The 171,586-nt window shown below is 61.8% G+C and carries 165 protein-coding genes and 1 riboswitch (1 of these 166 only partly in view); of the genes, 89 read left to right on the top strand and 76 right to left on the bottom strand.

Annotation, left to right across the window (positions count from 1 at the left end):
• Positions 1 to 521: 521 nt before the first annotated feature.
• From rpsT to mutM, 3 genes are all read right to left on the bottom strand, one after another.
• Positions 522 to 785 (bottom strand): 30S ribosomal protein S20, encoded by a 264-nt coding sequence (gene rpsT / locus DSM110093_RS16765; RefSeq protein ID WP_067622964.1) that lies wholly within the window; start codon positions 783 to 785, stop codon positions 522 to 524.
• A 174-nt stretch (positions 786 to 959) separates the two neighbouring features.
• The gene (locus tag DSM110093_RS16760; protein ID WP_067622966.1) at positions 960 to 1,736 is read right to left on the bottom strand and encodes an enoyl-CoA hydratase; all 777 of its coding nucleotides are present in this window, start codon (positions 1,734 to 1,736) and stop codon (positions 960 to 962) included.
• Positions 1,737 to 1,800: 64 nt separating this feature from the next.
• Positions 1,801 to 2,652 (bottom strand): bifunctional DNA-formamidopyrimidine glycosylase/DNA-(apurinic or apyrimidinic site) lyase, encoded by an 852-nt coding sequence (gene mutM / locus DSM110093_RS16755; RefSeq protein WP_243266126.1) that lies wholly within the window; start codon positions 2,650 to 2,652, stop codon positions 1,801 to 1,803.
• Between the two features lie 100 nt (positions 2,653 to 2,752).
• On the opposite strand from mutM, the gene ubiE reads away from it, so the two are divergent.
• Positions 2,753 to 3,505 (top strand): bifunctional demethylmenaquinone methyltransferase/2-methoxy-6-polyprenyl-1,4-benzoquinol methylase UbiE, encoded by a 753-nt coding sequence (gene ubiE / locus DSM110093_RS16750; protein WP_243266125.1) that lies wholly within the window; start codon positions 2,753 to 2,755, stop codon positions 3,503 to 3,505.
• Positions 3,505 to 5,037 carry a 2-polyprenylphenol 6-hydroxylase gene (gene ubiB, locus DSM110093_RS16745; protein WP_243266124.1) on the top strand — a complete coding sequence of 511 codons (1,533 nt, stop codon included), beginning with the start codon at positions 3,505 to 3,507 and terminating at the stop codon, positions 5,035 to 5,037. Before ubiE ends, ubiB begins: the two co-directional genes overlap by 1 nt.
• A 29-nt stretch (positions 5,038 to 5,066) precedes the next feature.
• Here ubiB and DSM110093_RS16740 read toward each other — a convergent pair whose 3' ends face one another.
• Positions 5,067 to 6,248 carry an acetyl-CoA C-acyltransferase family protein gene (locus DSM110093_RS16740; protein WP_243266123.1) on the bottom strand — a complete coding sequence of 394 codons (1,182 nt, stop codon included), beginning with the start codon at positions 6,246 to 6,248 and terminating at the stop codon, positions 5,067 to 5,069.
• A gap of 115 nt (positions 6,249 to 6,363) precedes the next feature.
• Between DSM110093_RS16740 and DSM110093_RS16735 the strand changes: the two genes are divergently transcribed.
• From DSM110093_RS16735 to tdh, 3 genes are all read left to right on the top strand, one after another.
• Positions 6,364 to 6,930, top strand: coding sequence for a helix-turn-helix domain-containing protein (locus DSM110093_RS16735; protein ID WP_243267740.1), 567 nt, complete (start codon positions 6,364 to 6,366; stop codon positions 6,928 to 6,930).
• A 93-nt stretch (positions 6,931 to 7,023) separates the two neighbouring features.
• Positions 7,024 to 8,211, top strand: coding sequence for a glycine C-acetyltransferase (locus DSM110093_RS16730; protein WP_243266122.1), 1,188 nt, complete (start codon positions 7,024 to 7,026; stop codon positions 8,209 to 8,211).
• Positions 8,208 to 9,248: an L-threonine 3-dehydrogenase gene (gene tdh / locus DSM110093_RS16725; protein ID WP_243266121.1), complete on the top strand. Its 1,041-nt coding sequence runs from the start codon at positions 8,208 to 8,210 to the stop codon at positions 9,246 to 9,248. Before DSM110093_RS16730 ends, tdh begins: the two co-directional genes overlap by 4 nt.
• Positions 9,249 to 9,253: 5 nt before the next feature.
• Here the strand turns inward: tdh and DSM110093_RS16720 are convergent, their stop codons facing one another.
• From DSM110093_RS16720 to DSM110093_RS16710, 3 genes are all read right to left on the bottom strand, one after another.
• Positions 9,254 to 9,982 carry a metallophosphoesterase family protein gene (locus tag DSM110093_RS16720; protein ID WP_243266120.1) on the bottom strand — a complete coding sequence of 243 codons (729 nt, stop codon included), beginning with the start codon at positions 9,980 to 9,982 and terminating at the stop codon, positions 9,254 to 9,256.
• Between the two features lie 130 nt (positions 9,983 to 10,112).
• Complete coding sequence (serA, locus tag DSM110093_RS16715) at positions 10,113 to 11,708, bottom strand: phosphoglycerate dehydrogenase (protein ID WP_243266119.1); 1,596 nt, start codon at positions 11,706 to 11,708, stop codon at positions 10,113 to 10,115.
• Between the two features lie 79 nt (positions 11,709 to 11,787).
• A complete protein-coding gene (locus DSM110093_RS16710; RefSeq protein ID WP_243266118.1) occupies positions 11,788 to 12,951 on the bottom strand; it encodes a phosphoserine transaminase in 1,164 nt (387 codons plus the stop codon).
• A 154-nt stretch (positions 12,952 to 13,105) separates the two neighbouring features.
• Between DSM110093_RS16710 and serB the strand changes: the two genes are divergently transcribed.
• Entirely contained in the window at positions 13,106 to 13,981 is an 876-nt protein-coding gene (serB, locus tag DSM110093_RS16705) for a phosphoserine phosphatase SerB (protein ID WP_243266117.1), read from the top strand.
• Between the two features lie 54 nt (positions 13,982 to 14,035).
• Here serB and DSM110093_RS16700 read toward each other — a convergent pair whose 3' ends face one another.
• The gene (locus DSM110093_RS16700) at positions 14,036 to 15,016 is read right to left on the bottom strand and encodes an asparaginase (protein WP_243266116.1); all 981 of its coding nucleotides are present in this window, start codon (positions 15,014 to 15,016) and stop codon (positions 14,036 to 14,038) included.
• 189 nt (positions 15,017 to 15,205) lie between these two features.
• Here DSM110093_RS16700 and DSM110093_RS16695 point away from each other — a divergent pair, with 189 nt between their 5' ends.
• On the top strand, positions 15,206 to 15,727 hold the full coding sequence (locus DSM110093_RS16695) for an invasion associated locus B family protein (RefSeq protein WP_243263234.1): 522 nt from the start codon (positions 15,206 to 15,208) through the stop codon (positions 15,725 to 15,727).
• A gap of 174 nt (positions 15,728 to 15,901) precedes the next feature.
• Here DSM110093_RS16695 and DSM110093_RS16690 read toward each other — a convergent pair whose 3' ends face one another.
• The 4 genes from DSM110093_RS16690 to ectA are packed head-to-tail and all read right to left on the bottom strand — an operon-like array spanning position 15,902 to position 19,621.
• Positions 15,902 to 17,338, bottom strand: a complete 1,437-nt coding sequence (locus DSM110093_RS16690) for an aspartate kinase (RefSeq protein WP_243266115.1) — start codon at positions 17,336 to 17,338, stop codon at positions 15,902 to 15,904.
• A 5-nt stretch (positions 17,339 to 17,343) separates the two neighbouring features.
• Positions 17,344 to 17,736, bottom strand: coding sequence for an ectoine synthase (locus DSM110093_RS16685; RefSeq protein ID WP_067625025.1), 393 nt, complete (start codon positions 17,734 to 17,736; stop codon positions 17,344 to 17,346).
• Between the two features lie 5 nt (positions 17,737 to 17,741).
• Positions 17,742 to 19,034, bottom strand: a complete 1,293-nt coding sequence (gene ectB, locus DSM110093_RS16680) for a diaminobutyrate--2-oxoglutarate transaminase (protein ID WP_243266114.1) — start codon at positions 19,032 to 19,034, stop codon at positions 17,742 to 17,744.
• A gap of 53 nt (positions 19,035 to 19,087) precedes the next feature.
• Positions 19,088 to 19,621 (bottom strand): diaminobutyrate acetyltransferase, encoded by a 534-nt coding sequence (gene ectA, locus DSM110093_RS16675; protein WP_243266113.1) that lies wholly within the window; start codon positions 19,619 to 19,621, stop codon positions 19,088 to 19,090.
• A gap of 234 nt (positions 19,622 to 19,855) precedes the next feature.
• Here ectA and DSM110093_RS16670 point away from each other — a divergent pair, with 234 nt between their 5' ends.
• Both DSM110093_RS16670 and rlmN read left to right on the top strand, forming a co-directional pair.
• Entirely contained in the window at positions 19,856 to 20,356 is a 501-nt protein-coding gene (locus tag DSM110093_RS16670; RefSeq protein ID WP_243266112.1) for a MarR family transcriptional regulator, read from the top strand.
• An 89-nt stretch (positions 20,357 to 20,445) separates the two neighbouring features.
• A complete protein-coding gene (gene rlmN, locus DSM110093_RS16665) occupies positions 20,446 to 21,627 on the top strand; it encodes a 23S rRNA (adenine(2503)-C(2))-methyltransferase RlmN (protein ID WP_243266111.1) in 1,182 nt (393 codons plus the stop codon).
• Here the strand turns inward: rlmN and DSM110093_RS16660 are convergent.
• Complete coding sequence (locus tag DSM110093_RS16660; protein ID WP_243266110.1) at positions 21,624 to 22,754, bottom strand: FAD-dependent oxidoreductase; 1,131 nt, start codon at positions 22,752 to 22,754, stop codon at positions 21,624 to 21,626. The genes rlmN and DSM110093_RS16660 overlap by 4 nt on opposite strands.
• Positions 22,755 to 22,992: 238 nt before the next feature.
• Between DSM110093_RS16660 and DSM110093_RS16655 the strand changes: the two genes are divergently transcribed.
• From DSM110093_RS16655 to DSM110093_RS16595, 13 genes are all read left to right on the top strand, one after another.
• A complete protein-coding gene (locus tag DSM110093_RS16655; RefSeq protein ID WP_243266109.1) occupies positions 22,993 to 24,480 on the top strand; it encodes an ABC transporter substrate-binding protein in 1,488 nt (495 codons plus the stop codon).
• Between the two features lie 50 nt (positions 24,481 to 24,530).
• Entirely contained in the window at positions 24,531 to 25,475 is a 945-nt protein-coding gene (locus tag DSM110093_RS16650) for an ABC transporter permease (protein ID WP_243266108.1), read from the top strand.
• Positions 25,472 to 26,290: an ABC transporter permease gene (locus tag DSM110093_RS16645; protein ID WP_243266107.1), complete on the top strand. Its 819-nt coding sequence runs from the start codon at positions 25,472 to 25,474 to the stop codon at positions 26,288 to 26,290. The genes DSM110093_RS16650 and DSM110093_RS16645 overlap by 4 nt, the downstream gene beginning before the upstream one ends.
• Positions 26,287 to 27,261, top strand: coding sequence for an ABC transporter ATP-binding protein (locus tag DSM110093_RS16640; RefSeq protein ID WP_243266106.1), 975 nt, complete (start codon positions 26,287 to 26,289; stop codon positions 27,259 to 27,261). Before DSM110093_RS16645 ends, DSM110093_RS16640 begins: the two co-directional genes overlap by 4 nt.
• Positions 27,254 to 28,042: an ATP-binding cassette domain-containing protein gene (locus DSM110093_RS16635; RefSeq protein WP_243266105.1), complete on the top strand. Its 789-nt coding sequence runs from the start codon at positions 27,254 to 27,256 to the stop codon at positions 28,040 to 28,042. The genes DSM110093_RS16640 and DSM110093_RS16635 overlap by 8 nt, the downstream gene beginning before the upstream one ends.
• Positions 28,039 to 28,845 carry a metallophosphoesterase gene (locus DSM110093_RS16630; RefSeq protein ID WP_243266104.1) on the top strand — a complete coding sequence of 269 codons (807 nt, stop codon included), beginning with the start codon at positions 28,039 to 28,041 and terminating at the stop codon, positions 28,843 to 28,845. The genes DSM110093_RS16635 and DSM110093_RS16630 overlap by 4 nt, the downstream gene beginning before the upstream one ends.
• A 156-nt stretch (positions 28,846 to 29,001) precedes the next feature.
• Complete coding sequence (locus DSM110093_RS16625; RefSeq protein WP_347568632.1) at positions 29,002 to 29,637, top strand: XRE family transcriptional regulator; 636 nt, start codon at positions 29,002 to 29,004, stop codon at positions 29,635 to 29,637.
• A 64-nt stretch (positions 29,638 to 29,701) separates the two neighbouring features.
• The gene (locus tag DSM110093_RS16620) at positions 29,702 to 31,294 is read left to right on the top strand and encodes an ABC transporter substrate-binding protein (RefSeq protein WP_243266103.1); all 1,593 of its coding nucleotides are present in this window, start codon (positions 29,702 to 29,704) and stop codon (positions 31,292 to 31,294) included.
• Between the two features lie 78 nt (positions 31,295 to 31,372).
• Complete coding sequence (locus DSM110093_RS16615) at positions 31,373 to 32,482, top strand: Xaa-Pro peptidase family protein (RefSeq protein WP_243266102.1); 1,110 nt, start codon at positions 31,373 to 31,375, stop codon at positions 32,480 to 32,482.
• Positions 32,476 to 33,483, top strand: coding sequence for an ABC transporter permease subunit (locus tag DSM110093_RS16610; protein WP_243266101.1), 1,008 nt, complete (start codon positions 32,476 to 32,478; stop codon positions 33,481 to 33,483). The genes DSM110093_RS16615 and DSM110093_RS16610 overlap by 7 nt, the downstream gene beginning before the upstream one ends.
• A complete protein-coding gene (locus DSM110093_RS16605; protein ID WP_067938852.1) occupies positions 33,483 to 34,388 on the top strand; it encodes an ABC transporter permease subunit in 906 nt (301 codons plus the stop codon). The genes DSM110093_RS16610 and DSM110093_RS16605 overlap by 1 nt, the downstream gene beginning before the upstream one ends.
• Positions 34,389 to 34,391: 3 nt before the next feature.
• Complete coding sequence (locus DSM110093_RS16600; RefSeq protein WP_243266100.1) at positions 34,392 to 35,369, top strand: ABC transporter ATP-binding protein; 978 nt, start codon at positions 34,392 to 34,394, stop codon at positions 35,367 to 35,369.
• Complete coding sequence (locus tag DSM110093_RS16595) at positions 35,366 to 36,325, top strand: dipeptide ABC transporter ATP-binding protein (RefSeq protein ID WP_093927504.1); 960 nt, start codon at positions 35,366 to 35,368, stop codon at positions 36,323 to 36,325. The genes DSM110093_RS16600 and DSM110093_RS16595 overlap by 4 nt, the downstream gene beginning before the upstream one ends.
• 15 nt (positions 36,326 to 36,340) lie before the next feature.
• On the opposite strand, the gene doeB is transcribed toward DSM110093_RS16595, so the two are convergent.
• The 8 genes from doeB to DSM110093_RS16555 all read right to left on the bottom strand — a co-directional run bounded on the left by doeB (position 36,341) and on the right by DSM110093_RS16555 (position 44,366).
• Positions 36,341 to 37,330, bottom strand: coding sequence for a N(2)-acetyl-L-2,4-diaminobutanoate deacetylase DoeB (gene doeB, locus DSM110093_RS16590; protein WP_243266099.1), 990 nt, complete (start codon positions 37,328 to 37,330; stop codon positions 36,341 to 36,343).
• Positions 37,327 to 38,508, bottom strand: a complete 1,182-nt coding sequence (doeA, locus tag DSM110093_RS16585; RefSeq protein WP_067626372.1) for an ectoine hydrolase DoeA — start codon at positions 38,506 to 38,508, stop codon at positions 37,327 to 37,329. Before doeA ends, doeB begins: the two co-directional genes overlap by 4 nt.
• Positions 38,509 to 38,568: 60 nt before the next feature.
• Positions 38,569 to 39,360 (bottom strand): aspartate/glutamate racemase family protein, encoded by a 792-nt coding sequence (locus DSM110093_RS16580; RefSeq protein ID WP_243266098.1) that lies wholly within the window; start codon positions 39,358 to 39,360, stop codon positions 38,569 to 38,571.
• A 17-nt stretch (positions 39,361 to 39,377) separates the two neighbouring features.
• Positions 39,378 to 39,818: a universal stress protein gene (locus DSM110093_RS16575; protein WP_243266097.1), complete on the bottom strand. Its 441-nt coding sequence runs from the start codon at positions 39,816 to 39,818 to the stop codon at positions 39,378 to 39,380.
• 18 nt (positions 39,819 to 39,836) lie between these two features.
• Positions 39,837 to 41,123 carry a TRAP transporter large permease gene (locus DSM110093_RS16570; protein WP_243266096.1) on the bottom strand — a complete coding sequence of 429 codons (1,287 nt, stop codon included), beginning with the start codon at positions 41,121 to 41,123 and terminating at the stop codon, positions 39,837 to 39,839.
• A 3-nt stretch (positions 41,124 to 41,126) separates the two neighbouring features.
• Positions 41,127 to 41,765, bottom strand: a complete 639-nt coding sequence (locus DSM110093_RS16565; protein WP_206054276.1) for a TRAP transporter small permease — start codon at positions 41,763 to 41,765, stop codon at positions 41,127 to 41,129.
• Positions 41,766 to 41,841: 76 nt separating this feature from the next.
• A complete protein-coding gene (gene dctP, locus DSM110093_RS16560) occupies positions 41,842 to 42,852 on the bottom strand; it encodes a TRAP transporter substrate-binding protein DctP (RefSeq protein WP_243266095.1) in 1,011 nt (336 codons plus the stop codon).
• Positions 42,853 to 42,989: 137 nt separating this feature from the next.
• Positions 42,990 to 44,366, bottom strand: coding sequence for a PLP-dependent aminotransferase family protein (locus tag DSM110093_RS16555; protein ID WP_243266094.1), 1,377 nt, complete (start codon positions 44,364 to 44,366; stop codon positions 42,990 to 42,992).
• A gap of 22 nt (positions 44,367 to 44,388) precedes the next feature.
• On the opposite strand from DSM110093_RS16555, the gene DSM110093_RS16550 reads away from it, so the two are divergent.
• From DSM110093_RS16550 to DSM110093_RS16530, 5 genes are all read left to right on the top strand, one after another.
• Positions 44,389 to 44,922 (top strand): Lrp/AsnC family transcriptional regulator, encoded by a 534-nt coding sequence (locus tag DSM110093_RS16550; RefSeq protein ID WP_243266093.1) that lies wholly within the window; start codon positions 44,389 to 44,391, stop codon positions 44,920 to 44,922.
• 128 nt (positions 44,923 to 45,050) lie between these two features.
• On the top strand, positions 45,051 to 46,535 hold the full coding sequence (locus DSM110093_RS16545) for an NAD-dependent succinate-semialdehyde dehydrogenase (RefSeq protein WP_243266092.1): 1,485 nt from the start codon (positions 45,051 to 45,053) through the stop codon (positions 46,533 to 46,535).
• A 47-nt stretch (positions 46,536 to 46,582) separates the two neighbouring features.
• Complete coding sequence (locus DSM110093_RS16540) at positions 46,583 to 47,953, top strand: aspartate aminotransferase family protein (RefSeq protein WP_243266091.1); 1,371 nt, start codon at positions 46,583 to 46,585, stop codon at positions 47,951 to 47,953.
• A gap of 286 nt (positions 47,954 to 48,239) precedes the next feature.
• On the top strand, positions 48,240 to 49,211 hold the full coding sequence (locus DSM110093_RS16535) for a response regulator (protein ID WP_243266090.1): 972 nt from the start codon (positions 48,240 to 48,242) through the stop codon (positions 49,209 to 49,211).
• Positions 49,208 to 49,567: an Hpt domain-containing protein gene (locus DSM110093_RS16530; RefSeq protein ID WP_243266089.1), complete on the top strand. Its 360-nt coding sequence runs from the start codon at positions 49,208 to 49,210 to the stop codon at positions 49,565 to 49,567. The genes DSM110093_RS16535 and DSM110093_RS16530 overlap by 4 nt, the downstream gene beginning before the upstream one ends.
• 89 nt (positions 49,568 to 49,656) lie before the next feature.
• Here DSM110093_RS16530 and DSM110093_RS16525 read toward each other — a convergent pair whose 3' ends face one another.
• From DSM110093_RS16525 to DSM110093_RS16515, 3 genes are all read right to left on the bottom strand, one after another.
• Positions 49,657 to 50,028, bottom strand: a complete 372-nt coding sequence (locus DSM110093_RS16525) for a response regulator (RefSeq protein WP_243266088.1) — start codon at positions 50,026 to 50,028, stop codon at positions 49,657 to 49,659.
• A gap of 12 nt (positions 50,029 to 50,040) precedes the next feature.
• A complete protein-coding gene (locus DSM110093_RS16520; protein WP_243266087.1) occupies positions 50,041 to 51,693 on the bottom strand; it encodes an ATP-binding protein in 1,653 nt (550 codons plus the stop codon).
• A gap of 138 nt (positions 51,694 to 51,831) precedes the next feature.
• The gene (locus DSM110093_RS16515; RefSeq protein ID WP_243266086.1) at positions 51,832 to 55,029 is read right to left on the bottom strand and encodes a CHASE domain-containing protein; all 3,198 of its coding nucleotides are present in this window, start codon (positions 55,027 to 55,029) and stop codon (positions 51,832 to 51,834) included.
• Positions 55,030 to 55,318: 289 nt separating this feature from the next.
• Here DSM110093_RS16515 and DSM110093_RS16510 point away from each other — a divergent pair, with 289 nt between their 5' ends.
• Both DSM110093_RS16510 and DSM110093_RS16505 read left to right on the top strand, forming a co-directional pair.
• Positions 55,319 to 56,932, top strand: a complete 1,614-nt coding sequence (locus DSM110093_RS16510) for a GMC family oxidoreductase N-terminal domain-containing protein (RefSeq protein WP_243266085.1) — start codon at positions 55,319 to 55,321, stop codon at positions 56,930 to 56,932.
• A gap of 3 nt (positions 56,933 to 56,935) precedes the next feature.
• Positions 56,936 to 57,901: a nitronate monooxygenase gene (locus tag DSM110093_RS16505; protein ID WP_243266084.1), complete on the top strand. Its 966-nt coding sequence runs from the start codon at positions 56,936 to 56,938 to the stop codon at positions 57,899 to 57,901.
• Positions 57,902 to 57,921: 20 nt separating this feature from the next.
• Here the strand turns inward: DSM110093_RS16505 and DSM110093_RS16500 are convergent, their stop codons facing one another.
• Positions 57,922 to 58,785, bottom strand: a complete 864-nt coding sequence (locus tag DSM110093_RS16500; protein WP_067622333.1) for an LOG family protein — start codon at positions 58,783 to 58,785, stop codon at positions 57,922 to 57,924.
• Between the two features lie 172 nt (positions 58,786 to 58,957).
• On the opposite strand from DSM110093_RS16500, the gene dapD reads away from it, so the two are divergent.
• The 7 genes from dapD (at position 58,958) to DSM110093_RS16465 (ending at position 66,044) form a co-directional block, all read left to right on the top strand.
• A complete protein-coding gene (gene dapD / locus DSM110093_RS16495) occupies positions 58,958 to 59,785 on the top strand; it encodes a 2,3,4,5-tetrahydropyridine-2,6-dicarboxylate N-succinyltransferase (RefSeq protein WP_243266083.1) in 828 nt (275 codons plus the stop codon).
• Positions 59,786 to 59,841: 56 nt separating this feature from the next.
• Complete coding sequence (locus tag DSM110093_RS16490) at positions 59,842 to 60,096, top strand: GlsB/YeaQ/YmgE family stress response membrane protein (protein WP_093927489.1); 255 nt, start codon at positions 59,842 to 59,844, stop codon at positions 60,094 to 60,096.
• Between the two features lie 75 nt (positions 60,097 to 60,171).
• Positions 60,172 to 60,510, top strand: a complete 339-nt coding sequence (locus DSM110093_RS16485) for a hypothetical protein (RefSeq protein ID WP_243266082.1) — start codon at positions 60,172 to 60,174, stop codon at positions 60,508 to 60,510.
• A gap of 125 nt (positions 60,511 to 60,635) precedes the next feature.
• Complete coding sequence (gene dapE / locus DSM110093_RS16480) at positions 60,636 to 61,781, top strand: succinyl-diaminopimelate desuccinylase (RefSeq protein ID WP_243266081.1); 1,146 nt, start codon at positions 60,636 to 60,638, stop codon at positions 61,779 to 61,781.
• Positions 61,778 to 62,347, top strand: a complete 570-nt coding sequence (locus DSM110093_RS16475) for a TIGR04282 family arsenosugar biosynthesis glycosyltransferase (protein ID WP_243266080.1) — start codon at positions 61,778 to 61,780, stop codon at positions 62,345 to 62,347. The genes dapE and DSM110093_RS16475 overlap by 4 nt, the downstream gene beginning before the upstream one ends.
• A gap of 32 nt (positions 62,348 to 62,379) precedes the next feature.
• Positions 62,380 to 64,644, top strand: a complete 2,265-nt coding sequence (gene rnr / locus DSM110093_RS16470; RefSeq protein ID WP_243266079.1) for a ribonuclease R — start codon at positions 62,380 to 62,382, stop codon at positions 64,642 to 64,644.
• A gap of 101 nt (positions 64,645 to 64,745) precedes the next feature.
• On the top strand, positions 64,746 to 66,044 hold the full coding sequence (locus DSM110093_RS16465; protein WP_243266078.1) for a lytic murein transglycosylase: 1,299 nt from the start codon (positions 64,746 to 64,748) through the stop codon (positions 66,042 to 66,044).
• 32 nt (positions 66,045 to 66,076) lie between these two features.
• On the opposite strand, the gene DSM110093_RS16460 is transcribed toward DSM110093_RS16465, so the two are convergent.
• Both DSM110093_RS16460 and DSM110093_RS16455 read right to left on the bottom strand, forming a co-directional pair.
• Positions 66,077 to 67,474: an aspartate aminotransferase family protein gene (locus DSM110093_RS16460; RefSeq protein WP_243266077.1), complete on the bottom strand. Its 1,398-nt coding sequence runs from the start codon at positions 67,472 to 67,474 to the stop codon at positions 66,077 to 66,079.
• Between the two features lie 75 nt (positions 67,475 to 67,549).
• Entirely contained in the window at positions 67,550 to 68,251 is a 702-nt protein-coding gene (locus tag DSM110093_RS16455) for a GntR family transcriptional regulator (protein WP_243266076.1), read from the bottom strand.
• A gap of 145 nt (positions 68,252 to 68,396) precedes the next feature.
• Between DSM110093_RS16455 and DSM110093_RS16450 the strand changes: the two genes are divergently transcribed.
• The 5 genes from DSM110093_RS16450 to DSM110093_RS16430 all read left to right on the top strand — a co-directional run bounded on the left by DSM110093_RS16450 (position 68,397) and on the right by DSM110093_RS16430 (position 73,709).
• Positions 68,397 to 69,482, top strand: coding sequence for a polyamine ABC transporter substrate-binding protein (locus tag DSM110093_RS16450; RefSeq protein ID WP_243266075.1), 1,086 nt, complete (start codon positions 68,397 to 68,399; stop codon positions 69,480 to 69,482).
• A 78-nt stretch (positions 69,483 to 69,560) separates the two neighbouring features.
• A complete protein-coding gene (locus DSM110093_RS16445; RefSeq protein ID WP_243266074.1) occupies positions 69,561 to 70,688 on the top strand; it encodes an ABC transporter ATP-binding protein in 1,128 nt (375 codons plus the stop codon).
• The gene (locus DSM110093_RS16440; RefSeq protein ID WP_243266073.1) at positions 70,685 to 71,566 is read left to right on the top strand and encodes an ABC transporter permease subunit; all 882 of its coding nucleotides are present in this window, start codon (positions 70,685 to 70,687) and stop codon (positions 71,564 to 71,566) included. The genes DSM110093_RS16445 and DSM110093_RS16440 overlap by 4 nt, the downstream gene beginning before the upstream one ends.
• Complete coding sequence (locus tag DSM110093_RS16435; RefSeq protein ID WP_243266072.1) at positions 71,563 to 72,384, top strand: ABC transporter permease subunit; 822 nt, start codon at positions 71,563 to 71,565, stop codon at positions 72,382 to 72,384. Before DSM110093_RS16440 ends, DSM110093_RS16435 begins: the two co-directional genes overlap by 4 nt.
• Positions 72,381 to 73,709 carry an FAD-binding oxidoreductase gene (locus tag DSM110093_RS16430; protein WP_243266071.1) on the top strand — a complete coding sequence of 443 codons (1,329 nt, stop codon included), beginning with the start codon at positions 72,381 to 72,383 and terminating at the stop codon, positions 73,707 to 73,709. Before DSM110093_RS16435 ends, DSM110093_RS16430 begins: the two co-directional genes overlap by 4 nt.
• Positions 73,710 to 73,715: 6 nt before the next feature.
• Here DSM110093_RS16430 and DSM110093_RS16425 read toward each other — a convergent pair whose 3' ends face one another.
• On the bottom strand, positions 73,716 to 74,615 hold the full coding sequence (locus DSM110093_RS16425) for a rhodanese-related sulfurtransferase (protein WP_243267738.1): 900 nt from the start codon (positions 74,613 to 74,615) through the stop codon (positions 73,716 to 73,718).
• A gap of 98 nt (positions 74,616 to 74,713) precedes the next feature.
• Here DSM110093_RS16425 and pncA point away from each other — a divergent pair, with 98 nt between their 5' ends.
• Both pncA and pncB read left to right on the top strand, forming a co-directional pair.
• Complete coding sequence (pncA, locus tag DSM110093_RS16420) at positions 74,714 to 75,310, top strand: bifunctional nicotinamidase/pyrazinamidase (RefSeq protein WP_243266070.1); 597 nt, start codon at positions 74,714 to 74,716, stop codon at positions 75,308 to 75,310.
• Positions 75,311 to 75,379: 69 nt separating this feature from the next.
• On the top strand, positions 75,380 to 76,672 hold the full coding sequence (gene pncB / locus DSM110093_RS16415) for a nicotinate phosphoribosyltransferase (RefSeq protein WP_067940905.1): 1,293 nt from the start codon (positions 75,380 to 75,382) through the stop codon (positions 76,670 to 76,672).
• 3 nt (positions 76,673 to 76,675) lie between these two features.
• Here pncB and DSM110093_RS16410 read toward each other — a convergent pair whose 3' ends face one another.
• The gene (locus tag DSM110093_RS16410; RefSeq protein WP_243266069.1) at positions 76,676 to 77,686 is read right to left on the bottom strand and encodes a PAS domain-containing protein; all 1,011 of its coding nucleotides are present in this window, start codon (positions 77,684 to 77,686) and stop codon (positions 76,676 to 76,678) included.
• Positions 77,687 to 77,851: 165 nt separating this feature from the next.
• Positions 77,852 to 78,069, top strand: a riboswitch (cobalamin riboswitch).
• A gap of 33 nt (positions 78,070 to 78,102) precedes the next feature.
• On the opposite strand from DSM110093_RS16410, the gene DSM110093_RS16405 reads away from it, so the two are divergent.
• The 10 genes from DSM110093_RS16405 to cobJ all read left to right on the top strand — a co-directional run bounded on the left by DSM110093_RS16405 (position 78,103) and on the right by cobJ (position 87,639).
• Positions 78,103 to 78,273 (top strand): CbtB-domain containing protein, encoded by a 171-nt coding sequence (locus DSM110093_RS16405; RefSeq protein WP_243266068.1) that lies wholly within the window; start codon positions 78,103 to 78,105, stop codon positions 78,271 to 78,273.
• A 214-nt stretch (positions 78,274 to 78,487) separates the two neighbouring features.
• Positions 78,488 to 79,171: a CbtA family protein gene (locus DSM110093_RS16400; RefSeq protein WP_243266067.1), complete on the top strand. Its 684-nt coding sequence runs from the start codon at positions 78,488 to 78,490 to the stop codon at positions 79,169 to 79,171.
• Positions 79,172 to 79,182: 11 nt separating this feature from the next.
• Entirely contained in the window at positions 79,183 to 79,680 is a 498-nt protein-coding gene (locus DSM110093_RS16395) for a hypothetical protein (RefSeq protein ID WP_243266066.1), read from the top strand.
• A gap of 72 nt (positions 79,681 to 79,752) precedes the next feature.
• Positions 79,753 to 80,127, top strand: coding sequence for a DUF1636 domain-containing protein (locus tag DSM110093_RS16390; RefSeq protein WP_243266065.1), 375 nt, complete (start codon positions 79,753 to 79,755; stop codon positions 80,125 to 80,127).
• Positions 80,124 to 81,158: a cobalamin biosynthesis protein CobW gene (cobW, locus tag DSM110093_RS16385; protein WP_243266064.1), complete on the top strand. Its 1,035-nt coding sequence runs from the start codon at positions 80,124 to 80,126 to the stop codon at positions 81,156 to 81,158. The genes DSM110093_RS16390 and cobW overlap by 4 nt, the downstream gene beginning before the upstream one ends.
• Positions 81,159 to 81,164: 6 nt before the next feature.
• Complete coding sequence (cobN, locus tag DSM110093_RS16380; RefSeq protein ID WP_243266063.1) at positions 81,165 to 84,407, top strand: cobaltochelatase subunit CobN; 3,243 nt, start codon at positions 81,165 to 81,167, stop codon at positions 84,405 to 84,407.
• The gene (cobG, locus tag DSM110093_RS16375) at positions 84,404 to 85,552 is read left to right on the top strand and encodes a precorrin-3B synthase (RefSeq protein ID WP_243266062.1); all 1,149 of its coding nucleotides are present in this window, start codon (positions 84,404 to 84,406) and stop codon (positions 85,550 to 85,552) included. The genes cobN and cobG overlap by 4 nt, the downstream gene beginning before the upstream one ends.
• Positions 85,542 to 86,174 (top strand): precorrin-8X methylmutase, encoded by a 633-nt coding sequence (locus DSM110093_RS16370; protein ID WP_243266061.1) that lies wholly within the window; start codon positions 85,542 to 85,544, stop codon positions 86,172 to 86,174. The genes cobG and DSM110093_RS16370 overlap by 11 nt, the downstream gene beginning before the upstream one ends.
• 2 nt (positions 86,175 to 86,176) lie before the next feature.
• Positions 86,177 to 86,908 (top strand): precorrin-2 C(20)-methyltransferase, encoded by a 732-nt coding sequence (cobI, locus tag DSM110093_RS16365; protein ID WP_243267737.1) that lies wholly within the window; start codon positions 86,177 to 86,179, stop codon positions 86,906 to 86,908.
• Positions 86,905 to 87,639 carry a precorrin-3B C(17)-methyltransferase gene (cobJ, locus tag DSM110093_RS16360; protein ID WP_243266060.1) on the top strand — a complete coding sequence of 245 codons (735 nt, stop codon included), beginning with the start codon at positions 86,905 to 86,907 and terminating at the stop codon, positions 87,637 to 87,639. Before cobI ends, cobJ begins: the two co-directional genes overlap by 4 nt.
• Here the strand turns inward: cobJ and DSM110093_RS16355 are convergent.
• Positions 87,615 to 88,361 carry a cobalt-precorrin-6A reductase gene (locus tag DSM110093_RS16355; protein ID WP_243266059.1) on the bottom strand — a complete coding sequence of 249 codons (747 nt, stop codon included), beginning with the start codon at positions 88,359 to 88,361 and terminating at the stop codon, positions 87,615 to 87,617. The two genes, cobJ and DSM110093_RS16355, sit on opposite strands and share 25 nt — an antisense overlap.
• Position 88,362: 1 nt before the next feature.
• Between DSM110093_RS16355 and DSM110093_RS16350 the strand changes: the two genes are divergently transcribed.
• Genes DSM110093_RS16350 through cobF form a run of 7 tightly spaced genes read left to right on the top strand, consistent with a single transcriptional unit; the run spans position 88,363 to position 93,789 of the window.
• The gene (locus DSM110093_RS16350; protein WP_243266058.1) at positions 88,363 to 89,544 is read left to right on the top strand and encodes a bifunctional cobalt-precorrin-7 (C(5))-methyltransferase CbiE/decarboxylating cobalt-precorrin-6B (C(15))-methyltransferase CbiT; all 1,182 of its coding nucleotides are present in this window, start codon (positions 88,363 to 88,365) and stop codon (positions 89,542 to 89,544) included.
• A complete protein-coding gene (locus DSM110093_RS16345) occupies positions 89,541 to 89,918 on the top strand; it encodes a cobalamin biosynthesis protein (protein WP_007118245.1) in 378 nt (125 codons plus the stop codon). Before DSM110093_RS16350 ends, DSM110093_RS16345 begins: the two co-directional genes overlap by 4 nt.
• The gene (gene cobM / locus DSM110093_RS16340) at positions 89,915 to 90,700 is read left to right on the top strand and encodes a precorrin-4 C(11)-methyltransferase (protein WP_243266057.1); all 786 of its coding nucleotides are present in this window, start codon (positions 89,915 to 89,917) and stop codon (positions 90,698 to 90,700) included. The genes DSM110093_RS16345 and cobM overlap by 4 nt, the downstream gene beginning before the upstream one ends.
• Positions 90,697 to 92,019 (top strand): cobyrinate a,c-diamide synthase, encoded by a 1,323-nt coding sequence (locus DSM110093_RS16335; RefSeq protein ID WP_243266056.1) that lies wholly within the window; start codon positions 90,697 to 90,699, stop codon positions 92,017 to 92,019. Before cobM ends, DSM110093_RS16335 begins: the two co-directional genes overlap by 4 nt.
• Complete coding sequence (cobA, locus tag DSM110093_RS16330) at positions 92,019 to 92,744, top strand: uroporphyrinogen-III C-methyltransferase (RefSeq protein WP_243266055.1); 726 nt, start codon at positions 92,019 to 92,021, stop codon at positions 92,742 to 92,744. Before DSM110093_RS16335 ends, cobA begins: the two co-directional genes overlap by 1 nt.
• Positions 92,741 to 93,043 carry a DUF1636 domain-containing protein gene (locus DSM110093_RS16325; protein WP_243266054.1) on the top strand — a complete coding sequence of 101 codons (303 nt, stop codon included), beginning with the start codon at positions 92,741 to 92,743 and terminating at the stop codon, positions 93,041 to 93,043. Before cobA ends, DSM110093_RS16325 begins: the two co-directional genes overlap by 4 nt.
• Complete coding sequence (gene cobF / locus DSM110093_RS16320) at positions 93,040 to 93,789, top strand: precorrin-6A synthase (deacetylating) (protein WP_243266053.1); 750 nt, start codon at positions 93,040 to 93,042, stop codon at positions 93,787 to 93,789. Before DSM110093_RS16325 ends, cobF begins: the two co-directional genes overlap by 4 nt.
• A gap of 3 nt (positions 93,790 to 93,792) precedes the next feature.
• Here the strand turns inward: cobF and arfB are convergent, their stop codons facing one another.
• The 6 genes from arfB to DSM110093_RS16290 all read right to left on the bottom strand — a co-directional run bounded on the left by arfB (position 93,793) and on the right by DSM110093_RS16290 (position 99,071).
• On the bottom strand, positions 93,793 to 94,215 hold the full coding sequence (gene arfB / locus DSM110093_RS16315) for an alternative ribosome rescue aminoacyl-tRNA hydrolase ArfB (RefSeq protein ID WP_067939814.1): 423 nt from the start codon (positions 94,213 to 94,215) through the stop codon (positions 93,793 to 93,795).
• 331 nt (positions 94,216 to 94,546) lie between these two features.
• Complete coding sequence (locus DSM110093_RS16310) at positions 94,547 to 95,167, bottom strand: queuosine precursor transporter (protein ID WP_243266052.1); 621 nt, start codon at positions 95,165 to 95,167, stop codon at positions 94,547 to 94,549.
• A 64-nt stretch (positions 95,168 to 95,231) separates the two neighbouring features.
• Positions 95,232 to 96,146 (bottom strand): esterase-like activity of phytase family protein, encoded by a 915-nt coding sequence (locus DSM110093_RS16305; protein WP_243266051.1) that lies wholly within the window; start codon positions 96,144 to 96,146, stop codon positions 95,232 to 95,234.
• A complete protein-coding gene (gene mepA, locus DSM110093_RS16300) occupies positions 96,119 to 97,063 on the bottom strand; it encodes a penicillin-insensitive murein endopeptidase (protein WP_243266050.1) in 945 nt (314 codons plus the stop codon). The genes DSM110093_RS16305 and mepA overlap by 28 nt, the downstream gene beginning before the upstream one ends.
• Entirely contained in the window at positions 97,060 to 98,433 is a 1,374-nt protein-coding gene (locus tag DSM110093_RS16295) for an MFS transporter (RefSeq protein ID WP_243266049.1), read from the bottom strand. The genes mepA and DSM110093_RS16295 overlap by 4 nt, the downstream gene beginning before the upstream one ends.
• Before the next feature lie 68 nt (positions 98,434 to 98,501).
• Complete coding sequence (locus DSM110093_RS16290) at positions 98,502 to 99,071, bottom strand: acyl-CoA thioesterase (RefSeq protein WP_243266048.1); 570 nt, start codon at positions 99,069 to 99,071, stop codon at positions 98,502 to 98,504.
• Between the two features lie 132 nt (positions 99,072 to 99,203).
• Here DSM110093_RS16290 and DSM110093_RS16285 point away from each other — a divergent pair, with 132 nt between their 5' ends.
• From DSM110093_RS16285 to DSM110093_RS16265, 5 genes are all read left to right on the top strand, one after another.
• Positions 99,204 to 99,491, top strand: coding sequence for a YggT family protein (locus tag DSM110093_RS16285; protein WP_243266047.1), 288 nt, complete (start codon positions 99,204 to 99,206; stop codon positions 99,489 to 99,491).
• Positions 99,492 to 99,591: 100 nt separating this feature from the next.
• Entirely contained in the window at positions 99,592 to 101,637 is a 2,046-nt protein-coding gene (gene recQ, locus DSM110093_RS16280; RefSeq protein ID WP_243266046.1) for a DNA helicase RecQ, read from the top strand.
• A 30-nt stretch (positions 101,638 to 101,667) separates the two neighbouring features.
• Positions 101,668 to 102,447 carry a peroxide stress protein YaaA gene (yaaA, locus tag DSM110093_RS16275; RefSeq protein ID WP_243266045.1) on the top strand — a complete coding sequence of 260 codons (780 nt, stop codon included), beginning with the start codon at positions 101,668 to 101,670 and terminating at the stop codon, positions 102,445 to 102,447.
• Between the two features lie 91 nt (positions 102,448 to 102,538).
• On the top strand, positions 102,539 to 103,189 hold the full coding sequence (locus DSM110093_RS16270; protein ID WP_243266044.1) for a DUF1007 family protein: 651 nt from the start codon (positions 102,539 to 102,541) through the stop codon (positions 103,187 to 103,189).
• The gene (locus DSM110093_RS16265; protein ID WP_243266043.1) at positions 103,174 to 104,055 is read left to right on the top strand and encodes a hypothetical protein; all 882 of its coding nucleotides are present in this window, start codon (positions 103,174 to 103,176) and stop codon (positions 104,053 to 104,055) included. The genes DSM110093_RS16270 and DSM110093_RS16265 overlap by 16 nt, the downstream gene beginning before the upstream one ends.
• Here DSM110093_RS16265 and DSM110093_RS16260 read toward each other — a convergent pair.
• Genes DSM110093_RS16260 through DSM110093_RS16245 form a run of 4 tightly spaced genes read right to left on the bottom strand, consistent with a single transcriptional unit; the run spans position 104,052 to position 110,744 of the window.
• Positions 104,052 to 106,094 carry a hypothetical protein gene (locus DSM110093_RS16260; protein WP_243266042.1) on the bottom strand — a complete coding sequence of 681 codons (2,043 nt, stop codon included), beginning with the start codon at positions 106,092 to 106,094 and terminating at the stop codon, positions 104,052 to 104,054. The two genes, DSM110093_RS16265 and DSM110093_RS16260, sit on opposite strands and share 4 nt — an antisense overlap.
• Positions 106,091 to 108,856 carry a DUF4159 domain-containing protein gene (locus tag DSM110093_RS16255; RefSeq protein WP_243266041.1) on the bottom strand — a complete coding sequence of 922 codons (2,766 nt, stop codon included), beginning with the start codon at positions 108,854 to 108,856 and terminating at the stop codon, positions 106,091 to 106,093. The genes DSM110093_RS16260 and DSM110093_RS16255 overlap by 4 nt, the downstream gene beginning before the upstream one ends.
• Positions 108,853 to 109,740, bottom strand: coding sequence for a DUF58 domain-containing protein (locus tag DSM110093_RS16250; protein WP_243266040.1), 888 nt, complete (start codon positions 109,738 to 109,740; stop codon positions 108,853 to 108,855). Before DSM110093_RS16250 ends, DSM110093_RS16255 begins: the two co-directional genes overlap by 4 nt.
• On the bottom strand, positions 109,737 to 110,744 hold the full coding sequence (locus tag DSM110093_RS16245) for a MoxR family ATPase (RefSeq protein WP_243266039.1): 1,008 nt from the start codon (positions 110,742 to 110,744) through the stop codon (positions 109,737 to 109,739). Before DSM110093_RS16245 ends, DSM110093_RS16250 begins: the two co-directional genes overlap by 4 nt.
• Before the next feature lie 70 nt (positions 110,745 to 110,814).
• Here DSM110093_RS16245 and DSM110093_RS16240 point away from each other — a divergent pair, with 70 nt between their 5' ends.
• Positions 110,815 to 111,390, top strand: a complete 576-nt coding sequence (locus DSM110093_RS16240) for a DUF1285 domain-containing protein (protein ID WP_243266038.1) — start codon at positions 110,815 to 110,817, stop codon at positions 111,388 to 111,390.
• Positions 111,391 to 111,408: 18 nt separating this feature from the next.
• On the top strand, positions 111,409 to 112,173 hold the full coding sequence (locus DSM110093_RS16235) for a TIM barrel protein (RefSeq protein ID WP_243266037.1): 765 nt from the start codon (positions 111,409 to 111,411) through the stop codon (positions 112,171 to 112,173).
• Here the strand turns inward: DSM110093_RS16235 and DSM110093_RS16230 are convergent.
• From DSM110093_RS16230 to DSM110093_RS16215, 4 genes are all read right to left on the bottom strand, one after another.
• The gene (locus DSM110093_RS16230) at positions 112,162 to 112,779 is read right to left on the bottom strand and encodes a glutathione S-transferase (protein ID WP_243266036.1); all 618 of its coding nucleotides are present in this window, start codon (positions 112,777 to 112,779) and stop codon (positions 112,162 to 112,164) included. The two genes, DSM110093_RS16235 and DSM110093_RS16230, sit on opposite strands and share 12 nt — an antisense overlap.
• A 229-nt stretch (positions 112,780 to 113,008) precedes the next feature.
• Positions 113,009 to 113,215, bottom strand: a complete 207-nt coding sequence (locus DSM110093_RS16225) for a YdeI/OmpD-associated family protein (RefSeq protein ID WP_243266035.1) — start codon at positions 113,213 to 113,215, stop codon at positions 113,009 to 113,011.
• Positions 113,215 to 116,013 carry a DNA polymerase I gene (gene polA / locus DSM110093_RS16220; protein WP_243266034.1) on the bottom strand — a complete coding sequence of 933 codons (2,799 nt, stop codon included), beginning with the start codon at positions 116,011 to 116,013 and terminating at the stop codon, positions 113,215 to 113,217. Before polA ends, DSM110093_RS16225 begins: the two co-directional genes overlap by 1 nt.
• A gap of 123 nt (positions 116,014 to 116,136) precedes the next feature.
• On the bottom strand, positions 116,137 to 116,316 hold the full coding sequence (locus DSM110093_RS16215; RefSeq protein WP_067622513.1) for a zinc-finger domain-containing protein: 180 nt from the start codon (positions 116,314 to 116,316) through the stop codon (positions 116,137 to 116,139).
• Positions 116,317 to 116,485: 169 nt separating this feature from the next.
• Between DSM110093_RS16215 and gpmI the strand changes: the two genes are divergently transcribed.
• Genes gpmI through DSM110093_RS16200 form a run of 3 tightly spaced genes read left to right on the top strand, consistent with a single transcriptional unit; the run spans position 116,486 to position 120,477 of the window.
• On the top strand, positions 116,486 to 118,003 hold the full coding sequence (gpmI, locus tag DSM110093_RS16210; RefSeq protein ID WP_243266033.1) for a 2,3-bisphosphoglycerate-independent phosphoglycerate mutase: 1,518 nt from the start codon (positions 116,486 to 116,488) through the stop codon (positions 118,001 to 118,003).
• On the top strand, positions 118,000 to 119,136 hold the full coding sequence (locus DSM110093_RS16205; RefSeq protein WP_243266032.1) for a peptidoglycan DD-metalloendopeptidase family protein: 1,137 nt from the start codon (positions 118,000 to 118,002) through the stop codon (positions 119,134 to 119,136). The genes gpmI and DSM110093_RS16205 overlap by 4 nt, the downstream gene beginning before the upstream one ends.
• A gap of 3 nt (positions 119,137 to 119,139) precedes the next feature.
• Complete coding sequence (locus DSM110093_RS16200; protein ID WP_243266031.1) at positions 119,140 to 120,477, top strand: S41 family peptidase; 1,338 nt, start codon at positions 119,140 to 119,142, stop codon at positions 120,475 to 120,477.
• Between the two features lie 53 nt (positions 120,478 to 120,530).
• Here DSM110093_RS16200 and blaOXA read toward each other — a convergent pair whose 3' ends face one another.
• The 5 genes from blaOXA to ilvD all read right to left on the bottom strand — a co-directional run bounded on the left by blaOXA (position 120,531) and on the right by ilvD (position 124,970).
• Positions 120,531 to 121,319: a class D beta-lactamase gene (gene blaOXA / locus DSM110093_RS16195; protein ID WP_243266030.1), complete on the bottom strand. Its 789-nt coding sequence runs from the start codon at positions 121,317 to 121,319 to the stop codon at positions 120,531 to 120,533.
• 31 nt (positions 121,320 to 121,350) lie between these two features.
• Positions 121,351 to 121,725, bottom strand: coding sequence for a hypothetical protein (locus DSM110093_RS16190; RefSeq protein WP_243266029.1), 375 nt, complete (start codon positions 121,723 to 121,725; stop codon positions 121,351 to 121,353).
• Positions 121,726 to 121,735: 10 nt separating this feature from the next.
• Entirely contained in the window at positions 121,736 to 122,509 is a 774-nt protein-coding gene (locus DSM110093_RS16185) for a DUF6478 family protein (protein WP_243266028.1), read from the bottom strand.
• 117 nt (positions 122,510 to 122,626) lie between these two features.
• A complete protein-coding gene (locus tag DSM110093_RS16180; protein WP_243266027.1) occupies positions 122,627 to 123,223 on the bottom strand; it encodes a hypothetical protein in 597 nt (198 codons plus the stop codon).
• Entirely contained in the window at positions 123,204 to 124,970 is a 1,767-nt protein-coding gene (gene ilvD / locus DSM110093_RS16175; protein WP_243266026.1) for a dihydroxy-acid dehydratase, read from the bottom strand. Before ilvD ends, DSM110093_RS16180 begins: the two co-directional genes overlap by 20 nt.
• Positions 124,971 to 125,180: 210 nt before the next feature.
• Between ilvD and DSM110093_RS16170 the strand changes: the two genes are divergently transcribed.
• From DSM110093_RS16170 to DSM110093_RS16155, 4 genes are all read left to right on the top strand, one after another.
• On the top strand, positions 125,181 to 126,080 hold the full coding sequence (locus DSM110093_RS16170; RefSeq protein WP_243266025.1) for a CPBP family intramembrane glutamic endopeptidase: 900 nt from the start codon (positions 125,181 to 125,183) through the stop codon (positions 126,078 to 126,080).
• 56 nt (positions 126,081 to 126,136) lie between these two features.
• Complete coding sequence (gene accD, locus DSM110093_RS16165) at positions 126,137 to 127,096, top strand: acetyl-CoA carboxylase, carboxyltransferase subunit beta (protein ID WP_243266024.1); 960 nt, start codon at positions 126,137 to 126,139, stop codon at positions 127,094 to 127,096.
• Positions 127,093 to 128,364 carry a folylpolyglutamate synthase/dihydrofolate synthase family protein gene (locus DSM110093_RS16160; protein ID WP_243266023.1) on the top strand — a complete coding sequence of 424 codons (1,272 nt, stop codon included), beginning with the start codon at positions 127,093 to 127,095 and terminating at the stop codon, positions 128,362 to 128,364. Before accD ends, DSM110093_RS16160 begins: the two co-directional genes overlap by 4 nt.
• A 95-nt stretch (positions 128,365 to 128,459) precedes the next feature.
• The gene (locus tag DSM110093_RS16155; protein ID WP_243266022.1) at positions 128,460 to 128,645 is read left to right on the top strand and encodes a hypothetical protein; all 186 of its coding nucleotides are present in this window, start codon (positions 128,460 to 128,462) and stop codon (positions 128,643 to 128,645) included.
• A gap of 18 nt (positions 128,646 to 128,663) precedes the next feature.
• Here DSM110093_RS16155 and zapE read toward each other — a convergent pair whose 3' ends face one another.
• The 4 genes from zapE to DSM110093_RS16135 all read right to left on the bottom strand — a co-directional run bounded on the left by zapE (position 128,664) and on the right by DSM110093_RS16135 (position 133,907).
• Positions 128,664 to 129,722 (bottom strand): cell division protein ZapE, encoded by a 1,059-nt coding sequence (gene zapE, locus DSM110093_RS16150; protein WP_243266021.1) that lies wholly within the window; start codon positions 129,720 to 129,722, stop codon positions 128,664 to 128,666.
• Between the two features lie 84 nt (positions 129,723 to 129,806).
• Positions 129,807 to 130,712, bottom strand: a complete 906-nt coding sequence (locus DSM110093_RS16145) for a LysR family transcriptional regulator (protein ID WP_243266020.1) — start codon at positions 130,710 to 130,712, stop codon at positions 129,807 to 129,809.
• Between the two features lie 144 nt (positions 130,713 to 130,856).
• A complete protein-coding gene (locus DSM110093_RS16140; RefSeq protein ID WP_243266019.1) occupies positions 130,857 to 131,798 on the bottom strand; it encodes a zinc transporter ZntB in 942 nt (313 codons plus the stop codon).
• 81 nt (positions 131,799 to 131,879) lie between these two features.
• Positions 131,880 to 133,907 (bottom strand): NADPH-dependent 2,4-dienoyl-CoA reductase, encoded by a 2,028-nt coding sequence (locus tag DSM110093_RS16135; RefSeq protein WP_243266018.1) that lies wholly within the window; start codon positions 133,905 to 133,907, stop codon positions 131,880 to 131,882.
• 181 nt (positions 133,908 to 134,088) lie between these two features.
• On the opposite strand from DSM110093_RS16135, the gene DSM110093_RS16130 reads away from it, so the two are divergent.
• Both DSM110093_RS16130 and DSM110093_RS16125 read left to right on the top strand, forming a co-directional pair.
• Complete coding sequence (locus DSM110093_RS16130) at positions 134,089 to 134,571, top strand: RNA pyrophosphohydrolase (RefSeq protein ID WP_243266017.1); 483 nt, start codon at positions 134,089 to 134,091, stop codon at positions 134,569 to 134,571.
• Positions 134,568 to 135,050, top strand: a complete 483-nt coding sequence (locus DSM110093_RS16125) for a hypothetical protein (RefSeq protein WP_243266016.1) — start codon at positions 134,568 to 134,570, stop codon at positions 135,048 to 135,050. Before DSM110093_RS16130 ends, DSM110093_RS16125 begins: the two co-directional genes overlap by 4 nt.
• Positions 135,051 to 135,065: 15 nt before the next feature.
• On the opposite strand, the gene DSM110093_RS16120 is transcribed toward DSM110093_RS16125, so the two are convergent.
• The 3 genes from DSM110093_RS16120 to nth are packed head-to-tail and all read right to left on the bottom strand — an operon-like array spanning position 135,066 to position 137,292.
• Positions 135,066 to 135,659 (bottom strand): GNAT family N-acetyltransferase, encoded by a 594-nt coding sequence (locus DSM110093_RS16120; RefSeq protein ID WP_243266015.1) that lies wholly within the window; start codon positions 135,657 to 135,659, stop codon positions 135,066 to 135,068.
• Positions 135,660 to 135,661: 2 nt separating this feature from the next.
• Positions 135,662 to 136,651, bottom strand: a complete 990-nt coding sequence (locus DSM110093_RS16115) for an adenosine kinase (RefSeq protein ID WP_243266014.1) — start codon at positions 136,649 to 136,651, stop codon at positions 135,662 to 135,664.
• Positions 136,648 to 137,292 carry an endonuclease III gene (gene nth / locus DSM110093_RS16110; RefSeq protein WP_243266013.1) on the bottom strand — a complete coding sequence of 215 codons (645 nt, stop codon included), beginning with the start codon at positions 137,290 to 137,292 and terminating at the stop codon, positions 136,648 to 136,650. The genes DSM110093_RS16115 and nth overlap by 4 nt, the downstream gene beginning before the upstream one ends.
• Positions 137,293 to 137,401: 109 nt before the next feature.
• Here nth and DSM110093_RS16105 point away from each other — a divergent pair, with 109 nt between their 5' ends.
• Both DSM110093_RS16105 and DSM110093_RS16100 read left to right on the top strand, forming a co-directional pair.
• Positions 137,402 to 138,271: a bifunctional helix-turn-helix domain-containing protein/methylated-DNA--[protein]-cysteine S-methyltransferase gene (locus DSM110093_RS16105; RefSeq protein WP_243266012.1), complete on the top strand. Its 870-nt coding sequence runs from the start codon at positions 137,402 to 137,404 to the stop codon at positions 138,269 to 138,271.
• 132 nt (positions 138,272 to 138,403) lie between these two features.
• Positions 138,404 to 139,060, top strand: a complete 657-nt coding sequence (locus DSM110093_RS16100) for an OmpA family protein (protein ID WP_243266011.1) — start codon at positions 138,404 to 138,406, stop codon at positions 139,058 to 139,060.
• Positions 139,061 to 139,119: 59 nt separating this feature from the next.
• On the opposite strand, the gene DSM110093_RS16095 is transcribed toward DSM110093_RS16100, so the two are convergent.
• Positions 139,120 to 140,157, bottom strand: a complete 1,038-nt coding sequence (locus tag DSM110093_RS16095; RefSeq protein ID WP_243266010.1) for an FAD-binding oxidoreductase — start codon at positions 140,155 to 140,157, stop codon at positions 139,120 to 139,122.
• Between the two features lie 58 nt (positions 140,158 to 140,215).
• Here DSM110093_RS16095 and mnmD point away from each other — a divergent pair, with 58 nt between their 5' ends.
• Both mnmD and DSM110093_RS16085 read left to right on the top strand, forming a co-directional pair.
• Positions 140,216 to 140,890, top strand: coding sequence for a tRNA (5-methylaminomethyl-2-thiouridine)(34)-methyltransferase MnmD (mnmD, locus tag DSM110093_RS16090; protein ID WP_243266009.1), 675 nt, complete (start codon positions 140,216 to 140,218; stop codon positions 140,888 to 140,890).
• Positions 140,887 to 141,765 (top strand): DMT family transporter, encoded by an 879-nt coding sequence (locus DSM110093_RS16085; RefSeq protein WP_243266008.1) that lies wholly within the window; start codon positions 140,887 to 140,889, stop codon positions 141,763 to 141,765. The genes mnmD and DSM110093_RS16085 overlap by 4 nt, the downstream gene beginning before the upstream one ends.
• On the opposite strand, the gene DSM110093_RS16080 is transcribed toward DSM110093_RS16085, so the two are convergent.
• On the bottom strand, positions 141,730 to 143,694 hold the full coding sequence (locus DSM110093_RS16080; RefSeq protein ID WP_243266007.1) for a lytic transglycosylase domain-containing protein: 1,965 nt from the start codon (positions 143,692 to 143,694) through the stop codon (positions 141,730 to 141,732). The two genes, DSM110093_RS16085 and DSM110093_RS16080, sit on opposite strands and share 36 nt — an antisense overlap.
• A gap of 124 nt (positions 143,695 to 143,818) precedes the next feature.
• Between DSM110093_RS16080 and dapA the strand changes: the two genes are divergently transcribed.
• A complete protein-coding gene (gene dapA / locus DSM110093_RS16075) occupies positions 143,819 to 144,694 on the top strand; it encodes a 4-hydroxy-tetrahydrodipicolinate synthase (RefSeq protein ID WP_243266006.1) in 876 nt (291 codons plus the stop codon).
• 61 nt (positions 144,695 to 144,755) lie between these two features.
• Here dapA and DSM110093_RS16070 read toward each other — a convergent pair whose 3' ends face one another.
• The 4 genes from DSM110093_RS16070 to DSM110093_RS16055 all read right to left on the bottom strand — a co-directional run bounded on the left by DSM110093_RS16070 (position 144,756) and on the right by DSM110093_RS16055 (position 150,936).
• On the bottom strand, positions 144,756 to 145,631 hold the full coding sequence (locus DSM110093_RS16070) for a DmsC/YnfH family molybdoenzyme membrane anchor subunit (protein WP_243266005.1): 876 nt from the start codon (positions 145,629 to 145,631) through the stop codon (positions 144,756 to 144,758).
• The gene (locus DSM110093_RS16065) at positions 145,631 to 146,395 is read right to left on the bottom strand and encodes a 4Fe-4S dicluster domain-containing protein (protein ID WP_243266004.1); all 765 of its coding nucleotides are present in this window, start codon (positions 146,393 to 146,395) and stop codon (positions 145,631 to 145,633) included. The genes DSM110093_RS16070 and DSM110093_RS16065 overlap by 1 nt, the downstream gene beginning before the upstream one ends.
• A gap of 49 nt (positions 146,396 to 146,444) precedes the next feature.
• Positions 146,445 to 149,261 (bottom strand): molybdopterin oxidoreductase family protein, encoded by a 2,817-nt coding sequence (locus DSM110093_RS16060; protein ID WP_243266003.1) that lies wholly within the window; start codon positions 149,259 to 149,261, stop codon positions 146,445 to 146,447.
• A gap of 211 nt (positions 149,262 to 149,472) precedes the next feature.
• A complete protein-coding gene (locus DSM110093_RS16055) occupies positions 149,473 to 150,936 on the bottom strand; it encodes a PLP-dependent aminotransferase family protein (RefSeq protein WP_243266002.1) in 1,464 nt (487 codons plus the stop codon).
• A gap of 116 nt (positions 150,937 to 151,052) precedes the next feature.
• Between DSM110093_RS16055 and DSM110093_RS16050 the strand changes: the two genes are divergently transcribed.
• Positions 151,053 to 151,943: a BadF/BadG/BcrA/BcrD ATPase family protein gene (locus tag DSM110093_RS16050; RefSeq protein ID WP_243266001.1), complete on the top strand. Its 891-nt coding sequence runs from the start codon at positions 151,053 to 151,055 to the stop codon at positions 151,941 to 151,943.
• Complete coding sequence (gene nagA / locus DSM110093_RS16045) at positions 151,940 to 153,070, top strand: N-acetylglucosamine-6-phosphate deacetylase (RefSeq protein ID WP_243266000.1); 1,131 nt, start codon at positions 151,940 to 151,942, stop codon at positions 153,068 to 153,070. The genes DSM110093_RS16050 and nagA overlap by 4 nt, the downstream gene beginning before the upstream one ends.
• 249 nt (positions 153,071 to 153,319) lie before the next feature.
• On the opposite strand, the gene DSM110093_RS16040 is transcribed toward nagA, so the two are convergent.
• From DSM110093_RS16040 to DSM110093_RS16030, 3 genes are all read right to left on the bottom strand, one after another.
• Entirely contained in the window at positions 153,320 to 153,583 is a 264-nt protein-coding gene (locus DSM110093_RS16040; RefSeq protein ID WP_093927409.1) for a glycine zipper 2TM domain-containing protein, read from the bottom strand.
• A gap of 207 nt (positions 153,584 to 153,790) precedes the next feature.
• Positions 153,791 to 155,188 (bottom strand): aminotransferase class III-fold pyridoxal phosphate-dependent enzyme, encoded by a 1,398-nt coding sequence (locus DSM110093_RS16035; protein WP_243265999.1) that lies wholly within the window; start codon positions 155,186 to 155,188, stop codon positions 153,791 to 153,793.
• Positions 155,189 to 155,418: 230 nt separating this feature from the next.
• A complete protein-coding gene (locus DSM110093_RS16030) occupies positions 155,419 to 157,512 on the bottom strand; it encodes a DEAD/DEAH box helicase (RefSeq protein WP_243265998.1) in 2,094 nt (697 codons plus the stop codon).
• A gap of 289 nt (positions 157,513 to 157,801) precedes the next feature.
• Here DSM110093_RS16030 and selD point away from each other — a divergent pair, with 289 nt between their 5' ends.
• Positions 157,802 to 159,976, top strand: coding sequence for a selenide, water dikinase SelD (gene selD, locus DSM110093_RS16025; protein ID WP_243267736.1), 2,175 nt, complete (start codon positions 157,802 to 157,804; stop codon positions 159,974 to 159,976).
• Here selD and mnmH read toward each other — a convergent pair.
• From mnmH to DSM110093_RS15990, 7 genes are all read right to left on the bottom strand, one after another.
• Entirely contained in the window at positions 159,960 to 161,015 is a 1,056-nt protein-coding gene (gene mnmH, locus DSM110093_RS16020) for a tRNA 2-selenouridine(34) synthase MnmH (RefSeq protein WP_243265997.1), read from the bottom strand. The two genes, selD and mnmH, sit on opposite strands and share 17 nt — an antisense overlap.
• Positions 161,016 to 161,067: 52 nt before the next feature.
• Positions 161,068 to 161,418, bottom strand: coding sequence for a RidA family protein (locus DSM110093_RS16015; RefSeq protein WP_243265996.1), 351 nt, complete (start codon positions 161,416 to 161,418; stop codon positions 161,068 to 161,070).
• A gap of 71 nt (positions 161,419 to 161,489) precedes the next feature.
• Positions 161,490 to 161,891, bottom strand: a complete 402-nt coding sequence (locus tag DSM110093_RS16010) for a rhodanese-like domain-containing protein (RefSeq protein WP_243265995.1) — start codon at positions 161,889 to 161,891, stop codon at positions 161,490 to 161,492.
• A gap of 13 nt (positions 161,892 to 161,904) precedes the next feature.
• Positions 161,905 to 163,083 (bottom strand): lytic murein transglycosylase, encoded by a 1,179-nt coding sequence (locus DSM110093_RS16005; protein WP_243265994.1) that lies wholly within the window; start codon positions 163,081 to 163,083, stop codon positions 161,905 to 161,907.
• 14 nt (positions 163,084 to 163,097) lie between these two features.
• Positions 163,098 to 164,006, bottom strand: coding sequence for an adenosylcobinamide-phosphate synthase CbiB (gene cbiB, locus DSM110093_RS16000; protein ID WP_243265993.1), 909 nt, complete (start codon positions 164,004 to 164,006; stop codon positions 163,098 to 163,100).
• Positions 164,003 to 164,950: a threonine-phosphate decarboxylase CobD gene (gene cobD, locus DSM110093_RS15995; protein WP_243265992.1), complete on the bottom strand. Its 948-nt coding sequence runs from the start codon at positions 164,948 to 164,950 to the stop codon at positions 164,003 to 164,005. The genes cbiB and cobD overlap by 4 nt, the downstream gene beginning before the upstream one ends.
• A gap of 90 nt (positions 164,951 to 165,040) precedes the next feature.
• A complete protein-coding gene (locus DSM110093_RS15990) occupies positions 165,041 to 166,015 on the bottom strand; it encodes a glutathione S-transferase family protein (protein WP_243265991.1) in 975 nt (324 codons plus the stop codon).
• A 173-nt stretch (positions 166,016 to 166,188) separates the two neighbouring features.
• On the opposite strand from DSM110093_RS15990, the gene DSM110093_RS15985 reads away from it, so the two are divergent.
• The gene (locus DSM110093_RS15985; RefSeq protein ID WP_243261650.1) at positions 166,189 to 166,545 is read left to right on the top strand and encodes a hypothetical protein; all 357 of its coding nucleotides are present in this window, start codon (positions 166,189 to 166,191) and stop codon (positions 166,543 to 166,545) included.
• A gap of 45 nt (positions 166,546 to 166,590) precedes the next feature.
• Here the strand turns inward: DSM110093_RS15985 and DSM110093_RS15980 are convergent, their stop codons facing one another.
• The gene (locus tag DSM110093_RS15980) at positions 166,591 to 167,760 is read right to left on the bottom strand and encodes a MalY/PatB family protein (RefSeq protein ID WP_243265990.1); all 1,170 of its coding nucleotides are present in this window, start codon (positions 167,758 to 167,760) and stop codon (positions 166,591 to 166,593) included.
• A 96-nt stretch (positions 167,761 to 167,856) separates the two neighbouring features.
• Between DSM110093_RS15980 and def (DSM110093_RS15975) the strand changes: the two genes are divergently transcribed.
• Genes def (DSM110093_RS15975) through fmt form a run of 4 tightly spaced genes read left to right on the top strand, consistent with a single transcriptional unit; the run spans position 167,857 to position 170,313 of the window.
• A complete protein-coding gene (def, locus tag DSM110093_RS15975) occupies positions 167,857 to 168,375 on the top strand; it encodes a peptide deformylase (protein WP_243265989.1) in 519 nt (172 codons plus the stop codon).
• Positions 168,372 to 168,869, top strand: coding sequence for a peptide deformylase (gene def / locus DSM110093_RS15970; RefSeq protein ID WP_243265988.1), 498 nt, complete (start codon positions 168,372 to 168,374; stop codon positions 168,867 to 168,869). The genes def (DSM110093_RS15975) and def (DSM110093_RS15970) overlap by 4 nt, the downstream gene beginning before the upstream one ends.
• Positions 168,866 to 169,363, top strand: a complete 498-nt coding sequence (def, locus tag DSM110093_RS15965; RefSeq protein ID WP_243265987.1) for a peptide deformylase — start codon at positions 168,866 to 168,868, stop codon at positions 169,361 to 169,363. Before def (DSM110093_RS15970) ends, def (DSM110093_RS15965) begins: the two co-directional genes overlap by 4 nt.
• A gap of 35 nt (positions 169,364 to 169,398) precedes the next feature.
• Positions 169,399 to 170,313 (top strand): methionyl-tRNA formyltransferase, encoded by a 915-nt coding sequence (fmt, locus tag DSM110093_RS15960; protein WP_243265986.1) that lies wholly within the window; start codon positions 169,399 to 169,401, stop codon positions 170,311 to 170,313.
• A gap of 4 nt (positions 170,314 to 170,317) precedes the next feature.
• On the opposite strand, the gene DSM110093_RS15955 is transcribed toward fmt, so the two are convergent.
• The 3 genes in view from DSM110093_RS15955 to ispH are tightly spaced (at most 55 nt apart) and all read right to left on the bottom strand, a layout consistent with a single transcriptional unit that may run on beyond the window.
• Positions 170,318 to 170,941 (bottom strand): trimeric intracellular cation channel family protein, encoded by a 624-nt coding sequence (locus tag DSM110093_RS15955; protein WP_243265985.1) that lies wholly within the window; start codon positions 170,939 to 170,941, stop codon positions 170,318 to 170,320.
• Positions 170,938 to 171,402: a ribonuclease HI gene (gene rnhA / locus DSM110093_RS15950; RefSeq protein WP_120351974.1), complete on the bottom strand. Its 465-nt coding sequence runs from the start codon at positions 171,400 to 171,402 to the stop codon at positions 170,938 to 170,940. The genes DSM110093_RS15955 and rnhA overlap by 4 nt, the downstream gene beginning before the upstream one ends.
• 55 nt (positions 171,403 to 171,457) lie before the next feature.
• Positions 171,458 to 171,586 carry the end of a 4-hydroxy-3-methylbut-2-enyl diphosphate reductase gene (gene ispH / locus DSM110093_RS15945; RefSeq protein WP_243265984.1) on the bottom strand. Its footprint extends 822 nt past the window's final position, so the window shows 129 of its 951 coding nt (coding positions 823–951); its start codon lies beyond the right edge, outside the window; its stop codon occupies positions 171,458 to 171,460.

Here is a 171,586-nt window from a genome sequence, read left to right as displayed (position 1 = left end):
CGTGCCTAACGTCCCGCTTTGCTCTTCGCACAGGGGCCGAGTGGATCCCGGCCCTAAATTTTCGTTTCACCCGGCAACAGATCATCCACCCGGTCCCACGCGGATGACCGACCTGTGTCCTTCGGACTTTGCTAGAATGGCCTGCCCATTAGCCTATCGCGCCGTAAACCGGCGCAAGAAGCGCTGAACGAACCGTTCGTGTTCTCATCGACAGGGTAAACGTGCTGGCAGCAGCATTCACGACAGTGCCTCGTGCCGTATTTCAACGGCCATCCGCACTTCCCTGAAGTTGGCATTCTGCCAGTTGGCTGACGCCTGTTTCAGGGCCTGTCCCCCCAAGCGAAATGAATCGCTGAACCTTTGGTAGCAACTGTTTCAGGTCCGCTTCAACATATCTTCCATCTTGACTCAGAGATTGCCTGAAAAGAATCTCTGACGTGTTTTTTTCGCTGCACTCGCACGAAAAAAGGCGCCGCAATGCGGCGCCTCTTGTGTTTCAAAGGGTTGGCTGTGGAGCCGGATTAACCCAGTGCTTTGACCCGTGCGGCCAGACGCGACATTTTGCGCGAAGCAGTGTTTTTGTGGAAAACGCCTTTGGTGACGCCGCGCATCAGCTCGGGCTGGGCGGCTTTCAAAGCGGCGGTTGCGGCTTCTTTATCACCGGAGGTGATCGCCTCTTCGACTTTGCGCAGGTAGGTGCGGATGCGCGAACGGCGGGCTTTGTTGATCGCAAAACGTTTTTCGTTCTGACGTGCGCGCTTTGCGGATTGTGTTGTGTTTGCCATGAGTATCAGCCTTCGGGTTTATTTTGTTGCGTAGCAATGCGTGACGCCAACCCTACCGGAAATCCGGGCCCCAAAAGGGCAGGTGATTCTAGCCAGAGCGGGCTGCACGCGCATGTATTGGGGCTGCCTATAAGACAGCAGGCGCGGCAATGCAAGCCGCGCCACTGGAATCACTTATTTGTCGCGGAACTGCGCTTCGCGTTTTTCAAGGAAGGCCGACATGCCCTCTTTCTGGTCTTCGGTGTTGAACAGCGAATGGAACATGCGGCGCTCGAACAACAGGCCTTCGCTCAGCGGCACCTCATAGGCGCGGTTGACGCATTCCTTGACCACGGTGGCCGAGATCATTGATTTCTCGGCGATCTTGCCGGCGGCGGCCATCGCTTCTTCCATCAGCTTTTTCACCGGCACAACGCGCGACACAAGGCCCGAACGTTCCGCTTCTTCGGCATCCATGAAACGGCCCGTCAGGTTCATGTCCATCGCCTTGGACTTGCCCACCAGACGGGTCAGACGCTGGGTGCCGCCGATGCCTGCCACAACACCAAGGTTGATCTCGGGCTGGCCGAACTTGGCGCTTTCCGAACAGATGATGAAATCGCACATCATCGCCAGTTCGCAGCCACCGCCCAAGGCATAGCCCGACACGGCTGCGATGATCGGCTTGCGCACGCGCAGGATTTGATCGGTTTCGGGCGTGAAGAGATCCCCCATGAAGACGTCGACAAAGCTTTGGTCGCGCATCATTGCGATGTCGGCACCGGCAGCGAATGCCTTTTCCGAGCCGGTGATGACGATGCAGCGCACCTTGTCGTTTTCCTGCGCGCCTTTCAGCGCTTTGGCCAATTCACCCAGCAACGCGTCGTTGAGCGCATTGAGCGCATCCGGGCGGTTGAGGGTGATCAGGGCCACATGGTTGTCCACGTCCACGGTGATCGTTTCGTAAGCCATCAAGAATGCTCTTTGTTGTTGCGCTCAGGGGAATGTGCATACCACGCGCCCCCTATGTTTCAAGTTATCTTTGGCACCGCGGGCAATAGAAGGAAGACCGCCCGCCCTGCACGATCCGGGCAATAGTGCCTTCACAGCCCGATCGGCGGCAGGGTTTGCCTTCGCGACCGTAGACATCAAAGCTATGTTGAAAATAGCCCAATTCGCCATCTGCCTGCCGAAAATCTTTCAGCGACGATCCCCCCGCCTCAATCGCATCGGCCAGCACGTTGCGGATGATCGGGACCAGCCCCGCGATCCGGGCCGAAGAGATACGCCCGGCCTTGCGTGCCGGGTGGATGCCCGCCCGGTAAAGCGCTTCGCAGACGTAGATATTCCCCAAACCCGCGACGATCCGCTGATCCAGCAGGGCGGATTTGATCGGCATGTTGCGCCCTTTCAGCGCGGCCACCAGATGCGCTTCGTGAAAGTCATTGCCCAAGGGTTCCGGCCCGAGCGAGGCAAGCAGTTTATGTGTCTCGGCCCCGACGGTGGGCATCAAATCCATCGCGCCGAAACGGCGTGGGTCGTTAAAGGTGATCCGCGCACCGTTACCCATATGCAACACGACGTGGTCATGTTTCTCGGGCGCGGGGTGGTTGTGCTGAAATTGCCCCAGAGGGTCGCCCGAGACCAGCATCCGCCCGGACATGCCCAGATGCACCAGCAGCGATTCCCCGCTTTCCAGATCGGCAAGAATATACTTCGACCGCCGCCGCAGCAGCCCGACACGCTGCCCGGTCAACCGCTCCGCCATCCGCTCGGGGAAGGGCCAGCGCAGGTCGGGGCGGTTCACCTCGGCCCGGGCGATCACTTGCCCCTCCATCGCCGGGGCCAGCCCCCGGCGGACGGTTTCGACCTCTGGCAGTTCTGGCATCTCGGTTTCCCCTCTGGCTTGCCTGTGACAAAAGGCACGCATTGTCCCCAGCCTACGGCACCCTATAACAAGGGACTGAACCAGAGGATCGCAAGAGCAGATGACCCAGGACGCCGACAAAACTACCCATTTCGGGTTCGAGACCGTACCCGAGCATGAAAAAGCAGGTCGTGTGCAGGGTGTGTTCAACTCCGTCGCCAGCAAATACGACATCATGAACGATGTGATGAGCATGGGGATCCACCGCGTCTGGAAAGAAGCGATGATGGATTGGCTCGCCCCGCGTCCCGGTCAGAAGTTGCTCGATGTGGCGGGTGGCACCGGCGATGTGTCTTTCAAATTTCTAGGTCGTGCGGGCCACGGTCATGCCACCGTGCTCGACCTCACCGAGCCGATGCTCGTCGAAGGCCGCAAACGGGCCGAGGCCGACAGCCTGACCGGCAGCCTTGATTGGGTTGTGGGCGACGCCATGGCGCTGCCCTTTCCCGACAACACCTTTGATGTCTACACGATCAGCTTTGGCATTCGTAACGTGACCCGCCCCCAAGAGGCACTGAACGAGGCGTACCGCGTGTTGCGCCCCGGTGGCCGTCTGATGGTGTTGGAGTTCAGCCAACTGCCCAACCCGGCGATGCAAAAAGCCTATGACCTCTACAGTTTCAACGTGATCCCGCGCATGGGGCAGGCCATCGCGGGCGACCGCGATAGCTACCAATACCTCGTCGAATCGATCCGCAATTTTCCCGATCAGGATACGTTTCTGTCGATGGTACGCACGGCCGGGTTTGGTCAAGCCAAGTACCGCAACCTGAGCATGGGCATCGCGGCTCTGCATTCGGGCTGGAAACTCTGATGCGCGGTCCGCACAACATCTGGCGGTTGATCCGCACGGGCGCGACGCTGGAACGCGCGGGCGCAATGAATGTGGTGCTGGATGCTTTCGATGCCTCCCCGCCGCTGCGTTTCGTGGCCCGCGCGCTTGGTCTGCCGTTCAAATGGCTGGGCTACAAAGGCGACCCGACCATGCCGCCCGCCACCCGCGCGCTCACGGCGCTTGGCCCGGCCTACATCAAATTTGGACAGGTGCTGTCGACCCGGCCTGACGTGGTTGGCGATGATCTGGCTGTGCAACTGCGTGTCTTGCAAGACAAGCTGCCACCTTTTGACACGGCGCTTGCCCGTAGGGCGGTTGAGCAGGAGTTGGGTGAGCCGGTCAACGCCATTTTCTCTGAGTTCAGCGAACCCGTCGCTGCGGCCTCTATCGCGCAGGTCCACCATGCACGACTGGCCGAGACCGGCGAAGAGGTCGCCGTCAAAGTCCTGCGCCCCGGAATCGAAAAAGCCTTCCGCAAGGACATCGACGCCTTTTACCTAGCCGCACGCATGGCTGAAATCTTCTCTCCCGGTTCGCGGCGATTGCGGCCCATTGAGGTGATCGAGCATTTCGACGGCGTGGTGCGTGGTGAGTTGGACCTGCGGCTGGAAAGCTCTGCCGCGTCTGAGTTTGCGGCCAACACCAAGGACGATCCCGGTTTCCAACTGCCTGAGATCAAGTGGAACCACTCTGGCCGCCGCGTGATGACCCTAGGCTGGGCCGATGGTCTGCCGCTGGGCGACAACGCCGCGCTGGATGCGGCGGGGCACGACCGTGTGGCGCTGTCGGAACGGGTACTGCAACTCTTTTTGCAACACGCCCTGCGCGATGGTTATTTCCACGCCGACATGCACCAAGGCAACCTCAAGGTCGCGGCCAACGGCGATATCATCGCCTATGACTTCGGCATCATGGGCCATATCGACAGCTATACCCGTCGGGTGTACGCGGAAATTCTCTATGGTTTCATCCGCCGTGACTATATGCGCGTGGCCAAAGTGCATTTCGAGGCGGGTTACGTGCCCGCTGACAAGGATGTAGATGAATTCGCCCGCGCCCTGCGCGCGGTGGGCGAGCCGATTTTCGGCATGGACGCCACCCGCATCTCCATGGCTCGGTTGCTGACGTATCTCTTTGAAGTGACTGAGCGTTTCGGCATGGAAACCCGGACCGAGCTGATCTTGCTGCAACGCACGATGGTCGTGGTTGAGGGCGTCGCCCGCTCGCTCAACCCGCATATCAACATCTGGGAAGTCGCAAGCCCGATTGTAACGGATTATATAACCAAATCGCTCGGCCCGCGGGCGATGCTTTCGGATCTGCGCGACACCGCCATGGTCATGGCCCGCTTTGGCCCGCGCCTGCCGGGGTTGGTCGAACAGGCGCTGAACCGTCAAACCGAGGAGCAGCCAGAGCGCCGCCCGCGGTTCTGGCGCTACATCGCGGCGACTGCGCTGATGTCCGGCATTGCCGGGGCCACCACAGTCGCCCTAATCGGCGCGCTGCTTTAGGGCAGGGGGCCGCGGAGGCCCCCCGCCATTTAGGCGATACGTTCAATCGCCATGGCGATGCCTTGCCCGCCGCCGATGCACATGGTGATCAACGCGCGCTTGCCGCCGATCCGCTCCAGCTCATAAAGCGCCTTCACGGTGATGATCGCCCCGGTCGCGCCGACCGGGTGGCCAAGGGCGATGGCCCCGCCGTTGGGGTTCACTTTTGCCGGGTCGAATCCCAACTCCTTGCTCACGGCCAGTGCTTGGCTGGCGAAGGCTTCGTTGCTTTCGATCACGTCGAAATCGCTGGCCTTCAACCCGGTGCGTTTCAGCAGGTTCTGCACAGCAGGGATTGGGCCGATGCCCATCACCTCGGGCCGGACACCCGCATGGGCATAGCCCAGAATGCGCGCACGAGGTTTCAACCCAGCGGCCTCAGCCGCTTCGGCGCGGGCCAGCACCAGTGCGGCCGCACCGTCATTGATGCCGCTGGCGTTGCCCGCTGTGACACGTCCATCTTTCTGGAACACCGGACGCAGCCCGGCCAGTGCTTCGGCGGTGGTCGCCTTGGGGTGTTCATCGGTGTCGAACGGCACCATGTCGCGCTTCACCTTTACCTCAACCGGCACGATCTGATCCTTGAAATGCCCCGCCTCGATGGCCGCCGCTGCGCGCTCTTGGCTTTGCAGGGCAAAGGTGTCCATTTCCTCGCGGGTGATGGTATGTTCATCCGCCACATTCTCGGCCGTGACCCCCATATGGCCGGTGCCGAAGGGGCAGTTCAGCGTGCCCAAAAGCATGTCGAGGCTGCGAACATCGCCCATTTTCTGGCCCCAGCGGGCATCGGGCAGAATGTAAGGCGCGCGCGACATGCTTTCAGCCCCGCCAGCAAGGGCGAAATCCGCATCGCCCAGCATCAGGCTTTGGGTGGCCGAAACCAGCGCTTGTACGCCCGAACCGCACAGGCGGTTCACGTTCATCGCAGGCACTTCATCAGGCACGCCCGCATCGCGCGCGGCGACGCGGCTGAGGTACATGTCGCGCGGCTCGGTGTTGATGACGTTGCCGAACATCACATGGCCGATCTGTGCCGGGTCAACGCCTGCACGCGCCATCGCTGCGCGGGCCACGATGCTGCCCAGCGTGCTGGGAGGGGTGGCGGCAAGGCTGCCGCCGAAAGTACCGATGGCGGTGCGTGCGCCGCCCAAGATGACGATATCGTTTGACATGAAGCTCTCCTCTATCCGTTGGCGGCACTATGCGGCGGAGATGACCCGTTGTCAGGCGAAACGTCCCGTCAAAGCGCCGCTTGACAGGGGCAGTGCGCCGCGCGACATATCCGTCATGACGGAAAATAATGACAAGATCCTGACGCAACTGCCGGCCCGCCTGAAAGAAGCGCGGCAGGGGCAGGGGCTATCGCTTGATGCCGTGGCCAAGCTATCGGGCGTGTCGCGGTCCATGGTGAGCCAGATTGAGCGCGGGGAATCGAGCCCGACCATTGCGACGCTGTGGAACCTGACGCGTGCGTTGCAGGTTGATTTTGCGGGTCTTTTGGATGGTGCCCCCACCGAAGCGCAGATCGAAGTGCTGCGCAGCGCCGCGGTGCCGACGATCAACAACCTTGGCTCCGGCTGTCGCATCCGCATCCTATCCCCGCCCGAAGAGGCCGGGCATCACGAGGTGTATGAGCTGCTCATCGCCGAGGGGGGCGTATTGGACAGCGCCCCGCATACCCGTGGTGCACGAGAGCATCTGAGCGTCTTTGAAGGGGCTGTCGAGGTCACCAGCGGCGCGGGGACCGAGCAATTGCAGGCCGGAGACACCGCCCGTTATGCCGCCGATGTGCCCCACGCCATCCGCGCCACGGCGGGACAGGTGCGGGCCTTCTTGGTCGTGCAGGACGCCTGATATCCGGTATATCGGAAAAAATCCGCTATTCAAGAAATCCTCTATTCCGGAATAGCCTCCGCTATGGTAGATGAGCCTCAAAAGGAGAGTCTCATGACCAAAGCATTTCTGGAGCACATCACCGACACTCTGGCCGAGATCGACGCCGAGGGCATGATGAAGCGCGAACGTCTTATTACCACGCCCCAGGGCGGGGAGATTGAAGTTGGCACCCGCGAGGTCATCAACCTTTGCGCCAACAACTACCTTGGGCTGGCTGACCATCCCGATCTAATCGCCACCGCCAAAGAGGCGATGGACGAGAAGGGATTCGGCATGGCCTCGGTCCGCTTTATCTGCGGCACGCAGGACATCCACCGCGAGTTAGAGCAGAAGCTGGCGAGCTTTCTCGGCCATGACGATTCGATCCTCTTCGCCGCCTGTTTCGACGCCAACGGCGGGCTGTTCGAGCCGCTGCTGGGGCCGGAGGATGCGGTGATCTCGGACGCGCTGAACCATGCGTCGATCATCGACGGCATCCGCCTGTGTAAGGCCAAGCGCTACCGCTATGCCAACAGCGACATGGCAGATCTGGAAGCCAAGCTGAGACAGGCCCGCGAAGAGGGCGCTCGCTTCATCATGATCGCGACGGACGGGGTCTTCTCCATGGACGGCTATCTGGCGAACCTGCCCGAGATTGTGGCGCTGGCCGAGAAATACGAGGCGCTGGTGATGGTCGATGACTGCCATTCCACCGGCTTCATGGGGCCGAAAGGTGCAGGCACGCCCGCGCATCACGGGGTCAAGGTCGACATCGTGACCGGCACGCTGGGCAAGGCGCTTGGCGGGGCGATTGGCGGCTATATCGCCGGGCCGCAGGCGGTGATCGACCTCTTGCGCCAGCGCGCGCGGCCTTATCTGTTTTCCAACTCGCTGCCCTCGTCGATTGTCATGGCAGGGATGCGGGCGCTGGAACTGGTGGAGCAAGGCGATGATCTACGCGCGCAGTTGTTCGAAAACACAGCTTACTGGCGTGCGGGGCTGGAAAGGCTTGGCTTTGACCTGCTGCCCGGCGAGCATCCCATCGTGCCGGTCATGCTGGGCGAAGCGCAGCTGGCGCAGGACATGGCTGCGCGGCTTTTCGAGGAGGGCGTCTATGTCTCCGGCTTCTTCTTCCCGGTGGTGCCGCGCGGTCAGGCGCGCATCCGCACGCAGATGAACGCGGCACTGACCCGCGCGCAACTCGACCGCGCGTTGAAGGCATTCGAAGTCGCGGGCAAAGCCTGTGGGGTGATCGAATGACCACCAATGAGATGAAAGCGCTGAGCAAGCTGCACCCCCGCGAGGGGCTGTGGATGACCCACGCCCCGGTGCCTGAAATCGGCCCAGACGACGTGCTGATCAAGATCAACAAAACCGGCATCTGTGGCACCGATATCCACATCTGGAACTGGGATGATTGGGCCGCACAAACCGTGCCGGTCCCGATGATCACCGGGCATGAGTTCGCGGGCGAGATCGTGGAATTGGGCCGCAATGTCGAAGGGCTGGAGATTGGTCAGCGCTGCTCGGGCGAGGGGCATCTGATCGGCAAACAGTCACGTCAAAGCCGCGCGGGGAAGTTCCACCTTGATCCGGCGACGCGGGGCATTGGGGTGAATGAGCAGGGGGCTTTTGCGCAATACCTTAAGCTGCCTGCGTTTAATGTGGTGCCGCTGCCGGATGAGATTCCCGATGATATCGGCGCGATCCTCGATCCTTTGGGCAACGCTGTGCATACGGCGCTGAGCTTTGATCTGGTGGGCGAAGATGTGCTGATCACCGGCGCAGGCCCCATCGGCATCATGGCCGCCGCCGTCGCGCGGCATGTGGGCGCGCGGCATGTGGTGATCACTGATGTGAACCCTGCGCGGCTAGCACTTGCGGAGAAAGTCGCCGATGTGGTGACGGTTAATGTCGCCGAAGAGAATTTGGCGGAGGTGATTCCCCGATTGAAAATGAAGCAGGGCTTTGACGTCGGTTTAGAGATGTCCGGCAACCAACAGGCGCTCGATCAGATGGTCGAGGCCATGACCATGGGCGGGCGTATCGCCATGTTGGGCATCCCTCCGGGCAAGTCGCCGGTGGATTGGAGCCGGATCGTCTTCAAAGCCATCACCATTAAGGGCGTCTATGGCCGCGAGATTTTCGAGACGTGGTACAAGATGATCGCCATGCTGGAAAACGGGCTCGACGTCTCGCAGATCATCACCCATCGCTTCGGCGTAGATGATTTCGAGAAGGGCTTCGCCGCGATGAAGTCCGGCCAGTCGGGCAAAGTAGTCCTCGACTGGACGTGAACCGATCAGGGGCGCAGGCGATTGCGCCCTTGTTGCGTCAGCACCCACGCTTCGTTCCCGTCAAATACCGCAGCGCAAAGCGGTTTTCCATAGCCCGCGCCGGTGTCGAGGTTGACGCGGTTACCGTAATGCGTGGCGCTGTCCACGGGGGTGTGGCCATGCACGATCAGCTTGGGATGCGCAGTGGTGGATTCGTGAAACTCTTTGCGGATCCACAGCAGATCATTTTCGGCCTGATCGTCCAGCGGCACACCGGGGCGGATGCCTGCGTGGGCAAAGAAAATATCCGGCGTTTGGTGGCACAGATCGAGGGTTTTCAGGAACTCGATATGTGTCTGCGGCACCGCTTCGCGGGCCTTTGCATGAACGTCTGACATCCGGTCGCGTCCGTTGACGGGCACACCGTAAGAGCCAAGCGTCGTGTCGCCGCCCAAGCGTGGGTTCAGCCAATTCAGTTCGACCAGCAAAAGCGGATCATGGCGCGGGAAATCCTCCATGAACCAGCTGAACATGCGGTCATGATTGCCCATGAGGAAGGTCCAGTTGCGCCCCTCGGCCTTGCCCTGCGCCAGCCGTTCGATCACCGCTTTGCTGTCGGGGCCACGGTCGGTGTAATCGCCAAGGAAGACGATGCGCGCGTCTGGCCCGCCGTCTTCTTCGATCAAGGTTAGCACGCGCTCAAGCTCGGCGGCGTAACCGTGGATATCTCCGATGGCATAGATGGGGCTGGGCATATTTTTTCCTGTCCTTCTGCGCCCCCTTGTGATGCCGCAAAGCGGCGGGGAAGGGAAGGCTCAGCAACAAGATGCCCGCAAAAGCAAAAGCGCCCCACGAGGGGGCGCTTTCAAATTGTGCAGGGTTAGATCAAGCGACTTCGAATTGCAGCGGCTTGATCTGGCGGAACATGCCAGTGTCGCGCAGCTTGCCGATCACGGTTTCTGGCACCTGATCATCGACATAAAGCAGGGCAATCGCTTCGCCCTTGGCCGCGTGACGGCCCAAGGTGAAGTTGGCAATGTTCACGCCGTTCTCGCCCATGGTCTGGCCCAGCGTGCCGATAATGCCCGGCACGTCTTCGTTCGTGGTGTAAAGCATGTGCTCGCCGATCTCGGCGTCGATGGTGATGCCTTTGATCTGGATAAAGCGCGGTTTGCCGTCCGAGAAGACGGTGCCCGCAATGGAGCGTTCACGCTTTTCGGTCACCACGGTCACTTTGACATAGCCGTCGAAGACGCCGGATTTGTCTTGGTTGGTGGTGCTGATCTGGATGCCCTTTTCGCGGGCGACCACGGGGGCGGAAACCATGTTCACATCCGGGTTGGCGCGTTTCATGATGCCCGCCACGACGCCACAGTTCAGCGCCTTGAGGTTCATCTGGCCGACGGAGCCGTCATAGAGGATGTTAATCGCTTTGATCGGCTCGTCGGTCATCTGACCGATGAACGCGCCGAGGTGACCAGCCAGTTTGACCCATGGGCCCATGACCTTGGCTTCTTCGGCGGTGACCGATGGCATGTTGAGCGCGTTGGTCACGGCACCGGTCAGCAGGTAGTCCGACATCTGCTCGGCCACTTGCAGCGCCACGTTTTCCTGCGCTTCGGTGGTCGCGGCACCAAGGTGCGGCGTGCAGACCACGTTGGGCAGGTTGAACAGCGGGTTCTCCTTGGCTGGTTCCTCGGCGAAGACATCGAAACCCGCGCCGGCGACATGGCCGGATTTCAACAGGTCGGCCAGCGCTTCTTCGTCAACCAGACCGCCGCGGGCACAGTTGATGATGCGCACGCCGGGCTTGGTTTTTTCAAGGTTCTCGCGGCTGAGGATATTCGCCGTCTGCTCGGTGAAGGGGACGTGGAGGGTGATGAAATCGGCGCGGGTCAGCAGCTCGTCCAGCTCGACCTTTTCGACGCCCATCTTCTCGGCCTTTTCTTCGCCCAAGAAGGGGTCATAGGCCACGACTTTCATCTTGAGGCCCCGCGCGCGGTCGCAAACGATGCCGCCAATGTTGCCCGCGCCGATGACGCCCAGCGTTTTGCCGGTGAGCTCAACGCCCATGAACTTAGACTTTTCCCATTTGCCCGCGTGGGTGGAGGCCGACGCTTCGGGGATCTGACGCGCCACGGCGAACATCATCGCGATGGCATGTTCGGCAGTGGTGATCATGTTGCCGAAGGGCGTGTTCATCACGATCACGCCCTGTTTGGAGGCCGCTTCCTTGTCGATGTTGTCGGTCCCGATGCCCGCGCGGCCAATGACCTTGAGGTTTGGCGCAGCGGCAAGAATCTTTTCGGTCACCTTGGTGGCGGAGCGGATCGCAAGGCCGTCATAGTTGCCGATGATTTCGGCTAGTTTGTCTTTGTCCTTGCCCAGTTGGGGCTGGAAATCGACGTCGATGCCACGGTCGCGGAAGATTTGAACGGCGGCTTCCGACAGGCTGTCGGAGATGAGTACTTTGGGAGCCATTTTTGTGGTCCTTTTCAAAAATAGGGGGGCAGGGGCGGCGCGTGGGATCACGCGCCTGCCGGAATGCTTTGGGCGTTGATCAGGCGTTAATTTCGGCTTCAAAGGCCCATTCGAGCCACGGCAGCATCGCTTCGATATCCGCCGTCTCAACCGTGCCGCCGCACCAGATGCGCAGGCCCGGAGGGGCATCGCGGTAGGCGCCGACGTCAAGAGCCGCGCCTTCGTCAGCGAGCCGTTTGGCGATCGCTTTGGCGAAGGCGGCACCGTCTTGAATGCGGTCGTCGGTGAACTTGAGGCAGACCGAGGTGTTGGACCGTGTCGCCGGATCGGTGGCGAGGAAATCAATCCAGTCATGGGTTTTGACGAACTCGGCTATGGCGGCTGTATTGGCATCGGCCCGTGCGATCAGCCCTTTAAGGCCGCCCACGGATTTCGCCCAATCAAGCGCCTGCAAGTAGTCTTCGACGCAGAGCATCGAAGGCGTGTTGATCGTTTCGCCCTTGAAGATGCCCTCATTCAGCTTGCCGCCTTTGGTCAGGCGGAAGATTTTTGGCAGGGGCCATGCGGGGGTATAATTCTCAAGCCGCTCAACCGCACGAGGGGAGAGGATCAGCATGCCGTGCGCCGCTTCGCCGCCCAGCACTTTCTGCCAAGAGAAGGTCGTCACATCTAGCTTGTCCCACGGCAGGTCCATCGCGAAGGCCGCGGAGGTGGCATCGCAAAGCGTCAGACCCGCGCGGTCAGCGGGGATCGCGTCGCCGTTCGGCATCCGCACGCCGGAAGTGGTGCCGTTCCAAGTGAAGCAGACGTCGTTGTCATAGTTCAGCGCGGCCATGTCGACGATCTCGCCGTATTCGGCGGTGTGAACCTGCGCTTCGATTTTTAGCTGTTTGACCACATCGGTGACCCAGCCCGCGCCGAAGGATTCCCATGCCACCATCTCAGCCGGGCGTTCGCCCAAGAGCGACCACATGGCCATCTCGAATGCGCCGGTGTCGGAGGCGGGCACGATGCCGATGCGGTAATCCGCAGGCACGCCCAGCACGTCGCGGGTGGTCTCGATCGCTTCGAGCAGTTTCGCCTTACCGGGCGCGGCACGGTGGCTGCGGCCCAGCGGTGCATCGCCAAGCTTGGTCAGATCGAATGTGGGGATTTTGGCGCAGGGGCCGGAAGAGAAACGCGGGTTTGCCGGTACGGCAACAGGTTTCGTGCCCGGGCGCGATGCCGGTTGTGTAATAGCCATTTATGCTACCCTCTCAGATAATCGCCCTTCGTTGGGGAAGGGTGTCCCACTTGTCGGCATACGCGGGGAGGCTGGACTGGCGCAAGTCGCAAAATGACGCTAGGACGCCGGTCATGTCGCTTTGCGCGACGCGAATGATGCGGATCGGAAACTTATGTTCACGGCAATCTTGTTGACCTCCCCCTCCAACCCCACCCTTGATCCGGCGCTGGTCGAAAGCCTGCGCAACGCTTGGGGCGGGGGTGACGCGCTCTGGCTGGCCCCGGATGAGGCGGCGGAATTCTCGCTGGCCCAGATGCCGGAAAACCGTTGGGACGTTTGGGAAAGCTGCCAGTCCATGGGCGTCGATCTGGTGATCGTGCCCAGCAAAGGCCGCCGCAAGAAGATGCTGCTGGCCGATATGGACAGCACGATGATCCAGCAAGAATGCATCGACGAATTGGCCGAGGAAGCGGGCGTTGGCGCGCATGTGAAAGAGATCACCGCCCGCGCCATGAACGGTGAGTTGGATTTCGACGGCGCGCTGCGCGAACGTGTCGGTCTGCTGAAAGGGCTGGAAGCCGCTGTCATCGACAAGGTCTTGGCTGAGCGGATCACCCTGATGCCCGGCGGCGGTGCCTTGGTGGGCACGATGAAGGCCAACGGCGGCTATGCCGCGCTGGTTTCGGGCGGGTTCACCGCCTTTACCGCCAAAGTGGCCGAGATGCTGGGCTTTGATGAGAACCGCGCCAATACGCTGCTGGTCGATGGGGCCGCGCTGACCGGCGATGTGGGTATGCCAATCTTGGGCCGCGAGGCCAAGGTCGCTGCGCTGGAAGAGATCACCGCGAAGCTGGAGATCACCGAAGATCAGGTCGTCGCTGTGGGCGATGGGGCTAATGATCTGGGCATGTTGGCGCGGGCTGGCATGGGCGTGGCGCTGCATGCAAAGCCCTCTGTCGCGGCGGAATGCGACATCCGCATCAATTTTGGCGATTTGACCGCGCTGCTGTTCGTGCAGGGCTATGCGCGCACCGAATTCGCAGGCTGAGATTGCCCGCATGGCACTGCCGCTTCGTCAGAGCAAAGCGGCAGTGCGATAGTCTTACAGCAGTCCCGCCGCTGGTTTCAGCATCCCGGTCTCAAGCCCGCGCCAGTTGGTGATCGGCGTGTTCATCCGCTTGATCGCCGCCGGATGATTGGCGTCCAGCGCCCCCAATTTGACCAAGAGCGCGGTGATCGCGCATTCGGCGGCGCGGGTGGTGCCGCAGGCGGCTTTAAGCGCGATGCCCAGCTTGCGCTCGGGCCAGATGGCGATGAAGAATCCTTCGGCCCCGGTCTTCAACGCGACCTTACCGTCCATCGCCCGCATCAATTCGGTGCAGGCGCGGCCTTCGCCAGCGACCAGTTCGGGGTGCAGGCGCATGGCTTCGTGCAGGCGCGCCTCGGCAGAGCCTTCGGGGGCGGCGGCGAAATGCGCCATGGCGCGGGCCATGCCGTGCAGGGTGCAGGCCGGGTTCGGGGCCGAGCAGCCGTCGATGCCATAGCCGGGCGAAGTTTCCTGTGTGACCGTCTCGAACGCCTCAAGGCAGGCTTTCTGCACCGCGTGGTCGGGCTTTTCATAATCCGGCCCCGCGCCGAGGTGCTTATTCAGCGTGAGGAAGCCCGCGTGTTTGCCTGAGCAGTTGTTGTGGATCTGGCAGGGTTTCTCATGGGCGCGGATCAGCCCCTCCATCGCGTCGCGGTCGTTGGGTTCTTGCGCGCCGCAGCGGAAGTCGTCGTCACTCAGCCCCAGCGTGTCGAGCCAAACGCCCACACGGTCGGTGTGGATGGCGGCACCTTGGTGCGAGGCACAAGCGAGGGCCAGTTGTTCGGTGCTCAAACCCGCTGCATCGGCGGCGCCTGAATTGATCAGGGGGAGTGCTTGGATCATCTTCGACGAAGAACGCGGCAGGATCACTTTCTCAGGATCGCCCCATGCTTCGACGATCTGGCCGCTGTCGTCACAGATCACGGCATGCCCGGAATGTACGCTTTCCAGAAAGGGTCCGCGCCAGATTTCCGCAAATGGGGCTGCTTTGGTCATGAGGTTCATCCTGTTTCTGGGCGAAATCCTGCCAATCAGGGTTTCGTCGGTCGCGCGTTTGCCGTTATTGTGGTTGGTGTCGAACAGATAACAGACGCCCGCAAGAGAGCAACCCGCCCGAGGTTGCCCGATTGGGGTCTGTGAATGCGTTGAGGTCAAGGACGGCTGGAGGCTGGACAGATGGGAATGATGAAGACATGTGGTCTTGCACTTGGGGCGCTCGCCCTTGTGGCAAGTGGCGCAGTGGCGCAGGAGCAGAGCACCAATCGGGTGGCTGCCAAGACCGACTGGAGCGTCTTTGTAGAAGATAACCCGACGGAGTGCTGGGGCGTTTCAACGCCCAAGGAAGTCGTGAACACTCGCGATGGGCGGGTGGTTGCAGTGAACCGGGGTCAGACATTGCTGATGGTGTTCTACCGTCCGTCTGCCGAGGCCAAGGGTCAGGTTGCTTTCACCGGCGGCTATCCTTTCGCATCCGGTTCGACCGTGACGATGGATATTTCGGGCGATAGCTACGAGCTGTTCACCGAAGGGGAGTGGGCATGGCCTGCGACCACGGCGGATGACGCCAAGATCATCGCCGCCATGAAACGCGGCGCGGATGCGACTTTGGTCGGCCGTTCATCGCGCGGCACACAGACCAGCGACAAGTTCTCGCTGCTGGGGTTCACGGCGGCGGTGGAAGATGCGGCGAAGCGCTGCGGCGGCTGAGAACGGCCAGAGCGATTTTTGGAACGGCCTCGCGAAGTGCGAGGCCGTTTTTGTTTGTGGCAGTGCGTTTGCCACCCGGGCCCGGGACAAGCCGTAGGCGCCGGGCCTCAGGCATGAAAAAGCCGCGGCTTCCGTTTGGGAGCCGCGGCTAAGGATACGTCGAATGTACCGGCCTCAGGCCGCCCGCGACAGCGACGTCGCGACTTCTTCCTCAATGAACGCGCCGTGCAGCGCCTTGATTACCGGTTGCAGGCTCTCCCGCTCAACGATGAACTGCACATCCACGTTGCGCGGCCCTTGGCTCGCGCCGATCGCCGTCTCTCCGGCTTCGGCGATGGCCACGAGGCCCCGCTGCAGTACCGACAAGCCGTTCAGATCGCGCCCGATGACCGAAGCCATCGACAGGGTGCGGGTGGTAATCTCGGCAGCGGGATAAATCTGTGCCAGATCCTTCTCCACCCGACGCATCGTTTTCAACGAAGCATCAAGATAGTGCGTGATCGTATTGGCGTTCGAGACCTTCGAGACGATCCGCACATTGTGCCGTGTCAGCACCTCCAAAATCGCGGTGTCATAGCCTTTCACGCCGACCATATCCTGCTCGAACAGCTCGAAAGCCACGATATCGAGGCCCGTGACAATCTCCACCGCAGGCGTCTCGGCCTTGCGGTCGTCGATCAGCGTGCCGGGATCTTCGGGCTCAAAGGCGTTGGTCACGCGCAGCGGTACGTCAGCTTGGCGCAGGGTCTTGGCTGCCTTGGGGTGGATCGCCTCCATCCCCATATTCGACAGCTGGTCCGCCACGTCATAGTTCGTGCGCCCGATCTTTTTGACGGCATGTTCGCCGACCAGTTTCGGGTCGCAGGACGACAGGTGGAATTCCTTGTGAATGATCGCCTCGCGCGCACCCGTCAGGGCCGCCAGCTTAGAGAATGTCACTTCGGAATAGCCACGGTCAAACTCACGCATCAAGCCTTCGGCGCATTGTGCATAGCCGGTGACGATGGGCATTTCCGTGTGCGGGTCGATGCCCTCCATCGCCTGCTCGATGCGTTCGTCGAGCGTGACATTGCCCTCGTCGCGCCAACCGGAGAGGTCGACGAAACGGGCATTCACACCAGCACGTTGCAGCATGATCGTGGTGACGAAAGCGGAATGCGCCTCGCCCAGACCGGAGAGCAATTCGCGGATTTGCAGCATGTGCTCCGACAGGCGGAAGTGGCCGTAGGCGCAGAGGCGTTGCAGGTCGATCAGGCAGTTGCGGGCACCATGGGTGCGCTCGGACACAAAGGCGTCGGCCTGCTCAATGTCGCCGGGATGTTCCAGCACTTCACGGTGCATGCGCTGCATTTCGGCAGACACACGGGTCAGCGCCTCGTGCCAGCCGTGGTCATTGCTGGCGTTGGCAAGATGCGCGTAAACGCCCGGCTCGCCGGATTTCTTGTGCTCCAGCAGCAGGTTCGTGATCCCGCCAAAGGCGGAGACCACGAAGACACGCCCATAGATATCCGCGCCCTCGCGGGCACCGACAAAGAGTGTATCCTTGAGCTGGTTCACGCGGGACATGGACGTCCCGCCGATTTTTTCGACAGTGTGGGACGGTTGGGTCATATAAATTACGCTACCTCCTCGGCGGGCGCATAGGAACCATCTTCGCGGTGCACTTCGTTGCCCGTAACAGGCGGGTTGAAGCAGCACGCCATGTGCAGTTCTTCCTCTGCGCGCAGGGTGTGTTTGTCATTCAGGTTCAGCGCATACATCACGCCGGGGGTGATCTCATGGGTCTCGCCGGTGGCGAGGTCCGTGATCGACCCCTTGCCCTTCATGCAATAGACGCTCTCAAAGTGGTGCTTGTAGTGGAACGTGTGTTCCGACCCGGCCTCAAGAACGGTGATGTGGAAAGAGAATCCCATCTTGTCATCAGCCAAAAGCAAGCGTGTGGACGTCCATTGAGCGTCACCCACGTGACGGTCTGTGCCCTGAAGTTTGTTAAAATCGCGTACAATCATCGGTATTACTCCGCTGCCAGTTTCATGTTGCCCGTCACGTCACGGGTCGCTTGAAGGAGGATATCAAACCCTTCGCGCATGACCTTCTCCGGCGTGGTGAGCGGGGCGAGATATTTGACGATTTCATCGTTCGCGCCCGATGTTTCGATCACAAGGCCCAATTCATAGGCACGTGCACAGATTGCGCCGGCCAGTTCACCGGAGCCGACATCGACACCCTGCATCAGGCCGCGGCCTTTCAGCGTGGCACCGTCGACCAGTTCAGCAACGTCATTAAGCGCGGTGGTCAGTACCACGGCTTTTTCGGCCAGTGACTTTTCAAACTTGTCGTCGGACCAGAACTTCTCAATCGCGACGCGGGCAGTGACAAAGGCGTGGGTGTTGCCTCGGAAGGTGCCGTTGTGCTCGGCTGGCTTCCAGATGTCATGCTCAGGCGCGATCAGCAGGGCCGCGAAGGGCAGGCCAAAACCGGAAAGCGATTTCGCTTGGGTCACCATGTCAGGCTTGATGCCGGACGCCTCAAACGAGAAGAAGCTGCCCGAACGGCCACAACCGGCTTGAATGTCGTCGATGATCAGCAGCGCGCCATGCTTGCGGGCGATTTTCTCAATGCCCTGCATCCATGCGTCAGAGGCCGCGTTCAGACCGCCTTCGCCTTGGATCGGCTCAAAGATGAATGCCGCAGGCGCGTCGATCCCCGAGGAGGGGTTCGACAGCATGGCGTCGATCATTTCCAGCGTGTCGACGTTTTCGCCCAGCGATCCCTCGAAAGGCATATGCGTCACATCGGCCAACGAGCCACCGCCCGCGCCGCCGCGTTTGCCTTTGTTGCCGGTCAGCGCCAGCGCGCCCATGGTCATGCCATGGAAGCCGTTGGTGAAGGAGATCACATTGGTGCGGCCTGTCACTTTGCGTGCCAGTTTGATCGCTGCCTCTACAGCGTTGGTGCCGGTCGGGCCAGTCATCATGACCTTATAGTCCATGCCGCGGGGCTTGAGGATGTTTTCCTCATAAGCCTTTAGAAAGGCAGCCTTGGTGTCGCTATGGAAGTCGAGACCATGGGCGATGCCGTCATTGGTGATGTGTTCCACCAGCGCGGCCTTCATGTCAGGGTCGTTGTGGCCATAGTTCAACGAGGAGCAACCGGCGAGGAAATCGATGTAGCGGTTGCCTTCGCCGTCAAACATCTCCGACCCACTGGCGCGGGTGAAAACGGCGTTCATGCCACGGCAATAGGAGCGTGCTTCGCTCTCGCGGCGGGTATAGATCGTCGTGTTCTGTGCCATGTCCTTAGGCATAGGAATATCCTTTCTCTTCAAGAGAGTCTGTCGTGTGAATTGTCAGCTGCGGTTTACGCGGCGCGTTTAAGCGCGGCAGTCTCGGGCAGCGTGATCGTCACCATATGTTCGGTGTCATGTGCGCCCTCGAAATGGGCGTCTTTGGTAAAGTGCGGGGCATCCGAAAGGTCGCCGCCGACGTGATTGGCAAAGCTGCGGAACAGCCCCCAGGAGGCGTCGTTGTCCCAGGTGATCGTGGTCTTGAGGGTCTTGGCGTCCTCAGTCTCATCGCGGTTCACCAGTTCCATCAGCATGGTTTTACCCAGACCAAGGCCACGGGCCTTGGGGCTGACGGCGACCTGCCAGACAAAGAAGGCGTCTTGGGCAGGGATCATATGGCCGGAGATCCAGCCAACGATATCGCCGTCCATTTCAGCCACGACACAGGTGTCGCGGAAGTGGTCGGCTTGGATCAGGTTCGCATAAAGCGAGTTTTCATCGAGCGGCTTGCAGTCGCGAATCAACCGCCAGATGGCGGCTCCGTCCTCGGCAATGGGCTTGCGCAGCTTGGGTGTGCGGGCTTTTTTTATGTCGAGTTCATTCTGCATCCGGTCGGGGCTCCCTTATTGTTTCGATAAGCTAAGTAGGGCATGTCCGATGATACTTCAACATTCAAAGCAAAATACCCCAAAATACGCTTATAGCGTTGTTTTAAGGCTATGCTCATGTGCATATTTGTTTCGCAAGACTAACGAAATCACGGCGTTTCGCTTAGCTATACTAAGCGTTCAGGTCGATTGAGAGCGATTGCTGAAATCGCCCCCATTGTGCAATGATGCACCATGACGCAAAAACATCCTGACCGGGTCGACGAGAGTTTGATCGCTTTACGCCGCATTTTACGGGCCACAGAGCTTTATGCCCGCGATTTGGCGCAAGCGGCTGGGGTGACCCCGGCACAGTTGCGCGTTTTGCAGATCGTTGGAGAGAAGAAAGACCCAACCGCCAAGACCCTCGCCAACCAGATGGGCGTCAGCCAAGCGACAGTGACCGCGCTGGTGGATAAGCTGGTGGCGCGTGGGCTAGTGTCGCGGCTGCCCTCAGCGCAGGACCGTCGGCAGACAAACATCACCCTGACCTCCCAAGGTGAGGATGTGTTGGAGGAAGCCCCTGATGCCTTGCAGCAACGCTACGTCCGTGCCTTTGCGGATCTCGCCGATTGGGAGCAGGCGCAGCTGGTATCCTCATTGGAACGGGTGGCCGCGATGCTGAATGTGGACAGTCTGGATGCCGCGCCGGTTCTGGCGACGGGTGAATTGCGGATGAGCAAAAAGACCTATTGAGCGCGGCTCTACGCCCGGGCGGCCAAACCCTTTTGCAAATCGCGTCATTTCTTATATAGAGACCCATCCCTAGCCTGTGAGTCTTTGAAATGTCCGCTTCCGCGCCCATCACCCAAGACGTGATGACCCTTCCCCGCAAGTTACCTGAGGGGCCGATCAACCTTGTCGGCCTGACCCGTGACGCTATGCGCGAAACCCTGATCGCAAACGGCACGCCTGAGAAACAGGCGAAGATGCGGGTGGGGCAAATCTGGCAATGGATTTACCAGTGGGGCGTGCGTGATTTCGACTCCATGACCAACCTCAGCAAAGGCTACCGCGCTGAATTGGCAGAGAAATTCGTGATCGAAGTGCCCGAGGTCGTGACCCGGCAGGAAAGCGAAGACGGCACGCGCAAGTATCTTGTGCGGATCGCGGGCGGGCACGAGGTTGAGGTGGTCTATATCCCCGAAGAGGGTCGCGGCACGCTGTGTGTGTCCAGCCAAGTCGGCTGCACGCTGACCTGTTCCTTCTGCCACACGGGCACGCAGAAACTGGTGCGCAATCTGACCGCCGCTGAGATTATCGGTCAGGTCATGGTGGCGCGAGATGATCTGGATGAATGGCCCGAAACCGGCACCCGCACTGATGATGTCCGGCTTTTAAGCAATATCGTGCTGATGGGCATGGGCGAGCCGTTGTATAACTTTGAGAACGTGCGCGACGCGATGAAAATCGCGATGGACCCTGAGGGGATCCAGCTCTCGCGCCGCCGCATTACGCTGTCGACCTCCGGCGTTGTGCCGGAAATCCATCGCACCGCCGCCGAGATCGGCTGCCAACTGGCCGTGTCTTTCCACGCCACCACCGACGAGGTGCGCAACAAGCTGGTGCCGATCAACAAGCGTTGGAACATCGAAGAACTGCTCGACGCCTTGCGGGCCTATCCCAAGGTCAGCAATTCTGAGCGGATCACCTTTGAATATGTTATGCTGAAGGGCGTGAACGACAGCGACGAGGATGCGCATCGGTTGGTTGAGTTGATCAAGGGCATCCCGGCCAAGATCAATTTGATCCCCTTCAACGAATGGCCCGGTTCGCCTTACGAGCGGTCGTCTAACAATCGCATTCGCGCCTTTGCGGATATTGTCTATAACGCGGGCTATGCATCGCCCGTGCGCAAACCGCGTGGCGAAGATATCATGGCCGCTTGCGGTCAGCTGAAATCGGCGACAGAGCGCGCGCGCAAGTCGCGCAAGCAGATCGAAGCCGAAGCTGGAATGGGCGGTTAAGCCAGCCCTTCGCGGTCTCGTGCAAGGGCTGCAGCAGTAACCCCCTCGGCGGCAATGTCGCCGGGGATATCTTCGCCCCGCACCAAAGCGGCGGCAGCGCGGGCCAAAGCGGGCGCGGTTTGAATGCCATAACCGCCTTGCCCCGCCAGCCAGAAGAACCCTTCTCCTTTAGGATCATACCCCGCCACGGGGTCGCCATCCGGCACAAAACTACGCAGCCCGGCCCAGCGGCTCTCGATCCGCCGCAGGCTGATGTCAAAAGCCGTTTCGATCCGGTCAATACAGATCGCCACGTCCAACTCCTCGGGCTGCGCATCACAGGGCACAGAGGGGGTCGCGTCTGCTGGGGAAATTAAGAGCTTCCCCGCGTCAGCCTTGAGGTAGAACTGCTCATCTATATCCACCACCATAGGCCAACGGTCTGGCAGCATGCCCTCAGGCGGGGCCACGGTCAGTGCGGTGCGGCGTTTCGGAGTCAGGTCCACGGGGGCGAGGCCCGCCATTGTGGCGATCTCATCCGCCCAGGCACCCGCTGCATTTACGATAATCGGGGCGTGAAACTGGCCCTGCGAGGTGTCAACCTGCCAATCTTCGTCTTTGCGCAGGGACAGCACCTCGGCCTTGGTCTGCAGAACGCCGCCCGCCGCGCGGAACGACTTGAGGTAATGTTGATGCAGCCCATTCACGTCGATATCCGCCGCCGATCCATCGCGCAGTCCGGCTGCGGCATAACCCTTGCGCAGCAGCGGGAGGAGGGTCTCGATCTCTGCGCCGGTCAGCGGGGTGACATGCGGCCCCAGTTCCTCAACCGTATGGGCGAGAGAGGATTTTTGATCCTGCCGCGCGACAAAGACCGCGCCGCGGGGCTCCAGCAGGGGGTGGTCCAAATGCGGGCTGGCCGGATCGTTAAAGAACGCGGCAGAGGCACGGGACAATGCGCGGATCACATCCGGCCCATAGGTTACGGTAAACAGCGCTGCAGATCGGCCCGTGGTGTGATAGCCGGGCTGGCTTTCGCGCTCTAGCAGCAGCATCCGGCGGTCACTGGCCAATTCAGCCGCGACTGACGCACCAGCGATGCCCGCTCCAATGACAATACAATCGAAACCGGTGGTGGAAGTGTTCATGTTCGGTCCCCTTTACGCAAAGGCTAGCACCGCCCGCTGCGGGGCAAAAGGGCGGATGCAGGCGAATTAAGGGCCGGAAGAGGCAGCGGGAAAAACCGCCAGTATGTTGCAATTGCATGAAGTTTTCCGCCCAAGCCGCAAAGCCGTTGACCGGATGCCCCGCCCGGCGCAATCTGTCATGAAGGGGCGTCCGGTCTGCCGGTTCTATTGATGCTCCTGCCAACAGGAGTGCTGCCCCATGTTTGACCTGCCCCTCACCAAACCGCTTCCCGCGTTGACACTGGCCTTTGCCTTGCTGGCGTCCGCCTCTACCGCTGCTGAGCTTGTTGTCGGCATGCAGCAGGAACCCACCTCGCTTGACCCGACAGCGGATGCCACCGCCTCCATCGACAGTATGATGACGCAAAACGTCTTTGAATCGCTGACCACCGTGGCCGAGAACGGCGAAGTGCAGCCCAATCTTGCCACCAAGTGGGACGTATCCGAGGACGGGTTGACCTATACGTTCCATCTGGCCGAGGGCGTGATGTTTCACGATGGCAGCGCACTGGACGCGGAGGATGTGGTCTTCTCCTTCGACCGCGCTATGGGTGAGGAGAGCGTGAACCCCTCCAAGGATATTTTCGAGCCGATCACGAGCGTGAAAGCCGTTGATCCGCAGACGGTCGAAATCACGCTCAGCGGCAAGGATGCGTTCTTCCTGTTCAACATGGGGCAGGGCGACAGCGCCATCGTCGCTTCCGAGAGTGCGGAGGCCAACAACGACAACCCGGTGGGCTCCGGCCCTTTCAAGTTCGACAGTTGGACCCGTGGCGATCGTCTGACTTTGGTCAAGAACCCCGATCACCGCGACGCGGCTGATGTGGCGCTGGATAAGGTGGTGTTCCGTTTCATTTCTGACCCCGCTGCCGCTACGGCGGCGATGATGGCCGAGGAACTCGACGCCTTTCCCGGTTTCCCCGCGCCGGAATTGCTGCCGCAGTTCGAAGCCGACCCGCGCTTCCGCGTCAACGTCGGCTCGACCGAGGGCGAAGTGATCCTTGCGATGAACAACGCCAAACCGCCCTTTGACAATGTTGAGGTGCGCCGCGCCGTCGCCACCGCCATTGACCGGGATGAAATCATCGAAGGCGCGATGTATGGCCAAGCCGTTCCCATCGGCAGCTTTTACCCCCCGCATGGCACCGCCTATGTCGATCTGACCGATGCATACCCCCACGACAGCGCCAAAGCCGAAACCATGTTCGCGGATGCAGGCGCTGCCGGGGCAACGATGACCCTGCGCGTGCCGCCCTTCCCCTATGCCACCCGTTCGGCAGAAATCATCCAAAACCAGTTGGCCGAGGCTGGGATCGACGCCAAGGTCGAGAATGTCGAATGGGGTTTTTGGATCGATGAGGTCTATAAGAAGAAAAACTACGATATGACGATCATCGCCCATACCAGCCCCAACGACATGGGCAATTTTGCCCGGGGGCCAGATTACTTCTATGGCTATGACAATGCCGAGATGACAGCGCTCTGGGAGCGGATCCAAACCGAGGTTGATTCTGCCAAGCGCGATGAATTGCTACAGCAGGGTCAGCAGATGTTATCGGATCAATCGGTGCATGGTTTCCTGTTTCAAATGCCGCTGCTGGGTGTCTTCCGCGAGGGGGTCGAAGGCTATTGGACGTCTTCCCCTGTCCTTTATATGCCTCTCAAGGGCGTCAGCGTCGCAAATTGACCTAAAACGGCTGCGGTGCGCCTTGCGCCGCGGCCATTGGACCTGACCCGGTGGCATATTTCCTCCTTCGCCGCACGCTTGGTTTCGTGCTTACATTGCTGGCCGTGTCGCTGGTGGTTTTTGCCGTCATGAACGTGCTGCCGGGTGACCCGGCGCTGACGATCCTTGGGATGGACGCCAGTGATGATGCACTCGCTGCATTGCGCAAACAGCTTGGCCTGAATGAGCCGCTGATGACGCGCTATCTGTCGTGGGTGTGGAATGCGCTTTGGGGGGATTTCGGCCTTAGCCATTCCTTCCGCGTGCCCGTGTCTGAGTTGATCGCAGAGCGGCTACCGATGACCATCTCGCTTGCTGTGGCAGGGATGTTGGTGACACTGGTTCTGGCACTAAGCCTTGGCATCACCGCCGCCGCGCAGCATCGGCGGCCGGGCGATTGGGGGGTGATGTTCCTCAGCCAATTGGGCATCGCGGTCCCCGCATTTTGGCTGTCGATCCTGTTGGTCATGCTTTTTGCCGTCAAGCTGCGTTGGCTGCCGCCCGGCGGGTTTGCGGGCTGGTCTGATCCCATCGCGGCGATCCGGTCTTTGATCCTGCCCACGGTCGCATTGGCGCTGGTGCAATCGGCAGTGCTGGCGCGGGTCACGCGGTCTTCGGCTTTGGAGATAATGCGGCAGGATTTCGTGCGCACCGCGCGGGCGAGCGGGCTGTCACGGCGGCGGGTATTGTGGCGGCATGTTCTGCCCAATGCGCTGGTGCCGATCGTCACCATTGTCGGCATGCAATTTGCGGCACTCGTGACCGGGACGATCGTGATTGAAAACGTCTTTTACTTGCCCGGTCTTGGGCGGCTGATCTTTCAATCCATCGCGAACCGGGACCTGCCAACTGTCCAAGCGCTGGTGATGCTTTTTGCCGCCATCGTAGTAACGGCGAATTTCGTGGTCGATCTGCTATACGTCGTGATCGACCCGCGGCTGAAGGCGCGGGCATGAGGCGGCTTCCGGCGAACTTCTTGCTGGGTGCGGTTCTGGTCAGCTTAGTGGTCGGGGTTGCGGCCCTGTCGTTGATCTGGACCCCGCATGACCCGCAGACCATGTCGATCTCGACCAAATTCGCGCCGCCTTCGGCAGAGCATTGGCTGGGCACCGATCAACTGGGCCGCGATGTCGTGGCGCAGCTTATGGCGGCGGCACGCAATTCGATGACCGTGGCCTTGGTGGCGGTGCTGCTGGGCGGCAGCATTGGTGTGGCGCTGGGCCTTTTGGCGTCGGCGCTGGGCGGCTGGGTCGAGGATGCGGTGATGCGTTTGGCCGATCTGGGCTTTGCCTTTCCAGCGCTCTTGTTTGCGATCATGTTGGCGGCGGTCTTTGGCCCGTCGCTGACCAATGCAGTGCTGGCGATCTCCTTTATCAACATCCCGATCTTCGCCCGCGTGACACGCGCCTCGGCTAATCAGATATGGACCCGAGACTATGTTGCCGCTGCACGCGCGGCGGGGCGGGGGCGCTTCGCGATCAGCCGCGATCACATCCTGCCGAACATCGCCGCCGCGATCATCGTGCAGGCGACGATTGAATTTGCCGTGGCGATCTTGGCCGAAGCGGCGCTGAGCTATCTTGGCCTTGGGGCGCAGCCGCCTGCATCGAGCTGGGGGCGCATGTTGTCGGAGGCGCAGACGCTGATGTACCTAGCCCCGCAATTGGCGATCTATCCGGGGCTTTGCATCGTCGTGGCGGTGCTGGGGTTCGGCCTATTAGGTGATGGCTTGCGCGATATTACCGACCCTCGATTGGTGCGCGCGCGATGATTGAGCTTTTTAGCCTATCGGCTCATTTTGGCGATGCCGCGGCCCTGCGGGATGCTGATCTGGTGATCCGGCGGGGGGATCAACTTGGCATCGTCGGGGAAAGCGGTTCGGGCAAGACGTTGCTGGCGTTGTGTCTGATGGGCATGGCTCCCGACAGCGCGCAGTTGACCGGGCGGCTTAGTATCGATGGGCGTGATATGGCCAGCGCGTCGGAGCGGGATTGGCAGCACCTGCGCGCCCGGCGGGTGGCAATGGTGTTTCAAGAACCGATGGCGGCGCTCAACCCCCTGCGGCGTGTGGGCGATACGGTGATGGAACCGATGCGTCTGCATGAGGGGCTCAGTCGGGCCGAAGCGCGGAAACGGGCGCTGAGCCTGTTTGAAGAGGTGGGCATTCCCGACCCAGACCAACGCTTGCGGCAGTTCCCCCATGAAATGTCGGGCGGGCAACGCCAGCGGGTGCTGATCGCGCTGGCCTTGGCATGTAACCCCATGCTGCTGATCGCGGATGAACCGACCACAGCGCTGGATGCCAATGTGGCGCTGCGGATCACCGATCTGCTGCAACGGCTGGCGCGGGAGCGCGAGATGGCGCTGGTTTTCATCAGCCATGACCTCGCTGCCGTGGCGCGGGCCACCGAAGACATCGTGGTGATGTATGCGGGCGATATCGTGGAGCGCGGTCCAACGGCAGAGGTGCTTGGCGCGCCCGCGCATCCCTATACCAAGGGTCTGTTGGGCGCGCGGCCTGATGCCAGTGTGGCGGGACGGGATGCCGATGGGAAACGGCGGCGCCTACCAACCATCCCGGGTTCTGTGCCGCCCCTGCATGGTCTGCCCGAAGGTTGCCGTTTCGCAGGGCGCTGTCCGGTCGAACTGCCCCAATGCGCCACGCAGCGCCCGGTCTTTACGCAGACCGACGTCGGGCGCGGTGCTGCCTGTCACTTATTGACGGAGGCACGCCATGACTGAGGTGCCGCTCTTGGAAGTCAGCAACCTCACCCGCCACTACAAGCTGCCACGGCAAAGCCTGCTGCGCCGGGCACCCGTGCTGACGGCATTGGAGGGGGCTGCATTTTCGCTGCACGCCGGAGAGACCTTGGGCGTGGTCGGCGAAAGTGGTTCGGGCAAATCGACCTTGGCGCGGCTCATCATGGCGTTTGAGGCTCCGGACGCGGGGGAGGTGCTGTTTCAGGGCCGCAATCTGCACGGCCTGACCGCAGAGGAATTGCGCAAGCTGCGGCGCGGCTTTCAGATGGTGTTTCAAGACCCTTTCGGCTCGCTCAACCCGCGCCGCCGCATTGGCTGGTCCATCGCAGAGCCACTGCGCGCCAACGGAGAGACGGAGAATATCACCCATCGCGTCGCCGAAGCCTTGGAGCAGGTCGGGCTGCACCCTGCCGACGCAAGCAAATATCCGCATGAGTTCTCAGGCGGGCAGCGGCAACGCGTCGCCATCGCCCGCGCGATCATCACCCGCCCCGCGCTGCTGGTCGCGGATGAGGCGGTCTCGGCCTTGGATGTGTCAGTGCAGGCGCAGATCCTGAACCTTTTGATGGACCTGCAAGATGATCTGGGACTTGGCATGGTCTTTATCAGCCATGACCTTGCGGTGGTGGCGTCGATCTGTGATCGGGTGCTGGTGCTACAGCACGGCAAGACGTTGGAAAGCGGTGTGGCCGCTGACGTGTTGCGCAGCCCTAAGCACCCTTATACGAAAACCCTGCTGAAAGCCGCAGGAGTACGCCCATGACCCGCTTTGTCCATCTGACCGACCTGCACATCTCGCATCCCGATCTGAACGATCCACATCTGCAAAGTGACACCCCCGCCACCCTGCGCCGCGTGGTTGAGGTGATTAACGCAATGCAGCCGCAGCCCGATTTCGTGGTGGCCAGCGGTGATTTGACCAACCAAGGCGACCGGGAAAGCTATGAGTTAGTGCGCGACATTCTTAGCGATCTGCGCGCCCCTTTGGTGCTGGCGCTTGGCAATCATGACAAACGCGCTGGTTTCAACGCGGTCTTTGCGCCGGGGCTGGCCGATGCGCCCTATTTCCACGATGCACAGCACGGCGATCTACACGTGATTGCGTTGGACAGCAGCGTGCCGGGTAAGGTGGCCGGGGCGCTGGATGATCCGCAATTCGAGTTTCTTGAGGCGGCGTTACAGCGCCATTCCGATCTGGCAAAGCTATTGGTCATCCACCACCCGCCGCGCATTGACCCTGATGCGTTGGCTTGGGGCAGTCTTGATGAGACAAGCAGCGCGCGCTTGGCGGGAATGCTGAAAGGTCAGCACGTCGCGGGGATTTTGTCGGGCCATGTGCATGTGAACCGGGTGAGCCATTGGCATGGCATTTCTGTGGTGATCTCTAACGGGCTGCATTCCACCATCGACCTGACAGAAACGCGCGATCTGCGTATCGTCGAAGGCACCGGATTCGGCCTGTGCGACTGGCACCCCAGCGGGCTAACCGTTTCATTTGCCCCGCTTGACCCGACGGCGCGTGAACTCGCGCGGATTGGCCACGATCAGCTAAGGTCCTTTGAATAAGATGATTTTGCCCGATGTGGTGCCGAAATTTTAGGCACAGCGCCCTTTCGGTAAAAAAATTATTGTTGACCCTCAACCTTTTTAATTTCACACAGCGATACATCATAAGGCTATATCCGGCGTTAGATCGGGCCGCTGTTCACGGGGAGGGTGAATTTGCCAACTGCCAATGGCGATAGTGTATCCACACTTGGCGCGCGTATGCGTAAGCAGCGCCACCGTTTGTCCCTGACATTGCAGCAGCTGGGCGAAGCCTCTGGCGTGTCGGTTGGCTATCTGAGCCAAGTTGAACGGGGCAGGGCCACGCCATCACTGGGCACCCTGTCGCAGATCGCGGTGGCGTTGCAGGTCGAAGTCAGCTTTTTCATCCATACCCCCAAGACCCAAGACAGCCTGACCCGCGCGGATGAACGTCAGCGCTTTGCCGTGTCAGGGTCTTCGATCGAATACGAAAAGCTTGGCGCGGATTTTCCGGGGCATGAACTGTCGTCCTACATCATGAACGTGCCACCGGGCTATGCTTCGGAAGAAGTCGTGCATGAGGGCGAAGAAGTGATCTATATCCTTGAAGGAGAGATCGCGCAGGTCGTCGATGGGGGGGAGCATATCATGAAGCCCGGCGACAGCCTGCATTACCTCGGCAGCAGCCCGCATTCTTGGTCAAACAATACTGACAAGCCCGCCCGCGTGCTTTGGGTTGGCCGGATGCAGTACGAACAGGCCGCTGGCGCCAACAGAATACGTCCGAATGAAGGGGCATTAGCCACCGCATTCGCGTCGTCTCGCCCGTAAGGGCGTATCACCTGCGGCGGACAAACCGCTGCCAAAAAACAAACCAATCAGGAGAGAGAGAATTATGTCTTTTACAACGAAATTGGCCACCGGCGCCATGCTGGCGGCACTGGGTGCCTCGGCGGCTTCGGCCCAATCGCTGGTCTATTGCTCCGAAGGCTCGCCCGAGGGTTTTGACCCGGCGCTTTACACAGCTGGCACCACATTCGATGCTTCCAGCCACCCGATCTACAACCGTCTGGCCGAGTTCAAAGTCGGCACGACCGAAGTCGTGCCTGCGCTGGCTGAAAGCTGGGAAGTCAGCGAAGACGGGATGACCGTGACCTTCAAGCTGCGTCAGGGTGTGAAATTCCACTCCAACGACCAGTTCACGCCGACACGCGACTTCAACGCCGAGGACGTTATCTTTAGCTTTGACCGTCAGGGCAACGAAGAGAACCCCTACAATAAGGTTTCCGGCGGCACGTGGGAATACTACGGCGGCATGTCCATGCCCGACCTGATCGAGAGCATCGAAAAGGTCGACGATTACACCGTGGCCTTCAACCTGACCCGCCCCGAAGCGCCTTTCATCGCCAACATGGCAATGGATTTCGCCTCGATCGTGTCCAAGGAATATGCCGACGCGATGATGGAAGCTGGCACACCTGAGATGGTGAACCAAGCGCCCATTGGCACAGGCCCGTTCCAGTTCCAAGCCTACCAAAAAGACGCGGTCATCCGTTATCTGCGTAACGACGAATACTGGGGCGACCCGGCCAAAGTCGAAAGCCTGATCTTTGCGATCACGCCTGACGCTTCCGTGCGTTACCAAAAGGTGCAGGCGGGTGAATGCCACGTGACGGCATATCCGAACCCTGCCGATGTTCAGGCGATGAAAGACGCCGAAGACATCGTCGTGATGGAGCAAGAAGGCCTGAACGTCGGCTACTTGGCTTACAACACGCAGGTCGCGCCCTTCGACAACGCCAACGTCCGCAAGGCGCTGAACATGGCGATCGACAAACAGGCGATCATCGACGTGGTGTTCCAAGGTTCCGGCGAAATCGCCAAGAACCCGATCCCGCCGACCATGTGGTCCTACAACGACGCCATCGAAGACGACAACTATGACCCCGAGGCCGCCAAAGCGATGCTTGAGGAAGAGGGCGTCACCGACCTGTCCATGAAAATCTGGGCAATGCCGGTTCAGCGTCCCTACAACCCCAACGCCCGCCGTATGGCCGAGCTGATGCAGGAAGACTTCTCTAAAGTTGGCGTCGATGTTGAAATCGTCTCCTACGAATGGGGTGAGTATCTTGAGCGTTCCAAGTCCAAGGATCGTGATGGCGCCGTGCTGCTGGGTTGGACCGGTGACAACGGCGACCCAGACAACTTCCTCGCGGTTCTGCTGGGCTGTGACGGTGTCGAGAAATCCAACCGCGCCCAGTGGTGCAACGAGGAATTCGACGCGCTGATCCAGAAAGCCAAGGTTCTGCCAACCCAAGAAGAGCGTGCGCCGCTGTACGAAGAAGCGCAGCAGATCTTCAAGGATCAAGCCCCCTGGGCCACTATCGCGCATTCGGTTGTTTACATGACCATGCGCCCCGAAGTTGAAAACTATGTTGTGCACCCACTGGGTGGCCACATCTTCAACCAAGTTGGCCTGAAGCAGTAACCCTGCCGCTTTGACCAAAGGGGGCGGCATTCTATGCCGTCCCCATTTTATTAACTTCGCCAGCTCGAAAGCCAGCCCATGTCCAATTCACTGAATGATCGCCTCTCGGCCTATGCCGATATCGCCGCCGCACTATCGGTGGACGCCGTGGCGCTGGTGCCCGGCCCGAATTTCACCCGCGCTGTCGACCATGCCTTCATGAGCCACGAGCGCCCCTTTCTTTTAGTGATCCCCGCTAACGGCCCCGCCGCCGCTTTGGTGCCCAATCTTGAATTGGGCAGCTGGGAAGTGGTCGGCTTTGACGGTGCCGTTTTCGATTGGCGCGACCAAACCGGCTATGACGATGCCTTTGCCGCACTGATGCAGCATCTGAACATCACCTCGCTGGCCGTTGAGGGCCAAGTCATGCGCGTCTTTGTGCATCATGCGCTGAAGAAAGCGCAGCCCGACTTGCGGATCATCGACGCCGAGCGTGAAATTTCCGCTCCGCGCATGATCAAGACCGAGGCCGAGGTCGCCGCCCTGCAAGAGGCCATCAACATCTCCGAACGCGCCCTCCGCGCTACGCTCGATTCCGTGAAGCTCGGCCAGACCGAGAAAGAGATTGAGCAGAAACTGGTGCAGATGGTCTTTGCCGAAGGCGCGGATGATCTGTCCTTTGCGCCCATCGTCGCTGCCGGTGACGGCTCTGCCCGTCCCCATGCCAAAGCGCGCGAGGACTACCGCGTCAAAGCGGGCGATGCGCTGCTGATCGACTTTGGTGCGCGTAAACACGGCTTTGCCGCCGACATCACCCGCACGGTTTTCCTTGGCCATGTCAGCGACGAGGGGCGCGAGGTTTATGACACCGTGCTGCGCGCCAACCTCGCCGGGCTCGACGCCACTCGTGCAGGCGTCACCGCGCATGAGATCGACGATGTGGTGACCGGCGTGCTCGAAGCCTCGCCCTACGCCGACCGCATCCGCACCAAGACCGGCCACGGCCTTGGCCGCGATGTGCATGAAGCGCCTTATATCATGCGCGGCAACCATATGACTTTACCCGCCGGAACGGTGTACACCAACGAACCCGGCCTCTATGAGATCGGCAACTTTGGGGTGCGCATCGAAGATGACGTGCTGATCACCGAAGATGGCTACAAATCCCTGACCAACTTTCCGAAGGAACTGATGGTGCTACCGTGCTGAAATATGTCTTGTCGCGCCTCGCGACCTTCATCCCTACCTTTATCGGCGTCACGCTGATTTCATTTGCCTTCATCCGCATGTTGCCGGGCGACCCGATCGTCGTCATGGCGGGCGAGCGCGGCATTTCCGAAGAACGCTACTTGGAACTGCAACAGCAGTTCGGGTTTGACCGCCCGATCTATGTGCAGTTCTGGGAGTACTTTACCGGCGTTCTGCAGGGTGATCTGGGCAACTCCTTTGTCACCAAACGGCCTGTTTGGGATGAGTTCTTCTCGCTCTTTCCGGCGACGTTGGAACTGTCGGTCTGCGCGATGATCTTTGCAGTGGCCTTGGGCCTGCCTGCGGGGGTGATTGCCGCCGTGAACCGGGGTAAGTTCTTTGACCGGGCGCTGATGTCGACCGCACTTGTGGGCTATTCGATGCCGATCTTCTGGTGGGCGCTGCTGCTGATCATCGTCTTTTCGGGCAACTTGGGCTGGACGCCAGTTTCGGGCCGGATTGATCTGCTTTACTACTTCCCCAATGCCACGGGCTTTATGCTGATCGACAGTATCGCCTCTGGGCAGGACGGGGCGTTTACGTCGGCGCTGCGGCACCTGTTGCTGCCGACCATCGTGCTGGGCACCATCCCGCTTGCCGTGATCGCGCGGCAGACCCGTTCGGCGATGCTCGAAGTGCTGGGCGAAGACTATATCCGCACCGCGCGGGCCAAGGGCATGTCCTCGGGCCGGATCAATGGCATCCACGCCCTGCGCAACGCGCTTATCCCCGTCATCACCGTGATCGGCCTGTCGGTCGGCACGCTGCTGGCGGGCGCCATTCTGACCGAGACGATCTTTAGCTGGCCGGGCATCGGCAAGTGGATGGTCGACAGCATTTTCCGCCGCGACTACCCGGTGGTGCAGGGTGGCCTGCTGCTGATCGCCGTCATGGTCATGGTCGTGAACCTCACCGTTGACATGCTCTATGGCATCATCAACCCCAAGATCAGGAAACGCTAATGGACGACGCACTCTCTGCCGAAGCCGAAATGGTACACGCGCGCCCCGGCCGCCTGCGCGAATTCTGGTTCTATTTCCGCGAAAACCGTGGGGCCGTGATCGGCCTGTGGATCTTTGCCGTCTTCGCCTTTCTGGCGCTGTTCGGTCCATGGATCGCACCGCATGACGCAACGCAACAGTTCCGCGCCGCGACGTTGCAGCCGCCTGTCTGGCAAGATGGCGGCACGTGGAGCCACATCCTTGGCACCGATCCGCTCGGTCGCGATATGCTGTCGCGCCTGATCGTCGGCGCGCGCTACTCCTTCTTTGTTGGGATCGTCGTGGTGTCTATCGCCGCTTCTGGCGGGATCATCATCGGGCTAATTTCGGGCTTTGCGCCCAAGTGGCTCGACACGATCATCATGCGGATCATGGATATCATTCTGGCCTTCCCGTCGCTGCTACTGGCGCTGGTGCTCGTGGCCATCCTTGGGCCATCGCTGACCAATGCGATGATCGCCATCGCCATCGTGTTGCAGCCGCATTACGTGCGTCTGACACGGGCGAGCGTGCTCTCGGAGCGGCAGAAGGACTACGTGACCTCGGCCCGCGTTGTGGGTGCTGGCACCCTGCGGCTGATGGTCGTGACCGTGCTGCCGAACTGCCTTGCGCCGATCATCGTGCAGGCCGCGCTGTCGTTTTCGACCGCGATCCTCGACGCCGCCGCGCTTGGCTTCCTTGGCATGGGGGCGCAGCCGCCCACACCCGAATGGGGTACCATGCTGGCCGAAGCGCGCGAGTTTATCTTGCGGGCGTGGTGGGTTGTGACCTTCCCCGGCCTTGCGATCCTCGTCACCGTGCTGGCGATCAACCTCATGGGTGACGGGCTGCGCGACGCCCTTGACCCGAAACTAAAGCGGAGCTGATTGATGTCTCTTCTGCGTATCCGCAACCTATCGGTCGATTTCGCCACTGCCTCGGGCAAGTTCCGCGCCGTGGACTCGGTTGACCAAGATGTCGACACCGGCGAAATCCTCGCCATTGTCGGCGAAAGTGGCTCGGGCAAATCGGTGTCGATGCTGGCGCTGATGGGCCTGCTGCCTTGGACCGCCACCGTCACCGCCGATGAGCTGACCTTCGACGGTCACGACCTGCTGAAAATGGACCGCCGCGCCCGGCGCAAGATTGTCGGCAATGACTTGGCGATGATCTTTCAAGAGCCGATGTCCTCGCTCAACCCCTGCTTCCCGGTGGGCTGGCAGATCAAGGAATCCCTGCGCTTTCACCTTGGCCTGAACCGGGCCGAGCGGCACAAACGCGCCATCGAGCTGTTTGAGCAGGTTGGCATCCCGGACCCGGAAAAGCGCCTGTCGGTCTTTCCGCACCAGATGTCGGGCGGGATGAACCAGCGGGTGATGATCGCCATGGCGATTGCCTGCAAACCCAAGCTCTTGATCGCGGATGAACCGACAACCGCGCTCGACGTAACCATTCAGGCGCAGATCCTCGATCTGCTGACCTCGCTGCGCGAAGAAACGGGCATGGGATTGGTGCTGATCACCCACGATATGGGTGTGGTGGCCGAAACTGCAGAACGTGTGAGCGTGCAATATGCGGGTCAGAAGATCGAAGAGCAGCAGGTGCTGCCGCTCTTCCGTGAGCCGCACCACCCTTATACGGCGGCGCTCTTGGACGCATTGCCCGAACGGGCCACTGAGAAACGCCTGCCGACGATCCCCGGCGTTGTGCCGGGCCAGTTCGACCGGCCTGCGGGCTGCCTGTTCTCGCCACGCTGCAAGTTCGCCAATGACAAATGCCGCAACCAGAACCCGCCGCCCTTAGGCGAGGAACTGGGCAAGGCGCGTTGTTTCTATCCGCTCAACACCGATGAAAGGGTCGCGTCATGACTGCCCCCGTAATGACCGCCGACGCGCTAGAGCGTCACTATCAGGTTGGTGGCGGCTTCCTACGCAAGACGCAGACATTGAAGGCTGTTGCGGGCCTCGATTTCCAACTGCACCCCGGTAAGACGCTGGCCGTGGTGGGCGAAAGCGGCTGTGGTAAGTCCACGCTGGCGCGGATGGTCACGATGATCGAAGAGCCGACCGCGGGCTCCCTCACACTCGACGGCAAACAGGTGCGACCCGAGGATTGGGCCGACCTGCGCCAGCATGTGCAGATCGTGTTCCAAGACCCCTATGGCTCGCTCAACCCGCGCCAACAGATCGGCACGATCCTGCAAGAGCCGCTGGTGATCAACCGCAAGGACATGTCCAAGAAGCAGCGCGAGGAAAAGGCGCGCGAAATGCTACGCCTTGTCGGTCTGCGGCCTGAACACTACGACCGCTACCCGCATATGTTCTCGGGCGGTCAGCGCCAGAGGATCGCGGTGGCGCGGGCGTTGATGCTGGACCCCAAGGTGCTGGTGCTGGACGAGCCTGTCTCGGCGCTTGATCTGTCGATCCAGTCGGCGATCCTGAACCTATTGGTGGACCTGCAGGAAAAGATGCAGCTGGCGTATTTGTTCATCAGCCATGACCTTTCTGTCGTGCGTCACGTCGCTGATGATGTGATCGTCATGTATCTGGGCCGCGCTGTCGAGAAGGGGCCGAAGGATGAAGTCTTTGAGAACCCGCGCCATCCCTATACGGCGGCGCTGCTCTCCGCGACGCCCCGCGCCGATCCCGAAGGCGGCAAAGAGCGGATCAAGCTGCAGGGCGAACTGCCCTCGCCACTGGCGATCCCCGAGGGCTGCCCCTTTGCGCCACGTTGCTGGAAGGTGCAGGATGTCTGCCGGAAAGAGCGCCCCGTGCTTGAGGGCGCGCCGCATCCGGCAGCCTGCTACTTCCCCGTCGACGAGTGAGGCGTTGCAGGTGGCTTAGACCACCTGCGCCACCACGCCGATGCAATCGCCCATCTTGACCAGCCCCGGCACATGCCGGGCGGTCAAGATACCGCTGAGCTGCGCATGGGCCATGATCGCGGCCTGACCACTGCGGTCGCTGGGCCAGAGCCGCGCGATGGCTTGGCCTTCGGTCACTTCATCCCCCAGATCAACGAGCGGCTCTAGCAGGGCGTTGGTCTCGCTAAAGGTGAAGCAGCGCCCATCGGGCATGTCGAGCATCACAGTCTCTGCCATCTCGGGCTCGCCAGCCAAAATCCCTGCATGGATCAACAGATTGCGCGCGCCTTTGCGGGCGACGGCGACGCTTTTGGCGGTCGACGTGCCCGCGCCGCCGAGTTCGGTGGTAACAAATACCTTGCCCTGTTCCTCCACTTCCGTGTCGAACATGCCGCGGTTGTCGATCTCTAGCATCTTCATCGAATAGGGGGCGTTGAACGCCTCCATCGCGGCCATGCAGGCGGCCTCCTGTTTCTTGTCGGGCAGGATATGCGCGGCGGCAAAGGGCAGGAAATCCAGCGTGCGCCCGCCGGAGTGGTAATCCAGCACGATATCGGCCAGCGGCACCAGTTCGGTCGCGATGTAATGCGCGATCTTTTGGGTTACCGTGCCGCCGGGGCTGCCCGGAAAGCTGCGGTTCATATTGCCGCCGTCGATGGGCGAACAGCGGCGGCCAGCGGCAAAGGCGGGTTGGTTCATCATCGGCAGGATGATGACGCGGCCCGTGACCTCTGCCGGATCCAGCGTGGCTGCCAGTTCCTGCAGGGCAATCGGCCCTTCGTATTCATCGCCGTGGTTGCCGCCTGTCAGCAGCGCCGTGGGGCCGTCGCCGCCATTTATGACTGTGATCGGCACCATGACAGAGCCCCAAGCACTGTCATCGCGGCTGTAGGGTAGGCGGAGAAACCCGTGATGCGCGCCGGGTTTGTCGAGCGGGATGGTCGGGGTGATGGGATTGCTGGTCATGCGGAAACAAACAACTTTCGCGGTGTGGTGCAGAAACATTCATGGCCGGTTTCGGTGATGCGGATCGGCTCGGTGATTTCTAGCCCGCCATCATCTAGCCAGAGCGCGGGCATGAAATGGAAGGTCATGTTTGGCTCTAGGATCGTCGTATCGCCCCGGCGGAAAGAAATCGTGCGCTCGCCCCAGTCGGGCGGATAGCTGATGCCGATGGCATAGCCGCAGCGGCTGTCCTTCTCAAACCCAGCCTTGTTGAGCGTCTTGTTGAATGCATTGGCGATGTCTTCGGCCTTGTTGCCGGGCTTGGCTTGCTCCAGCCCTGCGTCGATGGCCTCTAGCACCGCCTGTTCGGCGTCGCGGTATTTCTGCGGCACATCCCCGAAAAACAGCGTGCGCGATTGCGGGCACTGATAGCGCCGGTGGGCACCTGCGATCTCAAAAAAGGTCGCCTCGTTGGGCTGCATGGGTCGGTCGTCCCACGTCAGATGGGGCGCGGTGGCGTCCATGCCCGACGGGGCCATGGGCACGATGGCGGGGTAGTCGCCCCAGAAACCCTGAGCGCCGCGAATGCCGGTGGCATAGATCTCGGCCACCAAATCGTTCTTGCGCATGCCGGGCACGGCAACTTCGAGGATACGAACGTGCATCTCTTCGACGATCCGCGCGGCGCGTTCCATGTATTCGATCTCGCGCTCGGACTTCACCGCGCGTTCCCAGTTCACCAGCGCCGTGGCATCCATAAAGGTCGCCTTGGGCAGCTTGGTTTTCAGCGTGTCATGGGCGCGGGCGGAGTAGTAGTAGTTGTCCATCTCGACGCCGATGCGCGCGTTCTCTAACCCCATCTCGCTTAGAAGGGCCGAGAGGTCTTCCATCGGGTGTTTTTCGGGGTTCTGGACGTAGCTGTCATCGTAGCCGCGGATGCAGTCATCCTCCATGAAGACGGTGCGCCGTGCGCCAAGCGCGTCCATGCCGCGGCCCCACCAGACCGGCTCGCCTTCATGTGTCACGATCACCGCTTGGTACACGTAGAACGACCAACCGTCATAGCCAGACAGCCAAGACATGTTCGACGGGTCGCTGACCACGATCGCATCCATGTTGCGCGCGGCCATGGTCTTGCGCGTTCGGTCGACCCGGCGCTGGTACTCGCTGTTTGTAAAATTCGCCTCATACGTGGTCATAGGCCAGCCCCTTTCATGTCTGGTTACCCGAATATTGCGATCCGGCCAGAGGGGCCGGGATCACGGAATGATGCCCTGTGCATGGGCGCTTGGCATGTCGCAGTCGAACAGACGGCCATAGCCATCGGGACGGCCCGTGAGCCCGCCCATTCGTTGCAATGCCCAGCACAGCGCTTGGTTTGAGGTCACGACCGGCTTGCCCAAAGCGGCTTCGATCCGGTCGATCACGTCGACGCCGCGCAGGGAGGTGCAGGAGAGGAAAAATGCCTCTACTTCCACTCCGTCCAATGCTTTGGCGCCGTCGATGATGCTTGCGTCGTCGATCCGCGCCATGTCGCGGTCGTCTTCCAACCCGAAGGCGCCGTTGCGCATGACCTGTAGGCCCTGTTCCTCGAAATAGGCGGCCAGCGGCGCGGCGGTTTCGGGCAGATAGGGGGTGAGCATTGCCACCCGCGTCACGCCAAGCGCGGCAAAGCCCGCGATGGCGGCAGAGGCGGGGGTGATGACCGGCACGCCGGGGAGCCCTTCGCCGATGGCCTCGCGTACCGCAGGATTACCAATCGCGACAGAGGCCGAGGTGCAGCAAAAGGCGATTGCCGAAAGCTTGATCCCCGGCACCAGCAGCGCCGCAGTGCGTGCCATATCCGGTGTCATGGCACGCAGGCGTTCGGGGGTGGTGGGGTTCTCAAAAGCGATCCGCGCCACATGCAGTGCGGCCTGCGCGGGGTCGATCAGCCGCGCGGCGTCACGCTCAAAGGTCATGTCGGTCGACAGCAGCATCGCACCAAGGCGCACGGGGTCATCTTCACGCAAACGGCAGTCAAGCGTTTCGCTTTGCACAGGGGGTGTCACCTGAATATTCCTTTGATCTAGACGACAAGCACGGGGCATTTCGCAAGCCCCGTGACTTTGTGTGACACCGATCCGAGCAGATAGCTATCGCCCGTCGCCCCCAACCCGCGAGAGCCGATGACGATAAGATCGGCATTATGTTTCTTGGCAAATTCGGTCACTGCCCGCGCCGGTCGGCCCGAGCGCACGAAAGCGCGCACATTCTCTACGCCCGCGTCTTTCATCAACTGTTTGCCGTGGCTGATGATCTCGGTCGCATGGGCCTGCATCGCATCGTCGATATTGCCCGGATCGTTCACCCGCACCATCGACAGCGACGCCTCCAGCATCGAATGGTGCCGGTAGATCGTCAGCAAGGTCACCTTTGCCCCGGTCAGTTTGGACATCTCGGAAGCTTTCATCAGCGCCCGATCTGCATTGATCGAGCCGTCATAAGGGGCAAGGATATGGGTGAACATGGTCGTCCTCCGGGCCGGTTATTTCGCAAACGCTAGATCGCGCAGGAACAGGGCAATCTGCGGGAAGAAGATCAGCGCGACAGACACGCTCAGCAGCATGACGATGAAGGGCGGGGTGCCACGGATGACTTCCATATAGGGCCGCTTGAAGACCGCGATGGCGGTGAAGATGTCACATCCAAAGGGCGGCGTGGCCGAACCGATGGCGACTTGCAGCGTGATGACTGTCCCAACCAGAACCGGGTCAAGGCCAACCGAGTCGACCACCGGCGCAAAGATCGGCACGAAGACGAGGATCACCACGATCGGGTCCACGAACATACAGCCGATGAAGAAGGCGATAGAGATCACAAAGAGCACCCCAATCGGCCCCATGCTGTCGATGCCGATGCCCGCCAAAACCGCCTGAGGGATTTGCGCGAAAGAGATCACCCAAGAGAAGGCCGCGCCTGCCGCAACAAGGATAAAGACCACGGCGGTGATAAGCCCGGTGGATTTCGCCGTTTCATAGATGCCTGCAAAGTCGATCTCACGAAAGACGATCATCTCAAGGAAGATGGCGTAGAGCACACAGGCCGCCGCCGCTTCGGTCGGAGAAAAGACACCGCCGTAGATGCCGCCAATGATGATCGCCGGAAACCCCAGCGGCCAAAGCGCTTGTTGTACCGCGCGGGCACGCTCGCCCCATGTGGCTTTCTCTTCGGTGGGGACGTTGTGGCGGTAGGCGTAGATCACCGAATAGACCGAAAACAGCGCAAGGATCAGCAGCCCCGGCCCAATGCCCGCGATGAACAGTTCGGCAATCGAGGTGTTAGAGACGACGCCGTAGATGATCATCCCGATGGAGGGCGGAATCAGGAATGCGATGTCGGACGAGTTCACGATCAGCGCCAGCACGAAACTGTCTTTGTAGCCTGCTTTGAGCATCCGGGGCCGCAGGGGGGAGCCCACCGCAACCACTGTGGCCTGCGTAGAGCCTGAGACCGCGCCGAACATGGTACAGGCCGCAGCTGTGGCAACCGCAAGACCGCCCTTCATGTGACCCACGAAGGACATCACCATGTCGATCAGCCGCCCGGCGGACTGGCCGCGCGTCATGATATCGGCGGCAAAGATAAACATCGGCACGGCGATCAGTGAAGCGGGCCGGACGCCTGCCATCATCTGTTGCACCATTGTTTCAAGCTGGCCGAAACCGCCGAAGAGGGAATAGAAACCGACAAACGCGCCGACGATCAGCGGGATCATCATGGGAAAGCCCAGCAGCAGCAGGACGACCATGATGGAGAAAATGGTAGTAGCCATCGCTTAGACCTCCCGCTCGTTGTCGTCGTAGCCTTCCAGCACGCTGGTCGACAGGTAAATGTCAGGCTCAATAATGTTTTTGATGGCGGTCAGCAGGTATTGCAGCCCCGTCATGAAAAAGCCGAAGGGCACCCAGACCAGCGTCCACCAGACCGGGACTTGCAGCGCTGGCAACAGGCGCCCGCGCCCTGCTTGGGTCATGATATATTGCAGCGCGTACCACGCGAGGCCGAACATGAAGACGGCGGTGACAAAGGCGATAAAGATCATCAGCACCTTGCGGGGCCGTGGCGGCAGGGCGTCGAAAATCGCCGACATGCGGATATGCCGCCCATGTCGCGCGGCATATGAAATGCCCGCGAAGGTGATGAGGATGATCAGGATGCTGTTCAGTTCTTCGGAAAAGAAGATCGAGCTTTGGAAAACGAAACGGCCCACGACATTGGCAATCGTATTGGCGGCCATCAACAAAACACCAGCGGCGAGCATCACAGACTCAAGCCAGCTGATCGCGTTGTCGATTGTGCCCAAAGGGCCGGGTAGGGTGGATTTATAGGTGCCAACGGGGGCGTCATCAGTGCCGGTGGTATCTGTCTGCGATTGCAGTTGCGAACTGTGGTTGTCTTCCGTCACCGGCGTCATCCCGTGAATGGTTCAAAATGGATCGCGTCAAAATAAGGTCACCCCCCGGACAGTGCCGGAGGGTGAAAGGGTGCGTTTACTTAACGGATTCGAGGTCGGCCTTGAATTGCTCAAGGATTTCCTTGCCGCTGTCACCTGTCATCTCGATGAAGGCTTCTTCGACCGATGCAGCCTTGTCTTTGAAGGGCTGACGCTCTTCTTCGGACAGGATGTTGATCTGCATGTCAGGCTTCGCCGCTGCGATGTTTTCCAGCGACTTTTCCTGCAGGCCGGACTGGTATTCGAGGATATAATCGAATGCCGCGTCAGAAGCGTTCTGCACAACCTCTTTGTCCTCATCGGACAGACCCTCATAGAAATCCTTGTTGGCCATCACAGCGGTGGTGAAGTTGTTGTGGCCGATGCAGGTGATGACGTCTGTCACCTCATACATCTTGGTGGATTCCAGATAGAAGCCCGGGTTTTCCTGACCTTGGATGATGCCGGTCTGCATCGCGCCATAGACTTCGCCCCATGGCAGCGGTGTTGGCGTCGCGCCGAAGGCTTTGTAGCTTTCCACCAAGAGCGGGTTGGTCATGACGCGGAACTTGACCTCGTTAAGGTCTTCGGGCGTTTTGACCGGCTCTTGCGTGGTCATGCAGACTTCGCCTTCGGGGAACATTCTGAGCAGTTCCAGACCTTGCTCTGCATAGAGCGCGGGGAACATCTCGTTGATGGCCTTGGAGGTACGGAAGAACTCGTTGAGTTGCTCACCGTCCTGCGGCAGCAGATAAGGCACGAAGAACACCTGCGCTTCGGGGATCAGCGCGCCGGTAAAGCCGGGCGACTGGTCCACGAACTGCAAGATGCCGGCTTGCGCCTGCTCCATCGTGTCGACGGATTCACCCAAGGTGCCGTATGGGAAAAGCTGAACTTCGTGGTCGGAGTTCGCTTCGACTTCTTCTTTGAACTTCTGGGCGTATTTGCCCTGCACTTCGTCCAGTGCTTCTTCGAAGGCATAGCGCCATGTGTCGGCAGAGGCCGCGCCTGCGACACTCGTCACGGCTGCGAGGATACCCCCGGTGATTACGGTCTTGAAAATAGCCATGTTACTCCCTTTCATTTATTGCCCGCGCAGCACAAAGGCCGCAGCGAAACTAATGTCCTGACTGTTAGATCATTTAAACCGATCCCAATCATGTCAATGTGAATATTGATCCATGACAATTTGAGACGCTCTCACAGTCACCCGGTCCTACCCCTGTTGCGTAATCTTGCATCGATCATGCGAATCCCGCGGGCAAATTCAGGAAAGGATTGCCCCCCGATTGAGACGCGCAGCCCCGGATGACGGTCCGGCGGGCCGATGGCAAAGCTGGCCCCATTGGCCACGGCGACCCCACTCTCGCGGATGGATTTGACCAGTTCGGCCTCTTCGTAGGTGTCATGGCAAGGCAGCCAAAGGTGCAGCCCGTTTGGACTGGTGCGCATGTCGAGTCCGCGAAAGACATTGGCGGCGAAGTCGGCACGGTCACGCAGGGCCAGTTGCTGACGGTTGAGCAGGGTTTGGGCGGTCCCTTCCTCGATCCAGCGCCCGGCGATTTCAGTCATCATATTGGTGGCCATCCAACTGGTCACCATATGCCGGTTGCCCGCCGAGGCGCCAAGGTGGTCCGGCACCACAAGATAGCCGACCCGCAGCCCGGGCATCAGGCATTTCGTGAGGCTGGTGAAATAGAGCACCCGTTCTGGCGCCATGGCTGCCATCGGCGGTGGCGGCGCGTCTTGCAGCGGCCCCCATGATTGGTTTTCGATGATCAGCAGGTCATGGCGTCTTGCCACCTCGATCACCGCCGCGCGGCGGTTTTCCGTCATGGTAAAGGCCAGCGGATTGGCCCCATTGGGGATCAGGTAGACGGCTTTGACAGGCTCTTTCGCGCAGATCCGCTCCAGCGCCTCGGGGCAGATGCCGCCCGCGTCGACGCTCACTCCTTGCAGACGGATGCCTAAAAAGCGGGCAAGGGGGCGCAGGGTGTGATGGCCGATGTCTTCGCTGACGATCAGATCGCCGGGTTGGGCCGCCGTCATCATCGCCACGGTCATCGCGCTGGTGCTGCCGTTGGTCGGAATCACCGCCATCCCCTGCAGATCCAACCCGCAGAGCGAGAGCCAGCGTCGCACCGCGCTGCTGCTGTCCCCGGCGCGGAGGTCTTGGCGAAACCCGCCCATCATCGCGCGGGGCAGGGACCGCGCCATGGCGCGGAGCGTCTTTTGCATCGCCTCTTCATGGGCGTGATCCAGCACAGGTTTCAGGATCGACATGTCCAGCAACCGCCCGGCGGCCTTGCGGCTGACGAAGGGCATGGAGATCTCATCGCTCGCCGCGCGTACGAAAGTGCCGCGCCCCACCTCTCCGACGATCTTGCCCGCCTCGACCAGCTTGTCATAGGCGCGGCTGACGGTTTGCACGCTAAGCGACAGATCGAACGCCAGTTGGCGCTGCGTCGGCATCCGGTCTCCGGGTTTGAGCACGCCATTCTGAATCGCCGTTTCAATCGTCTGAACGAGTGATCGGTAGGCAGGTCGGGTCAGGGATCCGGGGTCTGGGCGCCATTTTGTCATGATCTGGATGATCACCACAATCATGACAATTGACAAGTCTGACCTGCGCTCGCATGAAACTGCCATGAGCTTTGTCAAACTGGATAAACGCGATATCGCGGTGCTTTCGATCCTCTCTCGCGAGGGGCGCATCGCCAAATCTGCGCTTGCCGATAAGGTTAATCTTAGCCCCACCGCCTGCGGTGAACGGCTGGCGCGGTTGGAGTCTGCGGGCATCATCACCGGCTATCAAGCCCATGTCGCCCTGCGCCGCATCGCCCCGCATGTCACTGTCTTTGTGCAGGCTGAACTGGGCAACCACCGGGCCGAGGCGTTTCAACGCTTCGAGGCCGTGATCGCGCAGCATGATGAGATCGTCCAGTGCTGGGCCTTGGGCGGCGGTTTTGACTATCTGCTACAGGTCGTCACCCGCGACATCGACAGCTACCAACGTCTGATGGATGCGCTTTTGGATCAGCAGGCCGGGCTGACGCGCTATTTCACCTATGTGGTCACCAAATCGGTCAAATCGGCACCGCTGCCGCTGTCGCTGCTCTTGCCCGAAGACAAAAGCTGAGCCGCCGTAGTTTTTGCGGCGGGCAGGGGGCCGCGCCGCAAAACCTCCTGCGGATCGGCTGATATTCGGTCAAACCCGCGCCGCATCCTGTCTTACCTTCGGGGCAATTCATCCCAAGGAGGTGCCCGATGACCAAGATGATCCCAACCCCCGCCGATGGTCTGCCCGCGCTGACGCGGGGCGAGCTGGCCCGCCATTTCGCTTATGTCGGCGGCGCATGGGTCGCTGGCGCGCAGAGCGATGACTTCAAGGTGACTGACCCGGCAAGCGGTGCGGTCTTGGGGTCGGTGGCTAAGCTTAACGCCGATGACAGCCGCGCCGCTGTGGATGCCGCCCATGCCGCCTTTCCCCATTGGGCCGGGCTGTTGCCGCAAGAGCGTGGTGCCATCCTGCGCCGCTGGCGCGATCTGATGCTAGAAAATCGCGAGGATCTGGCGCGGATCATGACCGCCGAACAGGGCAAGCCGATCTCGGAATCGCGCGGAGAGATCGACTATGCCGCGTCTTTCTTTGAGTTCTATTCCGAAGAGGCGCGCCGCCCAAACATCGAAGGCGTCACCTCGCATCTTCCGGATGCCGAGGTGGAAATCTGGCGCGAGCCGGTGGGCGTGGCCGCGCTCATCACCCCGTGGAACTTCCCTTCGGCCATGCTGACCCGCAAGGCAGGTGCCGCGCTGGCGGCGGGCTGCACCGTGGTGGCACATCCTTCGGCAGAGACGCCATTCTCGGCGCTTGCCTTGGCCGAGTTGGGCGAGCAGGCCGGGCTGCCCAAGGGCGTGTTCAACGTCGTCACTGGCGAAGCGCCGGAGATCGTGAAGCCGTGGATGGAGGACAACCGCGTGCGGGCGATCTCCTTCACCGGGTCTACCGAGATTGGCAAGCTGCTGTACCGTCAGGCATCCGACAGTGTGAAACGCTTGGTGCTGGAACTCGGCGGCCATGCGCCTTTCATCATGTTCGATGATGCCGATATGGACCGCGCGGTCGAAGAGGCGATCAAGGCCAAGTTCGCCACCTCCGGTCAGGACTGCCTCGGTGCCAACCGCTTCTTCATTGCCCGCGACAGCTACGCGACCTTCTGCGCGCGGTTCACCGCAGCGACGCAGGCGCTGACCGTGGGCATCGGCGCGGACGATCCCGACATCGGCCCCCTGATGAACGAGAAAGCAGTCGCCAAACAAGAGGAACACGTCAAAGATGCGCTTGACCGTGGGGCGCGGCTGCTTTGTGGTGGCAAACGTCACGCAGCGGGGCCGCTGTTCTTTGAGCCGACGGTGCTGGCGGATGTGCCTGCGGACGCGCTGATCATGCGTGAAGAGACCTTTGGCCCCGTGGCCGCCATCGCGGCCTTCGACAGTGAGGATGAGGCTATCACACGGGCCAATGACACGGAATACGGGTTGGTGGCCTATGTCCACAGCCAAGACCCACGCCGCATCTACCGCGCCAGCCGGGCGCTGTGTTTCGGCATGGTGGCGGTGAACCGCACCAAGGTGACCGGCGCGCCGATCCCCTTTGGCGGGACGAAACAATCGGGCATCGGACGCGAAGGCTCGCGGCTGGGGCTCGAAGCCTTTACGGAAGTCAAATACGTCTGCCGTGACTGGGCCTGAGATTTGAAGATACGGCGCAAAGGCGCGTCGGAAGAAAGGAAAGACCAATGCTGAAGAACGATATGCTTGAACAATGGGACCGTGAAAATTTCTTTCACCCCTCCACCCATCTGGCGCAGCACGCGCGCGGCGAAAGCCCGACCCGTGTGATTAAGACCGCCAAAGGCAGCCATATCACCGACCGCGACGGCAACCAGATGCTCGACGCTTTTGCCGGCCTCTACTGCGTGAACGTGGGCTATGGCCGGACCGAGATTGCCGAGGCGATTGCCGAGCAGGCGCATGAATTGGCCTATTACCATTCTTACGTCGGCCACGGCACCGAGGCGAGCATCACCCTGTCGAAAATGATCCTCGACCGCGCGCCTGAAGGCATGAGCAAGGTCTATTTCGGCCTTGGTGGATCGGACGCAAATGAGACCAACGTCAAGCTGATCTGGTACTACAACAACATCCTTGGCCGTCCTGAGAAGAAAAAGATCATCTCGCGCTGGCGGGGGTATCACGGGTCGGGCCTTGTCACCGGCTCGCTGACTGGACTGGAGCTGTTCCACAAGAAATTCGACCTGCCGCTGGCGCAGGTGGTCCACACCGACGCGCCCTATTACTACCGCCGCCCCGACGCCAACATGAGCGAAGCAGAGTTCACCGCGCATCTGGTGGGCGAATTGGAAGCGCTGATCGAACGCGAAGGTGCCGACACCATCGCCGCCTTCATCGGGGAGCCGGTTCTGGGGACCGGGGGCATCGTGCCGCCGCCCGAAGGCTATTGGGCTGCCGTGCAGGAGGTGCTGAACAAACACGACATCCTGCTGGTCGCGGATGAGGTTGTCACCGGCTTTGGCCGTCTGGGCAGCATGTTCGGCTCGGACCACTACGGGATGAAGCCGGACCTGATCACCATCGCCAAGGGTTTGACCTCGGCCTATGCGCCGCTGTCGGGTTCGATCGTTGGTGACAAGATGTGGAAAGTGCTGGAGCAGGGCACCGATGAAAACGGCCCCATCGGCCACGGCTGGACCTATTCGGCGCACCCCATCGGGGCCGCTGCCGGGATCGCGAACCTCAAGCTGATCGATGATCTGAAGCTGATCGAGAATGCCTCGGACGTGGGCGGCTATCTGAATGCTCAGATGAAGGCCGCATTGGGCGACCACCCCAAGGTGGGCGACATTCGCGGCGAAGGTATGCTCTGTGCCGTGGAGTTGGTCGAAGATCGCGATGGCCGCACGCAGTTTGATCCGGCGCGCAAAGTGGTGCCGACCATCGTTGGCGATATGGTCAAAGCAGGTGTGATCGCCCGCGCCATGCCCCAAGGTGACATCATCGGCTTTGCGCCGCCCTTCTGCCTGACCCGCGAAGAAGCGGATAAGGTTGTGGGTGCCACCGCTGATGCGATCAAGGCGACCTTGGGCTAAGACTTGAAAACATCAAAGATCGAATGGCCCGGCGGAAACGTCGGGCCATTTTCGTTTGAAGAATCACAATTGAGTGAGACTTGACCGGAAGTTCCGCAAAAAGGAGATCCGGTAAAATTTGCAGATTAGTTTTGGAAAAAATGCATCGGAATGGAAACAGTACCTCGGTTTGTCGTCTATTTACTAAGGAATCGCCCAAATTAGGCCACACTTCACAGGGAAATTAGGAGGAAGCAGCGGCCCGTCCAGTTTGGGGCCCAAAGTTTTTTATCTGTGGAGAGATGTAATGAGAATTCTGGCGGTGGATGACGATCCGATTATCCTCGAATTGCTTGGGCAATTTGTAGAGATCATCGGCGCGCATGAACTGACGACCGCCCCATCGGCTCTGCACGCGGTTGATATGTTGGGCGATCCGAACCTTGGGCCGATTGATTGCTTCATGCTTGATATTCAGATGCCGGGGATGGATGGGATCGAACTGGCGCAGCACATTCGCAATTCCTCGCGCCATGCCGATACGCCGATCCTGATGCTGACCGCGATGTCCGACAAACGCTATATCGATGCGGCTTTTGCTGCCGGGGCCACCGACTATGTGACCAAACCGTTCGAGATTGCCGAACTGAAAGCACGCATCGGACTGGTCGAAGGCATGGTGAAAGAGCGCCAGCAGCGAACCAAGAAAATCTTTGCCGCCAAAACGATCGCGGACCAAGCCACCCATATGGAGCTGTTTGAGCCAATCCCGATCTATGACGTGGACAATGTGATCGATTACACCGCGATGGAGAACTACGTCGCACAGCTTTCGCGCAGCGCTCTGTTCGGCTCTACCGCCTTTGCATTCACCATCCGCGAGGTGGACGCTTTCCACGCGACGATGACCTCGTTTGAGTTCTACAGCCTTGTGTCCGATGTGGCCGAGATCCTGTCCGACACGCTTGTCGATCATCAGGTGCTCATGTCCTACGCGGGTAACGGCACATTTGTGTGCATCACGGAAAGCGGCTGGCGCCCGAATATGGGCGGGTTGATGGATGCGGTTAACTTTGAGTTGTCTCAAACTGAATTATTCGACAATAATGGCGAGCGCGTTCACCCGCGTGTCAGTTCGGGCGAGGCCGTGCGGCTGATTTGGAAGAGCGGCAATTCCGTCATGGACGCGCTGGCGCAGGCCCATGCAAGTGCAGAAGCCGCCAGTGTGGCACATACGAAATCGCTCAATGACTTTTGGCAGAATGATCAACAGGCATGACTAAAATGTTAGCTGAACTTCCCGGCATAGAGCGCATCCGCAAGCGCTTTGTCGAAATGTTGGCCGAGCGTCAGACGCAGATTGCAAGCCATGGGCTCGCGGCGTGGGACGCGACGACTGTGGAAGAGATCAAAGGAAATCTGGCAAGCGCGCAGGCCATCCTGCACCAGATTGCAGGCAGCGCTGGATCCTTGGGGTTCGAAGATCTGGGCCGTATGGCGCGTAAATGTGAGACGCAGATCGTGGACCATCTGGCCGGGCCAAGCGCCAACCGGGCGGATTGCCCTATCGAGATCATCTCGGAACTGGATGGTTTCGTTGCACAGTGTCGTAAAGAAATCGACGCTCACGCCTAATGACGTGGCGGCCGTGCCCGCCGAGGCACGTCCTTATTCATTACAACTCACAACAGATCGCCGGAATGGCAAACTGAGGGGATCCTGGCTTAGGCGCTCTGCATCGCTGCTTTGACCTGATCGGCCAGGGCGATGGGGTCAAACGGTTTGCTGATGACATCAGCCGCCCCCAGATCGCGCAGTTCTTCAATTTCATTATGCTGGGCACGAGCGGTCATAAAGATTGCCGGCACATCGCGCAGGCTGTCCATCTCACGCATTTTTTCAAGGGTCTGGCGACCCGTCATGCCGGGCATCATCATGTCGAGCAGGATAACATCGGGGGTGTAGGACTGAACCTGTTTCAGCGCCACTTCTCCGGTCTCGCACTGGACGACATCGAAATCGCCGCTCAGCTCAAGCGCCATCAGCGCGATTTCCCGAATATCCGCGTCATCTTCGACGTGCAGCAGTTTGATCATTCCGTACTCTCTCTAGGAGGCTTCGCGCAGCAACGAAGCCGGTTCCTCTGCCGCTACCTGAAAATTTTTCTTCGGCAGGGTAAAGTAAAATGTCGTACCAAATCCCTCGCGGCTGTCAAAACCTATTTTACCACCAAGGTTTTCGACGATGGCCTTGCACACGCTAAGGCCAAGCCCCGTACCGCCCTTTTCAGCGCGGCTTGAGTTGGACAGATCGGCGAAACGCTGGAACACTTTGTGCTCTTCAGATGCCGGAATGCCCGGCCCCCGGTCCGACACAGAAATGCGCAATTCATCGTCCGTCTCTTCGGCGCGGATGACGATCCGCTCACCGGGTTTCGAGAATTTGGCCGCGTTGGATAGGAAGTTTGTCAGCACCTGAATGACCCGGTTTGGATCCGTGACGACCTGCATGAGGTTATCGGCGTTTTCAACTTGAATGCGTACGCCGTGGCGCTGTTCAAGCGAGGCGTTGGCGGCACTCGTTTCCCGAAGAAGCTCAGACATATCAGTCTGTTGAAGGTTGAATTCCAGCCGCCCATTCGAGATTTTTTCAAGATCAAGAATGTCATTGATGATCAATACCAAGCGGTCTGCATTGCGGTGCGATATCTCCAACAGGGCCCGTGCCTTGCTGGGCAGTTCACCCGCCGCCCGCGACAAAAGCAGCCCCATCGACCCTTTGATCGAGGTAAGCGGCGAGCGCAGCTCATGGCTGACCATCGAGATGAACTCGGACTTCATCCGCTCTTCGTCGATGATGTCCGTAATGTCGTGCATCATGATTAAGAAGCGCCCCGCCGTGCCGCCGATGGGGAGCAGTTTGATCGTGACCTGAAAGTGATTGCCCATAATTTCTGTGTCGAACTGGGTCATTCCCTTGCCCGAGGCAGAAAGGCTGCGGCAGGCTTCAAGCACGGTTTGGTTGCCGCTTTTTTCGGCAAGGTCCTGGAGGGTGCGTTCTGAATAAGAATCGTCGCGCCAACCGGTACGGCTCATTGCGACGCGATTCATATAGCTAAAGCGGTGCGTTTCGGCATCGACGATCCAGATGTCATCGCGCAGCTCATACAGCGTCTCAGCGGTGTCACGCTCGGCCAAAAGCTCATTCGCGTGGGTCACATCGGTACGGGCCGAGATTGACCCGGCCCATGCTCCTTGGTGGTCAAAAAGCGGCATGACGGTGCATTGTGTCTGGATCACCCGACCGTCGGCACAGCACAGCGGGGTTTCGCCCTGCCATGTCTTGCCCTGCATCAAAGCGGTGCGCATTTCTGCAGCAAGTTCGCGAGACCGTTCGTTGTAAAGCATCGAAACTGGCTGACCTATCAGTTGGTCGCGGGTATAGCCGGTCAGTTCGATAAAGCGATCATTGACCTGTGTCAGCATGCCGCCTGTATCTAAAATGTTCACGATGGCATGGCTGTCAAACGCTTTAAGCCGTTGCGCCATATCATGGTTTTCAAGAGGTTGATCGCGGCCTGATCGCAATGCGTTCACCGCAAAGGGTGTGATCCCCGCCAGAACGATTGCGCCGACCACGGGCAGAACCTCCCCGATCTGGCCTGCGAACAGTACAGAAGTTGCTGTGTACCAGCTGCCTGAAATGGCGCTGCCCAGAAAAAATGTGGCGGCGGTACGTTTGTTAAATGACTTCGACGACACTCGTAAATCCTCGCCCAGAAGCGTGCATGCTGCAAATTATAGCATGACCTATGAGTTGTAATTTAATTAAACTGGCAAACCATCTTGGCAATAATATGGCATGCCGCACTTTAGCGTCATGCCGTAGGGTTAACAGCTTTAGGATGCGCGTGCGGTTGTTCCTGTAATTGAATTGACCACCGAGCTAATGCCGCTCCGTGATTTGATAAGGTTAATCCCGACCCGCGGGTCGGGTTCGCGATTGTTGTCGGCAGAAAGGCTGATGATCTTGGCGGCAGGGTGCAGCCGGGTAATATCTTCGAGCAAAGAGCGGGCATCACCGTCAGGCAAAGACCAATCAAGGATCACGACATCAAGCTCGTCTTTGCCGATCAACTTTCGGGCTTGGGCAAGGTTGGTGACATTGGTCACATCCGCAACGCTGTCCAATCCTGTGCGGATGACCTCAGCAAAATCCAGATCGTCTTCGATGTGCAGCACACGCAGTTTTTCATCCCGCGCCGCAATTCGCATGTCTGGCAGGGTGGGCGACTGTGTGGTCTCGGCATTGGCGATGGGGCAGGTGAACCAAAAGACGGTGACGCCATTCGGAATGCTTTCAAAGCCGATGGTGCCATCCTGACGTTTGATAATCTGCCGGGTGATGTTCAGCCCCAACCCGGTACCGCCCTTGGCGCGGGTGTCTGATCCATCCGCCTGAGAGAAAGCTTGAAAAATCCGCGGGCGGAAATTCTCAGGCACGCCGGGGCCAGTGTTTTGAATAAAGACAATCGCCCGGTCGCCCAACCGCTCGGCACGGATTTGCACCTCAGACTCTGCATCGGAATATTTGCAGGCGTTAGAGATCAGATTGGCCAGCACCTGCCGAGTGCGGCTTTCATCGACCCTGACCATCAGCGGGCTTTCGGGCAATTGCAGGCCCAAGGTGTTGTTATGGGTGGTCGCAAAGGGCGACATCTCATTCACGGAATCGCTGATCACGTCGTTCAAATCAACGTCATGAAAATCGAACTGAACCTCCCCAGAAGAGATTTTTTCGAGGTCGAGGATATCGTTCACGATATGCGATAGTCGGTCGGCGTTGCTGCGCGCGATGTCGATCAGCCGAATATGTGCCGGAAGAAGGCGCGTGTTGTCCGTGGTGTCGATCAGGCCCAATGCCCCTTTGATCGAGGTGAGCGGAGTGCGCAGCTCATGACTGACGGTTGAGACAAATTCGCTTTTGATCTGCTCAAGCTTCTTTTGATCGGTGATGTCGTTGATCTGAACGATGAACACATAGCTTCGGTTGTTCTTGTCGAATGTCCAAGAGACGTTGAACAGGCCCCAACGCTCATAGCCCAATTTATGCGTGATGCGGTATTCGGCCTGATAGGTGTGCGAACTGCGGGATTCGACTAGCCCGCGGACCTCTCCGTAAAGCTTCTGCAAATCGCCATCGGGCATCAGATCGCCCAGTTTGGTGTTCGATAGCAGTTCATCTTCGCTATAGCCGCAGAGCGTACACAGCGCGCTGTTTACGCTGTTAAAGACGCCGCCTTCGCCAAGAATGGCCATGCCCACCGGTGCGGCGGCAAGCACCTGCCGGAACCGCCGCTCGCTGGTTTCAAGAGCGTTACGCGCATGAACGACATCCGTCACATCTGTCTGGGTGCCGACCATCCGCAGGGCGGTGCCATTCTCATCACGTTCGGTCACCACGGCGTCAGAGCGCATCCAGCGCCATTCACCGGTGCCCACCTTCATCCGGTATTCGGTCACGGATCGCTTTTGCTGGCCTGTAATGCAGGCTTGATCGGTCTGGGTGAGCAGGGGCAGGTCATCGGGGTGAACCCGTTTTAGAAATTCCGCCTGCGGATCGGCAAGCCGCTCGTAATCCGCCATCCCCAAGATATGGCGCCATGTGTCTGACACCTCGGATTTGCCGCTGCGCAGGTCAATGTCGAAAACGCCAATCTGCGCGCCTTCAAGGGCTAGGTCATAAAGCGCCTTATTGCGCGCCAGTTCATCCTGCACCGCAAGTTCCGAGGTAAGATCGCGCACAATCGCTGTCACGCGCCGCTCGCCGGTGTGGGTGGTCCAACTGTTGCGTTGCAGGTCGAGCTTTAGCTTTTGGCCAAAGCAGGTCTTGCCCGCGGCATTGACTTGTTCATGGTCGTGATCATTGATCTGTTCGGTCACAAGATCGGCAAAGTCCATGCCTTCTAGCGCCTCGCGGCCATAGCCGAAACAGACCAGTGCCGCTTGGTTGGCGAAACGTACGCGATCCTTGCTGTCGAGCAGGAACACAGGCGTCACGGCGTTTTCGATGACCGAGCGGTTTTCCTCTTCATGGGCGTCGATCTGACGTTCGCGCAGGACGGCAAGTTGGCTGAGCGCTGCGCTGCGTTGGCGCAGGCTGCGGAAGGCCACAAAGAATAGGATCGCCAGCAAAATACCAGAGATAAGCAAGATTTCCGGCACGGCGCTATGCGTGGCGCTGTCGAAACCGGCTGTGCTAACTTGGACGACTGTCCAGGGTCGTCCGAACCGTTCGATTGTTTGTGTGACGCTATGGCGTCCGCCCTCCGCATCTTTGTCGGAGCTGTCAAAAATCTGGTTTTCTGGGGCTATGGTCAGCCCATCGAATACCTTGATGTCATATGCCTCTCCCTGCGCGGGGGTCAGCTCGTTCAAAAGGTTCGCACCGACAAAGGGCGCATAGACCCAGCCGGAAAATACCGCTGCTTCCTGCGTGCCCGCATTCGCGGTATAGACCGGGCGGAGCAGAAGGAAACCGGGCTGCCGCGTCTTATCCTGCACCAACAGAATGCGCGGTGTTAGCTGTGGCTCTCCGGTTTCGCGGGCGCGCAGGGCAGCGCGGCGGCGGTCGTCGTTAAAACTGATGTCGAGGCCGACAGCCTCTGCATTCGGCCCTTGGGGATAGATATATTGGATCACCAACTTTTCGGCGTTGCCGGTATCTGGGTGGATGCGGAAGTCCTCGATTCCAAGGGCGGTGACTTCTTCGATGAATGCGGCCTCGGTCCCCTTGGCCACCGAAGCGACGAAACCAATGCCGTTGATGCCGGGCAAGAAGCTGTCGATTTCCAGCGTGTCGACGTAATGCGCAAAATCGCGGGCGGTCACCTCGTCAGAGGCGTTCATGAACGCGGCGACGCCGTTGAGGCTTTGCAGGTAGGTACGCATCCTCGCGTCGAGGCTTTGCAGGCTTTCCTCGGCCATCCGGTCAAAGGCCTGTTCGGCGGCAGCATCGTTGCTGCGGCTGCTGTAAAGGAACACCCCAAAAGTGATGGCAAGACATCCGAGGAACAATATAAATTCGGGTCGCCGCAACAGTTCCAACCTTCGTATTTAGCCACCGCGCGGCGATAAAATTCTCTTCCTTAAAGGGAAAATCTAGCGCTTCGGGGCAGTATATCCAATCTGGTCATATTCACCTGTGGGCCAAAAAAAGCAACAAACGGATGCAATGGGGACGCGAAGCGCAGCAAATGTGGCTTTGTGGCAAAAGGTCGGCAAAGGGGGCGGTGCCCTCATTTACGGCAGGGATTGTGACCTGTCGCCGGGCGCTCTACCAATATCGAGCCGGGAGGCGGCGCAGGCATATTGGGAGGGGATCACCATGCATGATGAGACACAGCTAGACGGCCATTATGATTATATCATCGTCGGTGCAGGCACCGCAGGCTGTGTACTTGCCAACCGTCTCAGTGCTGATCCTACCAATAACGTCCTGCTGCTCGAGGCCGGGGGGGATGACAACTACCACTGGGTGAAGGTGCCGGTGGGGTATCTCTATTGCATCGGCAATCCGCGCACTGATTGGATGATGAAAACCGCCCCTGAGCCGGGGTTGAATGGGCGCTCTCTGACCTATCCGCGCGGCAAGGTGCTGGGCGGCTGTAGCTCCATCAACGGCATGATCTACATGCGCGGGCAGGCGGCGGACTATGACCATTGGCGGCAGCTTGGCAACACCGGGTGGAGCTGGGACGACGTGCTGCCCTATTTCCTCAAGTCCGAGGATCACCACGCGGGTGGCAACGTCATGCACAGCGCTGGCGGCGAGTGGAAGGTCAGCAAACAGCGCCTGCGGTGGGACATTCTGGAGGCCGTGCAGGACGGCGCGCGGGAGTTCGGGATCGAACCGCGTGCCGATTTCAACGATGGCGACAACGAAGGCTCGGGCTTTTTTGAGGTCAACCAACATGGCGGTGTGCGCTGGAACACGGCGCGTGGTTTCTTGCGCCCCGCGATGCAGCGGCCCAACCTGCGGGTGATGACACATGCCCATACCAATGGGCTGATCCTGGAGGGCAAGCGCGTGACCGGCGTGCGCTTTACCCACGAAGGCCGCGCCCTTCGCGCCGTGGCCGAGGGCGAAGTGCTGTTGTCGGCGGGGGCGATTAACTCACCCAAGATCCTCGAACTCTCGGGCATTGGACAAAGCGAGCTCTTGAGTGGCATGGGCATCACTACGTTGCATGAACTGCCCGGCGTGGGGGAGAACCTTCAGGACCATTTGCAGATCCGCACCGTCTATAAGGTGCAGAACACCAAAACGCTCAACACGATGACCCATTCGCTTTGGGGGAAGGGGCGCATGGGGCTGGAATATCTCATGCGGCGCAGCGGCCCATTGGCGATGGCGCCCAGCCAGTTCGGCATGTTCACAAAGTCCGATCCGGCGCTTGAGACGCCCGATCTGGAATACCACGTGCAGCCCCTGTCGACCGACAAGCTGGGCGATCAGTTGCACCCGTTCCCGGCGATTACCGTTTCGGTCTGCAACCTGCGGCCCGAGAGTATCGGCTCTTGCCATCTGACCAGCCGCGACAGTGCGGTTCAGCCCGACATACGCCTGAACTATCTTTCCGCCGAGAGCGACAAGCGCGTCGCGGTCGCGGCCATGAAGCAGGCGCGGCACATTATGACAGCCAAGGCGCTGCACCCCTACACGCCCGAAGAAATCTTGCCCGGCCCGGCCGTGCAGAGCGATGAAGACCTGCTCGACAAAGCGCGCGATATTGCCACGACGATCTTTCACCCCGTTGGCACCTGCAAGATGGGCAGCGATCCAATGGCGGTGGTCGATGCCGATCTGCGGGTGCACGGGTTGCAGGGACTGCGGGTGATTGATGCCTCGATCATGCCCAAGATCGTCTCAGGCAACACGGCTTCGCCGACGGTGATGATCGCCGAAAAGGCCGCTGACGCCATTCTGGCGGGGCGGTAGGGGATGCTGACCACGCGTTTGACCAAACGGCTGGGGATCAGCCATCCGATCATCCAAGCGCCCATGGCTTTTGCGGCGGGCGGGCGGCTGGCGGCTGCGGTCTCAAGCGCGGGGGGCTTGGGTATGATCGGCGGTGCCTATGACGCGGGCGGTTGGATCGCTGAGCAGTTGGATCTGGCGGGCAACCAATCGGTCGGCTGCGGTTTCATCACTTGGAAACTGCGGGAGCATCCGCAGGCGTTGGAGCAGGTTCTCGCCCGCGACCCGGCGGCGGTCTTTCTTTCGTTCGGCGATCCGGCAGAGTTCGTCCCCGCGATCCAAGCGGCCAAAGTGCCGCTGATCTGTCAGGTGCAAACCCTGCGCGATGCCGCCCATGCGATTGATCTGGGGGCAGAAATCATTGTCGCCCAAGGGGCCGAAGCCGGTGGCCACGGCGAAAAACGCGCGACCTTTACGCTGGTGCCCGAAATCGCGGATCACATCGCCCGCCATGCGCCCGACACGTTACTTTGTGTGGCAGGCGGTGTGGGTGACGGGCGCGGGTTGGCTGCGGCGCTGATGCTCGGGGCCGATGGGGTGGTCGTCGGCTCGCGTTTCTGGGCCTCGGAAGAGGCGCTGGTGCATCCCGCGATGCTAAAGGCCGCGATTGAGGCCAGTGGCGATGACACGCTGCGCAGCACGGTGACCGACATCATGCGCGGCTATGACTGGCCCAAACGCTACACGGGCCGCGTGCTGCGCAATGAGTTCACCGACCGCTGGCATGATGACCCCGACGGGCTGCGCGCCGCGCTGGCGCAGGAGTTGCCACGTTGGCAGGCGGCGGTGGCAGAGGGCGATGCCCGCACCGCCAACGCCTTTGTCGGAGAGGTCGCAGGGTTGATCGGCGCGGTCAAACCCGCCGCCGACATCCTGCGCGATATTGTCCAAGGGGCCGAAGTGGCCTTGGATCAGACCTTTACCCGGTGACATGGCCGGGCAAAGCCCGATCAGCCATGATCTTCGACCTCTTCCCGGCCCGGCACATGTTCGCGTGCGGGGGCGGTCTCCCAATTCTCGATCACCTCCATCGCCTCATCCGCGCTTTCGACAAAGCGGAACAGGTCAAGGTCTTCGGCAGAGATCGTTCCGGCATCGGCCAGCGCGTCCCAGTTGATGATCTTTTCCCAGAACTCACGCCCGAACAGGAGGAAGGGCACGCGGTTCATGCGGCCGGTCTGGATCAGCGTCAGCGCCTCAAAGAGCTCGTCCATGGTGCCGAACCCGCCGGGGAAGACGCAGATCGCGCGGGCGCGCATCAGGAAGTGCATCTTGCGGATCGCGAAATAGTGGAAGTTAAAGCAAAGCTCCGGCGTGACATATTCGTTGGGTGCTTGCTCAAACGGCAGAACGATGTTCAGGCCGATGGAGTGGCCGCCCGCATCCAACGCGCCACGGTTGCCTGCCTCCATCACACCCGGCCCGCCGCCGGTGACGATGACGTTTTCCACGCCGCCAGTCTCCATCGATTTTTCGGTCATCAGCCGGGCAAAGGTGCGCGTCTCGTCATAAAAACGCGACAGATCGGCCAACGTTTTGGTGCGGGCGGTGTGTTTCTCGGCTGGTGCAGGAATGCGCGCGCCGCCAAAGAGCACGATGGTCGATTGGATGCCGTGGGCATCGAGCAGCAGTTCGGGCTTGAGCAGTTCCAGTTGCAGGCGCACCGGGCGCAGCTCATCACGGCACATGAAGTCATCGTCGGTAAAGGCCAGACGGTAGGCAGGCGCGCGGGTTTGCGGCGTGTCGGGGGCGTCTTGGGCCTTGGCGCGATCGACATTGGCGCGGCGCAGGGGGTGGCGGTGTTCCTCGGTCATCCTCGGGTCTTTCCTTGGTCTAGGGCTTGGCTCAGGTGGCGCGATGGTCGCTTAGGTCAACATGCATTGTTGATCACAGAATGACCACGCCCCTCATCGCCCGGCAATTGCACCCTCGGCGGTGCGAGGCTATAGCCCTCAAAAGGCCTTTTCACATTCGGAGACTTGCCCCATGTCCAACGCCCAACTTGAAACCGCCATCGAAGCCGCTTGGGATACCCGCGACCAGATCACATCCGCCACCACCGGAGAGACCCGCGACGCCATCGAAGAGACGCTGAACGCGCTCGACAGCGGCCAACTGCGCGTGGCCGAAAAGCAAGACGACGGCAACTGGAAGGTCAATCAGTGGGCCAAAAAGGCCGTGCTGCTGGGCTTCCGCATCAAGGATATGGAACATCAAGAAGGCGGCCCGCAGGGCGCTGGCTGGTGGGACAAGGTCGACAACAAGTTCAAAGGCTGGGGCGATGCCGAGTGGAAAGAGGCCGGTTTCCGCGCCGTGCCGAACTGCGTGGTGCGCCGCTCGGCCTATATCGCGCCCGGCGTGGTGCTGATGCCGTCTTTCGTGAACATCGGCGCCTATGTCGACTCTGGCACCATGGTTGATACATGGGCCACCGTCGGCTCCTGCGCGCAGATCGGCAAAAACGTGCACCTCTCGGGCGGCGTTGGCATTGGCGGCGTGTTGGAGCCGATGCAGGCAGGTCCGACCATCATCGAAGACAACTGCTTTATCGGCGCGCGTTCGGAAGTCGTCGAAGGCTGCATCGTGCGCGAAGGTTCGGTGCTGGGCATGGGCGTGTTCATCGGCCAGTCGACCAAAATCGTCGACCGCGAAACCGGTGAGATCATGTATGGCGAAGTGCCCGCAGGGTCGGTTGTTGTTGCAGGCACCATGCCGTCGAAAAACAACGTGAACCTTTATTGCGCCGTGATCGTAAAACGGGTGGACGCCAAGACCCGCTCCAAGACCTCGATCAACGAGTTGCTGCGCGACTGAGGGAACCAAATGCCCGGTCATGGCGTTGATCCCTGAATTTAAAGGAGATTAACGACATGACTGGTATTGGTTGGTTTGCCGCAATCATCGTAGGTGGCCTTGCAGGCTGGATCGCGGAAAAAATCATGAAGTCGGACATGGGTCTGATCATGAACATCATCCTCGGCATCGTCGGTGCCTTGGTCGCGAACTGGCTTTTGGTTCTGATCGTCGGCAGCACGCTGGGCGGTTGGTTGGGTCAACTCGTCGTCGGTGTGATCGGTGCATGTCTGTTGATCTGGGTCACCCGGATGGTGCGCGGCAAGTCATAACGGCGGGGGCTGCGGCCCCTTTCCAAGTCTAAGCGAAAAGGTTAGGGCTGCCGAAAGCAATCGGCGGCCTTAATCATGTCTGAAACTAAGAAAACCAAAAAACCTTCGCGCCAGCAGGTCTTTACCCTTTTGGTGCAGATCGGGCGCAAAGACGGTGATGGCTTGCCCGAAAATGCAACCGGTGCCGCGCTGATGTGTTTTGCATCTGGCATTGATGAAGCCGAAGCAGTTCGCGAAACCGTGGCGATCCTAAAACAAGCCGATACCAATCCGCTGGACGTGACCGGCTATGGCACGCTGGAAGAGCGCGAGGCCGAAGGTCAGGAGATCGAGGGCGAAGAACGCGAACTCATGCAACGCGCTTTGGAAGAGAATTCGGTCATCGTCGCGCAGATGACGCCATTCTTCGACTGACATTTCAATCGCATTGCGACTTCAAAGCTGATCCTCGCGGGGATTTGCGCTGGCCCCCCTTGGCATCTTGGGTTTTTCCCCACAAAAGTATCGGGAAACGCGAAATACCCTGAAAAGGAGCCGAAATGTCCGGTCTCGATCCTGCTGAACTCACCGCGAAACTGGTGCGCTGCGCCTCTGTGACCCCCATCAACGACGGCGCGCTTGAAGTGCTGGAGGAAGTTTTGGGTGCCGCTGGGTTTGACTGCACGCGGGTTGACCGGGGCGGTGTTTGCAACCTCTTTGCTCGCTGGGGGAAGAAGGACAACCACAAGTCCTTCGGCTTTAACGGGCACACCGATGTGGTGCCAATCGGAGACGAAGCGGATTGGTCCGTGCTGCCCTTTGGTGCCGAAGTGAAAGACGGCATCATGTATGGCCGTGGCACCACTGATATGAAATCGGGCGTGGCGGCCTTTGTTGCGGCGGCGGTGGATTTCGTGGGTGACACACCGCCAGATGGGTCTGTCGTGCTGGCGATCACTGGGGATGAAGAGGGTGACGCCGTCGACGGAACAACGGCATTGCTGGACTACATGGCCGAAAACGGGGAGCGCATGGATGTCTGTCTGGTGGGCGAGCCGACCTGCCCAGAGACGATGGGCGACATGATCAAGATCGGGCGACGGGGCTCGATGAATGCGCATTTCAAGGTGACGGGTAAACAGGGCCACGCGGCCTATCCGCACCGGGCCAACAACCCGCTGCCTGCGATGATGCGGCTGATGGACCGTTTGGCGAGCCATGAGTTGGATCAGGGCAGCGATCATTTTGATCCTTCCACGCTGGCGGTTGTGACGGTCGACACTGGCAACAAAGCCACCAATGTAATCCCGGCCCAATGTCGCGGTGCGGTGAATATTCGGTTCAACGACCACCATTCCGGCGACGGCCTAAGTGATTGGCTGCGCAGCGAGGCGGATAAAATCGCAGCCGAGTTTGGCGTGCAGGTGGATGTGCAAATTAAGATTTCGGGCGAAAGCTTTATCACGCCGCCGGGCGCGCTATCTGATCTGATCTCAGGCGCGGTCGAGGCTGAGACGGGCGTAAAACCAGAGCTTTCGACCACCGGTGGCACCTCGGATGCGCGTTTCGTCAAGGCGCATTGCCCGGTGGTGGAGTTCGGTCTGGTCGGTCAATCCATGCACCAAGTCGATGAACATGTGCGGGTCGAGCATATCCACCAGCTTAAATCCATCTACGCGCGCGTGCTGCGGAATTATTTCACGTGAAACCAACGCTCATCGTTATGGTGAAAGAACCGCATCCCGGTCGGGTGAAAACCCGGCTGGGCCGCGACATCGGGATGGTCGGTGCTGCGTGGTGGTTTCGTCATCAAACCCGCCGCTTGTTGCGCCGGATCGCAGATCCGCGGTGGCAAGTGGTGCTGGCTGTCGCGCCGGATGTCGAAGGGCTGCAAAGCCGTGTGTGGCCCGCGCATCTACCACGATGGCCGCAGGGCAGGGGCAACCTTGGTGATCGTATGGCGCGGATGCTGCGCGCGGCACCGGGGCCGGCTTGCGTGATCGGGGCGGATATTCCGGGGGTTAACCGCAAGGAACTTGCGCGGGCCTTCGCGGCGCTTGGCGGCCATGATGCTGTGTTTGGTCCCGCACCTGACGGCGGCTACTGGCTCGTTGGCCTGAAACACCCACGCCGCGCACCGCCCAGCCTGTTCGACGGCGTGCGCTGGTCCGGCCCGCATGCGCTGGCCGACAGCCGCGCGAGCCTGCCGGGATACCGCATCGCCGAAGTCTCCTCCCTTGCTGACGTGGACGAAATTCACGATTTGCCATGACGACAGGGGGGCTGCGTGCTACCTGCTGAGATATGAGCAAGATACCCAGCAAATCCGAGATCCTTGACTGGATCGAACAGAACCCCACGCTGACCGCGAAGCGCGACATCGCCAAAGCCTTTGGCATCAAAGGTGCCGCGCGGATCGATCTGAAGCGCGTGCTGAAAGAGCTGGAGGCCGAAGGCCATCTGGAGAAGCGCAAGCGCAGCTATCAAGACCCGGATCGCTTGCCGCCGGTCTCTGTGCTGTTGGTCACCGGGCCGGACAAGGATGGCGATCTGTTTGCCAAGCCGATGGAATGGCATGGCGAGGGGACAGAGCCTGTTGTGCTGCTGATCCCGCGCGAGAGTGACCCCGCCCTTGGCGAAGGCGACCGGATTCTGGCTCGGTTAACGTTGGTGAAAGGCGAAGACCACCATTATGAAGCGCGGCTGATCCGCCGCATTGGCAGCAACCCGAAAAAGGTGCTGGGCATCTTCCGCAAGGCTGCCGAAGGCGGGCGGATCGTGCCGATCGACAAGGGGGCAGACCGTGAATGGCGTGTCGGGGCGGATCACACCCACGGGGCCAAGGATGGCGAATTGGTCGAGGCGGAGCAGGCCGGACCAAAGGGGCGCATGGGCTCCCCCCGTGCCCGCATCGTCGAACGGTTGGGCGACCCGTCAGAGCCGCGTGCGGTGTCGCTTATCGCGATTCAGCAGCACGGTATTCCGGACGATTTCCCCGATGATGTGGTGGCACAAGCTGACGCCGCCAAGCCGCAGGGCCTCAAGGGCCGTGAAGATCTGCGTGATCTGCCGCTGGTCACCATCGACCCGTCGGATGCGCGTGACCACGATGACGCCTGCTATGCCCATGCGGATGAGGACCCCAAGAACGAGGGCGGCCATGTCGTCTGGGTCGCCATTGCGGATGTCGCTGCCTATGTCACCCCCGGCTCTGCGCTGGATAACGAAGCGCGCAAACGCGGGAACTCCACTTATTTTCCTGACCGCGTGGTGCCGATGCTGCCCGACCGCCTTTCGGGGGATCTGTGCTCATTGCACGAGGGTGTGCCGCGGGCCTGTATCGCCGTGCGTATGGTGCTGGACGCCAAGGGCAACAAGATCGGCCATACGTTCCATCGCGGGCTGATGCGCTCGCCCGCGTCATTGCATTACGAAGAGGTGCAGGACGCCATCGACGGCAACCCGAATGACCGAACCGGACCTCTGTTGGAGCCGGTGCTGAAGCCGCTCTACGCCGCCTACGGGGCGCTGAAACTGGCGCGGGCGGAGCGTCAGCCACTGGAATTGGACCTCCCCGAACGCCGCATCGAATTGGGCGACGATGGCAAGGTGAAATCGGTCAACTTTCGCGAACGGCTCGATGCGCATAAGCTGATCGAAGAGTTCATGGTGCTGGCCAATGTCGCCGCTGCCGAGACGCTGCTGAAAAAGAAAACGCCGCTGCTGTTCCGCATCCACGAGGAGCCCTCACCGGAGAAACTGGAATCCTTGCGCGAGACGGCGCAGGCGGCCGGGCTGACGCTGGCCAAGGGGCAGGTGCTGATGACATCGCATCTGAACCGGCTGTTAGATCAGGCGGCGGGCACCGACGACGCCGAATTAATCAACATCAGTACCCTACGCTCGCTGACGCAGGCCTATTACGGCCCTGCGCACATCGGGCACTTCGGTCTCGCTCTGCGGTCTTACGCGCATTTCACCTCCCCGATCCGGCGCTATGCCGACCTGATTGTGCACCGTGCGCTGATCACGGCGCATGGCTGGGGCAAGGACGGTCTGACCCCGGAAGAGATCGAAGGGCTGGAACAGACCGGCGCGCATATCTCGGACACCGAGCGGCGCTCGATGGTAGCAGAGCGGGACACGACCGACCGCTACCTCGCCGCCTTCTTGTCGGAGCGTGTGGGCAATGAGTTCACCGGGCGCATCAGCGGCATCGCGCGGTTTGGCGCGTTCGTGAAGCTGGACGAAACCGGCGCGGATGGGCTGGTGCCGATGCGCTCTTTGGGGCGCGAGTATTTCCACCACGACGCCGAGGCGCAGACGCTGATGGGCTCCGATACCGGCATGATCATCGGCATCGGCCAGCGTGTGACCGTGCGCTTGGCCGAGGCGGTCCCGGTGACCGGGGGCATCGCGCTGGAACTACTTGAGATCGAAGATCAGAAGGTAAAACAGGGCGGCGCTGGTCGGCGCAGCCCGGCGGGGCGCAACCCGCGCGGCAAGGCCGTGAAAGCCAAGCGCAAGAAGGACAAGATCAAGCGAAAAGTGACCCGCACCCGCCGCTAAAACGACGAACAGGCGGAGCTTCGCGGATGGTTGTGCCCCTCCCTTCCCACCGAGGCGGGGCACGCATAGGATTTACCGCAACTTTATCAGGCGAGGCGTTTATGATCCGGCACTATGCGATGATTTCAAGCATTATGGCGACCGCGGGTATGGCGGTTCCGGCCTTCGGGTCCGGCCCGTCTGAATCCGCGCGCCCCGCGCCGCGTGCGTCTGAAGTTGTGCTCGTCTCCTCTACCCCGGCGGGTCAGGATGCACCTGTTGAAACCATGGGTGACGATGCGGGGCTTCGCGCTTGGGTAAAAGAATTCCGCCCCCGCGCCCTGCAAGAGGGCATTGATCCAGATGTCTTTGACCGCGCACTTGATACGGTAAGCTATGACCCTGAGGTGATCCGCCGCGACCGCAACCAGTCGGAATTTACCAAGACGATCTGGGATTACCTCGACACCGCGACCTCGGATCTGCGGGTGCAGAACGGGCAGAAGGCGCTGGCACAGTGGCAGCGTACGCTGGAAGATATCGAAGCGAAATACGGCGTGGAGAAAGAGATTGTCACCGCGATTTGGGGGCTGGAAAGCGCCTATGGCAGCTTTCGGGGCGGAGATAACGTGATGAATTCGCTTTCGACGCTGGCCTATGACGCACGGCGGGCGGCGTTTTTTGAGGCGGAACTCCTTAACGCGCTGCGCATTCTTCAGGCTGGCGATACCGATGCCGAACAGATGCGCGGTTCTTGGGCGGGTGCAATGGGGCATACGCAGTTCATGCCTTCGTCATTCTTGTCTTATGCCGTTGATTGGAACGGCGACGGGCGACGCAATATCTGGGGCGATGATCCCTCTGATGCACTGGCCTCAACGGCGGCATACCTTGAGCATTTCGGCTGGACCAAAGGGCAGCCTTGGGGTGTCGAAGTCTCTTTGCCCGAAGGGTTTGACTACTTGCTGGCCGATCGTGAGGTCACCAAAACCCCGGCGGAATGGGCGGCCCTTGGTGTGACCGCGCGGGACGGCGCTGCGGTGGCAGATCATGGTCCGGCGTCGGTGCTGCTGCCCGCCGGGGCGCAGGGCGCGGCCTTTATGATTTTCCCGAACTTCGAAGTGATCGAGCGTTACAACACCGCTGATGCCTATGTCATCGGCGTGGGCCATCTGGCGGATAGGATCGGTGGCGCGGAAGAGTTTCAGCAAGACTGGCCGCGTGAAGACCGCGCGCTGAGCTTTGACGAGCGGATCGAATTGCAGACCTTGCTGACCAAAGCCGGGTTTGACACGCAAAAGATCGATGCAAAAATCGGCCCGCTGACCGTCAATGCCGTGCGCAGCTTCCAACAAGCTGAGGGGATTGCGCCAGATGGCTATGCCTCTCCCCGGCTGCTGGAACGCCTGCGCAAAGAGTAATGTGCCGCCCCACGTGGGGGCAGCCCGGTTGCTTAGGACGCTGCTTTCAACAGGTCTTTGTCTTTCAGGTCCGCATAAGTCGCATCCAGCGCCTTGGTGGCCCGTTCGGCGAAAATCTTGATCTCATCGGGCGTGATGATCAGCGGCGGAGAGATGATCATCCGGTCGCCCACATGGCGCATCACCAGATTATTGGCAAAGCAATGCTCCCGGCAGGTATACCCCGCCACGCCACCATCGGCGGCAAATTTTGCACGGCTTTCTTTATGCGGTGTCAGGGGCAAGGAAGCCATAAGGCCAGAGACGTTAGCCCCGCCGACCAAGGGGTGTTCACCTAGTTTTTCCAGCGCTTCTTTTAACGCGGGGGCGGCGACGTCGCGCACATGGTCGATGATGTTCTCTTCTTGCATGATACGCAGGTTTTCCAGCGCCACGGCGGCGCAGACCGGGTGGCCGGAATATGTGTAGCCGTGGTTGAATTCGCAGGCGTTGATGACCTCAGCCACTTCGTCGCAAACGATTGAGCCGCCAATCGGTGCATAGCCGGAGCTGAGCCCCTTGGCGATGGTCATGATATGCGGCTTGATCCCCATCGTCTGCGAGCCGAACCAGTTGCCTGTCCGGCCAAAGCCGCAGATCACTTCGTCGGCGATCAGCAGAATGTCGTGCTTTTCGCAGATGCGCTGGATTTCAGGCCAGTAAGTGCTGGGCGGGATGACAACGCCACCCGCGCCCTGCACGGGCTCACCAATGAACGCAGCGACCTTATCCGCGCCCAGTTCAAGGATTTTCTCCTCCAACTCACGTGCGCGGGCGAGGCCGAACTCCTCGGGGGATTGATCGCCCCCTTCGGCGTACCAATCGGGTTGGCCGATATGGTGGATGCCGGGGATCGGCAGACCACCTTGTTCGTGCATCGGCGTCATGCCCCCAAGGCTGGCCGATCCAACAGAGGAACCGTGATAGGCGTTCTTGCGGCTGATGATATGGCTCTTTTCGGGTTTGCCCTTTTGCGCCCAATAGGTGCGGACCATGCGCAGGTTGGTGTCGTTCGCCTCTGATCCGGACCCGGCGAAAAAGACGTGGTTCAGATCACCGGGGGCGAGGTCGGTCAGTTCCTTGGCCAAGGCGATGGCGGGCACATGGGTCGTCTGAAAGAAGGTGTTGTAATAGGGCAGTTCGTTCATCTGTCGCGCGGCCACTTGGCCCATCTCTTCGCGGCCATAGCCAAGGTTCACGCACCAAAGCCCCGCCATCGCGTCGAGGATTTCGTTGCCTTCGCTGTCGGTCAGATAGATGCCCTTGGCCCGTGTGATGATGCGCGCGCCCTTTTTGCCCAAGTCGTCATTGGTGGTGAAAGGGTGCATGTGATGTGCCGCATCAAGGGCCTGAAGGTCTGCGGTGGGGAGGTGATTCGTGATTGGCGGCATGGGGACGCACCTTCTATCTGCGTGAAAATTAAGCTTCGTCGGAGAATATGATCAAATTATAACATGTCAATCGAATCAACGCGGAACGGGCAATCCATCAAGAGCCGCGCGGATTTGGGTCATTCCTTGGGCAACATCGCCTGCCATGACCTCCCCGGCGAGAATGACATTGCCTGCAGAAAAGGCAGCCATAAGCTCTGCATGTTTATCGGGCAGATTGCTGGTGCCATAGCGCCCACAAACCACCCGCAGCGAAGGGCCGAACCGGAGCCAAAGCCGATCTACCGTGGCGGCCATGATCGGCGCTTCGGCAAGGTCATAGATCATTGCGTGGAAGTTGTAGTTCTGCATTAAGTAGCCACCAACATCGCCCCGGTCGATGGCAAGGTTCAGCGCGGTGTCGCACTCTTTCAGGGCGTCCATACGCCCTTTTGTCATGCGTTCCGCGGCCCGCCGAGTCAGCTCCGGCTCTAGCGTTTCACGCATGAAACCCAGTTCTTCAAGGCCCGCATGGGTAAGTTCTGGCACGGTAACCCGGCGGTTGCCCAAATGGGTTAACGCGCCTTCGGAAATCAAGCGACGGATGGCTTCGCGAACGGGGGTCATGCCCGCGTCAAGCGCGGTTGTCAGGCCTTGGATCGTCACCCCCTGACCGGGGGCCAAATCGCCGAAAAGAATCATCTTGCGCAGACGTTCATATACATGCTGATGGATGGGAGTCTTGGCCGCCGCGTCGGCGGCGGGAAGCAGTCTCGGATCGGTTTTTTCTGAACCCATGGGAGCGGTCTTTCCATCTTGTTTCGCCGTAGCTTGCAGCATTTCCTTCTGCATGAAAGCATAAACCATCTTGCCCGAAGAGGCAAAACTTGATCAAATTGACGAAAGGTGGGGATCAACCCGACCTGTCTAACGGGAGTATGAAATGAAACATGTGCTACTAAGCAGCGCCGCCGTTGCCACCTTGATGGCAGGTGCCGCTTCTGCCGAAACGGTCCGGGTCTATAACTGGTCCGACTATATCGATGAATCCCTGCTGGAGAAATTTGAAGAAGAAACCGGCATCGAGCTGGTTTATGATGTGTTCGACAGCAACGAAATGCTGGAAACCAAAATGCTGTCCGGTGGGTCGGGCTATGACGTGGTTGTGCCTACGGGCACCTTCCTGCAGCGCCAGATCACTGCTGGGGCATTCCAGCCGCTGGAAGCCTCCAAACTGCCCAACCTTGAAAATATGTGGGACGTAGTCTCCTCGCGGACCGAACAATATGATCCCGATAACGCCCATTCGATCAATTACATGTGGGGCACTACTGGCATCGGTGTGAATGTCGGCAAGGTAAAAGAGGTCTTGGGTGAAGACGCCCCGATCGACTCTTGGGATCTGGTTTTTGATGCCGCCAATATGGAAAAGCTCGCTGACTGTGGCGTGCACTTCCTCGACGCGCCTGCCGAGATGATTCCCGCAGCGCTGAACTACATCGGCGAAGACCCCAACAGCCATGACCCCGACGTCATCGCGAAGGCCGAAGACGTCTTCATGCCGATCCGCCCCTATATCCAGAAGTTCCACTCCTCGGAATATATCAATGCTTTAGCGAACGGTGACGTTTGCGTCGCAGTCGGCTGGTCCGGCGATATTCTGCAGGCCCGTGACCGCGCGGCCGAAGCTGAAAATGGCGTTGAAGTGGCCTATAATGCTCCCTCCGAAGGGGCGCAGATGTGGTTTGACCAAATGGCCATCCCAGCCGATGCGCCAAACCCCGAGGGCGCGCATAAGTTTCTTAACTTTATCATGGACGCCGAAAATATGGCGGCTGCGTCGAACTATGTCTACTACGCGAACGGCAATAAAGCCTCGCAAGAACATCTGGTCGAAGATGTGATCGGCGACCCCGCGATCTACCCTTCTGAGGCGGCGTTGGACAACCTGTTCACAACCACACCTTACCCGCCAAAAGTTCAGCGCGTGGTGACCCGGCTCTGGACCAAGATCAAGTCCGGTACCTGATCTGAAACAAGGGGTGCGGCCAGTTTGGTCGCGCCCCTTTTTCTTACCCCTGCGACCCGATCAAAGGATGTCTCAACCGTGAGCCCAACCGTCTTCGCCCCCTGGAACAACCCCGACGAAAAGCCGCTCATTCGCTTTAAGAATGTGACTAAGAAATTCGGTGAATTCGTCGCCATTGATGATCTGTCTTTGGACATCTACGCACAGGAATTCTTTGCCCTGCTTGGGCCTTCTGGCTGTGGCAAAACCACGATGATGAGGATGCTGGCGGGGTTTGAAAACCCGACATCGGGGCGGATCGAATTGGCAGGGCAAGACATCGCGCCGGTGCCGCCGAACAAGCGGGCGGTGAACATGATGTTCCAGTCCTACGCGCTGTTCCCGCATCTAAGCATTTGGGACAATATCGCCTTTGGCCTGCGCCGCGATAAGATGAGCAAAGACGCAATCGAGGCCCGTGTGGCCGAGATGCTCAAGCTTACCCGCCTTGAGAAATTCGCTCGCCGCAAGCCGCATCAGATTTCCGGTGGCCAACGGCAGCGCGTGGCGCTTGCCCGGTCGCTTGCGAAAGCACCGAAGCTTTTGTTGCTGGATGAACCCTTGGGCGCGCTCGATAAAAAGCTGCGGCAAGACACCCAGTTCGAACTGATGGACATTCAAGAATCCACCGGCACCACCTTTGTCATCGTGACCCATGACCAAGAAGAGGCGATGACCGTCGCCTCCCGCGTGGCGGTGATGGACGAGGGGCGCGTCATTCAGGTGGCCACCCCGGCCGAGATCTACGAGGCACCGAATTCTGTCTATGTGGCCGACTTCATCGGCGACGTGAACATCATCGAAGCCAGCACTAAGGCCATTGGCCAAGACCAATACCATCTAAATTGGATCGAAGGGCAGCCGCCGCTGACCGCGACCTCTGCCGTGCCGTTCAGTGAGGGCCAGCAGGCCCATCTGGCGATCCGCCCGGAGAAGATCCGCATCTCGACCGAACGGCCCGAGGATGCGCCCAATGCGCTACAGGGCAAAGTGCTCGACATCGCGTATCTGGGAAACCTCAGCACCTATCACGTCGAACTGCCGGGGGGGCAAGTGATCAAGGCGCAAACCGCCAACACCCGACGCATCGCCCGACGTGACATCACGTGGGAAGACCCGGTTTGGATTTCATGGAGCGCCACCGCAGGCGTTTTGTTGGCGCAATGAACATACGTCGTTTTGCCCTGATTGCGGTTCCGTACCTCTGGCTGCTGGCGCTGTTTCTGGTGCCTTTCCTGATCGTTTTCAAAATCTCGCTGTCCGACACTGCACTGGCGATCCCGCCCTATACGCCGACCATCAAAGACGGCATCAGCGCGCTGATCTCGCAGCTGGATTTCGAGAATTTTGCCTTCCTCGCTTCTGATGATCTCTATTGGAAAGCTTACCTCAGTTCGCTGCGCATCGCGTTGATCTCCACCGCCTTCACGCTGCTGGTCGGCTATCCTATCGCCTACGGCATGGCCCGCGCCCCCGAAGAGTGGCGCGCCACTTTGATGATGTTGGTGATTTTGCCCTTCTGGACCTCCTTCTTGATCCGCGTCTATGCGTGGATGGGCATTTTGAGCAACGAAGGGCTGCTGAATCAACTCTTGATGGGGTTGGGTCTAACGGCAGAGCCTTTACAGATCCTTAATACCAATACGGCAGTCTATATCGGCATCGTTTATACCTATCTGCCGTTCATGATCTTGCCGATCTATGCCGCGTTGGACCGTTTGGATGAATCGCTGAATGAGGCGGCTGAGGATTTGGGTTGTTCGCGGCTGCAAGCCTTCTGGCTTGTAACGATCCCGTTGTCGCGTAACGGCATCGTGGCGGGCAGTTTTCTGGTCTTCATCCCCGCTTTGGGTGAATTCGTGATCCCCTCGCTCTTGGGCGGTTCGGGCACGCTGATGATCGGCAAAGTGCTTTGGGAAGAGTTCTTTAACAACCGTGATTGGCCGGTGGCGAGCGCCGTTGCCGTGATCTTGCTGCTGATCCTGATCATCCCGATCATCCTGTTCCAGCGCAACCAGCAGAAACAGGCGGAGGCCGAACAATGAAGCGGATGACATGGTTCAACGTGACCTCGCTGACGCTGGGGTTTGCCTTTCTTTACCTGCCGATGATCATTCTGGTGATCTACAGCTTTAACGCCTCGAAACTGGTGACGGTCTGGGCCGGTTTTTCGACGCGCTGGTATAGCGAGTTGCTGCAAAACAAAGCCTTCTTGAACGCCGCTTGGGTCACGATCAAGGTCGCGGTGATTTCGTCGTCGATCGCCACGGTGCTCGGCACGATGGCTGCTTATGTGCTGGTGCGCGGTGGGCGGTTCATGGGGCGGACGCTGTTTTCGGGGATGATCTACGCGCCACTGGTCATGCCCGAAGTCATCACCGGCCTGTCTCTGCTTTTGCTGTTCATCGGCATTGGGTTGGACCGGGGCGTGCTGACCATCGTGCTGGCGCATACGACCTTTTCGATGTGCTACGTTTCGGTCGTCGTGTCTTCGCGGCTGGTGTCTTTCGATCGCTCGTTGGAGGAGGCCGCGCTTGATCTGGGTTCGTCCCCTTGGGAGGCGTTTCGTCTGGTCACCCTGCCGATCATCGCGCCTGCGGTGATCTCGGGCTGGCTCTTGGCCTTCACGCTCAGCCTTGATGATCTGGTGATCGCCTCCTTCACTGCCGGCCCTTCGGCGACGACGCTGCCGATCAAGATCTTCAGCGCGGTGCGTTTGGGCGTTTCGCCTGAGATCAACGCGCTGTCGACGATCATGATCGCCATCGTCACTGTCGGTGTCATCACCGCGTCGCTGGTCAGCAAACGCTCAAGCCTGCGCGCACAGGAGGAGGCCCGTGCGGCGGAACGGCCCGCCACATGAAACGCATCTACCCGGCCTTCGCCTATTCCGCAGCACCCCGCGCGGGCTGCTGGTGGGATGAAACTTGCGCCGCGCCGGATCGTCCGGCGCAACACGGCGACGGGCAGGCCGACGTGGTGATCATCGGCGGTGGTTTTACCGGCCTCAACGCGGCGCTGCATCTGGTGCAAGCCGGGGTAGGGGCCACGGTGCTGGAGGCCGAGCGCGTTGGCTTTGGCGCATCCGGTCGCAACGGGGGCTTTTGTTGTCTCGGCGGCGGGATGCTCGACGATGCGGCGCTTGACCGCAAATTCGGGCGGGAGGAGCGGCTTGCGTGGCGGCAGGCCGAGAAGGCCGCGATAGGGCAGGTAGAGGATTTCATCACCACCCGTGACGTCGACGTAGACCGGCATTCGCAGGGCGAAACCCAACTGGCCCACCGCCCGCGTGATTTTGAAGAGATGCGCGGCAAGCTGGACTATTACGCAGAGAACTACGGCGTCAGTGCGCGGCTGACTGAAAAGGCCGACTTGGCCGCAGAGGGGCTCAACGCGGGGTTCGAAGGCGCGATCACCGTGCCGATTGGATTTGGCCTCAACCCCCGCAAATATGTGACCGCCCTAGCGCAGACCGCTGAAGAGGCGGGGGCGACGATCTATCACAACAGCCCGGCCCTCAACGTGACCCGGCGCGATGGCGCATTTGATGTCACCACCCCCAAGGGGCGCATCCGCGCCGAGCGGGTGATTATCGCCACCAACGGCTATTCCTCCGAAGACCTGCCGCCGTGGCTTGCCGCGCGTTACATGCCAACGCAGTCCAGCGTGATCGTGACCCGCCCAATGACCGAGGCAGAGTTGTCTGCCCAAGGCTGGACGAGCCGACAGGCCAGCTATGACAGCCGCCACCTGCTGCATTACTTCCGCCTGATGCCTGACAATCGCATGTTGTTCGGTGTGCGCGGCGGTCTGATGTCCAATCCAAACTCAGAAAGGCGCGCCCTGCGCCGGGCACGCGCGGATTTCGAGGCGATGTTCCCCGCGTGGCGCGATGTAGAGACCCCGCACGGCTGGTCCGGCATGGTCTGTATCGCCCGCAACCGGATGCCATTTGTGGGAGAAGTACCGGATCAGCCGGGCATGTTCGCGGGCCTGTGCTACCACGGCAATGGCGTGGCGATGGCCAGCTATTCCGGCGCGCTTTTGGCTGATCTGGTACGTGGAAAGACACCCGAGCGGCTCTATCCTGCCCCCATGCGCGCCCCGCTTGCGCGGTTTGAGTTGGGGCGCTTTCGCCGGGCGGTCATGCCTTTTGCCTATGCGGGGTTCGCGCTGTCGGACCGTTGACAGCGTTTAGCCCTGCTCCCGCGCGGCACGTTCCTTCGCCAGCATGATTTGCCGCTGCCGTTCGCGAAACCGCTCTTTGTCGGCATCAGAAGTCTCGTCCACACACTGATGGCAGGATACACCAGCCTCATAAGCGGCATGTCTCGTGTCTTCAGGCAGGATCGGACGGCGGCAGCCGTGGCAGAGCATATGCGGCCCTTCGCGCAACCCGTGGCCGACGCTGACGCGGTTGTCGAAGACAAAACAATCTCCTTCCCACGTGCTTTCCTGTTCAGGCACCTCTTCGAGGTATTTTAGGATCCCGCCTTTGAGGTGAAAGACATCCTCAACGCCCTGACCAATCAGGTAATTGGTCGATTTCTCGCAACGGATGCCGCCGGTGCAGAACATCGCGATCTTCTTGTTATGGAAGCGGTCTTTGTTGGCCTCCCACCACTCGGGGAATTCGCCGAAACTTTCGGTCTGCGGGTCGACCGCGCCTTCAAAGGTGCCGATGGCCACTTCGTAATTGTTGCGCGTGTCGATCACCGCCACATCGGGGGAGCGGATCAACTCGTTCCACTCTTTGGGGTCGACGTAATGCCCCACCTTGGCGCGTGGATCGACATCGGGCTGGCCCATGGTGACGATCTCGCGTTTGATCCGCACCTTCATCTTGCCAAAGGGCGGCTTGTCGCTGGTGGCTTCTTTCCACTCCAGATCCGCGCAGCCGGGCAGGGCGCGCAGATGGGCGATCACCGCGTCGATCCCGGCGCGCGGCCCGGCGATGGTGCCGTTCACCCCTTCAGGGGCCAAAAGCAGCGTGCCCATGACCGATTGCGCCTCGCAAAGCGTCAGCAGCGCAGGCTTCAGCGCTGCGGGATCCTCAAAACGGGTGAAGTGATATAGAGCGGCAATGGTATACATGAGCGTCAAATAAGCGCTTCGTGCGCAAAGCTCAATCCGGGGCGTGCCATTGACCTACCCCATCCGCAGCCCTACCCCTTTCGTTAAGGAGAATGCCCATGACCCATGCCCTGATCGTGATCGATGTCCAAAATGATTTCTGCCCCGGCGGCGCGCTGGAAGTGCCGCAAGGCGATGAAATTCTGCGCAGCGTCAATGCGCTGATGCCTGAGTTCGACGCCGTGGTCCTAACGCAGGATTGGCACCCGGCGGGGCATTCGTCATTCGCCTCTTCGCATGACGGCAATGCGCCTTACGAGATCGTCACCATGCCCTATGGCCCGCAGGTGCTCTGGCCCGATCACTGCATCCAAGGCAGCATCGGCGCGCAGTTTCATCCCGAACTACAAACCGATCGGGCCGATCTGATTATCCGCAAAGGCTATAACCCCGACATCGACAGCTATTCTGCTTTCTTCGAGAATGATCACCGCACGCCTACTGGCCTCGAAGGCTACCTACGCACCCGCGGGATTGAACGGCTGACCATGGTCGGGCTGGCACTGGACTTCTGCGTGAACTTCTCGGCTGTGGATGCGGCAAAGCTGGGGTTCAAGGTGGATGTCCGCGAAGACCTGTGCCGTGCGATTGATCTGGACGGATCGCTTGCCAAAGCCCGCGAAGGGATGCGCGCCGCCGGGGTCACACTGGCCTGATCCGCCGCTTTCCGCTTGCTCATCTGCCCGCCCCCTTGGCATGAAGGGGCACGCAATAAGGAACCTCCCATGGTCGATATCGCCACCCGCGTCTATAACCACAAGTGGAAGATCGACCCCATCGTGCGGTCGCTGATCGACACGGATTTCTATAAGCTGCTGATGTGCCAATCGGTGTTTCGTAACAAGCCGGACACGCAGGTCACCTTTAGCCTGATCAACCGCTCTACCCACATCCCGCTGGCCAATCTGATCGACGAAGGCGAACTGCGCGAGCAGTTGGATCACATCCGCTCGCTCAGCCTCAGCCGGGGGGAGAGCACATGGCTGCGCGGCAATACCTTCTACGGCAAGCGCCAGATGTTCCGCCCGGATTTCATGGAATGGTTCGAAGGCATGCGCCTGCCGCCCTACCATCTGGAGCGCAAAGGCGATCAATATGAGCTGACCTTTGAGGGTAAATGGCATGAGGTCATGCTGTGGGAGATCCCCGCGCTGGCGGTGCTGATGGAACTGCGCAGCCGCGCGGCGCTGGACCCGATGGGCAAGTTCGAGCTTCAGGTGCTTTATGCCCGCGCGATGACCCGCGTCTGGGAGAAAATCGAGGCGCTGCGCGAGGTAGATAACCTGTCGATCGCGGACTTTGGCACCCGGCGGCGGCATTCGTACCTGTGGCAGGATTGGTGCGTGCAGGCGATGCATGAGGGGCTGGGAAATGCGTTCACCGGCACCTCTAACTGCCGCATTGCCATGATGCGTGAGCTAGAGGCGATCGGTACGAACGCGCATGAGTTGCCGATGGTCTATGCTGCTTTGGCCGATGATGACGCCGAGCTTGCCCGCGCGCCTTACGACGTGCTGTCGGATTGGCACGATGAACACGAAGGCAATCTGCGGATCATCCTACCCGACACTTACGGCACCAAGGGTTTCCTTGATCACGCGCCGGATTGGCTGGCAGGCTGGACCGGCATCCGCGTCGACAGCGGTGATCCGGCCACGGCGGCGCAGACGGCCATCGACTGGTGGCGCGCGCGGGGGGAGGATCCGACGAGCAAGCGTGTGATCTTTAGCGATGGGCTCGATGTCGACAAGATCAAGGAGTTGCACGCGCAGTTTGCGGGCAAGGCCAAGGTCTCCTTTGGCTGGGGCACGTTGTTGACCAATGACTTCCGCGGGCTGGTGCCGAATGACGCGCTGGCGCCGTTTAGCCTTGTCTGTAAAGCGGTCAGCGCCAACGGGCGGCCCACGGTCAAACTCTCGGACAACCCGAACAAGGCGATGGGCCCGGCGGATGAAATCGCGCGCTACAAACGGGTTTTCGGGGTAGGAGAGCAGGCCGCGCAGCAGGTGATCGTCTAAGGGTCAGCCGCCCGTCATGTCGGTCATCGGGAATTCCGCTGTGGCGATCAATCCGTCGGGCTGCCAATCGTATTGCAAGGTGCCGCCCACCGCGCGGGTCAGTGATTGGATGATCCGCGACCCGCTGTCGCGGTCGGATTTCGTCACCTCCGGCCCGCCGATTTCTTGCCAGACGAAACGCAGACGAGCGGGCGCTTGAAGAAGCGCGATGTCCAGCGACACCCGCCCCGTCTCGGTGCTGAGCGCGCCATGTTTCACCGCGTTTGTCGCCAGCTCATGCAGGGCCAGCGTCAGGGGCGAGACGAGGCGGTGCGAAATCAGCGGGTTCGCCCCCGAGAGGTTGATCTGGTCTTCGGTGGCCGAGGTATAGGCCCGAATGATCGGCCCCATCAACGTCTCGAAATCCACCTCATGCTGGTCGCTGCGGCCAATCGTGTCGAAATGCGCCGCGCCCAAAGCCGAAAGGCGATCGATCACCTTTTTGGCAAAGGCTGCTGGGGTCGGCTCTTCACGGGCGGTCAAACGGACCATGGCGGTCATGACATTCACGATATTGCGCAGGCGGTGCAGCAACTCGTCATCGGCCAGTTTGCGGTGCTCGCTTTCTAATCGGCGGCGTTCGGAGACATCGAGTTGTGAGCCGAAGAAATAGATCAGGTTGCCGTCTTCATCAGTGATCGGACCCAGTTGCAGGGCGTTCAAAAAGCGGCTGCCGTCCTTGCGGTAGTTCACAATCTCGACCGTATCGACCCGGCGGCCCAACAGGATGTTGCGCACCGCGTCGATACTTTCGCGCGTGGTATCCGGCCCTTGCAGAAAGCGGCAGTTCTGCCCGACGATCTCCTCCAAGCCATAGCCGGTCAGATCGGTGAAAGCCTCATTGACATAGACGATCGGATTGTCCGGCAGGGTCGGGTCGGTGATGCATAGCGGCAAGCGGGCGTAGCGCACGACCTTGCCTAAAACGTCATCGGTCAGGGTCTGCCGAGCGGCCAAAACCGTCTTTTCGTTCATGAATTGCCGCCCTTCGCTCGAAACTGGCTGACAATGTGCCCCGTGCGTGGCTTTTGGGTCAACCCGCATACTAGGGTCTGGACCATATTTGTCTACTAGATGCTGTATGCGCGATTGTGTTTCGTCGTGCTCAATAAATGCGGCTTGTCAGGAAGGGTCGAAAATGCGTAATTGAAGACGCTTGGTGTCCCGAGAAGCACCTGTTGGTGTGGGACCGAAAAGGGAATTCAGTAAGGAGTCGCAAGACCCCGAAGCCGAAGCCGCCCCCGCGACTGTAAGCGGTGAGCCAATGCCCCTCGTGCCACTTGTCCATTCGGACGGGGAAGGCGGGCAAAGGTCACGACCCGCGAGCCAGGAGACCTGCCAGGCGAATGAAACGCTAGATGCCGTCGGGTGTGACGGTAAGGAGAATGAAGATGACGACATTGATTAAGACCGCCGGTGCCACGCGCAGCAAACTCGTACCGGCGCTGTTTGCCGCCGTATTGGGTGTGGCTCTGATGGCGCTGACCGGCCATGTGCAGGCCGCAGCACTGCATGATGCCGCCCATGATGTGCGCCACGCGACAGGCTTTCCCTGCCACTAAGCGCCCGTGTTCGGTGTCACAGAGGTCCGGGCTGCCATGCCGCAGTCCGGCTGTCTGTGATTCTGGTTTTCTTTTCATGCCCGCCTCTTGCCGTTTTGCCCGCGCCCGCCCTTCGCTGTGTGGGCAAGGCTTTGGCGCATCTTGAGGTTGGCTGATGGCTTGGCCCGCTATTGGTGCGGCGCCGGGTCTCATTTCGCATCCAAGGATCATTGCGATGTTCTCACGTTTTCTGACTTCCGCCCTGTTTGCCGGGGCGTCTGCCGGTTTGCTGACCGGCCTGCTGCAACTCTATTTCGTGCAGCCCGTGCTGCTTCATGCCGAGCTTTATGAGACTGGCGCGCTGGTGCATTTCGGGGCCGATGCGGTCAGCGCGCACCCCGATCTGCCAGGTTTCGATGCCGTCCGCGACGGGCTGAGCCTGATCTTCACTATGCTGACTTATACCGCCTATGCGCTGATCCTGCTCGCCGCGATGAGCTTTGGCGAAGAGCGCGGCGCGGTGATCGATGGCCGCTGGGGCATCCTTTGGGGTATGGCGGGTTTCGTCGCTTTCCACCTCGCGCCGGGGTTCAGCCTTGCGCCCGAGGTGCCCGGCGTGGCCGCGGCAGACATCACCGCGCGGCAGATCTGGTGGTTCGCCACGGCGGGCGCTGCACTGGTGGCGCTTTGGCTGCTGGCCTTCGGCAGTGGTTGGGCCGCATGGATCGGCGCGGCGGTGTTGCTGATGGCCCCGCATATCGTCGGCGCACCCGAACCCGACAGCTTTAGCGGCCCGGTGCCCACCGAGATCGGCGCGCTGTTTGCCGCCCGCGCGCTTGGCATCGGCCTTGTCGCATGGGTGCTACTGGGCAGTTTCGCCGGGTTCTTTTGGCAACGCGAAGGCGCGCGCAGCGCCTGAGGGAGGTCAAGATGGACAGATCACTGGCGCTTTTCGCCATCGGGTTGGTCTTTGGCGGTGGCATTGGTTTTGCCATCGCCGCAAGCAACGGGGTGACCTTCGATGGCCATGACCATGGCGACCCTGCCGCCCATGGCGGGATGGACCACGGCAGCGCAGACCACGCGCGGATGCACGGCCAACCTATCGCGCTTGCCGCCGAAGACGCCCCCAGCCTTGCGATCCGCGTGACGCCTGACCCAATGTCGGGCCATAACCTCTATGTCGCAACCGAAGGCTTCGCCTTTGCTCCCCAAAACGCCAGCGGCGACAACCAGCCGGGCGAGGGCCACGCCCATGTCTATGTCAACGGCACCAAGATCGGGCGGCTTTATGGCCCATGGCTGCATCTGCCCGCTCTGCCCAAAGGCGAGGTCACGGTTGAGGTCACGCTGAACGCCAATGACCATCGCCCCTTGGCGGTGAACGGTGCGCCGATTACAGCCCGCGAGGTGCTGACAGTTGAATAATCGCCCCGCTTCCCCTTTTCATGGCGCGCCAGAGCGCATACCCGGCACGCATAACCCAATGGGACAAGATTAATGAGCGCAACCCTACATGTCTGCATGACCTGCCGCGCAGGCGAGGTGCTGGAGGAAGACGCCTCGCGCCCCGGCGCGCAGCTTCATGCCGCCCTTGATGCCACAGGCGCGCCTGAGGGCGTGACCATCGTGCCGGTGCAATGTCTTTCGGCCTGTTCGCAGGGCGCCGCCGTGGCGCTGTCTGCGCCGGGCAAATGGTCCTATGTTTATGGCCGCCTGACCAAGGAAGACGCCGCCGACATCCTTGCCGGAGCCGCCGCCTATGCCGCCACCGAAGACGGGCTGGTGCCATGGCGCGAACGTCCGGTGATCTTTCGCAAGCAAAGCCTTGCGCGTATCCCCCCTTTGACCCTGCCGCAGGAGCCTTCCTCATGAGCGATCTCGCCAAAATTCCCGTTACCGTCATCACCGGTTTTCTCGGCGCGGGCAAGACCACGTTGATCCGCCACCTGATGACCAATGCAGGCGGGCGTCGCCTTGCCGTGCTGGTCAATGAATTCGGCACCGTGGGCGTGGATGGCGACATCCTGAAGTCCTGCGCCATCGACGATTGCCCGGCTGAGAACATCGTCGAGCTGGCCAATGGTTGCATCTGCTGCACCGTGGCGGACGACTTTATCCCAACCATTGAGGCGCTGATGGCCCTGCCGACCCGCCCCGATCACATCCTGATCGAAACCTCCGGGCTGGCCCTGCCGAAGCCGCTGCTCAAAGCCTTTGACTGGCCCGCGATCCGGTCCAAAATCACCGTCGATGGCGTGATCGCGCTGGCCGATGCCGAGGCCGTGGCGGCGGGCACCTTCGCCGCCGATGTCGCCGCCGTGGATGCGCAGCGTCTGGCCGATGACAGTCTCGACCACGAAACCCCGCTGTCTGAGGTGTTCGAAGATCAGATTTCCTGCGCCGATATCATCTTGATGTCCAAGGCCGATCTGGCCGGTCCCGATGGCCTCGCCAAAGCGCGCAAGGTAATCGAAGACGAAAGCCCGCGCGAGATTCCGATCCTTGAGATGACCGAGGGCGTCATTGACCCCAAGGTCGTGCTGGGCCTCAACGCCGCCGCCGAAGACGACCTCGCCGCGCGCCCCTCGCATCATGACGGCCACGACGATCACGAGCATGACGATTTCGAAACCGTGGTGATCCCGATGCCGGAAGTGGCGGATGTAGAGGCGCTTGTCGCCTCAATCGAACGTCTCGCACGCGAACAGAACATCCTGCGCGTGAAGGGCTATGTCGCGGTCGAGGGTAAACCGATGCGCCTGTTGGTTCAGGCCGTGGGCGCGCGGGTGCGCCAGCAGTTCGACCGCCCTTGGGGCAGCGACACGCGCGCCGGGCATCTGGTGGTCATCGCTGAACATGACGACATCGACCTCGCCAAAATCCGCGAGACATTGGGAGCCTAACCGCGCATGCATGTCGTCTTTCGCGAAAGCCACGGGTTGGAGGATACCGACACCCCATATGATCCGGGTCAAACGCCCGCCGATCTGGTGGTGCTGTCGTTTTCCGACAGTGACCTCGGCGCTTTCGCGGCAGGCTGGCACCGCGGCGGCGGCAAGGAGGGCAAGCTGCCCTCGCTGCGGCTGTGCAACCTTGTGGCGTTGCGCCACCCTGCGTCGGTCGACAACTACATCGAACAGACGCTGACCGGGACCAAGGGCATTCTGATCCGCCTTATCGGAGGCGAGAACTACTGGCCTTACGGCATCATGCAGGTCCAAGATTTCGCCCGCCGGAATGACATCGCGCTGGCCGTGCTGCCCGCCGATGGGCGCGAGGATCCGGGGCTCGACGCCCATTCGACTTTGCCGGTTTCTACCCTGCGGCGTCTTGCGCATCTCTGTGACGCGGGCGGCCCGGTGGCGGCGCAGGCCGCGCTGGCGCAGATGGCACTGGCGGCGGGCTTTTACGCCGGGCCGGTCATGGGCGCCAAAACGGTGCCCGATTGCGGCTATTACGACCCCGATCAGGGTGTGGTGCCTTTCGCCGACGCGGCGGGGGATGCCGTCGCTGTCACCTTCTACCGCAGCTACCTTCTGGCCGCCGATACCGCGCCTGTCGATGCACTGATCCGCGCCTTGCGAGCCGCGGGGCTGAATGCCATCGGGCTGTTTGTCCCCTCGCTGAAATCCGATCCCGCGCGGAGCTTTTTGGGTGACGCGCTCGCCGCGATGAACCCCGTTTCCATCGTCAACGCCACCGCCTTCTCGGGGCGCGGCGATGACGGCACCTCCCCGCTCGACGCGCCGGGATGCCCGGTGTTTCAAGTGGCGCTCTCAACCGCGCGGCGGCGCGATTGGGACGAAAGCGAGCGCGGCCTCTCGCCCGCCGATCTGGCGATGCATGTGGTCCTGCCCGAAGTGGATGGCCGCATTTTCACCGGCGTCGTGAGTTTCAAAAGCCCGGAAAAACGCGACCCCGATCTGCAGTATTCCCGCTTTGCCCACCGCGCCGAGGATGCCCGCATCGCCGCCGTGGTGGCGCGTGTGCTGGGCTGGCATCGTCTGGCCCAAACCCCGGCGGACCGGTGCAAACTGGCGCTGGTGCTCTCGACCTATCCGGGGCGGGACGATCAACTGGCCCATGCGGTCGGCCTTGATGCGCTGTCCAGCGTCGAAGACATGCTGATGCGGCTGGCGGGCGAGGGCTATAGCGTGACGCCGCAAATCGGCTTTGGCCGGAGCCTTACCGAACAGCGCATTTCGTGGCCGCTTATCGACTACCATGCCGCCTTGGCCACCCTGCCACAGGCGCTACGCGATGACCTCAGCGATGCATGGGGCACGGTTGAGGATGATCCGCTGGTTCAAGATGGCGCCTTTCACTTCGCCGCGCAAACATGCGGCAACGCGCTGGTCGCGCTACAACCCGAACGCGGCGATCTGCAAGACCGCGAAGACAGCTATCACGACCTCGCCCGCACGCCGCGCCATTCCTATGTGGCCTTCTACCTTTGGCTGCGCGCGCAGGGGAATCACGCGCTGGTGCATATCGGCGCGCATGGCACGCTAGAATGGCTGCCGGGCAAGGCCGTGGCCCTGTCAAACGATTGCTGGCCCGAGGCGCTGACCGGCGATCTGCCGGTGATCTATCCGTTTATCGTCAACGATCCCGGTGAAGCGGCACAGGCCAAGCGGCGCATCGGGGCGGTGACCTTGGGCCATCTGCCCCCGCCGCTGAAAGGCAGTGAAACGCCCGACGGGCTGTTGCGGCTGGAACGGTTGCTGGACGAATATTCCACCGCCGATGGGCTTGACCCTGCGCGCCGCGACCGGCTGGTCGACACGATCCGCGCCGAGGCGCAGGCGGCGGGGGTCGAAGATGACCTCGGCCTCGACGCCGCCAGTTCCTCGGCCGAGGCGCTGACCCGGATCGACGCCTTCGTCTGCGACATCAAGGAAAGCCAATACGGCGATGGGCTGCACATCTTTGGCGCGGGCGAAGGCGAATGGGATGGGCTGCTAACAGCGCTTTCGGGGCGGCGCGTTACTGCTGGCCCGTCGGGTTCGCCCTATCGCGGGCGGTCGGATGTGCTGCCCACGGGGCGCAACCTCTATGCCGTCGATCCGCGCGGCGTGCCCAGCCGGGCCGCCCATGCGCAGGGCGTGAAACTGGCCGAGGAACTGCTGCGTCGGCACCTACAAGACAACGGCGATTGGCCGCGGGGGTTGGTGATTGACCTTTGGGGATCGGCCACCATGCGCACGGCGGGCGAAGAGGTCGCGATGGCTATGCATCTCGCGGGGCTCGCGCCGAAATGGGACGACGGCAGCGAGCGGGTCTCGGGCTTTGAGGTACTGCCGCTGACCCTGTTGGACCGGCCGCGCATCGATGTGACACTGCGCATCTCGGGCCTGTTCCGGGATGTGTTTCCGGGGCTCGGGCAGATCTTCGAGGCAGGCGCCGCAGTATTGGCCGAACGCGAAGAAGCGCCCGACATGAACCCCTACCTCACCCGCACGCCGCGGGTCTTTGGCCCCAAGCCCGGCCTCTACGGCGTGAACATGGAAGCGGCCTTGCAAGACTATTCCGACGCGGGCCGCGCGGCAGCGGGGGAGGCGTGGCTCAGCGGCTCCGAATGGGCAATCAACGCCCAAGGCGAAGCGCATCAGGACCGCGCCGCGCTGGAGGCGCAGTTGCACCGCGCCGATGGTTTTGCCCATGTGCAGGACTTGGCCGAAAGCGATATCCTGTTGGCGTCGGACTATGCCAGCCACGAAGGTGGTTTTGCCGCCGCGATGGCGCATCTGGGGGCGCAGAAACCCGCGATGTACCACCTCGATCACACCCGCGCTGGCAGTCCTCGCGCGCGGTCCATGCCCGAAGAAATCGCCCGCGTCGTGCGCGCTCGTGCCGCCAATCCCGGCTGGGCCAGCGGCATGATGCGCCACGGTTTTCGCGGCGCGGCAGAGGTGGCGGCGACGCTAGACAACCTCGCCGCCTTTGCGCATTTGACGCGCGAAGTGCCTGCGCATCTCTTTGATCTCTATTTCGACGCCACGCTGGGCCGCGACGATCTTGTGGCCTTCATGGAGGCCGAGAACCCTGCCGCGCTGCAGGCCATGCGCGACCGTTTCGCGGCGCTTCGGGACGCTGGCCTTTGGGTGACGCGCCGCAATTCGATCTCGGCCACGTTGGACGGGGTGGAGTGAGCATAGCCCCCGTCATCAAGGGCTGGTGCCCCGGCGCGCTGCGGCCAATGCTGTCGGGCGATGGGCTGGTGGTCCGCCTCCGCGTGCCGCAGGGGCGGTTAACCGTAGTCCAAGCGCGCGGCGTCGCAGAGCTGTCGCAGCGCTATGGCAACGGGATGCTCGACCTGTCGAACCGGGGGAATCTGCAACTGCGCGGGATTGATCCCGCGCGGCATGAGGGGCTGATCGACGCGCTTCGCGCGCTGGCGCTGATTGACGCTGACGAGCACACCGAGCGACGGCGTAACCTCATGGTGACGCCCTTCTGGCAAGCGGGCGATGATACGAATTTCCTAACCCAGCAGTTGATCGCCGCTGCGCAGGTCCATGCGCTGCCCGATGTATCGAGCAAATTCGGCTATGCGGTCGATACAGGGCAACAGCCGGTGTTGCAGGGTGACCCCGCCGATATTCGTTTTGAGCGGGCGGCGGAGGGGCAGCTTTTGCTCTGCGCCGAGGGCGCGGAAATGGGCAAGCCCATCTCTCTGGAGACCGCCGTGACTGAGGCCATCGCGTTGGCCACATGGGTTCGCGCCCAGGGTGCCAGCCGCGCCGCGCGCGCCTTGGCGGCGGGGGCGACCGTCCCTTCTGGTTTCGACCATCCCCGGCAAAGCGGCCTGAGTACTCCGACGCTAGGCCACTATCCAGCGGGCGCGCTGGTTGCCTGTGCTTTCGGTCAGATGGACGCTGAAACGCTCACTGCCCTTGCCAACCTTGGCCCGCTGCGCTTGACCCCGTGGCGGATGGTGCTGATCGAAGGCGCGACTGCTCTGCCTGACCTGCCCAGCCTCATCACCGACGCCGCCGATCCACTCCTGCGCGTTGTCGCCTGTATCGGCGCACCCGGCTGCGCGCAGGCGCGCGGCGAAACGCGCGAACTGGCGCGCGACCTTGCCGCTTCGGTGCCGCAAGGCCAACGCCTGCATGTATCAGGCTGCGCCAAGGGCTGTGCTGCACCGCGCGCCACAGACATCACCCTGACCGCCACCGTGCCGGACCAATATGACCTTATCCGCAACGGCCACGCCGATGCGGCCCCTGATCTGCGCGGGCTAACTCCCGCCGCCATCGCCTCTCACCTTAGAAAGTCCGCCGATGCCCCATAGCTATATCACCGACGGTGCCGAGATTTACCGCCAGTCCTTTGCCACCATCCGCGCGGAGGCGGCGCTGGCGCACTTCACCCCCGAAGAAGAGATCGTCGCCGTGCGCATGATCCACGCCGCAGGTATGGTCGGGCTGGAGGAACACATCCGCTTTTCCGAAGGCATGGCCGTGGCCGCGCGGGCGGCGCTGGAAGACGGCGCGCCGATCCTGTGCGATGCCTATATGGTCAGCGAAGGCATCACCCGCAAACGCCTGCCACGCGAGAATGAAGTGATCTGCACCCTGCGCGACCCGTCGGTGCCGGATTTGGCGGCAAAGATGGGCAACACCCGCTCCGCTGCCGCGCTTGAGCTTTGGCGGCCGCATCTGCAAGGCGCAGTGGTGGCCATCGGCAACGCGCCGACGGCGCTGTTTCACCTGCTTAACATGCTCGAAGGCGTCGATCCGGGTCAGCGCCCGGCGGCGATCATCGGCTGCCCGGTAGGCTTTATCGGTGCGGCGGAGTCAAAAGAGGCGCTGATGCAGGATCTGCCAGTGCCCTCGATGATCGTTCAGGGGCGTTTGGGCGGCTCGGCGATCACCGTGGCGGCGGTGAACGCGCTGGCAAGCAGGGTGGAATGAAGATGGGCAAGGTTATCTGCGCGGGCCTCGGCCCCGGCGATCCGGAACTGATGAGCGTGAAATCCGACCGTGCCATTCGCGGCGCGCGGCATTTGGCGTATTTCCGCAAGAAAGGCCGCGCGGGGCAGGCGCGCCGGATCGTCGAGGGCATGTTGCGCGACGACGTGGTGGAATATGCGATGGAATATCCCGTGACCACGGAATTGCGGTTCGATTCGCCCGAATACCGCGCCCAGATGGTCACCTTTTACGAGGAATGGGCCGACCGTTTGGAAACACTGGCGCAGGATCACGAAGTGGTCGTGCTTTGTGAGGGTGATCCCTTCTTCTACGGCTCCTTCATGCATCTGCACACCCGGCTTCAGGGCCGCGCCGAGGTTGAGGTGCTGCCCGCGATCCCCGGTATGGTGGGCTGCTGGAACGCGCTGGATACGCCTTTCACTTGGGGCGATGATGTGGTGACCGTGCTCATGGGCACGTTGCCCGAGGCCGAGTTGACCGACCACATGAAACGGGCCGATGCGCTGGTGGTGATGAAGACGGGCCGCAACCTGCCAACCGTGCGCCGCGCGCTGGCGGCGGCGGGCAAGCTGGACGATGCATGGCTGGTGGAGCGTGGCACGATGCCCGATCAGCGGGTGGCGAAACTCTCTGACGTGGCGGACGACGATTGCCCCTATTTCGCGATCGTCTTGGTCCATGGCCAAGGCCGCAGACCGGAGGCGGAGACATGAGCGGCATTCTCTATATTGCGGGCCTCGGCCCCGGTGACGACACATTGGTAACGCCCGAGGTGACCGAGGCGTTGGCGCAGGCCACCGATGTCATCGGCTATATCCCCTACGTCGCCCGCGTCGCCCCGCGCGAAGGGCTGACGCTGCACCCCAGCGACAACCGAGTGGAGTTGGACCGCGCGACCCATGCGCTGCAATTGGCGCAAGCAGGCGCGCGGGTGGTGGTGGTGTCTTCGGGCGATCCGGGCGTCTTTGCCATGGCCTCGGCGGTGTTCGAGGCGGTGGAGCGTGACCCGGCGTTTGAGAGTGTCGACATTCGCGTGCTGCCCGGTATCACAGCGATGCTGGCGGCGGCAGCGCGGCTTGGCGCCCCCTTGGGTCATGATTTCTGTGCGATCAACCTTAGTGATAATCTTAAGCCTTGGACGATGGTCGAGCACCGTCTGCGCATGGCCGCGCGGGCGGATTTCGCCATGGCCTTCTACAACCCACGCAGCAAGTCGCGGCCGCATCAATTCGCCGAAGCGCTGGACATTCTGCGGGCCGAATGCGGGCCAGATCGGCTGATCACCTTTGCCCGCGCCGTGACCACGCCCGAAGAGGCGTTCAAAACCGTCACATTGGGCGAAGCCACACCTGAAATGGCGGATATGCGGACTGTCGTAATCGTCGGCAATTCCGCGACGCGCCGGGTCGGACGCTATGTCTATACGCCGCGCAGCGCGGTATGATGTAGCCAATGCATCACTTCGGTCACATCATTGGCAGCCACCTCGCCCGGCAGGTCGGGCCGGTCGGCCAAGATCACCGGCAGGCCAAGCGCGCGGGCGGCATCCAGCTTGGCCCGCGCGCCGGAGCCTCCGGCGTTTTTGGCGACCACATGGGTGATCGCATGGGTCTGCATCAATGCGGTATCGCCCGCCACGTCGAACGGACCCCGCGCCAGCACCACCGTCGCCCGCGGCAGCGGCAGCGGACCCTGCGGCGGATCGACGAGGCGCAGCAGGTAGCGGTGTTGCGGTTTCGCGGCAAAGAGCGCCAGTTGCTGCTTGCCGATGGCCAGAAACACCCGCGCCGGGCTGTCGGGCAGGGCGGCGGGCAGATCGGTGATGTCAGGCACGAAGGTCCAATCGTCGCCCACCTGCGGCTCCCACGGGGGGCGCTCGAACCGCACCAGCGGCAGGTCTTGTCGGGCGCAGGCGACAAAGGCATTGTTGCTCATGCCCGCAGCAAAGGGATGGGTGGCGTCGACGACATGCGTGATCGCCTCGGCCTTGAGGTAGGCCACCAGCCCGGCCACGCCGCCGAACCCGCCGACGCGGGTGGGCAGGGGCTGGGCCACCGGGCTGTCGGTGCGTCCGGCATAGGAAAACACGGCGTCGATCTCGGCCTTGACCAAGGCGCGCGCCAGGGCGCTGGCTTCGGTGGTGCCACCCAAAAGAAGGACGCGCATAGTGGGTAACCCTTGGCTCAGCATCATCGGAATGCCCGACGATAGCGCGGATGCCTTGCCCCCGGCAAGCCGCGCGGCACTGGCTGGGGCTGAGGTAATCTTTGGCGGGCCACGTCACCTAGAGCGGGCAGACGCAGGCACGCGCGGGCGGGCTTGGCCGGTGCCTTTTTCGGTTGAGCCAGTGCTGGCCGAGCGGGGCAAGCGCGTGGCGATGCTGGTCTCAGGCGATCCCTTTTGGTTTGGCGCGGGCGGCAGCATCGTCGGCGCATTGGGCCCCGACGAATGGCGCAGCCTGCCCGCGCCTTCAACATTCTCGCTGGTAGCCAATGCGCTTGGCTGGCGGTTGGAGGAGGTCAGCTGCCACGGTCTGCACGCGGCACCGCTGGCGCAATTGCGCGGTACGTTGCGTCCCAAAGGGCGGATGATCTGTCTGCTGCGTGATGGAGCTGCCCCTGCGGCGCTGGCAGAGTTCCTCTGCGCACATGGCGCTGGCGCGGCCACGTTGCATGTGGCCGAACGGCTGGGCGGCCCCGATGCGCGGCTGCGCGCGGTACAGGCGGATGGGTTTGATCTGACGGATGTGCAAGCCCCCGTGGCCGTTGGGGTGGACCTGCCCGAAGGCATCGGCCTGCCGCGCGCGCCCGGCATGCCGGATGACAGCTTTGCCAGCGACGGGCAAATCACCAAAGCACCAGTGCGGGCGCTGACGCTGTCGGCCCTCGCCCCCCGGCCCGGCGATTTGCTGTGGGACATCGGTGCGGGGAGTGGTTCGGTCTCGGTCGAGTTCTGTCTCGCCGGCGGCCACGCCATCGCCTTTGAACAACACGCCACGCGGGTAGGGAACATCACCCGCAATATCGTGGATTTCGGCCTGACCGCGCGTATGCAGGTCGCCCATGGCCGCGCGCCTGATGTCTGGGCGGGGCATCCCTTGCCTGACGTGGTCTTCGTCGGCGGTGGCGGCAACGCGGCGCTTTACGCTGCCCTGCTGCCTGCGCTACCAGCGGGCACGCGGCTGGTCGCCAATGGGGTAACGCTGGAAACCGAAGCGCTTTTGGCGCAGCTTCACGCGGCGCATGGCGGCAGTCTTTTGCGGATCGAACTGGCACAGGCCGCACCGCTGGGCACGATGCGTGGCTGGCAGCCGCTGCGGCCCGTCGTACAATGGAGCGTGACACTATGAGGATGGCCGGGATCGGATTTCGGGGCGCGGCAAGCGTGGCGTCATTGCGCGATGCGCTGGCACGGGCAAACCCCGACGGCCTTAAGATTGACGCGCTGGTGACCGAGGCGGCGAAGGCCCGCGCAACCGTGTTTCGCGACTTTGCCCAAGAATTGGGCGTGCCGGGGCTGGGTATCACCACCGAGGATTTGGCCCGCATGATCACACCCACGCAATCAGCGCGGATCGAAGACCGTTTCGGCACCGGGTCACTCTCGGAAGCCGCCGCACTGGCCGCTGCCGGGCCGGGGGCCGTATTGGTTGCCGAGCGCGTCGTTTCAGGCGATGCCATGGCCACAGCGGCGATTGCCGAGACGAAAGGAAAAACACCGTGACTGTACATTTCATCGGAGCAGGCCCGGGGGCGGCGGATCTCATCACCCTGCGCGGGCGCGACCTGATCGCGGCCTGTCCCGTCTGCCTCTATGCCGGATCGCTGGTGCCCGAAGCGCTGCTGAGCCATTGCCCCGAAGGCGCGCGGATCGTCAACACCGCGCGGCTGTCGCTGGACGACATCATGGAAGAAATCGCCGCCGCCGATGCCGCAGGGCATGACGTGGCGCGGCTGCATTCTGGCGATCTGTCGGTCTGGTCGGCGATGGGTGAACAGCTGCGCCGTCTGCGCGAGATGGGCATCGCTTATGACGTGACGCCGGGGGTGCCGTCATTTGCCGCCGCAGCGGCTGAGTTGGGCGCCGAATTGACCCTGCCGGGCGTGGCGCAATCGGTGATCCTAACCCGCACCTCGGGCCGCGCCACCGCGATGCCCGAAGAGGAGACACTCGCCAATTTCGCGCGCACCGGGGCGACGCTGGCCATCCATCTGTCGGTCCATGTTCTGGATAAAGTCGTCGAAGACCTGACCCCGCATTACGGTGCTGACTGCCCTGTCGCCGTGGTCTGGCGCGCAAGCTGGCCCGATCAGCGCATCGTCAAAGCGACGCTTTCGACTTTGCGCACCGAAGTGGGCGAAGAGATGGCCCGCACCGCGCTGATCCTCGTGGGCCATGCCCTTGGCGCTGAGGATTTCGGCGAAAGCCGCCTTTACGCTGCCGACTATGACCGCCGCTTCCGCCCCGTCGGGGCCGAACCGCGCTTTCCGGAGACCTCCTCATGATCCCCCCCGGCCTACTGATTTCCGCCCCCGCCTCCGGCACCGGAAAGACGACCCTAATGCTGGGCCTGCTGGCCGCGCTGCGTGCCGAAGGTGTCGCGGTGCAGCCGTTCAAAAGCGGCCCGGATTACATCGATCCGGCCTTTCACACGGCGGCGTCGGGGCGGGCGTCTTTCAACCTCGACAGTTGGTCGATGGACCGCGCGCGGATCGAAGGGCTGGTTGGCAATGCCGATGGGGCCGAGTTGATCCTTGGCGAAGGGTCGATGGGGCTGTTTGACGGTGTGGCCAAACCGGGTGCCTGTGGCAATGGGGCGAGCGCGGATGTCGCGGCGCTGATGGGCTGGCCGGTGGTGCTGGTGCTCGACGTGTCGGGGGCGGCGCAATCGGTCGCGGCCACGGCGCTTGGCTTTCGGGAAATGCGACCCGATGTGGAACTGGCGGGCGTGGTGCTGAACCGCGTCGCCTCCCCCCGGCACGAGACATTGGTCCGCGCGGGGATGGAGGCTGTGGGCATCAAGGTATTGGGTGCCCTGCCGCGTCGGGTTGAGATCGAAATGCCCGAGCGCCACCTCGGGTTGGTGCAGGCGGGAGAGCAGGAGAACTTGCCAGATTTGTTGGGGCAGGCCGCAGCCTTCGTCGCCGCGCATGTCGATATCCCCGCGCTTCGGGCCGCCGCGCGGGGCACCTTGCAGAACCCGCCCGCGCCCGCAAAGATCACCCCGCCCGGACAGCGCATCGCGCTGGCGCAGGACAATGCCTTTGCCTTTGTCTATCCGCATTTGCTGGCGGGATGGCGCGCGGCGGGGGCTGAGATTCTGCCCTTCTCCCCGCTGGCGGATGAAACCCCCGACGACAGCGCCGACTGCTGCTGGCTGCCCGGCGGCTATCCTGAGCTTCATGCAGGGAAACTCGCCGCCGCTGCGCACTTCCGCAAAGGGCTGCGCGACTTTGCCGAAACCCGCCCCGTGCACGGGGAATGCGGGGGCTATATGGCGATGGGTGCAGGCATCATCGACAAAGAAGGCACGCGGCACGAGATGGTGGGCCTCTTGGGGCTGGAGACATCCTTTGCCAAGCGCAAAATGCATCTGGGCTACCGTCAGGCCGACCTCAACGCGCCGATCCCCGGTTATTCGGCGCGGGCCGAATTGCGGGGCCATGAGTTCCACTATGCCACGATCCTTGCCGAGCCCGACGCCCCGCTGGCCCGGATCACCGACGCCAATGACCTTGAGGTGCCCGAGACCGGTTCGGTGCGTGAGTTCGCGGGCGGCGGACGTGCCACGGGCACCTTCTTTCACATGATTGCGGCGCTGTGATGGGGGGCTTTGTTTCCTTCGTTTCTTCCGGCCCCGGTGATCCGGAACTGCTGACCGTCAAGGCCGTGGCGCGGTTGCAGGCGGCGGATGTGGTGCTGTTTGACGACCTCAGCGCAGGCCCGATCTTGGAGCACGCGCGGCCCGATGCGGACTTGATCGGCGTCGGCAAACGGGCCGGGCGTGCCTCGCCCAAGCAAGACCATGTGAGCCGGGTCTTGGTCGATCATGCTCAGGCCGGGCTGAATGTTGTGCGGTTGAAATCCGGGGATAGCGGCATGTTCGGACGGCTGGAGGAAGAAATCATTGCGCTGCGCGCGGCGGATATCCCTTTCGAGATCGTACCAGGTGTCACCGCCGCCTCAGCCGCCGCTGCGACCGCGGGCATTCCGCTGACCCGCCGCATGACAGCGCGGCGCGTGCAGTTCATTACCGGCGCGGATGTGACGGGCGAATTGCCCCATGACGTGAACATGGCCGCTTTGGCCGATCCGATGGCGACCACCGTTGTCTATATGGGCAAACGCACCTTTGCTGGCCTCGCCGCACGATTGATCGAACACGGGTTGCCTGGCACCACGCCCGCGCTGCTGGCCGAGGCGGTTTCGACCCCGGCGGAGAAGGTGCAGCGGTTCACCATCGAAACTCTGGCCAGCTATCTGGAGAGCGCCAGCAGCACCACGCCCGCGCTGATCTTTTACGGGCCTCTGGCCGAGTTCGAGGCGTGAAGGCTTTCGTTTGCACCTCTTGCACCGCCGATGGCGGTTTTCTGCACGTTGTCCGCGCCGGATTGTCTGACGTGGAGGTCGAGGGCATCGACTGTATGTCAGGCTGCACGCGGGCGCAGACGGTTGCCTTTCGCGCGCCGGGCAAGGTGGCCTATCTGTTCGGAGAGATCACCGAAGCCGACATGGATGACCTGCGCCGCTTCGTGACGCTCTATGCCGCCTCCGCCGATGGGAAATTTCCTGATGCACGGGTGTTGGGTGGGCTGCGTTTGAAGGCAATCGCGAGGATACCGGGATGAGTGAACTTGAGCTGACATTGATCGGCATCGGCACCGGCAGCCCTGAGCATTTAACGCTGCAAGCGATCCGGGCGATGAACGCGCAAGACCTGATCTTGATCCCGCAAAAGGGCGCAGGCAAGGATGATCTGGCGGCGCTGCGGCGCAGCATTTGCGACGAGGTGCTGACCAATGAGGCGGTGCAGATCGTCGGCTTTGATTTGCCCGTGCGCGACCCCGCGATTGAGGAATATCGCGCGCGCGTCGACCAGTGGCATGACGCGATCGCGGATGCCTGGCGCGCGGCAATGGCGCAGCATCCAACGGCGCGGCGGGTGGCGCTGCTGGTCTGGGGCGATCCGTCGCTTTATGACAGCACCCTGCGCATCGCCGCGCGGCTGGATCCCGCACCGCGTATGACCGTGATCCCCGGAATCACCTCCTTGCAAGGGCTGACCGCGTCTCATGCGATCCCGCTGAATGAGATCGGTGCGCCTTTTATGGTGACCACCGGGCGGCAGCTGCGCGATCACGGCTGGCCGGAGGGGGTCGATACGCTGGTCATCATGCTGGATGGGGATTGCGCTTTTCAGACGCTGGACCCAGCGGGTGTGGAGATCTGGTGGGGGGCCTATGTCGGCATGGCCGAAGAGATCATCCGCCATGGCCCGTTGGCTGACGTCACCGAAGACATTATCGCAACACGCGCGGCGGCGCGGGCGGCGCATGGCTGGATCATGGACATCTATCTGCTGCGGCGGAGTTAAGGCTCAGGTATTCGGGTCAACCTTGCCGCGCATTGCCTTAACCTCGCCACGCACCTTCTTCGCCTTAAGACGGCGTTTCTTTGACCCCAGCGTCGGGCGGGTCGCGATGCGGCGTTTGGGCGGGGTCAGGGCGGTGCGGATCAGCTCGGCCAGCCGCTCGCGCACCAATTCGCGATTGCGGGCCTGACTGCGGGTTTCGTCACATTGCAACACCAGCGCGCCTTCGGTGGTCCAGCGGCGCCCGGCCAGACGGCGCAGGCGGTTCTTGACCGGCTGCGGCAGCGATGGCGAGGTGGCGGCCTCGAACCGCAATTCCACCGCCGAAGAGACCTTGTTCACATTCTGCCCGCCGGGACCGGAGGCGCGCATGAAGCTTTCGGTCAGCTCCCAGTCGTGAATGGCGATGTCATCGTTGATGTGCAGCATGGGCTCTCCTTGCCCGGTAACATGCCAGTCTGCGCCGTGAGGGTGAAGGGGGAATGCGAAATGGGCCGCCCCTTGCGGAACGGCCCAATCGAATGGTTTCAGGAGGGGGATCGGTTAGACCGATGTCCACCAGGTGGTTGCACTGCCAGGGGCTGCCCTAGCAAGAAACCCCGCTGGCTGTTCCGACACCTCGCTCCAATACCTTTCTTGACACTGGATCACCTCCTTTACATTTGTTGAACTCACCCTGAGCGTTGCACAGGTTTTGAAATTCGCAAAGCGTTTTTTTGGACGGTGCGGCGGCAAGGGGGCGGGCCCCCCTGCGCCGGTATCAAGCGCGGGCGGTCAGCCGTGCGGTCAGCAGCCGGAAGGGGATCAGCGCAACCAGTGCGATGGCCAGTTTCACCGACCAATCCGCCACGGCGAGCGAGACCCAAAGCGGCGCAACGGGGCCTGCGCCCAACAGCGGCAAAGCCTCGGTCGCCCAAGCGACATCGGTCGCGGGGTGAATGAACGACAGGCTGGCCGAGAACGCGATGGAGAAGAACAGCGCCGTATCGATCGCGCTGCTGATCAGCGTGCTGACCAAAGGCGCGCGCCACCACGCGCCATCGCGGAAGCGGTTGAAGATCGTTACGTCAAGCAGTTGCGCCACGAGGAATGCGGTGCCCGAAGCGACGGCGATGCGAACCGTTACCAGCGGACCAAATTCGCCCATGATCTGGGTGCCGATCAGCGAGCAGATGAGGCCGACGACGAAACCCACCAACACGACCCGGCGCGCGGCGGAGGCGCCGTAGAGGCGGTTCATCACATCGGTGACAAGGAAAGCGAGCGGATAGGTGAAAGCGCCCCACGTTAGCCATTGGCCAAACAGGAACTGAACAAGGATATTCGAGGCCACGACGATGGCGGCCATGGCAAGAATGCCGGGGAGATAGGTGCGTGTCATATGTGAACCGTTTTGTGCAAGGGTGCGGCGACTTGGCCTGCGGGGATCGCAGACGGAATGGTCTTTAGTCTTCGGAACCCGATTTGGCAAGGATCAGCTCAACGACCTCATTGCGCTGCACCGGGAAGAAATTATCGTCCGACAGCAGGATAAGGCGGGTTTGTCCTGCCGCGTCTTGCCAAGTGCTGAGCGCTTCAAGGTTGTCATATCGACCGGGGCCAGACGTCAGCAAAGTGGTTTCGCCAAGGTTTGGTGCGGTGAGGTCGAAACTGCGAATGCGGCTGCGGAACCCCAGCGGCGTCACCGTGCGCTCCAAAAGGTATAGCGTGCCACCCTCGGCAAAGTCCGCATCCACAGGCAGGAAAGGGCCCCGGCGCGGGATCTCTCCCACCACTGACCATGCCCTGCCGTCAAAGGCATAAAGCGGAAAGGGGCGGTCTTCGGCTCCGGAGCGTTCGGGCATGGTAAAGAGCCGCCCGTCAGGGTGGGCGGCCAGCGTCTCCATCCCCGCGTTCGGCTCAAACCCAGCGAAATCTTTGTGTTTGGGCAACGGCATGGTCACCCCGCTTTCAGGGTCTAGCCGGGCCACGTGATGGCTGTGTTCGAATGCCACATAAAGCTGCCCAGTGTCATCCTGCGCCAGCGCTTCAGCATCACGCATTTTATCACGCAAGGCGTTGCCCTTTGGCCCTTTGAGGGGCGCGTGTGCCTCAAGTTCAACAGCGACCAAGCGACCCTCTTCGCGGACCATGCGGGCCTGCACGACCCGCCCACGGTCAGACACCGCCGTTAGTTGCGTGCCATCGGCATTGACTTCGACACCCGAAAAGCCGCCGAACCACGGGGCCGGATGCGCCCATGTTAGCACGCTGTCCACCTGCACCACCGGCTGTGTCTGCGCGGCGGGGGCCGCGCAGGACATTAGCAAACAAAGCGGTAGGAAGGCGCGGATCAGTTTGCGTTCAAGACGGCGTTGCATTGCGCAGGCAGGTCCGCAAGCAGCAGCTCGCGCTTGGGTTTGGGCGTTGTCTTGGGCGTGTTCGGATCCGGCTTTGGCGGGTTAATGATATTGGCCTGCCATTGGCGTGCATCGGCACAACCGTCACCGGGTGGCGGCGGGGTTTGATCCACACAGCCGCGCGCACCTTTGGGGCAGACGATGCGGATGTGGAAATGGTAGTGGTGCCCATACCAAGGACGGATTTTGCGCAGATAGCTGCGGTCGCCCTTTTCATCTGCGCACATCTGCACCTTGGCACCGGGGAAAACAAAGATGCGGGCGGTGCGGGGGTCTTGGGCTGCGGCCTTGATGACTTCGTGATGCGCAGGCGTCCACGACGAATTTACATAGGCCCCGCTGGAGCGACGCATGGAAATCGACGAGATATTCTCACGTTGTGCACGGCTGAGGTTCAGCGACTTTGGCGGCAGCATCCAGATATCAGCATCCAACCCCATTTGGTGGCTAGCGTGGCCGGTCAACATCGGCCCCCCGCGCGGTTGGCTCATATCGCCGACATAGACGCCCTCCCAACCCGGTTGTTGTGCGGCTTTGCGGCTGAGCTTTTTGACCATATCGATCATCTCAGGATGTGCCCAGTTGCGGTTGCGCGATAGGCGCATGGCCTGCCATGTCGGCCCGGTTTCCGCCAGTTGTTCGGCCCCGGCAAGGCAGCCTTTGGAGTAGCTGCCATAGGCGGCGGGCGATTGAGCAGAGGCGAAATTCTTGGCCCCGAACAGGCGCTTTGCCTCCACGTTGCTCAGCGCGCCGCCCGATGACCCGATGGTCGGCAGGGCGACTTTTTCGCCGCTGATATCGGTTTCGGTCCGGTCGCCCCCGCAGGAGGCGAGCGCAAAGGCCAGTGCCACGGAGGTCAGGGTGCGAAGCAGCGTCATGTGGCGAAATCTCCCTTGGGTTTGACCCACGCTAACAGGATCAATCCGATGATGAAAAGCCCAACAACAGGGGTAATGCCCAACCTTTGGCTGCCGGTGATGTCACTTGTCAGCCCGATCAGCGCAGGCGCGAGGAAAGATGTCGCTTTGCCCGACAGCGCATAAAGGCCGAAGGCTTCGGTCATCCGCTCAGGGTTTCCCTGCCGTGTCAGCATGTTACGCGATGATGCCTGTAGTGCACCGCCCGCCGCGCCGATGGATGCACCAGCAACGTAGAACAGGATATCGGGCAGGGCAGACCCCTCTGGCAAAGAAACGCCCATAACCGAATTTGGCCCCAAAGAGATGATGAGACAGGCCGTTGCGATAAGAATGATGCAGCAGGCCACGATCACCGGCATCGGCCCGATGCGCCGGTCGATCCGCCCGCCCAGCACGCAAAACACAGCGCCCGAGATAGCAGCAAGGATGCCAAAGATGCCGATCTCTTGGATGGACCACTCCAGCACGCCAAGCGCATAGACCCCGCCGAAGGTGTACATCCCGTTCAGCGCATCGCGGTAGAACATGGAGGAGCCGAGATAGGCCAGCAATGAGGGATGCTTTGGCAGGCCGCGCAGAGTGCGCAGCAAATCCGACAGACCCGCGCCCACACGATAGCGCACAGCACCGGGTTTCGGTGTGTCGCGTATGTAAAGAAAGAAGGGGATCATAAAAACAGCATACCAGATCGCCGCCATCGGGCCGACGATGCGTGTGTCAGCCTTTGTCGATGGGTCCAATCCGAACAGCGGCGTAAGCCCTGCCATGGTGCGGCCATTCGCGCCGCTTTGAAACAGGGCAATCATCGCAATCAGCGCCAGTACCCCACCTGCATATCCAAAGGCCCAGCCATCGCCCGAAATGCGCCCCCGCTCATCCGCGTCGTGGTGCAGTTCGGGCAGATAGGCATTGGTAAAGATCGTGGCAAACTCCATCCCAATCAGGCCAATGCCAAAGAAAAACAGCGCCCAAAGCATTGAGAAATCTGCCGGGGCAGTCCACCACAGCGCGCCTGCGCCCACCACATACATGGCCGAGAAAAGCCAGATCCAAGGCATCCGCCGCCCGGAGGAATCCGCGACAGCCCCCAACACCGGGGCCAAAATCGCAATCGCAATGCCCGCAAGCGCCAATCCATAACCCCAATAAGCCTGCGCCTGCGCTTTGGCGGCGCTGAGGTCCATCCCGCCTTCGACCAGCGCATTGGTAGCGGTCTGGGCGAAATAAGGGCCAAAGATGAAGGTAAGCAACAGGGTGTTATAAGGCTGGCTGGCCCAGTCGAAAAAGTACCATCCCCAGATGCGCTTGCGCCGCGTGATCTCTGCCATAATGCGCCCCTTCGCGGCCTGCCTCGGTTTGAGTTAGAGCAGGGCGCGGGACAAGGCGCAAGCGTGGCTTAACCGGCGGGGTGTTGAGGAGTGGTGCTTGCGTCCTGCATCGGCGGCCAAGCACGATGACTGTCGGCGCGGATCCATTCGGCCACCCAACTCGGCACCTCTGGCGAAGGTTGTTGCCGTCCCATAGCGCCCAGCACCTTTTCCGGCGGGATCAGTCCGTTTTTATCCGTCACGGCAGAGCGATACAGCACGTGGCTCGCGCATTCGCCGTTCTTCTTCCACATGGATTGCTCAAGATAGATGAACTTGTCATCCCAGCACAGCGTCCGGCTGCGCATCTCGAACTTCTCAAACATGCGGATGCGGCGCCGGAAACGTGTGCTTGAGCCTGCGATTGTGATTGCCCATTTGTTCTTCCGCAGCAGCGTGATCAGCCCGGCACGCTGCGCCATGGCGGTGCGGCCCAGATCATAGAGCGACAGCGCCCGCCCGTTGTTCAACTCCATCCAGATATCGAGGTCATGCGGCCAGCAGATGTGGTGGCTGACATGGGTGTCGGTCAGATTGTCCAGCGGCGCCTGCCGCGCGGCGACAATGACGTCTTTGGCCATGCGGATGATCGGGAACATTGGGCTTTCCTTTGTTAGATCAGCGTGGATTTGCGGCGAAAGGTCTGCGGGGTCAAGCATATACGTCGCGGCACTCTTGCCCTTTCGGGGCAGGGCGCTTAACTGTCTTGCGTCACACCAAGGGGATATTCCATGACGTCACTGTTCCAAATCCTGATGCTACTTTTGAACATCGTTTGGTTCATTGTCATCGCACATGTCATCATGTCTTGGTTGATCAACTTTCAGGTGCTGAATCTCCGCCAGCCCTTGGTTGCGCAAATCTGGGACGGGCTGAACCGCATTCTAGAGCCGGTTTATAGCCGCGTGCGCAGTGTGATCCCGCCGATGGGCGGGCTGGATCTGGCGCCATTGATCGTGCTGATCGCCGTGGCCGTCGCGCGTATCGTGCTGACAAACAACGCCGCAGCCTTCTACTGACGCGCCGCTTGCGAGATTTTACCGCGCGTATCTGGCCTTGTTCACGATTTGTTAGTGTGGGAGTCTGCATGAAAAGAGCAGACAATCTTACAGGTTCTCCATGACAGGCGCTGCCACGCTTCTTCGTGATGTATTCGGTTTCGACGGCTTCCGCCCCGGCCAGCAAGAGATTGTTGAGGCCGTTACCGAGGGCGAGAACGTGCTTGCCATCATGCCCACGGGCGGCGGTAAATCCTTGTGTTTCCAACTGCCTGCGCTGATGCGCGAGGGGGTGACCGTGGTCATCTCCCCGCTGATCGCCCTGATGCGCGATCAGGTTCGTAGCTTGCAAGAAGCGGGCGTCGCGGCGGGCGCGCTGACCTCGGGCAACACACCCGAAGAGACCGACGCGGTTTGGGAAGCGTTGGAGGCGGGCACGCTTAAACTGCTCTATATGGCGCCTGAACGGCTCGCCGCAGGCTCCGCCATGGGCATGTTGCGGCGCGTCGGCGTCAATCTTATCGCCGTGGACGAGGCGCATTGCGTCAGCCAATGGGGCCATGATTTTCGCCCCGACTACCTGCGCATCGGTGAATTGCGCCGCACGCTGAACGTGCCGCTGGCCGCCTTCACCGCCACGGCTGACGCTGAAACGCAGGTTGAGATTGTCGAGAAGCTCTTCGACGGCACCCCGCCGCGCGCCTTTCTGCGTGGGTTCGACCGGCCCAACATCCACCTTGCCTTTGCCGCCAAGAACAAGCCGCGCGATCAGATCCTGAATTTCGCCGCCGCCCGTAAGGGGCAGTCGGGCATCGTCTATTGCGGCACGCGTGCCAAGACCGAAGGGCTGGCCAAGGCGCTGCGCGATCAGGGGCAAACGGCGCTGCATTACCACGGCGGGATGGAGGCCGAAGACCGCCGCATCGCCGAGCGTCGGTTCCAGCAAGAGGACGGGTTGATCGTCTGCGCCACGGTGGCGTTTGGCATGGGCGTCGACAAGCCGGACATTCGCTGGGTCGCCCATGCGGACCTGCCAAAATCGATCGAGGCTTATTATCAGGAGATTGGCCGCGCCGGGCGTGACGGTGCCCCGGCTGAAACCCTGACCCTCTTCGGCCCCGATGACATCCGCCTGCGCCGCAGTCAGATCGACGAGGGGCTGGCCCCGCCCGAACGCCGCGCCGCCGATCACGGGCGGCTCAACGCGCTGCTCGGTTTGGCCGAGGCGCTGGAGTGTCGTCGCCAGACCTTGCTGGGCTATTTTGACGAGACCGAAATCACCTGCGGGCGCTGTGACCTCTGTGATACGCCCGCGGATGTGTTCGATGGCACCACGGCAGTGCGCAAAGCGCTCTCGGCCATGTTGCGCACTGATGAATGGTTCGGCGCGGGGCATCTGATCGACATCCTTTTAGGCAATGAGACCGACAAGGTCCGTCAGCGCGGCCACCAGTCCCTGCCCACTTACGGCGTCGGCGGCGAATACAGCCGCAATGAATGGCAGGCCGTGTTCCGTCAGATGATGGGCCATGACCTTGTGCGCCCTGATGCCGAACGCCACGGCGCACTGCGGATGACCGATGCCGCCCTGCCGATCCTGCGCGGCGAGGCATCGATCAACCTGCGCCGCGATACGATCAAGGCGGCAGGAGCCAATCGCCGACCTGCCGTCAAAGCGATGGTCAGCGATGAAGACGCGCCGCTGCTGTCGGCGCTCAAGGCCAAGCGCCGTGCACTGGCCGAGGCAGCGCGCGTGCCTGCCTATATCATCTTCACCGACCGCACTCTGATCGAGATGGCTGAGGCGCGTCCGCAAAACCTAGATGCCATGGCCCGGATCGGCGGCGTGGGGGCGAAAAAGCTGGAAAATTACGGCGCCGCTTTCCTTGAGGTCATCAACGGCGAGGCGCAGCCGATGCATAAGGCCCGGCGTAAACTGGCGGGGCGCGAGGCGGGCAATGTCTATGACCAGTTGCTGCAGGTGCAGGCCGATCTGGCGCGCGGTGAACAAGGCACAGACAAGCCGCTGAGCTGTTCTGCCGCGATGCTGGCCAAGGTCGCACAACTGCGCAGCGCCGACAGTTCCGCGATTGAACGCTTGCTCGGCGACAAACGCGCCGAACGCTTTGGCCCCGCCTTTCTGGACGTTCTGCGCGACGCGGGCTAAATCACCCCGACACGCCCCAAGGAGACTGCCATGCTCGTCGTTATTTCCCCCGCCAAACGCCTTGATTGGGCCGAGCGCGATGTCGCTGTGACACAGCCTGATTTTCAGGAAGACGCAGTGCGGCTCGCGACCACGGCGCGTAATCTCACCTTAGGCAACCTCAAAGACCTGATGGGGCTTAGCGACGATCTGGCCCGCCTCAACCGCGACCGGTTTCAGGCGTTTGAGGCGGAACCCAGTGCCGAGGTCACCCGCCCCGCCGCGCTGGCCTTTGCGGGCGATACCTATCAGGGGCTGGAGGCCGCAAGCCTTGACGCGGATGAGATGACCTATGCCCAAGACCACCTGCGCATCCTCTCTGGCCTTTACGGCGTGCTGCGCCCGCTCGACGCGATCCAACCCTACCGGCTGGAGATGGGCAGCAAGCTTAAAACCCGTCGCGGCGGAAATCTCTATGACTATTGGCGCGATGGGCTGTCCAAGGCATTGAACGCGCAGGCCGAGGCAACCGGCAGCGATGTTTTGGTGAACTGCGCCAGTCAGGAATACTTCGGCGCGGTGGATCTGAAAGCGTTGAAACCGCGCGTGATCACGCCGCAGTTCATGGAAGACAAGGGCGACGGCAAAGGACCGAAAATCGTTAGCTTCTTTGCCAAGAAAGCACGCGGTGCCATGGCGCGGTATATCGTGCAGCACCGCGTGAATGATCCCGATGGGCTGCGGGACTTCGACAGCGGCGGTTATGCCTATCAGCCCGATGCCTCGACGCCGGAGCGTCCGGTCTTTGTCCGGCCCTATCCGTCGACCTGATCTGGGGGCGGAGGGCCAATGCGCGCGATCCCGCCTTATGCCACCCTCCGGGCAATTGCCGCGCATGGCGAAGGGGGGTAGACCTAGCGCCATGAAATACCCGCTCGTCACCGCTGCTCTTCTTGCCTGCGCCACGCCGCTTGGTGCGCATCCGCATATCTTCGTCGATACCGGGTTCGAGATGATCGTCGATGCCGAGGGCCGGTTGACCCATCTGCGGATCACATGGGCCTATGACGAATTCTATTCTCTGTTGGTGACTGAGGATCGCGGCCTCGACCCCGATTACGATAGCGTGCTGACCGAGGCGGAAGTCGCCTCTCTCAACGGGTTCGACATGCAGTGGGTCGAAGGGTTCAACGGCGATACGGTTTTGCTGAACGGCGGTGAAGAGATCGCGCTGTCGGGGCCGCAGGACGTGGAAACCCGCTTTGCCGAAGGCCGGATCATCACCAGCCATCTGCGCGCGATCGAAGGCTCGGCACCGGCGGCGGATGGGCTGATCATCAAACCCTATGATCCGACTTATTACACCGCTTATGAGGTGACGCAGAAGGTGAACATCCAAGGCACCAAAGCCTGCCGCGCGCGGGTCAAGATGCCGGATATGAACGCCGACCTGCGTGCCCTCCAGCAGGACTTGAGCGCCTTGGACGCAAATACCGATCCGAACGATGTGGGCCTGCCAGAAATCGGCGAAGCCTTGGCCAATGAGGTGGTGATCACATGCGACGCATCGTAGCGCTGGCGGCATTGGCGACCCTTTTGGCGCTGGCGGCGCTGTGGTGGACGGGCGGGTTCAACGCCCTTGCCCATTGGGCGGCGGGGCAGCAGCGCGGGTTTCAAAACAGCATCGCCAGCGGGCTGCGCGCCACGCGGGGGGGCGATACGGCGGCGTTCTGGACAGTGCTCTTGGCGTCTTTTGCCTATGGCGTCGTGCATGCGGCAGGGCCAGGGCATGGCAAGATCGTGATTGGCGGCTATGGGCTGGCGCGCTCGGTGCCGATGCTGCGGCTGTCGCTGATCGCTCTGGCCGCCTCGCTGGGTCAAGCGGTGACAGCGGTGGTCTTGGTCTATGCGGGGATCCTGCTTTTGGGCCTTGGCCGTGAGGCGCTGGTGGGCGTGACCGAAGACATCATGGCCCCGGCAAGCTATGGCGCGATTGCCCTTATCGGGCTTTGGCTGATCTGGCGTGGGCTGCGCCATGCGCGGCAAAAGAAGGTGGTGCACAGCGAAGAAGTCTGCGGCCATTGCGGTCATGCCCATGGGCCAAGCTTGGAACAGGTCCAGCAGGCGGGCAGCCTGCGTGATGCGCTGCTTTTGATTGCCGGGATCGCCATCCGCCCCTGCACCGGGGCGCTTTTCGTGCTGGTGATCACTTGGCATATGGGCATCGGCGGTGTCGGTGTTTTGGGAGCTTTTGCCATGGCCCTTGGCACCGGGTTGATCACCATCGCCACCGGTCTTGCCGCCACGGGGTTGCGGGCGGGGGTGCTTGGTGGGCTCGCCGGATCGCCGCGCTTGGCACAGGCCGCGGCGGTGGCCGAGCTGACGGCAGGGCTTATCGTCGTCACGCTTGCGGGCGGGCTGCTGCTTCGCGCGCTTTAACGGCGGCCTTCGCGCAGCCAAGCGGCAATGATGAACAGGGCCGAGAGCAACAGCACCAACCAACCCGGCAGCAGCGGCGTTTGCCGCACATCGCGGGTCTCATAAGCGCCACGTGGGGTCAGCCCCAGCCAGCCGCGTCCGGCAGCCGGACGGCCAAGGCGCACGTCGCGCAGGCGCGGCAGCCCGTCTTCCACCCGTGCCACGCCACCGCGCAGGGTGTCGATGGCTGGGCGCAGGGCTGCGTCACTGGCAATCGTCTCAATAAACTCGCGCGGGGCAGCAGGGCCGAGGCCGATGACAGTCACCTCCTCCCCGTTTTCCAATCGGTAGAGGCCCATCTCTTCGCCCGTGAATTCAGCCTCAAAACGGCCCGGACCAGCGGGGGCGAGGGGCACTTCGGTGGTGCTGCCATCCGGGGCGGTGATGGTGACGGGGGGCACGGTTTCATCCAAGGTGCGCCGAGTGATGCGCATGGTGCGACCTTGGGCGGTGGCGGTCAGCGCCTCTTCTTCAAGCTCGGGCTCTTTCATCATCCAATGGGCCAAACGGCGCAGCAGTTCCAACTGCGGGCCGCCGCCCTCATAGCCCCGGTTCCATAGCCAAGCGTGATCTGAGGCCAGCAGCGCCACGCGGCCTTCGTCGACGCGGTCAAGCACCAGCAACGGGCGGTCGTCTGCGCCGCTCATGACCACATCGCCACGCTCAGCCGTCACGTCGATCTGGCGCAGCCAACGGCCCCAGTCGCCTTTGCCCGGCAGCTCGGCCGTCACGGGGTGGCGCTGACCGATGTCGGTCACGACGGGGGGGAAGGCTTCCTCCAGCACCCGTGCGGTGGGGGTGGCGGGCAGCACCGTGCCAAGTGGCGACCGGTAGAGGCTGTCGGCACTGGCGAAATCCGGCCCCGCCGCGACCAGCACCGCGCCGCCCTTGCGCACATATTGCGCCACGTTGTCGAGGTAGAGCGCAGGCAGAATGCCGCGCCGCTGGTAGCGGTCAAAGATGATGAGATCGAAGTCGTCGATCTTGTCCATGAACAATTCGCGCGTCGGGAAGGCGATCAGCGACAACTCGTTCACCGGCACTCCATCCTGTTTATCGGGCGGGCGCAGAATCGTGAAATGCACCAGATCGACCGCGCTGTCGGACTTCAGCAGATTGCGCCACGTGCGCCCACCGGGATGCGGCTCGCCTGAGACGAGCAGCACGCTCAGCCGGTCGCGCACGCCGTTCATCTGGATCAGGGCGGCGTTGTTGCGGTCGGTCAACTCACCCTCGGCTTCGGGCAGGGAGAAACGGATCACATTGCGCCCACCGTGGGGCAGGGCAACGGGCAGTTCGAGGTCTTGGCCTATGGGAACATCAAAGCTTTGTGGGTCTTCCCCATCGACAGAGATATCAAGCTGGGTCAGCCCCCCGTCCTCAGGCGCGGCGCCCAGATCGTCGATGCGCAAGGTCAGGGTTACAGGCTCGCCGATAATGGCAAAGGCGGGCACATTGCGTACGGTCAGGCGGCGGTCCCAATCCGCGGCCCGACCGGTTTGCAGCAGGTGCAGCGGCGCGGGTAGGTCAAGCGGCAGGTCCGCGTCATGCACCCGGCCATCGCTGACTGCCAAAATGCCCGCGATCCTCGAACGTGGCTCTTCGGCCAGTGCATCAGCCAAGGTGGTCATCAGCCGTGTGCCCGCATCCTCGGCCCCGTCGGGAACGGTGATCCGGCGCAGTTCAGTGTTGGGGCGTGCAGTGATGCGGGCGACCATCGCCTCGGCGGCGGCCTCGGTTTGATCGGCGCGGTCGGCAAGCCGCTGGCTGGCGCTTTCGTCTTCCAACAGCAGGACGATGTCTGCCAGCGGCGCGCGGTCCTCGGTTTGATAGGAGGGGCCAGCCAATGCGGCAAGCACCACCACGGCGGCCAGCCCCCGTAGTGCCCAACCCGACAGGCCCCGCCACACCGCCAGCAGAACGCCAAGCGCGGCAAGCACCCCCAGCCCAATCAGCAGCGGCAGCGGGATCAGCGGGTCGAAAAGCACGGTTCCGGTCATTGGCCCAACCTATCGAGCAGCGCAGGCACATGGACCTGATCGGATTTGTAGTTGCCCGTCAGCACATGCATCACGAGGTTCACGCCAAAGCGGTAGGCCAGTTCGCGCTGCCGCTCCCCGGCATAGCCGCGCCCGATGGGCAGCAGCGGCGCGCCATCACGGCGCACGGCCCAAGCGGCGGCCCAATCGTTGCCGCCGATCACCACCGGGGTGACGCCGTCATTAAGGTTGCGGAAAGGCATGCCTTCGATCCGCTCGGCATCGGGCGGCGCGGCCTCAACCCAGACATCCCGGCTGGTGTAGCGGCCGGGGTAGTCTTGGAGCAGGTAGAAGGTGCGGGTCAGCACATGGTCGCCGGGCAGCGGCTCTAGCGGGGGAATATCCAGCGGCGCGGCAAGTTCTTGCAGCTTGCGCCCGTTCGGGCTGGCGGCACCATAGCTTGCGATATCGGCATCGCGGGTATCAAACAGGATCAACCCGCCCGAGCGGAGGTAGTCATTCAGCTTGCCATAAGCCTCGGTTGAGGGTTGCGGTTGATCGGGGGTGACGGGCCAATAGAGGATCGGGAAAAAGGCGAGTTCGTCCTGCTCCAAATTGACACCCGTGGGCAGGGCAGGCTCTACCGTGGTGCGAAAATAAAGCGTATCCGACAGGCCGGTCAGCCCGGCGCGCGCGACCTCGTCAACATCCCTATTACCGGTCAGTACATGGGCCAGCGTGACTTCGGAGGCGGAGCGCACGGCAAAGCTTTCGGGGTCAGTCTCTTGCGCGTCACCCATCTGGGGCAGGCCCAGCCCCAAGACCAGCGCCAAGGTCCCGGTCGAGCGGCGCAGTAGCAGCCCCGAAAGGGCGAGGGAGGCCAGCACATCGGCCACGAGCAGCAGGATCGCGAGGCTCAGAAGCGCTCCGGCCAGCGGCTGTTCGGGCGGTAGCGCAAGACCACGCAGCGGCACATCCGAGGGCCATGTGGCGGGGGTGAGCGTGGTCTCAGCAGTCAGCACATTGCGCGCCAGCCGTCGGTCTTCTGAGCGGTAGATGCCGGGCGGCAGGGCCGGGCCAGCGGGGGCCGAGATCAGGTCGGGCCCCGCGACACCGGGCAGGTTGCCCGCGTCCGAGAGGGTGCCGAAACCATCCATCACCCGCAGCGGGGTCCATGTGGTGCCCTCAAGGCTGCCGGCCTCGGGCGTGCTGGCCCCCGACGATACGGCCAGCCGCTCCATCATTTGCACAAAAAGGCCTGACAGCGGCAGAGTCGACCATTCCGCCGTGGCGGTAACGTGGAAAAGCACGATCTGCCCCTGACCCACAGCCTTGCGCGTGACCAGCGGCGTGCCGTCACTCAGCGACGCAATCACCCGGTCGGCCAGTGTCGGGTCCGGTTGCGCCACGACCTGCGCGGAAACGGTCACGTCCTCCGGCACCGGCAGGCCAAAGAAGGGCGATCCGTTGCGGAAAGGGGCCAGCGCCTTCGGCTCACCCCAAGACATTGCCCCGCCCACGCTGCGCCCCCCGGCGCGCAGGCGCACGGGCATCAGCGGGTCTTCGTCGATGCGGCTGACATCACTGGCGGCAATGCGTGGCCCGGCGAAGCGGATCAGCATGCCACCCGCATCGATCCACTCTTGCAGAGGCTCTGCTTCGGCAGGGCTGAGGGTGGCCACATCGGCCAGCACGATCACATCGGGGTTGGCGGGCAGAACATCGGTCAGCGTGCCGTCGATCAAGTCGGCACTCGGGGCCAGCGCTTGTTCGATGTAGTGCAGCGGAGAGAGCAGTTGCAGCCCCTCCTGCGCGCCACGTCCGCCGATCAGCGCGACCTCGCGGCGGCGCAGCCCGTCGTCGACCAAGGTGCGCGCCCCGGCAGAGCGTTGGCCCGCGATATCGAAAGAGGTCAGCCGCGCGCGCAGTTCTGCCGGAAGGGAAAGGGAGGTAGTGGCCTCTGTCGCGCCCGCCTCGAAACTGGCATTGGCGGTGGCCAAAACGCGGGCATTGCCTGCGGGGTCGCGACCATGGGCCTGCACCACGGCCTCGCGCTCCGGGCTGGGAATGGCGCGGCGCAGGGTCAGGTCGATTGCGCCATCTTGGTAGATGGCGGGGGCGATGCCGATGACGTTGTTGGCCGACTGATGCACTTCAACCGCGCCTTTGGTCTGCAACGCGGCGAGAAGATCATCGCGGCCCGGATAGTTCAAGCCATCGCTGAACCACATCGTGTCAAAGGCGGGCAGGTCTGCCATGATTTCGGTTGCGCGAGCGATCTCAGCTGGGGAAGGCTGCCATGGCGCGGGGGAAAGCCCGGCAAGGCGGCTGCGCCATGCGTCTGCGGATTGGAAGGTTGGCACCTGCGGGTTGGTCAGGGTCAGGATGCCCACCGTCCGCTCGGCCCGCCCGGCGCGGGTCAGCTGCGCGTCCACGGCGACCATCTGTTGGTCCCAGCGGCTGGCCCCGGCCCATGATGTATCCAGCACCAGCAACAGCGGACCGCTGCCCTGTTCCGCCTCGGCCTGCGGGTTCAGGACCGGCCCGGCAAGGCCAACAATGATCGCTGCCACGGCCAGCATCCGCAGCAAAAGCAGCCACCACGGGGTGCGGTCCGTCGTGCTTTCGTCATCCGCCAGCCCCAAAAGCAGCGCCACACCGGGAAAGCGGCGGCGGATCGGGGCGGGGGGCACGGCACGCAGGATCAGCCACAGGATCGGCAGCGTCAGCAGGGCCAGCAGCAGCCAAGGCGCGGTGAAACCGATGCCGCCGAAAACGCTCATGCAGCACTTCCTTGTCGCGCGTCCAACGCGCCATAGAGCCACAGCAGTGCCGATTGCGCCGACGCATCTGTGTGGTGCAGCCCATAGCGCCAGCCGGTGCGGGCGCAGAGTTGTTGCAATTCATCTTTGCGCGCCGCGAGCCGGTCGAGATAGCGGTCGCGCAGGTCATTCGCCTTGAGCGTCTCATGGCGCAGCGTGCCGCCGACGCTTTCGAAAATGGTACGGCCGGCAAAAGGGAAGGCTTCCTCTGCTGGGTCGAGCAGGTGGTAAAGCACGCCGCGCACGCCGCGATCAGCGGCTTTGGTCAGCGCTGCCTGGACCGGTTCAAGATCGCCCATGAAATCCGAGATAAAGATCGCCCGCGCATGAGGGATCATGCCGCGGTGTTCGGGCGGGGCATATTCGCGGGTGTCTTTTTGGCAGAGCAATTCGGCCAGACGCAGCACCTGCGGATTGCCGCGCCGTGGCGGCAGGGCGGTGCCGGTCAGGCCCACACGCTCACCGCCGCGCAGCAGCAGGATCGACAGCGCGAGGCCCAACAGCCGCGCGCGATCCGCCTTATCGGGCAGCTCTTTATCAGAGGCAAAGCGCATCGACGCGCCCTGATCGACCCAAAGCATGACCGACTGCGCAATCTGCCATTCCCGCTCGCGCACGAACTCCTGATCGCCGCGTGCCGAGCGGCGGTGGTCGACCATGCGGCGGCTGTCGCCCATTTGCGCCGGGCGGTATTGCCAGAAATCATCCCCCGTTCCAGCGCGGCGGCGGCCATGGGCGCCGGGCAACACGGCACCGGCCAGATGCTCGGCCCGCGCCAAAAGGGCGGGAAGCCGGGCCGCTTCGCCCTCGGCGTCGGCCCTGAGGGTTAGGGGGGAATGGGTCACGCGGCGGCCTTTTTCCCGATCAGTTGACCGGCGGTGGCGTCGATCAGCCCTTGCAGGCTTTCGCCGCGCGCGCGAGCGGCAAAGTTCATCGCCATTCGGTGGCTTAGCACCGGGCGGGCCATCGCCAGCACGTCTTCGGCAGAGGGGGCAAGCCGCCCCTCCAGCAGCGCACGGGCGCGGACCGTCAGCATCAGCGCCTGCGCGGCACGGGGGCCGGGACCCCAAGCAACACTCTCGCGCACCGCCGGGGTGGCCTCGGGTTCATCGGGGCGGAAGGCGCGGACAAGGTCAAGGATCAGCTCCACCACGCTGTCGCCTACGGGCATCCGGCGCAGCAGGTTTTGTGCGGCCAGCAGGTCTTCGGTAGTGAAGACAGGGCGCACCGCGCCATCTTCGACGCCGGTTGTGGCGATCAGGATGTCCCGCTCCGTCGCGCGGTCGGGGTAGGCCACGTCGATCTGCACGAGGAACCGGTCAAGCTGTGCTTCGGGCAGGGGGTAGGTGCCTTCTTGCTCGATCGGGTTCTGGGTGGCGAGCACGTGGAAGGGCTGGCCGAGGGCGCGGTCTTGCCCAGCGACAGTCACGGTTTTTTCCTGCATCGCCTGCAAAAGCGCAGACTGCGTGCGCGGGCTGGCGCGGTTGATCTCATCCGCCATCAGAAGCTGGCAAAAGATCGGCCCTTCGATAAAGCGAAAGGCCCGGCTGCCGTCGGGCGCGGTATCAAGCACTTCGGAGCCCAGAATATCGGCGGGCATCAGATCGGGGGTGAATTGCACGCGGCTGCCCTGCAGGCCCATAACGGTGCTCAAAGTCTCGACCAAACGCGTCTTGCCCAAGCCCGGCAGACCAATCAGCAGGCCGTGGCCACCGCAGAGCAGAGCCGTGAGCGCGAGGTCCACAACCTGCTCTTGCCCGACGAACCGCCCGGTGATCGACTGCTTGGCCTTGCCTAGCTTTTCGGTCAGCGCTTCGATTTGCGCGATCAGATCATCCGCTTCGGCCATGACATTTCTTTCCCCGGAGTTATATCTTTCAGGTGTAAGTGTATCGCGACCAAAGGGAATGGCAAAACCAATGAGCGGACAAAATACCGTGACACCCAGTGCAGACAGCCTGATCGAAGCCGCCAAGGCCGCAAAAACGCGCGGAACCCCGCCGCTTGAGAAGTGGAACCCGGAATTCTGCGGCGATCTGGACATGCAAATCAAACGCGACGGGACGTGGTTTTACCAAGGCACGCCGATCGGGCGGATTGAATTGGTCAAATTGTTCGCTTCGATTCTCTGGCGCGAGGGGGATGACTATTTCCTCAAGTCCCCGGTTGAGAAGGTGGGCATCACGGTCGAAGATGCGCCCTTTGTCGCCGTTGATTTCGAGGCCGAAGGCGCGGGCGAGGCGCAGCAGTTGCGGTTTCTCACCAATCTGGGCGACGTGGCCGAGGCGGGGCCGGAGCATCCGATCCGCGTGGTCCGCGATGAGGAAACGGGCGAGCCGTCGCCTTATGTGTCGGTCCGCCGGAACCTTGAGGCGCTGATTGACCGCAAAAGCTTTTACCGCTTGGTCGATCTTGGCCAGCACCGCGGCGGTTGGTTTGGTGTCTGGTCCGGCGGAGAATTCTTTGGCATCATCCCATCGGAAGACCTGCCGTAAGTTGACTGAAAGACCCGAATGCCGCTGATCCCTGCCGCCAATCTATCGCTGCTATGGTCAGAGCTGCCCTATCTGGACCGGTTCGACGCGGCGGCCAAGGCGGGGTTTCGCGCGGTTGAGGTGTTGTCTCCCTATGATATGCCCGCGAAAGAGACGCAGCGTGCCTTGCTGCGCAACGGATTAACCCTTGCCCTGATCAATGCGCCGCCGCCGAATTATACGGGCGGTATGCCCGGCTTTGCGGCCATTCCGGGCGGGGAGGCGCGTTTTGCTTATGATATGCGGCGCGTTTGGCGCTATGCCGACGCGCTGCGGCCCAAGATGGTGCATGTGATGGCCGGAGAGGCCGAAGGGGCAGCGGCGGCAGAGATTTTTGTGGCGAACCTCAAGCATGCAGCGGCTGCGGCACCTGTGGGCGTCACTTTGATGATCGAGCCACTGTGTCCGCAGGCCAAGCCGGGGTATTTTCTGAATGACTATGCGCAAGCGGCGGAGCTGCTGGCGGCGGTGGATGAACCGAATGTGGCACTGCAATTTGACAGTTTTCACGCGCAGATGATCCACGGCGATGCTGTCGCGGTTTTCGAGGAATATCGCCCCCTGATCCGCCATGTGCAGCTAGGCGACGCACCGGGGCGTGGGGCGCCGGGCAGTGGCGAAGTCGATTTCGACGGGCTCTTTGCCGCGCTGCGGGCGGGTTATGATGGTTTTGTCAGCGGGGAGTATGCGCCGGGCGCGGCGACAGAGCAGACGCTCGGATGGGTGGCCGCCTTAGGGGAATGACACCGGCGCATCGTCGGGCTGCCACTGGGGGTATTTGCTCATCACGCTTTCGAACCGGGGCGAGGTGAGGAAGCGGTCGAGCCACCCTTGCAGATGCGGCCAATCCTGAGCGTCGAACCAGTCGCGGTCGATGAAGGCGAACTGCCGCACGAAGGGCAGGATCGCGTAATCTGCCAGCGTGGGACGGTCGAAAATCCAATCGTCCAGTTGCGCATCGAGGTCTTGGAGAAAGGCGGCGGCCTTGGCGCGTTGTTCTTCGGGGTCCACATCGGGATAGCGGGTGGCGTATTTGGTGCGGTCCAGCGCGTCTTTGAACGGGCCATCGGCGCGGGCGATCCAGTCGTGGCCTGCGCTCGGCATGTCGCGCCAGCCTTCGGGATCGTTCAGCGCCAGCGCCCATTTCATGATGTCGAGGCTTTCGTCGATTGGGCCCTCGTCTGTCACGAGGCAAGGGACGGTGGCAGTGGGGGAGGCTGCAAGAAAGGCATCGGGTTTGTCGCGCAAGACGACTTCGCGCAGATGGACCTGCGTGCTCGAGGCGGCGATAGCGAGGCGGGCGCGCATGGCGTAGGGGCATCGGCGGAAGGAGTAGAGAATTGGGGTCATGGTGTGTGAATAGCGGAAAAAAGTCCGAGATTCTATGCGCAGACGACGATCTATGCTATCCGGCCCGGAATCAAGCCGCAGGCGCCGGGCCATCGCCTGCCCGCCCGGACGGGTAGGCGATTTGGCGAGGCTTGGCGCAACTTAGCTAAGTCACATCATGGCTGAACTATAAAGTGGCATGAACGAGCGTCGGGATCGCCGACCCGCGGGCAGACGATGGCCCTCTCTCTCACTGAAACGGTGTCGGCGGCAGCCCCTTGCCCGCAAAGCGCGCCACATCATCGACCCGCTTGGACCGCGCTGTCGTGGTCCGCGCATCGTCAATCCACGCCAGCGCATCGTCGCGCAACTCATCGCTGTAGCCGTCCCAGCCCGCCTGTGCGCCGGTCTCTTCCAGCGCTTGGGCGAGGTCTTCGGGGAGGTCTGTATGATCCATCAATGCGCCTCCGCCCAGTTGGCACCGACGCCAGCATCGACGATCAGCTTTACGTCAAGCTTCACCACCGGATCATTGGCGTTCTCCATCACCTCGCGCGCGGCGGCGATCAGGGCGTCTTCGGCCCCTTTTTCGACTTCGAACAGCAGTTCATCGTGCACCTGCAACAGCATCGTCGCGGGCAGATCGGCGATGGCCTCGGGCATCCGCACCATGGCGCGGCGGATCACGTCGGCGGCGGTGCCTTGGATCGGCGCGTTGATCGCGGCGCGGGCGGCGAAACCGGCCTGCGGCCCCTTTGCGCCGATGTTGGGCGTGTTGATCTTGCGACCGAACAGCGTCTGCACAAACCCGTGCTCTTTGGCAAAGGCTTTGGTGTCATCCATATAGGTGCGGATGCCGGGGAAACGTTCGAAATAGCGGTCGATAAAGCCCTGCGCCTCGGCCCGTGGAATGCGCAGATTGCGCGCAAGGCCAAAGCCGGAGATGCCGTAGATCACGCCAAAGTTGATTGCCTTGGCGTTGCGGCGGATCTCGGGGGTCATCTGATCCATCGGCACGTCGAACATCTCGGACGCTGTCATGGCGTGGATGTCGTCGCCGCGTTGGAAAGCTTCCTTGAGCGCGTCGATCTGGGCGATATGTGCGAGGATGCGCAGCTCGATCTGGCTGTAGTCCAGCGCCACCAGAACCTTGCCCTCGGGGGCGACGAAAGCCTCACGAATGCGGCGGCCTTCTTCGGAGCGGATCGGGATGTTTTGCAGGTTCGGATCGGTCGAGGCCAAACGCCCCGTCGCCGCCCCGGCGATAGAATAGCAGGTGTGCACCCGCCCCGTATCGGCGTTCACATGGTCTTGCAGCGCGTCGGTATAGGTCGACTTCAGCTTGGACAGTTGCCGCCAGTCCAGCACCCGACGGGCGAGGTCATGTTCGGTGGCCAGATCCTCCAGCACATCCGCACCGGTGGAATATTTGCCGGTCTTGCCCTTCTTGCCGCCATCAAGCCCCATTTTGCCAAACAAGATTTCACCAAGCTGCGCGGGGGAGCCTACGTTGAACGCTTCTCCGGCCAGATCGTGAATGTCAGCCTCTAGCCCCGCCATTTTCTGGGCGAAAGCGTTGGACATCCGGCTGAGCGTATCGCGGTCGACGAGTATCCCCGAACGCTCCATCTGCGCCAACACGGGCACCAACGGGCGCTCAAGCGTTTCGTAGACTTTGGTCACTTCAGCGCGGTGCAACTGCGGCTTGAAGAGTTTCCACAGGCGCAGGGTGACATCGGCATCCTCGGCGGCATAAGGCACGGCGTCTTCCATCGGCACCTTGTCAAAGGTCACGGCGGATTTGCCGCTGCCCAGTAGCGGTTTGATCGGCAGGGGCGTGTGGCCAAGGTAGCGTTCGGAAAGCGTATCCATGCCATGCCCGTGCAGACCTGCGTGCATCGCGTAGGACATCAGCATCGTGTCGTCGATGGGCGCGACAGTAATGCCCAGTTGGGCAAAGATTTTGCCGTCGTATTTCATGTTTTGCCCGATCTTGAGAATCGCAGGATCCTCCAGCATCGGGGTCAGCAGTTGCAAGGCTTCCTCAATCGGCATCTGGCCGGGGGCGAGGTCATCGGAGCCGAACAGATCATCGCTGCGGCTGGCCTTGTGGGTCAGCGGGATATAGCAGGCCTGCCCGGCTTCAACCGACAGCGACACGCCGACCAGTTCGGCGGTCATCTCGTTCAGACCGGTGGTTTCGGTATCGACCGCGACATAGCCGACCTCATAAATCCGGTCGAGCCAGACGCGCAGCGCCTCGGCGTCGCTGACCTGCTCATACTTGCTGTGGTCGAAGGGTACGTCTGCCACTTGCGGTGCGTCGGCCACGGCGGGCGCTGGCGCGTCGGGGATGGCGGGGGCTTCGCGGCCCAGCACTTCGGCCACGCGCTTTGACAGGGTGCGGAACTCCATCTCAGACAGGAAGCCGAGGAGCTGTTCCGGGTCCGGGTCGCGAACCTCAAGATCGTCGATGGTGAAATCCAGCGGTGTGTTCTCATCCAGCAAGACGAGGCTGCGGCTGAGGCGGATTTGCTCGGCATGGTCGATCAGGGTTTGGCGGCGTTTGGGCTGTTTGATCTCGTTCGCGCGCTCTAGCAGCGCATCCAGATCGCCGTATTCGTTGATCAGCAGCGCCGCTGTCTTGATGCCGATGCCGGGCGCGCCGGGCACGTTGTCGACCGAATCGCCCGCCAGCGCCTGCACATCCACCACGCGGTCAGGGTAGACGCCGAACTTCTCGAAGACGCCATCGCGGTCGATGGTCTTGTTCTTCATCGCGTCCAGCATTTCCACGCCGTCGCCGACCAGCTGCATCAGGTCTTTGTCGGAACTGATTATCGTGCAACGCCCCCCGGCGGCGCGGGCCTGTACGGCGAGGGTGGCGATGATGTCGTCGGCCTCATAGCCCTCAAGCTCTTTGCAGGCGATGTTGAAGGCCTCGGTCGCGGTGCGGGTCAGCGGGATCTGCGGGCGCAGGTCTTCGGGCATGGCCTCGCGATTGGCCTTGTACTGGTCGTACATGTCATTGCGGAAAGTGTGGCTGCCCTTGTCGAAAATCACGGCGACGTGCGTCGGCGCATTGGGGCCGGTGTTGCCCTCAACATAGCGGTGCAGCATGTTGCAAAAGCCCGCCACGGCGCCGATGGGTATGCCGTCGGATTTGCGCGTCAGCGGTGGCAGGGCGTGATAGGCGCGAAAGATGAAGGCTGAGCCGTCGATCAGATGCAGGTGGTGGCCTTTGCCGAATGTCATATGAATGCTCCGCTGGATTGGCGACCCTTTTGCCACGAAGCATGGCCCGCGGCCAGACGCCAATGCGCCGCGCGGGCAGGTTCGTGCCGTCGGTTCAGGTGTTCAGGTGAGGGCCGGAAAGGCTCAGACTTTGCCTTCGAAATCCGTATGGACGAATTTACAGTCACAATAACCGCATTCGACCCAGCCGCGATCTTGGGGGATTTGCAGCCAGACGCGCGGATGGCCAAGCGCGCCTTCGCTGCCGTCGCAGGCCACGCGCCAAGTGTTCACGATGCGGGTTTCGGGCGCTTGCAGGGTCATGGAGTTGGTCCTCGGCTCAGGCGAAAGTTGCCACTCGTTATGACCAAAGCAGGCGCGCGGGGCAAGGGCTCTGAGCGGGAATGGGAGGTTGGTGCACAAAGTGGTTCAAGTGCCAGCCTACAAGGGGTAAAAGGCGCTAACCAGTGACCTAGCCGGAGCAGACAGTCTGATGAGCGTCCCAAAACCTGTGGTATTGTGCATTCTTGACGGCTGGGGGCTGAGCGAGACCCGAGAAGGCAACGCGCCTCTACTAGCGGACACGCCAAATTTTGATCGCATCATGCAGGCAGGCCCAAGCGCACAGTTGATTACCCACGGCCCCGACGTGGGCCTGCCGCGCGGGCAGATGGGTAACTCTGAGGTCGGCCACACCAATATCGGCGCGGGCCGTGTGGTGGCGATGGATTTGGGGCAGATTGATCTGGCGATAGAAGACGGAAATTTTGCCGAAAACGCGCGTTTGCGGGATTTCATCGCCAAGCTGCAAGCGGCCGGCGGCACGGCACATTTGATGGGCGTCGTCTCGGACGGTGGGGTGCATGGGCACCTCAATCACATGATTGCAACCGCCCGTGCGCTGGATGCGGCAGGACTGCCGGTGGTGATCCATGCGGTAACAGATGGGCGTGATGTTGCGCCTTCTTCGGCGCTTGGATATTTTGAAACGCTGGAAGAGGCGCTGCCCGAAGGCGTGCGCATCGTTACCGTTACGGGCCGCTATTTCGCACTGGACCGTGATAACCGTTGGGACCGCGTGGCCAAAGCTTCTTCTGCGATCCTTCAAGGAGAGGGTGGCACGGCCCCCGATGCGCGCACCGCAGTGCAGGCGGCCTATGAACGCGGCGAAACTGATGAGTTTATCGCCGCCACGGTTATCAATGGTTACGCAGGCGCGGCCTTGGGTGATGGCCTTTTCTGTCTTAACTTCCGCGCCGACCGCGCGCGGGAGATCATGGCGGCCCTGGGCGATCCGGCGTTTGACGCATTCGAAACTGGCCCGCGCCCCGAATGGGCAGCGCTGATGGGGATGGCGGAATACTCCAAAGACCACGCCGCCTATATGACGACGATGTACCCCAAGCCCGATATCGTGAACACGCTGGGGGATTGGGTGGCGCAGCAGGGACTGCGGCAGTTCCGTCTGGCCGAGACCGAGAAATATCCGCATGTGACCTTTTTCCTTAACGGCGGCGTTGAAACCCCAGCCGAGGGTGAGGACCGCAACATGCCCAAGTCGCCCAATGTGGCGACCTATGACATGCAGCCCGAGATGTCTTGCGCTGAGGTGACGGATCAGTTCGTGCAGGCGATCGAGGCGGGCTATGACCTGATCGTGGTGAACTATGCCAACCCCGATATGGTGGGCCATACCGGTGATGTGGCAGCGGCGGTTACGGCCTGCGAAGCCGTTGACGCGGGGCTGGGCCGGGTGCTGACGGCGCTAGAGGCCGCAGGCGGCGCGATGATCGTCACGGCGGATCACGGCAATTGTGAGATGATGATCGACCCCGAGACCGGCGGTGCGCATACGGCGCATACGCTTAACCCGGTGCCGGTGGTGCTGGTGGGCGCCCCCGAAGGGACCGCATTGCGTGACGGGCGACTGGCCGATCTGGCCCCGTCGGTGTTGGAGTTGATGGGCCTGCCGCAGCCCGATGAAATGACCGGGAAAAGTTTGCTAAAATGAAGCATTTCGCTGCGGCTGTCCTTTTTGCCTGTCTTCCTCTCATGGCACAAGCGCAGGCCAAGGGGGCCGCAGCAGAGGCGCGCGCGGCAGCGTCGGCTCTTGAGGCAGCATCGACCAAGCTCGATCAAGCCGATGGAGCGCGTGACCGGGTGAAAGCGCTGACCGAGACGATTCAGGCGTTTGAGGCGGGGCTCGCGGCAATGCGCGCGGGTCTGCGGCAGGCGGCAATCAACGAAGCGCAGCTGAGCCGCAAACTACAGGCCCGTGAGGGTGAGGTGGCGCAGTTTCTGGGCGTCCTGCAAAGCATCGGCGGCGATCCTTCGCCCGTAGTGCTGTTGCATCCAGATGGCCCGATGGGCACCGCCCGCGCCGGGATGTTGCTGGCCGAATTGACGCCCGCGCTTAACGCCCGCGCAGACGCGCTGCGCCAAGATTACGATGACATCAAAACCCTCCGCGCGTTGCAAAACGATGCGGCGCAGCGTTTGCAACAGGGTCTGACCGAGGTGCAGGGCGCGAGAACCGCGCTTAACCAAGCCATGGCCAACCGCACCGATCTGCCCACACGCTTTACCGAAGACCCGGTGCGCACTGCGATCCTTATTGCGTCGACCGAAACGCTGGATGGGTTCGCCAGCGGCCTCGCGGAAATCACCACTGGCGCGGTAGAGCCTGCCCCGGCGAATCTTGACGGGCAGGTGGGTGATCTGCCGCTGCCTGCCCAAGGGCTGATGCTGCGCGCGGCTGGCGAAACCGATTCCGCCGGTGTCACGCGGCCCGGCATGATCCTTGCCACCCGCCCCCGCGCCATCGTCACCAGCCCCTCGGCGGCGACGATCCGTTACGTGGGTCCGCTGCTTGATCTGGGCAATGTCGTGATCCTTGAACCGCAAGTCGATACGCTTTTTGTGCTGGCGGGGCTGGATATCGTTTACGGCCAAGCCGGGCAGGTGATTGCCGGTGGCACGCCCATTGGGTTGATGGGCGGGCCGGAAAGCGGCACAACTTCCCAGATGTCACCAATTGGTGAAGGCACTGGCACTGACCGGACAGAAACGCTCTATATAGAAGTCAGGCAAGACAACACACCTCAGGATCCGGCAGACTGGTTCCGCACCGACAAGGATGGATAGCAGATGAAGAAATTCGTGATGGCAGCCGTTGCAGGCACGGTCGCGGGGGTGGTGGCAACCACTCAGATCGCCGGACCGCTGTTGGCGCAAGAAGCTGAGAAGACGACAAACGTCTATGAACAGCTCGACCTCTTTGGCGATATTTTCGAACGCATCCGTGCGCAATATGTCGAAGATGTCGAACCCGGTGACCTGATCGAAGCCGCGATCAACGGCATGTTGACCTCGCTTGATCCGCATTCGTCATATTTGTCGCCCAAGGACGCCGAGAAGATGCGCGAGCAGACGCGCGGCGAATTTGGCGGTCTGGGCATTGAGGTCACCCAAGAAGAGGGTTTCGTCAAAGTCGTCTCACCCATCGACGAAACACCTGCCGCCGAAGCAGGGATTGAGGCCGGTGATTTCATTACCCATGTCGATGGCGAAAGCCTGCTGGGCCTTGGCCTTGATGATGCGGTCGAGATGATGCGCGGGCCGGTCGGGTCTGAGATCATCATCACCGTGGTGCGCGAAGGCGAGCCGGAGCCCTTTGACGTGTCCATCGTGCGCGACACGATCCAACTGACCGCCGTGCGCGCCCGCACCGTGGGCCAAACTGCCGTGCTGCGTCTGACCACATTTAACGAGCAGACCTATCCCAAGATGAAAGAGGGGCTGGAAGAGCAGATCGAAGAGGCCGGTGGTATCGAGGGGATCAACGGCATCGTAATCGACATGCGCAACAACCCCGGCGGTTTGCTTAATCAGGCGATTGCCGTCTCGGATGCCTTCCTTGAGGAAGGCGAAATCGTCAGCACCCGAGGCCGCGATATCGAAGATGGTGATCGTGTGAACGCCACACCGGGCGATCTGGCGATGGGCAAACCGATTGTTGTGCTGATCAACGGCGGCTCTGCCTCGGCGTCTGAGATTGTCGCCGGTGCGTTGCAAGACCACCGCCGCGCCATCGTGATCGGCACTAAGAGCTTTGGCAAAGGGTCGGTCCAAACGGTCATGCCGCTACGTGGTGACGGGGCAATGCGCCTGACCACGGCGCGGTATTACACGCCGTCGGGTCGATCGATCCAAGCGCTTGGCGTGTCACCTGACATCGTTGTGGCCCAGCCCCCAGCGGCACCGGAGACTGAGGAAGACGAGGCATTGTCCGCACGTCCCCTCCGCTCGGAAGCTGATCTTCGCGGGCGGTTGAACAATGACAGCCTGACCGACGATCAGATCAAACAGATCGAAGATGACCGCGAAAAGGCCCGCATCGCGGCCGAACTGCGCGAAGAGGATTACCAGTTGGCCTATGCCATCGACATCCTCAAGGGTCTGTCGGCTTTGGGTCCGAACGAGTAACGGGGCCTTACCCGAAACGCGAAAAGCCCCGCTGGCAGCAGCGGGGCTTTTTGTTAGTCAAGCTGGCGTGGCCATTCGTTGAGAAACGCATCGCGGGTCAGATTGCCCGGAGAGCCGTCTGTGCGATGCGTGGCTTGGGTAAGGGTGACAAAGACCACCTGCCGATCCGCCTTTTCGGCCCAGCCCAGATACCACCCCCAACCACGGGCATAGTCAAAGCTGCGGTCCGCACGTCGGGGGAAGGCTGCGCCGGTTTTGCCCTTGATCTGCCATCCGGCCACGTCTCGCCGTTCGACAATCGCGCGGGCCTTTTGCATGGCCGCAGGAGATACGGGCAGGGCGTCGCGCAGCAATGTGCGTAGAAAGGCCGCTTGCTGGCGTGGGGAAACCTGTAGCGAAGAGGCGATCCAAGCGCGGTCTAATCCGTTGTCTTGGCCCGCGTCGCCACTGAAATCTGCATTGCCATAGCCAAAGCGCCGCGCATAGTGCGCGAGTCTGTCAGCGCCTAACTCATGCGTCAGCCGGCGCGAGTACCACAGCACTGAATAGCGCAACCAGTCGGTGGGAGACGTGTCCTGCCGCCACGGCGCACCGCCCCAATCGGGATCGCCTGTTCGGTAGCTGAAAACCGGGGTTTCGGCGTCGGTCAGAAGCCCCGTGTCATAGCCGATCACCGCCAGTGGCAGTTTGAAAGTCGATGCCGGAGTGACGGGTCGGTCACAGTCGCCCTCTTCCAACAGGGTCGCGCCGGTGGGGGCGTCGATCAACAGCGTACATAGTGTCTCGGCTGAGGCGGGCAAGGCCATGGCGAAGGACAAAAGCAAAGAGCGGAATACGCGCATGGGGCAGCCTTTCGCCGGGTTTGATAGGGGGTTAATCCGTCTCGCGGCAATGGCGACGAAATGCGCGCTTCAGCATGTCGAGTTCGGCGCGCAGCAGGTCCATCTCGGCGCGGATGTCATCACCAAGCGCTTCATCGGCGATCAGGGTCACATGCCCTAACGGCACGCCGCTGGTCTGTTCGGTGATGAGCAGCGTTTGCACCCCATCGGCGATCACCTCAGCCGGGATGGGGATTGAGAGGTGCCATTCACCAGCCGTCTCAGCAGCGGTCAACGTGACCCCAGCAAGTTCAGAGCCTTGGTGTGTCACGTTAACCTGCGGTGCCTCCGCCCCGCCCTTGGCGGTCAACACGCCCTGCCAGACGCCTTGGCGCAGCACGGTTTTGGTCAGGTCAAATCGGCTCATCACGGGGTTCCTAGATTTGGGCGCGGGGGCGGCGGGAGAAGGTGAGGTCGCGCAGCACGACTTGGTTCATGTCCGGCCCCTCAAAAATCAGGTCGATCCATGCCGCCTCGATCCGTTTTTCGTTGAGGTTGGTATAGGCGAGATCAAACTCGATGCTGATGCTTTCCATGTCAGCAGGCAGTTCGCGGACAATCTGTTCGGTATTCGGACCGTGGCGGATGTTGAGCCGAGCAAAGATCTCAAGCGGATGCTCCAATTGCACGATCGCATCCATGCGGATCAGATGGCGGCGCTTTAATCCGGAGACGGCATCATCGGGCAGGTCAACCACCAGCGATAGGAACGAACCGTCGAATTTGAACACGTCGAGTTGCAGGCCATAGGGGGCGAGGTCGGCTTCGCGCAGATTGCGCAATTGGCGCAGGGTAAGTTCCGATTGCGCACAATCGTGGAAAAGGGTCACTTCCGCGCCCAGCATCGATTTGGTTTCAACCGCAGAGATGCCGGGCGTCGGCGACGGCCCGCGCCAAAGCTCAGGCCGCCACGCCCAATCGGCGTTATGCGGTTTGGGGAATCCGGTGGCACCAATGGCGGGCAGGGCCAGCCGTGCATCGGCGCGGTGGATCAACTGATCGAGTTGGGCGCGCAGCAACCGGGCACGGCTGCGCTGGCGGCGTAGAGTGGCAAGGTCAACGGTGGCAGCTTTGCGTGCGGCGCGCGCCCAGCGTTGCAGCGCGCGGGCGTAAAACCTGCCCTCTAGATAACCGCTGCGGAAGTTGACCATGACTTGCGCCCCTTGTTTCCCAGCACTCTATGCAAGGCGAAGGTTTCGTTCAAATAAATAGCCTGCCGATTGTTTCCAGTGGTGGGCAGTGTTGCTGATTTGGAAACAAACGGCCGGTCAGAACCCGGCTCCAAGACCTTCGCTTTTGGTTCGGCTTTGCTGGATCAGATCAGCCACTAATTCGCGCCCTTCTTCCGAAACTGCGCGACTTTGTGGTGCACCATAAAGGGTGACGCTGGCGATATGGCCGCCGATCCGCGCCGTGCCGCGCCAGTGGCGGCCTGACATGCCTTCGGCGGGCACCGGCCCTTGGGCGACGAAAATTGTGGCCCCATCCGGGCTCCCGGTCTCTTGGACTTGTGTCAAACCGGCGGCTTTGGCCACCTGTTGCGGTGTTGGCAGCGGCGCGTCGGGCTCGGTTTTGATCAACGCAAGGGTCAGGATGCCCAAAGGTGCGGCGGTGACGACATCAGGCAGGCCAAGCGCATCGCAGCGGGCCATCAGGGCAAAGCGGCTTTTAAGGCTTTTGCGGTCGATGCAATACCCCTGCGGCGGGACGACTTGCACCGCCCCATCGGCAAGGATGGTTTGGCGCAGAGGTTCCTCTGCCGCCCCGGTACTGCCGCCAAGGGAAAAACCCTGACCGCCTTCGCAGGCGGACAGGGTAAGCAACGCAAGCGCCGCGAAGGGGCTTTTAGAGGTCCATGTAATCATGGGTCTCGGCCTGAGCGCCCGGATGTGTCACGGCACCAAGGTAGGTGGGGCCAACAAGCTTGGCGTATTTCCACAGCGCGCCGCTTTGGTAGTTCGTCTCACGGGGGCCAGCCCAATCTTTGCGACGCTCGGCCAGTTCATCATCGCTGAGATCAACGCTGATGCTGCCGGTGATAGCGTCAAGGGTGATCATGTCGCCGTTTTTCAGCAGGGCAATCGGCCCGCCGTGCGCGGCTTCGGGGCCAACGTGGCCTACACAGAAACCTCGGGTGGCACCCGAGAAACGCCCGTCGGTGATCAGAGCCACCTTCTTGCCCATGCCCTGACCCGAAAGTGCTGCCGTGGTCGCCAGCATTTCACGCATACCGGGGCCGCCTGCGGGGCCTTCGTTGCGGATGACGAAGACGTCGCCTTCGGAATAGGCGCGGTTTTGCACCGCTTCAAAGGCGTCTTGCTCGCATTCAAACACCAGCGCCGGGCCGGTGAAAACGATGTCTTCTTCGGACATGCCCGCGATTTTCACGATGGCGCCTTCGGGGGCGAGGTTGCCTTTCAGGCCCACGACACCGCCGGTCTTGCTGATCGGATTGGCGACCGAGTGGATCACCTTGCCGTCGGCTTCGCGGTCGATGCGGTCCAGTTCCTCACCGATGGAGCGGCCTGTGGCGGTCAGGCAGTCGGTATGCAGCAGGCCCGCTTTGCGGAGTTCCTTCATGACCACCGGCACGCCGCCCGCATCGTAAAGATCTTTGGCCACATAAGCGCCGCCCGGCTTCATATCGACGAAGTAAGGCGTGTCGCGGAAGATCTCGCAAACGTCTTCAAGGTAGAATTCGATCCCGGCTTCATGGGCCATGGCGGGCAGGTGCAGGCCAGCGTTGGTGGAGCCACCGGTGCAGGCCACGATGCGCGCGGCATTCTCAAAGGCTTCGCGGGTGCAGATGTCCCGCGCACGGATGTTCTTTTCGATCAGGTTCATCACCGCGGCGCCTGAGGCCTCGGCATAGGCGTCGCGGCTCTCGTAGGGCGCGGGCATACCGGAGGAGTTTGGCAGCGCGAGGCCGATGGCCTCGGAGACGCAGGCCATGGTGTTGGCGGTGAACTGACCACCACAAGCGCCCGCCGATGGGCAAGCCACGCGCTCAAGCACGTCGAGGGCAGCTTGCGACATGGTGCCGTTCTGGAAGCGGCCCACGGCTTCGAACATGTCCTGCACGGTCAGATCGCGGGTGGCGAAATCTTCTGGCACATCGGCCCCGGCAGGCGCTTTTCCCGGCAGGATCGACCCGCCATAAAGGAAGACCGACGGCACGTTCAGCCGCAGCATCGCCATCATCATCCCCGGCAGGGATTTGTCACAGCCCGCGAGACCCACGATGGCGTCATAGCAGTGGCCGCGCATGGTCAGCTCAACCGTGTCGGCAATCGCTTCGCGCGAAGCCAACGAGGAGCGCATGCCCTCATGGCCCATCGCAATGCCATCTGTGACGGTGATCGTGGTAAATTCGCGTGGCGTGCCCTGTTCGGAATGCACACCCACTTTTACGGCCTGCGCCTGACGGTTCAACGCGATGTTACAGGGGGCAGCTTCGTTCCAACAGGTGGCGACGCCCACCAGAGGCTGGTGAATCTCTTCTTCGGTCATGCCCATGGCATAATAGTAGGACCGGTGCGGCGCGCGGGCGGGGCCTTCGGTCACGTGGCGGCTGGGCAGCCGGGATTTGTCGAAGCGGGGCGTGGTGGACATCGGTGGGCTCCTTGAAACGTCTTGAATGGAATAGTCGGGCAGGGGCGGTGCTGCAAGGCTTTGGCGCATATGAGGCGGGGGAACTGTTGTATTGCAGCGTGTTAGGGCATAGGTTCTGACCTTCTGGCGCGGTCGGTTGGAGCCGCCCGCAAGTGTGAAAGCCCGGTATATGCTCTGCAAGAACCACTCCCGATCTGCCCCGCGCCGCTCATGACTTGGCGGCCCGATTACAGCGCCCATGCGGAGTTTGTCGCGCCCGCGCGCCCGTCATCGGCGCTTTGGCGGTTTTTCTTGGGCCTGTTCGTGGCGGTGGTGGCCTATGTCGCGCTGAACGAGTTTTACTTCCAGACGATCTATGCCTTCGCAGGAACATCGGCGGCATCGCTGCACGGCAACCTGCTGAAAGGCGCCACACCGCAGGCGATGTATTTGTTGCTGTTCAGCTTCGGTACAATGGCGATGGCCGGTGGTGTGACAGTACGGATCGTGCACCAGCGCAATGCGAGCAGCCTTTTGGGCGTGCCGGGGCGGCTTTGGCCCAGTTTTTGCGCGGTCTCTGTTGCGATGCTGACCCTTGGGGCTGTGTTGCTGATCCTGCCGCCGTGGGACATGGGCGGCGATTTGACAGCCAACCTTCCCCTGAGCCGTTGGTTGCTGCTCATGCCGCTGTCGCTGCTGGCCGTGCTGGTGCAGGTCAGCGCCGAAGAGATCGTCTTTCGCGGCTATGTGCAGCAGCAACTGGCGGCACGGTTCAACTCTCCGTTGATCTGGATGGTGCTGCCCTCAGCGCTTTTCGCGCTTGGTCACTACCTGCCTGCCGAGGCGGGGGAGAATGCGCTGATGGTGGCGCTTTGGGCCGGGGTCTTCGGCATCTTGATGGCAGACCTCACTGCGCGTTCCGGCTCGCTTGGGCCTGCCATTGCCGTGCATCTTTGGAACAATGTCTCAGCCATTTTGATTGTGTCTTTGCCGGATGATCTTTCCGGGCTGGCGTTGTACCTGACGCCCTTTTCGATGGATGATGCAGCGGCGATCCGCACATGGTTGCCGGTTGATTTTGCGCTTATGCTGGTCTCATGGCTGGCGGCGCGACTGGCAATACGCCGCTGATTGCAATTTCCCGGTGCGGGGATTATCTGGGACGGAACCACAGCAGAGGCCTGCCAATGAACTGGATCACAAACTACGTCCGCCCGCGAATCAACTCGATCTTCTCGCGCCGCGAGACGCCGGACAATCTGTGGACCAAGTGTAATGAATGCGGCACCATGCTGTTTCACCGCGAGCTGTCGGACAATTTGAATGTCTGCACCAACTGCGGCCACCACATGCACATCAGCCCGCGCGAACGGTTCAAAGCGCTGTTCGACGGCGGTATCTTTACCGAAGTGAAAGTGCCTGCGCCGACGCCTGATCCGCTGCATTTCAAAGACCAGAAGCGCTATCCCGACCGGATGAAAGCCGCGCAAAAGCAGACGGGTGAGCATGAAGCCATGCTGGTCGTCACAGGCGAAATGGGCCGCACGCCGATTGTTGCCTGTGCGCAGGATTTCTCCTTCATGGGCGGTTCCATGGGCATGTATGTCGGCAATGCGATTATCGCCGCTGCCGAAGAGGCCGTGAAGCTGAAACGCCCGCTCGTGCTGTTCTCCGCCGCCGGTGGCGCGCGGATGCAAGAAGGTATCCTCAGCCTGATGCAGATGCCGCGCACCACGGTTGCTGTGCAGATGCTGAAAGAGGCCGGGCTGCCTTATATCGTCGTGTTGACCCATCCGACCACGGGCGGCGTCACCGCGTCTTATGCGATGCTGGGCGACGTACATATCGCGGAGCCGAACGCGCTGATCTGTTTCGCCGGCCCGCGCGTCATCGAACAAACGATCCGCGAAAAGCTGCCCGAGGGTTTCCAGCGGGCCGAATACCTGCTTGACCACGGGATGCTTGACCGGGTGACCAAGCGGACGGAAATGCGCGATGAGTTAATTACCATCACGCGGATGTTGATGGGGCTGACGCCTGCGGTGCGGGGCGATCTGCCCGCCCCTGAAGAGGTCGAAGTGGCCGAGGCCGCTGCCGCCGTTCAGGCCAGTGCCGATCTGCCCGCCGAAACGCCCAAAAAGAAATGAGCACGCCTTCATCGGACGTCATCCTTGAACGGATGATGGCGCTGCACCCCAAAATCATCGACCTGACGTTGGACCGGATGTGGCGGCTGCTTGAGGCGTTGGGCAATCCCCAAAACGACCTGCCGCCGGTTATCCATATTGCCGGAACCAATGGCAAAGGGTCGACCCAAGCCATGATCCGCGCGGGGTTAGAGGCAGCTGGCAAGACAGTTCATGCCTATACCTCGCCCCATCTGGCGCGGTTTCATGAGCGTATCCGCGTCGCGGGGCAGTTGATCTCAGAGCCTGATCTGGCTGCCGTGCTGGATGAATGTCACGCCGCGAACAACGGCGAAGAGATTACCTATTTCGAGATCACGACCTGTGCCGCGATCCTCGCCTTTTCGCGGGTGCCTGCCGATTACACGCTGTTGGAAGTCGGGCTTGGCGGGCGGCTGGATGCAACCAATGTCATTGATCCGGTGTTGACGGTAATCACACCCGTTTCGGTCGATCATCAGCAGTATCTAGGCGACACATTGGCCGAGATTGCAGGCGAGAAGGCCGGGATCATCAAGCGGCTGGTGCCCTGCGTGGTTGGCCCGCAGGAAGAGATCGCGCTTGAGGTCATCGAAGGCCGCGCCGCGAGACTTGGCGCACCGCTTTTGGCCTATGGGCAACAGTGGCATGTCGGACCAGAAGCCGGGCGCATGGTCTATCAAGATGAGACCGGGTTACTTGATCTGCCGCGCCCTAATTTGCTGGGTGCACATCAAATCCAGAACGCCGGTGCCGCGTTGGCTGCCCTACGGCACTTGGGCATTGGGCCCGAGGCTTGTGAGGCTGCGGTAACCCAGGCGCAATGGCCCGCGCGGATGCAGCGTCTGTCTGACGGGCCGCTGGCGGGCAGAGCGCCCGAGGGCGAGCTTTGGCTGGATGGCGGACACAACCCTGCGGCGGGGTTGGCTTTGGCCGCTGCGTTGGCAGAGATGCCCAAGCGCCCTATGCATCTGATCTGTGGGATGTTGAACACCAAAGACATCGCCGGGTACCTGCGCCCCTTGGCTGCCGAGGCCGTGAGCCTTACCGCTGTTTCCATCCCCGGAGAAGCGGCAACTCTGCCCGCCAAAGCGACGGCGGACGCGGCCCGAGAGGTAGGGATTGAGACCGCCGAAGCCGAAAGCGTCACCGCTGCGTTGGAGGCGATTATCGCCCGCGAACCCCATGCACGTGTGTTGATCTGTGGCTCACTCTACCTTGCCGGTAGCGTGTTGCGGGAAAGCGTCTAATTAACCATATTTGGTGGCCCGGCTGCTGTGCGATGCAGATATGGTGTATCTTGGTGAAAGGAAGTCTCCCCTTTCGAATTTGACCGAGGTGTCCCATGCGCAATTTTATTCAGTCGGCGCGTCACGATCAGGACGATGCACGGAAATATCAATTTATCTTCATGGCCATAGGTGTCGCAATTATCGCGGGCGGGCTGTGGTGGCTTTATGAGGTTGAACGGCCTTATCACCCCATCTTACAGGGCAACGACCTGCACATGCAGCCGGTCGGCGATTCTTGATTTAACATTGGTGGGCGGTTAACGTCCCCAATCCTCACCTTGCATTTCGCGCAAACGTGACGCGGTGCGTTCAAATTCGAACGTGCCTTCGCCTTCGGTATAAAGCATTTCTGGGGCCGCTGCGGCAGAGCAGATCAGCCGGACCTTTGCTTCGTAGAGCGCATCAATCAGGGTGACGAAACGCTTTGCTTCGTTAAAGTTTGAGCGGCCAAGGCTGGGGATATCGTCCAGCAGCAGCACACGCACATTCTGCGCCAGTGCAAGGTAATCCGCAGCCCCCAGCGGTTGTCCGCAAAGCGCGTGAAAACCGGCGCGGGCCATGCCGTTGTGAAAAGCGGGAATCACCACCTCGCGGCCTTTCACATGCAATGTCAGCGGCTCTCCCTTTGTGCCTGCCAGATCGTCCCAAACCGCATCCATCGCGGCGCGGCTTTCCGCGTTCACGGGGGTGAAATAGACCTGCGAGCCCGCCAGCCGGTCTTGGCGGTAGTCGGTGGGGCTGACCAATTCATGCACCACCATCCGCTCTTTGATCAACTCGATGAACGGCACAAAGACTTCGCGGTTGATCCCGTTTTTATACAGATCGTCGGGCAGGCGGTTGGAGGTAGTCACGACCACGACCCCGGCGGCGAAGAGCGCCTCAAACAGGCGGCCCACGATCATCGCGTCGGTGATGTCGGTGATCTGCATCTCATCGAATGCGAGCAGGCGCACGCTGTCGGCCACATCGCGGGCAACGGGGGCAATGGCATCGTCCACGCCGGTCTTGCGGACCTCATGCATGGCGTTGTGAATTTCCTGCATGAAGGCGTGGAAATGCACCCGGCGCGCGGGCACGTCGGGCATATGCGCGACGAACATATCCATCAGCATCGATTTGCCGCGCCCGACGCCGCCCCAGAGGTAGAGCCCTTTCGGCGGGGGCGGTGCTTTGCGGAACAGGCTTTTTTTGGGTGGGTTCGCCAGCGCGTCGCGGATTCGGTCAAACTCTGCCATCACGGTTTCTTGGGCCGGGTCGGCCTTGAGTTTGCCCTCGGTGACCAGCCGGGCGTAGGTCTCGCGCATGTTGCTCATGGCGGGACAGATAGCGTGCTGGTGGGGGAGAGGAAAGCGGCCCTCGTGTGGGGGCCGCTTGTTCGGTGTGTTTTGTTTTGCCGCTTACCAGTCCGTCGGACCCTTCTCGGCGAACTCATGCACCAGAAAATCGATAAAGGCGCGGACCTTGGGCTGGGTGAAGCGGCCCGGTGGGTAGACGGCATAGATGCCTTGGGTCTCAAGCGGCAGTTCGGGGATTGCGTCTTCGACCAAGCCTTTCTCCATCGCCTCAGAGTACAGAAAGCTCGGTAAATAGGCGATACCTAGCCCTGAGATCGCGGCGTTGAGCAGGCTTTGCCCATCGTTGACCGACAGCCAACCAGCGGTTCGCACCTGACGTTTCTCACCTGAGGGTGCGGTCAGTTTCCAGACATTGCCCGACGATTGGTTCGAGTAATGCAGCAGCTTGTGATTGTTCAGATCGTCGATCTTTTCCGGCCGTCCGTATTGTTCGAAATACTTGGGGCTGGCGATCATGCGCTTGGTCGTCTCGGTCAATTTGCGGGCGCGCAGGGTGCTGTCTTCCAACTCTCCGATGCGCACGGCCATGTCGAACCCTTCTGAGATCAGTTCGACATAGCGGTTGTTGAGGACCATGTTCACCGTGATGTCGGGGAAATCCGACAAGAATTCCGACAGCGCAGGTGACAGGTGATTCACGCCAAAGTCCGTCGCTACAGAAATGCGCAACAGGCCCGAAGGCGCGGATTGCATAGAGGTCACTAGCGCGTCGGCTTCGCCTGCATCGTTCAACACCCGACGGGCGCGATCGTAATAGGCAAGGCCGATTTCCGTGGGCGACACACGCCGCGTGGTACGGTTCAGCAGGCGCGCGCCAAGGCGGGCTTCAAGTGATGACACATGTTTCGAAACGGCGGATTTTGAAATCCCCATCTTCTTGGCAGCATCGGTAAAACCGCCTTGATCCACCACTGTGGCAAACGCTTCCATTTCCGTAAGGCGGTCCATTGCCTGTCCCTTCGCATTAATCTTGTTGAAACCAGATATGGGCGGCAATTCAGGCAGGATCGGGGCAGGGGCAAGACAGTCTCGTGGTCTTTGCGGGGATCGTTCATGGCGTGGAAACGGCGGAACAGTCTGTTTCCCAGTCGCTTAAAGCCAGCGCAACCATTTCAAAACCGCCAGCATGATTGCGGCGAGGCCCACCATGGCAAGGCAAAGGATGGCAAAAGCACGCGGATCGTCGACGCCGGGCATCCCGCCGACATTCACACCAAACAGCCCGGTCAGGAAACCGAGTGGCAAGAAAACGGCAGCGGCAATCGACAGCACATAGCCATGGCGCGCTTGGCGTTGGGCCACTTGGTTGTCGTGTTCGTCTTGGACGGTAACGATACGTTCTTGTAGGGCGTCCAACTCTTCCACCACAATGGCGGTGCGGTTGGCCAGTTCGCGCAGTTTCATCGAATCGACATCTGGTAACAGCGGCAGGTCTAGGTTCGCCAGCCGCTCCAAGGCGCTGCGCTGCGGCGCGAGGTAGCGTTCCAATTTGATCGTGCTCCGGCGGGTGACGGGCAGGTCTTTCGGCGGCGGGGTGCTAAGGTCTTCGAGGTCGGTTTCGTAGAAAGCCGTGCGATCGGCCAGCCGCGCCACTTCGATCTGCACCCGTGCGGTCAACCTTGAGACCAGCGCTTCGAGGAAGGCCGAAGGCCGGGGCGGGGCGTTGTTCTGGGCGGCCAGCGCGCGCAATTCATCGATGGCAAAGACCCGGCGCATCCGCACGGTGATCACCACCGCATCCGTCACCCACATCCGGACCGAGACCATCTGGTCGGCTTGCTGCCCTTCGTTCAGGTTGATGCCGCGCAGATTGAGGATGAGACCGTCTTCATATTCATCACAGCGCGGGCGCGTTTCGGGTTGCAGCAATGCGCCCGCCGGGATCTCGGGCAGGTGTTCGGCCAGCCAGGGTGCCAGCGCGGGATCGGCCATGTCGTAATGCCACCAACGGTAGCGCGCAGGCCCGGTCAGATGGCTATCTTCGGGCACCGTGGTGGTGCCGTCATCATATATGTCGAAGACGCAGAGGGGCATGGTCACCTATTGGCTGGCAAAAGCGTCAGGTGATTTAGCGGGTTGCGCGCGCCGGGTGCAAGGGCGCGCGCAGTGCGGGTGTTAAAGGGCGGTGGCCAGACGTGTGCCTTGATTGATCGCGCGTTTGGCGTCGAGCTCCGCGGCCACATCCGCGCCGCCGATGACATGACAGGCGACACCGCGCGCCTCCAGCGTGTCGGCAAGACTGCGGTCAGAGAGTTGCCCGGCGCAGAGCACGATGGTGTCTGCCTCGATCAGCGTCGGCTTCTCGCGCGTCTCGCCAAAGGAGATGTGCAGACCTTGATCGTCGATCTTTTCGTAATTCACCCCCGCAATCATCTGCACATTCCGCATGGTGAGTGAGGCGCGGTGAATCCAGCCTGTCGTCTTGCCCAAGCCTTTGCCGGGTTTGCTGGTCTTGCGTTGCAGCATGGTGATCTGTCGCGCGGGGGCGGGCGGTTGTGGCCCTTCCGGGGCCAGCCCGCTGCGATGTTCACCGGGGTCGGTCACGCCCCATTCGTGCATCCATTCGGGCAGGTTCAACGTGCTGCTTTCCCCATCATGGACAAGGTGTTCGGACACGTCAAAACCGATGCCGCCCGCGCCAATCACGGCGACGCGCTGGCCGACTTTTGCGGTGCCGTTCAGCACGTCGATGTAGTTGACCACGTTGTCGCCGTTCTGGCCGGGGATTTGCGGGTCACGCGGCACCACGCCCGTGGCGATGACGACCTCGTCAAAGCCGCTGAGCGCATCGGCGGTCGCTTCGGTCTCTAGCTGTACGGTCACGTCATGGACCTTGAGCATGGTGCGATACCAATCAACCAGCCCCCAGAACTCCTCTTTCCCTGCGACCTGTTTGGCGAGGTTGAGCTGCCCGCCTATTTCGGAGGCGCGGTCAATCAGCGTCACCCTATGCCCGCGCTCGGCAGCAGTGATCGCGGCGGACAGCCCCGCAGGGCCAGCGCCCACAACGGCCACGGATTTTACCGCTGCCACCGGTTCGATCCGCAACTCGGTCTCATAGCAAGCGCGGGGGTTCACCAGACAAGTGGAGATCTTGCCGCCGAAGGTGTGATCGAGACAGGCTTGGTTGCAAGCGATGCAAGGGGCGATCTGGTCGGCCTTACCTGCCTTGGCTTTGGCGAGGAAATCGGCATCTGCCAGCATCGGACGGGCAAGGGACACCATATCGGCGCAGCCGTCGGCCAACACCTCTTCGGCGACCTCGGGCGTGTTGATCCGGTTGGAGGTGATGAGTGGGATGCCGACCTTGCCCATCAGCTTTTTCGTGACCCAAGAGAAGGCCGCACGCGGGACAGAGGTGGCAATCGTCGGAATACGCGCCTCGTGCCAGCCGATGCCGGTATTGATGATCGTGGCCCCGGCTTTCTCGATTTCTTGTGCCAGTTGAACGACCTCGTCGAAGGTCGAGCCGTTGGGGATCAGGTCAATCATCGACAGGCGATAGATCAGGATGAAATCATCGCCCACCGTTTCGCGCACGCGGCGCACCACTTCGATCGGCAGGCGCATGCGGTTTTCATAAGACCCGCCCCAGCGGTCTTCGCGCTTGTTGGTGTGGGTGACAAGGAATTGGTTCAGGAAATACCCCTCCGACCCCATGATCTCGACCCCGTCATAGCCCGCCTCACGTGCACGCAGGGCGCAGGCGGCGATATCGGCGATTTGCTTTTCGATACCTTCTTCGTCCAACTCTTTGGGTGCGAACATAGAGATCGGGGATTTGATCGCGCTTGGGGCCACGCATTCGGGGGTGAAGGCATAGCGGCCCGCGTGGAGAATCTGCATGGCGATTTTGCCGCCCGCTTCATGCACGCGCTGTGTTATGATGCTGTGGTTGTCCACGTCCTTTTGACTGGTCATCATAGCCGCGCCATGGGCCACGGCACCCTCGCGGTTCGGCCCGATGCCGCCGGTGACCATCAGCCCCACGTCGCCCCGCGCGCGGGTGGCGTAGAATTCGGCCACGCGGTTCCAGTCGCCGGTTTCCTCCAGCCCGGTGTGCATAGACCCCATCAGCAGCCGGTTCTTCAGCGTGGTAAAACCAAGGTCGAGCGGGGCAAGCAAGTGGGGGTAGTCGGACATGGCTTTACCTTTCTGGGTGGACTGGGTCACTGTGACACCATCGGAAACGGCAGGGCAAGTCACGTGAAACGCCGCGTCAACGATGCCACTGCCGAAGCGTCAAAGCGGCGATGTGACCGCTTTGAGCCTCGCCGGGATCGTGCTAACTCCAGCGGGAACGCCATTCAGGAGATTTGCCACCATGACCCCCGAAGAGATTGCCAAACTGCCCTACCGTGCCTGCGTCGGTGTGATGCTGGTGAACGCCGAGGGCGAGGTCTTTGTCGGTCAGCGGCGCGACCGGGATCAAGATGCGTGGCAGATGCCGCAAGGCGGGGTAGACAAGGGCGAGGCCGCGCGTGATGCGGCCCTGCGCGAGTTGGAGGAAGAGACCGGCATCCCCCGTGATCTGGTAGAGATCGAAGCCGAAACGACGAGCTGGCTGCCCTACGATCTGCCGCATGAACTGGTGCCCAACATCTGGAAGGGACGGTATCGGGGGCAGGAACAGAAATGGTTCCTGATGCGTTTCCTTGGGCAAGATGATCAGGTCAACATCCAAACGGCTGAGCCTGAATTTTCGGAATGGCGCTGGCTACCGGCGAACCAATTGGTTGCCAATATCGTGCCGTTCAAACGCGCGGTCTATATGGCGGTTCTTGAAGAGTTTGAGGAGAAATTATGAAACGTTTCATCGCTTGCGCTCTGGCCACGTTGGCGCCACTGCCCGCACTTGCGCTCAGTTGTTTGCCGCATTCCGTTGAGGCGACATATCAGCGCGCGGCCAAGGCCGAGGAAAGCTATGTCGTGGTGCAGGGCCGCCTGACGTTTGACGCCAGCGCGTTGCCGGACAACGGCACCGGCACGGTCAACCCACCAAAAGAGACGCCGATCTCGGCTGAGATTAGCGGCAAGGCGCTTTCGGAGGGGGGCTTTGACGTGCCTTTTGAGCAGCCACTGTCGCTGAACGTTCTGTGCTACGGCCCGTGGTGCGGCTCTGCCGAGGAGGGCGAGGTGTTGGCCTTTCTCGAACGGGGGGCGGATGGCGCCTATACGCTTGAGAGCAACCCCTGCGGCGGCGACCTGTTCGGATCGCCCAAGCCCGCCATGATCGATAAAGTCGTAGGATGCTTTCAAGGGGCCGACTGCACGCCGGAAAGGTGATCCGGCGGCAGCGGTTTAGCCTTCGATCAAGGGCACCTGAGGTGCCGCATCTCGTGGCAGCAGACCGTTTAGGCGGGGATCGTCGTCAATCTCAACCTGACGGCGGAAGGGTGTGAACCCCGAACGAACATAGAAACCAAGCGCCTGCGGGCTGTCGTTGGTGCAGGTGTGCAGGTGTAGCCGCTCGATTGGTTTTTCCCACGCCAGCGTGATTGCTTGGTTCATCAAGTAACGCCCCGACCCGCTGCCAATCAGCGCAGAGGTCAGCCCGAAGTAGGCCAGCTCGCAGGTGCCTTCCTCGGAAAAGTATAGTTCAAGCAGCGCTTCGTCTTTGCCGTCACGTGTCAGCGTGTAGAAATCTCGCGCGGGGTCTTGCAGCACGGTGATCAGCGCCGCGTCATCCAGTTTCAATCGCCCGTACCACAGCCAATCCGCCCCGACCCGGCGAAAGATATCGCGAAACCAGTCGACCGTCGGGGTGACCTGCCGGAAGGTGACACCATCGGGCAGGGACGCATCGCGCAACACAGGTTTCTCGAGCATCTGAAGATGCGTCACCACCACCCCAAGCTTGCCGGGGGCGACATCGTGAAAACCATCCTCAATCATGCTCAGACCAATCCTTCGGCTTGGAAAAGCGCCATGATGTCGGTCTCGGGGCGGGGGCCGATATGGCGAATGACTTCTCCCGCGCAGATGTTGCCCATACGCCCGCAGGTTTCCAGATCACGTCCCGTGGCAAGGCCATAGAGGAACCCCGCCGCGAATTGGTCGCCCGCGCCTGTGGCATCAACTGGCACGACTTTCTCAACCGGCACATCGACGCGTTCATCGCCACGCATCAGCGTGACCCCGTCGCCCGACCGGGTGCAGACCACCAGCGGGCAAATCTCAGCCGTTTTGGCCAGCGCGACTTCGGTGTCGTCGGTTTCCCACAGGGCGCGAATCTCGGCTTCGTTGCCGATGACATAGCCCAGATCGTTTTCGATCAACGTTAGGAAGTCATCCCGGTGGCGTTCCACGCAGAAAGGATCGGAAATCGCGATCCCCGCCATGCCGCCGCCCGCCGTCGCCGCGCGCGCCGCCTCGCGGAATGCGGTTTTTCCTGCTTCATGGTCAAAGAGGTACCCTTCGAGGAACATCAACTTGGCCTTGGAGGTCACCGCCTGCGGCACGTCGTCTGACGTCAGCCCAGTCGATATCCCGAGATATGTGTTTAGCGACCGTTCCCCATCCGGGGTCACAAAGATCATGCAGCGCGAGGTGGGGTTTTCACCTTCGGCCACCGGCGCGTTGACAAAATCAATACCGATGTCGGTCATGGCCTTGGCATAGAACTGGCCCAATTCATCATCGCGTACCCGGCCAATGAACGCAGTTTTCAGCCCCAGCGCACCCGCGCCAGCGACGGTATTGGCGACCGAGCCGCCGGGCGTCTGCAAGCGGTCTTGCATCGCACCATAGAGGTCTTCGGCACGGTCGCGTTCGATCAGCTGCATGATGCCTTTTTCGATGCCATTGTCGGCAAGAAAGGCGTCATCAGCATGAGAGATCACGTCGACGACGGCGTTGCCGATGCCAACCACTTCGTATTGGGTCATTCTGTCTTGTCCTCGTATTGGCACAGGTCACGGATGATACAGGTGCGGCACAGCGGTTTGCGTGCCTTGCAATGATAGCGCCCATGCAGGATCAACCAATGATGGGCATGACGCTGAAAATCAGCGGGAATATTGTCTTCGACGGCGCGTTCCACAGCATCCACCGTTTTGCCCGGCGCGATGCCGGTGCGGTTACCGACGCGAAAGATATGTGTATCCACGGCCTGTGCGGGTTGCTCCCACCACATGTTGAGCACGACATTCGCCGTCTTGCGTCCGACGCCCGGCAGCGATTGCAGCGCCGCGCGGGAGTTCGGTACCTCGCCGTCATACTCATCAACAAGAATTTGGCTCAGTTTGATGACGTTCTTGGCTTTCTGCCGATAGAGACCGATGGTTTTGATGTGTTCGGTCACCCCATCAATCCCCAGATCCAGCATCTTTTGCGGGGTGTCGGCGATCTTGAACAATTCGCGCGTGGCTTTGTTGACGCCCGCGTCGGTCGATTGCGCGCTTAGCGCCACGGCCACCACCAGCGTATAGACATTCACATGATCCAATTCGCCCTTGGGCTCAGGCTCTGCCTGTTGGAAGCGTGCGAAAATCTCGCGGATGGTATGATAATCAAGTTGGCGGGCCATGGCTTTGGGTATGCGATGAATGACGCGGCAGGGCAAGCGGGGGCGGGCTGCGATACATTGGCGCAAGAAACGGGTCGCGCGGGGCCGGGGGTGCGCGTATCTTTGCGTCATGACACAGATCACAGACATATCCCCCGCACCCGACAATCAGGGTTACCACTATCAAGTGATGCGGCGCGCCATCGCCTTGATCGACGAGGCCGAAGACCCCAAACAGTTGAATTGGATCGCCGGGGAAATGGGCATGTCCGCCGCGCATTTCCAGCGGCTGTTCTCGCGCTGGGTGGGGGTGTCGCCCAAACGCTACCAGCAATATCTCATGCTGGATCAAGCCAAAGTCATGCTGCGCGATCATTTCACGACACTGGCGGCGGCGCATGAATTGGGGCTATCAGGCAGCGGGCGGTTGCATGATCTGTTCCTGCGCTGGGAGGCGATGAGCCCCGGCGAGTTCGCCCGCAAAGGCGCTGGGCTCACGATCTATTGGGGGTGGTTTGACAGCCCCTTTGGCCCGACACTGGTGATGGGCACCGACAAAGGCATCTGCGGCTTGGCCCTGTCATCCGAAGTCGGAGAGGATGCAGCGATGGTGGACCTTTGCAGCCGCTGGCCCATGGCTGATTTCGTCGAAGCGCCAGACCGGCTGCGCCCATGGGTCGACACCGCGTTTGGGATGCAAAAAGACCCCGAGGCGAAGGCCCCGCTTTACCTCATCGGTGCGCCGTTTCAGATCAAAGTTTGGGAGGCGCTGTTGAGCATCCCGTCGGGGCAGGTGACCACCTATTCCGAGATTGCGCAGACCGTTGGCAGCCCCCGTGCCGTGCGCGCCGTCGGCACCGCTGTGGGGCGCAATCCGGTGAGTTGGCTCATCCCCTGCCACCGTGCGCTACGCAAAAGCGGGGGCTTGGGCGGTTACCATTGGGGCCTGCCGGTAAAACGGGCCATGCTGGCGTTTGAAGCCGCGCGAGCGGAAGCCTAAACTGCGGCTACTGGGCGGGTTTCTGCCGAATAACGGTTATATGTAATGTTCGCGGGAACTTTGCATGTCTATATTGCGTTCACGTCAAGATGCTCCGCCCGAACGGGGCCCGCAAACATGAAGGCAGTAGACATGATTTCTTCGAAGATGACTTTGGCCGCCGCTCTGGCCGGCGCGATGACACTGGGTGCGTGTACGCAGCCACTGCAGCCCGGCAATGGCGATCCCAACCAGCGGACCAAGAATGGCGCTTTGATCGGTGCGGGCGTCGGGGCCCTTGCCGGCGCGATTTCCGAAGGTGACGGCAAAGGTGCCCTCAAAGGCGCATTGATTGGTGGCACCTTGGGCGCAGGCGTTGGTTACTCGCTCGACAAACAAGAGGCCGAGCTGCGCGCCGCGATGGACAGCCGTGTGGTTATCACCAACACTGGCGATCGTCTGATCGTGACACTGCCGCAGGATATCCTGTTCGCGACCGACAGCACCAGCGTATCACCCGCATTGCGTGACGATCTGGCCGCATTGGCGCAGAACGTGAACATCTACCAGAACTCCACATTGCAAGTTGTCGGTCACACCGACAGCGACGGCGAAGCGGCATATAACCAGCAGCTTTCCGAGCGTCGCGCGCAGGCCGTGGGCAACATTTTGCTCTCGAACGGCGTGCCGCAGCAGCGTTTGCAGACATTCGGTCGCGGTGAAAGCCAGCCAGTTGCCAGCAACTTGAGTGCCGCAGGCAAATCGCAAAACCGTCGGGTTGAGATCGTGATCCTGCCCAACGCGCGTTAAACCGCGCCCCTTTGGGAACGGTATTGAACCCCGGCCACTGGCCGGGGTTTTTCTTTGGCCTAAAGGTTGTCCTCGACCCTGAAGCCCTCTGGGACGGCATCGCGCTCTTCGAGCAGAAGATCGGCCATCACCTCTGCTACTTTGGGGGCCATGCCGAACCCGATCTTGAACCCGCCGTTGGCGATGTAATGCCCCGGTTTGTCCGGCCAAGCGCCCAGCATCGGCGCGCGGCTACGGCTGCGCGGGCGCAGACCTGCCCAGCGTTCGACGATCATGGCATCTTTCAAAGCAGGCACAGCCGCGCGGGCTTTGGCGATTACGTCATCAAGCTGCGCGTCGGTGCTGTCGGGACTGTCGTATTCGCGTTCGGTCGTGCCGCCGACGGCCACCGTACCGTCCAGATGCGGGATCACATGCACCCCATCGGCGAAAAGCTGAGGTGTGCCGCCCCGATCTAGCTGCAAAAGCGCGGCTTGGCCCTTGATGCCTGCGCCGACCAAACGTGCATGGCCAGCGTTGAGCGTTTCCAACCCCGCGACCCCGGTGGCCCAAAGGGTTTTGCCTTGATCCGGGGCGTCGTTGAGAACTTCAACGCCTTTCACCGCCAAAGCCGCCACCAGCGCCGCGCAGGCTTGGCGCGGGTGGACGAGGGCGCTGAGCGTGTCGTGGATCAGCCAGCCGGTGGGGCTGTGCGGGGCCCAATCGCGATCTTCGGTGCGGACCAATTCCCACCGGGCGCGGCCCTGCCAAAGCTCGGCTGCCGTTTCTTGTCGTTGCCGCGCCAGCGCGAGCGCCGCGTCATCCGCCACCGGCTGCAACCGCCCGCTGCGGATATAACCCGGGGCGTGACCGCCCACGGCCTCCACCTCGGCCCAGAAACCCTCCGCGCTGAGCAGGCTTTCAAGCTGAAAGGCTTTCTTGGCGTTCCAATTCTCCGGCACATGCGGCGCCAGCGCGCCCACGATCCCGCCCGAGGCGCCTGCTGCCGGGCCTGCCGGATCGACCACCTGCACCGATGCGCCGCGCAGCACACAGGCCCAAGCCACCGACAGGCCAAAAATCCCGGCCCCTCTTACGGTTACATCCACCATTGCCATTCCCCGCCAGCTTGCGCAGTGTCTGCGCGACTTCACTCCCCCTCTAGCAGGACGTACCGTGCCAGACCAGAATGCCCAGATCACGTGGCGCGAGGGCCAAGTGCCCGTCTCGACCCAGTTCGATGATCCCTACTTCAGCCTAGAGGACGGCGCGGCGGAAACGGCCTATGTCTTTCTGGCGGGCAATGACCTGCCAGAGCGTTTTCGCCCCGGTTTTCACATCGCCGAACTGGGCTTTGGCACCGGGCTGAACCTGCTGCTGGCATGGGACGCATGGATGCGCGCGGACCACCAAGGGTCGCTGCATTTCACCAGTTTCGAAGCCTACCCAATGCGGCCTGAGGATATGGCGCAGGCCCATGCGGCCTTTCCGGCGCTCGACGGGCGGCGTGATGCGCTGACGGCGGCGTGGGATGGCACCGGCGGCGTGTTGGAGCTGCCCGGCCTGCGGGCCGAGATCATCATCGGTGATGCGCGGCAGGCCCTTCCCGCATGGCAAGGGCAGGCCGATGCGTGGTTCCTTGACGGATTTTCCCCGGCCAAGAACCCTGAATTGTGGGGCGATGATCTGATGTCCGAAGTGGCCCGTCACACCGCGCCGGGTGGCACCGCCGCGACCTATACCGCCGCCGGCTTCGTTCGCCGTGCGCTCGCTGCGGGCGGTTTCGAGGTTTCCCGTATCCCCGGCTATGGCCGTAAACGCCACATGACACGCGCAAGGATGCCTGCATGAGCCAGTCCAACAACATCCCGCTCGGCATCATGCTGATGATCGCCACAACGATGGTCTTTGCCGTCCAAGACGGGCTGTCGCGCCATTTGGCCGAAAATTACAACGTGCTGATGGTGGTGATGATCCGCTATTGGTTCTTTGCTGCCTTCGTCATCGCGCTGGCGCTGCGCAAGGCAGGCGGCATCCGCAAAGCCGCCGCGACCACCCAGCCTGCGGTGCAAATCCTGCGCGGCGTGCTGCTCTCGGCGCAGATTTGTACGATGGTGCTGGGGTTCACGATTCTGGGGCTGGTGGAAAGCCATGCTGTCTTCACCTGTTATCCACTGCTGGTGGCGGCGCTCTCCGGTCCGATCTTGGGTGAGAAAGTCGGCTGGCGGCGGTGGGCCGCGATTGGTGTGGGCTTCATTGGGGTGCTGGTGATCCTGCAACCGGGGCTTCGGGTGGTGGACCCTGCTGCCGCGATCCCGCTGGCGGGGGCGGCGATGTTCGCGGTCTACGGCCTGCTGACCCGCTATGTCGCGCGGCGCGACAATACGGCGACGAGTTTCTTCTGGACCGGCGTGACCGGTGCGGTGGTGATGACAGCCATCGGCGTCTGGTTTTGGGAGCCGATGACACCGGGCAACTGGCTGTTGATGGGGTCGCTCTGCATCACCGGGGTGACGGGGCATTGGCTGCTGATCCGCTGTTATGAGGTCGCCGAGGCGAGCGCCGTGCAGCCCTTTGCCTACACGCAGTTGATCTTTACCGTGATCATCGGCCTGTCGGTCTTCAACGAGGTGCTACGCCCGAGCGTGGTGCTGGGTGCAGGCATGATCGTGGCGGCGGGGCTGTTCACCCTATGGCGCGAACGCCTTCAGCGTCGACCCGGTTAACTCTTCGCTAAAGGGGATCGGCAGCGGGTCTTTGCCCAGACGGGCACGGTAGACGGGCAGGCTTTCGGTCACCCGCATGACGTAGTTCTGCGTCTCGCGGAAGGGGATCATCTCAATCCAATCGACGATGTCGATCTCACCTTTGCGCGGGTCGCCATAGGTCGACATCCAGCGGCGCGGTCGGCTGGGGCCCGCGTTATAGGCGGCTGACATCATGGATACGTTGCCGTCAAACTGCCCGGCCATTTGCGACAGGTAAGTCGCCCCAAGCCGCGCGTTGTAATCGGGATCGGCGGTCAGCCGGTCTGTGGTGTGTTGGCTAGAGATGCCCAGATCGCGCGCCACGTCTTTCGCCGTGGCAGGCATGATCTGCATTAGCCCCCGCGCGCCGACACCGCTTTGGACGTTCGGGTCAAACTCGCTCTCGCGGCGCGCGATGGCGAGGGTCATTTCAGTGGCCATGGGCAGGTCTTTCTCGACCAGACTGTGGAGCGCATAATAGGGGGCGGGCACTTCCAACCCGCGCTGCGCTGCGCGTTTACCGATCATCACTGCGATATGGGGCTGGCCTACGTCAATTGCGGCTTGTCCGAGCAGGGCAAGGTCTTCGGGCACGAGTTGTTCGGCAAGATGGGTCCAGAAACGCTCAGCCGTGGAAAGCTCGCCAGAGGCTTGTAGCAGCAACCCCGCCTCGAACAGCGGTGCGCGGGCCAGCGGGGATGTGCGCCAGTCTTGCGTGGGCGCATTGCCCTTCAGCTTTTCGTCAAATGGCACGCCGCCACGTTCAGCGGCCAGCAGACCATAAAAGGAGGTCTGAAACTTCGCCCCCATGGCATAGGCTTTGGCCGCACCTTCGGCATCGCCCATCGCTTCCAGCGCGCGGCCCTGCCAGTATCCGGCACGGCCTTGGCTGATGGGGGATTCCACGGCGTTGTCATGGTTTTGGAAATGGCCCAACGCGGTGGTTGGGTCATTTAGGAACCGCAGGGCAATATAGCCCGACAGCCATTCAAGATCGGCAAAATCGGACCCGCTGATCAGGAAATTCTGCGAGGCAAGCTGATAAGCCGTTTGGGCATCGCCATTGCGCATCTCGTCACGCGCCAAGGCGCGGCGGCGGTTGGACCATGCGGGCGGCTGGCCCAGATCGGCAGCCGAGGTCGACCGCGCGAGCATCAGATCCTTGGCATCGTCGCGCAGCCCTTTGCGAATGCGCCACTCAAAGCGGTCATGCGCCAGCCCCGGCGCATCGGCCTTTGATGCGGGCAGCGCGTTGATCTTGGCGTTCACATCGCTTTCCAGCTTTTGCAGGGCGATACGGGTCTCGGCCAGTGCCTTGTCGGCGCTGGACACCAGATCGAACATCTGCCGCGCTTCGGAATGCTCGCGCTGCCAGAGCATCTCTTCCAGCCGTGCCGCGTGATGCGGTGCCAGAAGGCTGCCGTGTGCGTCGACGAACAATTCCTGACTGGTGGCGTTCATCGGCATGGTGCGCCACGCCAGAACGAGGTTCGCTTCGGCCTCGCCGCGCTGGCCGCTGTCGATTAGCGCCTTGGCATGGGCCAGCACCCCGCGCGGGGTCTGCGGGGCCATGGCCGAAAAGAAATCCAGTATGTCGCTGCCGGATTGCTCGATCACGGCCTCTTCGGTTTGCTTGCGCAGGTACTCTTCGCCCGGCCAATCGGGCCTGCGGGCAAGAAAATCGCGTGCCTCGGCATAGCTGCCCCGCCCGGCGCGGAGCCGGTGCCATTCGATAACGTCAACGGCGACCTGCCCATCACGGGCAGCCAAGGCCGCAGCCGCGTCCCAATTGCCGCTGCGCATCGCGTCCATCGCCCAACCCAAAGGGCGCGGGCGCTGCGCTTCCGCAGGCACGGTCAGGACAAAAATACTTATGAGGATCGCCATCAGGCGCGTCATCGCTTGCATTTCCTACGTCTCCGGGGCTAGAGCCTTGCAACATATGGCTCAGGCGACGTTTATCAAACATTAGCGTCTGTAAAAGCCTTCATCCAGTCCGGTTTATTCCGGCCAGCACTTAAGGAGCGTGCACATGTTCAAAGGCTCTCTGCCTGCCCTCGTCACGCCGTTTCGCAACGGCGCGCTGGATTTGGATACGCTCAAGAAACTTATCGAATGGCACATCGGCGAAGGGTCGAGCGGGCTTGTCCCCGTCGGCACCACGGGCGAATCCCCGACGCTGAGCCATGCCGAGCATGAAACCGTCGTTGATGAGGTCGTCAAAGCCGTCGCGGGCCGCATTCCGGTCATTGCTGGGGCGGGATCGAACAACACGGTCGAAAGCATCCGCCTTGCCCGCCACGCCGAGAAAGTTGGCGCAGACGCGCTGTTGTTGGTCACGCCATACTACAACAAGCCGACGCAACGCGGGTTGATCGCTCATTTCACCGCCGTACATGACTGCTGTGAACTGCCGATCATCATCTATAACATCCCCGGTCGTTCGGTCGTGGATATGCTGCCCGAGACGATGGGCGAGTTGGCCCAACTGCCGCGCATCGTTGGCGTGAAAGACGCCACCGGCGATCTGGCGCGCGTCAGCGATCAGCGCATCACCTGCGGCCCGGATTTCTGCCAGCTTTCCGGCGAAGACGCCACTGCGCATGGGTTCAACGCCCAAGGCGGCGTTGGCTGTATCTCGGTCACCGCCAATGTCGCACCGCGTCTTTCCGCGCAGATGCAGGCGGCCTGCCTGGAGGGCGATTACGCCAAAGCGTTGGAACTGCAGGACCGTCTGATGCCACTGCACAAGGCGATCTTTACCGAGCCGGGGCTGGTTGGCGTGAAATACGCCATGTCGCGGTTGGATCTGTGCTCCGACGAGGTGCGCCTGCCGCTCACCGAGTTGACTGACCCGACCAAGGAACTGGTCGATGCGGGTCTGCGTCATGCGGGGCTGATGAACTAAGGCTGCTTTTCAAGCTGTGAATCGGAATGCAGAGGGGGTGGAGACACCCCCTCTTTTGCGTTCAGCGCTTGCCGTAGTAGATGCCGACCACATGTTCCGCCTGCGCAAAGAACAGCCAGCGCGAGGTCAGCACCCCCGCCGCGTGGCTGAGCACCGCGAGACCGGCGGCGAGGTGGTGGAACACGGGCGAAAGGAGTAGCAGAAGCGGCAGTAGCATCATTAGCGTGATCGCAATTACGCGCAGCTTTAGGGCGTGTTTGCGCCCGATCTGATAAACGAACTCTCGCAACAGGTAGTTGCTGCCGGTATGGGGTGGCTCAAAGGCGCGGACGCTGCCCTGCGCCCCCAGCCGCGTCGCTGTGGCGATATCGCTGCCCGAAGCGGCAAGCGCGCGATCCCCGTGCCACCATGTGGCGATCTGCACCGCCCCCGCCAGCGCCAGCAGGATCATCGCCGCCGTCACCTGCCCCGCCAGCAGGGCACCGCCCGCGATGCTAAGCGACAGGAAATTCAGCGGCGTCATCACGCTGTGCCAGCGCGGCACGGTCTTCATCTGGGTATAGATCATCGCCGTGGTCAGCACCGTCAGCAATGACAACGCCGCACCAAGCAGCCCCAGCGGCCAAAGCCGCGTGTCGTAAAACACCAGCCCCGCGCCATAGGCCGCCATGGTCAGCAAAGCGGCGACCGAGGTCCAAGCCTCCCGACTGAGCCAACTGCTGCGCCACTGGGTGAAAGCCTTGAGCGCGCGTTCGGGATGGCCGAGGTGAAAGGTCGAGGCGATCAACCCGCCCACGGCCAGCAGATAGGCCAGCGCGAAAAAGACAAAGGCCACCCAGCCGGTCACGGCAGGCAGGCCGATGCCAAGCCACGCCAGCAGGCCGAACCCCATGCCCGACAGGCTGCTGAACAGAATGACAGAGGGTGCCGGATGCATCAGAGCTTCTCCAGGGTGCGATCAAGCCAGCCGAGGAACCCTTTTGGGCCGCTGTCGATCGGGGCAAGGAAGGGGGCCAGCACGTCGATCTCACCGCTGTCCTCCGGCCCTTGCAACTGATCGCGCGGGCGGGGCGGCAGGTATTTGTTGACCGGCTTGGTGCCTTGCTCGGGCATGAGGTCCAGACCGCCACGCTCGGCCACCAACTGGCTCACAGCACTTTCGGGGTCGCCCAGATCGCCGAAATGCCGCGCGCCAGCGGGGCAGGTGCGCACGCAGGCGGGCTGGCGGTCTTCTTCGGGCAGGTTCTCGTTATAGATACGGTCGACGCAGAGGGTGCATTTCTTCATCACGCCCGCGGCCTGATCCATCTCACGCGCGCCGTAGGGACAGGCCCATGCGCAGAGGCCACAACCGATGCAATCGCTTTCGTTGACCAGCACGATCCCGTCTTCGACGCGCTTGTAGCTCGCCCCCGTGGGGCAGACGGTCACGCAGGGCGCGTCATCGCAATGCAGGCAGGATTTCGGGAAGTGGACAAGCTGCGCGGCACCGGCCTCGGGCTGAACCTCATAGCTGTGCACGCGGTTGAGGAATGTGCCCGACGGGTCCGCGCCATAGGCGTCTTGGTCTGACAGCGGCGCGCCGTAGTTTTCGGTGTTCCAGCCTTTGCAGGAGATCACGCAGGCATGACAACCGACACAGGTATCAAGGTCGATCACCAGGCCGAGTTTGCGGTCGGTCTGTTGTGGGAGCGTGGTCATGGCTGGGTGTCCTGAGGGGTCTTGAGCGGTGATGCGCAGAGGGGGGCGGTCATTTGCCCACCTTCCACGCAATGTCCTGCGGCGCGGGCGGGACGGGAGAGCGCTGCGCCGGGATTTCTGGCTGCGCTTCGGCGGGGGCGTCGGTCTTTTCGATATGCACTTTAAGGTCGAACCACGCGGCCTGCCCGGTGATCGGGTCGGAGTTCGACCACCGCAGACCGTCGCCCTTGGGCGGCAACAACTCGTGGATCAGATGGTTGAGCAAGAAGCCCTTGGTCGCCTCCGGCGCGTCGCGGTCCAGCGCCCATGCGCCTTTGCGTTTGCCGATGGCGTTCCATGTCCAGACCGTTTTGGGGTTCAGGGCCGCCATCTCCATCACCGGCACCGTGATCCCCCCATGCGGAGAGGTCACGCGCGCCCATTCGCCGTCTTGCAGCGCCTTGGCACGCATGATCGCCGTGGGCAGGTAGAGCGGGTTGTGTCCATGCAATTGCCGCAGCCAAGCGTTCTGGCTGCCCCATGAATGGTACATCGCCATCGGGCGTTGGGTGAGCGCGTGGACGTCATAGCCCTGCGCGCCTTCTGGATCGCTTTCATACCAGATCGGCAGGGGCGACATGGTCTGCTTAATGCGCTCGCGCAGATGCTCAGGCGGCTGGCGTTTGCCATGACCTTCGGCGGCAAGCTGAAAGCGGCGCAGCGGTTCGACATAGAGCGAAAACAGATAGGGCTCCGGCGCGTCATAGATGCCCATGCCGACGGCCCAATCTTGATAGGCGGCGTTCCACGGCTTGTAGTAATTCGCCCCCTCGGGGATATGATTGACGAAGAAACCGCCGTTTTCGATATAGCGGTCGATCTGCTCGGGGTTCGGCGCCCCGCGCCCGGTATCTTTGCCATCCTCACCGCGGAACCCAGCCAGCGGGCCGATGCCCGGACGGCGTTCGTGGCTGGTGATATAATCGGCGTAGTCTTTGTATTTTTGGCTGCCATCCGCGTTCACGAACCCCGGCAGGCCAAGTTTTGCCCCCAGATCGCAGAGCGCGGATTGAAAGCCCCGCACGTCGCGGTTGGGCTCCACCACGGGCCAACGGATCGCATCGGCGGCGGCGTCGGCCTCGCTGATCGGGCGGTCGAGCAGTGAGATACAGTCGTGCCGTTCAAGGTACGTCGTGTCGGGCAGGATCAGATCGGCATAGGCGACCATTTCCGAGGAATAGGCATCGGAATAGATGATGCGCGGGATCACGTAGTCGCCGTTGGCATCAGTGTCGGTCAGCATCTCCATCACACCGCCAGGGTTCATCGAAGAGTTCCACGACATATTCGCCATATACATAAACAGCGTGTCGATCTTGTAGGGATCGCCTGCGTGCGCGTTTGAGATCACCATATGCATCAACCCATGGGCCGACATCGGGTTTTCCCATGTGAACGCCTTGTCGATCCGCGCCGGGCTGCCATCAGCGCGTAGCGCCAGATCGTCGGGGCCATGCACGAAACCCAGATGCGGCCCGTCGAGCGGCGCGTCGGGGGTGGCTTTGCAATGTGGTTTTGGATGCGCTGTGGCAGGCTTGGGGTAGGGCGGTTTAAAGCGGAACCCGCCGGGCACTTCGACGGTGCCAAGGATAATCTGCAACACATGCAGCGCGCGGCAGGTTTGGAAGCCATTGGCATGGGCCGAGATACCGCGCATGGCGTGAAAAGAAACCGGGCGGCCTGTCATCGTCTTGTGATGCTCGCCCCGGAAATCGGTCCATGCGTGATCAAGCTCGAAGGCTTCGTCAAAGGCGACGCGCGCCAGTTCGGCAGCGATGGCACGGATGCGCGGCGCGGGGATGCCACAACGCTCGGCGACGGCCTCGGGGGTGTAGTCATCTCCAAGGTATTGCTCGGCCATCTGGTGAAAGACCGGGCGGTGGGTAATGCCCGCCGTTCGGTAGGTGGCGGACAGGTCGGGGCGCACGCCGGGTTGGTCAAAGGGGGTCAGCTTGCCGGTCTTGCGGTCGACCACCAGCGCCTTGCCATCCTTGTCGCGCAGTTGCAGGCCATACTCAGGCGACTTGGGGTCGCTGTTCAGCAGGACCGGCGCGTCGGTGTAGCGGGCGAGGTAGTCCAGATCGATGCGCCCGGCCTTCATCAGGCAGTGGATCAGCGACAGAATGAACAGCCCATCGGTACCGGGCGTGATGCCGACCCAATCGTCGGCGATGGCGTTATACCCGGTGCGGATCGGGTTCACCCCGATGACCCGCGCGCCGCGTTTCTTGAGCTTGCCCAAACCCATCTTAATCGGGTTGCTGTCATGGTCCTCGGCCACACCAAACAGCATGAACAGCTTGGTATGATCCCAATCGGGCTGGCCGAACTCCCAAAAGGCGCCGCCCATCGTGTAGATGCCCGCCGTGGCCATGTTGACAGAGCAGAAGCCGCCATGTGCCGCGTAGTTCGGCGTGCCGAAAGCCTGTGCCCAGAGCGAGGTGAAGCTCTGCGACTGGTCGCGCCCGGTGAAGAACGCAAGCTTCTCCGGCGCTTCGCGGCGCAGGGGCTCCAGCCAATCGGTGGCAATCTGCAGCGCCTCTTTCCAACTGATGCTCTCAAACTCACCTGAACCGCGCGGGCCGACCCGCTTCATCGGGTTGCGCAGCCGGGCGGGGGAGTTGTGCTGCATGATCCCGGCAGACCCTTTTGCGCAAAGCACACCTTGGTTCACCGGATGGTCGCGGTTGCCCTCGATATAGGCGACCTTGCCCTTTTTCATATGGACGTTAATGCCGCAGCGACAGGCGCACATGTAGCAGGTGGTCTTGCGAACCTCGTCCGAGACCTTGGGCGACAGATCAAGCGGCGGCTGGGAATGCGTCATGGGAGGGCTGGGTCTTTCAGCAGGGCAAGCGCTCGGCGCGCGATATGTTTCTCTTCGGCGGCGGGGATGATCTAATTGGGAATATTTCCCGCCCAGTAGAGGTTTGCAAGAACCTTTTCCTTTGTCTTCCAATCACTCTCGCCGATGCCCGCGGTAAAGGTGATGCGGTTGATCCGGTGCAACAGAAGCGTCACGAGGCGATCGAGCCGTATTAGCGCAGGCGGTCGATTTCTTGGGCGATCAGGCCGACCCCTTCGTTGATCCGTGCTGCGGAGATCGAGGAATAGGCCAATCGGTAGTAATTCTTGGCCTTCTCGTCACCTATGAAAAACGCATGGCCGGGTTCGAACAGCACATCGCGGGCGCGTAGGTTTTCGGCCAATTGCGCACTGTCCACGCTTTCGGGTGCACGCATCCAAAAGGATGACCCGCCATAGGCCCCGCGCCCTGAGACGCGCAGGCCATGCTGTTCCAGCGCCCCTTCCATAACGCGGCGGCGTTCGTGCAAGGCCAGCCCCATGCGGCGGATCTGGGCGTCGTAATGGCCCAATGACAGGAAATATGCGGCGGTGCGTTGGATATGCCCCGGCGGGTGGCGCAGCACCGATGCCCGCAGCGCGCGCGCCTCGCGGATAAACGGCTCAGACCCCACCAGATATCCCAGCCGCAGCCCCGGAAAAAGCGATTTGGAGAAGCTGCCGACATAGATCACTCTCCCCTCGTCATCGAGCGACTTCAGCGCGGGCGAGGCGGGCTTGAGGAAAGACATCTCAAATTCATAGTCATCCTCAACAATCAGCGCCTCAAGCGCGCGGGCCCGGGCCAGCAGGGCGCGGCGGCGGTCCATTGGCATGGTTGCGTTGGTCGGGCATTGGTGGCTGGGCGTGGTGAAAATCACATCCGTGTCAGGGGGGATTGCCTCGGGGGGCAAGCCGTCTTGATCGACGCGGACGGGGGTTATGTGGCAGCGCGATTGGCTGAGGATGCCACTCAGCGCCGGGTAACACGGATCTTCTAACACGGCGCGGCGGCGTTGGGTCAGCAGAACTTGGGCGGTCAGCCACAGCGCGTTCTGCGCGCCGAGGGTGATGAGAATCTGATCGGGCCGTGCCGAGACACCGCGTCGGGGCAAGATATTTCGCGCAATGAATTCGATCAACTGCGGGTCGTCTTGGTCGTAGTAGTCGGTGGTCATCGAGGTGAAATCGCGTTGACCCAAAGCTTGAACTGCACAAAGCCGCCAGTTGGCGTGGTCAAAAAGCGTTGGATCGGCTTGGCCGTAGATGAACGGATAGCGGTAGCTGGCCCAATCTTGCGCTTTGCCCGACAGCCCGTTGCCGCTGAACCGTTGGCCGATGGCACGCGACCAGTCGATGGCGTCGTCCGCCTTGGCCATTGGGGCAAAGGCTGGGGGCGCAGGCGCATTGTCAGAGACGAAATACCCCGACCGCCCGCGCGAGCTGAGGTAATCATTCGCCAAAAGCTCGGTATAAGCGATGGTCACCGTGATCCGGCTGACGCCGAGGTGCGTGGCAAGCTTTCGGGTGGAGGGCAGCTTCTCCCCCCGCTGAAACCGACCCGAGAGGATGCCTTGGGCGATCATCTGTTGGATCTGCTGTTGCAGCGTGCCTTGTGCATCGGGGCGCAGGAAAAAGGTTTCAACGGGCAGGGCCATTGCGCGAGGTTAGGCTGGCCTTAGTCAGAGTTCAATCTGGCATCATAGGTTGCCGACTTGATCTGCCGATCCGGCGTGCACTTCCGTTCGCCCTGCACCTCGCTTAGAAGTATCACATGAACAATTCTGCCCCTCTTTTGATCGCTGTGGACGGCGGCGGCACCGGTTGCCGTGTGGCTGTTGGCACGCGTTATGACGGTATCCTTGGCCGCGCCGCAGGTGGGCGTGCGAATATCGGCACTGAGCCAGATCAGGCTTTAGTGAATATCCGCCAGACGGTAGAGCGTGCCATGGCTGAGGCTGGGCTACCCCTTTCGGCCTTGAAGGATGCGACGGCATTCGTGGGCTTGGCGGGGATGGACAAGGCGCGGGATGAGGCGCGTCTGCGCGCGGCATTGCCGTTCCAGCGGATCATCGCAGACGACGACCGCCCGGCCTGCGTTGTCGGTGCACTTGGCGAAGGGTGCGCAGGCTGGGTGCTGGCCATCGGCACAGGTACCATCGTCGCGGCAACCGATGGCGTGGCGTTTCGCTATGCCGGTAGTTGGGGGTTTCATCTGGCCGACCAAGGTTCGGGCGCATGGCTGGGCTGCAGGGCAATGAACGAAGCCCTTCAGTGCTATGATGGGCTGACGCCGCATAGTGATTTGACCCGCGCGGTGCTGGCAGAGTTTGGCGATGACCCTTCGGCGCTGGTTGCGTTTAGCTTGACGGCCAAGCCGGGGGATTACGCGGCTTTCGCGCCCAAAGTGATCGCGGCAGCAAAGACGGCGGATCGCCATGCGCAGGCGTTGATGCAAGAGGGGGCCGCCTATTACATCCGCGCTTTGAAGGCGTTGGATTTCACACCAGGCGATCCACTTTGCCTGCTGGGTGGGATAGGCCCGCATTACGCTAATTTCCTGCCCAAAGATCATCTATCGGGTCTGGTCAAACCACAGGGTGCGGCGCTCGATGGGGCGTTTCATCTGCTGTGCAAGGCCGCGGCAGAAGAGGCGTTGCCATGAATGAGATCGTCAAGGTTTTCACCGGGGCCGACATTCACGATGGCACGCGGCTGCACCGCGGAAGTGTGCTGGCACAAATGCAGGACGGCAGTCGCCGTATCCTTGATCCGCTTGAGGTGCCGCAGGGAACACAGGCGGCGGAGCTGGAGCGCGGTGTGCTCTGCCCCGGCTTCGTCGACCTTCAAGTCAACGGCGGCGGCGGTGTGATGTTCAACGACACACCAGACGTGGCCACGTTGCGCCGGATTGCAAGGGCGCATCGCGGTACGGGGGTGGCAGGCTTCCTGCCCACACTGATCACTGACACGCCTGACAGAACCCAAGCCGCGATTGAGGCCACGGTAGACGCCATCGCCATTGGCGTGCCGGGCATCATCGGGCTGCATCTGGAAGGCCCGCATTTGTCACTTGCGCGCAAAGGGGCGCATGACGGAGCGTTGATCCGCCCGATGCAGGAAGCGGACCTTGCTTTGATCTTGTGCGCGGCCAAACGGCTGCCGAACCTCATGGTCACGGTCGCGCCGGAAAACACCAGCAACACACAGATCAGCGCGATGGCTGAGGCGGGGGTGATTGTTTCGCTGGGACATAGCGATGCGGATTATGAGAGTTGCATGACGGCCTTTGACGCGGGCGCGCGCTGTGTCACTCATCTGTTCAATGCAATGAGCCAGATGACCAACCGCGCGCCGGGTTTGGTTGGTGCGGCACTTGCGCGGGGCGGGGTTCACGCAGGGCTGATCGCGGACGGCATCCATGTGCACCCGGCCAGCATGCGCAATGCGCTAGCAGCCAAGGCGGAGGGGGTCTTCCTCGTCAGCGATGCGATGGCGACTGCGGGATCGGATATCACACGCTTTATGCTGAATGGTCGCGAGGTGTACCGCAAAGAGGGGCGACTGACGTTGGCAGATGGCACATTGGCTGGCGCAGACCTTGAGATGGGGCGTGCAGTGCAGACGCTGACCCATGCTGTGGGCGTCCCGCTAGAGGCCGCGCTGGCGCAGGCGATCTCGGGTCCGTTGGCGTTGCTGCGTGACGCAAGAGGGCTGGGCCAAGTCGAGACCGCAGGTCAGCCATTGGTGCATTACGATCCTGAAAGTGGCGCGGTGCGCGTTCTGGCTTAACCCAGTGAACAGCCGCCAGCAGAATAGCGCAACGATTGAGAATGCTTCTTTTGAGGACATCAGCAACCGCGATATCGCTCAAGCTTGTCATATCCCCTTCCGTGCCAATCAGGCGTTGGATGCCCTGTTAGGTTCAATTCGCAAGGCAGCTAAGAATGGGCGGGCGGGTAGGATCGGTGCAGAAACAAAAAAGGGCCTCGACCCATGGTCGAAGCCCCCCTTGGCGCGAAAACGCGCGATGTCAGCCGCTTATGGGCAAGCTGCGGTGTAACGCTGACCATTGGAGTTTTGGTACACGCATTTGCCGGATTGTGTCTGGCCGATGTAGTTGCCAGCAGCGGCACCAGCGAGACCACCAATGATCGCACCCTGCACCTTGTCATCACCGCCTGAAACGGCAGCACCGGTGGCAGCACCGAGAGCCGCACCTGTCAAAGCACCTTGGTTGGAGGTGGTGCCGTCACAAGCGGCGAGACCAGCGATCATCGGAATTGCGATAAGAAACTTCTTCATGTCTTTCTCCCAGTTTACTCATTTGCCAACGCGGGGGGGTTGGAAGAGGTTCCCGCGAAAGCGATACATTTTCAGAAAAACTTCCAGAGCGGTAGAACGCAGTAATTTTTCGAGGCGATGTCATGTTCGGGCAAGACATGAGTTTAGATAGAGGAAGGCAGCACCGGGTCAACCGATGCTGCCTTTCGCGCGCATGAAGGCGCGGTTTTACGCCGAAGCGAAAACTCGGCCCAATGCACCATCTACCGCTGTGATGATCTCATCAATATCATCGCGCGAGGCGATCAGGGCGGGCGAAAAACACAGCGTGTTGTTCTTGCCCGGCAGCGAGCGGTTGGTGGCCCCGATGATCACCCCTTGGGCCATGCAGTCCCCGACGACGGCTTGAATGCGCTTTTCCTCAACTGGGGCGCGGCTGTCGCGGTCGGTGACCAGTTCGGCACCCAAAAACAGCCCCTTGCCGCGCACATCGCCGATCACTGCGTGTTTGTTGGCCAGCGCGTGCAACTGATCCAACATGTAGTGGCCCATGTTGGTGGTGTTCTCCAGCAGGTTCTCACGCTCAATGATGTTCATATTCTCGATGCCCGCCGTCGGCCCAGCGGTGCAGCCACCAAAGGTCGAGATGTCGCGGAAGTAGTTCAACGGATCGCTCGCGTCGTCTTTGAACATGTCAAACACCGCATCGGTCGTGACCAGACAGGCAATGGCGGCATAGCCCGAGGCAACGCCTTTGGCCATGGTCACCATGTCTGGCTGAATGCCATAGTGTTGATAGCCGAACCAAGTGCCGGTGCGTCCGACGCCGCAGACGACCTCATCAATGTGCAATAGGATGTCATACTTGCGGCAAATCTCTTGCACGCGCTCCCAATAGCCATCGGGGGGGCAGATCACGCCGCCGCCTGCTGTCACCGGCTCTAGGCAAAGCGCGCCGACGGTTTCCGGCCCTTCGGCGAGGATCACTTTTTCGATCTGATCGGCAGCCCAGGTACCGTAGTTTTCCTGCGGCGCGCCGTCTTGTTCGAAGCTGCGATATTCCAGACAATGCGGCACCCGCACGAAGCCCGGGGCGAAGGGGCCGTATTGTGCGTTGCGCTCGTCTTGTCCACCCGCCGACAGGCAGCCGAGGGTGGTACCGTGGTAGTCGCGGTCGCGGTAGAGGATCTTGTGCTTCTTGCCGCCGTAACGCTTGTGCGCGATCTGGCGCACCATTTTAAAGGCTTTCTCATTCGCCTCGGAGCCAGAGTTGCAGTAATAGACGCGATCAAGGCCGGGCATCTTATCCAGCAGCTTTTCCGCGAAATGCGAGCCGGGGATCGAGCCTGCGGACCCGGCGAAATAGTTCAGCTTGATCAGTTGATCGCGCACGGCATTGGCGATGCTTTCGCGGCCATAGCCCACGTTCACCGTCCACACACCGCCGGACACGGCATCGAGGTGCTCTTTGCCCTTTTGGTCCCAGACCCGCATGCCCTTGCCTTCGACAATGATGCGCGGGTCGGTCGTTTCATAGGGTTTGTGCTGGCTCAGGTGGTGCCAGATATGCGCGCGGTCGGCTTCGACAACGCGGGAGATGTCGTTCTCGTTAAAATTGCCGTCCATGGGGCAAACCTTTCTGTGCGGGTGGGCGAACCCACGAATGAAGCCCGCGCAGAGGCGGGGAATGTGCGTAACACATCACCGCGAAAGTCGCGCCGCAAGTAGTGCCAGTTGGGTTTGTTCCTTAAGGCCAGCCGTCGGCGCAGTTTTCTTTTAAAGAAATCGGGGCGGACTTTTTAAAAAAGTCCGCGGCCCTACACAAAAACGCCGGGGTGATGCCCCGGCGTTTAAGTTTACTTCGATTTCGGGCCGCCCTTGCCGCCCTGCTTGCCGATCTTATTCGGCGGGGTGAAGCGTTTGGACGGGTCGGACGCCCGTTTGTACGACTTCTCGCCGCCCGGCGTGGTGGCCGAGGTTGTCGGCTTGCCCTTGCCTTTGCGCGGTGCATCGCCTGCGGGCTTTTCCTTTTTCCAAACGGCTTTCGCCTTGGGCTTGCCGGTTGTTTCGCCGCCTGACTTAGGTTTGGGCGTGGCACCGGGTTTCATCGGGCTGCGCTCTGTCTTGTGGGACTTTGGCGGGCGTTCGCCTTTCGGGGCGCGCGGTTTGTCGAACTTGGGCTTGTCGTATTTGGGCTTATCGAACGACGCCGCACCGGGGCCATCCGCCGCTTTGGCGCGGGGTTTGCGCGGGGCGGGGGCGGCATCGGGATCGTAGTTATCACGCGGCGGGCGCGGGCCACGGTCGCGATCACCCTTGTAGCCGCCACCCGGCTTGGGGCCACGGTTGCCGCCCGGTTTCGGACCACGGGCCAGATCGGGGGCTTTGTCGAGCTGCGTCAACACCGCGCCTTCTTCCAGTTTCATGTCACCGCCAAGTGCGCTCAGCAGGCCGGGAACCGAGGTTTCCAGCACTTCGACAAAGCTGTGGCTGCCCTGCACACGGATCGCGCCGATGTCGTCTTTGGTCAGATCACCGCGACGGCACAGCATTGGCAGCAGCGTGCGCGGCTCGGCCCCGTCATTGCGACCGGTCGAGATCGAGAACCAGACCGATTTGCCAAAGGCCGGGCGCGGTTTGTCGTCGCCGGGTGCACCGGGTTCTGCCAGTTCTTCCGGCGCAGATTGGCGCGCGCGGTAGAGGTTGACGAAGGCGGTGGCCAGCTGCTCTGCCGAGAATTGCTCGACCAGATTGGCGACAAAACCTTCGGCGTCTTCTGGGATCGGATCGGACCATGCGGAATCGGCCAGCAGGCGGGCTTCGTCTGCGGCGTTGACTTCGGTAGCAGAGGGCGGTGCCGCCCATTCCACTTTCAGCTTCGCGCCGCCGATCAGACGGTTCGCCTTGCTGCGCAGTTTCGCAGGCACGATCAGGGCAGAGACGCCCTTGCGCCCGGCGCGGCCTGTCCGGCCCGAACGGTGCAGCAGCGTGTCAGAGTTGCTGGGCAGATCGGCGTGAATAACCAGTTCAAGGTTCGGCAGGTCGATGCCGCGTGCGGCGACATCGGTGGCGATACAGACCCGCGCACGCCCGTCGCGCAGCGCTTGCAGCGCGTTGGTCCGTTCGGATTGCGTCAGCTCACCCGACAGCGCCACGACCGAGAACCCCCGGTTGGTGAACCGTGTGGTCAGGCGCGCCACGGCGGCGCGGGTGTTGCAGAACACGATGGCGTTCTTGGCCTCGTAAAAGCGCAACACGTTGATGATGGCGTTTTCAATGTCGCGTGGGTGCACGTTCAGCGCGCGGTATTCGATGTCGCTGTGCTGTTTGGCTTCACTCACAGTGGTGATGCGCTGCGCATCGCGCTGGTAGGACTTCGCCAGCTTGGCGATGGCGGCGGGCACAGTGGCCGAGAACAGCAGCGTGCGGCGCTCTTCGGGGGATTCGGAGAGGATGAACTCAAGGTCTTCGCGGAAACCAAGGTCGAGCATCTCATCCGCTTCGTCCAGCACCACGGCGCGGATCGCGTCGAGGTTGATGTTGTTGCGTTTGATGTGGTCACACAGGCGGCCCGGCGTGGCGACGACGATATGCGCGCCACGGTCCAGCGCGCGGCGCTCGGTCCGGGTGTCCATGCCACCGACGCAGGTGGTGACCACCGCGCCCGCTTTGCCATAAAGCCACGTCAGCTCGCGGCTGACCTGCATGGCCAATTCGCGCGTGGGCGCGATAATCAGCGCCAGCGGTGCGCCCGCTTGGCCGAAATGGGTGTCATCACTCAAAAGGGTCGGCGCGATGGCGAGGCCAAAGCCCACCGTTTTGCCCGACCCGGTTTGGGCCGAAACCAGAAGGTCTTGATCGTTCAGCGCGGGGTCTGTGACGGCCTCCTGAACGGCGGTAAGTGTTTCATAACCCTGTTGGGCAAGGGCATCGGCAATAGTCTGGATCACGAAGGCTGTCCTGTCTTGAACGTTTGTGCGGGGGGCGGGCACGTGGGGTGCTACCAGCCACGGCAAAGGAATCCGACCGTCGGTAGAGGGTCAGGGATGGAATGTACATGGGGGTTTTCGGGTAGAATGTCACCCTTTTTACAGGTTTGGGGCCTTTGCAGGTGCGAATGGGCGGGGAAATGCCGTCTGAACGTGCCCACGGCCCCCTCACAACTTGGTCATGCCGATGGCGTGCCCGCGCGTGTTCGGTTAGCAATATCCAACGGTTAATATGAGAGAGTGAGGCAAACTGGTGCAAGGTGATCTGCCCCTGACGCGGGATCTGGTGCTGGTGGGGGGCGGTCATGCCCATGCGTTGGTGCTGCGCAAATGGGGGATGGACCCGCTGCCCGGTGCGCGGCTGACGGTCATCAATCCCGGCCCGACCGCGCCCTATACGGGCATGTTGCCCGGTCATATTGCGGGCCACTACGGGCGCGATGCGCTTGAGATCGACTTGATGCGCCTGTGCCGCCACGCGGGGGCGCGACTGATACTTGGCCATGCGACCGCCATTAACCGCACGAGGCAAGAGATTGCTGTCAGCGGGCATGGGAATGTGGCCTATGACGTGGCCTCGATCGATGTTGGCATCACGGCAAAGATGGACCTGCCGGGTTTTGCCGAACACGCCGTCGCGGCCAAGCCGCTTGATATCTATGCCGCGCGCTGGCGGGCGTTCTTGGCCGCGGTGAAAACAGGCGATCTGCCGCCCGAAGTCGCCGTGATCGGCGGCGGTGTGGCGGGCTGCGAGTTGGCGATGGCGATGGCATTTGCCCTGCGTCAGGCCGGGGCGCAGCCTGCGGTGACGGTGGTGGAACACGGGCCGCAGCTTTCCGGCATGGCCCCCCGGACGGAAGCGATGGTTCGTCGGCGCATGGCGGGTCTGGGGGTGGGCCTTGCGCTTGGGGCAGAGGTCACGCGGATTACGGGCGCAGCACTAATCGTGGAGGGGTGCGCCCCGATCCCGGCGGCGCTTTGCGTAGGTGCGGCGGGGGCGGTGCCGCATGGCTGGCTCGCGCAGACTGATCTTCCGCTGCACAGTGGGTTCATCCGAGTGGGCGCTGATTTGGGCGTGGTAGATGATGCAGCGCTTTTTGCCGTGGGCGATTGCGCACATATGGAGGCCACACCGCGCCCCAAGGCCGGGGTTTTTGCCGTGCGGGCAGCGCCGGTGCTGCATGATAATCTACGGGCCGCACTGAGCGGCGGCGCGCGGCGGGCGTTCAAACCGCAGAAACATTATCTCAAACTTATTTCATTGGGCGGTAAATCCGCCGTGGCTGAGCGGAACGGGCTCGCCCTTGGCGGGGCGTTGCTATGGCATTGGAAAGACCGGATCGACCGGAAATTCATGGATCAGCTAGATGATCTGCCTGCGATGAAAAGCGAAGCGCCGATCGGACGATTGGCTTTGGGCGTGCAGGACGCGCTGGCGGGCAAGCCACTTTGTGGTGGATGCGGGGCAAAGGTGGGCGGCGCGGTGCTGGGTGACCTCTTGGCCAAGATGCAGCCCCGAGTCACGGGCGATATTGTTACCGGCGCGGGGGATGATGCGGCGATCTTGCGGCAACCGGGCGGCGGTTTTCAGGTGATGAGCACGGATCACCTGCGCAGTTTTATCGAAGATCCGGCACTGATGACGCGGATAGCGGCGGTGCATGCTTTGGGCGATGTTTGGGCTATGGGCGCCAAACCTCAGGTGGCGCTCAGTTCAATAATCATGCGCCGCATGTCGCCTGCATTGCAGGCCCGGACGTTGCGAGAGATCGCAGCTGCCGCGGAGGCAGTGATGGGTGCCGCAGGCGCGCAGATTGTCGGCGGCCACACCACAATGGGCGCGGAACTGACCATCGGGTTCACAGTCACCGGCACGCGAGACGAAATGCCGATTGGCGTGGGCGGCGCGCAGCCGGGGGATGTGTTGATGCTGACCCGGCCCATCGGCGCGGGCGTGATCCTTGCCGGGCATATGGCGGGCAATGCGCCGGGGCGGGTCGTTGCAGAGGCGCTGCGCGTCATGGCCACGCCGCAGGCGCGGGAGGCGGAGATACTGGCCAGCGCCCATGCGATGACGGATGTAACCGGCTTTGGCTTGGCCGGACATGTGCAGGCGATTTGTCGTGCCTCGGGGCTGGCGGCAGAGCTTTGGGCCGATGCGATACCGCTCTATCCGGGGGCGCAGACACTGTCGGATCAGGGGGTGGCGTCCTCCCTCTTGTCCGTAAACCAAGCGGATGCACCGATCAGCGCGGCGGGCCCGGTGTCCCCCCTTTTGCACGATCCGCAAACCGCTGGAGGTTTGCTAGCCGCTTTGTCCGAGCCCGCGGCGCAGGCCGCGCAGGAGCGGTTAGAGGCGGAAGGGCTTACTGGTCATATTATCGGACGGTTGGAGGCTGGCGCATCAGCTATTCGCTTGCGTTGAACCGAGCGTGTAGAGCGGCGGCGGTCTGCGCCAGAGTGCTGTCATTCAGGTCGCTCAGCGCAAGCTGCACCAACGGCGCAGGGTTGCGGCTGGCGGTTTTGGCATAGCGCGGGTCATAATGTTGGCCAATCAGCCCTTCGGCGAGCGGAGCCCAGTCGCCCGCACGGGCCTGTGTTTGCCATGCGGCGATGGTCTCGGCGCTATGATAGGGTCGCAACCTGTCGATGCATTCTTCCAGCATCGCGGGGTCGGCAGTCAGATCGTCATAGGCACGGCAGAGGAAATGTGCCCGCTCGGCAAGCAGTGCGCTGATCTCAACCCGTGGTGCGGCGATCATCGCGGCCCAGAGCGCGGGCGGCAGGGTGATCCCGCCGATCTTGCTGCTTTCGGCCTCAACCCATGTGATCTGCGCCGGGTCCAGCGGCGTGAGCGCTTGTGCCAGACGCGATTCAAACATCTTTTGATGCGGCTGTCCGCCTTCCATGGCGCCGAACAACGAGCCGCGATGCTGCGCCAAACCTTCAAGGTCCAGGACCTGTGCACCAGCATCGCGCAGATGGTGCAGCAGCCGCGTCTTGGCCGTGCCGGTGCCGCCTTCGATCAACATCAGACGGTGGGGCATAGGCGTGTCGTATAAGGCCGCGACCACCAGCCGCCGATAGCTGCGATAGCCACCCTGCAGCAGTTGCACGCGCCAACCGACTTGATCGAGGATCGTCGAAAACGCCCCCGACCGCTGCCCGCCGCGCCAACAATAGACCAGCGGCTGCCAGCTACCGTCTTTGCCCGAAAGCGCCGTTTGCAGGTGTTGCGCTGTATTTTGTGCCACCAAGGCGCCACCGATCTTGCGGGCATCGAAGGGGCTGACTTGTTTGTAAATTGTGCCCACCTCGGCCCGTTCGGCATCCGACAAGACGGGCAGGTTGATGGCGCCGGGCAGATGATCCTCGGCAAATTCCGACGGGGCGCGAACGTCGATGATGGTATCAACGTCGAGCGTGGCGAGGTCCGACAGGGCGGTGAGGGTGCAGGGGGTCATCTGAGGTGTCCGGCAAAGGCCCCACGCCCCATGACAGGACGGGGGCGATGGCTCAGGCTTTGGCCGCGATCACCAGCACTTCGACCAGATATTCTGGCGTGGCGAGTTTGGATTCGCCACAAGCGCGGGCGGGGGCGTGACCTTCGGGCACCCAAGCGTCCCAAACGGCGTTCATCGCGGCGAAGTCGGCCATGTCGGCCAGCCAAATGGTCGATTGCAGGATGCGGGTCTTGTCGCTGCCCACTTCGGCCAGCAGAGCATCGACATTGTCCAAACAATCTTGGGTTTGCTTGGCCACATCCGCACCCGCCGTGCCGACCTGACCGGCAAGGTAGATCACATCGCCATGCTCGACGATTTGGCTCATGCGGGTGTTGGTGTGGTGGCGTTTGATCTCGGTCATTCTGTCTCTCCTTTGACGTTGCAGAACTTGTGGCAGCTTTGCGAGAGGGAGGCCAGATCAAAGCCTGTGGGTTACGGCTTCTCGACCTTTCCGCCCTCTTTTGGGCCGCCAGCTTTTTCCCAGCCGCCGAAACCGTCCTTCAGATGTGCGGCGTCAAAGCCCATGTCTTGCAGCGTCGCGACCGAGATGGCCGAGCGCCAACCGGAGGCGCAGTGAAAGACGTATTTCTTGTCTTGGGCAAAGACTTCTTTGAAATAGGGGCTGTCGGGGTCGACCCAGAACTCCAACATGCCGCGCGGGCAGTGGAACGCACCGGGGATGAACCCGGTGCGCTCGCGTTCGCGGGGATCACGCAGGTCGACGAATTGCACGTTTTCGTCGTCCAGCATGGCGATGGCCTCAGTACTGTCGATCTCTTCGATTCGGGCACGGGCCTCAGAGACCATTTGGGCAGCGGTTTTCTTGAGGGCCATCGGGGTCTTCTCCTTACAGTTGGTTCAGCAGTGTTGGCGTGGGCCAGCCATCGACGGGCATGCCTAGGCGTTTCTGTTCGGCGCGTACCGCGGTGCGGGTGCCGGAGCCGAGGATGCCATCCACATCGCCCACGTCATAGCCCATGGATTGCAGTTTGCGCTGAAGCGTTTTCATCGCGTCGCCGCTAAGCCCCGGTTGCGGATTGCCTGCGTCGAAAACCTGTGCGCCTTCCAGCCGCGTGGCGAAATAGGCGGCGGTCATGACGTAGGTAAAGCTCTGGTTCCACTCGAAATAAACCCGGAAATTCGGATAAGCGATAAAGGCCGGCCCGCCACGCCCTTGTGGCAACAGGACCGAGGCGGTCAGCCCCTCGGTCAGCGGCCCGTTGCGGGGGGAGACGCCCATCGCTTGCCATTCGCTGACGGGTTTGGTGGTCTCCAACCCGCTTTGCGACCAGTCGAAGTTTTGCGGGAGGGAGACTTCGGCCAACCAAGGTTCGCCTGCGCGCCAGCCAAGGCTTTGCAGCATTTTCGCACCCGACAGCAGCGCATCGGGGGCAGAGGTTTTTAGCGAGACTTCGCCATCGCCGTCGCCGTCCACACCGTTTTCGATGATGTCGCGCGGCAGCATTTGCACCATGCCGATTTCACCCGCCCAAGCGCCGGTGGTGGTGGCTGGATCAAATTCGCCGCGCTCGAAGAGCTCCAACGCCGCGAAAAGCTGCGGGCGGAACAACTCGGGGCGGCGGCAGTCATGGGCCAGCGTGGCCAGTGCATTGGCGGTGTTAAAGTCGCCTTGGATCGCGCCGTAGTCAGTCTCGAACGCCCAGAAGGCCAGCAGTACGCCACGGCTGACGCCGTATTCGGATTCAACCCGGTCAAAGACCGCGTCGTATTTCTCGGCCATGGCGCGGCCCCGGTTAATCCGGTCGTTGGAGATCAGGTGCCGCGAGAATTCGATGAAGGGCTTTTGAAATACGCCCTGCGCCTGATCGGCGCGCAGCACGGCAGGGTCTTGGCGCAGACCTGCAAAAAACCGATCAGCCTTGGCGGGGTCGGCGCCACTTGCCACGGCCTCGGTCTTGGCCTCGGCGATGAAGCTGGAGAAACCGCCGCCGCAGGTGGCTTGCGCATAGGCGCTGGCGGGAAGGGTGAGGGCCGCAAGGGTGGCGGCTAGAAAAGTGGGGCGCATGGATATCCTCATAGTCACAGACAGGCCAGAACTAGGGCGATTGCCCACATCACCAACCATGCCTGCCAGAGGCGGGTGATGGCCGCATCGATCTCCGCAGGTCCAATGACGCGCGCCCCCGCGCCGTGCACCCAAGGAAACTGCTGCACCTGCCCATCATAGCTGCGCGGACCGGCGAGGGCCACACCTATGGCCCGCGCCATGGCGGCTTCTGGCCAACCGGCGTTGGGCGAGCGGTGCAGCGCCGCATCCGCCCGAATGGTGCGCCAATGGTGCAGCACCCCACCGGGGAGCGCGATGAGCAGCGCAGTCAGCCGTGCCGGGGCGAGGTTCAGCAGGTCATCCATCCGCGCCGCGGCCCAGCCGAAATCGGCGTAGCGCGGGGTGCGGTAGCCGATCATACTGTCGGCGGTGTTAACGATCTTATAGACCAGCAAACCCGGCAGACCGCCCAGCAGGAACCAAAAGGCAGGCGCGATGATCCCGTCGCTGAGGTTTTCCGCGCCGCTTTCGATGGCGGAGCGGGCGACGGCCTTTGGCGGCATCGCAGCGGTGTCGCGGCTGACGATCATCGCGACGGCGCGGCGGCCTGCGGCCAGCGACTGACGCAGACCGTCGGCCACGGCGCGCAGGTGTTCGACGAGGGAGCGTTGCGCCAGCAGGATGGCGGCGATGATGATCTCGGCCAGCGGGCCAAGAAGGCTCAGCGCCCAGCCAAGGCACGCCATCCCGATCATCAGCGCCAGCAGCAGCGCCACGCCCATGGCGCGGCGGGCTTGGCCGTGGTTCAACCGACGATCTCCCCAGCCGATCAGCCGCCCCATCAGCACCGCCGGATGCGGCAGGCGACGCCAGAGCCAGTCCGGCTCTCCAAAGGCCGCGTCCAGCAGCATGGCCAGCGCAAGGACCGCCGCCGTGCTCATGCCAGCGCCCGCTCCAGCCGCGCCCATCCTTCGGCGGGCGGTAGGCCAAGGCGCAGCCAGCGTGGGTTATAGGGGAAGACGCGGGTCCAGATGTGATGCTGGGCGAGGCGGGTTTGCCAAGCTTGCGCGTCATCGACCTCATAAAGCCGGAAAAGCGGGGTGCCGCCGACGATTTGCGCGCCTGCGCCGGTCATCAGGGTATCGAGGTGCTCTGCCTCTGTGGCGAGCCGGGTTCGCGTGACGTCGGCCCAATCCGTATCGCGCAACGCCGCCGCGCCGATATGCAGCGCTGGGCCGCTCACCGGCCATGGGCCAAGCATCCGCCGAAGTTCCGCCACCAAGGCCGGATCACCGATGACAAAGCCCAGCCGCAACCCGGCCAGCCCCCAGAACTTGCCAAAGCTTTTGAGGATCAGCGTGCCGGGTGTCGTTGCCTGCGCCATGAGGGTGGCATCGGGCGTGATGTCGCAAAAACTCTCGTCAATTATACTGAAGGGGCCGGTGACTTCTGCTGCATCCCAAAGCCGCCCGTCGGGGTTGTTGGGGTGAACATGGACAGCGGCGTCGGTGTTGCCCTCTTCGACCACCTGCCAGCCACTCTCGGCGAAACTGGCGGCATGTTCATTGTAGGTGGGGCCGGGGATGCGCACGGTGCCCTTCGGTGCCAGCGCCGGAATGCGCGCGATGGCCGAGGATGCGCCCGGCACGGCCAGCAGCGCAGCATCCGCTGGCACTTTCCAGAAGGCGCGGGCGGCATCCTCCAGCGCGGTTTGCGCTGCGGCATCGGGGAGCGCGTTCCACGCCTCAGCAGGCAGGGCGGGGATCGGATAGGGCTGCGGATTGATCCCGGTCGACAGGTCGATCCACTCCGCCCGCTCCCCGCCGAAACGCGCCGCTGCCGCATCGACACCGCCGCCGTGGTCGCGCTTGTCTGGCTGTTGCATGATGATCCCCCTGCCGTTCTTGCTGCGGTGAAAGCGCAAAAGCGCTACGCGATCAAGCGCCTTCCGCAAGGCAGGCAGGGGGAGGAGCGATCAGCTGCGCCCGTGCGGCGCGTCGAAATCCAGCACCGGGTTGATCGGGATGATCCGATGCGGGTTAATCGTGTCGTGGCTGTAGTGGTAGTGCCGCACGATATGGTCGAAGTTCACCGTCTCGGCCACGCCCGGCACCTGATAGAGCTCGCGCGTATAGGCCCAGATGTTCGGGTAATCGACGATCCGGTTGCGGTTACACTTGAAGTGCAGGTGATAGACCTTGTCGAAGCGCACCAGCGTGGTGAAGAGCCGCCAGTCGGCCTCGGTCATCTTGTCGCCCGCGAGGTAGCGGTTCTGCGACAGGATGTCTTCGATCCAATCCAATGTGTCGAAAAGCGGATGCACGGCGGCGTCATAGGCTTCCTGCGTGGTGGCGAAGCCGGCTTTGTAGACGCCATTGTTGAGCGTGTCATAGACGCGGGCGTTAATCTCTTTGATGCGGTCGTGCAGGGGGGCGGGGTAGTAGTCATCGCTATTGCCGGTGATTTCATCAAAGGCGCTGTTGAGCATGCGGATGATCTCGGCGCTCTCGTTGCTGACGATGGTCCCGCGCTGTTTGTCCCAGAGGATCGGCACGGTGACGCGGCCCGTGAAATTGGGATCGGCGCGGGTATAGATGTCGCGGGCATAGGGCAGGCCGAAGAGCGTATCGCCGGTGGCGCCGGGGAAATCCGTGTTAAAGGTCCAGCCTTCGCCCAGCATGTCTGGATGCACGACCGAGACGTCGATGTGATCCTCCAGCCCCTTCAATTGGCGGAAGATCAGCGCGCGATGTGCCCAAGGGCAGGCATAGCTGACATAGAGGTGATAGCGGCCCGATTCTGCCTTGAACCCGCCGTCGCCGCTCGGTCCGGCGCTGCCATCGGCGGTCACCCAGTTGCGAAACTGCGCTTCGCTGCGTTCAAATTTGCCGCCTGAGGATTTGGTATCATACCATTTGTCTTGCCATTTTCCGTCAACCAAAAGGCCCATCTTGTTCTCCTTTACGCATTTGAGGATATATCTAGGGCCACACGCGCGGACTGCACATCTTCATGGGCGCGCAGCCGCCCTGCGCTGGCGCAGACTGCCCAAACGTCATCAATTCTTAACTTGAATTTCCTACGTTTTAGCCCAGCTTAGAAGGCATCAGCGGGGGGAAGATCATGGAAGAATTTCTGACCAAGGAAATACAAGCGGGTCTTGATGCCGCGCGCATGGAAAGCCTGCGCAAAGGGTCACGCTTGCGGCTTGAGGTGGGCGGTGATGTCTACCGCGTGCTGCGCATGTGGAAGACCGGTTTTTCCGTTGATGCCGAAGACGCGCCCAAGTTACGCGGGCTGGTCGATCTCTATGATGGCAGCCTGCATCTGTTCCAATGTCTGATCGTGGCGAGCGAGGAAGACGCAGGTGAAATGCAGTATGAGTTCAAGCGCGCGACCGCCGTGGCGGACCGACCGCCGCTTGATTTTGAACGCGCCAGTGATGCGCCGCTGGGTCTGATCGAAGACGGTCGCGCCTAACGCGCATGGGCACGGCGGGTCAGCCCCGCCGCGCCATTTTCCATTCTATTGCAGATCGCTGAAGGCTTTGGTGAGCCGCTTGCAAGCTTCTTCGACCCGTGCACGTGGCGTGGCGAGGTTGAAGCGCATGAAGGTTTCGCCGCCGGTGCCAAATGTCGCGCCGTGGTTCGCAGCGATGGCGGCGCTTTTCTCAACACGTTCTTGAAACTCTGCGGGCGCCATTCCGGTGCCGGAAAAATCCACCCAAGCCAGATAGGTCGATTCCAGCGGCATCGAGCTTAGCCCCGGAATCGCGTTAACCGCCTCGTCGAACAGCTTTCGGTTGCCGTCGAGATAGGCCGTCAACTCATCCACCCAAGCGGCCCCTTCGGGCGTAGAGGCCGCCGTTGCCATAATCAGCCCGAAGGAGTTCGCCGAGACGCCCAAAGCCGCCATGCGCTGGGCAAAGCGTTCACGCAGCTTGGGATCGTGGATGATGACGTTGCCAGTGTGGCCGCCTGCGATGTTAAAGGTCTTGGTCGTGGCGGTCATCATCACCAGACGGTCTTCGATCCCGTCGATATGTGCCATGGGGATGTGCTTGTGCTCCGGCATCACCAGATCGTGGTGAATCTCATCCGAGACCAGTACCAAGTCATGCCGCTTCGCGAAATCGGCCACGCCTTGCAGCTCCTCACGGCTCCAGACCCGGCCACCGGGGTTATGCGGCGAGCAGAGGATCACCATTTTCTCATCCCCGGTCATCAGGGCGTCATAGGCGTCGAAATCCATCTCGTAACGGCCCGAGGCATTGGTCAGCGGGCATTCCACCACGCGCCGATCTGCCGCGCTGATCACGCGGGCAAAAGCATGATAGACCGGAGTGAACAGCACCACGCCATCGCCGGGCTGCGTGAAGGCGTCGACGCACATCGCGGTGCCGTTCACCAGACCGTGGGTGGTAAAGATCGCATCGGCGTCGACCTTCCAGCCGTGGCGGTTTTCCATCCACCACTGGATCGCGGCGAGGTATTTGCTGTCATCGCCGAAATACCCGTGCACCCCGTGGTCGATCTGGGCCTGCAGCGCGTCCTGCACCACTTGGGGCGGACGAAAATCCATATCGGCCACCCACATGGCGATGCCGCTGTCTGCGGGCACGCCATAGATCGCTTCCATCTTGTCCCATTTCGCACAATGGGTGCCGCGCCGGTCGATGATGTCGTCAAAGCTCATGCTGGTCTCTCCTGATATTGCGGCCAAGCTAACGGCTGCCACAGGCGCTGCAAGCCCCCGGTTGCGCGATGCCCGGCCATGGCCTAAATGAGCGGGATGAAACGCCCGATCCTTTTGCACCCCGATCCACGGCTCAAGAAAGCCGCAGCCCCCGTCGCCGATCTCAGCGACGAGTTGCGCGTGCTGGGCGATGATATGTTGACCACCATGTATGATGCGCCGGGCATCGGCCTTGCCGCGCCGCAGATCGGCGTGCTGAGCCGTGTCATTGTGCTCGATTGCGTCAAGGAAGAGGGCGAAGCGCCGCGCCCGCTGTTGATGTTCAACCCTGAGATTGTGGCCTCATCGGATGACCTCAGCACCTATGAAGAAGGCTGCCTGAGCATTCCTGAGCAATACGCCGATGTGACCCGCCCCGCTGAGGTTGAGGTCCGCTGGCTCGACCGCGACGGCAAAGAGCAGCAGGAGTCTTTCGACGGGCTTTGGGCGACCTGCGTGCAGCATGAGATTGACCACCTCGATGGGAAACTGTTCATCGATTACCTCAAGCCGCTGAAGCGTCAGATGATCACCCGCAAGATGGTGAAGCTGAAACGCGAGTTGGCACGCGGATGAGCGTGCTGGAGGTTCTTCGCTGGCCCGACCCGCGTCTGGCCGAGACCTGCGCGCCGATCGAAGAGATCACGCCAGAGATCGAAAAGCTGGCCGCCGATATGTTGGAGACGATGTATGCCGCGCCGGGGCGGGGCCTTGCCGGGCCGCAGGTCGGCGCGATGCTGCGGATCTTCGTGATGGATGCGGGCTGGAAGGAAGACAAATCCGACCCGCTGGTCTGCATCAATCCGATGTTTCAAGAAATCGGCGAAGAGCGCGTGACCAATACCGAAGGCTGCCTGAGCATCCCCGGCATCAGCACCGACATCTCGCGCCCGTCGCAGGTTCAGATGGTTTGGACCGGGCTGAACGGTGGCCGCTATGTCCAAAGCTTTGAGGGTGCCGCCGCGCTGATCGCGCAGCATGAGATGGATCACCTTGATGGTGTGGTGACATTCGATCATTTGGATGCGGACACCCGCGCCGCCAAGATTGCGGAGTTCAACGCCCAATGACCCTACGCCGCTACGTTGCATGGCCCGATAAACGACTGCGCAGCCCCGCTGAACCCATTGAGGCGGTGACGGATGAAATCCGCGCGCTTTGGGACGATATGATCGAGACGATGGACGCCATGCCCGGCGTCGGCCTTGCCGCGCCGCAGATTGGGGTGATGTTGCAGGTCGCGGTGGTCGATGCCTCCGAGGCGCGCAACAAGCGCATCCGGCTGGCGAACCCGGTGATTATCGACGCCTCTGCCGTGCTGCACCCCTATGAGGAGGCCAGCCCGAACCTGCCCGGTTTCAGCGCCGTGATCCGCCGCCCCCGCGGCGTGAAGGTGCGGTTCCTTGATGAGATGGGCGCAGAAATAGAGCGTGATTTCGTCGGGCTTGAGGCCGTCAGCGTGCAACACCAGATCGACCATCTGGCGGGCAAGATGTATTTCGACAACCTTAGCAAAACCAAGCGCGACATGCTGTTGCGCAAAGCACGTAAACAGAACGGCTGACAGCCCAAAAGGCGCTGTCCGTCAGGAGTGAACAGATGCGACTGATTTTCATGGGCACGCCTGATTTTTCGGTGCCGATACTCGATGCACTGGTGCAGGCCGGGCATGACATTTGCACAGTCTATTGCCAGCCGCCACGCCCTGCCGGACGCGGCAAGAAACCCCGCCCCAGCCCGGTGCAGCAACGCGCCGAGGCGCTTGGCCTTTTGGTGCGGCATCCGGTGTCGCTTAAACACCCCGAACCGCAGGAAGAATTCGCAGAACTTGGTGCCGAGGCGGCGGTAGTTGTGGCCTACGGACTGATCCTGCCGCAGGTCATTCTGGACGCGCCGAAGCACGGTTGCCTGAACATCCATGCGAGCCTCTTGCCGCGCTGGCGTGGGGCCGCGCCCATTCACCGTGCGATCATGGCGGGGGACGCAAAGACCGGCGTTTGCATCATGCAGATGGAAGCGGGATTGGACACTGGGCCCGTGCTGCTCTGCGAAGAGACGGAGATCGGCGCGGCCGAGACCACGGCGGAGTTGCACGACCGACTGAGCGCCATGGGCGCGGTGGCGATCAACAAGGCGCTGTCACAACTGTTGCAGCTTACCCCGCAGCCTCAGCCCGAAAAGGGCGTGACCTACGCGGCTAAAATCGACAAGGCCGAGTCCCGCATCGACTGGACCCGCCCCGCAGTTGAGGTGGATCGCATGATCCGCGGACTGTCGCCCTTTCCCGGGGCGTGGTTCGAGATCGGCGGCCAGCGGGTGAAGGTGCTGGGTTCGGTGCTGGACGAAGGCACTGGCGCGGCGGGCGAAGTGCTGTCAGATGACCTGCGCATCGCTTGCGGCGACGGTGCGGTGCGGCTCACGCGGTTGCAGCGTGCTGGCAAGGGCGTGCAGGATGTGGATGTGTTTCAACGCGGCGCGCAGATCGCCGTGGGCATAAAGCTGAGCGCGGCTTGAGCGCTCAGCTTTTCGGCGGGGTGCTTTTGTAGACCGGCAGGTGCCAGCCGAAATAAAGCGATCCGGCGCGCAGCACCCAAGTGGTGGCGGCGCAGGCCAATAGCGGGTAGAGCGTCCCGTCGAAATAAGGCGCCAGCAGCACGGCCACAGCGGCACCGGAGAGCGCCGCGCTGGCGTAAAGCTCCCCTTGGGTCAGCACCAGTGGCAATTGGCCCACCACCACGTCGCGCATTAGTCCGCCCATGCAGCCGGTGATCATGCCCATGACGATGATGATCGGCGCGGATTGCTCTTGCGACATCGCCACACCCACGCCCGCCGCGACGGCAACAGCCAGCGCCAGACTGTCGAGCCAGATCAACGTGCGAAAGCGGCTTTCCAGAAGATGCGCCGTAAAGAAAACCACCAGCGCGGCCACGATGGCCACGCCGAGCATGCTAGGGGTTTCGATCCAGAAGATTGGATTGCGGTCGAGCAGGAGGTCGCGGATCGTGCCGCCGCCCACAGCGGTCAGGCAGGCGATAAAGGCAAAGCCCACGATATCAAGCTGCGCCCGGCTGGCGACCAGCGCGCCGGTGATGGCAAAGACCAGCACGGCGGCATAGTCGAGCAGGGCCAGCAGGCTCACTTCTTGCCGCCCGGTTTGAACGGGGCCATGCCCGCGCGGGCCAACTCATCGGCGCGTTCGTTTTCGGGGTGGCCGGCGTGGCCCTTGACCCATTTCCACGTCACATTGTGCCGCGCGTTCGCCGCATCCAGCCGCTGCCAAAGCTCGGCGTTTTTGACCGGCTTCTTGGCGGCGTTCTTCCAGCCGTTTTTCTTCCAGCCAAAGATCCAACCGGTGATGCCGTTTTTGACGTAGTTGCTGTCGGTCACGATGGTGATCTCGGTCGCGCGGCTGAGCGATTCCAACGCCGAAATTGCGGCCATCAGTTCCATGCGGTTGTTGGTGGTTTGCGCCTCGCCGCCCTTCAACTCGCGTTCCTTGACGATCTTGTCACCGTCCATGGCGCGCATGAGTACGCCCCAGCCACCGGGGCCGGGATTGCCCGAGCAGGCTCCGTCTGTGTAGGCGTAAAGGTCTGGCATGTCGGCTCCCGTCGCGGTTTCCACGCGGTGTAGGCGTCTGATGCGTGGCGGTCAATCAGGCGGGTTGGCGCAAGACGCGGGGCACCTTGAACTCGACGTTTTCTTGCGCGGTTTCGACCAGTTCAGTGGTCACGTCATAGCGCACTTTGAAGGCGTCGATTACTTCGTTGATCAGCACTTCGGG

Origin of the sequence: Sulfitobacter sp. DSM 110093 (assembly GCF_022788715.1) — a bacterium.
Lineage (GTDB): Bacteria > Pseudomonadota > Alphaproteobacteria > Rhodobacterales > Rhodobacteraceae > Sulfitobacter.
The sequence above is the reverse complement of the archived record's forward strand: the minus strand, read 5'-3'. Positions and strand labels throughout refer to the sequence as shown.

What these genes read in the sequence shown, in the direction of transcription:
- rpsT (WP_067622964.1), bottom strand. Translation starts at nt 785, where the DNA reads ATGGCAAACACAACACAATCCGCAAAGCGCGCACGTCAGAACGAAAAA.
- DSM110093_RS16760 (WP_067622966.1), bottom strand. Translation starts at nt 1,736, where the DNA reads ATGGCTTACGAAACGATCACCGTGGACGTGGACAACCATGTGGCCCTG.
- mutM (WP_243266126.1), bottom strand. Translation starts at nt 2,652, where the DNA reads ATGCCAGAACTGCCAGAGGTCGAAACCGTCCGCCGGGGGCTGGCCCCG.
- ubiE (WP_243266125.1), top strand. Translation starts at nt 2,753, where the DNA reads ATGACCCAGGACGCCGACAAAACTACCCATTTCGGGTTCGAGACCGTA.
- ubiB (WP_243266124.1), top strand. Translation starts at nt 3,505, where the DNA reads ATGCGCGGTCCGCACAACATCTGGCGGTTGATCCGCACGGGCGCGACG.
- DSM110093_RS16740 (WP_243266123.1), bottom strand. Translation starts at nt 6,248, where the DNA reads ATGTCAAACGATATCGTCATCTTGGGCGGCGCACGCACCGCCATCGGT.
- DSM110093_RS16735 (WP_243267740.1), top strand. Translation starts at nt 6,364, where the DNA reads ATGACGGAAAATAATGACAAGATCCTGACGCAACTGCCGGCCCGCCTG.
- DSM110093_RS16730 (WP_243266122.1), top strand. Translation starts at nt 7,024, where the DNA reads ATGACCAAAGCATTTCTGGAGCACATCACCGACACTCTGGCCGAGATC.
- tdh (WP_243266121.1), top strand. Translation starts at nt 8,208, where the DNA reads ATGACCACCAATGAGATGAAAGCGCTGAGCAAGCTGCACCCCCGCGAG.
- DSM110093_RS16720 (WP_243266120.1), bottom strand. Translation starts at nt 9,982, where the DNA reads ATGCCCAGCCCCATCTATGCCATCGGAGATATCCACGGTTACGCCGCC.
- serA (WP_243266119.1), bottom strand. Translation starts at nt 11,708, where the DNA reads ATGGCTCCCAAAGTACTCATCTCCGACAGCCTGTCGGAAGCCGCCGTT.
- DSM110093_RS16710 (WP_243266118.1), bottom strand. Translation starts at nt 12,951, where the DNA reads ATGGCTATTACACAACCGGCATCGCGCCCGGGCACGAAACCTGTTGCC.
- serB (WP_243266117.1), top strand. Translation starts at nt 13,106, where the DNA reads ATGTTCACGGCAATCTTGTTGACCTCCCCCTCCAACCCCACCCTTGAT.
- DSM110093_RS16700 (WP_243266116.1), bottom strand. Translation starts at nt 15,016, where the DNA reads ATGACCAAAGCAGCCCCATTTGCGGAAATCTGGCGCGGACCCTTTCTG.
- DSM110093_RS16695 (WP_243263234.1), top strand. Translation starts at nt 15,206, where the DNA reads ATGAAGACATGTGGTCTTGCACTTGGGGCGCTCGCCCTTGTGGCAAGT.
- DSM110093_RS16690 (WP_243266115.1), bottom strand. Translation starts at nt 17,338, where the DNA reads ATGACCCAACCGTCCCACACTGTCGAAAAAATCGGCGGGACGTCCATG.
- DSM110093_RS16685 (WP_067625025.1), bottom strand. Translation starts at nt 17,736, where the DNA reads ATGATTGTACGCGATTTTAACAAACTTCAGGGCACAGACCGTCACGTG.
- ectB (WP_243266114.1), bottom strand. Translation starts at nt 19,034, where the DNA reads ATGCCTAAGGACATGGCACAGAACACGACGATCTATACCCGCCGCGAG.
- ectA (WP_243266113.1), bottom strand. Translation starts at nt 19,621, where the DNA reads ATGCAGAATGAACTCGACATAAAAAAAGCCCGCACACCCAAGCTGCGC.
- DSM110093_RS16670 (WP_243266112.1), top strand. Translation starts at nt 19,856, where the DNA reads ATGACGCAAAAACATCCTGACCGGGTCGACGAGAGTTTGATCGCTTTA.
- rlmN (WP_243266111.1), top strand. Translation starts at nt 20,446, where the DNA reads ATGTCCGCTTCCGCGCCCATCACCCAAGACGTGATGACCCTTCCCCGC.
- DSM110093_RS16660 (WP_243266110.1), bottom strand. Translation starts at nt 22,754, where the DNA reads ATGAACACTTCCACCACCGGTTTCGATTGTATTGTCATTGGAGCGGGC.
- DSM110093_RS16655 (WP_243266109.1), top strand. Translation starts at nt 22,993, where the DNA reads ATGTTTGACCTGCCCCTCACCAAACCGCTTCCCGCGTTGACACTGGCC.
- DSM110093_RS16645 (WP_243266107.1), top strand. Translation starts at nt 25,472, where the DNA reads ATGAGGCGGCTTCCGGCGAACTTCTTGCTGGGTGCGGTTCTGGTCAGC.
- DSM110093_RS16640 (WP_243266106.1), top strand. Translation starts at nt 26,287, where the DNA reads ATGATTGAGCTTTTTAGCCTATCGGCTCATTTTGGCGATGCCGCGGCC.
- DSM110093_RS16635 (WP_243266105.1), top strand. Translation starts at nt 27,254, where the DNA reads ATGACTGAGGTGCCGCTCTTGGAAGTCAGCAACCTCACCCGCCACTAC.
- DSM110093_RS16630 (WP_243266104.1), top strand. Translation starts at nt 28,039, where the DNA reads ATGACCCGCTTTGTCCATCTGACCGACCTGCACATCTCGCATCCCGAT.
- DSM110093_RS16620 (WP_243266103.1), top strand. Translation starts at nt 29,702, where the DNA reads ATGTCTTTTACAACGAAATTGGCCACCGGCGCCATGCTGGCGGCACTG.
- DSM110093_RS16615 (WP_243266102.1), top strand. Translation starts at nt 31,373, where the DNA reads ATGTCCAATTCACTGAATGATCGCCTCTCGGCCTATGCCGATATCGCC.
- DSM110093_RS16605 (WP_067938852.1), top strand. Translation starts at nt 33,483, where the DNA reads ATGGACGACGCACTCTCTGCCGAAGCCGAAATGGTACACGCGCGCCCC.
- DSM110093_RS16600 (WP_243266100.1), top strand. Translation starts at nt 34,392, where the DNA reads ATGTCTCTTCTGCGTATCCGCAACCTATCGGTCGATTTCGCCACTGCC.
- DSM110093_RS16595 (WP_093927504.1), top strand. Translation starts at nt 35,366, where the DNA reads ATGACTGCCCCCGTAATGACCGCCGACGCGCTAGAGCGTCACTATCAG.
- doeB (WP_243266099.1), bottom strand. Translation starts at nt 37,330, where the DNA reads ATGACCAGCAATCCCATCACCCCGACCATCCCGCTCGACAAACCCGGC.
- doeA (WP_067626372.1), bottom strand. Translation starts at nt 38,508, where the DNA reads ATGACCACGTATGAGGCGAATTTTACAAACAGCGAGTACCAGCGCCGG.
- DSM110093_RS16575 (WP_243266097.1), bottom strand. Translation starts at nt 39,818, where the DNA reads ATGTTCACCCATATCCTTGCCCCTTATGACGGCTCGATCAATGCAGAT.
- DSM110093_RS16570 (WP_243266096.1), bottom strand. Translation starts at nt 41,123, where the DNA reads ATGGCTACTACCATTTTCTCCATCATGGTCGTCCTGCTGCTGCTGGGC.
- DSM110093_RS16565 (WP_206054276.1), bottom strand. Translation starts at nt 41,765, where the DNA reads ATGACGCCGGTGACGGAAGACAACCACAGTTCGCAACTGCAATCGCAG.
- dctP (WP_243266095.1), bottom strand. Translation starts at nt 42,852, where the DNA reads ATGGCTATTTTCAAGACCGTAATCACCGGGGGTATCCTCGCAGCCGTG.
- DSM110093_RS16555 (WP_243266094.1), bottom strand. Translation starts at nt 44,366, where the DNA reads ATGACAAAATGGCGCCCAGACCCCGGATCCCTGACCCGACCTGCCTAC.
- DSM110093_RS16550 (WP_243266093.1), top strand. Translation starts at nt 44,389, where the DNA reads ATGACAATTGACAAGTCTGACCTGCGCTCGCATGAAACTGCCATGAGC.
- DSM110093_RS16545 (WP_243266092.1), top strand. Translation starts at nt 45,051, where the DNA reads ATGACCAAGATGATCCCAACCCCCGCCGATGGTCTGCCCGCGCTGACG.
- DSM110093_RS16540 (WP_243266091.1), top strand. Translation starts at nt 46,583, where the DNA reads ATGCTGAAGAACGATATGCTTGAACAATGGGACCGTGAAAATTTCTTT.
- DSM110093_RS16535 (WP_243266090.1), top strand. Translation starts at nt 48,240, where the DNA reads ATGAGAATTCTGGCGGTGGATGACGATCCGATTATCCTCGAATTGCTT.
- DSM110093_RS16530 (WP_243266089.1), top strand. Translation starts at nt 49,208, where the DNA reads ATGACTAAAATGTTAGCTGAACTTCCCGGCATAGAGCGCATCCGCAAG.
- DSM110093_RS16525 (WP_243266088.1), bottom strand. Translation starts at nt 50,028, where the DNA reads ATGATCAAACTGCTGCACGTCGAAGATGACGCGGATATTCGGGAAATC.
- DSM110093_RS16510 (WP_243266085.1), top strand. Translation starts at nt 55,319, where the DNA reads ATGCATGATGAGACACAGCTAGACGGCCATTATGATTATATCATCGTC.
- DSM110093_RS16505 (WP_243266084.1), top strand. Translation starts at nt 56,936, where the DNA reads ATGCTGACCACGCGTTTGACCAAACGGCTGGGGATCAGCCATCCGATC.
- DSM110093_RS16500 (WP_067622333.1), bottom strand. Translation starts at nt 58,785, where the DNA reads ATGACCGAGGAACACCGCCACCCCCTGCGCCGCGCCAATGTCGATCGC.
- dapD (WP_243266083.1), top strand. Translation starts at nt 58,958, where the DNA reads ATGTCCAACGCCCAACTTGAAACCGCCATCGAAGCCGCTTGGGATACC.
- DSM110093_RS16490 (WP_093927489.1), top strand. Translation starts at nt 59,842, where the DNA reads ATGACTGGTATTGGTTGGTTTGCCGCAATCATCGTAGGTGGCCTTGCA.
- DSM110093_RS16485 (WP_243266082.1), top strand. Translation starts at nt 60,172, where the DNA reads ATGTCTGAAACTAAGAAAACCAAAAAACCTTCGCGCCAGCAGGTCTTT.
- dapE (WP_243266081.1), top strand. Translation starts at nt 60,636, where the DNA reads ATGTCCGGTCTCGATCCTGCTGAACTCACCGCGAAACTGGTGCGCTGC.
- rnr (WP_243266079.1), top strand. Translation starts at nt 62,380, where the DNA reads ATGAGCAAGATACCCAGCAAATCCGAGATCCTTGACTGGATCGAACAG.
- DSM110093_RS16465 (WP_243266078.1), top strand. Translation starts at nt 64,746, where the DNA reads ATGATCCGGCACTATGCGATGATTTCAAGCATTATGGCGACCGCGGGT.
- DSM110093_RS16460 (WP_243266077.1), bottom strand. Translation starts at nt 67,474, where the DNA reads ATGCCGCCAATCACGAATCACCTCCCCACCGCAGACCTTCAGGCCCTT.
- DSM110093_RS16455 (WP_243266076.1), bottom strand. Translation starts at nt 68,251, where the DNA reads ATGGGTTCAGAAAAAACCGATCCGAGACTGCTTCCCGCCGCCGACGCG.
- DSM110093_RS16450 (WP_243266075.1), top strand. Translation starts at nt 68,397, where the DNA reads ATGAAACATGTGCTACTAAGCAGCGCCGCCGTTGCCACCTTGATGGCA.
- DSM110093_RS16440 (WP_243266073.1), top strand. Translation starts at nt 70,685, where the DNA reads ATGAACATACGTCGTTTTGCCCTGATTGCGGTTCCGTACCTCTGGCTG.
- DSM110093_RS16435 (WP_243266072.1), top strand. Translation starts at nt 71,563, where the DNA reads ATGAAGCGGATGACATGGTTCAACGTGACCTCGCTGACGCTGGGGTTT.
- DSM110093_RS16430 (WP_243266071.1), top strand. Translation starts at nt 72,381, where the DNA reads ATGAAACGCATCTACCCGGCCTTCGCCTATTCCGCAGCACCCCGCGCG.
- DSM110093_RS16425 (WP_243267738.1), bottom strand. Translation starts at nt 74,615, where the DNA reads ATGTATACCATTGCCGCTCTATATCACTTCACCCGTTTTGAGGATCCC.
- pncA (WP_243266070.1), top strand. Translation starts at nt 74,714, where the DNA reads ATGACCCATGCCCTGATCGTGATCGATGTCCAAAATGATTTCTGCCCC.
- pncB (WP_067940905.1), top strand. Translation starts at nt 75,380, where the DNA reads ATGGTCGATATCGCCACCCGCGTCTATAACCACAAGTGGAAGATCGAC.
- DSM110093_RS16410 (WP_243266069.1), bottom strand. Translation starts at nt 77,686, where the DNA reads ATGAACGAAAAGACGGTTTTGGCCGCTCGGCAGACCCTGACCGATGAC.
- DSM110093_RS16405 (WP_243266068.1), top strand. Translation starts at nt 78,103, where the DNA reads ATGACGACATTGATTAAGACCGCCGGTGCCACGCGCAGCAAACTCGTA.
- DSM110093_RS16400 (WP_243266067.1), top strand. Translation starts at nt 78,488, where the DNA reads ATGTTCTCACGTTTTCTGACTTCCGCCCTGTTTGCCGGGGCGTCTGCC.
- DSM110093_RS16395 (WP_243266066.1), top strand. Translation starts at nt 79,183, where the DNA reads ATGGACAGATCACTGGCGCTTTTCGCCATCGGGTTGGTCTTTGGCGGT.
- DSM110093_RS16390 (WP_243266065.1), top strand. Translation starts at nt 79,753, where the DNA reads ATGAGCGCAACCCTACATGTCTGCATGACCTGCCGCGCAGGCGAGGTG.
- cobW (WP_243266064.1), top strand. Translation starts at nt 80,124, where the DNA reads ATGAGCGATCTCGCCAAAATTCCCGTTACCGTCATCACCGGTTTTCTC.
- cobN (WP_243266063.1), top strand. Translation starts at nt 81,165, where the DNA reads ATGCATGTCGTCTTTCGCGAAAGCCACGGGTTGGAGGATACCGACACC.
- DSM110093_RS16370 (WP_243266061.1), top strand. Translation starts at nt 85,542, where the DNA reads ATGCCCCATAGCTATATCACCGACGGTGCCGAGATTTACCGCCAGTCC.
- cobI (WP_243267737.1), top strand. Translation starts at nt 86,177, where the DNA reads ATGGGCAAGGTTATCTGCGCGGGCCTCGGCCCCGGCGATCCGGAACTG.
- cobJ (WP_243266060.1), top strand. Translation starts at nt 86,905, where the DNA reads ATGAGCGGCATTCTCTATATTGCGGGCCTCGGCCCCGGTGACGACACA.
- DSM110093_RS16355 (WP_243266059.1), bottom strand. Translation starts at nt 88,361, where the DNA reads ATGCGCGTCCTTCTTTTGGGTGGCACCACCGAAGCCAGCGCCCTGGCG.
- DSM110093_RS16345 (WP_007118245.1), top strand. Translation starts at nt 89,541, where the DNA reads ATGAGGATGGCCGGGATCGGATTTCGGGGCGCGGCAAGCGTGGCGTCA.
- DSM110093_RS16335 (WP_243266056.1), top strand. Translation starts at nt 90,697, where the DNA reads ATGATCCCCCCCGGCCTACTGATTTCCGCCCCCGCCTCCGGCACCGGA.
- cobA (WP_243266055.1), top strand. Translation starts at nt 92,019, where the DNA reads ATGGGGGGCTTTGTTTCCTTCGTTTCTTCCGGCCCCGGTGATCCGGAA.
- cobF (WP_243266053.1), top strand. Translation starts at nt 93,040, where the DNA reads ATGAGTGAACTTGAGCTGACATTGATCGGCATCGGCACCGGCAGCCCT.
- arfB (WP_067939814.1), bottom strand. Translation starts at nt 94,215, where the DNA reads ATGCTGCACATCAACGATGACATCGCCATTCACGACTGGGAGCTGACC.
- DSM110093_RS16310 (WP_243266052.1), bottom strand. Translation starts at nt 95,167, where the DNA reads ATGACACGCACCTATCTCCCCGGCATTCTTGCCATGGCCGCCATCGTC.
- DSM110093_RS16305 (WP_243266051.1), bottom strand. Translation starts at nt 96,146, where the DNA reads ATGCAACGCCGTCTTGAACGCAAACTGATCCGCGCCTTCCTACCGCTT.
- mepA (WP_243266050.1), bottom strand. Translation starts at nt 97,063, where the DNA reads ATGACGCTGCTTCGCACCCTGACCTCCGTGGCACTGGCCTTTGCGCTC.
- DSM110093_RS16295 (WP_243266049.1), bottom strand. Translation starts at nt 98,433, where the DNA reads ATGGCAGAGATCACGCGGCGCAAGCGCATCTGGGGATGGTACTTTTTC.
- DSM110093_RS16290 (WP_243266048.1), bottom strand. Translation starts at nt 99,071, where the DNA reads ATGTTCCCGATCATCCGCATGGCCAAAGACGTCATTGTCGCCGCGCGG.
- DSM110093_RS16285 (WP_243266047.1), top strand. Translation starts at nt 99,204, where the DNA reads ATGACGTCACTGTTCCAAATCCTGATGCTACTTTTGAACATCGTTTGG.
- recQ (WP_243266046.1), top strand. Translation starts at nt 99,592, where the DNA reads ATGACAGGCGCTGCCACGCTTCTTCGTGATGTATTCGGTTTCGACGGC.
- yaaA (WP_243266045.1), top strand. Translation starts at nt 101,668, where the DNA reads ATGCTCGTCGTTATTTCCCCCGCCAAACGCCTTGATTGGGCCGAGCGC.
- DSM110093_RS16270 (WP_243266044.1), top strand. Translation starts at nt 102,539, where the DNA reads ATGAAATACCCGCTCGTCACCGCTGCTCTTCTTGCCTGCGCCACGCCG.
- DSM110093_RS16265 (WP_243266043.1), top strand. Translation starts at nt 103,174, where the DNA reads ATGCGACGCATCGTAGCGCTGGCGGCATTGGCGACCCTTTTGGCGCTG.
- DSM110093_RS16260 (WP_243266042.1), bottom strand. Translation starts at nt 106,094, where the DNA reads ATGACCGGAACCGTGCTTTTCGACCCGCTGATCCCGCTGCCGCTGCTG.
- DSM110093_RS16255 (WP_243266041.1), bottom strand. Translation starts at nt 108,856, where the DNA reads ATGAGCGTTTTCGGCGGCATCGGTTTCACCGCGCCTTGGCTGCTGCTG.
- DSM110093_RS16245 (WP_243266039.1), bottom strand. Translation starts at nt 110,744, where the DNA reads ATGGCCGAAGCGGATGATCTGATCGCGCAAATCGAAGCGCTGACCGAA.
- DSM110093_RS16240 (WP_243266038.1), top strand. Translation starts at nt 110,815, where the DNA reads ATGAGCGGACAAAATACCGTGACACCCAGTGCAGACAGCCTGATCGAA.
- DSM110093_RS16235 (WP_243266037.1), top strand. Translation starts at nt 111,409, where the DNA reads ATGCCGCTGATCCCTGCCGCCAATCTATCGCTGCTATGGTCAGAGCTG.
- DSM110093_RS16230 (WP_243266036.1), bottom strand. Translation starts at nt 112,779, where the DNA reads ATGACCCCAATTCTCTACTCCTTCCGCCGATGCCCCTACGCCATGCGC.
- DSM110093_RS16225 (WP_243266035.1), bottom strand. Translation starts at nt 113,215, where the DNA reads ATGGATCATACAGACCTCCCCGAAGACCTCGCCCAAGCGCTGGAAGAG.
- polA (WP_243266034.1), bottom strand. Translation starts at nt 116,013, where the DNA reads ATGACATTCGGCAAAGGCCACCACCTGCATCTGATCGACGGCTCAGCC.
- DSM110093_RS16215 (WP_067622513.1), bottom strand. Translation starts at nt 116,316, where the DNA reads ATGACCCTGCAAGCGCCCGAAACCCGCATCGTGAACACTTGGCGCGTG.
- gpmI (WP_243266033.1), top strand. Translation starts at nt 116,486, where the DNA reads ATGAGCGTCCCAAAACCTGTGGTATTGTGCATTCTTGACGGCTGGGGG.
- DSM110093_RS16205 (WP_243266032.1), top strand. Translation starts at nt 118,000, where the DNA reads ATGAAGCATTTCGCTGCGGCTGTCCTTTTTGCCTGTCTTCCTCTCATG.
- DSM110093_RS16200 (WP_243266031.1), top strand. Translation starts at nt 119,140, where the DNA reads ATGAAGAAATTCGTGATGGCAGCCGTTGCAGGCACGGTCGCGGGGGTG.
- blaOXA (WP_243266030.1), bottom strand. Translation starts at nt 121,319, where the DNA reads ATGCGCGTATTCCGCTCTTTGCTTTTGTCCTTCGCCATGGCCTTGCCC.
- DSM110093_RS16190 (WP_243266029.1), bottom strand. Translation starts at nt 121,725, where the DNA reads ATGAGCCGATTTGACCTGACCAAAACCGTGCTGCGCCAAGGCGTCTGG.
- DSM110093_RS16185 (WP_243266028.1), bottom strand. Translation starts at nt 122,509, where the DNA reads ATGGTCAACTTCCGCAGCGGTTATCTAGAGGGCAGGTTTTACGCCCGC.
- DSM110093_RS16180 (WP_243266027.1), bottom strand. Translation starts at nt 123,223, where the DNA reads ATGATTACATGGACCTCTAAAAGCCCCTTCGCGGCGCTTGCGTTGCTT.
- ilvD (WP_243266026.1), bottom strand. Translation starts at nt 124,970, where the DNA reads ATGTCCACCACGCCCCGCTTCGACAAATCCCGGCTGCCCAGCCGCCAC.
- DSM110093_RS16170 (WP_243266025.1), top strand. Translation starts at nt 125,181, where the DNA reads ATGACTTGGCGGCCCGATTACAGCGCCCATGCGGAGTTTGTCGCGCCC.
- accD (WP_243266024.1), top strand. Translation starts at nt 126,137, where the DNA reads ATGAACTGGATCACAAACTACGTCCGCCCGCGAATCAACTCGATCTTC.
- DSM110093_RS16160 (WP_243266023.1), top strand. Translation starts at nt 127,093, where the DNA reads ATGAGCACGCCTTCATCGGACGTCATCCTTGAACGGATGATGGCGCTG.
- DSM110093_RS16155 (WP_243266022.1), top strand. Translation starts at nt 128,460, where the DNA reads ATGCGCAATTTTATTCAGTCGGCGCGTCACGATCAGGACGATGCACGG.
- zapE (WP_243266021.1), bottom strand. Translation starts at nt 129,722, where the DNA reads ATGAGCAACATGCGCGAGACCTACGCCCGGCTGGTCACCGAGGGCAAA.
- DSM110093_RS16145 (WP_243266020.1), bottom strand. Translation starts at nt 130,712, where the DNA reads ATGGACCGCCTTACGGAAATGGAAGCGTTTGCCACAGTGGTGGATCAA.
- DSM110093_RS16140 (WP_243266019.1), bottom strand. Translation starts at nt 131,798, where the DNA reads ATGCCCCTCTGCGTCTTCGACATATATGATGACGGCACCACCACGGTG.
- DSM110093_RS16135 (WP_243266018.1), bottom strand. Translation starts at nt 133,907, where the DNA reads ATGTCCGACTACCCCCACTTGCTTGCCCCGCTCGACCTTGGTTTTACC.
- DSM110093_RS16130 (WP_243266017.1), top strand. Translation starts at nt 134,089, where the DNA reads ATGACCCCCGAAGAGATTGCCAAACTGCCCTACCGTGCCTGCGTCGGT.
- DSM110093_RS16125 (WP_243266016.1), top strand. Translation starts at nt 134,568, where the DNA reads ATGAAACGTTTCATCGCTTGCGCTCTGGCCACGTTGGCGCCACTGCCC.
- DSM110093_RS16120 (WP_243266015.1), bottom strand. Translation starts at nt 135,659, where the DNA reads ATGATTGAGGATGGTTTTCACGATGTCGCCCCCGGCAAGCTTGGGGTG.
- DSM110093_RS16115 (WP_243266014.1), bottom strand. Translation starts at nt 136,651, where the DNA reads ATGACCCAATACGAAGTGGTTGGCATCGGCAACGCCGTCGTCGACGTG.
- nth (WP_243266013.1), bottom strand. Translation starts at nt 137,292, where the DNA reads ATGGCCCGCCAACTTGATTATCATACCATCCGCGAGATTTTCGCACGC.
- DSM110093_RS16105 (WP_243266012.1), top strand. Translation starts at nt 137,402, where the DNA reads ATGACACAGATCACAGACATATCCCCCGCACCCGACAATCAGGGTTAC.
- DSM110093_RS16100 (WP_243266011.1), top strand. Translation starts at nt 138,404, where the DNA reads ATGATTTCTTCGAAGATGACTTTGGCCGCCGCTCTGGCCGGCGCGATG.
- DSM110093_RS16095 (WP_243266010.1), bottom strand. Translation starts at nt 140,157, where the DNA reads ATGGCAATGGTGGATGTAACCGTAAGAGGGGCCGGGATTTTTGGCCTG.
- DSM110093_RS16085 (WP_243266008.1), top strand. Translation starts at nt 140,887, where the DNA reads ATGAGCCAGTCCAACAACATCCCGCTCGGCATCATGCTGATGATCGCC.
- DSM110093_RS16080 (WP_243266007.1), bottom strand. Translation starts at nt 143,694, where the DNA reads ATGCAAGCGATGACGCGCCTGATGGCGATCCTCATAAGTATTTTTGTC.
- dapA (WP_243266006.1), top strand. Translation starts at nt 143,819, where the DNA reads ATGTTCAAAGGCTCTCTGCCTGCCCTCGTCACGCCGTTTCGCAACGGC.
- DSM110093_RS16070 (WP_243266005.1), bottom strand. Translation starts at nt 145,631, where the DNA reads ATGCATCCGGCACCCTCTGTCATTCTGTTCAGCAGCCTGTCGGGCATG.
- DSM110093_RS16065 (WP_243266004.1), bottom strand. Translation starts at nt 146,395, where the DNA reads ATGACCACGCTCCCACAACAGACCGACCGCAAACTCGGCCTGGTGATC.
- DSM110093_RS16060 (WP_243266003.1), bottom strand. Translation starts at nt 149,261, where the DNA reads ATGACGCATTCCCAGCCGCCGCTTGATCTGTCGCCCAAGGTCTCGGAC.
- DSM110093_RS16055 (WP_243266002.1), bottom strand. Translation starts at nt 150,936, where the DNA reads ATGGCCCTGCCCGTTGAAACCTTTTTCCTGCGCCCCGATGCACAAGGC.
- DSM110093_RS16050 (WP_243266001.1), top strand. Translation starts at nt 151,053, where the DNA reads ATGAACAATTCTGCCCCTCTTTTGATCGCTGTGGACGGCGGCGGCACC.
- nagA (WP_243266000.1), top strand. Translation starts at nt 151,940, where the DNA reads ATGAATGAGATCGTCAAGGTTTTCACCGGGGCCGACATTCACGATGGC.
- DSM110093_RS16040 (WP_093927409.1), bottom strand. Translation starts at nt 153,583, where the DNA reads ATGAAGAAGTTTCTTATCGCAATTCCGATGATCGCTGGTCTCGCCGCT.
- DSM110093_RS16035 (WP_243265999.1), bottom strand. Translation starts at nt 155,188, where the DNA reads ATGGACGGCAATTTTAACGAGAACGACATCTCCCGCGTTGTCGAAGCC.
- mnmH (WP_243265997.1), bottom strand. Translation starts at nt 161,015, where the DNA reads ATGACCCCCTGCACCCTCACCGCCCTGTCGGACCTCGCCACGCTCGAC.
- DSM110093_RS16015 (WP_243265996.1), bottom strand. Translation starts at nt 161,418, where the DNA reads ATGACCGAGATCAAACGCCACCACACCAACACCCGCATGAGCCAAATC.
- DSM110093_RS16010 (WP_243265995.1), bottom strand. Translation starts at nt 161,891, where the DNA reads ATGGCCCTCAAGAAAACCGCTGCCCAAATGGTCTCTGAGGCCCGTGCC.
- DSM110093_RS16005 (WP_243265994.1), bottom strand. Translation starts at nt 163,083, where the DNA reads ATGCGCCCCACTTTTCTAGCCGCCACCCTTGCGGCCCTCACCCTTCCC.
- cbiB (WP_243265993.1), bottom strand. Translation starts at nt 164,006, where the DNA reads ATGAGCACGGCGGCGGTCCTTGCGCTGGCCATGCTGCTGGACGCGGCC.
- cobD (WP_243265992.1), bottom strand. Translation starts at nt 164,950, where the DNA reads ATGCAACAGCCAGACAAGCGCGACCACGGCGGCGGTGTCGATGCGGCA.
- DSM110093_RS15990 (WP_243265991.1), bottom strand. Translation starts at nt 166,015, where the DNA reads ATGGGCCTTTTGGTTGACGGAAAATGGCAAGACAAATGGTATGATACC.
- DSM110093_RS15985 (WP_243261650.1), top strand. Translation starts at nt 166,189, where the DNA reads ATGGAAGAATTTCTGACCAAGGAAATACAAGCGGGTCTTGATGCCGCG.
- DSM110093_RS15980 (WP_243265990.1), bottom strand. Translation starts at nt 167,760, where the DNA reads ATGAGCTTTGACGACATCATCGACCGGCGCGGCACCCATTGTGCGAAA.
- def (WP_243265989.1), top strand. Translation starts at nt 167,857, where the DNA reads ATGAAACGCCCGATCCTTTTGCACCCCGATCCACGGCTCAAGAAAGCC.
- def (WP_243265988.1), top strand. Translation starts at nt 168,372, where the DNA reads ATGAGCGTGCTGGAGGTTCTTCGCTGGCCCGACCCGCGTCTGGCCGAG.
- def (WP_243265987.1), top strand. Translation starts at nt 168,866, where the DNA reads ATGACCCTACGCCGCTACGTTGCATGGCCCGATAAACGACTGCGCAGC.
- fmt (WP_243265986.1), top strand. Translation starts at nt 169,399, where the DNA reads ATGCGACTGATTTTCATGGGCACGCCTGATTTTTCGGTGCCGATACTC.
- rnhA (WP_120351974.1), bottom strand. Translation starts at nt 171,402, where the DNA reads ATGCCAGACCTTTACGCCTACACAGACGGAGCCTGCTCGGGCAATCCC.